General features: G+C 65.0%; 201 protein-coding genes and 1 tRNA gene (2 of these 202 only partly in view). 90 read left to right on the top strand and 112 right to left on the bottom strand.

What is annotated here, in order from left to right; genetic code table 11:
- The 4 genes in view from G513_RS0116540 to G513_RS25100 are tightly spaced (at most 6 nt apart) and all read right to left on the bottom strand, a layout consistent with a single transcriptional unit that may run on beyond the window.
- A protein-coding gene (locus tag G513_RS0116540) for an efflux RND transporter permease subunit (protein WP_022977977.1) crosses the window boundary here: on the bottom strand, positions 1-2,559 show its 5' portion. The gene continues 519 nt to the left of window position 1, outside the view; only the first 2,559 of its 3,078 coding nucleotides appear in the window; its start codon is at positions 2,557-2,559; the stop codon falls past the left edge of the window.
- Positions 2,560-2,565: 6 nt separating this feature from the next.
- A complete protein-coding gene (locus G513_RS0116535; RefSeq protein WP_022977976.1) occupies positions 2,566-3,096 on the bottom strand; it encodes a hypothetical protein in 531 nt (176 codons plus the stop codon).
- Complete coding sequence (locus tag G513_RS0116530) at positions 3,093-4,181, bottom strand: cytochrome-c peroxidase (protein WP_022977975.1); 1,089 nt, start codon at positions 4,179-4,181, stop codon at positions 3,093-3,095. The genes G513_RS0116535 and G513_RS0116530 overlap by 4 nt, the downstream gene beginning before the upstream one ends.
- The gene (locus G513_RS25100; RefSeq protein WP_156891752.1) at positions 4,178-4,957 is read right to left on the bottom strand and encodes an MbnP family protein; all 780 of its coding nucleotides are present in this window, start codon (positions 4,955-4,957) and stop codon (positions 4,178-4,180) included. The genes G513_RS0116530 and G513_RS25100 overlap by 4 nt, the downstream gene beginning before the upstream one ends.
- A 245-nt stretch (positions 4,958-5,202) precedes the next feature.
- Here G513_RS25100 and G513_RS0116520 point away from each other — a divergent pair, with 245 nt between their 5' ends.
- On the top strand, positions 5,203-6,660 hold the full coding sequence (locus G513_RS0116520; RefSeq protein WP_022977973.1) for an NAD-dependent succinate-semialdehyde dehydrogenase: 1,458 nt from the start codon (positions 5,203-5,205) through the stop codon (positions 6,658-6,660).
- Between the two features lie 49 nt (positions 6,661-6,709).
- On the opposite strand, the gene G513_RS0116515 is transcribed toward G513_RS0116520, so the two are convergent.
- Complete coding sequence (locus G513_RS0116515; protein ID WP_022977972.1) at positions 6,710-7,747, bottom strand: alpha/beta fold hydrolase; 1,038 nt, start codon at positions 7,745-7,747, stop codon at positions 6,710-6,712.
- 98 nt (positions 7,748-7,845) lie between these two features.
- Positions 7,846-8,463, bottom strand: coding sequence for a TetR/AcrR family transcriptional regulator (locus G513_RS0116510; RefSeq protein WP_022977971.1), 618 nt, complete (start codon positions 8,461-8,463; stop codon positions 7,846-7,848).
- A 94-nt stretch (positions 8,464-8,557) separates the two neighbouring features.
- Here G513_RS0116510 and G513_RS0116505 point away from each other — a divergent pair, with 94 nt between their 5' ends.
- Positions 8,558-9,556, top strand: coding sequence for an oxygenase MpaB family protein (locus G513_RS0116505; RefSeq protein ID WP_022977970.1), 999 nt, complete (start codon positions 8,558-8,560; stop codon positions 9,554-9,556).
- Here G513_RS0116505 and G513_RS0116500 read toward each other — a convergent pair.
- On the bottom strand, positions 9,489-11,180 hold the full coding sequence (locus tag G513_RS0116500; RefSeq protein ID WP_022977969.1) for an AMP-binding protein: 1,692 nt from the start codon (positions 11,178-11,180) through the stop codon (positions 9,489-9,491). The two genes, G513_RS0116505 and G513_RS0116500, sit on opposite strands and share 68 nt — an antisense overlap.
- A gap of 191 nt (positions 11,181-11,371) precedes the next feature.
- On the opposite strand from G513_RS0116500, the gene opgC reads away from it, so the two are divergent.
- The 3 genes from opgC (at position 11,372) to G513_RS0116485 (ending at position 15,186) form a co-directional block, all read left to right on the top strand.
- Complete coding sequence (gene opgC / locus G513_RS0116495) at positions 11,372-12,484, top strand: OpgC domain-containing protein (RefSeq protein WP_028475653.1); 1,113 nt, start codon at positions 11,372-11,374, stop codon at positions 12,482-12,484.
- An 84-nt stretch (positions 12,485-12,568) separates the two neighbouring features.
- Complete coding sequence (locus G513_RS0116490; protein ID WP_028475652.1) at positions 12,569-13,531, top strand: cyclase family protein; 963 nt, start codon at positions 12,569-12,571, stop codon at positions 13,529-13,531.
- A gap of 8 nt (positions 13,532-13,539) precedes the next feature.
- Positions 13,540-15,186 (top strand): class I adenylate-forming enzyme family protein, encoded by a 1,647-nt coding sequence (locus G513_RS0116485; protein WP_022977966.1) that lies wholly within the window; start codon positions 13,540-13,542, stop codon positions 15,184-15,186.
- 55 nt (positions 15,187-15,241) lie between these two features.
- Here the strand turns inward: G513_RS0116485 and G513_RS23625 are convergent, their stop codons facing one another.
- Positions 15,242-17,431: a 5'-nucleotidase C-terminal domain-containing protein gene (locus G513_RS23625; protein ID WP_022977965.1), complete on the bottom strand. Its 2,190-nt coding sequence runs from the start codon at positions 17,429-17,431 to the stop codon at positions 15,242-15,244.
- A gap of 105 nt (positions 17,432-17,536) precedes the next feature.
- Here G513_RS23625 and G513_RS0116475 point away from each other — a divergent pair, with 105 nt between their 5' ends.
- Complete coding sequence (locus tag G513_RS0116475) at positions 17,537-17,989, top strand: hypothetical protein (protein WP_022977964.1); 453 nt, start codon at positions 17,537-17,539, stop codon at positions 17,987-17,989.
- A 39-nt stretch (positions 17,990-18,028) separates the two neighbouring features.
- Here the strand turns inward: G513_RS0116475 and G513_RS0116470 are convergent, their stop codons facing one another.
- The 13 genes from G513_RS0116470 to apcA all read right to left on the bottom strand — a co-directional run bounded on the left by G513_RS0116470 (position 18,029) and on the right by apcA (position 35,041).
- On the bottom strand, positions 18,029-19,168 hold the full coding sequence (locus G513_RS0116470) for a glycerophosphodiester phosphodiesterase (RefSeq protein WP_022977963.1): 1,140 nt from the start codon (positions 19,166-19,168) through the stop codon (positions 18,029-18,031).
- Between the two features lie 273 nt (positions 19,169-19,441).
- Entirely contained in the window at positions 19,442-20,671 is a 1,230-nt protein-coding gene (locus tag G513_RS0116465) for a pectin acetylesterase-family hydrolase (RefSeq protein WP_169560674.1), read from the bottom strand.
- Between the two features lie 234 nt (positions 20,672-20,905).
- The gene (locus tag G513_RS23620; RefSeq protein ID WP_022977961.1) at positions 20,906-21,196 is read right to left on the bottom strand and encodes a DUF1330 domain-containing protein; all 291 of its coding nucleotides are present in this window, start codon (positions 21,194-21,196) and stop codon (positions 20,906-20,908) included.
- A gap of 41 nt (positions 21,197-21,237) precedes the next feature.
- On the bottom strand, positions 21,238-22,404 hold the full coding sequence (locus tag G513_RS0116455) for a serine hydrolase domain-containing protein (RefSeq protein WP_022977960.1): 1,167 nt from the start codon (positions 22,402-22,404) through the stop codon (positions 21,238-21,240).
- Positions 22,405-22,651: 247 nt separating this feature from the next.
- Positions 22,652-23,974 carry an MFS transporter gene (locus G513_RS0116450; RefSeq protein ID WP_022977959.1) on the bottom strand — a complete coding sequence of 441 codons (1,323 nt, stop codon included), beginning with the start codon at positions 23,972-23,974 and terminating at the stop codon, positions 22,652-22,654.
- A 43-nt stretch (positions 23,975-24,017) separates the two neighbouring features.
- Positions 24,018-24,935, bottom strand: a complete 918-nt coding sequence (locus G513_RS0116445) for a beta-keto acid cleavage family enzyme (RefSeq protein ID WP_022977958.1) — start codon at positions 24,933-24,935, stop codon at positions 24,018-24,020.
- 45 nt (positions 24,936-24,980) lie between these two features.
- Positions 24,981-26,045 carry a CobW family GTP-binding protein gene (locus G513_RS23615; RefSeq protein WP_022977957.1) on the bottom strand — a complete coding sequence of 355 codons (1,065 nt, stop codon included), beginning with the start codon at positions 26,043-26,045 and terminating at the stop codon, positions 24,981-24,983.
- A complete protein-coding gene (gene apcE / locus G513_RS0116435; RefSeq protein WP_022977956.1) occupies positions 26,045-26,962 on the bottom strand; it encodes an acetophenone carboxylase subunit epsilon in 918 nt (305 codons plus the stop codon). Before apcE ends, G513_RS23615 begins: the two co-directional genes overlap by 1 nt.
- 26 nt (positions 26,963-26,988) lie before the next feature.
- Positions 26,989-28,002: an NADP-dependent oxidoreductase gene (locus G513_RS0116430; RefSeq protein WP_022977955.1), complete on the bottom strand. Its 1,014-nt coding sequence runs from the start codon at positions 28,000-28,002 to the stop codon at positions 26,989-26,991.
- Positions 28,003-28,138: 136 nt separating this feature from the next.
- Positions 28,139-30,196, bottom strand: a complete 2,058-nt coding sequence (apcD, locus tag G513_RS0116425; RefSeq protein ID WP_022977954.1) for an acetophenone carboxylase subunit delta — start codon at positions 30,194-30,196, stop codon at positions 28,139-28,141.
- Between the two features lie 150 nt (positions 30,197-30,346).
- The gene (gene apcC, locus G513_RS23610; protein WP_022977953.1) at positions 30,347-32,551 is read right to left on the bottom strand and encodes an acetophenone carboxylase subunit gamma; all 2,205 of its coding nucleotides are present in this window, start codon (positions 32,549-32,551) and stop codon (positions 30,347-30,349) included.
- 112 nt (positions 32,552-32,663) lie between these two features.
- Positions 32,664-33,044 carry an acetophenone carboxylase subunit beta gene (gene apcB, locus G513_RS0116415; RefSeq protein WP_022977952.1) on the bottom strand — a complete coding sequence of 127 codons (381 nt, stop codon included), beginning with the start codon at positions 33,042-33,044 and terminating at the stop codon, positions 32,664-32,666.
- On the bottom strand, positions 33,041-35,041 hold the full coding sequence (gene apcA / locus G513_RS0116410; RefSeq protein ID WP_022977951.1) for an acetophenone carboxylase subunit alpha: 2,001 nt from the start codon (positions 35,039-35,041) through the stop codon (positions 33,041-33,043). The genes apcB and apcA overlap by 4 nt, the downstream gene beginning before the upstream one ends.
- Before the next feature lie 166 nt (positions 35,042-35,207).
- Between apcA and G513_RS25845 the strand changes: the two genes are divergently transcribed.
- From G513_RS25845 to G513_RS0116395, 3 genes are read left to right on the top strand one after another with little or no spacing between them, the layout of a single operon-like run.
- Positions 35,208-36,845: a PAS domain-containing sensor histidine kinase gene (locus G513_RS25845; RefSeq protein WP_022977950.1), complete on the top strand. Its 1,638-nt coding sequence runs from the start codon at positions 35,208-35,210 to the stop codon at positions 36,843-36,845.
- Positions 36,838-37,479: a response regulator transcription factor gene (locus G513_RS0116400; protein ID WP_022977949.1), complete on the top strand. Its 642-nt coding sequence runs from the start codon at positions 36,838-36,840 to the stop codon at positions 37,477-37,479. The genes G513_RS25845 and G513_RS0116400 overlap by 8 nt, the downstream gene beginning before the upstream one ends.
- 14 nt (positions 37,480-37,493) lie before the next feature.
- Positions 37,494-37,892, top strand: coding sequence for a nuclear transport factor 2 family protein (locus tag G513_RS0116395; RefSeq protein ID WP_022977948.1), 399 nt, complete (start codon positions 37,494-37,496; stop codon positions 37,890-37,892).
- A 38-nt stretch (positions 37,893-37,930) separates the two neighbouring features.
- Here the strand turns inward: G513_RS0116395 and G513_RS0116390 are convergent, their stop codons facing one another.
- The 10 genes from G513_RS0116390 to cyoA all read right to left on the bottom strand — a co-directional run bounded on the left by G513_RS0116390 (position 37,931) and on the right by cyoA (position 47,158).
- The gene (locus tag G513_RS0116390) at positions 37,931-38,350 is read right to left on the bottom strand and encodes a type II toxin-antitoxin system VapC family toxin (protein WP_022977947.1); all 420 of its coding nucleotides are present in this window, start codon (positions 38,348-38,350) and stop codon (positions 37,931-37,933) included.
- Complete coding sequence (locus G513_RS0116385; RefSeq protein WP_028475649.1) at positions 38,347-38,601, bottom strand: FitA-like ribbon-helix-helix domain-containing protein; 255 nt, start codon at positions 38,599-38,601, stop codon at positions 38,347-38,349. The genes G513_RS0116390 and G513_RS0116385 overlap by 4 nt, the downstream gene beginning before the upstream one ends.
- A 1,175-nt stretch (positions 38,602-39,776) precedes the next feature.
- A complete protein-coding gene (locus G513_RS0116380; protein ID WP_028475648.1) occupies positions 39,777-40,217 on the bottom strand; it encodes a MaoC family dehydratase in 441 nt (146 codons plus the stop codon).
- 80 nt (positions 40,218-40,297) lie between these two features.
- Positions 40,298-40,834 carry a response regulator transcription factor gene (locus G513_RS0116375; protein ID WP_022977944.1) on the bottom strand — a complete coding sequence of 179 codons (537 nt, stop codon included), beginning with the start codon at positions 40,832-40,834 and terminating at the stop codon, positions 40,298-40,300.
- Positions 40,831-42,174 carry an ATP-binding protein gene (locus tag G513_RS0116370; RefSeq protein ID WP_022977943.1) on the bottom strand — a complete coding sequence of 448 codons (1,344 nt, stop codon included), beginning with the start codon at positions 42,172-42,174 and terminating at the stop codon, positions 40,831-40,833. Before G513_RS0116370 ends, G513_RS0116375 begins: the two co-directional genes overlap by 4 nt.
- Before the next feature lie 37 nt (positions 42,175-42,211).
- On the bottom strand, positions 42,212-42,961 hold the full coding sequence (locus tag G513_RS0116365; protein ID WP_022977942.1) for an SURF1 family protein: 750 nt from the start codon (positions 42,959-42,961) through the stop codon (positions 42,212-42,214).
- On the bottom strand, positions 42,961-43,383 hold the full coding sequence (gene cyoD, locus G513_RS0116360) for a cytochrome o ubiquinol oxidase subunit IV (protein WP_022977941.1): 423 nt from the start codon (positions 43,381-43,383) through the stop codon (positions 42,961-42,963). Before cyoD ends, G513_RS0116365 begins: the two co-directional genes overlap by 1 nt.
- Positions 43,380-44,006 (bottom strand): cytochrome o ubiquinol oxidase subunit III, encoded by a 627-nt coding sequence (gene cyoC / locus G513_RS0116355; RefSeq protein ID WP_022977940.1) that lies wholly within the window; start codon positions 44,004-44,006, stop codon positions 43,380-43,382. The genes cyoD and cyoC overlap by 4 nt, the downstream gene beginning before the upstream one ends.
- Positions 44,003-46,033, bottom strand: coding sequence for a cytochrome o ubiquinol oxidase subunit I (cyoB, locus tag G513_RS0116350; RefSeq protein ID WP_022977939.1), 2,031 nt, complete (start codon positions 46,031-46,033; stop codon positions 44,003-44,005). Before cyoB ends, cyoC begins: the two co-directional genes overlap by 4 nt.
- A 21-nt stretch (positions 46,034-46,054) precedes the next feature.
- Positions 46,055-47,158: a ubiquinol oxidase subunit II gene (gene cyoA, locus G513_RS0116345; RefSeq protein WP_022977938.1), complete on the bottom strand. Its 1,104-nt coding sequence runs from the start codon at positions 47,156-47,158 to the stop codon at positions 46,055-46,057.
- Between the two features lie 213 nt (positions 47,159-47,371).
- Here cyoA and G513_RS0116340 point away from each other — a divergent pair, with 213 nt between their 5' ends.
- Positions 47,372-48,667 carry an MFS transporter gene (locus G513_RS0116340; RefSeq protein ID WP_022977937.1) on the top strand — a complete coding sequence of 432 codons (1,296 nt, stop codon included), beginning with the start codon at positions 47,372-47,374 and terminating at the stop codon, positions 48,665-48,667.
- Positions 48,668-48,699: 32 nt separating this feature from the next.
- On the opposite strand, the gene boxA is transcribed toward G513_RS0116340, so the two are convergent.
- The 4 genes from boxA to G513_RS23600 all read right to left on the bottom strand — a co-directional run bounded on the left by boxA (position 48,700) and on the right by G513_RS23600 (position 54,074).
- The gene (gene boxA, locus G513_RS0116335) at positions 48,700-49,917 is read right to left on the bottom strand and encodes a benzoyl-CoA 2,3-epoxidase subunit BoxA (protein WP_022977936.1); all 1,218 of its coding nucleotides are present in this window, start codon (positions 49,915-49,917) and stop codon (positions 48,700-48,702) included.
- Positions 49,918-49,945: 28 nt separating this feature from the next.
- Positions 49,946-51,373: a benzoyl-CoA 2,3-epoxidase subunit BoxB gene (gene boxB / locus G513_RS0116330; protein ID WP_022977935.1), complete on the bottom strand. Its 1,428-nt coding sequence runs from the start codon at positions 51,371-51,373 to the stop codon at positions 49,946-49,948.
- 37 nt (positions 51,374-51,410) lie between these two features.
- Complete coding sequence (gene boxC / locus G513_RS0116325) at positions 51,411-53,084, bottom strand: 2,3-epoxybenzoyl-CoA dihydrolase (protein ID WP_022977934.1); 1,674 nt, start codon at positions 53,082-53,084, stop codon at positions 51,411-51,413.
- A gap of 84 nt (positions 53,085-53,168) precedes the next feature.
- A complete protein-coding gene (locus G513_RS23600) occupies positions 53,169-54,074 on the bottom strand; it encodes a helix-turn-helix transcriptional regulator (protein ID WP_022977933.1) in 906 nt (301 codons plus the stop codon).
- 153 nt (positions 54,075-54,227) lie between these two features.
- On the opposite strand from G513_RS23600, the gene G513_RS0116315 reads away from it, so the two are divergent.
- Positions 54,228-55,823 carry a benzoate-CoA ligase family protein gene (locus G513_RS0116315; RefSeq protein WP_022977932.1) on the top strand — a complete coding sequence of 532 codons (1,596 nt, stop codon included), beginning with the start codon at positions 54,228-54,230 and terminating at the stop codon, positions 55,821-55,823.
- Complete coding sequence (locus tag G513_RS0116310) at positions 55,820-56,632, top strand: alpha/beta fold hydrolase (protein ID WP_022977931.1); 813 nt, start codon at positions 55,820-55,822, stop codon at positions 56,630-56,632. Before G513_RS0116315 ends, G513_RS0116310 begins: the two co-directional genes overlap by 4 nt.
- Here the strand turns inward: G513_RS0116310 and G513_RS0116305 are convergent.
- From G513_RS0116305 to G513_RS0116295, 3 genes are read right to left on the bottom strand one after another with little or no spacing between them, the layout of a single operon-like run.
- Positions 56,611-56,787, bottom strand: coding sequence for a rubredoxin (locus G513_RS0116305; RefSeq protein ID WP_022977930.1), 177 nt, complete (start codon positions 56,785-56,787; stop codon positions 56,611-56,613). The two genes, G513_RS0116310 and G513_RS0116305, sit on opposite strands and share 22 nt — an antisense overlap.
- Positions 56,788-56,822: 35 nt before the next feature.
- Entirely contained in the window at positions 56,823-57,719 is an 897-nt protein-coding gene (locus G513_RS0116300) for a fatty acid desaturase (protein WP_022977929.1), read from the bottom strand.
- Between the two features lie 33 nt (positions 57,720-57,752).
- Entirely contained in the window at positions 57,753-58,439 is a 687-nt protein-coding gene (locus G513_RS0116295) for a TetR/AcrR family transcriptional regulator (RefSeq protein WP_022977928.1), read from the bottom strand.
- 133 nt (positions 58,440-58,572) lie between these two features.
- Between G513_RS0116295 and G513_RS23595 the strand changes: the two genes are divergently transcribed.
- The 3 genes from G513_RS23595 to G513_RS23590 all read left to right on the top strand — a co-directional run bounded on the left by G513_RS23595 (position 58,573) and on the right by G513_RS23590 (position 62,100).
- Positions 58,573-59,688 carry a phosphotransferase gene (locus tag G513_RS23595; protein ID WP_022977927.1) on the top strand — a complete coding sequence of 372 codons (1,116 nt, stop codon included), beginning with the start codon at positions 58,573-58,575 and terminating at the stop codon, positions 59,686-59,688.
- 13 nt (positions 59,689-59,701) lie between these two features.
- The gene (locus G513_RS0116285; protein ID WP_022977926.1) at positions 59,702-60,799 is read left to right on the top strand and encodes an Rv3169 family protein; all 1,098 of its coding nucleotides are present in this window, start codon (positions 59,702-59,704) and stop codon (positions 60,797-60,799) included.
- A gap of 122 nt (positions 60,800-60,921) precedes the next feature.
- Positions 60,922-62,100, top strand: coding sequence for an NADH:flavin oxidoreductase/NADH oxidase (locus tag G513_RS23590; RefSeq protein ID WP_022977925.1), 1,179 nt, complete (start codon positions 60,922-60,924; stop codon positions 62,098-62,100).
- 44 nt (positions 62,101-62,144) lie between these two features.
- Here G513_RS23590 and G513_RS0116275 read toward each other — a convergent pair whose 3' ends face one another.
- Positions 62,145-64,469: a Tex family protein gene (locus tag G513_RS0116275; RefSeq protein WP_022977924.1), complete on the bottom strand. Its 2,325-nt coding sequence runs from the start codon at positions 64,467-64,469 to the stop codon at positions 62,145-62,147.
- A gap of 176 nt (positions 64,470-64,645) precedes the next feature.
- On the opposite strand from G513_RS0116275, the gene G513_RS0116270 reads away from it, so the two are divergent.
- The 9 genes from G513_RS0116270 to G513_RS0116230 all read left to right on the top strand — a co-directional run bounded on the left by G513_RS0116270 (position 64,646) and on the right by G513_RS0116230 (position 74,764).
- Positions 64,646-65,632 (top strand): DUF2804 domain-containing protein, encoded by a 987-nt coding sequence (locus tag G513_RS0116270; RefSeq protein WP_022977923.1) that lies wholly within the window; start codon positions 64,646-64,648, stop codon positions 65,630-65,632.
- Positions 65,633-65,704: 72 nt separating this feature from the next.
- A complete protein-coding gene (locus G513_RS0116265) occupies positions 65,705-66,262 on the top strand; it encodes an ECF-type sigma factor (RefSeq protein WP_022977922.1) in 558 nt (185 codons plus the stop codon).
- A 100-nt stretch (positions 66,263-66,362) separates the two neighbouring features.
- Positions 66,363-69,017: a serine/threonine-protein kinase gene (locus G513_RS0116260; protein ID WP_022977921.1), complete on the top strand. Its 2,655-nt coding sequence runs from the start codon at positions 66,363-66,365 to the stop codon at positions 69,015-69,017.
- Positions 69,018-69,102: 85 nt separating this feature from the next.
- Positions 69,103-71,370, top strand: coding sequence for a hypothetical protein (locus G513_RS0116255; RefSeq protein ID WP_022977920.1), 2,268 nt, complete (start codon positions 69,103-69,105; stop codon positions 71,368-71,370).
- An 84-nt stretch (positions 71,371-71,454) separates the two neighbouring features.
- Positions 71,455-71,952, top strand: a complete 498-nt coding sequence (locus G513_RS0116250) for a hypothetical protein (protein ID WP_022977919.1) — start codon at positions 71,455-71,457, stop codon at positions 71,950-71,952.
- Positions 71,953-71,994: 42 nt separating this feature from the next.
- Positions 71,995-72,753, top strand: a complete 759-nt coding sequence (locus tag G513_RS0116245) for a CsgG/HfaB family protein (protein ID WP_022977918.1) — start codon at positions 71,995-71,997, stop codon at positions 72,751-72,753.
- Between the two features lie 3 nt (positions 72,754-72,756).
- Positions 72,757-73,224: a hypothetical protein gene (locus G513_RS0116240; RefSeq protein ID WP_156891741.1), complete on the top strand. Its 468-nt coding sequence runs from the start codon at positions 72,757-72,759 to the stop codon at positions 73,222-73,224.
- Positions 73,225-73,295: 71 nt separating this feature from the next.
- A complete protein-coding gene (locus G513_RS0116235) occupies positions 73,296-73,853 on the top strand; it encodes a hypothetical protein (protein ID WP_156891739.1) in 558 nt (185 codons plus the stop codon).
- A 200-nt stretch (positions 73,854-74,053) separates the two neighbouring features.
- On the top strand, positions 74,054-74,764 hold the full coding sequence (locus G513_RS0116230; RefSeq protein ID WP_169560672.1) for an outer membrane beta-barrel protein: 711 nt from the start codon (positions 74,054-74,056) through the stop codon (positions 74,762-74,764).
- A gap of 105 nt (positions 74,765-74,869) precedes the next feature.
- On the opposite strand, the gene G513_RS0116225 is transcribed toward G513_RS0116230, so the two are convergent.
- The 5 genes from G513_RS0116225 to G513_RS0116205 form a co-directional block, all read right to left on the bottom strand.
- The gene (locus G513_RS0116225; RefSeq protein WP_022977914.1) at positions 74,870-75,181 is read right to left on the bottom strand and encodes a helix-turn-helix domain-containing protein; all 312 of its coding nucleotides are present in this window, start codon (positions 75,179-75,181) and stop codon (positions 74,870-74,872) included.
- Positions 75,168-75,485: a type II toxin-antitoxin system RelE/ParE family toxin gene (locus tag G513_RS0116220; RefSeq protein WP_022977984.1), complete on the bottom strand. Its 318-nt coding sequence runs from the start codon at positions 75,483-75,485 to the stop codon at positions 75,168-75,170. The genes G513_RS0116225 and G513_RS0116220 overlap by 14 nt, the downstream gene beginning before the upstream one ends.
- A 116-nt stretch (positions 75,486-75,601) precedes the next feature.
- Positions 75,602-75,997, bottom strand: a complete 396-nt coding sequence (locus tag G513_RS0116215) for a VOC family protein (RefSeq protein WP_022977913.1) — start codon at positions 75,995-75,997, stop codon at positions 75,602-75,604.
- 606 nt (positions 75,998-76,603) lie between these two features.
- On the bottom strand, positions 76,604-77,209 hold the full coding sequence (locus tag G513_RS25840; RefSeq protein ID WP_156891737.1) for a hypothetical protein: 606 nt from the start codon (positions 77,207-77,209) through the stop codon (positions 76,604-76,606).
- A gap of 48 nt (positions 77,210-77,257) precedes the next feature.
- Positions 77,258-78,421 (bottom strand): acyl-CoA dehydrogenase family protein, encoded by a 1,164-nt coding sequence (locus tag G513_RS0116205; protein ID WP_028475643.1) that lies wholly within the window; start codon positions 78,419-78,421, stop codon positions 77,258-77,260.
- 199 nt (positions 78,422-78,620) lie between these two features.
- Here G513_RS0116205 and G513_RS23585 point away from each other — a divergent pair, with 199 nt between their 5' ends.
- From G513_RS23585 to G513_RS0116190, 3 genes are all read left to right on the top strand, one after another.
- Positions 78,621-79,067 carry a protein tyrosine phosphatase family protein gene (locus G513_RS23585; RefSeq protein ID WP_022977910.1) on the top strand — a complete coding sequence of 149 codons (447 nt, stop codon included), beginning with the start codon at positions 78,621-78,623 and terminating at the stop codon, positions 79,065-79,067.
- Positions 79,068-79,103: 36 nt separating this feature from the next.
- On the top strand, positions 79,104-81,008 hold the full coding sequence (locus G513_RS0116195) for a B12-binding domain-containing radical SAM protein (protein ID WP_156891735.1): 1,905 nt from the start codon (positions 79,104-79,106) through the stop codon (positions 81,006-81,008).
- A gap of 88 nt (positions 81,009-81,096) precedes the next feature.
- Positions 81,097-82,620 carry a cellulase family glycosylhydrolase gene (locus G513_RS0116190; RefSeq protein WP_028475641.1) on the top strand — a complete coding sequence of 508 codons (1,524 nt, stop codon included), beginning with the start codon at positions 81,097-81,099 and terminating at the stop codon, positions 82,618-82,620.
- Between the two features lie 55 nt (positions 82,621-82,675).
- Here G513_RS0116190 and G513_RS0116185 read toward each other — a convergent pair whose 3' ends face one another.
- From G513_RS0116185 to G513_RS26485, 6 genes are all read right to left on the bottom strand, one after another.
- Positions 82,676-84,775 (bottom strand): hypothetical protein, encoded by a 2,100-nt coding sequence (locus G513_RS0116185; protein ID WP_022977907.1) that lies wholly within the window; start codon positions 84,773-84,775, stop codon positions 82,676-82,678.
- Between the two features lie 19 nt (positions 84,776-84,794).
- Positions 84,795-85,904 carry a WD40/YVTN/BNR-like repeat-containing protein gene (locus G513_RS23580; RefSeq protein WP_022977906.1) on the bottom strand — a complete coding sequence of 370 codons (1,110 nt, stop codon included), beginning with the start codon at positions 85,902-85,904 and terminating at the stop codon, positions 84,795-84,797.
- A 308-nt stretch (positions 85,905-86,212) separates the two neighbouring features.
- Positions 86,213-88,708, bottom strand: coding sequence for a DUF1302 domain-containing protein (locus G513_RS0116175; RefSeq protein WP_028475640.1), 2,496 nt, complete (start codon positions 88,706-88,708; stop codon positions 86,213-86,215).
- A 107-nt stretch (positions 88,709-88,815) separates the two neighbouring features.
- On the bottom strand, positions 88,816-90,189 hold the full coding sequence (locus G513_RS0116170; protein ID WP_028475639.1) for a DUF1329 domain-containing protein: 1,374 nt from the start codon (positions 90,187-90,189) through the stop codon (positions 88,816-88,818).
- 164 nt (positions 90,190-90,353) lie between these two features.
- Positions 90,354-92,969, bottom strand: a complete 2,616-nt coding sequence (locus G513_RS23575) for an efflux RND transporter permease subunit (RefSeq protein WP_022977903.1) — start codon at positions 92,967-92,969, stop codon at positions 90,354-90,356.
- A 409-nt stretch (positions 92,970-93,378) separates the two neighbouring features.
- Entirely contained in the window at positions 93,379-94,797 is a 1,419-nt protein-coding gene (locus G513_RS26485; RefSeq protein ID WP_022977901.1) for a fatty acid desaturase, read from the bottom strand.
- Positions 94,798-94,980: 183 nt separating this feature from the next.
- On the opposite strand from G513_RS26485, the gene G513_RS0116150 reads away from it, so the two are divergent.
- On the top strand, positions 94,981-95,994 hold the full coding sequence (locus G513_RS0116150) for an AraC family transcriptional regulator (protein WP_022977900.1): 1,014 nt from the start codon (positions 94,981-94,983) through the stop codon (positions 95,992-95,994).
- Positions 95,995-96,001: 7 nt separating this feature from the next.
- Here G513_RS0116150 and G513_RS0116145 read toward each other — a convergent pair whose 3' ends face one another.
- Both G513_RS0116145 and G513_RS23570 read right to left on the bottom strand, forming a co-directional pair.
- On the bottom strand, positions 96,002-97,447 hold the full coding sequence (locus G513_RS0116145; RefSeq protein WP_022977899.1) for an MFS transporter: 1,446 nt from the start codon (positions 97,445-97,447) through the stop codon (positions 96,002-96,004).
- A gap of 123 nt (positions 97,448-97,570) precedes the next feature.
- A complete protein-coding gene (locus tag G513_RS23570) occupies positions 97,571-99,100 on the bottom strand; it encodes a flavin-containing monooxygenase (protein ID WP_033418021.1) in 1,530 nt (509 codons plus the stop codon).
- 145 nt (positions 99,101-99,245) lie between these two features.
- Between G513_RS23570 and G513_RS0116135 the strand changes: the two genes are divergently transcribed.
- The 3 genes from G513_RS0116135 to G513_RS23560 are packed head-to-tail and all read left to right on the top strand — an operon-like array spanning position 99,246 to position 103,790.
- Entirely contained in the window at positions 99,246-100,265 is a 1,020-nt protein-coding gene (locus tag G513_RS0116135) for an AraC family transcriptional regulator (protein ID WP_022977897.1), read from the top strand.
- Positions 100,249-101,229, top strand: coding sequence for a glucokinase (locus G513_RS23565; RefSeq protein WP_022977896.1), 981 nt, complete (start codon positions 100,249-100,251; stop codon positions 101,227-101,229). The genes G513_RS0116135 and G513_RS23565 overlap by 17 nt, the downstream gene beginning before the upstream one ends.
- 32 nt (positions 101,230-101,261) lie before the next feature.
- Positions 101,262-103,790, top strand: a complete 2,529-nt coding sequence (locus G513_RS23560; protein ID WP_022977895.1) for a glycogen/starch/alpha-glucan phosphorylase — start codon at positions 101,262-101,264, stop codon at positions 103,788-103,790.
- 52 nt (positions 103,791-103,842) lie between these two features.
- Here G513_RS23560 and G513_RS0116120 read toward each other — a convergent pair whose 3' ends face one another.
- From G513_RS0116120 to mddA, 3 genes are all read right to left on the bottom strand, one after another.
- Positions 103,843-105,435 carry a PGAP1-like alpha/beta domain-containing protein gene (locus G513_RS0116120; protein WP_022977894.1) on the bottom strand — a complete coding sequence of 531 codons (1,593 nt, stop codon included), beginning with the start codon at positions 105,433-105,435 and terminating at the stop codon, positions 103,843-103,845.
- 206 nt (positions 105,436-105,641) lie between these two features.
- Positions 105,642-106,775, bottom strand: a complete 1,134-nt coding sequence (locus G513_RS0116115; protein ID WP_022977893.1) for a hypothetical protein — start codon at positions 106,773-106,775, stop codon at positions 105,642-105,644.
- Between the two features lie 63 nt (positions 106,776-106,838).
- A complete protein-coding gene (gene mddA / locus G513_RS0116110; RefSeq protein ID WP_022977892.1) occupies positions 106,839-107,561 on the bottom strand; it encodes a methanethiol S-methyltransferase in 723 nt (240 codons plus the stop codon).
- Positions 107,562-107,797: 236 nt separating this feature from the next.
- Here mddA and G513_RS0116105 point away from each other — a divergent pair, with 236 nt between their 5' ends.
- Positions 107,798-108,538 carry an SDR family NAD(P)-dependent oxidoreductase gene (locus G513_RS0116105; protein ID WP_022977891.1) on the top strand — a complete coding sequence of 247 codons (741 nt, stop codon included), beginning with the start codon at positions 107,798-107,800 and terminating at the stop codon, positions 108,536-108,538.
- Positions 108,539-108,603: 65 nt separating this feature from the next.
- On the opposite strand, the gene G513_RS0116100 is transcribed toward G513_RS0116105, so the two are convergent.
- The 4 genes from G513_RS0116100 to edd all read right to left on the bottom strand — a co-directional run bounded on the left by G513_RS0116100 (position 108,604) and on the right by edd (position 112,228).
- Positions 108,604-108,927: a hypothetical protein gene (locus G513_RS0116100; RefSeq protein WP_022977890.1), complete on the bottom strand. Its 324-nt coding sequence runs from the start codon at positions 108,925-108,927 to the stop codon at positions 108,604-108,606.
- 116 nt (positions 108,928-109,043) lie between these two features.
- On the bottom strand, positions 109,044-109,436 hold the full coding sequence (locus G513_RS0116095) for a hypothetical protein (RefSeq protein WP_022977889.1): 393 nt from the start codon (positions 109,434-109,436) through the stop codon (positions 109,044-109,046).
- Between the two features lie 202 nt (positions 109,437-109,638).
- Complete coding sequence (gene eda / locus G513_RS0116090; RefSeq protein ID WP_022977888.1) at positions 109,639-110,259, bottom strand: bifunctional 4-hydroxy-2-oxoglutarate aldolase/2-dehydro-3-deoxy-phosphogluconate aldolase; 621 nt, start codon at positions 110,257-110,259, stop codon at positions 109,639-109,641.
- 82 nt (positions 110,260-110,341) lie between these two features.
- Positions 110,342-112,228 carry a phosphogluconate dehydratase gene (edd, locus tag G513_RS23555; RefSeq protein WP_051144473.1) on the bottom strand — a complete coding sequence of 629 codons (1,887 nt, stop codon included), beginning with the start codon at positions 112,226-112,228 and terminating at the stop codon, positions 110,342-110,344.
- A 132-nt stretch (positions 112,229-112,360) separates the two neighbouring features.
- Here edd and zwf point away from each other — a divergent pair, with 132 nt between their 5' ends.
- The 3 genes from zwf to G513_RS0116070 all read left to right on the top strand — a co-directional run bounded on the left by zwf (position 112,361) and on the right by G513_RS0116070 (position 116,021).
- Positions 112,361-113,821 carry a glucose-6-phosphate dehydrogenase gene (zwf, locus tag G513_RS0116080; RefSeq protein ID WP_022977886.1) on the top strand — a complete coding sequence of 487 codons (1,461 nt, stop codon included), beginning with the start codon at positions 112,361-112,363 and terminating at the stop codon, positions 113,819-113,821.
- 2 nt (positions 113,822-113,823) lie between these two features.
- A complete protein-coding gene (gene pgl / locus G513_RS0116075) occupies positions 113,824-114,549 on the top strand; it encodes a 6-phosphogluconolactonase (RefSeq protein ID WP_022977885.1) in 726 nt (241 codons plus the stop codon).
- Positions 114,550-114,740: 191 nt separating this feature from the next.
- A complete protein-coding gene (locus G513_RS0116070) occupies positions 114,741-116,021 on the top strand; it encodes an OmpP1/FadL family transporter (protein WP_022977884.1) in 1,281 nt (426 codons plus the stop codon).
- A gap of 25 nt (positions 116,022-116,046) precedes the next feature.
- Here the strand turns inward: G513_RS0116070 and G513_RS0116065 are convergent, their stop codons facing one another.
- From G513_RS0116065 to G513_RS0116050, 4 genes are all read right to left on the bottom strand, one after another.
- Entirely contained in the window at positions 116,047-116,466 is a 420-nt protein-coding gene (locus G513_RS0116065) for a putative toxin-antitoxin system toxin component, PIN family (protein ID WP_211219691.1), read from the bottom strand.
- 28 nt (positions 116,467-116,494) lie between these two features.
- The gene (locus tag G513_RS0116060) at positions 116,495-116,746 is read right to left on the bottom strand and encodes a type II toxin-antitoxin system Phd/YefM family antitoxin (RefSeq protein WP_028475635.1); all 252 of its coding nucleotides are present in this window, start codon (positions 116,744-116,746) and stop codon (positions 116,495-116,497) included.
- Between the two features lie 172 nt (positions 116,747-116,918).
- Positions 116,919-117,707 carry a glucose 1-dehydrogenase gene (locus tag G513_RS0116055; protein WP_022977881.1) on the bottom strand — a complete coding sequence of 263 codons (789 nt, stop codon included), beginning with the start codon at positions 117,705-117,707 and terminating at the stop codon, positions 116,919-116,921.
- Between the two features lie 58 nt (positions 117,708-117,765).
- Positions 117,766-118,533 (bottom strand): glucose 1-dehydrogenase, encoded by a 768-nt coding sequence (locus G513_RS0116050; RefSeq protein WP_022977880.1) that lies wholly within the window; start codon positions 118,531-118,533, stop codon positions 117,766-117,768.
- A gap of 189 nt (positions 118,534-118,722) precedes the next feature.
- On the opposite strand from G513_RS0116050, the gene G513_RS0116045 reads away from it, so the two are divergent.
- Together G513_RS0116045 and G513_RS23550 are read left to right on the top strand one after the other, a co-directional pair.
- Complete coding sequence (locus G513_RS0116045) at positions 118,723-120,654, top strand: adenine deaminase (RefSeq protein WP_022977879.1); 1,932 nt, start codon at positions 118,723-118,725, stop codon at positions 120,652-120,654.
- A gap of 8 nt (positions 120,655-120,662) precedes the next feature.
- Positions 120,663-121,814 carry a HupE/UreJ family protein gene (locus G513_RS23550; protein ID WP_022977878.1) on the top strand — a complete coding sequence of 384 codons (1,152 nt, stop codon included), beginning with the start codon at positions 120,663-120,665 and terminating at the stop codon, positions 121,812-121,814.
- Positions 121,815-121,821: 7 nt separating this feature from the next.
- Here G513_RS23550 and malQ read toward each other — a convergent pair whose 3' ends face one another.
- Genes malQ through G513_RS25970 form a run of 4 tightly spaced genes read right to left on the bottom strand, consistent with a single transcriptional unit; the run spans position 121,822 to position 128,180 of the window.
- A complete protein-coding gene (gene malQ / locus G513_RS0116035; RefSeq protein WP_022977877.1) occupies positions 121,822-123,894 on the bottom strand; it encodes a 4-alpha-glucanotransferase in 2,073 nt (690 codons plus the stop codon).
- 20 nt (positions 123,895-123,914) lie between these two features.
- Positions 123,915-126,059 carry a glycogen debranching protein GlgX gene (glgX, locus tag G513_RS0116030; RefSeq protein ID WP_022977876.1) on the bottom strand — a complete coding sequence of 715 codons (2,145 nt, stop codon included), beginning with the start codon at positions 126,057-126,059 and terminating at the stop codon, positions 123,915-123,917.
- Positions 126,056-127,975, bottom strand: coding sequence for a 1,4-alpha-glucan branching protein GlgB (gene glgB, locus G513_RS0116025; RefSeq protein WP_245563136.1), 1,920 nt, complete (start codon positions 127,973-127,975; stop codon positions 126,056-126,058). Before glgB ends, glgX begins: the two co-directional genes overlap by 4 nt.
- A 43-nt stretch (positions 127,976-128,018) precedes the next feature.
- A complete protein-coding gene (locus G513_RS25970; protein ID WP_022977874.1) occupies positions 128,019-128,180 on the bottom strand; it encodes a hypothetical protein in 162 nt (53 codons plus the stop codon).
- Between the two features lie 44 nt (positions 128,181-128,224).
- On the opposite strand from G513_RS25970, the gene glgC reads away from it, so the two are divergent.
- Positions 128,225-129,481, top strand: a complete 1,257-nt coding sequence (glgC, locus tag G513_RS0116020; protein WP_022977873.1) for a glucose-1-phosphate adenylyltransferase — start codon at positions 128,225-128,227, stop codon at positions 129,479-129,481.
- The gene (gene glgA / locus G513_RS0116015; RefSeq protein ID WP_028475632.1) at positions 129,481-130,923 is read left to right on the top strand and encodes a glycogen synthase GlgA; all 1,443 of its coding nucleotides are present in this window, start codon (positions 129,481-129,483) and stop codon (positions 130,921-130,923) included. Before glgC ends, glgA begins: the two co-directional genes overlap by 1 nt.
- Before the next feature lie 9 nt (positions 130,924-130,932).
- On the opposite strand, the gene G513_RS0116010 is transcribed toward glgA, so the two are convergent.
- Together G513_RS0116010 and G513_RS0116005 are read right to left on the bottom strand one after the other, a co-directional pair.
- Entirely contained in the window at positions 130,933-131,226 is a 294-nt protein-coding gene (locus G513_RS0116010) for a hypothetical protein (RefSeq protein WP_022977871.1), read from the bottom strand.
- Between the two features lie 3 nt (positions 131,227-131,229).
- Positions 131,230-131,922 carry a PP2C family protein-serine/threonine phosphatase gene (locus G513_RS0116005; RefSeq protein WP_022977870.1) on the bottom strand — a complete coding sequence of 231 codons (693 nt, stop codon included), beginning with the start codon at positions 131,920-131,922 and terminating at the stop codon, positions 131,230-131,232.
- A 299-nt stretch (positions 131,923-132,221) separates the two neighbouring features.
- On the opposite strand from G513_RS0116005, the gene G513_RS23545 reads away from it, so the two are divergent.
- Both G513_RS23545 and G513_RS0115995 read left to right on the top strand, forming a co-directional pair.
- Entirely contained in the window at positions 132,222-132,782 is a 561-nt protein-coding gene (locus G513_RS23545; protein WP_022977869.1) for a hypothetical protein, read from the top strand.
- 44 nt (positions 132,783-132,826) lie between these two features.
- Entirely contained in the window at positions 132,827-134,860 is a 2,034-nt protein-coding gene (locus G513_RS0115995; RefSeq protein WP_022977868.1) for an alkaline phosphatase, read from the top strand.
- Between the two features lie 170 nt (positions 134,861-135,030).
- Here G513_RS0115995 and G513_RS0115990 read toward each other — a convergent pair.
- The 6 genes from G513_RS0115990 to G513_RS0115965 all read right to left on the bottom strand — a co-directional run bounded on the left by G513_RS0115990 (position 135,031) and on the right by G513_RS0115965 (position 139,485).
- A tRNA-Gln gene (locus G513_RS0115990) sits at positions 135,031-135,104 on the bottom strand.
- Positions 135,105-135,162: 58 nt separating this feature from the next.
- Positions 135,163-135,570 carry a 30S ribosomal protein S9 gene (rpsI, locus tag G513_RS0115985; RefSeq protein ID WP_022977867.1) on the bottom strand — a complete coding sequence of 136 codons (408 nt, stop codon included), beginning with the start codon at positions 135,568-135,570 and terminating at the stop codon, positions 135,163-135,165.
- 3 nt (positions 135,571-135,573) lie between these two features.
- Entirely contained in the window at positions 135,574-136,008 is a 435-nt protein-coding gene (gene rplM / locus G513_RS0115980; RefSeq protein ID WP_022977866.1) for a 50S ribosomal protein L13, read from the bottom strand.
- A gap of 149 nt (positions 136,009-136,157) precedes the next feature.
- Positions 136,158-137,219, bottom strand: a complete 1,062-nt coding sequence (locus G513_RS0115975; RefSeq protein ID WP_022977865.1) for a PilT/PilU family type 4a pilus ATPase — start codon at positions 137,217-137,219, stop codon at positions 136,158-136,160.
- A 2-nt stretch (positions 137,220-137,221) separates the two neighbouring features.
- Positions 137,222-138,400, bottom strand: coding sequence for a PilT/PilU family type 4a pilus ATPase (locus G513_RS0115970; protein ID WP_022977864.1), 1,179 nt, complete (start codon positions 138,398-138,400; stop codon positions 137,222-137,224).
- A gap of 44 nt (positions 138,401-138,444) precedes the next feature.
- Positions 138,445-139,485 carry a type IV pilus twitching motility protein PilT gene (locus G513_RS0115965; protein WP_022977863.1) on the bottom strand — a complete coding sequence of 347 codons (1,041 nt, stop codon included), beginning with the start codon at positions 139,483-139,485 and terminating at the stop codon, positions 138,445-138,447.
- 99 nt (positions 139,486-139,584) lie between these two features.
- Between G513_RS0115965 and G513_RS0115960 the strand changes: the two genes are divergently transcribed.
- The 3 genes from G513_RS0115960 (at position 139,585) to G513_RS23540 (ending at position 141,314) form a co-directional block, all read left to right on the top strand.
- A complete protein-coding gene (locus tag G513_RS0115960; RefSeq protein WP_022977862.1) occupies positions 139,585-140,292 on the top strand; it encodes a YggS family pyridoxal phosphate-dependent enzyme in 708 nt (235 codons plus the stop codon).
- Positions 140,293-140,366: 74 nt separating this feature from the next.
- A complete protein-coding gene (rpiA, locus tag G513_RS0115955; RefSeq protein WP_022977861.1) occupies positions 140,367-141,029 on the top strand; it encodes a ribose-5-phosphate isomerase RpiA in 663 nt (220 codons plus the stop codon).
- Positions 141,030-141,035: 6 nt separating this feature from the next.
- On the top strand, positions 141,036-141,314 hold the full coding sequence (locus G513_RS23540) for a putative signal transducing protein (RefSeq protein WP_022977860.1): 279 nt from the start codon (positions 141,036-141,038) through the stop codon (positions 141,312-141,314).
- Positions 141,315-141,420: 106 nt separating this feature from the next.
- Here G513_RS23540 and G513_RS0115945 read toward each other — a convergent pair whose 3' ends face one another.
- On the bottom strand, positions 141,421-141,702 hold the full coding sequence (locus G513_RS0115945; RefSeq protein WP_022977859.1) for an RNA recognition motif domain-containing protein: 282 nt from the start codon (positions 141,700-141,702) through the stop codon (positions 141,421-141,423).
- A 40-nt stretch (positions 141,703-141,742) separates the two neighbouring features.
- Positions 141,743-143,098 carry a DEAD/DEAH box helicase gene (locus G513_RS23535; protein WP_245563135.1) on the bottom strand — a complete coding sequence of 452 codons (1,356 nt, stop codon included), beginning with the start codon at positions 143,096-143,098 and terminating at the stop codon, positions 141,743-141,745.
- 422 nt (positions 143,099-143,520) lie between these two features.
- On the opposite strand from G513_RS23535, the gene G513_RS0115935 reads away from it, so the two are divergent.
- From G513_RS0115935 to G513_RS0115925, 3 genes are all read left to right on the top strand, one after another.
- Positions 143,521-144,015, top strand: a complete 495-nt coding sequence (locus G513_RS0115935) for a DUF4399 domain-containing protein (RefSeq protein ID WP_022977857.1) — start codon at positions 143,521-143,523, stop codon at positions 144,013-144,015.
- A 267-nt stretch (positions 144,016-144,282) separates the two neighbouring features.
- Complete coding sequence (locus tag G513_RS25090; RefSeq protein WP_022977856.1) at positions 144,283-145,047, top strand: alpha/beta hydrolase family protein; 765 nt, start codon at positions 144,283-144,285, stop codon at positions 145,045-145,047.
- The gene (locus G513_RS0115925) at positions 145,044-145,883 is read left to right on the top strand and encodes an alpha/beta hydrolase family protein (protein ID WP_022977855.1); all 840 of its coding nucleotides are present in this window, start codon (positions 145,044-145,046) and stop codon (positions 145,881-145,883) included. Before G513_RS25090 ends, G513_RS0115925 begins: the two co-directional genes overlap by 4 nt.
- Here the strand turns inward: G513_RS0115925 and G513_RS23525 are convergent.
- Positions 145,880-146,542, bottom strand: a complete 663-nt coding sequence (locus G513_RS23525) for a 4'-phosphopantetheinyl transferase family protein (protein WP_022977854.1) — start codon at positions 146,540-146,542, stop codon at positions 145,880-145,882. The two genes, G513_RS0115925 and G513_RS23525, sit on opposite strands and share 4 nt — an antisense overlap.
- A gap of 4 nt (positions 146,543-146,546) precedes the next feature.
- On the bottom strand, positions 146,547-147,452 hold the full coding sequence (locus tag G513_RS0115915) for an alpha/beta fold hydrolase (protein ID WP_169560670.1): 906 nt from the start codon (positions 147,450-147,452) through the stop codon (positions 146,547-146,549).
- Between the two features lie 72 nt (positions 147,453-147,524).
- On the opposite strand from G513_RS0115915, the gene G513_RS0115910 reads away from it, so the two are divergent.
- Together G513_RS0115910 and G513_RS0115905 are read left to right on the top strand one after the other, a co-directional pair.
- Positions 147,525-148,394: a mechanosensitive ion channel family protein gene (locus tag G513_RS0115910; protein ID WP_022977852.1), complete on the top strand. Its 870-nt coding sequence runs from the start codon at positions 147,525-147,527 to the stop codon at positions 148,392-148,394.
- Between the two features lie 37 nt (positions 148,395-148,431).
- The gene (locus tag G513_RS0115905; protein ID WP_022977851.1) at positions 148,432-149,844 is read left to right on the top strand and encodes a DUF945 family protein; all 1,413 of its coding nucleotides are present in this window, start codon (positions 148,432-148,434) and stop codon (positions 149,842-149,844) included.
- Positions 149,845-150,051: 207 nt separating this feature from the next.
- On the opposite strand, the gene G513_RS0115895 is transcribed toward G513_RS0115905, so the two are convergent.
- Positions 150,052-151,281, bottom strand: a complete 1,230-nt coding sequence (locus G513_RS0115895; RefSeq protein ID WP_022977849.1) for an argininosuccinate synthase — start codon at positions 151,279-151,281, stop codon at positions 150,052-150,054.
- A 166-nt stretch (positions 151,282-151,447) separates the two neighbouring features.
- Here G513_RS0115895 and rnt point away from each other — a divergent pair, with 166 nt between their 5' ends.
- The 6 genes from rnt (at position 151,448) to lipA (ending at position 159,086) form a co-directional block, all read left to right on the top strand.
- Positions 151,448-152,137, top strand: a complete 690-nt coding sequence (gene rnt / locus G513_RS23520; protein WP_022977848.1) for a ribonuclease T — start codon at positions 151,448-151,450, stop codon at positions 152,135-152,137.
- Positions 152,138-152,235: 98 nt separating this feature from the next.
- Positions 152,236-153,792: a glucan biosynthesis protein G gene (locus tag G513_RS0115885; RefSeq protein WP_084711575.1), complete on the top strand. Its 1,557-nt coding sequence runs from the start codon at positions 152,236-152,238 to the stop codon at positions 153,790-153,792.
- Between the two features lie 19 nt (positions 153,793-153,811).
- On the top strand, positions 153,812-156,322 hold the full coding sequence (gene mdoH, locus G513_RS23515) for a glucans biosynthesis glucosyltransferase MdoH (RefSeq protein WP_022977846.1): 2,511 nt from the start codon (positions 153,812-153,814) through the stop codon (positions 156,320-156,322).
- Between the two features lie 73 nt (positions 156,323-156,395).
- Positions 156,396-157,187 (top strand): GNAT family N-acetyltransferase, encoded by a 792-nt coding sequence (locus G513_RS0115875; RefSeq protein ID WP_022977845.1) that lies wholly within the window; start codon positions 156,396-156,398, stop codon positions 157,185-157,187.
- A 24-nt stretch (positions 157,188-157,211) separates the two neighbouring features.
- On the top strand, positions 157,212-157,988 hold the full coding sequence (locus tag G513_RS0115870; protein WP_022977844.1) for a lysophospholipid acyltransferase family protein: 777 nt from the start codon (positions 157,212-157,214) through the stop codon (positions 157,986-157,988).
- 159 nt (positions 157,989-158,147) lie between these two features.
- The gene (lipA, locus tag G513_RS0115865) at positions 158,148-159,086 is read left to right on the top strand and encodes a lipoyl synthase (protein WP_022977843.1); all 939 of its coding nucleotides are present in this window, start codon (positions 158,148-158,150) and stop codon (positions 159,084-159,086) included.
- Between the two features lie 8 nt (positions 159,087-159,094).
- Here lipA and G513_RS0115860 read toward each other — a convergent pair whose 3' ends face one another.
- The 3 genes from G513_RS0115860 to G513_RS0115850 are packed head-to-tail and all read right to left on the bottom strand — an operon-like array spanning position 159,095 to position 161,179.
- Positions 159,095-159,496: an OsmC family protein gene (locus G513_RS0115860; protein ID WP_022977842.1), complete on the bottom strand. Its 402-nt coding sequence runs from the start codon at positions 159,494-159,496 to the stop codon at positions 159,095-159,097.
- A complete protein-coding gene (gene murU / locus G513_RS0115855) occupies positions 159,493-160,191 on the bottom strand; it encodes an N-acetylmuramate alpha-1-phosphate uridylyltransferase MurU (RefSeq protein WP_022977841.1) in 699 nt (232 codons plus the stop codon). Before murU ends, G513_RS0115860 begins: the two co-directional genes overlap by 4 nt.
- Positions 160,192-160,195: 4 nt before the next feature.
- Positions 160,196-161,179, bottom strand: a complete 984-nt coding sequence (locus G513_RS0115850) for an aminoglycoside phosphotransferase family protein (RefSeq protein WP_436197943.1) — start codon at positions 161,177-161,179, stop codon at positions 160,196-160,198.
- 219 nt (positions 161,180-161,398) lie between these two features.
- Between G513_RS0115850 and G513_RS23510 the strand changes: the two genes are divergently transcribed.
- From G513_RS23510 to rsmA, 4 genes are read left to right on the top strand one after another with little or no spacing between them, the layout of a single operon-like run.
- On the top strand, positions 161,399-163,627 hold the full coding sequence (locus G513_RS23510) for an LPS-assembly protein LptD (RefSeq protein ID WP_156891731.1): 2,229 nt from the start codon (positions 161,399-161,401) through the stop codon (positions 163,625-163,627).
- 58 nt (positions 163,628-163,685) lie between these two features.
- Positions 163,686-165,035, top strand: a complete 1,350-nt coding sequence (locus tag G513_RS23505; RefSeq protein WP_084711589.1) for a peptidylprolyl isomerase — start codon at positions 163,686-163,688, stop codon at positions 165,033-165,035.
- Positions 165,035-166,024 carry a 4-hydroxythreonine-4-phosphate dehydrogenase PdxA gene (pdxA, locus tag G513_RS0115835; protein WP_022977837.1) on the top strand — a complete coding sequence of 330 codons (990 nt, stop codon included), beginning with the start codon at positions 165,035-165,037 and terminating at the stop codon, positions 166,022-166,024. Before G513_RS23505 ends, pdxA begins: the two co-directional genes overlap by 1 nt.
- Positions 166,021-166,806: a 16S rRNA (adenine(1518)-N(6)/adenine(1519)-N(6))-dimethyltransferase RsmA gene (gene rsmA / locus G513_RS0115830; protein ID WP_022977836.1), complete on the top strand. Its 786-nt coding sequence runs from the start codon at positions 166,021-166,023 to the stop codon at positions 166,804-166,806. The genes pdxA and rsmA overlap by 4 nt, the downstream gene beginning before the upstream one ends.
- 2 nt (positions 166,807-166,808) lie before the next feature.
- Here rsmA and G513_RS23500 read toward each other — a convergent pair whose 3' ends face one another.
- From G513_RS23500 to G513_RS23490, 10 genes are all read right to left on the bottom strand, one after another.
- Positions 166,809-167,099: a DUF3613 domain-containing protein gene (locus G513_RS23500; RefSeq protein ID WP_022977835.1), complete on the bottom strand. Its 291-nt coding sequence runs from the start codon at positions 167,097-167,099 to the stop codon at positions 166,809-166,811.
- Between the two features lie 79 nt (positions 167,100-167,178).
- The gene (locus tag G513_RS23495; RefSeq protein WP_022977834.1) at positions 167,179-167,871 is read right to left on the bottom strand and encodes a tetratricopeptide repeat protein; all 693 of its coding nucleotides are present in this window, start codon (positions 167,869-167,871) and stop codon (positions 167,179-167,181) included.
- 7 nt (positions 167,872-167,878) lie between these two features.
- The gene (locus G513_RS0115815; protein ID WP_022977833.1) at positions 167,879-168,820 is read right to left on the bottom strand and encodes a type II secretion system F family protein; all 942 of its coding nucleotides are present in this window, start codon (positions 168,818-168,820) and stop codon (positions 167,879-167,881) included.
- The gene (locus tag G513_RS0115810) at positions 168,817-169,743 is read right to left on the bottom strand and encodes a type II secretion system F family protein (RefSeq protein ID WP_022977832.1); all 927 of its coding nucleotides are present in this window, start codon (positions 169,741-169,743) and stop codon (positions 168,817-168,819) included. The genes G513_RS0115815 and G513_RS0115810 overlap by 4 nt, the downstream gene beginning before the upstream one ends.
- Positions 169,740-170,945 carry a TadA family conjugal transfer-associated ATPase gene (locus G513_RS0115805; RefSeq protein ID WP_245563134.1) on the bottom strand — a complete coding sequence of 402 codons (1,206 nt, stop codon included), beginning with the start codon at positions 170,943-170,945 and terminating at the stop codon, positions 169,740-169,742. The genes G513_RS0115810 and G513_RS0115805 overlap by 4 nt, the downstream gene beginning before the upstream one ends.
- Positions 170,946-170,957: 12 nt before the next feature.
- Positions 170,958-172,148: a CpaE/TadZ family protein gene (locus G513_RS0115800; protein ID WP_022977830.1), complete on the bottom strand. Its 1,191-nt coding sequence runs from the start codon at positions 172,146-172,148 to the stop codon at positions 170,958-170,960.
- Positions 172,149-172,198: 50 nt separating this feature from the next.
- Entirely contained in the window at positions 172,199-173,587 is a 1,389-nt protein-coding gene (locus G513_RS0115795; RefSeq protein ID WP_022977829.1) for a type II and III secretion system protein family protein, read from the bottom strand.
- Positions 173,588-173,673: 86 nt separating this feature from the next.
- Positions 173,674-174,666, bottom strand: a complete 993-nt coding sequence (gene cpaB / locus G513_RS0115790) for a Flp pilus assembly protein CpaB (protein WP_022977828.1) — start codon at positions 174,664-174,666, stop codon at positions 173,674-173,676.
- 99 nt (positions 174,667-174,765) lie between these two features.
- The gene (locus tag G513_RS0115785; RefSeq protein WP_022977827.1) at positions 174,766-175,230 is read right to left on the bottom strand and encodes a TadE/TadG family type IV pilus assembly protein; all 465 of its coding nucleotides are present in this window, start codon (positions 175,228-175,230) and stop codon (positions 174,766-174,768) included.
- Positions 175,231-175,629: 399 nt separating this feature from the next.
- Positions 175,630-175,806: a Flp family type IVb pilin gene (locus tag G513_RS23490; RefSeq protein WP_084711588.1), complete on the bottom strand. Its 177-nt coding sequence runs from the start codon at positions 175,804-175,806 to the stop codon at positions 175,630-175,632.
- Positions 175,807-175,969: 163 nt separating this feature from the next.
- Here G513_RS23490 and G513_RS0115775 point away from each other — a divergent pair, with 163 nt between their 5' ends.
- On the top strand, positions 175,970-176,809 hold the full coding sequence (locus G513_RS0115775) for a symmetrical bis(5'-nucleosyl)-tetraphosphatase (protein WP_022977825.1): 840 nt from the start codon (positions 175,970-175,972) through the stop codon (positions 176,807-176,809).
- On the opposite strand, the gene pgeF is transcribed toward G513_RS0115775, so the two are convergent.
- Entirely contained in the window at positions 176,810-177,553 is a 744-nt protein-coding gene (gene pgeF, locus G513_RS0115770) for a peptidoglycan editing factor PgeF (RefSeq protein ID WP_022977824.1), read from the bottom strand.
- Positions 177,554-177,556: 3 nt separating this feature from the next.
- Positions 177,557-178,504, bottom strand: a complete 948-nt coding sequence (gene rluD, locus G513_RS0115765) for a 23S rRNA pseudouridine(1911/1915/1917) synthase RluD (RefSeq protein WP_028475621.1) — start codon at positions 178,502-178,504, stop codon at positions 177,557-177,559.
- Positions 178,505-178,600: 96 nt separating this feature from the next.
- Here rluD and G513_RS25085 point away from each other — a divergent pair, with 96 nt between their 5' ends.
- Complete coding sequence (locus tag G513_RS25085; protein ID WP_022977822.1) at positions 178,601-180,160, top strand: outer membrane protein assembly factor BamD; 1,560 nt, start codon at positions 178,601-178,603, stop codon at positions 180,158-180,160.
- A 68-nt stretch (positions 180,161-180,228) separates the two neighbouring features.
- On the opposite strand, the gene G513_RS0115755 is transcribed toward G513_RS25085, so the two are convergent.
- From G513_RS0115755 to sucC, 3 genes are all read right to left on the bottom strand, one after another.
- Positions 180,229-181,881 (bottom strand): NAD+ synthase, encoded by a 1,653-nt coding sequence (locus G513_RS0115755; RefSeq protein ID WP_022977821.1) that lies wholly within the window; start codon positions 181,879-181,881, stop codon positions 180,229-180,231.
- Between the two features lie 105 nt (positions 181,882-181,986).
- Positions 181,987-182,856, bottom strand: coding sequence for a succinate--CoA ligase subunit alpha (gene sucD, locus G513_RS0115750; RefSeq protein ID WP_022977820.1), 870 nt, complete (start codon positions 182,854-182,856; stop codon positions 181,987-181,989).
- Positions 182,857-182,879: 23 nt separating this feature from the next.
- Positions 182,880-184,043, bottom strand: coding sequence for an ADP-forming succinate--CoA ligase subunit beta (gene sucC / locus G513_RS0115745; RefSeq protein ID WP_022977819.1), 1,164 nt, complete (start codon positions 184,041-184,043; stop codon positions 182,880-182,882).
- Between the two features lie 172 nt (positions 184,044-184,215).
- On the opposite strand from sucC, the gene G513_RS0115740 reads away from it, so the two are divergent.
- The 4 genes from G513_RS0115740 to G513_RS23475 are packed head-to-tail and all read left to right on the top strand — an operon-like array spanning position 184,216 to position 189,392.
- Positions 184,216-184,428, top strand: a complete 213-nt coding sequence (locus G513_RS0115740; RefSeq protein WP_156891730.1) for a hypothetical protein — start codon at positions 184,216-184,218, stop codon at positions 184,426-184,428.
- 33 nt (positions 184,429-184,461) lie between these two features.
- Complete coding sequence (locus G513_RS23480) at positions 184,462-186,135, top strand: sensor histidine kinase (RefSeq protein WP_022977817.1); 1,674 nt, start codon at positions 184,462-184,464, stop codon at positions 186,133-186,135.
- On the top strand, positions 186,132-187,478 hold the full coding sequence (locus G513_RS0115730; RefSeq protein WP_022977816.1) for a sigma-54-dependent transcriptional regulator: 1,347 nt from the start codon (positions 186,132-186,134) through the stop codon (positions 187,476-187,478). Before G513_RS23480 ends, G513_RS0115730 begins: the two co-directional genes overlap by 4 nt.
- Positions 187,479-187,532: 54 nt before the next feature.
- Positions 187,533-189,392 (top strand): DUF885 domain-containing protein, encoded by a 1,860-nt coding sequence (locus tag G513_RS23475; protein ID WP_022977815.1) that lies wholly within the window; start codon positions 187,533-187,535, stop codon positions 189,390-189,392.
- A 7-nt stretch (positions 189,393-189,399) separates the two neighbouring features.
- On the opposite strand, the gene G513_RS0115720 is transcribed toward G513_RS23475, so the two are convergent.
- Together G513_RS0115720 and G513_RS0115715 are read right to left on the bottom strand one after the other, a co-directional pair.
- On the bottom strand, positions 189,400-190,188 hold the full coding sequence (locus tag G513_RS0115720) for an SDR family NAD(P)-dependent oxidoreductase (protein WP_022977814.1): 789 nt from the start codon (positions 190,186-190,188) through the stop codon (positions 189,400-189,402).
- A gap of 106 nt (positions 190,189-190,294) precedes the next feature.
- Entirely contained in the window at positions 190,295-190,738 is a 444-nt protein-coding gene (locus G513_RS0115715; RefSeq protein ID WP_022977813.1) for a hypothetical protein, read from the bottom strand.
- A gap of 135 nt (positions 190,739-190,873) precedes the next feature.
- On the opposite strand from G513_RS0115715, the gene G513_RS0115710 reads away from it, so the two are divergent.
- Entirely contained in the window at positions 190,874-191,767 is an 894-nt protein-coding gene (locus G513_RS0115710; protein ID WP_022977812.1) for a LysR family transcriptional regulator, read from the top strand.
- Positions 191,768-191,783: 16 nt separating this feature from the next.
- Here G513_RS0115710 and G513_RS0115705 read toward each other — a convergent pair whose 3' ends face one another.
- The 4 genes from G513_RS0115705 to uvrA all read right to left on the bottom strand — a co-directional run bounded on the left by G513_RS0115705 (position 191,784) and on the right by uvrA (position 198,024).
- Positions 191,784-192,674: a transglutaminase family protein gene (locus G513_RS0115705; protein ID WP_022977811.1), complete on the bottom strand. Its 891-nt coding sequence runs from the start codon at positions 192,672-192,674 to the stop codon at positions 191,784-191,786.
- An 879-nt stretch (positions 192,675-193,553) separates the two neighbouring features.
- Entirely contained in the window at positions 193,554-193,862 is a 309-nt protein-coding gene (locus G513_RS0115700) for a DUF8220 family protein (protein WP_022977810.1), read from the bottom strand.
- A 15-nt stretch (positions 193,863-193,877) separates the two neighbouring features.
- Complete coding sequence (locus G513_RS23470; protein ID WP_022977809.1) at positions 193,878-195,017, bottom strand: Rieske 2Fe-2S domain-containing protein; 1,140 nt, start codon at positions 195,015-195,017, stop codon at positions 193,878-193,880.
- Between the two features lie 175 nt (positions 195,018-195,192).
- Complete coding sequence (gene uvrA / locus G513_RS0115690) at positions 195,193-198,024, bottom strand: excinuclease ABC subunit UvrA (protein WP_022977808.1); 2,832 nt, start codon at positions 198,022-198,024, stop codon at positions 195,193-195,195.
- An 81-nt stretch (positions 198,025-198,105) separates the two neighbouring features.
- Here uvrA and G513_RS25080 point away from each other — a divergent pair, with 81 nt between their 5' ends.
- Positions 198,106-199,146, top strand: coding sequence for an ELM1/GtrOC1 family putative glycosyltransferase (locus tag G513_RS25080; RefSeq protein ID WP_156891726.1), 1,041 nt, complete (start codon positions 198,106-198,108; stop codon positions 199,144-199,146).
- A gap of 1 nt (position 199,147) precedes the next feature.
- Here G513_RS25080 and G513_RS0115680 read toward each other — a convergent pair whose 3' ends face one another.
- Positions 199,148-200,047 carry a glycosyltransferase family protein gene (locus tag G513_RS0115680; RefSeq protein ID WP_022977806.1) on the bottom strand — a complete coding sequence of 300 codons (900 nt, stop codon included), beginning with the start codon at positions 200,045-200,047 and terminating at the stop codon, positions 199,148-199,150.
- Between the two features lie 70 nt (positions 200,048-200,117).
- On the opposite strand from G513_RS0115680, the gene G513_RS23455 reads away from it, so the two are divergent.
- The 6 genes from G513_RS23455 (at position 200,118) to ssb (ending at position 206,855) form a co-directional block, all read left to right on the top strand.
- A complete protein-coding gene (locus tag G513_RS23455; RefSeq protein WP_022977805.1) occupies positions 200,118-201,011 on the top strand; it encodes a hypothetical protein in 894 nt (297 codons plus the stop codon).
- A gap of 53 nt (positions 201,012-201,064) precedes the next feature.
- On the top strand, positions 201,065-202,804 hold the full coding sequence (locus tag G513_RS23450) for an ABC transporter ATP-binding protein (protein WP_022977804.1): 1,740 nt from the start codon (positions 201,065-201,067) through the stop codon (positions 202,802-202,804).
- Positions 202,794-203,912, top strand: coding sequence for a hypothetical protein (locus tag G513_RS0115665; RefSeq protein ID WP_022977803.1), 1,119 nt, complete (start codon positions 202,794-202,796; stop codon positions 203,910-203,912). Before G513_RS23450 ends, G513_RS0115665 begins: the two co-directional genes overlap by 11 nt.
- 90 nt (positions 203,913-204,002) lie before the next feature.
- Positions 204,003-205,139: a hypothetical protein gene (locus G513_RS0115660; RefSeq protein WP_022977802.1), complete on the top strand. Its 1,137-nt coding sequence runs from the start codon at positions 204,003-204,005 to the stop codon at positions 205,137-205,139.
- Positions 205,136-206,338 (top strand): MFS transporter, encoded by a 1,203-nt coding sequence (locus tag G513_RS23445; RefSeq protein ID WP_022977801.1) that lies wholly within the window; start codon positions 205,136-205,138, stop codon positions 206,336-206,338. The genes G513_RS0115660 and G513_RS23445 overlap by 4 nt, the downstream gene beginning before the upstream one ends.
- Before the next feature lie 16 nt (positions 206,339-206,354).
- Positions 206,355-206,855 carry a single-stranded DNA-binding protein gene (gene ssb, locus G513_RS0115650; RefSeq protein ID WP_022977800.1) on the top strand — a complete coding sequence of 167 codons (501 nt, stop codon included), beginning with the start codon at positions 206,355-206,357 and terminating at the stop codon, positions 206,853-206,855.
- 68 nt (positions 206,856-206,923) lie between these two features.
- Here ssb and G513_RS0115645 read toward each other — a convergent pair whose 3' ends face one another.
- Genes G513_RS0115645 through G513_RS26320 form a run of 3 tightly spaced genes read right to left on the bottom strand, consistent with a single transcriptional unit; the run spans position 206,924 to position 211,686 of the window.
- Positions 206,924-208,291, bottom strand: coding sequence for an efflux transporter outer membrane subunit (locus tag G513_RS0115645; protein ID WP_022977799.1), 1,368 nt, complete (start codon positions 208,289-208,291; stop codon positions 206,924-206,926).
- 15 nt (positions 208,292-208,306) lie between these two features.
- Positions 208,307-210,256 carry a MacB family efflux pump subunit gene (locus G513_RS0115640; protein WP_028475619.1) on the bottom strand — a complete coding sequence of 650 codons (1,950 nt, stop codon included), beginning with the start codon at positions 210,254-210,256 and terminating at the stop codon, positions 208,307-208,309.
- Positions 210,253-211,686 carry an efflux RND transporter periplasmic adaptor subunit gene (locus G513_RS26320; RefSeq protein ID WP_022977797.1) on the bottom strand — a complete coding sequence of 478 codons (1,434 nt, stop codon included), beginning with the start codon at positions 211,684-211,686 and terminating at the stop codon, positions 210,253-210,255. The genes G513_RS0115640 and G513_RS26320 overlap by 4 nt, the downstream gene beginning before the upstream one ends.
- 273 nt (positions 211,687-211,959) lie before the next feature.
- Between G513_RS26320 and baeS the strand changes: the two genes are divergently transcribed.
- From baeS to G513_RS0115605, 6 genes are all read left to right on the top strand, one after another.
- On the top strand, positions 211,960-213,456 hold the full coding sequence (gene baeS, locus G513_RS0115630) for a sensor histidine kinase efflux regulator BaeS (RefSeq protein ID WP_022977796.1): 1,497 nt from the start codon (positions 211,960-211,962) through the stop codon (positions 213,454-213,456).
- A gap of 2 nt (positions 213,457-213,458) precedes the next feature.
- Entirely contained in the window at positions 213,459-214,166 is a 708-nt protein-coding gene (locus tag G513_RS0115625) for a response regulator (protein WP_033417967.1), read from the top strand.
- A gap of 80 nt (positions 214,167-214,246) precedes the next feature.
- Complete coding sequence (locus G513_RS0115620; protein ID WP_156891724.1) at positions 214,247-214,537, top strand: hypothetical protein; 291 nt, start codon at positions 214,247-214,249, stop codon at positions 214,535-214,537.
- A 63-nt stretch (positions 214,538-214,600) separates the two neighbouring features.
- On the top strand, positions 214,601-216,709 hold the full coding sequence (locus G513_RS0115615; protein ID WP_022977793.1) for a TonB-dependent receptor: 2,109 nt from the start codon (positions 214,601-214,603) through the stop codon (positions 216,707-216,709).
- Positions 216,710-216,769: 60 nt separating this feature from the next.
- Positions 216,770-217,216, top strand: coding sequence for a MerC domain-containing protein (locus G513_RS0115610; protein WP_022977792.1), 447 nt, complete (start codon positions 216,770-216,772; stop codon positions 217,214-217,216).
- Positions 217,217-217,271: 55 nt separating this feature from the next.
- Complete coding sequence (locus G513_RS0115605; RefSeq protein ID WP_022977791.1) at positions 217,272-218,246, top strand: NADPH:quinone oxidoreductase family protein; 975 nt, start codon at positions 217,272-217,274, stop codon at positions 218,244-218,246.
- Positions 218,247-218,250: 4 nt separating this feature from the next.
- Here the strand turns inward: G513_RS0115605 and cysG are convergent, their stop codons facing one another.
- On the bottom strand, positions 218,251-219,651 hold the full coding sequence (cysG, locus tag G513_RS0115600) for a siroheme synthase CysG (protein ID WP_022977790.1): 1,401 nt from the start codon (positions 219,649-219,651) through the stop codon (positions 218,251-218,253).
- Between the two features lie 70 nt (positions 219,652-219,721).
- On the bottom strand, positions 219,722-220,570 hold the full coding sequence (locus tag G513_RS23435; RefSeq protein ID WP_022977789.1) for a sulfite exporter TauE/SafE family protein: 849 nt from the start codon (positions 220,568-220,570) through the stop codon (positions 219,722-219,724).
- Positions 220,571-220,674: 104 nt separating this feature from the next.
- Here G513_RS23435 and cysB point away from each other — a divergent pair, with 104 nt between their 5' ends.
- From cysB to G513_RS23425, 11 genes are all read left to right on the top strand, one after another.
- Positions 220,675-221,670, top strand: coding sequence for an HTH-type transcriptional regulator CysB (gene cysB, locus G513_RS0115590; protein WP_022977788.1), 996 nt, complete (start codon positions 220,675-220,677; stop codon positions 221,668-221,670).
- Between the two features lie 98 nt (positions 221,671-221,768).
- Positions 221,769-223,439: a nitrite/sulfite reductase gene (locus G513_RS0115585; RefSeq protein WP_022977787.1), complete on the top strand. Its 1,671-nt coding sequence runs from the start codon at positions 221,769-221,771 to the stop codon at positions 223,437-223,439.
- Positions 223,436-223,939 carry a DUF934 domain-containing protein gene (locus tag G513_RS0115580; RefSeq protein WP_022977786.1) on the top strand — a complete coding sequence of 168 codons (504 nt, stop codon included), beginning with the start codon at positions 223,436-223,438 and terminating at the stop codon, positions 223,937-223,939. The genes G513_RS0115585 and G513_RS0115580 overlap by 4 nt, the downstream gene beginning before the upstream one ends.
- Positions 223,940-224,001: 62 nt before the next feature.
- Positions 224,002-225,015, top strand: a complete 1,014-nt coding sequence (moaA, locus tag G513_RS0115575; protein WP_022977785.1) for a GTP 3',8-cyclase MoaA — start codon at positions 224,002-224,004, stop codon at positions 225,013-225,015.
- 118 nt (positions 225,016-225,133) lie between these two features.
- The gene (locus G513_RS0115570; RefSeq protein ID WP_033417964.1) at positions 225,134-225,379 is read left to right on the top strand and encodes a MoaD/ThiS family protein; all 246 of its coding nucleotides are present in this window, start codon (positions 225,134-225,136) and stop codon (positions 225,377-225,379) included.
- 3 nt (positions 225,380-225,382) lie between these two features.
- Positions 225,383-225,832: a molybdenum cofactor biosynthesis protein MoaE gene (locus G513_RS23430; protein ID WP_033417962.1), complete on the top strand. Its 450-nt coding sequence runs from the start codon at positions 225,383-225,385 to the stop codon at positions 225,830-225,832.
- 22 nt (positions 225,833-225,854) lie between these two features.
- Positions 225,855-226,286 (top strand): cyclic pyranopterin monophosphate synthase MoaC, encoded by a 432-nt coding sequence (gene moaC / locus G513_RS0115560; RefSeq protein ID WP_022977784.1) that lies wholly within the window; start codon positions 225,855-225,857, stop codon positions 226,284-226,286.
- Between the two features lie 44 nt (positions 226,287-226,330).
- On the top strand, positions 226,331-226,741 hold the full coding sequence (locus G513_RS0115555) for a ketosteroid isomerase-related protein (protein WP_022977783.1): 411 nt from the start codon (positions 226,331-226,333) through the stop codon (positions 226,739-226,741).
- Between the two features lie 132 nt (positions 226,742-226,873).
- A complete protein-coding gene (locus G513_RS0115550) occupies positions 226,874-227,467 on the top strand; it encodes a hypothetical protein (protein ID WP_022977782.1) in 594 nt (197 codons plus the stop codon).
- A complete protein-coding gene (locus tag G513_RS0115545) occupies positions 227,464-228,351 on the top strand; it encodes a carbon-nitrogen hydrolase family protein (protein ID WP_022977781.1) in 888 nt (295 codons plus the stop codon). Before G513_RS0115550 ends, G513_RS0115545 begins: the two co-directional genes overlap by 4 nt.
- 13 nt (positions 228,352-228,364) lie before the next feature.
- Positions 228,365-229,792, top strand: coding sequence for a patatin-like phospholipase family protein (locus G513_RS23425; RefSeq protein WP_022977780.1), 1,428 nt, complete (start codon positions 228,365-228,367; stop codon positions 229,790-229,792).
- A 6-nt stretch (positions 229,793-229,798) separates the two neighbouring features.
- On the opposite strand, the gene G513_RS0115535 is transcribed toward G513_RS23425, so the two are convergent.
- A complete protein-coding gene (locus G513_RS0115535) occupies positions 229,799-230,611 on the bottom strand; it encodes a putative RNA methyltransferase (RefSeq protein ID WP_033417961.1) in 813 nt (270 codons plus the stop codon).
- Positions 230,612-230,625: 14 nt separating this feature from the next.
- A protein-coding gene (gene serS, locus G513_RS0115530; RefSeq protein WP_022977778.1) for a serine--tRNA ligase crosses the window boundary here: on the bottom strand, positions 230,626-230,686 show its 3' portion. The gene runs 1,223 nt beyond the window's last position; 61 of the gene's 1,284 nt are visible here — the last part of the coding sequence; its start codon lies beyond the right edge, outside the window — the gene reads right to left on this strand; it ends in the stop codon at positions 230,626-230,628.

Raw genomic sequence — 230,686 nt, 5'->3', positions numbered from 1 at the left:
GATGCGCCGCGTCGCCTCATCCGCCGAGGCCGCCTGCCCTTCCAGACTCAGCACGTAGCCCGGCGGCAGGCTCAGGCCAGCCAACAGCTCGCGCGCCTCGGCAGCCGATTGCTCGAAACCGTGATCGGCCGGGAACGCGGTCACCGCGACCCTGCGCCGCAGATGCTCGCGCAGGATCTGGTTCGGCGCCGCGCTGGTGCTCAGGCTGGCGATCCAGCTCAGCGGCACCGGGCCGGCCGTGCCGTCGATCAGCAGCGACTTCAAGGCTTCAGGCTGTCGCCCCGCTTCCGGCAGACGCAGCACCAGCGCATGACGGCTTTCGCCTTCGACGATCTGCGACAGGATTTCGCCATTGACCAGCACTGCGAGCGCCGCCTGCGCGCGTGCCGGAGCAACGCCGGCTTCGGCGGCCGCGCGGGCATCGATGCGGACATCGAACTGCGGCGTATCGACCTGCGGCTCGACCAGCACATCGGTGAGCCCCGGCAGCTTCGCCAGCAGCGCCTGCACTTCGGAGGCGAGGCGGCGCAGGGTCGGCAGATCGTCACCGATGACTTTCACCACCAGCGGCGCGCGAACGCCGGACAGCAGGTGATCGAGACGATGCGAAATCGGCTGGCCGATCGACACCGCCGCCGGCAGCGCCGACAGCCGGTTGCGGATATCGGCTGCGATCTCGCGGCGCGAGCGGCCGCCCTCGCGCAGCGACACATCCAGCTCGGAGTAATGCACGCCCTCGGCATGCTCATCGGCCTCGGCGCGGCCGGTGCGGCGGCCGACGGCGGTGACTTCCGGCACTTCCAGAATCTGCTTCTCGGCGATGCGGCCGAGGCGATCGGATTCGGTCAATGCGATGCCGGGCGCGGCGATCAGGTTCACCGTCAAGGTGCCTTCGTTGAACGGCGGCAGGAAGGCCCGCGGCAGTTGCAGCGCCAGCACGGCGGTCAGCACCAGGATGGCGGCGACGGCGACCAGCATCAGCTTCGCCCGCCCCAAGGCCCGTTCCAGCAGACGCAGGTAGAAAGCCTTCAGGCGCGCCAGCCAGCGCGGCTCCACCGGCAGCCGCGCGGCATCACCGAAGGCCAGCACGCAGAGCACCGGCGTCACCGTGATCGCCACCACCAGGCTGGCGAGAATCGCCGCGATGTAGGCGATGCCGAGCGGCGCGAACAGCCGGCCTTCGACGCCGCCAAGCGCGAACAGCGGCGCGAATACCAGCACGATCAGCAGGGTCGCGTAGAGAATGCCGGAGCGCACTTCGAGCGTCGCCAGGCCCACGGCTCGGACCAGCGCCAACCCGGTCAGCCGCTGCGCACGCAATCTACGAACAACGTTCTCGACGCCGACCACCGCATCGTCGACCAGCTCGCCGACCGCGATCGCCAGACCGCCCAGGGTCATCGTGTTGATCGACAGCCCCAGCGCCTGCAAGGCCAGGATCGCGGCGAGCACCGACAGCGGAATCGCGGTCAGCGCGATCAGGGTCGCGCGGCCGCTGAGCAGGAACACGAACAGGATGATGGCGACGATCACCGCGCCGTCGCGCAGCGCATCGAGCACGTTGCCGACCGAGTGGCGAATGAAATCGGCCTGCCGGAACACGGTCAGCCGGGTCGCGCCTTTCGGCAGACCGGCATCGAGCGTGGCCAGCCGCGCTTCAAGGGCCGTAGTCAGCGCCAGCGTGTCGACACCCGGCTGTTTCTGGATCGCGACGATCACCGCCGGGTGGCCGTTGGCGCCGGCCATGCCACGCGGATAGCGATGACCGACCGCCAGATCGGCCACCTGCCCGACCCGGATCACCGCCGCGCCGCGCTGGGCGATGGCGACCTGATTCAGCGCTTCGAAATCGAACGGCCGGCTGACGCTGCGCAAGGACACTTCGCGACCACCGGATTCGACCAACCCGGCACCGAGGTTCTGGCCGTGGCCGCGCAGTGCGGTTTCGAGTTCGGTCAAGGTGACGCCGAGCTGGCGCAAGCGCTGCGGGTCCGGCTGCACTTCGTACTGGCGAATCTCGCCACCGATCGCCAGCACCTGGGCGACGCCGGGCACCGCCAGCAAGGCCGGCCGCAAGGTCCATTCGGCGTGATCACGCAGCGCTTGCGGAGACACGCCCTCGCCCTGCAAGGCGACCAGCAGGATTTCGCCCATCAACGACGTCGGCGGACCGATCCGTGGCGCGAGCCCTGTCGGCAACTGGCTGCGCGCCGCATCGAGCCGTTCGGCCACCAGCTGGCGGCTGCGATACAGATCGGCTTCCCAGTCGAACTCGGCGTAGACGATGGAGATACCCGCGCTCGACACTGAGCGCAGCCGGGTGATGCCCGGCAGGCCGCTGAGCGCGGTTTCCAGCGGATAGCTGACCTGAGTCTCGACATCCTCGGCAGCCAGGCCGGCGGCTTCGACCTGCACGGCGACGGTCGGCCGGGTCAGATCCGGCAGTACGTCGACCGGCAGTCGTCCAGCCTGATACAGGCCGACCGCGACCAGCACCAGGGCCAGCGCCAGGACCAGCACGCGGTTGCGCAGACTTGTGTTGAGGATGGTGGCGAACATCGCGCTTCAGCCCCGTTCCGGAGTGCTGCGGCGCTGCCAGGCCAGCACGGCGAGCAACGGCAGCAACACCAGCACAAGACCGCCGCCATCGCCGCCGCTACGGGTTTCAGCAGAAGCAGTAGCCACCGGCTTTGCCGGCAGACGACCTTCGAGCGTTTCCGTCCAGCCGTTGCCGCGCAGCTCGAAATGCGTCGGCGGCTGGTCGTCGTCCGTCAGCAGAGCGGCCGGAATCAGCCAGCTGCCCGGTGCCACATCGGCGGCCTGCAGGCTGCGAGTGCCGATGCGCACATGAAGCGCGACGCCGGCCAGCGGCGCATTGCTCGCGTAGTCGTCGGCGTAGATGTTCAGCGCGCCATCGGCAGTACGGACGGCAACCAGTTCGACTCTTGGCGTGCTCAGCGCCAGACGCGCGCCGCGGACTACGGCCGGCACGGCAGCTTCCGTCTCGGCTTCTTCGTGCTCGTGGCCCTCATGGGCTTGCGACACCAGTGCAGTCATCAGGCACAGCGTGGCCAGCAGACGCAGGATCGTCTTCATCGACGCGCTCCCGGATCGGCATAGCGGATGTCGTGGACGAAGGCGGGATCGTCGAGCGTGCGCAGGAAGGCCAGCAGCGCGTCGCGCTCGCCGTCGTCGATCTGAATACCGCCGCGCAGTGCTGGATCAAGTGCCGCGCTGTCGACGACACCGCTGCGGTAATGCTCGACGACCTGCTCCAGCGTGTCGAAGCGACCATCGTGCATGTACGGCGGCGTCAGGCCGAGATTGCGCAGGCTCGGCACGCGGAAACGGCCGCGGTCTTCGTCGCGACCGCTGATGGTCGAGCGGCCCGGATCCTTCGGTTCGGCATCGAGACCGTTGCTGCGGTAGCTGAAATCGCTGAGCAACGGCTCCGTGTGGCAGCTCGCGCAGTGAGCGCGGAAGCTGGCCAGGCCGGTCTGTTCGGTGACGCTCAGCGCATCGGTATCGCCGGCCCGGTAGCGGTCGTAGCGACTGTTGGCCGACACCAACGTGCCGGTGAACTGGGCGAGCGCGCGCAGCAGGCGCTGGCTGTCGATGTCCGGCGTACCGAACGCCGCGGCGAAGCGTGCCGGGTACTCGGCATCGGCGCGCAGCCTGGTCAGCAGGTCCGGCAGGTTCTGGTCCATCTCGACCGGATTGACCAGCGGCCCGAGCGGCTGCATTTCCAGGTGATGTGCCGAGCCGTCCCACATCAGCTGCGGCTGCCAGGCGAGGTTGAACAGACCGGGCGCATTACGCTTGCCGTTCTGATTGCGGATGCCGTGGCTGACCGGATGATCGTAGTGCGCGAACGCCGCGAACTGCTGATGGCAACTGGCGCAGGCGATCGTGCCGTCGCGCGACAGCTTCGGGTCGTAGAACAACTGGCGGCCGAGAGCGAAACCGGCATCGGTAATCGGGTTGTTGCGGAAGTCATAGACCGGCTGCGGCCAGCCGGCCGGCACGGTGAAGCTCGGCGTGCGCTGGAGAGCTAGATAGTCGACCAGCTGCTCGACGCCGCCACGCGCACTCAAGGCCAGCCCGCCGAACACGGCGAGCAGCAGCGCCGCGAGCAAGGCGACTCTGCCGGCGCTGCGACGCGGCACCAGGCGAGGCTTCATGGACGATGAGGCGCGCCGGCTGGCTCGTGATGGATGTGATCGACGCTCAGCAAGCTACCCAGACGATCCGCCAGCGGCAGACCGTCTTTCGCCTGCATCACCAGTGGCTGCTCGGCGAACTTCAGCGGCGTTGCCCCGCCGAGGAAGGCGGCGAGATCGGCATGCAGATGGACGGTCGGCTGGATGTCGGCCGAGACCCGCACCGGCTTCGGTGCGAACGGCAGGAACACGGTGCGCTGCAGCCCGTTGCCGCCGAGGTGCAGCGTGACGGTGTGGTCGGCTTCCGGCGACGCTGGCGACGTGCCTTCGAGCTTGAAATGGATGTAGCCGGTCGCCCAGGTCCAGAACATGCCGTGTGCCGGATCTAGCGCCCCGGTCTGCGCGCCGCTGCCGTTGCGGGTTTCATCGACGCCGATGGTGAACTCGACACCGCTGTATTCACCGGCCGGTGCCGCCGGCAAAAGGAAGTGCGTGGTCTCCGGCTTCGCCGCGTCGATCAGGTAGTAACCGTCGGGCGACTGCAGATCCTGCGGCGGCGCCTGCCAGCTGCCGTCGGCCTTCAGCAGACGCGGGTTCGACAGGTAGTACTGCAGCCGCTTCACGCTCAGGGTTTCGCCGGCCGGCGTGGTCAGCGCTTCGCCGATCACCAGCGGCACCGCACCCACGACATGGCTGATCTCGACCTGGATCGCCGGCAAAGACGGCGTCGCCTGCCGGCAGGCAGCCAGCACGGCGAACAAAGGCAGGAGCAATAGCGAGCGCGAGAAAGCGGACACGAGACAGAGCGTTCAGTTCGAAAGACGCCGCGATACTATCGAATAAAGATTCGGCTTATTAGATCAATTTACGATCATGAAATGTCGATAAGTGGCAGACCCGATCGGCAATTGGCAACCAGCCTCGAAGACTCGCCAGGAACCTCGTCGTACGAGCGCTGTCCGCCAGCTACAGCCCCAACCAACCACGCAGCAGGCACTTGCTAGGATCGCCGCCTGCCACGCCCACCGCACAGGAACCCGACATGACCACCGCACTGAAGCTCAAGGACCCCACGCTGCTGCGCCAGCAATGCCTGATCGGTGGCGAGTGGATCGGCGGCGAGGCCACGATCGAGGTTCACAACCCGGCGACCGGCGCGCTGCTGGCCAGCGTGCCGAAACTGGGCAGCAAGGAAACCCGCGACGCGATCGAAGCGGCCAATGCCGCCTGGCCAGCCTGGCGGGCGCGCACCGCGAAGGATCGGGCCGGCCTGCTGCGCACCTGGTTCAACCTGATCATGGCCAACCAGGAAGATCTTGCGCAGCTGATGACTGCCGAGCAGGGCAAGCCGCTGAGCGAATCGCGCACCGAGATCGCCTATGCGGCCTCGTTCATCGAATGGTTTGCCGAGGAAGGCAAGCGCACTTACGGCGACGTGATTCCGCCGACGCTGGTCGGCCAGCGACTGGTCATCACCAAGGAACCCGTAGGCGTCTGCGCGGCGATCACGCCGTGGAATTTCCCGGCAGCGATGATCACCCGCAAGGTCGGCCCGGCGCTGGCGGCGGGTTGCACGATGGTGGTCAAGCCGGCGTCGCAGACGCCGCTGTCGGCACTGGCGCTGATGGTGCTTGCCGAACGGGCCGGCATTCCGTCCGGCGTGCTGTCGGTGGTCACCGGCGCGGCCAGTGAGGTCGGCACCGAGATGGCGACCAATCCGCTGGTCCGCAAGCTGACCTTCACCGGCTCCACCGAAGTCGGCCGGACGCTGATGGGCCAGACCGCGGCGACGATCAAGAAGGTGTCGATGGAACTCGGCGGCAACGCGCCGTTCATCGTCTTCGACGATGCCGATCTCGATGCCGCCGTCGAAGGCGCGATCATTTCCAAGTACCGCAACGCTGGCCAGACCTGCGTCTGCTCGAACCGCATCTACGTGCAGGCCGGCGTCTACGAAGCCTTCGCCACCAAGTTCGTCGCCGCCGTGCAGAAACTGACCGTCGGCGATGGCGCCGCCGATGGCGTCAAGATCGGCCCGCTGATCGACGACAAGGCGGTGATCAAGATCGAGGAACACATCCACGATGCCCTGGCCAAGGGCGGCACGCTGCTCGCCGGCGGCCAGCGCCATTCACTCGGCGGCTCGTTCTTCGAACCCTCGGTGATCGCCAACGCCACCCAGGACATGCTGGTGGCCCGCGAAGAAACCTTCGGCCCGCTGGCGCCGCTGTTCCGCTTCGAGACCGAAGAGGAAGCGATCGCGATGGCCAACGACACCGAGTTCGGCCTGGCCAGCTACTTCTACGCCCGCGATGTCGGCCGCGTCTGGCGGGTATCCGGCGCGCTGGAATACGGCATGGTCGGTGTCAACACCGGCCTGATCTCCAACGAAGTCGCCCCGTTCGGCGGCGTCAAGCAATCCGGCCTCGGCCGCGAAGGCTCGCACTACGGCATCGAGGATTATCTGGTCGTGAAATACACCTGCATGGCGGGGCTCTGAAGCCTGGTCCTGAGCCGGCAGCGTTGCTGCCGGCTCAGGACTCAGAGCGCTACTTCAGCGCCGCCAGAAACTCCAGAATCGCCGCATTGGTCTCCGCCGGCTGTTCCTGCTGGATCCAGTGGCCGCTGCCCTTGAAGATCTTGGTGCCGACGTAGTTCGGCATGCGCTCTGACGCGCGGGCGATCGCTTCCTGGCCCCAGCCGGTGGCGACGTCGAACTCGCCGCCGATGAACAGCGCCGGTGGCGTCAGCGGCTTGTCGGCCTGGGCTTCCAGGTCATGCCAGTCGTTGACGAGGTTGTGATAGAAGGCCAGCGGCCCGACAAAACCGGAGCGCTCGAACTCGTTGGTGAAGACGTCGAGATCGGCTTCGGTGAACCAGGCCGGCATCGTTTCCGGCTGCATGAAGCGATCGGACATCCGGCCGCCTTCGGCGATCGAAATGGCGCTGCCGCGAATCAGCGCGACCTGATCCATCGTCGCGAAATCCGGCAGCAGCGCCTTCAGCGGCGCGCCGGACAAGGACCACACCGCGCCGCGCAGCCAGCCGCGGACATCGCTTTCGATCTCGTTGACTGCGGCCTCCATGGCGCCGAAATAGTCCTGGTAGAAGGTCTGGCCGGGGCCGGCCAGTTCGGCATGCAGTTCACCCGGATGGCGCTCGCCGAACGGGCTGCCCGGCAGCGCTATCAGCCCGCGTCCGGAGAACGGCACGCTCAGGCCGATCACGCCGGTGAACACTTCCGGATGCAGCCAGGCAGCGGTCCACGCCACCGGCGCGCCCCAGTCGTGGCCGATGACCACGGCGGTCTTTTCGCCTAGCGCATGGACCACGCCGACGACATCGCCGACCAGCGCGTGAATGCGATAGGCATCGGTATTGGCGAACTTCGACGAGCGCCCGTAGCCACGCTGATCGATCGCCACCGCGCGATAACCGGCAGCAGCCAGCGCGGTCAGCTGATGCCGCCACGAATACCAGGACTCCGGGAAGCCATGGACCATCACGACCAGCGGGCCACTGCCCTCTTCGACAGCATGAATGCGGACGCCATTGACGGACAGCAGATGGTGCTTGCGGGTGGACATGAATGCGCTCTCGATAGGGGTCCGGAAGTGTGCCGAAGCCCGCGCCGCACTGCATGACGGTCGCGGCAAAACGCGAGTAGAACAAGAGCCGCAGTGACTCAAGCCTTTGCCGGCGCCTCGTTCAGCGACTGCATGTACGCGGCCAGCATGTCGCTGAGGCAGTCGATGATCTCGTCCTTGCGCAGATGCGAGTTCGGCTGGCTCAGGTAGCGGATCAGCGTCATCAGGGTGCTGTTGATGATCACGAACAGCACCGCATGCGGATTGGCGATGCGGAACTGGTTCAGATGACGCAGCAGGTACAGCCGGCAGACCTCGAACATGTGCCGTTCGAGCAGATCGACGACGCGCATCGAATGCAGCTGGTGCCAGTTGCGCGCCAGTTCCAGGTACAGGCCCTCATCCTTCTGCATGAACGCGAATACCGCGGACAGCAGGCCGTGCACGGTGCTGCGCACGTCGGCATCGAGCAGGCTGTCGATGCGTTGATCGATCAAGCCGGCGAGATCGCTGCTCAGCCGATCCAGCAGCGCTTCGAGCAGCGCGCCCTTGCTGTCGAAGTACTGATACAGCGAACCGACGCTGACCCCGGCCAGCACGGCGATGTGGTTGGTGCTCGCATGCGCCAGGCCGTGTTCGGCGATCGCCCGGCCGGTCGCTTCGATCAAGGCGTCGACCATTTTCTGCGAGCGCTGCTGCTTCGGGCTCTTGCGCACGGCGGACCTCCGGAAGCGGCATCGCGAATTGAATGCGAGCAAAGCGTCGCATTACTGTTCAGCCTCGGCAAGCCGCCGTGAATCGAGGTCCGCAATGGGCGACCGCAAGCAGAAAGCACCGCCGCCATCGGCAGTCCATCCAGCCGGCGATCGGCCGCGTCGCAACGACAAGGTCGTGCCGATCAGCACCAGCAAGCTCGCCGCCACCACGACACCGCTGTCACCGGATTCGCTGACCTGGCAACTGTTCGGTGATCTGCGCGGGCTGCTGCTGATCGTCCGCACTGGCACTCTGCAGAACATGCATCCGGACATCTCGGCGGCGCTGGTCGAGCATTCGAATTTCTTCCAGAACCCCTGGCATCGCCTGCTGCGCTCGATGCCGCCGATCCTCGGCGTGGTCTACGACGGCGACCGCGCCCTTTGCACCGGCCGCCAGGTACGCGACTTCCATCGCGGCATCGGTGGCCACAGCAACAGCGGTCACGCCTATCACGCGCTGAATCCGGAGCTGTATTACTGGGCGCACGCCACCTTCTTCGAAGGCCAGATTGCGCTTTGCGAATTCTTCGGCACGCCGCTCAGCGAAACAGACAAGGAGCGGCTGTATCGGGAGTCGATCCAGTGGTACGCGCTATACGGCCTGACGATGGCGCCGGTGCCGCCGGACTACGCGAGCTTCCAGCGCTACTGGCAGCAGATGATCGATACGCGCCTGCAGAACACCACGGTCACCGACTGGTACTTCCGCAACGGCCACACCGTGCCGGCGCCGTACGGCTGGCTGCGCGGCCCGCTGTGGAACCGGCTGTTGCGGCCGATCGTCAGCGGTGGCTCGCAATGGCTTGCGGCCGGCACCTTGCCGCCGGTGCTGCGCGAGCGCCTGGGGCTGGCCTGGACCAAGCGAGACGAACGCCTGCTGCGCGGACTGGGCAGCGTCACTCGCGGCCTGTGGCGGCTGACGCCGCAGCGCTGGCGCTATCTGCCGACCGCGCGACAAGCGATGCAGCGCGCGGCGACCGGAGTCAGGGCTTGCCCTCAAACTCACGGACCATCGCGTCCCGAATCAGATACTTCTGCACCTTGCCGGTGACCGTCATCGGGAACGCATCGACGAAACGGATGTGGCGCGGAATCTTGTAGTGCGCGATCTGGCCGCGGCAGAAGCTGCGGATATCGTCCTCGCTCGCGGTCTCGCCGGGCCGCAGCACGATCCAGGCACACAGCTCCTCGCCGTACTTCGCATCGGGTACGCCGACTACCTGCACATCCTGCACGCGCGGATGGCGATAGAGGAATTCCTCGATCTCGCGCGGGTAGATGTTCTCGCCGCCGCGGATCACCAGATCCTTGATCCGGCCGACGATGCGGCAGTAGCCCTGCCCGTCGAGGGTCGCCAGATCGCCGGTGTGCATCCAGCCTGCTGCGTCGATGGTTTCGCGCGTCTTCGTGTCATCACCCCAGTAGCCGAGCATCACCGAATAAGCGCGCGTGCATAGCTCGCCGGTAACGCCGCGCGGCACGATGCGGCCATCGAGATCGACGATCTTGACCTCGCAATGCGGATGGATGCGGCCGACGGTGCCGACCCGGCAATCGAGCGGATCATCGACGGCGGTCTGGAACGACACTGGCGAGGTTTCGGTCATGCCGTAGGCGATGGTCATGTCGCGCAGGTTCATGCGCTCGGTCACCGCTTTCATCACCTCTACCGGACAAGGGCTGCCGGCCATGATGCCGGTGCGCAAGCTGGACAGATCGTGGCTGGCGAAACTCGGGTGATCGAGCTGGGCGATGAACATCGTCGGCACGCCGTAGAGCGCCGTGCAGCGCTCGGCGGCAACGGCGCTCAGCACCGCCAGCGGATCGAAGGCTTCGGACGGATAGACCATCGCCGCGCCATGGGTCAGCGCGCCGAGGTTGCCCATGACCATGCCGAAGCAGTGGTACAGCGGCACCGGAATGCAGATGCGATCGCCGGGCTTGAGCTGGATGCCTTCGCCAACGAAATAGCCGTTGTTGAGAATGTTGTGATGCGACAGCGTCGCGCCCTTCGGGCTGCCGGTGGTGCCCGAGGTGAACTGGATGTTGATCGGCTCGTCGAACTGCAAGGACTCGCCGAGCGCCTGCAGTGCGTCCAGTTCATTGGCGCCGGGCTCGGTCAGCAGCGCATCGAAATTCAGCAGGCCGGGCGTCGTGTCCGCGCCGAGGCGAATCGCGAACTGCAGCGCCGGCAAGCGTGCCGACTGAAGTTCGCCCGACTTGCAGTGCGCCAGTTCCGGCGCCAGCTCGGCGAGCATGGCGACATAGTCGCTGCCCTTGAACGCGGCCGCCGTGACCAGCGCCCGGCAGCCGACCTTGTTCAGCGCGTATTCCAGCTCGCTCAGGCGATAGGCCGGATTGATGTTGACCAGCACCAGCCCAGCCTTGGCCGAGGCGAATTGGGTCAAGGTCCATTCGGCACGATTCGGGCTCCAGATGCCGATGCGCTCGCCGGGCTTCAAGCCGAGCCGGATCAGCGAGCAGGCCAGCGCATCGACCTGCTGGCGCAGCTCGGCATAGCTCAGGCGAACGCCCTGCTGGCAGGCGATCAGCGCGTCGCGCCCGGCATGGCGTGCGCAAGCCGCATCGAACAGCTGACCAATGGTCTGGCCGATCAGCGGCTCCGCGGATGCGCCATGGACGTAGCTCGGAAACTCGCTCGATGCCGTCGTCATTGCTGCTCTTGCTCCCGTGCTCGCACGCACTTGTCGAGGGTGGCGTGCTGACTCGGACGATGTCCCGGCCGCGCGCTCTGTGCGGCTTTGTAGCCGGAATGACGGAGCCTTGGAAGCATGGGCCAGCCCTTCACATCTTGTGAACGCGCCCGGACGGCACAATGCGCCCTCGCCGCGCCTTGCTGCCCACCATGTCCCGAAATCCCACGCTCGACATCCTGCGCGGCGCATTGCTGATGCTGATGACCATGAGCCACCTGCCGACCGTCTGGTCCGGCCGGCTCGATCAGCCGTTCGGCTTCATCTCGGCCGCCGAAGGCTTCGTGTTCCTGTCGGCGTTCCTCGCCGGTTCGATCTACATCAGCCAGCGCGAGATGCACGGTCGGCGCGGTGCGGTGCGCTGGCTGTTGAAGCGGGCGTTCCATCTGTATCTGCTGCATGCGGTGCTGCTGGTGATCGCCTTCACGGTGATCGCCTGGGCGGCCGTGGAGCTGGATCGCCCACAGCTGCGCAATCTGCTGAGCTTCTATCTCGAATCACCGAACCGCGCCGCACTCAGCGCTGCGGCCTTGATCTACCATCCGCCGCTGCTCGACATCCTGCCGATGTACGTGCTGTTCCTGCTGCTGACCATTCCCTTGATGAAGGCCGTCGATCGCCACGGCTGGAATCGCGTGCTCGGCATCAGCGTGGCGATCTGGGTGCTGGCGCAGTTCGGGCTGCGCAAGCTGCTGTTCGAGCTGGTCGACGGCTACTTCGGCTGGCAGTTTCCGTTCGCCGCGCTGGGCGCCTTCGATCTGCTCGCCTGGCAGCTGCTCTGGGTGCTCGGCCTGTGGTTCGGTGTTGCCGGCTTGAGCCGTACGCAGCAAGCGGTGCAGTCACAAAGCGGCGGCAAGGTACTGAACGCCGCACTGCTACTGTCCGCCGGCCTGCTGGTATGGCGTCACGTGCACGGGCCGATGGGCTTCAGCAACCCTGCCACCAGCCTGTTCTGGATCGACAAGTGGAGCCTGTCGCCGGTGCGCCTGCTCAACCTGGCGGCGCTGCTGTGCCTGCTGGTCAGCCTGCGCGGCGAGATCTTCCGCCGCTTGCCGATCGCGCCGCTGGCGGCACTCGGCCGGTCCTCGTTGTGGGCGTTCTTCGCGCATCTGCTGTCGCTGCTGTTGATCCTGCTGGCGCTGGAGCACGACGAACCCGCGGATGGCCTGACCGGCCTCGCCGTGCTCGTTGCCGGCTACTGCACGCTGTTCATCGCTGCGACCCTGCACCGCCAATGGCGCACCAGAAATTCCTTCGCGGGCTGATACGCGGTTGAATTCACCGCGTTCGCTAGGCAGCATCCAGCTAGCTGCGCGCAGATGCAGCTCACCCTTGCGAACGGAGAAGACATGACCACGAAGCCAGTGCCGACGGCTGCCGAGCTGCTGAAGGATTCCCCCCGCAACTGGGGCCGCTGGGGTGCCGAGGACGAAGTCGGTTCGCTGAACTTCCTGACCAGCGCCGAAGTGCTGCGTGGTGTCGCCGCCGTGCGCCAGGGCAAGACCTACACCCTGCAGATTCCGATGGGCAAGCCGGGCGGCGATCCGGTCTGGCCGGGCCGCAACCAGTCGCAGCGCATCAACGTCATGGATCACGGTCACTGGCTGTGCGGCAAGGGCGTGGAGTTCCCCGGCAACATCGAATACGCCGACGACGTGATGTTCATGTACCTGCAGGGCTCCACGCAGTACGACGCGCTCGGCCATGTCTGGTGCGACGACAAGCTCTACAACGGCTACGACGCCAACACCACGATCGGCGGCATGAGCAGGGCCAGCGTCTATCCGCTCGCCGAACGCGGCATCGTCGGCCGCGCCGTGCTGATCGACATGGCCCGTCATCGCGGCAAACCGGTGCTCGATCCCGGCGAAACCTTCACCCATCTGGATCTGCTCGCCGCGGCCGAGAAGCAGGGCGTGACCATCCAGAAGCACGACATCCTGATCATCCGCACCGGCTGGATCGGCTCGTTCTACGAGCGCGACCGGGTCGAGTTCTACAAGAACTTCGTCGAACCGGGCCTGACCTATTCGCCGGAACTGGTGAGCTGGTTCCACGAGATGGAAATCCCCAATCTGGTGACCGACACCATCGCCAACGAAGTGACGATGGACCCGGTCAGCGGCGTGGCACTGCCGCTGCACATCGCGCTGATGTCGAACCTCGGCGTGACGTTCACCGAGATCTGCCAGCTCGATCCACTGGCCGCCGACTGCGCCGCCGATGGCCAGTGGAGCTTCCTGTACGTGGCCGCGCCGTTGAAGGTGATCAATGGCTCCGGGGCGCCGGTCAATCCGGTGGTGATTCGCTGAGGCCGGCGATGGACAAACAGCGACCCTGGGTCGCGCAGTACAGCGCCGGTCATCCGGCGACGATCACGGTCGAGCAGCCTGATGCGCTGTCGCTGTTCCGGGCCGCGGTCGCGAAAGCCGCGGACAAGCCTGCGCTTCACTACTTCGACGCGACGCTGAGCTACACCGAAGTCGATGCTCAGAGCGACGCCCTCGCCTGCGCGCTGCTTGCGCGTGGCGTGCAGCGTGGCGACCGCATCGCCCTGGTGCTGCAGAACGTGCCGCAGTTCGTCATCGCTCTGGTCGCGATCTGGAAGGCCGGCGCGATCGCGGTGTCGATCAATCCGATGAACCGCGAGCGCGAACTGGCGCTGCTGTTCGCGGACTGCGAACCAGCCGCGCTGATCGCTCACGAGACCGCATATCGCGAGGTGATTGCCAAGGTGCTGGCGGAGCGGCCCATCGGCATCGTTATCACCACCTCCGAACTGGAATACCAGCGCCGCAACGATCCCCGCCTGTTCGGCAGCATCGGCCGTATTGCCTGCGAAGGCACGCTGGCGTTCGCCGAGCTGATCGCCACCCATCGCGGTGAAACACCGCCGCTGATCCATTACGAACCCAGCGACACCGCGATGCTGGTCTACACCTCGGGCACCACCGGCCTGCCCAAAGGCGCGATGAACAGCCACGGCAATGTCGCGTTCACCGCACAGGTCTATCGCGACTGGATCGAGCTACGCGAAGGCGACGGCATCCTCGGCATCGCGCCGCTGTTCCACATCACCGGCCTGATCGGCCACATCGCGACCAGCTTCAGCATCGCCGGCGCGCTGACCCTCGCCTACCGCTTCGAAGCCGGCGTGATGCTCGATGCCTTCCGCGAACGGCAGCCGGCGTTCACGATCGGCGCGATCACGGCACTGATGGCGCTGATGAACCATCCGGACGCGAAAGCCGACAGCCTCGCCAGCTTGCGTTCGATCTACTCCGGCGGCGCACCGATCGCACCGGCTCTGGTCGCGCAGTTCGAAGCGAAGTTCGGCCTGTACATCCGTAATGCCTACGGCATGACCGAATCGACCTCGCCGGCCACCGTCTCGCCACTCGACAAGCTGGCGCCGGTCGATCCGCTGTTCGGCGCGCTCAGCGTTGGCGTACCGACTTTCAACACCGACATCCGCATCGTCGATGCCGAGACCGCACAGCCGCTGCCCCACGGCGAGGCCGGCGAAATCATCATCAAGGGACCGCAGGTGGTCAGCGGCTACTGGCGCAAGCCGGAAGCCACGCTCGATGCGATCCGCGACGGCTGGCTGCATACCGGCGACATCGGTGTGATCGACAAGGACGGCTGGCTGTTCCTGGTCGATCGCAAGAAAGACATGATCAACGCCGCCGGCTACAAGGTCTGGCCGCGCGAAGTCGAGGACGTGCTGTATACGCATCCAGCGGTACGCGAAGCCGCAGTGGTCGGCGTGCCGGATGCCTATCGCGGCGAAACGGTGAAAGCGGTGCTCAGCCTGAAGGCCGGCACTACCGTGACGCTGGAAGAAATCATCGCCCACTGCCGCGAGCGGATGGCGGCCTACAAGGTACCGCGCGTGGTCGCCTTCCTGCCGGAGCTGCCGAAGACCGTCACCGGCAAGATCCTGCGCCGGGAACTGCGCGACTAGGCCCTGGAACGAAAAGCGCCCGCACAAGGCGGGCGCTCTGCTCAGCAGAACAGCTTCAGTTCAAACGGGTGATGCGATTGCGCGGCCCGGGCGCCACCGGATTGTTGGCCGTGAAGTAGTCGGTCTGCGCGTCGAGATCGACCGCGCCACCGAGGCGATTGGTGCCGTTGTTGAGCTCGAAGAAGCGGTCGCCTCCCGTGGCCAGGAAGCTGTTGACGGTGATCCGGTAGCTCTGCGCCGGATCGACCACCACGCCATTGATGACGATGCTGCCGGCCAGCACCTTGCTGCCGGTCGGCTGCGCGTTGTCATAGGTGTAGCTGAAGCCGTTGGAGATCTGCAGGAAGCGGTTCTGGCCGACCGTCGGATTGTCGAACTGCTGTTCGAGCACCGTCTTCAATTGGGCGCCGCTCAGGCTCATCGTCGTCAGGCTGTTGCCGAATGGCTGCACGGTGAACGATTCGCCGTAAGTCACTTCGCCCGGCTGCTCGCCGCCGCTGATTTGCGCGAACAGCAGATCGGTGCGGATGCCACCCGGGTTCATGAACGCGACGACCGCACCGCCAAACTGCGTCGGCGCCGTCGCCGCCAGCTGGGCGTCGGCGATGACATCACCGAGCGCCGATTCGCCGGCCGCCGTCGCAGTGCGGGTGATGTCGGCGGTGATCCGGCCGACGACCCGGTTGGCGAGCGGCGCTACCAGCTCGTTGTAACGCGTCACCAGCGTCGTTTCCGCCGGATCGCGGGTCAGAGTCGGATAGGCCGCCGGTGCCGGGTTCGGCAGGGTGTCGTTGACGATGGCGATGTTGCGCGCGGTGCTCGAGATGACATCGCCGCTGTTGCGATCGATGGTCAGATCGATGTCGGTGACGATCCGGCCGAAGGCTCCGGCGCTGGTCAGCAGGCGGCCGTTGCGGCGGCAGATATAGGCGTTGTGGGTATGACCGCTGACCACCACGTCGATCGCCGGATCGAGACGATCGACGATCGGCAGGATGTCTCCAGTCAGGCCCAGGCAGGCCTGATCGTTGTACAGACCGGTGGTCACCGCGCCTTCGTGGATCAGCACGACGATGGTCTCGGCACCCTGGCGGCGCAGGCCGGCGACCAGCGCATTGGCGCTGTCGGCTTCATCGGCGAAGCGCAAGCCGGCGACGCCGGACGGGGTGACGATGTTCGGCGTGCCGCGCAGCACCAGGCCGATGAAGCCGACCTTGAAGCTGCGGCCGGCGCCGAGATCGAAACGCTTGATCGCCGTGCCCGGGAAGAACGACTGGCCGGTGACTTCGTCGAAGACATTGGCGGCCAGGTAACGGAAGCGGGCGCCGGGGAAGGTGCCATCGATGCAAGTATCGGCGCCGATCACGCCGCCCGGGAAGCAGCCACCGTTCTGCAGCCGGCGCAGCTCGGCGGCGTTGTCGTCGAACTCGTGATTGCCGACCGACGAGAATTCGAGGCCAAGCTTGTCCAGCGCAATCACCGAGGGTTCATCGTGGAACAGCGCCGACACCAGCGGCGAAGCACCGACCAGATCGCCAGCGCCGACCACGACATTGAACGGATTGCTGGCCTTCAGCTGCGCGACCTGAGTCGCCAGATACTCGACGCCGCCCGTCGGCAGGCCGACGGTCAGCGCCGGGTTGTTCGGATCGACGGCGCGCGTGGTGCCGCCGGGCGGATTCAGATTGCCGTGGAAATCGTTGAGGCCGATCAGCTTCAGCACCGCCGGATCGTTGTCGGTGATGGTGCCGTTGGCGGTGGCGCGCGGGCCCAGCGTGGCGCCACCGGTCGGCGCGCTCAGCGACAGCTTCAGGGTTTCGTTCAGCTCGAACGTGGCGTCGTCGGTCAGCGGCACGGTGAAGGTTTTCGGCGCCGTGTCGCGCGCTGCCCAGCTGAGCACGCCGCTGACGTCCGCGTAATCGGCACCAGCGGTCGCGGAACCCGCAGCGCTGGCGTATCGCACCGACACCGGGCCGGCGCTGCCACCGCTGCGGGTGACGGTCACGGTCAGGGTGCCGGCCGCTTCATCGGCGCTGAAGTTCGAGGCCGCGTACTGCAGCACGCCGGGACGGCACTGCGGCAGGCGATCGCGAATCGCGCTGTAACGGCACAGGAATTCGAGTGGCGATTCGCCGACCGTGCTACCGGCAGCGGCGGCGACGCCATTCGTCGGCGTCTGCGGGGCGCCGATGGCAGCGCCGCTCAGCAATACGCCTGTCAAACCGGACAACCAGAATTTGTTCATGAACCTGCTCCCTGATCTCGATGGTGATGACGGCAAGCTGTCGTTGCCGTGCTTCAGCGGTGGCCGCAGTCTGGGAAGGCTCTGTTGCCAGGCAGTGTCTTTTCGATGACGGCGCCGATAAGCCTTGCCGTCACGCTGGTCCTGACCTTGGCGCTACCGGCGAATGCCGATGCCCGGCCGGCTTTCGGCGAGGCGCTGCAGCAGGGCGCCGATCAGGCCGCAAGCTGCCAGGTGCAGATCGAGCACGATGCCGATGAGCTGCCCGGCTGCATCCAGGCGCGTGCCCGGACCGCCGCCGGCACGCCGATGCGGCTCGCCGGGGCACACAGGCTCGGCGCCTTGTTCCGCGGCTGGGTGATGGCCGACATTGCGGCGGCCTATGCGGTGGACGGCGCCGAGCCGGCCGCGTCCGCCCTGCTCCGCGAGTTGCTGCCGCTGCAGCGCAAGCTCGGCGTCAGCGATGCCGCGCTGTGCAGGCTGATGGCGGACGGCTGTCGCGGCGTGATCGAGCGCAAGCAGGAAGTGCTGCGCTCGAAGACCTTCCGGCAAGGCCGATAGCCGCGGATCGAATCCGGCTGGCTATCGGCCTTTGGGCGCTCAGGGATTCAGCAGCAGCCGGCGCGCTTCGACGGCGGTATCGCCGTTGTCGCTGAACAGACCGTCGACGCCGAGATCAAAGAACTGCCGGTATTCATCGAACGCCCGGCCGTAGAAGGTCGGGAACGCGGCGTTGGCCGGATCGCCGACTCTCAGCTCGTTCGGCAGGAAGGTGTTCTCGTTACGGAACGTATACGGGTGAACGATCAGGCCGACAGCATGAGCATCGGCGATGAGCGTCGTCGGCGTCAGCGAGTTGCCGGCGGCATCACGCGGCACGATCAAGCTCTTCGGCGGGCCGATGCCATCGGCGTAGCTGGCAATCCGCGCCAGGCCGGCCGGCGTGGCCATGTCGCCATAGGTGAAGTTGACGCCGGTAGCGACGAAATCTGCAGGACGATCGGCCGGGCCGCCGAACAGCTGCACCAGCCGGATGCGGGTGCGGCTGCGCAACTGGCGCAGGTTGCCGACTTCGAAGGACTGGATGAACACCGGTGCGTCGCGACGATCCAGGCCGTTGCGGCGCAGGGTCGCCAGCAGCGGTTCTTCGAGCGGCAGGCCGATGCCGCGGAAGTAGCTCGGATGCTTGGTTTCCGGGTAGATGCCGATCACCCGGCCGGTCTCCAGACTCTTGCGCTTCGCGAGGTCGATGACCTGCTGCAGGGTCGGCACCTGGTAGAGGCCGTTGTAGACGGTGCTGCGCTGGCGGATCGCCGGAATGCGCTCGACCGCACGCAGGGTCTGCAGCTCGGCCAGGGTGAAGTCTTCGGTGAACCAGCCGGTCAGGGCCAGACCGTCGATGGTCTTTGTGGTGCGCCGGCTGGCGAACTCCGGATGGCTGGCGACATCGGTGGTGCCACCGATCTCGTTCTCGTGACGGGCCACCAGCACGCCGTCCTTGGTCGATACCAGATCCGGCTCGATGAAATCGACGCCGAGATTGATCGCCAGTTCATACGCGGCCAGCGTGTGTTCGGGGCGGTAGCCCGAAGCGCCGCGATGGCCGATGACCAGCGGCGGCTTGTCGCTGACCAGGCGGCTGGCGGGCGTCGATTGCGCCTGGCATTCGGTCAAGCCCGACAGCGACGCGACGATCACTGCGGATACAGCGACCACGAAATTCCTGATCGGAAAGCGCATGCGTTTTCTCCCATGACGTTCTGGTTTGGAAGATCGACGCCGACACTTTCACGACACTTCGGCACTGCCCGCGACGACCCTGAGCGGCCGCCGGTCCGACGACTGCGGGCGCATCGTCGCGGCTTGCGGTTAAGCGGAGATGACCGTTCGATGAAGCCTTGCGACGGCGTATCGATCGCCGGCGGCAAACTCGTAAAACCGATGTCAGCACCTTGTCAGAACGGCCGCTCGAGCAGGAAGCCGCTGGTCGCCGAGTGCTTCAGGAATCTCGTCTCAGGGATAGCGGCAAGATGACACACCGACTCGCGTTCTCGTGCCGAGACCACTGGCCCAGCGATAGACGTTCTTCTCGAGCGAAGCGCTGCCCAGGTCCGTGTAGCGGCGAGTCCAGTTGATGTCGTCGAAGATCATGCCATGAACATCCGGCTCGCAGACGGCGAACAAGCCTTCGCCGGCCGACTGGCCGAGCGGCAGCAGGATGGACGCCATGCTCTTGATGAACACCTGATTGACCCAGTCATTTTGCTCCGGAGTATTCGAATCGGATGGCTGGAAAAGCCCGGCATTGCGGATCGACACTGGATCCCGGACGTTCTGCACGGTGAAGGTCGGCGTGCGCAATGTCGGCTCCGCATACTGGAACAGCAGGCAGCGCGCGGGCATCTTGGGATTGGCGGCCACGCAGTCGCTGTCGAACTGGGAGTTCCAGTACTGGCTGCCGCCGGAAAGTTGGTCGTGGATCGGCAGCATATCGGGCGGAGTGCTTTCCGGCGGTATTACATCCGGAAACACGCCTGAATCCACCAAAGTCAACACCGTTGCCGCCGGTAGCAGCGCGCGCACCCGGTTGGCATTGATGAAGGCGCCGATGCCACCCGCCGAGCCGCCGCTGAGCAGCACGACATCGCCCTTCTTGCCAACACCGTTGCGGCTAGTGAGTGACTGGATCATGGCTTCGACCACTCGCGCACCGCGAAACTGGAAGTTCGCGGCGCCGCCGGTCGGCCCCGTATCGCCGCTATACAGATCCGACGTGCAGTACGGCAGGAAGACGCGATTCCAGGATTGGAAGTTGGGATTTTTGCTGCTGCTTGAAAGAATGCCGGTGCCGTTGACCGACGTCGGATAGGACATCGACGAACGCCCCTCGGGCGGGCGACGGCTGCAGTCGGCATCGGTGGCGCAGAAACCGCCGCCGCCGAGATAGATCACTGTCTTGTTGGCGTCCCGCGCCGCGTTGGCGCCGACCCCGGCCTGCCAGTAGTACACCGCTGACGAGCCGTCATTGCACAGCGCCAGGGGAAAAGCCTTGGTGTCGATCGACTGGCGCTGCATGCCTGCGGCGGGCGCTGCAGCTTGCACAGTCGTTGGAACCGACGCTGCCCAGACGGAGTGCCCGGAAACGGCCATCAAGACGGGAACAGCCAGCATGAATCTGCTGACCGCGGCCACTCGGATGCACGAAAACCGCCAGCCGCTGGCGGCCAATTTTCCTCTGGACAAGGTTCTGCTCCCTGAGACTAAGGCCACTGAATGGCAAATCGACAGCCGTTCTGGAGGAATCGAACCGTCTTAGGAAGCAGCATTCTGCCACAGATAACTTATTTTATTGGCACTTTGGATATGACATTCCGGAATCGGCTCATCAAATGGAGCTTTCCGATTCTTTCCGGAGCCTCGTTTCGCAGGGCTCGATCAGGGCGGCCGAGCCTGCGAAATCATATGCAGAGCCACCACTCAACTCGGCTCATCCAGTACGAAGAAGGTCGCCTCCATCGCTTCGTCACGAACCGGAATCAGGGCTTGATAGGCAGCGGAGTGATACCAGTCGTGAGCAGCGGCAGACGATGGGAAACGGGCAACCATCGCGTTGTCGACGTCGATGGCGCCGGCCAGCGTTTCCTTGTACTTGCCACGGCCGAGCACGACGCCGCCGGCAGCGGCAACCGTCGGGCCGGCAGCGGCGGCGTACTCCTGCAACTTGGCAGGGTTCCTGATCTTGACCAGGGCAATCATCAAGGCGGGCATTGCAGATTCTCCGGATCGGGGCGGGCGGAATGCGGCGGCGCTCAGCGGTGGTCGTAGACCGTCCGCTCGAACTTCTGATAGAGCGCCACCACCTTGGCATCCCAGAACGGCAGGATCTGGGTCAGCAGCGCCATGGTGATGCCGGATTTCCGGTCGATGAAGAAATAGGCGTTCGGAAGGCCGGCCCAGGCCAGGCTACCGGCGGCGCGGCCTTCGGGCAGCTGCTGCTGGTTGATGATGAAGCTCAGGCCCCATTTCAGATCGATGCCCGGATGCAGGTCGCAGTCATTCGACAGCGTGGGCATATTGGTCTTCATCACCGGCACGCTCAATTCACCGATGTGGTTCTGGCTCATCAGCTCGACCGTAGTCGGCGCGAGGATGCGGTTGCCGTCGAGAATGCCGCCGTTGAGGATCGCCCGCGTGAAACGCAGATAGTGCGGCAGGCTGCCCATCAGACCATGGCCACCCATGTCGAACTCGGCATCCGGCGGAAGGCCGAACGGGATCACCGCCAGCGAACCGTCCGGCAGGCGCGCGTGCATCGCGCTCGCCCGGGACTGCTGCTCGGCGTTGGCTTCGAAGGTGACGTCTTTCATGCCCAGCGGCGCGAAGATGTGCTTGGCCATGTAGTCGCGCAGCTTGAGGCCGCTGGCCTGCTCGACCATGCGTCCCGCCCAGTCGATGCCGATCGAGTAGTTCCAGGCGGTGTCCGGATCGGCGATCAGCGAGCGATCCATGGTTGCCGACGAGCCGCTGATGACGTTGGGCTTGCCGGCGTCGGTCAGCTCCTTGTCGACATCGGGGCTGAAGAATTCATAGGCGAATCCGCTGGTGTGGGTCAGCAGGTTGCGCAGGGTGATGGGGCTCTTCGGCGCGCGCAGGATCGCCTTGCCGTCGGCCGCCCAGCCGGTGCGCACCTGGATCTTGCCGAGCTCCGGCAGCACCTTGGCCGCCGGCGCATCGAGATCGAGCTTGCCCTGCTCGACCAGCTGCATCGCCGCCGTACCGGTGATGGCCTTGGTCATCGACGCGAACCAGGCGAAGGTATCGACGGTCATCGGCACCGTGCCGCCATGCGCACGCACGCCAGCCGAACCTTCGTAGATCACGCCATTGCGATCGGCGACGACAGCGACCACACCGGGAATCTCTCCGGCTTCGGTGCCGTTCTTCAGCAGGGCGTCCAGCGCGTTGCTCAGGCTCATTGATGCTCTCCTCGTGTATTCGTTATGACGACGACACCGAGTATCGCGAGCAGCCTTCGCGATGGATAGCGAGGGCGACTCCGTAGCTGGTGCAGCGCGTACAACAAACCGTCAGCGCTGTGCCGCGTCTCGCGGCGCGACTCTGCGTTGCGAATCGTCGCCATAGAACGACTATGGCTCCTCATCGCGCCTCGATTCGCACCACGATCCATCGCCACATCACTCCCGCTTCGTTGTGTGCGCTGCACTAGACTTCTGCGCGTCCCACCCTCAGCGCCGTCGCGGGCACCAGCAGCACGGTCGCCAGCGCACCGAGCGCGGCGATACCGGCCATCAGCAGCAGGCCGGCGTCGAGGCTGCCGGTGAGGCCCTTCATCCAGCCCATCAGCGAGGGACTGACGAAGCCGCCGAGAATGCCGATCGAGCTGATCACGGCGATACCGGCGGCGGCGGATTCGCGGCCTAGATAGGTTGGCGGGATCGCCCAGAACAGCACGCTGGAGAAGCTGAACACCGCACTCAGGCAGAGCAGCACCATGGTTGGCCAGAACGCGCCCGCGACCAGGGTCGTCGCGTACAGCGACGAGGTGCCCAGCGCCAAGGTCAGCGCCACGTGCCAGCGGCGCTCGCGCATCCGGTCCGATGAAGCACTGATCAGCAGGATGCCGATGCCGCCGGCCGCGTATGGCAGCGCGCTCCACAAACCGACCGAAGCGAGCGAGCCGACGTTCAGCGCCTTGATCAGGGTCGGCAGCCAGAAGGTGAAGGTGTAGACCGAGCAGGCGCAGCAGAAGTAGATGCCGGCCATCACGTAGGTGCGGGGATCAGCGAGTGCGGTGAGCGCGCCGGCGCGATCATGACTGTCGCCGGTGGCCTGATCGGCATCGAGCACGCGCTGCACCAGTTGCCGTTCGCCGGCATCGAGCCACGTCGCCTGCCCGGGCCGATCGGCGAGCAGCACATAGACCAGCACGCCGAACAAGGCCGTCGGCAGGCCTTCGAGCACGAACAGCCACTGCCAGCCGGCGAGGCCGTTGACGCCATCCATGTGCGTCAGGATCGCACCGGACAAGGGACCGCCGATCATCCCGGTGATCGGGATGCCGAACAGGAACAGGCCGGTGACCCGGCCGCGCCGATGGCTCGGATACCACCAGGTCAGGTACAGGATCACGCCGGGAAAGAAGCCGGCCTCGAACACGCCGAGCAGCAGGCGCACGCCGTAGAACTGCCAGGGCTCGACGACGAACATCGTCGCTGCCGAGGTCAGGCCCCAGAGCACCATGATCCGCAGGAAGGTCAGCCGCGCGCCGATCTTCTGCATCCACAGATTGCTCGGCAGTTCGCAGAGGAAATAGCTGAGGAAGAAGATGCCGGCGCCGAGACCGTAAACGGCATCGGAGAAGCCCAGCGATTGCTTCATCTGCAGCTGCGCATAGCCGACGTTGATGCGATCGAGAAAGGCCAGTACGTAGGCGATCATGATCACCGGCACGATGCGGCGATCGATCTTGCCGTAAACGGCAGATTCGACGGCGGATTCTTCGGCAGCAGGTTCGGCAGTGGCCATGGCGTTCGCGGTTGTCGTCGGCTGGCGATGTTACGCAAAGCCCCTAGCCCAGCGCGAACTCCGCACGCACCGGCGCCTGCTTCAGCGGCAGGCCCATCATCTGCCGCGCTTCGGCGGGTGTGGCCGGCTCGTAGCCCATGTCGCGAACCTGGCGGACGACTCTTTCCATCAGCATCTGATTGGTCGCATGAACGCCCTGGCTGAAGTAGAGATTGTCCTCGAGGCCGACGCGGACATGACCGCCGAGCAGCAATGAATTCATCGCCGCCGGCAGCTGGGCATTGCCGATGCCGCTGACGCCGAAGATCGCGCCCGCTGGCAGCAGATCGACCATCGCCTGCAGGTAGCGCGGCGAATACGGCATCGCGTTCTGGAACGCGCGGTGCACGCCCATCACAAGGTTCATGAAGAACGGCGGCTCGTCGAGCCCGGCTTCGATGATCGCGGTCGCGTCCTGCAGGATGTGGGTCGGGCTGAACACTTCCCACTCGGGCTTGATGCCGCGCTTGCGCATCTCGATCGCCAGCTCCCTGCAGCGCTCCGGCGGCGTGTTCATCAGCAGTTCCTTGCCTTCGAACATGCAGTTGATCGTCGTCGCATCGAGCGTGCACATCTCGGCACCAGCTTCCATGCCCTTGATGCGCTCTTCCCAGAGGATTTCCCAGTAACCGTTCGGCGCCTGCGCGACCATGTCGCCATTCACGCCACCGCCAGTGGAGTTGTTCAGCACGATGTCGCACTTCTGGCGGATGCGGGTATTGATGTCGTGATAGATCGCCGGATTGCAGGTGGCCAGATGATCCGGCCGCCGGGCGTGGATGGCGACGACACTGGCGCCGAGGTTGTAGCAGTCATAGACATCGCGGGCGATCTCGTCCGGCTGCGTCGGCAGATGCGGGTTCTGCGCCTTGCTGGCCATGCCGCCGGTCGGCGCGATGGTGATGATGACCTTGTTGCTCATGTCGTGGATTCTCTCGACACAGGTTCGAATGGAGCCCGTAGGGGTTCAGTGGAGTGATGCGATGCGGGGATCGGCGACCGATGCGGCATCGGCGATCACGCAGCTGCCCAGCTGCGCCAGCAACCAGTCGCGATCGAGATCGCGGCCGATCAGCACCAGGCGCGAGCGTTGCGGCTCGAACATCCGCCAGATCGTCGATGGAGTGGCCTGGATCAAGCCCTGCACGCCCTGCACGACGATGCGGCTGCGCATGCCGGCAATCGCCAGTACGCCCTTGATCCGCCACAGCGCTTCGCCGTAACGCTCGTTGATCGCCGCCAGCGCGGCATTGAGCTTGAGGCCATCGAGCGGCTGCTCGGCTTCGAAGCTGATGCTGCCGACACCTGGCGTGTGCTTCGCCGCAGCCAGCGGCCGAAACATCGGTTGCGGCGTGAACACCACGCGATCGAACTGGTAGCCGCGCATCTCCAGAAGCTTGTCGAACACTTCGCCCCAGGGCGCATCGGGCACCGAAATGGAGTCGACGGCGGCGACGCTGTTGGCAGCGGCGATCGTCGCCAGCAGCGCCGCTTCGACATCGGCGGCCTGAACCGCGGTCCGCTCGCGCAGCAGATCAATCTTGGTGACCAGGATGCGATCGGCATAGCCTAGCTGCGCCTGCGCCTCGACCGACTCCAGCAGATTGCGCTCGCCGTTCACCGCATCGAACAAGGTCACCACGCCGTCGAGATGGAACCTGGTCAGCAGTTCGGTCTCGGCCATGAAGGTGCGGACGATCGGGCCCGGATCGGCCAGGCCCGTGGGTTCGATCAGCACGTGATCGAACTGGATGGTGCCGGCATCGCGCTGTTTGGCCAGATCATTCAGCGCATTGGCAAGATCGCCGCGGACCGTGCAGCAGACGCAGCCATTGGTCAGCTGGACGACGGTTTCGCCGCCGTCCTTGACCAGCAGATCGGCGTCGACATTGATCTCGCCGTATTCGTTCTCGATCACCGCGAAGCGCCGGCCGTGCGCTTCTTTCAGGATGCGGTTGATCAGCGTGGTCTTGCCCGAGCCGAGGAAGCCGGTCAGCACGGTGACGGGAATCGTGTGGCGGTTCATCGCCATCAGGCGTCGCGCTCCATGTCGAGGGCTGCTTCGCAGGCTTCGGTCAGCGTTTCGATCGAGGCATCGGCGTCGACTTCGCGAGCCGTGAACACCGCACGAGCACTGCCAGTGTTGCCGGCCAGATCAGCCCAGCTCGCCGGATCGGCCGATACCGTCAAACCATGCGGCTTGTCGTGCGCAGCTTCGTGCTCCGGGGCGGGGCAAGCAATCACCGCCGACGGCCATTCGAGCGGCGTGCGGCCATCGAAGGCCAGCAGCGCCGGAATGCGATGAAAGCGCGCGATGTTGGCGATGGTGTTCAAGGTGCCGGACCAAGCCGCAACATCGCCGGGCAACTGGCGTTCGCACAGCAGGATCGCCGACGCGCCGGCCTGCGCGTACTGGCGCGCCAGCGCCGCCAACGCGCGGCCGGCGAATTCGTAGGCTGCAGCGTCGAGCACGGCAGCCTCGCCGAGCAGCTCGGCCAACAGGCTGGCTGGGCCGGTCAGTGCCGCGAGCAGCACCGGCTCACCGCTCTGGGTCTTGGCCAGACGCCGGGTCGCTTCGATCGATGCCGCCAGGGCTTCCGAGCGAGACCAGACTTCATCGAAATCGGTCAGATCGATGACGCCGGGCGACGCACTGCCGAGCACCCGCGGCGGCCAGGTTTCGCGATCGACTTCGGCACCCAGCGCTTCCGCTTCCATTGCCGTCGGTGCCGCGACGACGAAGCTGTGCATGCCGAGCGCGCGGCGCAACTCGCCCAGGCATTTGCCGAGCCGGGTCGGATCAGCGGTGACCTCGGCGGGCGGCAGCGCTTCGATCTGCGCCGCGACGCCGTAGAGCAGCGGCGCGAACAATGGCGCATGCGGTTTGCCCACGCCGCGGCCGAGTTCGGACAGGCGGCGGCGCCAGGGGATCGCGGGTGCTGTGCTCATGTTCCTGTCGTTCCCCGTTACATGGCTCAGTCGAGCCGCACCAGCTGCTTGCCACGGTTCTGGCCGGCGAACAGGCGCTTCAGCGCGTCCGGCGCGGCGTCGAAACCTTCGGCGATATCGACCGGGTTCTTGATCCTGCCGGCGGCGAGCCAGGGACTCATCTCGGCCACCGCCTCGTCGCTGCGCGCCAGATAGTCGAAGACCAGGAAGCCCTGCATCGAAGCGCGCTTGAGGATCAACTGGTGGTACTGGCGGATCGGCGGCATGTCGTCGAAATTGCCGTAGCCGGCAATGGCGCCGCACATCACCACTCTCGCACCGTCGGCGAGATTGGCCAGTCCAGCGTCGAGGATGTCGCCGCCGATGTTGTCGAAGTACACGTTGATGCCGGCCGGGCAGCGCTCGCGCAGCGCATCGCGCACATCGCCGGCCTTGTAGTCGATCGCGTCGTCGAGGCCCAGCTCCTCGCGCAGCCAGCGGCACTTGCCTTCACCGCCAGCGATGCCGAGCGTGCGCAGGCCGCGCGCCTTGGCGATCTGCGCGGCGATGACGCCGGTGGCACCGGCTGCGCCGCTGACCACCACGGTATCGCCGGCGCGCGGCCGGCCGATGTCGAACATGCCGAAGTACGCAGTCATGCCAGTGATGCCGAACAGCGAAAGTGCCGCCGGCAGATCGATGCTGTCCGGCAGCCTGGTCACCGTGCCGAGTGCATCACGGCCATCGCTGAGGCTGTAGTCCTGCCAGGCGAAGGTGCCGGTGACCTTGTCGCCCGGCTTGTAGCCGGGATGACGCGATTCAACGACTTCGCCGCCGGTGAAGGCGCGCATCGGTTCGCCGAGCGCGACTTTCTTCACGTAGGTGTCGGTGTCCATCCAGGCGCGCTGCGAGGGATCGCAGGAGAACCAGCGATTGCGGATCAGGAACTCGCCGTCGCCGATGGTCGGGATCGCGGCTTCACGCAGCTCGAAATGCTCACGCTCGACCGCGGGGCCTTCGGGACGGGATTTGAGTAGCCATTGGCGGTTGCGGGTGGTCATGCGCGGCAGTGGTGATCGGGGAATGGAGGCGGCCACTTTAATGCCGTCAGCCTGCCCTGCCGGCTTAGGGCGAACCCGCGTGGCACGCGTAAAGCAAGGCCACTCGGCATCGACGAACGCGGTGCCGAGGCCGGCTTCACGCCCGCATCCATACCTTGTTCGGCTTGGCGTCCGGCCAGGTGCCGTAGTACTCGAGGATCTCGTCGGAGGGCTTCAGCTTCAGCCATTCCTGCTCGAACTCGGCGTAGGACTTGCCGCGCTGCTTGCGCGCCGCGTACTCGGCTTCACGGGCAGCCTTGGTCGCCGCCAGATCGACCCGGCGCGAAGTCTGATCCCAGATCACCTTGTAGATGCGCAGCGCGGTCTGCGCGGTGATCGTGCCCTTGTCGAGATCGATGGCCACCGATTCCGGCTCGCGATCCATCGGATCGCCGAAGCCGGTGCCGCCGGCGGAGAAGCCGAAGGTGATGACGTCACCGTTGTCGTAAGGACGCACCGAACGGCCGAGGAACTCGGTCTTGTAATCACCTTCGACGGTCTTGTCGGTGAGGATTTCCTGCAGTTCCAGGTTCAGCTCGCCGCGGCCGGCAAGCTGCTCCATGATCTTCGACTTGCTGATCGATACACCCGGCACCGTGCTCGGCGCGTAGCCGCCGAACAGCGGCTGCGGCGTCTGCAGCTTGGAGTTGTCGGCGATGCACATCATGTAGACCTGCGGCACGTGGTGCGCAACCCACATCTGCACGGTGCCGACGCCGCCGCGGTACTTGCCGTGGCCACAGCTGTCGATCCAGTGGCTGGACAGCGGCACCAGCAGCGGAAATTCGTTCTCGACGTTCTCGACGTTCGGCGCCCGGCCGCCATGCGCCCAGGGGAAGCCATAGGCATCCATGCCGTCCTGATCGGGACGCGCGCCCTGCCCTTCGGAATTGATCGAGTAGGCCAGCATGTCGGCGAACGGCTGGCCCCATTGCGACAGGCCGGCGAGCACCAGCGCATTGCCGGCGTTGGCCATGCTGGCACCGGCCTGGCGCCAGTTGTCGGTCGAGAACATGGTCTTGGCGAAGCAGTTGTGGACTGCACTCATGATGCCGGTCGAGATCATCACCGAGTTCGAGGTGGCGGCTCGCGGATCGGGCGACAGGCAGGTGCCGTGCTCGAACTTGAAATCGATGTTGTTGAAGGTGCCGTTCGACAGCGGCAGCTGATGGAACAGGTACTCGTAGATGTAATTGGTGAAGTGCGCGATCGCCGCCTGCGGATGAGCGTTGTAGCTTGATGGCGTCTCCGGCCCGGTGCCGGTGAAGTCGACCAGCAGACGATCGCCGTTCTTGTGCAGGGTCATGTAGCAGTTGCGGATCAGGCCCTGCTTGAGGCCGACACCATCGGAGAAATTCACGCAGCGGAACTTGCCGTCTGGCCATTGGCGAATCAGATCCTTGGCGCCGCTATCGGCGGCCTGGATCATCTTGACGAACAGGCCTTTGACGAACGCAGGCCCTTCGCGATCGCACATCTCGATCAGGCGGGTACGGACGCGATCGGCGGTCGTGCAGCGAGCCTTGAGATCGACGGCGATCATCTGCGGGGCACGCAGGCCGAAGGCCTGGAACATCGATTCGATGTCGGGACTCAGCTTGTGGTTCTGGCCGATGCGCATCGGCGGCAGGTTCATGCCTTCCTCGAAGCGGGTGGTCGCCGATACCGGCATGCCGCCCGGTTCGATTGCGCCGGTCTCGGTGGTATGCACCAGCGCCACCGTCCAGGCGACCAGTTCGCCCTTGTAGAACACCGGCGTCATCACGCCCTGATCGGGGTTGTGGACACCGCCGTAGACGGCATCGTTGGCAAACCAGAAGTCGCCGTCGTTGATGCCGATGTTCTTGCCGAACGTGTGGATGATGTACTTGATGATCAGCGGTGGAATCACCGCGTGCAGATAGGTGCCCATCGAGCCGTTGACGATGTCGCCATCGGCGGTGCAGATGCCGACCAGCGAATCGCCGGCCACGCCCATCGCGCAACGGCAGGAACGCTGGAACACGTCCATCGCTTCGTCGAGAATGTCGTTGGTCCGCTGGAAACCGATCTCGAAGCGGGCGGCGTCGATCGAATCGGCAATGGCCTGCACGTCGGCGGCTGGCGGAACGGTCTTCAGCCAGTTGAGTTTCTGTTCAAGGGTCGGGATAGCCATGAGGTGCTCGCGTCGAGAATCAGATGAATTCGATTGGAGTCGTCATCCCCGCGAAGGCGGGGATCCAGTGTTGACGTTCGCGCACCGCAGGATGCGAAAACTGGATTCCCGCCTGCGTGGGAATGACGGGATGTGGAGAGAGAGCTGACATCAGGCAGTAGTGGCACCGCGTCGGCTGCTCGTGGTCTTTTTGTGATCAGCCGGGCTTGCCGCTACGACGATGCGCTCGAGAATTCCGAGCTTGTGCTTGTCGATCGAGAAGCGGCGTCCGGGCGGGATCGCCACCGTGGTCAGATCGGCTTCGACGACGGCCGGGCCGATGATCACGTTGCCCGGCTGCAGCAGCTCGAACTTGTAGGTCGGCGTCGGCACCGCCGCCTTCAATTCCAGCCAGTAGGCCTCCCGGGTACCGAGGCGTGCAGCTTCCGGATCGGCAGCCTGCATCGGGTATTCCGGGATCGGCGGCTTGGCCACCGGCACGGTCACCTTCAGCACGAAGTTGTCGAGGAACACGCCGCCCGGACGGTTGACCACCAGCGGGCTGAACGCGGCCGAGAACTCGCGCTCGAACTCGTCGTAGGCGGCCTGCGCGTCAGCGTCCGACTCGATCTGCAGCACCGGGCAAGCCGTGCGTTTCACGTTGACCTGGCCGCCGTAGAGCATGTCCAGCTCCAGTGCGTAGCTGGCCTCGGCCGGGTCCAGGCTTTCCGACACCAGTTCCTGCTTCGCCTTGTCGATCATCTCCTGGACGATGGCGTTGAACTGCGCGCGGTCGATGACCAGGGCTTCGCTGATCGGCTCCATGAAGATCAGGCGCTTGGACTGCTCGTAAAGATGGACGATGTCCATGATCGAGCTGCCCATCGCGCAGAACACCGGCGCGGCCGGAAATACCACCGCCTTCGGCACATCGGCCTGGAAGCCGGCGACGTGGGTCGGGCCGGCACCGCCGATGGCGAACAGCACGAAGTCTTCCGGGTGATAGCCGCGCATGTGCACTTCGCGCTTGATCGCCGAGGCCATGTTCTCGTCGATGACGTTGCGGATCATCGCCGCCGCTTCGTAGACGCTGACACCGAGCTTGTCGGCGATCCGGTCCTTGATCGCCTTCGCGGCCTTGGCCTTGTTCAGCGGCATCTGGCCACCGAAGTAGGCATCCGGATTGATGTAGCCGAGCACCACGTCGGCATCGGTGGTGGTCGGCTCGGTGCCACCGAGGTCGTAGCAGACCGGGCCCGGCATCGAGCCGGCCGACTTCGGGCCGACCGACAGTCGCCCGCTCTTGTCGACGCTGGCGATCGAGCCGCCGCCGGCGCCGATCGAGATGGTCTGCATCATCGTCACGTTGACCATCCAGCGATCGATGACCGGCTTGAACGTGTAATTGCGGACGCTCGATTCGACCACCAGCGCCACATCGAAACTGGTGCCGCCGACATCGCCCATGATCACGTTCTTGTAGCCGAGCTTGTCGGCGAAGTAAGCCGAGCCCATCAGGCCGGACACCGGGCCGCCGTTGAAGGTGCGTGAGGCTGGTGTCTTGAAGATATCGGCCGATCCGCCAGAGTTGTGGATCATCAGGAAAGTGCCGCGATAGCCCTTGTCGCGCAGCTTGTCCCAGGTGGCGCAGATCTCGGTCTGCATGGCGTGCTGCAGGTAGGCATCGAGCACCGCCGTCATCGCCCGCTCGTACTCGCCGAGCTTGGCGGTGACCGCATGGCTCATGACCACCGGCACGAAACCGATGTGGTACTCCTTGTACTCGTCGCGGATGATTTCGCGGATGCGCTTCTCGTGCACCGGATTCGAGAACGACCACAAGGTGCAGACGACGATCGCGCGCGCGCCGCGATCCATCAGCACGCGCAGCTTGCGACGCACGTCTTCTTCGTCCAGCGGCCGAACGATGTTGCCCTTGGAGTCGATGCGCTCCTTGACGCCGACCACGAGGTCGCGGCTGATCAGCGGATGCGGCTTGTTCTGCGCAGCGAGATTGCGCCGCTCGGAAATGATCTGGCCATCGACCCACTGGGCGCCGCGGCCGATGTGAATCACGTCCTCATGGCCCTCGGTGGTAATGAAGCCGATGCGCGGGCCCTGGCGCTGCAGCAGGCGATTCAAAGCGACCGTCGTCGAGTAGCGAACGATATCGATGCGTGGCAGCAGTTCCTCGATGCTCAGGCCGACCTTCTCGGCGCCGGACTCGACGGCGTTGACGAAGCCGATCGACAAGTCATGCGGCGTGGTCGGCGACTTGACGATGTGGCGCTCGCCATCGAGCGTCAGCACGAAATCGGTGAAGGTGCCGCCGACGTCGATGTCGATGGAGTTCATGACAGCGGTCGACTTGCTCATGCAGTTGCCTCCATGACGCTCGTGCAATCGGAAGTGGTGTTCTGTCGGCAACAGGGGGCATTCGCCTTGCCGTCGATCCCACGGTGAAGCTGTGGGTCCCTCGTCGGGTAGCTCATGCCTCCTCCCCCATCACCAGCTTGCCGTTCGTGACCACCAGATCGCCCGAGGCCAGCCTGCGCTTCAGGCTGTCGACATCGAGTTCGATGTCATGAGTGATCGGATGACCGGGCGGCAGGTATTCGGTCTCGATCTGGCGGCCGCAGTTCGGGCAGTAGAACTCGATGATTCGCGACCAGTCCGGGTCCGGCGAGAAGCTGTAGGCACCTTCGAGCACGGCTTCGTGGATCTCGCGCGGATCGCGCTGCGCGACCAGGCAACCCTTCTTGTAGTTCTCGCGCGCCGAGATCAGCGGATGCGCGCAGCTGTGGCAGAGCCACATCTCCTTCGCAGCATCGAGATCGAGGTTTTCGGTGAAACGGATCAGTTCACTCACAACGCAGCCTCCTGCTGGTTTGCCCGGCTCATCGCTGCATTGCCGTAGTCATCGACGGCCAGCATCCAGCCCGGTGGCACCGGGCAGCTCATCGTGGCGCCGTTGATCATGGCCGGGCCGCGAATCCGGTCGCCAACGTTCAGCCGTTCCCAGACATGTGCCGGCAGCGGTTCAGCGCCATGACCGTTGAACTGCATCGCGCGGCTACCGGTGGTTGCCGCGGCCTTGCCGGCAGACTTCTTCTGCAACTGGTTGGCCGCCACTTCGAGCCGGGCCGAAACGCGAAGCAGCAGTAGCGGCTCGGCCGTGCCGGCGAGTCCGGCTGTCTTGATCGCCTGCATGGCAGCAGCGATGAACGGGCTGCCCGGTTCGCCGGCGTAATCGAAGCGGCAGGCACCGGCGACGTTCGCATTGCGGCCGAACTCCAGTTCGCAGCGGTAGATCGCGGCAGCCGGATCGAAGCCCTCGCCCTGAAGATCGCGCACCGCCTGGGTGTGCAGGCGCTGAGCGGCGGCGAGGATCGAGGCCTCGTTCGTCGCGTTCCAGGCCAGGCCGACGCCACGCTCGTAGACGTGGGCGACATCGGAGATCGACGAGCCGAAAGCACCGAACACCGGGCCATAGTCGAAGGCATAAGCCTTGGCGATGCCGAGCCGCTCGGCGACGAAGGCGCCGAACATCGGGCCATTGCCGCCGAAGGAAAACATCGCCACCTGGCTGGCTTCGAGCATGGCTTCAGACAATGTATTGGTGATCAGCTCGGCCATCACCGTCACCGCTTCATCGCGGATCAGCAGCGCCGCCTGCTCCACCGATACCGCCAGCGGCTTGGCGATGTTCTTGTCGATGATCTTGCGGGCGTGCTCGGCGGAAAGACGACGACGGCCGCCGAGGAAGTTGTCGGCATCGAGATAGCCGAGCAGCAGCAGCGCGTCGGTCAGGGTCGCTTCGCGGCCACCGAGCGCGTAACAGGCCGGCCCCGGTGCCGCGCCCTGGCTGTCCGGGCCGAGCACCAGACGCCCGCCCTTGACCCGGGCGATCGAGCCGCCTCCGATCGCCGCCGAGCGCAGCATCGCGAACGAGGTCTGCACCGGGATTTCCATCAGATCGCCGCCACGCTGGAACACCGGTTCGCCGTTGCGGACGATCGAGCACTTGGTGGTGGTGCCGCCGACATCGAAGCAGACCACGTCCTTCAGTCCGTAGCTGCGCGCCGCAAAGGCGCCGCCGAAGGTGCCGAACACCGGGCCGGACTCGATCGTGTCGACCGCCTTGGTCTTGCCGATGCGGGCAACGCCGCCGCTGGTCTGGCCGATCAGCAGTGCACCGCGCCAGCCGTATTCGTCACGCAGGATGTCCTCGGCCTTGAACAACGAAGTTGCCAGATGCGAGTGCGTGTAGGCGTTCATCGCCGAGTAATGGGCGCGGGTCTGGTCGTGGCCGATCTGGGCCATCTCCGAGCCGAGCAGCACCGGCACCGAGCCGATGATGTGATCCGGATACTGATCCTCGATGACCCGCTTGATCGCGATCTCGGCGCGGTTATCCGGGAAGCTTCCGGCCAGCGCCACGCAGATGCGGCGCACGCCGGATTCGAGCAGCGCCTTGACCGCCAGCAGGATGTCCTTCGCTTCCGGATCGGCCGGCAGGCCGATGACGTTCTCGGCCGCCACCAGTTCATCGATGATCGCCGAGCGGCCGTCGCCGTACAGGTCTTCCTCGTGGTCTTTCGTCACCAGCAGGCCGACCTTGGCGCCGCGGCGTTCGGCGAGCACATTGGTGGTGATCGTCGACGACCAGCGGATCAGCGATACCTTCGCCAGCAGCGCAGCGATGTCCTCGATCTCGTAGAGCTTCGCGGCTTCACTCAGGCAGTGCTGCAGGCCCACAGTGAAATCATGCGGCGTGGTGTCGACCTTGATGCAGTGGCGCGTGGCGCCATCGGTGATCAAGGCGTCGGTCATCGTGCCACCGGTATCGATGTCGATCGTCAGCATCTTCGGTCCTCCCTCGCACTGCGTCTGTCGTTGCCGGTCATGCCGGCAGTGTTCTATTCGAGGTGCTTTGCTGCACCATGCACGCAGAGTAGGCAGCGAGCGCCGCCTCGCCTACTCGTATCGACTACGAATCTGCACTGCAGCAAAAAGCCCTGTCCCCAGCCTGATGACCCTGCCCGCCCACGCCACAGCCGCTGCGCTGAACGAGCCCGATCCGCTGCTCTACAAGCAGGTGTTCGACAACGCGATCGTCGGCATCTGCTTCATGCAGGGCCGGCGTTTCCTGCAGGTCAACCGGCGCATGGAGGAGCTGCTCGGCTACGCGCCGGGCGAGTTGCTGGGCGAGCCGGTACGCAAGGTCTATGCACGCCGGCAGGACTACGAGGATGTCGGCGCCGTGGTCGCCAAGGTGCCGCGCGACAACGTCTATCTGCACGAGCGGGCGCTGCTCGCCAAGGACGGCAGCATCCGCTGGTGCCTGATCGGCGGCCGCTGGCTGAAGCGCGGCGATGCCAGTTCGCCATCGGTCTGGGTGGTGCAGGACATCACCGCCAAGAAGCAGATCGAGAACCAGTTGGCGCGCGCCAACCAGCGGCTCGAACAGCGGGTGCAGAGCCGCACGCTGAATCTGCAGAAGACCAATGCCGCGCTGAAGCTGGAAGTGGAGCGCCGCCGCGCCACCGAGCGGGCGATGATCGAAAGCCGCGAGAAATACCGCGTGCTGATCCACAACATTCCGCTCGGCATCGCCGTCACCGACACCGATGGCGGCATCGTCGAGATCAACCCGATGCTGCGCACCTGGTTCAGCGCCCGCGATGCCGAACACTTCGTCGCGCTCGCCGCACACAGCCGCTGCCGCGTGCTCGGTGTCGACGGCGAGACCAGCCTGCTCGAGATGATCCACAGCCGCGCCGCCAGCCGGCGCAGCGATCACCTCACCGTGCTCTGGCAAGCGGATAGCGGCGAAACGCGCTGGTTCGACGTGGTCGGCGTGCGAGTTCCGGTGCGCGGCCTCGGTGCCGCCGTGGTGTTCGCCGATCGCACCGAACAGCGTCGCGCCCGTGATCGCGAGCTGGCACAACAGCAGCAACTCGCCCATGCCACGCGGCGCTCGCTGATGGGCGAGTTTGCATCGGCGCTCGCCCACGAGCTGGGCCAGCCGCTGAACGCTTCGCTGAGCTATGCCGCGGGCCTCGAGCGCCGACTGAGCAACGAACTACGCGATCGTCCCGATGCGCTCGAAGCGCTGCACGCGATCCAGCTGCAGCTGCGCCAGGCCGGCGACATCATCCGCAACGTCCGTTCGTTCGTGACCCGCCATCGGCCCGGTGACGAACCGGTGGACGTCATCGCGCTGATCTACGCCACGCTCGAACTGCTGCAACTGCAGTTGCGCGAGGAAGGCACGCGGGTGTTGGTCAAGGCCGCGGCGGCGGTGCCGAGCGTGTCTGGCAACCGGGTCGAACTGCAGCAGGTGCTGGTCAACCTGATCGTCAACGCGATCGAAGCGATGCGCGCCGCCGAAACGCTGCGCCCGGAGATCCGAATCGGCGTTGCCCGCAGCATCGGTGGCAAGCTGACGGTGACCGTCGCCGACAACGGCCCCGGCGTCAGCGCCGAGCATCAGGCCACGTTGTTCGAACCCTACGTGACCTCCAAGCGCGACGGTCTCGGCATGGGCCTGATGATGTGTCGCAACATCGTCGAAGCGCACGGCGGCCAACTGGCGCTGGATGCCCGTGCGCGCAGCGGCGCACGCTTCCGTTTCACCCTGCTCGGCATCAAGGCGGCTCATGGATAAATCGCAGGAGAAGTCTGGAAACACTGCAGTGCGCGTCTATCTGGTCGACGATCAGCCCAACGTCACCAAGGGCCTCAGCTGGCTATTGGAATCAGCCGGCATCGCCTCGGAAACCCATCATCGCGTCGCGGACTTCCTCGCCGCCGTGCCGGACTACGACGGCGCCGCCTGCGTCGTGCTCGACCTGCGCATGCCGGACATCGGCGGCCTCGAAGCCGCCGAACGTCTGGCTGCTATCCGCCCCGACGTGCCAATCATCTTCCTGACCGCGCACGGCGACGTGCCCACCGCCGTCCACGCGATGAAGCTCGGCGCCACCGATTTCCTGCAGAAGCCTTTCGATCCACAGGTGTTTCTCGACTGCGTCAGCCGCGTCTCGCTGCAGGCCCGCCAGAACTACCAGACCCGTCGCGCCCAGCTCAATCGCAGTGAATGGCTGGCCAGACTGTCGGTCCGCGAACACGACGTGCTCGAACGCATCCTCGCCGGCGCCAGCAGCAAGCAGATCGCCCGGGATCTGGAGATCAGCCCGCGCACCATCGACGTCCACCGCGCCAACATCCTCGCCAAGCTCGGCATCGCTACCGTCCGCGAACTGCTGCAACGCTTCGGCACCACCACCGTCAAGACCTGAAGGAACCGTTCACGATGAGCCAAGCAGACCCGATCCACCGCTGGCACGAGATGGTGCGAGCCCGCAGCCCCCGCGGCCTCGACACGATCCTGGCCGACGATGTGGTGTTTCATTCGCCGGTCGTCCACACGCCGCAGGTCGGCAAGGCGATCACCCAGAAATACCTGACCGCCGCCTTCTTCGTGTTCTTCAATCCGAGCTTCCGTTACGTTCGTGAAGTGCGTAGCGGGCTTGATGCGGTGCTGGAGTTCGAGGTGATGATCGATGGCATTCTGGTCAATGGCGTGGACATGATCCGCTCGAACGGGGCGGGCTTGATCGTCGAGTTCAAGGTGATGTTGCGGCCCTTGAAGGCGATCAATCTGATTCATCAGAAGATGGGGGAGATGCTGGCGGGGGCCAAGGGGAAGTAGATCGATCTGCGGCGGAAGCTCACGGGCATCTACCAGCTTCACGCCTGCCAGGGGTTGATCACCGCAGCACCGGCCGCTTCAAAGGGGCGGATGTCACGAGTCGCGACCGCCAGGCCATTGGCGGCTGCGATGGCCGCGATGTAGCCATCGGCCGTGGCGATCGCAAGCCCAGCCACTCGGGCTTTGGCCAGCAGTTGTGCATAGGCTTGCGTGCAGGCCAGGTCAAAGGGCAGCACGCGGCCGGCGAACAGAGGCAGCACTCGCTTTTCAAGGCTTTCCTGCAGACCCGTCCGGCGCTTGCCGGTGGGCAACAACGCAACGCCAGCGCGAAGTTCGGCAACGGTAATGGCAGACAAAAAGAGCGTTTCCAGCGGTTGGGCATCGATCCACTCGATCACGCGGGCTTCGGGTGCCTGTCGCAACGGCTCCGACACCACGTTGGTGTCCAGCAGGATCATTCAAAGCTGACCGGGCGAGCCGGTGTCTTGTCGCGCACCTGCTCGAAGCCTGCGAACTCTTCGTCGGTCAACTTGGCCTTGCGGCCGATATCGGCCAGCAGTGAACCCAGCTTCACCCGCCCCTCCGGGCTGACCACGGATTCAAGAATCTCCCGCACCTCGGCTTCCATGCTCTGACCGTGCCGGGCAGCGCGCACACGCAGCGCCCGATGCACCTCGTCGGAGATATTGCGTACCGTCAGCATTGCCATCGTCATCGCCTCATCGTGCAGTCGATGCATGCATTCTACGAATTTGACGGCATTCAAACAAACGACCACCGGAAGGATGTCCTTGGTGCACGCTTGCCAACGATCCCGCACGGCATGACCGGGTATCCAGAGTCGGGACCTCGCGCGTGCGGCACTGGATACCGGCTTTCGCCGGTATACGGCAGCTTTTGATTCTGCTTCGGCTGTGCTTCCGATTCTGCTGTTGCCGTTGCTTTTGCTTCGGCCGCGGACCTTGGCCCCCTCAAGCGCGCCGAGCATCGCAGGCCATGGCGGACAGGCTCCGAAGGAGGCGAGGCAGAATGCCGATGCCTTTTCGCCGCGCCACGGATGACGCGTCGAAAAGCCCCGTCAGGGCCGAGAAGCACAGGGTGAAGATTCGCGCTTTGCGAGCACTGCTCGCTGCGAATCTGAACGCCCGGCCGTGATGTTTGGCCGGGCCGGGGGTCGATTAGGAGAACTCGCGATCCGACGCAGCGCCGGGGGCGCCCTTCCTTTGGTCACTTTCCTTGGGCGCCAAGGAAAGTGGGAAGCGATTGAAGCTTCCCGCGCGCGAAAGCGCGGAATGGTTCGGTGAAGCCCAAAGAGTCAGGGAAGCAGGCGACACCGATTACGGCGGATACGCGATGAAGCCGCTTTCCCGATCCACACCTGCTAGTTGGGGCGGCAGCGCGCTATATGACTTGGTAGCTTGCATGTGACTCAACCCATAACCCCCGACTGCACTCTGCACTTAGCCGGCTCTCCGGCAGTACTGAGCAAAGCTCCGCATGAACTGTTTCCTGCTTCTTCCACCGTGCGCCGACATACCGCAACTCAAGGACAATAAAACTGCCGGACGTGCCCTCAAATGAACATGGCGCATCAAGCTCGATGACTGCTGCCGGCTGTTTGTTCTGGCCAGAGATAAACGAAATGCAGGTGCCGTAGTGAGCATCTTTGCCGTTTAGCCACTCAGGTTTTTGTGAGTAGCCACCGAATAGCCGGACGCGGTTTCCGACTTGGAGCGTGCCTTCCACTAGCCAAGACCACAGCTGTTTCATGCTACCCAACGTTGATTAGATTCACTGCACAACCGCATACCGGCCGAGTCGTGGCATCGCTTCACGGTTTGCATGGCAGCTCCTCGCTCCATCTCAAGATGACCTTGAAGCACATCAAGCAGCGCCATTCAGCTCAAACAAACTCGTCGCCTCAGTATCCAAAACCACCACATCAGCCTGATTCTTCACCAACCACCGCCACCTGACCGACCCCATCCGACCCGATTTGGAAACGCCCGTCTCCAGCACCTCGAGATGGACACTGATCTCATCATTCGGCCGCACCGGCGCCAGCCACTTCAGATAGGCCAGGCCCGGCGAACCGATCGAACCCGAGTCCTTCAGCGGGCCATCGACGACCAGCCGCATCGCGGTACTGGCGGTATGCCAGCCGCTGGCGATCAGGCCGTTCCAGCGGCTGTTGGCGGCGCGTTCGGGGTCGGTGTGGAACCACTGCGGGTCCCAGTCGCTGGCGAATTTGATGATCCGCTCTTCGGTCATCAGCACGGGGCCGAGAACGAAGGTCTGGCCGGTGTGGTATTCGGGGAATTTCATGGTGATCCTGGTCGTATCGAAGGGGATTAGGAAACCCGATTCGATCACGGCCAAGACCGGCTGGTCCAGCCTCAGGAACTCTAAGACACCCAGCGCTTGGCCAGCTTGCGCGCCAGGGTGCGGCGATGCAGGCCGAGGCGGCGGGCGGTTTCGGAGATGTTGAAGCCGGTCTCGGCGAGCACTTCGTGGATGCGCTCCATTTCCAGCGTCTTCAGCGAGGTCTGCCGGCCGCTCATCGGCAGATCTTCCGGTTCGATGACCGACTCGCCGGCGAACGCGGCCTCGATGTCATCGGTGTTCGAGGGCTTGACCAGATAATTGCTGGCGCCGAGCTTGATCGCTTCAACGGCGGTGGCAATGCTGGCATAGCCGGTGAGCACGACGATCACCAGTTGCGGATCATGGCCGTGCAGATGGCGGACGACGGCGAGGCCGGATTCCTGACCGAGCTTGAGATCGACCACGGCATGTGTCGGCTTGGCCTCGGCGAGCACGGCGATCGTGGCTTCGAGGCTGGCGGCGCTGTGCACGGTATCGCCACGCCGCTCGAAGGAGCGCCGCAAGGTGCGGGCGAAGGCCGGATCGTCCTCGACGATCAGCAGGATGCGTCCGCTCATGCCCCACCCTCGCCCTGCTCGAACACCAGCGCACTCAGCGGCAATCTCAGCCGGACGATCGCGCCGCCGTGTTCGCCATTGATGACTTCGACGTTGCCGCCAAACTTGCGCAGCACGTTGACCACCAGGAACAGGCCCAGGCCGCTGCCGGGACGATTCTTGCTCGACTGGTAGGGCTTGCCGATGCGCGCCAGCATCGCCTGCGGGAAGCCCGGACCGTGGTCGCGCACATCGATGGTCAGCAGGCCGTCGCGGCAGCGCACGGTGACGCCGATCCAGCCCGGCGAAACTTCGCGGGCGTTGTCGAAGACGTTGAACAGCACCTGGCGCATCGCCGAATCGGAGACCACCGGCGTGCGGTGGAACGCCTCGCGATCGAGCGGTTCCTCGACGACGTAATCGAGCGTGACGCCGGGCCACAAGCTGCGCCATTCGTCGACGGTATCGCCCAGCGAATGGGCCACCGTGGTCAGCGTCGGCCGTTCGCCGCGCGCTTCGCCAGCCGACAGCAGGATGCCGTTGACGATGTCCTTGATCCGCCGCAGCTCGGCATCGACATCATCCAGTTCCTGGCGCAGTTCCGGGTGCTCGCGGAACTCCGGCAGATGGCGCCAGTCGCCGATGATCACCGACAGCGTCGACAGCGGCGTACCCAGTTCATGGGCAGCGCCCGAGGCCAGCAGGCCCATGCGGACGATGTGATCTTCCTCGGCAGCGTGCTGGCGCAGATCGGCCAGGTTACGGTCGCGGCGGCGCAGGTTGGTGCCGATCTGGCGGATGAAGACCACCAGCAGCAGGATGTCGAGCACGAAGCAGACCAGCATGCCGAGTACGTGCAGATCAAACGCCGTGCGCTGCGCGTGCTCGCCGAACACCAGCGGCACGTGATGGTCGATCAACACGACGAAGCACAGGCAGGCGTAGGCGACCAGCACCCAGGTCGAGCGCATCTCCAGCAGGATCGCGCCCAGGGTCACCTGCATCAGATACAGGAACACGAAGGGATTGGTCGCCCCGCCGCTGAGATAGAGCAGCGCGGTCAGCGCGGTGATGTCGATGAACAGCCCGGCCATCAACTCGCTATCGCGCACCTCGCGATCGAGCCGCGGCCGCAGCATGCTGTAGAGGTTGAACAGCACCAGCACGCCGACGACGCCGAACATGGTCGCCATCGGCAGCTGCAGATCGAACAGCACGGTGCTGAGAACGATGGTCAGCGCCTGACCGAACACCGCGAGCCAGCGCAGCTGCACCAGCAGCATCGCGTTCTGATGATTCGCCGTTTCGCCGAGCGAATCGAGCAGCGAGAAGCGGCGCGGCGGAGCGGGAAGCGCGGTCATGACGCGGATGGTAGCAGCGGCTCCGGCTGGCTCCACATCAAAGGGATTCCGCGTTGCTGCGCCGACGCCAGTCCGGACGGATCACCAGGAGCGCACCAGCCAGACTCAGCGCTGCGAGGCCGTACCAGGTCAGCGCATAGACCAGATGGCTGTTGCGAAAGCGCACCACGGTCAGCCCGCCGATCGGCCCGCCCGGTACGCTACCGCTCGCATCGACGAAGTAAGGCGCAACGCGATCCTCTGGAAGACCACGAGCTGCAGCGATCGCCACGACATCGCGGGAGTACCAGCGGCTCTGTGCCGGATCATTGCGACGCAGGAAGCCGCCGCGCGGTTCGCTGAGCCGCAGCAGGCCATCGACGGCAACGATACCTTCCGGCTGACCACTAGCTCGGGTCGCCGGATCGCGCTGCGCCGGATCGACGAAGCCGCGGTTGATCAGCAGCAGCCAGCCGTCGTCCGTTTCCAGCGGCGTCAGTACCCAGCAGCCGGGGCCGCGCACGGTGACCGCCTGGGTGCAGGTTTCCAGATCGTGGCGGTAGCGGCCGGTGACGCTCACTCGCCGGTACTCGTCGTCCCGGCCGATGCGGTCCCAAGATGACGATGACCCGGCAGGACCGGGTGCATCAACCGGCGCTGCCTGCAGTTGCGCCTCGACTCGCTCGATCAGCGCCAGCTTCCAGGTCCGCCGTTCAAGCTGCCAGCTGCCGAGTGCCACGAAGCCGATGAAGGCCAGCGCCAGCCCGACCAGCAGCGCGAACCGAGGCCAGCGCCGCGCCTTGTCCATCAGGGCTGGTTGCGCATCTCGTGTTCATCCATCGGCATCATGTTGGTATTCATGTGGTACATGACCCACAGCGAGCCGGAGATCGCGATCACCACCAGCACGATGGTGAAGATCGCCGCCAGCATGTTCCAGCCAGCCTGCGAACGAGTGTCGAGGTGCAGGAAGTAGACGACGTGCACCAGCATCTGGGCGATCGCGAAGACCACGATGATCGCCGTGGTGATGCGCTTGTCCGGGAACACTTCGCCGATCACCAGCCAGAACGGGATTGCGGTCAGGAACACCGACAGCAGGAAGCCGATCAGGTAACCGCGCAAGCTGGCGTGCGGCAATTCGTCGCCGTCGTGGTGGCCTTCATCGTGGCCGTGAACATGGCTTTCGACGGCACGGGCATCAGAGCCGTGAACGTTGGCAGCACTCATCGCAGGGCTCCCATCAGATAGACAACCGTGAAGACGCCGATCCAGATGACGTCGAGGAAGTGCCAGAACAGCGACAGGCAGGCGAGCCGGCGACGGTTCGCCGCAGTCAGGCCCCAGCGGCCGAGCTGAGTCAGCAGCACCACCAGCCAGACGATGCCGAAGCTGACGTGCAGACCATGGGTGCCGACCAGGGTGAAGAACGCCGACAGGAACGCGCTGCGCTGCGGCCCTGCCCCTTCGTGGATCAGATGATGGAACTCGTACATCTCGATACCGACGAAGGCCAGGCCGAACAGGCCGGTGACGGCCAGCCACAGCATCGTCGGCTTGACCCGATGGCGCTGCATTTCCAGCATCGCCATGCCGTAGGTGATCGACGACAGCAGCAGCATCGCGGTGTTGACCGCGACTAGTTCGAGATCGAACAGATCCTTGGGCGACGGGCCGGCCGCGTAGTTGCCGCCGACGACACCATACATCGCGAACAGCACCGCGAAGATCAGGCAGTCGCTCATCAGGTACAGCCAGAAACCGAGCATCGTGCCGTTGGCGGGATGATGCTCACCGGCCACCAGATAGCGGTTGCCGGTGTCGGCCGGCGGGGAGATCGTGCTGGTGCTCATGCTCCGGCCTCCGCCAGCTGACGCGTGCGCAGGTCTTCGACCGCGGTCACCGTTTCGACCGGCACGTGGTAATCGCGATCGAGGTTGAAGGTGTGGACGATCGCGGTGCCGATCAGTGCAGCGAACGCAGCACCCGCCGCCCACCAGATGTGCCAGATCAGCGCGAAGCCCATCACGCCGCTGATGCCCGCGAGGATGATGCCGGCCGGCGTGTTCTTCGGCATGTGGATGGCCAGGAAGCCGGTGGTCGGCCGCTGGTAGCCGCCGCGCTTCATGTCCCACCAGGCGTCGATGTCATGCACTCTCGGGGTAAACGCGAAGTTGTAGTCCGGCGGCGGTGACGAAGTCGCCCACTCCAGGGTGCGGCCGTTCCAGGGATCGCCGGAGTCATCGCGCAGCGATTCGCGGCGCACGTAGCTGACCCGGAACTGCACCAGCATCGCGACGATGCCGCAGCCGATCAGCACCGCGCCGAACGCGGCAACGATGAACCAGGGCTGCAGGCTGCTGTCCTCGAAGTGGCTGACCCGGCGGGTGACGCCCATCAGGCCGAGGACGTACAGCGGCATGAAGGCGAGCAGGAAGCCGATCTGCCAGCACCAGAACGATACCCGGCCCCAGAACACATCGAGCTGGTAGCCGAACACTTTCGGGAACCAGTAGCTGACGCCGGCGAACACGCCGAACACCACGCCGCCGATGATCACGTTGTGGAAGTGGGCGATCAGGAACAGCGAGTTGTGCAGCACGAAGTCCGCCGGTGGAACGGCGAGCAGCACGCCGGTCATGCCGCCGATCACGAAGGTGAACATGAAGCCCATCGTCCACAGCATCGGCAGCTCGAAGCGGATGCGGCCGCGATACATCGTGAACAGCCAGTTGAACATCTTCGCGCCGGTGGGGATCGAGATGATCATCGTGGTGATGCCGAAGAACGAATTGACACTCGCCCCGGAGCCCATCGTGAAGAAGTGATGCAGCCAGACGAGATACGACAGGATGGTGATGACGATGGTCGCGTAGACCATCGAGGCATAGCCGAACAGGCGCTTGCCGCTGAAGGTCGACACCACTTCGGAGAACACACCGAACAGCGGCAGGATCAGGATGTAGACCTCGGGGTGACCCCAGATCCAGATCAGGTTCACGTACATCATCGGGTTGCCGCCGAAATCATTGGTGAAGAAGTTGGTGCCGACCGTGCGATCCAGCGCCAGCAGCACCAGCACGGCAGTCAGCACCGGGAATGCGGCGACGATCAGCACGTTGGTGCACAAGCTCGTCCAAGTGAACACCGGCATCTGCATCAGGCCCATGCCCGGCGCGCGCATCTTGATGATGGTCACCAGCAGGTTGACGCCGGACAGCAAGGTGCCGACACCGGCGATCTGCAACGCCCAGATGTAGTAATCGACACCGACCCCCGGGCTGTACGCCGCACCGGACAGCGGTGGATACGCCAGCCAGCCGGTGGTCGCGAATTCGCCGATGAACAGCGACAGCATCACCAGCACCGCGCCGGCAGTGGTCATCCAGAAACTGAAGTTGTTGAGGAACGGAAAAGCCACGTCGCGGGCGCCGATCTGCAGCGGCACGATGTAGTTCATCAGGCCGGTGACGAAGGGCATGGCGACGAAGAAGATCATGATCACGCCGTGCGCGGTGAAGATCTGATCGTAGTGGTGCGGCGGCAGATAGCCGTTGGCATCACCGAAGGCCATCGCCTGCTGGGCGCGCATCATGATCGCGTCGGAGAAGCCTCGGATCAGCATCACGAAGCCAAGAATCATGTACATGACGCCGATCTTCTTGTGATCGATGGTGCAGAACCAGTCTCGCCACAGCCAGCCCCAGGCGCGCGCGCGGGTGATCCAGGCCAGCAGGGCCAGGCCAAGCAGGCCGGCAACCGCGAAGGTCACCAGGATGATCGGCTCGTGATACGGAATGGACTCCAGGCTCAGGCGGCCCAGGAACACGGAATCGTGCAGCTGCGCCGGCGCGGAATTGGGTTCGGATGCGATGGTCATTGGGCTATCGAGAGCTTGAATTCAAGGCGCGAGGCGGCGGCTGCCGTAGAACGCCGGGTCGACCGGCGAGGCCATCACGTCGGACGGCAGCGAGCACAGTGCGGCGACATAGACATTGCTGGCCGGAAGCTCGGCACCGCGACGGCGGTCGGCGTCGTAACTGAGGCGCGTCACGTTGTAGACATTGGCCAGGCCCAGGCCACCGCGGGCGTCGATCGCCGCCATGTCGCGCTGGCACATCTTGGTCGGCTCCACGCACAGGTTGAGCACGGCGTCATAGAGGCCGGCCATGGTCTTGCCGTAGAGGCGCACGGGCCCGCGTGCGCCGGGCTTTTCCAGCTGCAGGTATTCGCCGCGACTCAGCTCGGCGTTCGACTCGCGCGCTTTCGCGACCCAGCGATCGAAGTCCTGGCCATCCAGGCCCTTGAAGTTGAAGCGCATCTGCGAGAAACCGGCGCCGCTGTAGTTGGCGGAGAAACCTTCGAAGTCGCCGGCCTTGTTGATCACCGCGTGCAGCCGGGTTTCCATCGCCGGCATCGCATAGATCTGGCCCGCAAGCGCCGGCACGAAGAACGAGTTCATCACCGTCGACGAGGTGATCTGGAATTCGATCGGCACATCGACGGGTGCCGCCATCTCGTTGACGCTGGCGATGCCGTAGTCCGGATAGATGAACAGCCATTTCCAGTCCAGCGCCACCACCTGTACCTTCAGCGGCTTCACGCCCTCCGGCAGCGGGCGCCCCTCGGCGATGCGATCGAGCTTGCGGAACGGGTCCAGCGTGTGGGTGGAGATCCAGGTCACCGCGCCGAGCATGATCACGATCAGCAGCGGTGCCGACCAGATCACCAGTTCCAGCGCCGTGGAGTGATGCCAGTCCGGATCGTGATTGGCTTTCTGGTTGGTGGCTCGGAAATGCCAGGCGAACCAGCCGGTCAGCACCATCACCGGCACCACGATCAGCAGCATCAGCACGGTGGCGACGACGATCAGATCGCCCTGCCGGGCGGCGATATCGCCGGACGGTGATAGCGTCACCAGGCCACAACCGGCGAGCGGCAGCGTCAGCAGCAGCGGAAGCAGCAATGGAGGCAATGGAGGCAATCTGGGCAGGCGGGCAGGCATGGACAGCGTCCGGTCGGGCGTACGGGTCTCCGTACGAATGGCAATCTAGGCCCCGGACCGGCAATCCGCGATTGGACCTTTTGTCCCATCGGCGCGGACGAGCAATCGTGCGAAGGTACGCAGCGTTGGCCGAACCGGGCCGATGCGATCGATCGGGAACAGACGATGTCCAGCCCTACTCAGACTCACTCCCTGACAGCCTCTCCAGCAAGCATGACGGCTAAGGCCGAGGCGCACGCGTCTGTTGCGCCGGGCGAGATCGCCATCGGCGTGGTCATCGGCCGGCTGTCGGAGATGTTCGACTTCTTCGTCTTCGGCATCGCGTCGGTGCTGGTGTTTCCGTCGGTGTTCTTCCCGTTCGTCGACGCCAAGACCGGCACCTTCTATTCGTTCGCGATCTTTTCGCTGGCGTTCATCGCCCGCCCGTTCGGCTCGGCGCTGTTCCGTCTCGTGCACGAGCGCTACGGCCGCGGCTCGAAGCTGACCATCGCGCTGTTCGTGCTCGGCACCTCAACCGCCGGCATCGCCTTCCTGCCGAGTTATGCCGTGCTCGGCGAATGGGCGATCGTGTTGCTGGCGCTGATGCGCATGGCACAAGGCGTCGGCATCGCCGGCAGCTGGGACGGCCTGCCGTCGCTGCTGGCGCTGAACGCCCCGGAGAACCGCCGTGGCTGGTACGCGATGCTGCCGCAGCTTGGCGGGCCGATCGGCTTCTTCATCGCCGCCGGCCTGTTCGCCTTCCTGGTGTCATCGCTGACGCCGGCCGATTTCGTCGACTGGGGCTGGCGCTATCCGTTCTGTGTGGCCTTTGCGATCAACGTGGTGGCGCTGTTCGCCCGCCTGCGCCTGGTGGTGACGCCGGAGTTCACGGCGCTGCTGCAGACCCGTGAACTGGAGCCCTCGCCCACCGTCGAACTGCTGCGTACCCAGCGCGTCGGCATCGTGCTCGGCGCCTTCGCGCCGCTCGCGAGCTTCGCGCTGTTCCATGTGGTTACCGTGTTCCCGCTGTCCTGGGTGACCTTGCTGACCAGCGAGAAGGTCAGCGTTGTCGAATGCCTGAGCGTGCAGATGTTCGGTGCGCTGCTGTGCATCGTCGGCATGCTGCTGTCCGGCCAGATCGCCGATCGCATCGGCCGCCGCGCCACCCTGGCGATCGGCGCCGGCCTGATCGCGCTGTTCAGCCTCGTCGGTCTGCTGCCGATGTTCCTGCACGGCAGCCTGATCGGCGCGCTGCTGTTTGTACTCGGCGGCTTCGTGCTGCTCGGCTTCACCCATGCCCAGGCAGCGGGCGCGATCAATTCGACCTTCCCAAGCCGCTACCGCTACAGCGGCGCGATCATCACCTCCGATCTCGCCTGGCTGGTCGGTGCCGCCTTTGCGCCGCTGGCTGCCCTTTTCATCGCCAGCCGCTTCGGCGTCGGTTATGTCGGCCTCTATCTGCTGTCGGGAGCAGTCGGCACCTTGATGGCGCTGGGTATCAACCGCAGCCTGGAAATGCGCGACGACTAAGCGCTAGTCCGTGAATAAATCGCGGGCAAGCTCTAATAGGTTTCCAGATGCAGGCGCCCTTCCGCCTTCAACTTGGGATGCAGCGTGCGCCAGTCCAGGCCGTGCTGGTCGGCGGCATAACGCAGCGCATCGATGACGCCGTCTTCCATGCCCTTCAGGCCGCAGACATAGAGATGGGTGTCGTCTGACTTCAGCAACGCGGCAATCTCGCTGGCGCGGGCGCGCATCAAGTCCTGCACATAGGTGCGCGGCTGACCCGGCGTCCTTGAGAACGCGAGGTTGATGTCGATGAAGCTTTTCGGCAGCTTCATCAGCGGCCCGAAGTACGGCAGCTCTTCCTGGCTGCGAGCGCCGAAGAACAACATCAGCTTGCCGTCACCTTCCTTCATCAAACGCCGCCGCCGCTCGGTCATGCCGCGCATTGGCGCGGAGCCGGTGCCGGTGCAGATCATCAGCAGATTGGCCTTGGCATCGTCCGGCATCAGAAAGGTGCTGCCGAACGGGCCGATGACCTTCACCTGATCGCCCTTCTGCAGATCGCAGACGTAGTTCGAAGCGACGCCGCGCACCGGCTGGCCGCTGTGATCGACGAGCACGCGTTTCACCGTCAACGACAGATTGTTGTACTTCGGCCGTTCACCATCGCGCGGGCTGGCGATCGAATACTGGCGGGCGTGATGCGGCCGGCCGTGGGCATCGGTCCCCGGCGGGATGATGCCGATCGACTGACCTTCGAGCACCGGGAACGGCTGCGAGCCGAAGTCGAGCACGATGTGATGAGTGTCGCTGTCGTGATCGGTGGCGGTGACCCGGAAGTTGCCGACCACGGTCGCCGTCGCCGGCTGCTTGATCGTATGCAGATTGACGCTCGGCATCGCGGCCGATTTCGGCGCCAGCGTCGAGCCGCGTGCAGTGTCGAGCGGCGGCGTTGCGAAGACAGGCTCCTCGTCGACCGTGCTGCCGGCGGCGACATCCAGTTCAAGTTCCTCTGGCAGTTCGTCCCAGCCCAGCTGCGCATCGAGACTGTAGGCCTCGGCCTTGATCACGCTGCGCCAGTTGTCGATCGAGCCGGTCGGGCATGGCGAGATGCAGGCGCCGCAGCCGTTGCAGATATCCGGGTCGACGACGTAGTTGCGCGAATCGTGGGTGATCGCCTTGATCGGGCAGGTTTCTTCGCAGGTATTGCAGCGTATGCAGATGACCGGATCGATCAGATGCTGCTTCAGCACGGACGGTGCGGGTGCGTTCATGGCGGGCGCTTGAAGAATGGCGTGCGCTTCAGTTGAAGCGCACGTACTCCATGTCCATCGGCTGCTTGTTGACGCCCACCAGCGGCGCCGAAATCCAGTTCGCGTACTGCCCCGGCGTGTTGACACAGCCCATCAGGCTGGTCACGTAGGCGCGGTCGGCAACGGTCGGCAGCCAGTTGGAGACGTTGGCATCCCACTGCGCCTGCGTGATCGGCGTGCCATCCGGCGCAACGCGGGCGCCGGACAACGAACCGATCTGGCGATTGAAGGCCTTGTGCGGCACGGTCAGGCGGAACGGCAGGCCGGCCTTCTCGATGACCTTGTTCCAGCGGCCGATGCCGGCTTCGGAATCCTTGATGAAATCGTCTCTGAGCACTTCGTTCAGCGCGTTCAGCATCGGCACTTCTTTCTCGACCAGCTTGCCGTCGACGACTTCGAGAATCTTGTAGCCCATGTCCTTCAGCACATGGTCGTCGACCCGCCGGCCTTCCTCGTAACGGCCCTTGATGCCGGACGAATAGAAGGTTGCGGCATTCGACGATTGATCGGCGCCGAACAGATCGAGCGTCACGCTGTAATGGAAGTTCAGATAGCGCTGCAGGGTGCCGAGATCGATCGCGCCGAGCGCGCGCACCTGGTCCGGTGCTTCGACGTTGTGCTTCTTCATCAGCTCGCAGGTGCGGGCGATCACGCGCGACACGCCGCTCTCGCCGACGAACATGTGATGCGCTTCCTCGGTCAGCATGAACTTGGTCGTGCGGGCCAGCGGATCGAAGCTCGACTCGGCCAGCGCGCAGAGCTGGAACTTGCCGTCGCGGTCGGTGAAGTAGGTGAACATGAAGAAGCTCAGCCAGTCCGGCGTCTGCTCGTTGAAGGCACCGAGGATGCGCGGATTATCTTCCTGGCCGGAGCGGCGTTCGAGCAGCGCATCGGCTTCCTCGCGGCCATCGCGGCCGAAGTAGCGGTGCAGCAGATAGACCATCGCCCACAGGTGGCGGCCTTCCTCGACATTGATCTGGAACAGGTTGCGCAAGTCGTACTGGCTCGGCGCGGTCATGCCGAGGTGACGCTGCTGCTCGACCGACGCCGGCTCGGTATCACCCTGGGTGACGATGATGCGGCGCAGGTTGGCGCGATGTTCGCCCGGCACTTCCTGCCAGACATCCTCGCCCTTGTGCTCGCCGAAATGGATCTTGCGTTCCTGCACCTGCGGCGACAGGAAGATGCCCCAGCGGTAGTCCGGCATCTTGACGTGATCGAAGTGCGCCCAGCCGCTCGGCTCGGCCGATACCGCGGTACGCAGATAGACATCGTGCTGATGCGAGCCGGCCGGACCCATGTCGCCCCACCAGTTCAGGAAGTTCGGCTGCCAGTTTTCGAGGGCGCGCTGCAGGGTGCGGTCACTGGACAGATTGACGTTGTTCGGAATCTTCTGGCTGTAGTCGATCGTGGACATCGTGCGGCTCCGAAATGGATGAATGGAAGAATGGAGTTCAGACGCGGTTGCGATCGAAGACCGCCTTTTCGCCCTTGCCGTAGACCTTGAGTGCACCCTTGTCGCCAACGGCGTTCGGGCGAATGAAGATCCAGTTCTGCCAGGCGCTGAGGCGGCCGAACACGCGGGTCTCCATGGTTTCGCCGGGGCCGAAGCGCAGGTTCGCTTCGAGGCCGGTCAAGGCATCCGGCGACAGTGCGGCGCGCTCTTCGCAGGCGGTGCGGATTTCATCGTTCCAGTCGATATCGTCCGGATTCGCGGTGATCAGGCCCAGGCTCAGCGCTTCGGCGGAATCGAGCTGCTGGCCGATGGCCCGCTTGGCGGACTCCATCGGCGAGGTTTCTTCATAGAAGCGACGCGCCAGACGGGCCTTGTGATTGACCATCGGATAAGCGCCGAAGTTGAGCGCGTTCAACTGGATCACCGGGCCGTTCTCCGGCAGCAGCTGCATGTAGCTGCGGTCCGCCGCGAAGGCGATTTCGGCCAGGGTGCCGACGAAGCAGGAGCCTTCTTCGATCAGCGCGAACAGCGTGCGTGACGACACATCCAGCCGCGCCAGGCAGCGGCGCAGCAGGCCGCGCGTTTCGCGCACGAACCAGTTCGTGGCATGGGCTTCGAGCGCTGCATCACAGGCCAGCACCGCAGCCTGATCGCCTTCGGTGCGCAGCAGCCAGGTGCCGATGTCCAGCTCGTTGGTGCGCAGATGCAGGATCGCGTCATCCAGTTCGCGGCCCATCTGCAGCGGCCACCAGCTGGCACCGGCTTCGAGGATGCCGGCGAGGTCCGACGGCTGTGCCGTCTTCGGCGCGCGCACGGTGAGATGGGCGAGGCGCTTGGCGCGGTCGATGCGGATCGACACGTTGCCGTACTCGACGCCATCCGCCGTGAGGCTGCGATCGATCGGTGTCAGCGCAACGCCTCTGGCATTGGCCGGGCGATCGCTCTGCGCGTCGAGTTTGTCGACTTCGGCCTTGATTGCCGCTTCGAACGCCGCCGGCTTGGCGATCTCGTCGACCAGCCGCCAATCCTTGGCGCGCTGGCCACGCACGCCTTCGACACTGGTGCAGAAGATGTCGGCATGGTCATGGCGGACGCTGCGCTTGTCGGTGACGCGGGTCAGGCCGCCGGTGCCCGGCAGCACGCCAAGCAAGGGCACTTCCGGCAGCGACACCGACGACGAACGATCGTCGACCAGCAGGATGCGATCGCAGGCCAGTGCCATCTCGTAGCCGCCGCCGGCGCAGGCACCGTTTACTGCGGCCAGGAACTTCAGACCCGAATGACGGCTGGAGTCCTCGATGCCGTTGCGCGTCTCATTGGTGAACTTGCAGAAGTTCACCTTCCAGGCGTGCGTCGACAGGCCAAGCATGAAGATGTTGGCACCCGAGCAGAAGATGCGGTCCTTGCCCGACGTGACGACGACGGTGCGCACTTCCGGATGCTCGAAGCGGATGCGATTCAGCGCATCGTGCAATTCGATGTCGACGCCGAGATCGTAGGAATTGAGCTTCAGCTTGTAGCCGGTCTTGATGCCGCCATCCTCGGCGACATCCATCGCCAGCCTCGCAGTCGTCCCGTCGAAGCTGAGCTTCCAGTGCCGGTACTGCGAAGGATCGGTCTGATAGTCGACCTGCAGGTCGGCAGTAACGGGCGGCGTGGCAGGCAGGCTCATCAGGACATCCTCGGGGAGCGACGGTGATGCATTATTGTGCATGCATTATTATGCATGTCAACCCGCCCAAACTTCATCGAGGCCTCAGATGAGCTTGGCGAGCGCCCCACTCAATTCCGCATGGCAGCGTTCCAGCGCCTTGCCGCTGGTATCGAAGCGCAGATCGGCCTTGGCATAGAACGGCGTGCGTTCGTTGAGGATCAGCTTCAGATCGGCCATTGCTTCGCGGTTGCCGGACATCGGCCGCAGATCGCCCTGGGCGACGACCCGGTTCATGTGCTCGTCCGGCTCGGCGGTCAGCCAGACCGTGTAGCAGTGGGCCAGCAGCACGTTGAAAGTGGCCGCTTCGGAAACGATGCCGCCGGGCGTCGCGATCACCGCTGCCGGATGCGCCTTCAGCGCTTCGTCGAGCGCGCGGCGCTCGTAGCGACGATAGGCCGCCGGCCCGTACAAGGTATGGATCTGCTCGGGCTTGCAGCCGGCGATGCGCTCGATCTCGCGATTCAGCTCGACGAAGGGAATGCCACGCTCGGCGGCCAGCATCCGGCCCAGCGTCGATTTGCCGGCGCCGCGCAGGCCGACCAACGCAATACGCTGCGAGCGCTGATCGGCCGCGCCGTCGACGCCGAACAACTCGGTCAACCGTGCCCGCGCCAGCGCCAGCTCGGCCGGCGTGCGCTCGTGCAGCAGATCGCGGATCAGCAGCCAGTCGGGGCTATCGGTGGTTTCATCGCCTAGCAGTTCGGCGATCGGGCAGTCCAGCGCCTTGGCGACCTGAGCCAGGATCAGCACTGAAGGATTGCCATCGCCGGCTTCGAGATTGGCCAGATGACGCTCGGAAACATCGGCGATCTGCGCCAGGGTTTTTCGGGTGATGCCGCGCCGCGCGCGCAGGCCGCGCACCCGGGTGCCGAGCGCCACCAGCAGCGGCTCGCGGCCGTCTTCGGTCGCAACTTCGACGGGGACTTCGGCAGGGCGTTCGCGGCTCATCGGCGGGGTCGAGCAGGCATTTCGGCAAGGCGTCGGGCTTGACGCTGAGATGCATTATGTTGCATTTTCCTCGCGCCTTCCATGAGGCGGTAGTTCTCGTACCGGGGTGCGGACAGTCAGGCGCCCGGACATTGCGCAGGAGGAGCAGCACCGATGCAAGCCCCGACAAGCCCAACGATCGAGCGCCCGCCCGAGCAATTCAATTTTGCCGCGCACCTGCTGGCGCTGAACGCGACCCGCGCGGCAAAGACGGCGTACGTCGATGACAGCCGGACGATGAGCTACGGCGAACTCGCCAGCCGTGTGCGCCGCTTCGCCGCTGCCCTGCCCGCGCTCGGCCTGCGCCGTGAAGAACGGGTGCTGCTGGTGATGCAGGACTGCGTCGACTGGCCAGTCGCGTTCCTTGGCTGCCTGTACGCCGGCGTGGTGCCGGTCGCAGTCAACACCTTGCTGCCGGCGGCGGACTACGCCTGGATGATCGGTCACAGCGGCGCGCGCGCGGTGTTCACGTCGATGAACCTGCTGCCGACCGTGCAGGCCGCGCTGGCCGCAAGCAGTCCACTGCCGGTGTTCGTATCGAATGCTGACGAAGCTGCGTTGCCAGCCGGCGTGCGGCCATTCGCCGTCCTCGCCGATCGTGGTGCCAATGGCGACGAAGGGGCGATCACTGCCGCCGCAACCCATCGCGACGACATTGCCTTCTGGCTCTACTCCAGCGGCTCCACTGGCAAGCCGAAAGGCACGGTGCACACGCAGGGCAATCTGTTCATGACCACCGCGACCTACGGCCGGCATGTGCTGAAGCTCGATGAAAGCGACGTGACCTTCTCGGCCGCCAAGCTGTTCTTCGCTTACGGCCTCGGCAATGCGCTGAGCTTTCCGCTCAGCGTCGGCGCCACCGTCGTGCTGCTCGGTACACGACCGACCGCCGAAGCGGTGTTCGACAAGCTCGTGCGTCATCAGCCCACGGTGTTCTTCGGCGTGCCGACCCTGTACGCGCTGATGCTCGCCTCGCCTGCCCTGCCCGCGCGCAGTGCCTTGCGCCTGCGCCGCTGCACCTCGGCCGGCGAAGCGCTGCCGAAAGACGTGGGCGAGCGCTTCACCGCGCATTACGGCGCACCGATCCTCGACGGCATCGGCTCCACCGAGATGCTGCACATCTACCTGTCGAACAGCGATGAAGGCCTGCGCTACGGCAGCAGCGGCAAGCCGGTGCCCGGTTACGAGATTCGCCTGGTCAACGAAGACGGCCTGCCCAGCGCCGATGGCGAAACCGGCGAGCTGCAGGTACGCGGCGACAGCGCGGCGCTGATGTACTGGACCAATCGCGACAAGTCCCGAGCCACCTTCATCGGCGACTGGCTGAAGAGCGGCGACAAGTACGTGCGCGATGCCGAAGGCTGGTACACCTACTCCGGCCGCGCCGACGACATGCTGAAAGTCAGCGGCCAGTACGTGTCGCCGTTCGAGATCGAAAGCGGCCTGATGGCGCATGGCGCAGTGCTCGAAGCGGCGGTGATCGGCACCCTCGATGCCGATGGCCTGACCCGCTGCAAGGCCTTCGTCGTGCTCAAGGACGGCCATGCTAAAGGCCCGGACCTGTGTAGCGAGCTGCGCAGCTTCCTGAAAGCCCGGCTGGCACCGCACAAGGTGCCGCGCGATCTGGTGCTGATCGACGAACTGCCGAAGACGCCGACCGGCAAGATCCAGCGCTACCGCTTGCGCGAACGCGAAGCGGCCAAGACATGACATCCCTGTTCGCGGCGATCAGCCATCGCGGCCGCGATCTGTCCATCGAATACGTCTGGATCGAGGCCGCCGCGCCGGATGCACCGCTGCTGGTGTTCCTGCACGAAGGCCTTGGCTCGGTCGCCATGTGGCGAGACTTCCCGGCACAGCTATGCGCCGCCACCGGCTGCCGCGGCCTGGTCTATTCGCGTCCCGCCTATGGCCGTTCTACGCCGAAGTCTCCGGATGAACACTGGGGGCCGGACTTTCTCGAAATCCAGGCGCTGGAAGTGTTGCCGGCCTTGTTCGCGGAAGTCGGCATCGATCTGCAGCGCGAGCGGGTGATCCTGTTCGGCCACAGCGACGGCGCTTCGATCGCCTTGATCCACGCTGCGCATTTCGGCACGCAGCTCGCCGGCATCATCGTGCTGGCGCCGCACATCATGGTCGAGCCGATCAGCATCACCAGCATCGAGCGCGCGCGGGTTACGTACGAGACCACGGACTTCAAAGCCAAGCTCGCCCGCTTTCACGACGACGTCGAATCAGCCTTCCGCGGCTGGAACGATGTCTGGCTCGATCAGCGCTTCAAGGCCTGGTCGACAGAATCGCTGCTGCCGCAGATCAACTGCCCGGTGCTCGCGATTCAGGGCCTCGATGACGAATACGGAACGATGGCGCAGATCGATGGCATCGCCGCCGCTGCGCCGAAAGTCGAACTGCTGAAGCTCGAAAGCTGCGGCCACTCGCCGCATCGCGATCAGCCCGAACGAGTGACTGCCGCGATCGTCAGCTGGCTGGCGAAACTTCAGCCCTCGATCAAGTCGTAATCACCCTTCGCCGCACCACACTCCGGGCACATCCAGTCGTCCGGAATGTCCTCGAAACGAGTGCCGGGCGCGATGCCGGCGTCGGCATCGCCGAGGGCTTCGTCATAGATGTGCGAGCAGTAGCGGCAGCGATAGCGGCGGTTGGCTGTGCTCATCGAGGTCTCCTCAGCTTTTTATAGTTGGACTCGGCTCAAGCGCCCGGCGCCGGATGAATCGTCGGCCGGATCGCGAAGCCGTACTGGATCGCCAGATCGCGCTGGCGCAGCGCCGGCTCCAGCAGCTGCCAGACGCGGACGTTGTTGTAGAACGGCGTGGTCGGATACAGGTGGTGAATCAGGTGGAAGTTCTGGTACTGCAGCGCCGGCGTCATGAAGCTCTCGAAGCCGAGGCGGATCGCCGTGGCCTTGGTCAGGTTCTCGTCCTGGCGCACGTCATGCGGCACGTGCGGCAGCCAGAAGAAGCTGAAGCCGAGGGTGAGGAAGATCATCCGCGAAGGCACGAACCAGAGCATCACCAGATGCCAGAAATAACCATTGGCGATCAGCGCGCCGAAGACCACGGCGGTGCCTGCGGTCAGCCATAGCGAACGGCGCAGATAAGGCTTGGAAATCTTGTCGCCATAGCGAATGGAGTGGATCAGATAGAGCAGATCGATCGCGATCCAGCGAAATGGAAGACTCCAGGTCGGGCCATGCAGGATCTGGTCAGGATCGCGCGGGCCGCCGGTGAACCGGTGATGGAGGATGTGGCCCCAGCGGAACAGTTTCAGATCGACATACGGTGCGCCGAGCCAGACGGTGGTCTGGCCGATGAAGTCGTTGAGCCTGGCGTTGGTCGAGATCGCGCGATGAATGGAGTCGTGAACGATCGAGAACGCGAAGTAGCCAATCACGCTGTTGATGACCATGCCCCACCACAGCGGGATGATGCCGATGCCGGCCAGCACATAGCTGGACAGGTAGACGCCGACCACCAGCACCCACAGCGCGACGGTAGGCCAGGCGATGTCGGGCGCGCGGGTCAGGCGATTGAATTCGGCCTTCTGCTCGGGGCTCAGGCCGGTCAGCGATACGGGGGCAGTGCTCATGGGGAACTCGCGGTTCAGCGGATTGGGAACGGTTCAGCCGCGCGGGCCAGGACGTCGACGCCGGGGCGCGATCAGGACATCGCTGGGCGGAACGCGCGGCGGGCGATTCGGGTCCGGGCGGCGGCGTGCGCTTGCGGCCCCTGGAGCGGCCACCGGAGCCGCTTGGGCCTTGCTGCCGATCATCGATTCGATCATCGGCTCCAGCAGGTCTTCCAGGCTGCAGCCATGCACCAGCTGGCCGGCGACGTGCAGGGTCATCAGACCATGCAGCGACATCCAGAACAGATGGGCAACCTGGCGGGCATCGCCATGCAGCAGGCCGGCATCGATCGCCGACTGCGCGACTTCGACGCCGTGCTCCACCACCCGCTGACGCGCGGCCAGCAGGTCCGGGTACTGGGTCAGCGGCGTCGGGTGCGCGGCGAAGATCAGCAAGTAATCAGTCGGCCAGCGGCGCACGTAATCGATGTAGGCCTCGGCCACCGAGCGGATGCGCTCCAGCGGCGGCGCCTTGGCGTGTTCCTGCTCGTGCACATGGCGATCGAAGGCCTGCGTGCACTCGGTGCGCAAGGCGACCAGCAAGGCTTCCTTGGATTCGAAATAACGGTACGGCAGCGTGTGGCTGATGCCGGCCATCTCGGCAAGGCGGCGCAGCGAGATGGCATCGATGCCCTCGCGGCGATAGATGTCGAGCGCCAGCCAGACCAGGCGCTGGCGCATCGCATCGAGGCTTTCTTGACTTAACGGGGCTCGTGGCATAACTTGATTTAACACTGTAAATTATACAGCGTCAAATTTTGATTCGGCAGCATCGACATGCCGGACGAAACATCAACAATCGCGAGGAGAACGCATGAGCACCCAGACCACCCCGCTGCGGCATGACCCAGCCGCTGGCCATCCCCTGATCGATGGTCCGGCCGGTTTGACCCCGGAATGGCTGACTGCCGTGCTGCGCGCCAGCGGCCGCATTCGTGCCGCGCGCGTGATCAGTGCCAGCACGACTGCCGTCGGCAACGGCATGCTCGGCACCAATCTTCGTATCGCCCTCGCTTACGACATCGCCGAAACCGGCGCACCGGCAACCCTGGTCGCCAAGATGGCGGCCGCCGGCGAAACCAGCCGCGCTTCCGGCACTGCACTCGGCCTGTATGAACGCGAGACGCGCTTCTATCAGGTGGTCGCGCCGCGCCTCGGCCCCGTCGTGGCCACCGCGCTGTTCGCCGACATCGCCGCCGACAAGACCACCTTCTGCCTGCTGTTCGAAGACCTCGCCCCCGCCCGCGGCGGTGATCAGCTGACCGGCTGCAGCCTGGCAGATGCCGAAGCGGCGATGGACGCAGTGGCGGCCATGCAGGCACCGCTGTGGAACGACAAGGCAACGCTGTCGCAGCCGTGGATGAGCCGCGACCTGATGGTCGGCATGTACTCCAGCCAGTTCCCCCCGGCGGTGCAGATGGTCAAGCCACGCTTCGCCGCGCTGCTCGAACCCGGTGTGGCAGCGATCCTCGACGAGTTCGCGGCGAAGATCGTCCCCTGGTTCGCGATGCAGATCGCGCCGTTCACCATCGTTCATCACGACTACCGGCTCGACAACATGCTGTTCGACGCCCGTTGCGGCAAGACGCCGGTCGCCGCGCTCGACTGGCAGACCCTGATGGCCGGGCCAGGTGTGCTCGACGCCAGCTACTTCATCGGCGCCGGCCTGTTGCCCGAGGTGCGCCGGCCGGTCGAGGAGACGTTGGCTCGTCGTTACCACAGCGCCCTGCTCGCCCGCGGCGTCAGCGATTACAGCTGGGAGCGCTGCTGGCACGACTACCGCCTGCTGGCGCCACACGGCCTGATCATGGGCGTGGTCGGTGCGGCGATCACCACGCCGACCGAACGCGGCGATCAGATGCTGAGCACGATGATCAATCGTCATGCGCAGCAGATGATCGATCTCGATTCGCTGTCCCTGATCCACTGAGCCGAGACACGACATGCTGACCAAGGGTGACGACTACCCGATTCACCAGACGGCCGAGCCGATTGCCTACGCCGGCACCGATCGCAACTTTTACGACCGCTATTTCTTCAACGGCTACAACCCGGAAGGCAGCGTGTTCTTCGCCGCCGCGCTCGGCGTCTATCCGCTGCTGAACGTCATGGACGCGGCGTTCTGCATCGTCGTCGATGGCGTGCAGCACAACCTGCATGCCTCGCGGCATCTGAAGATGGAGCGCATGGATACCCAGGTCGGGCCGATCTCGGTCGACGTGGTCGTGCCGCTGCAGCAGCTGCGCGTGCGGGTGGATTCCGCCGAGCACGGCATCCATGCCGACATCCTGTTCAGCGGCTACGCCGAAGCGCTCGAAGAGCCGCGCTACACCCGCCGCAACGGCCCGCGGATGTTCATGGACCTGACCCGGCTGACCCAGCAGGGCCACTACCGCGGCTGGATCGAGGTGCAGGGTAATCGCTTCGTCGTCGATGGCATGACCGGCACCCGCGATCGTTCCTGGGGCGTGCGACCGATCGGCATGGCCGATCCGCAGCCGATGGACCCGCCGGGCTTTTCGCAGTTCCACTGGCTGTGGTCGCCATTGCATTTCGACGATTGCTACGTGCTCTACAACCTCAATGCCGACGAGCACGGCGAGCCCTGGAACATGGGTGCGGTGATCGGCCGCAACGGCAAGCACGTCGAGCATCTGCGCAGCGCCACCTCGACACTGCGCATCCCTTCCGGCACTCGTCATGCGGATTCGGCCTCGTTCCAGTTCGTCCATCGCAATGGCGACGAGACGCGCATCGACCTGACGGTGAAATGGCCGTTCTTCATGACCGGCCTCGGCTACTTCAATCCGGACTGGGCGCATGGCCTGAACAAGGGGCCGCTGGCCGTCGGCTACGACCAGATCCGCACCGCCGACATTCGCACCCATCTGCCGCCGTACTCGCACATCCAGGCTTTCGTCAGCGCCACGATGACCGGGCCGGATGGTCGCGTCAGCCAGGGTTTCGGCGTGCTTGAGCAGTTGCTGATCGGTGCCTATGCGCCGCTGGGAATGACCGGGCTGCTGGATCCGATGCCTTGAGGGTTTGCCCCAGGTTCGCGTGAGCACCGATCCGGCATGAATGCTGCGGGCCAGCCCTGTGCATCCTCCACAAGCCGCTGGCCGTAGCCTCAGATCATCCCCACCAGATCCGGAGCCGTTACATGCCGAACCTGTTCAGCCCGTACACGCTCAAGGGCGTGACCCTGCGCAACCGCATTGCCATGTCGCCGATGACCATGTACCGGTCCACCGACGGCGAGATGACCGACTTCCACATCATGCTGATGGGCTCGCGCGCCGCTGGCGGCTTCGGCCTGATCTTCCCGGAGCAGATCGCGGTGACGCCGGACGGCCGCACCAGCGTCGGCTGCGGCGGCATCTGGAAGGACGAGCAGATCGAAGGCCTGAAACGGGTCACGACGATCATCAAGGAATTCGGCGCGGTGCCGGCAATCCAGCTCGGTCACACCGGCCGCAAGGGCTCGGAACTCAAACCCTGGCAGGGCGGCGCGCAATTGCCGCCGGATCATCCGGACGGCTGGCCAGTGGTCGGGCCGTCGGCGATTCCCTACGGCGGCCATCGCACCTACCCCGTGCACGAACTGACGCGCGACGAGATCAAGGCGATCCACCAGGCGTTCGCCGACGGTGCCCGCCGCGCCGCCGATGCCGGCTTCGAATGGCTGGAACTGCACTTCGCGCACGGCTATCTCGGCTCCAGCTTCTTCTCGCCGCTGGCCAATCAGCGCACTGACGAGTACGGCGGCAGCGTCGCCAATCGCGCCCGTTTCCATCTCGAAGCGATCGACGCCGTGCGCAAGGTCTGGCCCGAACGGCTGCCGCTGACCATGCGCTTGGGGTCAGACGATCTGCACCCGAAAGGCGTGCAGTTCGAGGACTCGATCGAAGCCGTGCGGATGATGAAGGACCACGGCCTGGACCTCGCCGATCTCAGCATCGGCTTCAATACCGATGAGATGAGCGCGCCGCCGTTCGCGGACATGGCGTTCATGGTCGAGCGCGCGACGCGGCTCAGGAATGAAGTCGGCATTCCGGTCGCGGCCAGCTGGAATCTCGGCCTGCCGTCAGTGGCCGATCAGGTGATCCGCGAGGAGCTGATCGACATCGCCATGCTCGGCCGCCCGGCGCTGGCCAATCCGCACTGGCCGGTCTGGGCCGCGCGCGAACTGGCCCACGAAGACCCGTTCTCGCTGGTGCCGGAAGACTGGGCCTGGTGGCTGCGGAATTTCCGCGCCCACGATTCCTGCATCGGCTGGCCGGCGCCTGGGACTTCCGAGCAGACGCGGATCGCTTCGGCGAAGCAGGCGCGGTCGGCCTGAGCCGAGCGCTTGCTTTCTCCCCCGTATCGCGGGGGAGAAAGCTTTCAGCGCTTCTTCAGCGCATCCGCCAAGGCACTACCCAGCGAACCTAGCGGCGCCGCCGGCTTCTGCGAGCCGCGCTGCGGCTGCGTGCTGCGCCGGTCCGGCGCACGCTCCGCACCACGGGCGCCGGCCACCGGCGCCGCCGAGCCATCGTCCTTCTTCATCGACAGCGCGATGCGGCCGCGCTTCACGTCGACATCGACAACCCGAACCTTGACGATCTGCCCAGCCTTGACTACCTCGTGCGGGTCCTTGATGAAGCGGTCGGACAATTGCGAGACGTGCACCAGCCCGTCCTGATGCACGCCGATGTCGACGAAGGCACCGAAGGCCGCGACATTGGTCACCGTGCCTTCGAGGATCATGCCTGGCTTGAGATCAACGACTTCGTTGATGCCGTCGGCGAAGGTTGCGGTCTTGAACTCGGGGCGCGGATCGCGACCGGGCTTTTCGAGTTCGCTGATGATGTCGCGCACCGTCGGCAGGCCGAAGTGCTCGCTGATGAACTGCTTGGGGTCGACCTTCTTCAAGGCCGCGCTGTCGCCCATCACCTCGCGCAGATCGCGGCCGCAGGCGCTGACGATCTGCCGCGCCACTTCGTAGGCTTCCGGATGCACTGACGAGGCATCGAGCGGCTCTTCGCCATCGCGAATGCGCAGGAAGCCGGCGCACTGTTCGAAGGTCTTCGGGCCCAGGCGTGACACGGTCAGCAGCGCCTTGCGCGACTTGAAGGCGCCGTGGCTGTCGCGATGGAAGACGATGCCTTCGGCCATCGAACGGCTCAGGCCGGACACCCGCGCCAGCAGTGGCGCGGACGCCGTGTTCAGGTCGACACCGACCGCGTTCACCGCATCCTCGACCACCGCATCAAGCTGCTTCGCGAGCCGGAACTGATCGACATCGTGCTGGTACTGGCCAACGCCGATCGACTTCGGATCGATCTTCACCAGTTCGGCCAGCGGGTCCTGCAGACGACGGGCGATCGACACCGCACCGCGCAAGGTGACATCGAGATTCGGGAATTCGTTGGCCGCCAGTTCGGAGGCCGAGTAGACCGACGCGCCGGCCTCGCTGACCACCACTTTCAGCGGCCTTGGCTCGGGCAATAGCGGCAGCAGTTCGGCGACCAGTTTTTCGGTCTCGCGGCTGCCGGTGCCGTTGCCGATGGCGATCAGTTCGACGTTGTGCAGCTTGCACAGCCGTGCGATCTCGGCCTGCGCGCCGCGGGTATCGTTGCGCGGCTGGAACGGGTAGACCGTGGCGGTATCGAGCAGCTTGCCGGTGGCATCGATCACCGCGATCTTGCAGCCGGTGCGGATGCCCGGATCAAGGCCGAGCGTGGTCTTGGCGCCGGCCGGTGCGGCCAGCAGCAGCGCCTTCAGATTGCGCGCGAACACTTCGATCGCTTCGGCCTCCGCACGCGTACGCAGCTCGGTCATCAGATCGACCGACAGGCTCATCGACAGCTTCACCCGCCAGGTCCAGCGCGCCACCGACATCAGCCAGGCATCGGCTTCGCCGCCGTCCGCTTTGATGTCCTTGGAGGCCGCGATCATCTTTTCGATCGGCTTGTACGGCGACACATCGTCGGCATCGACTTCGATATCGATGCTCAGGAATTCCTCGTTGCGGCCACGCATCATCGCCAGCGCGCGATGGCCGGCGACCTTGGCCAGCGGCTCGTGATGATCGAAGTAATCGCTGAACTTGGCGCCGGCATCGGCCTTGCCTTCGATCAGCTTGGCGCGCAGCTCGCCGCGTTCGCGCAGATAGGTACGAAGCTGGCCGAGCAGCGCCGCGTCTTCGGCGAAGCGCTCGGTGAGGATGTCGCGGGCACCGTCGAGCGCGATCTTCGCGTCGGTGACTTCGCCCTGCACGAACGGCAGGGCGACGACACTCGGCACCACGCTGCGATCGTTGAGGATCAGCTCGGCCAGCGGCTCCAGGCCACGCTCGCGGGCGATTTCGCCACGGGTGCGGCGCTTCGGCTTGTACGGCAGATAGAGATCCTCGACCTCGGCCTTGGTGGTCGCGGCATTGATCTTCGCTTCCAGATCCTCGCCGAGCTTGCCCTGGCTGCGGATCGAATCGAGCACCGCCGCGCGGCGATCCTCGAGTTCGCGCAGATAGCCCAGGCGCTCTTCGAGCTTGCGCAACTGGGTGTCGTCGAGCCCGCCGGTGACTTCCTTGCGATAGCGCGAGATGAAAGGCACGGTCGCGCCCTCATCGAGCAGATCGACCGCCGCCGACACCTGGCGCGGCTGGGCGCCGATCTCGATGGCGATGAGATTCAGGATGTCGCGGTGAACGCGGTCGGCAGCAGTCATGTGTGGCGGAAGCAGAACAGGAAGCGGGGCCGGACGATAGCGCCTGCGGGGCCCAAAAACCAAGACCCCACCAAGATTGACAAGAGCGCGCCGATGTCGCCTGGAACCGGACTGACAACGCACAATGGCCGTCCGTCGACCTGCGCGCCTGCCTGATGAACCCGCCGATTCCGTCAATGCCCGCGCTGCCCCCCGCTCCACCGGCGCTCGATGCCGGCGTCGGCAGACCGGCGGCATCCGGCCGCTACCGCGGCACGATCGCCGATCTGTCGACCGCTGCCTGGGACGGCAACCATGGGCTGCTGTCGCGGCGGCGATTGCAGCGCAAGGGCTGGATGTACTTCTCGGCAGTCACCGAGCGCTACAGCGTCGGTTACGCGATCGTCGATGCCGGTCTGGTCGCCACCGCGTTCGTCTACGTCTATGACCGCGAGCAGCAGCGGCTGATCGAGGAGAAAGCGACCTTGCCGCTCGGCTTCGCCGCGAACTTCGCGCCGGACTGGCGACAGCCCTGGCAGCTGGCCCAGCGCGGCAAACGCGGCGGCAAGCGCTGGCAGATCACGCCGAGCGCCGAGGGCTGGCAAGTCCGCTTCGCCAGTCCGCGGCTGACCGTGGCGATGGATGTGGCGCGCAGTGGCGATGGCCTGAGCGCGATCAGCAGCGCGCCGGGCCGGCCGTTCCATCACACCTGGAAGCTGTGCGCTGTGCCGGTGGCGCTGCGTCTCGGCATCGACGGCACGACGATCGACGTGGCCGCCAGCGGCGCGCTCGATTTCACGCTCGGCTATCCACCGCGCAGCTCGCTGTGGAACTGGGCCAGCCTCGATGGCCTTACCGACGACGGTCGCAAGCTCGGCATCAATGTCGTCGCCCATTTCATGAACGGGCTGGAGAACGCGCTATGGCTCGGCGACGAACTGATTCCTCTGGCCCAGGCGACGTTTGACTACGACCCCGCACAGCTGATGGCGCCGTGGCGCATCCGCACCGCGGACGGCCTCGTCGATGTCACGTTCACGCCGGATGGCCAGCGCGCCGAGCATCTGAACGCGCTGTGGCTGGCCAGCCGCTTCGCGCAACCGTTCGGCCGCTTCGAAGGGCGCGTCGGGCAGGCCCGGGTATCGGGTTTCGGCGTGGTCGAGGAACATGCAGCGCTGTGGTGACCGACGGGCGATGAAGGAACGCGCCGGGCGATCGCCTTCGCCCATCGTTCCGACTCCCGATCGTTGCCTGCCATGAGCGACATCACCCGACTGCTCGGCGCTGCTTCGTCCGGCGATGCTGCGGCCGTGCAGCAGATCTACGCGCTGCTCTATCCGGACATCCGCCGCATTGCCCGCGCGCGGCTGATCGAGGCCGGTGGCGTCACCGGGCTGGACACCACGGCGCTGGTCCACGAAGGCTTCCTGCGCATGGCCGAGCGCGAGGGCCTGCACGGTGATCGGAAGCTGCAGTTCTTCGCCTATGTCGGCCGCGCGCTGCGTTCGGTGGTGCTCGATCACCTGCGCGCCCGGGCCACCGAGAAGCGCGGCGGCGACGTGCAGATGCTGACCCTGTCGCACGCCGACGACGTGCCGGCCGAAGCCGGGCTCAGCCAGGACCTGGCCGCGCTCGATGCCGCGATCGAGCAGATGCGCGCACTCGATGAAACCCTGAGCCAGACGGTGGAGATGCACTTCTTCGCCGGCATGACCATTGCCGAGATCGCCGAGGCGCGGGCGGTGTCGACCCGCACGGTCGACCGCGAGTTGAAGAAGGCGCGGCTGCTGCTCGCCGAGCTGCTGGCGCCGTGACCCCAGTCGAGCCGGCGCTGTCGTGATCGGCGCCAAGAATGCGTCCTGACAAGTACAGGGCCCGCGATCGGCGCCGGCCTGCAACGGAGCAGCGCGCGTCTTGATCGCCCGCGAACAATGGGCCGCTTGGTCGAGCCTGCTCGATGAAGCGCTGGACCTCGACGAAGCCGCGCGCCCCGCCTGGCTGGCCGCGCTGCGCGAGCGCGATCCGCCGGCCGCCGATGCGGTGCAGCGCCTGCTCGGTCACGAGGACCATCGCAGCACGCTGCCCGGCGCCGGAAACCTGTTCACGATCAGCGGTGGCGCGCTGCCGTCTTATCCGCAGGCCTTGCACGCCGCCCTCGGCGAAGACCCGGCGGAGGTTCCGGCCGCACAGCCCGGCCAGTCCTTCGGTCCCTGGCAGGTCAGCCGCCGCCTCGGCACCGGTGGCATGGGTGAAGTCTGGCTGGCCACTCGTACTGATCGCCTCTACGAAGGCCAGGCGGCAATCAAGCTGCTCGCCACCAGCAGCGATGCCCGCCGGCTCGGCGCCCGCTTCGCCCGCGAGCGCAATCTGCTGGCGCGGCTGTCTCATCCGGGTATCGCCCGGCTGCTCGATGCCGGCGTGGTCGGCGAGCAGCCCTACCTCGTGCTCGAGTACGTCGATGGCCGCAGCCTGATCGATCACGTGCGCGAGCAGGCGCCGACCGTCGCCGATCGTGTGCGCCTGGCGATCGCCATCGGCCACGCGGTCGAGTACGCGCATTCGCGGCTGGTCGTGCATCGCGATCTGAAGCCGTCGAACGTGATGGTGACCCGCGCGGGTGAGGTCAAGCTGCTCGATTTCGGCATCGCCTCGATGCTCGATGACGACAGCAGCGGCCATACCGATTCGCGCACCGCGCTGACCCGCCTGCATGGCCGCGGCCTGACCCTGGACTACGCGGCCCCCGAGCAGATCGCCGGCGAAGCGACCGGCATCGCTTGCGATGTCTATGCGCTCGCCGTGCTGCTGTTCGAGCTGCTGGCCGGCCAGCGGCCGCTGCGTGGCGAACGGCCCGGCCGCGCCGCGCTCGAACATGCGGTGCTGCATGTCGAAGCGCCGCGCCTGTCGCGGATGATCGGCGGCGCGCGTCCCGCCGGCTGGCAACCTGGCGATCAACCGATCGACGCGGCCAAGCTCGGTAGCGGTCTCGACGCCGTGCTGGCCAAGGCCATGCGCAAGGCGCCGGAGGATCGTTATCCGACGATGACGGCCTTGATCGCCGATCTCGACAACTGGCTGGCGCACCGGCCGCTGCAGGCCGCGCCCGGTGACTGGCGCTATCGAGGCCGGCTGTGGCTGCGGCGCAACCGCCTGCAGGCAAGCCTGGGCGCGGCGGTGCTGCTGAGCTTGAGCATCGGCCTCGGTCTGAGTCTGTGGCAGTGGCAGCGGGCGCTGCTCGAAGCGCGCAAGTCCGAAGCCGTGCAGGGCTTTCTGGTCAGCCTGTTCAGCGCCTCGGACAACTGGGAGAACGGCGGCCACGAGCCGACGCTGCGCAGCGTCGTCGAAGGCAGCGCCGAGCGGGTCGAGCGCGAGCTGGCAGCGATGCCAGACGTCCAGCTGACGCTCAACGAAGTGCTGGTCAACACCTACCAGGGCCTGGGCGATTACCGGGCCGGCGAAGCGATCGGCCGGCGCTCGATCGCCCTCGCCGAACAAGTGCATGGTGCCGACAGCGCAGTCCGCGCCCGCTTCATCAACACCCTGGCCAACAACCTGATCGACAGCGGCCGCTTCGACGAAGCCGCGCCGCTGCTGCTCGAAGCGATCCGCATCCTGGCCAGCCTGCATGGCGCGGACAGCCTCGAAGTTGCCGATCTGCAGAACGATCTCGCCGCCGTCGAGGCTTCGCGCGGAAGACTCGACGAAGCCGTGCGCCTGCGCCGCGCGGCCCTCGCCCGCTTCGAGCACGATCCCAAGGCGCGGCCTTCGGAAGTGGCGCGAGTCCGTGGCGATCTCGGCGTGTCGCTGGACCGCGCCGGCGCCTGGCGCGAAGCCGAGGCGATCCATCGCATCGGCTACGAAGCGGCGCTGGCGGCCGGTGAGCCGAAGGCGCTGCGCTACTCCAGCCTGCCGCACAACCTCGGCGCGATCCTGCGCCGGCTCGGCCATTACGCGGAAGCCGAGCGCCTGCTCGGCGAAGCGGTGGCGATCCGCCGCAAGGAAGCGGCCGACCACCCCTATCTCGGCCTGAGCCTGCGCAATCTGGCGCTGCTGTATGCGGAGACCGGCCGCGGCCCGGAAGCGGCGGTGATGATCGACGAAGCGCTGGCAATCCTGCGTCGCAAGTACGGCGATGGCAGCGTCGCCGTGCGGATCACCGAGCTGCAGCAGGCACTGATCGCCGCCAGCAACCGGCCCGTCGACGCCAGCATCCAGGCCGCCGCCGAAACCGTGGCCCGTCAGGCACTGGCCAGGATCACCGCCGACACGCCGCTGGAACTGGCGCGTGGCCATCTGATGCTCGGTCAGATCCTGCTGCTGCAACCAGCGCGGGCAGCAGCCGCGCGTGAGGAACTGAAGGCCGCGGTGGAACTGTTCGAGCGCCATGAGGGCGTTGGCCATCCGGAAGCGGCGATGGCCAACGGCCTGCTCGGTATCGCCGAACGGGCCGCGGGTGCGGACGACGCCGGAAGCCGGCGTCTGCAGGCGGCGATCAATACCTTGTCCGCCGAAGTCGATCCCGAGCAGAGCGTGCTGGTCCGTCTGCGAGCCGCGCAGAAGCAGCCCTGAGTCCGGCTCGAGCCGGACGCCGCTGTCGTGATTGGCCGGGCCAGCGCGTCTATCCCAGTGAACGTTCATCGACACGGGGAATTGCATGTCCGGCCTGCCAGTGCTGTACCGCCGCCTGTTCGCGGCTCCTACCTTCCTGATGGCCTTCCTGCTGGCCCTGCTGCTGATGGCGCCGGCCGCCCGGGCCACGGTCTTCGATGACGCCTGGGATTGCGCGTCCAGCGTCGGCAAGGGCTTCTATCTGCAGGCCACGGTCGGCGCCAAGGCGCTGGCCTTCGTTGCCAGCCCGACCGGCGCGCAGTGCGTCGCCAACTTCACGTCGACGCCGCATGTGGTCGGCATGGGCGTGGTCATCGGCGTCGCCAATGCCGGCGTGCTGCCGACGCACCAGCCGGCCTGCGAAGGCGCGATCTACGACACCGTCGCGGCGCCGATCGCCAACGGCCTGAGCCTGATCCCGATCCTGCCGGCGCCGGCCAAGCAGCAGCTGTTCCTGGTCGCCAAGGGCGAATTGCAGGGCTCGGCGATGCGCAACCTGCCCGGCGTGAGCTTCGTGACCGGTGCGCTGTCCTGCGGCTGCGGGCTGACCGATGCCGGCCTGTCGGTCGATACCGTCAAGCAGGTGGTCAGCTCGATCGACAACATCGGCAATGCCTGCGGCGGGCCGGTGTGGGATGCGGCGAAGAACATCGTCAAGGGCGCGCTCGGCGTGCTGAAGAACCCGGGCGACGCGGTCATCGATGGCATTTCCAACCTCGGTGACTATCTGTCTGGCCAGCACAAGCACATGCCGCCGGACGTCTATTTCGCGATCAACTACGGCTACGAGGTATCGAACGTCGCCGGCTACCTGTCGACGTTCCGCGACTGGGTACGGAAGAACGACGGCTTCTACTCTCCCAATCCGCAGCCGGGCCAGTGGTCCAATATCGAAGGCTCGCGTGAAGGCTGCCGCGCCTACTTCGACAGCCACACGATGTCGCCCGACAAGGCCAGGCGCGCCTGCGACGACATGATCGACGGCACCACGACCAGCGACACGATGTTCGCCAACAACGGCTTCAAGCAGCGCGTGCGGCAGCGGCTTTTCGAGTACGCCGTGGTCGAGGCCGTTCGCAGCCGGGCCGAAGCCGCCGCAGCCTGGAACGAACAGAACCTGACGCTGAACCTGCCCGCCGACGTGCCGGCAACCCTCGCCAAGGCGCCGCTGAAGAGGGCTTCGTACGTGCTCTACGGCACCGACACCGGCGGCATGACGCCCAGCATCTACAGCCTCGATCACCGCGAAGGCGCGCAGTTCCCGTTCGATTCGATCGGCGACCGCGCGACCAAGCTGTGGCCGCAGGTGGCCGGCGACACGCTGGCGCCGATGGATCCCTTCCAGGCCGGTGCCCAGGCACGTGCCCAGGCCGCGAAAGCGGTGCAGATGGCCGAAGCCGCGTATCCGGATCTCACCGGCACCGCGCGTGCGCAGGCGCAGGCCCGGGTCGCGGCGGACATCGCCGCCTATCGCAAGCAGCAGGCGCAGCTGGCGGCGATCAACGCCAGCATCCACGAAAGCCTGCACCCGGAACTGAAGTGCGGACCGAAGAACAAGGAGCAGTGCGTCGCCGCCGTGCAGCAGGCGATGGCCGACTGCGAGTACCGGAAAGACGCTTATTCCGAAAAATATCCGCACGTGCTCGATGCGGATTACCACAACCCGAGCGTCCTGCAGGCTTACCGCGACATTCAGCAGGACTGCGATCAGCAGGTCGACGTACTGCTGAAAGCCTCGCGCAATATCGTCGCCTATCGCTCACCGGGTGAGGACGCGAGGGGCTACAGCTTCAAGGGCGCCAACGGCGTCGGCAATGCCGCGATGCTGACCCGGCTGGAACGGCAGAACAACGCCAACATTCATGGCGGGATTTCGCGTAATCCCTATCGTGTGCTGCTGACGCAGCCGATCGATGGCGGAAGCGTGTCGACACAGATCCCGCGGAACCTTCCGCAGACGCTGCCGCCACCAGTCGCGACACCGGGCGCGACACCCGAGCGCGAGGGCCGCCGTCCGCCGCCGATCCGCATCCCGGGACGTCGCGATGCCGAAGTTCCGGCGTCTGCCCCGATGCCGATGCCGGTGCCGGTGCCGGTGCCAGCGCCGATGCCAGTCCCTGTCCCGGCACCCGCGCCGCAGGGCTTCACACAGCGGTTGCCACAGAATCTGCCGCCGCCGATCGCGGCCCAGCCGCCACGGACCTGTGCGCCGACACCGCAGCGCGGCATCGTCCAGTGCCCGGATCGCCCCAGCTTCGTTGCCTGCCAGCAGGCGCAGGCCGAAGGGCGGGTGCGCCAGTGTCTGGCGCCGTAGGGCGTGTCGTGATTTTCGCCGCCACCGCGTCTGTTCAAGCAGAAGGGTTCGAACCTCATCGAACCCGCCTGCCGAGAGCCCCCCATGAACCTGCGCTTCCACCATTACCTTGCGCTCGCACTGCTGCTGGCCGGAAGCGCGGCCCAGGCTGTGCAAGCGGCAGACACGCCGAGCGGCGAGGAATTCAGCACCGCCTACCCCAATGCCGCGCCCGGCTACGACCCGCCCGGCACCTACTCGAATGATCCCTACGCGCAGCCTCAGCAGCCCGCGCCGCAAACCGCGCCGCGCGGCTGGAGCGGTCAGTCGACGGCACCGTCGAACGGCTATGGCGCCAGCGGTTACGGCAGCAGCCAGGGCTATGGCAGCGGGCAGGCCGGCGGCATCCAGGGCGGCAGCTTCGCCGGCCGTGGCCAGACACAAGGCGCCGGCACCACGAATCCGTACAGCAGCGGCAAGACCTTCACCAAACCGCCGAAGAACAACGTCGACCCCTCGGCGTTCGGCGGCGGTGCCAATGGCAGCAACGGCTGGCCACAGCCGAACACCGAAACGCCAGCGCCAACGCCAACGCCGTACTGATCTCCCCATTTGCAACACACATTCGCAACACAGGAGCCCGTCATGTTTCGTAAACCGCTTTCCGCTTTCCTGCTGATCGCATCGATCGGCGCCAGCACGCTGCCTCTGCCCAGCTACGCCGCCAGCAAGGCGGTGGTCGACGACACCGAGAACTCGAAGGAGCTGGAATCGGTGGGCGTGCCGAAGGTCAAGCGCAAGGTGTCGGTCACCGTTTACGAAGTGCGCAGCGCGGTCAGCGAACTCAATGTGCGCGCCGCCACCGACATGTTCACCACGGCGCTGGTCAAGAGCCGGCGCTTCAGAGTAGTGGAGCGCAGCAACCTCGCCGGCGGCGTGTCGCAGGAGCATCAGTTGAATTCGAGTGGCGCGTCGACCGGCAACGTCGCCAGCCAGCAGTTGCGAGGCGCGCAGCTGATCTTCGAAGCGGTGATCTCGGAAGCCAATGCCGATGGCGGCGGCAGCGACGGCGCACTGACCGTGGCCGGCGTGACGCTGGGCGGCAACAAGAGCAAGGGCAGCATCGGCATGGACGTGCGGGTGCTCGATGCCGGTAATGGCGACGTGCTCGATGCCGTCAACGTCACCAAGAAGCTGTCATCCGGCGGCTTCAGCATTGCCGGCATCGGCTCAGCGGTGGACACGGTGATGTCGAAGACCACCGGCAAATCGCTCGGCGATCTGACGCCGGACGGCGGCGCCTCGGTCAGCAGCAATGAAAGCGTCGACAAGGCAGTGCGCGCGCTGATCGAAGCTTCGGTGAAGGAACTGGCGAGCCGCTCGCCGGAATGGTTCGAGGAGTAGACCGTGCGCGGTCTATTGCCAGTCGGCGCTGCCCTGCTCGGACTTAGCCTTGCCGGCCTGGTTCAGGCCGAATCACCGCGCCGCAGCTTTCAGGGCTCGACCGAACAGGCGGCCGATACCCCGGGATGGAACGGCCGCCTGCCGGACGGCGCCGATCCGCGCGCAATGACCGGCGCTGGCAGCAAGCTCGGCCTCGATGCCGATTACGGTGCTGGCAATGCTGGCGACTACAGCCGCTACGGAAACCGCTACGGCTTCGATCAAGGACCCTGCGGCTGGAACGATGGCCCCGGCCTTCGCGGTGGCGGCCGCACGGCGGGCAGCCTCGATGGCGGCAGCTTCCGCAGCACCGTTCGCTGTGCCGATGGCTATCCGGGCCTGCCGCTGCGGCAGCGGTCTGCACCGGCCCCGATTCAACTCTGGGATCAAGCGCCCTACCTCGGCTACGACGACGCACCGTATCGGCGCTGAATCGTCCGCCTGTCGTGATCGCGCGCCGCTTCGCGTCTATCCAGACAAGACCACCCACCGGAGTCATGCCGATGTCGATCCACGCCACGCAAAGCCTGCGCATCCTCGCCACCACCACGCTCGGCCTCGGCCTGCTCGCCTCGCCGCTAGCCAGCATGGCTGCGCCGATCATCAAGCCTGATGTCTCCAACGCCCGCTGCAAGCTGATTCCGCCGGACAGCATGGCCGAATACCTGCGTGTGCATGACGTGTTCTTCAGCGCGCCCGGCGTCAGCGTGCCGTTCAAGGCTGGCGAGGTGATCAAGGATCAGCAGCCGATCAAGATCGAATACAAGGCGCCGAAAGACGCCACGCTGAGCTACGAGATCGGCTGGCTCGGCGCCTGCGGCGTGCATACAAACGCCAGCCTGGTGCTGCGCGAAGAAGTCCGAGGCAGCGGCAGCTGGAGCGCCATCGTCTCCACGTCCACCTCTGGCGCCGAGATTCCGGACGGCACGCCCGCCGTCCTCACCCTGATCCAGACCGTGTCCGAACCGCTGCCCAAGGGTGCCGGCATGTTCGCGATGCCGAAGGTCAAGAACACCACGGTTGGCGAATACACGATCCGGATCAATCCGCCGAAGAATTGAAAGCAGACGGCAGGGTCGACACGGCCCTGCCGGTACTTCGTGTAGAAAGTGATGGAGCCGTTCAGGAAGCGCTCAGCTTCGAACGGCCAATCTTGCGTCGCTCGATGACGCAGCAGCTCCCAATCCAGGGGGCGTGCAGCGACCCGGCACGCAACGGCCCAATCCGGGCCATCACAGGACCCCGCGCAGCGACCATGACCATGTCCAAGAACCTGAACAAAGTGTTGATCTCGATGGCAGTCGTCATCGCCCCGTTGTCGACCTACGCGGACGGCCGCGGACATGGTCGCGGCAACAACGACGATGGCTACGGCAACCCGACGGTCGATGTCTCCGCCTTCGCTGGCGCCAACTTCCAGACCATCGACGACGGCTTCGACTCCACCAATCCGGATGGCTACGACCTCGGCGTGCGCGGCAAGATCTTCTTCGGCCATGGCCTGTTCCTCGGCGGCGAATACACCTACGCCAATGCCGATGACCAGTTCGCCGGCGACAAGGTGAAATACAAGCTCGACGAATTCCGCCTCGGCGGCGGCCTGCTGATGCCGATCGCGCCGGAATTCAAGCTGGGCGGCTACGCCCACTACGTCAACCAGCAGGTCGATACCACCTACCTGGGCGACACCACCAACGGCAAGGCCACGGGCTACGACGTCGGCGGCCTGATCGAATTCAATCCGTCGCGCCGCGCCCAGATCTACGGCCGCCTCGGCTACATCAGCCTGGAGCCGGAGAACAACAACAACGACAGCGCCCGCGCCGACGGCGTCGACCTGCTCGTTGGCCTGAGCTACAAGATCACCCGCGAAACCAGCCTGTTCGGCGAATACCGCTACACCAACCTGCAGGACGACTTCAGCGAGTCCGACTACAGCTCGGTGCGCGGCGGCGTCCGCTTCCAGTTCTGATCGAAGCTTGAAACAAGGCGGGACCGCCGTTGGCGCGTCCCGCCTTGCTGCGTCTTCGGCGCGACTGCCTGGGCGGCATTCATCGGCGATTCGGACGACGTAACACTAAGACTGGAAGACTTCACGAATCACTTCTGGCCGCTTGGCCGCAATGGCCAGCAACGACTGGGCAGCACCCGAGGGCTTGCGTCGACCTTGCTCCCACTCCTGGAGCGTACGAGGCGAGACGCCAAGCACCTGAGCGAACTGCGACTGGGACAGACCTGACTTGGCCCGGGCCTGGGTGACCTCCGAAAGGGCGATCTCGTGCACGCGCCCCTTCTTCTCTGCCTTCATTTCCAGCACGGACGCCAACAACTCGGCACCGAGATCTCGCTTGGCATCCCGCGCCTTCAACTTCTTTTCAGTCATGGGCATTGAGGGCCTCCTTGATCTTGAGTAGTACCTGAGGCGCGATGTTGTCCTGCACGCCCTTGGCATAAATGAGCAGCAAGTAGATGCGCCCATCCGCGAGCTGGTTGTAGTGGATGACACGCACGCCGCCACGCTTGCCTATACCCGCTCGGGACCAACGCAGCTTTCTGCAGCCACCGGCACCGGGAATGACGTCGCCCGCTTCCGCGTGGGCGGCAATCCATGCCGCAAAGGCACCACGCTCTTCCTCTGTCCAGTAGTCGGCACAGAGACGCGAGAACGTAGGGGTCTCGATAACGGTGAACATGGCGAACTATACGTCTCTGACGTATCTACTACAAGCCGTTCAACGCGAAGTTAAGCCGCAGCGACAGCAACCGCCAGAGAGCCGCGACTGATCCCGGGAGCGCATTCATCGTCGACTCAGGCCGCATAAGGCTCGTGGACGATCCGCTCGGAAATCCACCAGATATTGCCGTGCGCATCCCGGACGCCACCCTGCCTATCGCCATACGGCATGTTCTGCACCGCCATCTCCAGCACCGCACCCTGCTCGATCGCCCGCGCCATCGAAGCGTCCGCGTTCTCGACGTACAGGTAGTACGCACCACTCATGGCCGGATAGCCTTTCGAGGCTTCGCTGACCATCACCGTCGACGTACCCAGCATCACCTGAACATTGGCGACGAGCCCATCCGGCCGCATCGTCCGGCAGGTTTCTGCGCCGCCGAGGCCGTTGATCAGGAAGCTGATGAAGGTTTCCGCGTTCTGGACGAAGAAGTACGGCGTGACTGTGTTGAAGCCGGGCGGGATGTACATTGGAATCTCCTCAGCACAAACGAAATGTAAACCGTAAAAGGGCGGGAAAGCGGCCGGCTGTATGGCCGCGCATCCCGCCATGTGGAGCCGTCGGCGCGCCTCGGAATGCAGGATGCGCCTTTGGCTTTCCCGCTCTACGACCCTTAGTCACTTGGTGCCTCAGCGTGATGCGGAGTTGTACTATTTGGCCGCGCCGGCTCATGACCAAGGGACCTAATCTGGCGCCGACACGCTTTGAGATGCGCAGACTCCCACTCCGCTTGAACTCTTCCGTATGCGATTGCAACGGTATAGGCGATGACGGCTATGGTGAATGCCAACGCATAGGCGCAAGAGACACCAACCCTTGCATCTGGCGGCAGGAAATGAAGTAGCAAATAGGAATGCCCAACCCCGACGGTCCACGCCCCGGCAACGGCGAGGGGCTTCAAGATCTTATGTAATACATGCGTTGGACGTGGGCCAGTGGCGATATCCAAGAAGAGGGACGGGCGTCTTAGTGCAAGGAAAGCGTAGAAGAAAGCGATGCCAACGGAGATTGTTCCGCTTGCAGTGAGTGCAACGTAGATCAAGGCCTTGTTCGTCACTAGAATCTAGCCGCCAGGCTCAAGCCATCGACCCGCCGGAGGCGGGTCCCTCGGCTTTAAGCGCTGGTTGGGCGCGTTCTTGCACATAAGCAACAAACTCCTGCCAGTTGTGTGTTGCATGGAAGACCCTCAGCGTCAGAAGCTTCTCTAGATTCTCGCTTTTGCTTGAAATGTCCTTCTTGTCCGGTGTCAGGAAGCAATCGCAGCCTGACTTGTAGGCGCTGTCTAGGTGGCGCGCATCAAATTCATTCGCTGCACCGATGATGCTTAGTATCTCAGGGAGTTTGTCTGACGCCGACATTTCCCCAATGGGAGTTGTGTCATCAAACGTTACGTAAGTTGAATCCATTGTTACCACCGATGGCGTTGCCCGCGTTCTGATTTTTTTGTTCTGTCCTTCGTAGGGGTAATGAACAATTTCTATCTGACCTGATCTCTCAAGGACACTGAGTTCTTGTCGATATGCTCCGCGCTCGCAATACACTTTCAACATAGTTTCTTTCGACTCCAACGCCAAATAAGGAAATGACACCGAATTAGGAGACTGCCCACCGAGTCCCTTAATCCGTTCTTGAGTCAAAACCGCCGCCACCCGTCGGCAACAAAGCCTAAACCAAAGCTGCATCAGCTTCGCAAACGACCCGGTTCACGTTGGGACGCGGCAGAGCCCCCCTCACTCCCTCCCCTTCAAAATCCCCCGCGCCAGACTCCAGCGATGCACCTCGCTAGGGCCGTCGTAGATCCTGAAACCACGAGCGTCGGCGAAGATGCGGGAGACGATGGTTTCGCCGGTCACGCCCTTGCCGCCGAGGATCTGGGCGCTGCGGTCGATGACTCGCCAGATGGCTTCGGAGACGATGACCTTGGTGCGGCTGGATTCGGCCTTGCCGGCATGGCCCTGGTCGAGCACCCAGGCGCAGTGGGCGATGCTCAGGCGGCTGATGTGCAGGTCCATTTCGTTGTCGGCGAGCATGAAGCCCACACCTTCGTGGCTGCCCAGTGATTTGCCGAAGGCCTGACGTTCGCGGGCGTATTGGCTGGCAATGTCATGGGCGCGGCGAGCCTGGCCGAGCCAGCGCATGCAGTGCGTGAGTCTGGCCGGCGCCAGGCGCACCTGTGCGTAGCGGAAGCCCTGGCCGACTTCGCCGAGCACGTCTTCAACCGGAATCCGCAGGTTCTCGAAACGGACCACGGCGTGGCCGCCGGTGAAGCAGCGATCGAGCGCGTCCATCTGGCGCTCGAGAATGATGCCGTCGCGGTTCATGTCGCTGAGCAGCATGGTGGCGCTGCCGTCTTCCATGCGCGCCATGATGATGGCGAACGCGGAGCCGTGAGCGCCGGTGATGAACCACTTGGTGCCGTTGACGACGTAGTGATCGCCATCGCGCACGGCGGTGGTTTTCAGCATCGAGGGATCGGCACCGGCGCCGGGCGCGGGCTCGGTCATGCAGAAGCAGGAACGGGTGTGGCCGGCCACCAGGGGCTCCAGCCAGCGCGCCTTCTGCGACTCGGTGGCGACCACTTCCATCAGGTGGATGTTGCCTTCATCCGGTGCGGCGATGTTCATCGCGATCGGGCCGAGCGTGGAGTAGCCGGCTTCCTCGAAGACGATGGCTTTCTCGACGTGGCTCAAACCCAGGCCGCCGAGTTCGCGCGAGGCGTGCGGCGTCAGCAGACCGGCGCGGCGGGCTTTGATGACCAGTTCGTCGCGCAGGCCATCGGTGGGGCCGTGATGGGTGACTCGCTCATCGGTCTCGTAGGCAATGACTTCGTCGGCGATGAAGTCACGCACCTTTTCTTTAAGCGCTTCGAGTTCGGGGGCAAGGCTGAAATCCACGGCGGGCATCCGGTCGGCTGAGATGCGGGGAGCGTAGCGGTTCGAGCTTGCCGAGTCTGCGAGGGCGAACATGGCACCCGTAGGGCGGCCCGCGGCCGCCGGTGCCGGTGATCGCCGCGGGTTCGGCGGCCACGGGCCGCGCTGCGGAAGCGCCAGCGCTTACACTTTCGCTCCCATTCGCTACCGACTCGACCCGATCATGACCGACCTGAACCTGCTGAACGAGAAGCACCCGACCGAGAACCTGTGGACTTCGGGCGCCGTGGCACCCGAGCAGTTCGCAGCACTGAAGGACGCCGGTGTGAAGCACGTCATCAACCTGCGGCCGCGTGCCGAGCAGGGCGAGTTCGACGAAGCCGAGACTGCGGCCAGCTGCGGCATGGCCTACGCGAATCTGCCGATTGCCGGCCCGCACGAGCTGACCCTGGCCAACGTCAAGGCTTTCGACAAGCTGCTGGCCGAGACCGGCGGCGGCAACACTGTGGTTCATTGCGCGAGCAACAACCGCGTCGGCGCGCTGTTCGCGCTGCGGGCGGCCTGGCTGCAAGGCGCAACTGCCGACGATGCACTGGCGATCGGCCGCGCCCATGGCTTGCTGGCGATGGAGCCGGCGGTTGCCGCGCTGCTCGACCAAGGCCCGGCCTGAATGACCCAAGCTGCGTCCCGGCTGCAGGAAGCATCGATGAACGCAACCCGCGTGCTGTCGCTGATTCCGCCGATGACGCAGCTGAACACGCCCTACCCGTCGACGGCTTATCTCACCGGCTTCCTGCGCCTGCATGGCGTCGATGCGCGCCAGGATGATCTGGCGCTGAAGCTGGTGCTGCGGCTGCTGAGTCAGTCCGGCCTTGCCGCGATTCACGAGGCGATCAAGGCGCAGCCGACCTTGATCCGCACGGCGCCGGTCGAATCCTTCGTCGTGCAGTACGAGCGCTACGCGGCGACCATCGCGCCGGTGATCGCTTTCCTGCAGGGCCGCGATGCGACGCTCGCCAGCCGCATCGTCACTCGCCGCTTTTTGCCGGAAGGCCCGCGCTTTGTTTCGCTCGATGTCTATGTCGACGACGACGGCGGCGATCCGCTGGCCTGGGCGTTCGGGGCGCTGGGCATCAACGATCGGGCGCGGCATCTGGCCACGCTGTACCTGAACGATCTCGCCGATGTGCTGCGTGATGCCATCGATCCGCGCTTCGAGTTCGTCCGCTATGCCGAGAAGCTGGCGGCCAGCCAGCCGAGTTTCGATCTGCTGGCCGATGCGCTGGCCGCGCCGCTGAACTTGGTCGACGCGCTGCTGCACGAGCTGACCCTGGCCGCGCTCGCCGAGCACGCGCCGACCGTGGTGCTGATCTCGGTGCCGTTTCCCGGTGCGGTGTACGCGGCATTCCGGATTGCGCAGACGATCAAGGCGCACGACCCGAGCATCGTCATCGGGCTCGGTGGCGGTTATGTCAACACCGAGCTGCGCGAGCTGGCCGAGCCGCGGGTGTTCGACTACTTCGATTACGTCACGCTCGATGCCGGCGAGCGGCCGCTGCTGGCGCTGCTCGACCATCTGGCTGGTCAGCGTCCGCGCGAGCAGCTGTGCCGCGCCTTCGTGCGCGATGAAGCCGGCACCGTGCGCTATCTCAATGGCGCGGCGGAGGCTGACATCCCGTTCAACGAGGTCGGCACGCCAACCTGGGACGGGCTGCCGATCGCCCAGTACCTGTCGCTGCTCGATATGCTCAACCCGATGCACCGGCTGTGGTCGGACGGGCGCTGGAACAAGCTGACGATTGCGCATGGTTGCTACTGGAAGAAGTGCAGCTTCTGCGACATTAGCCTCGACTACATTTCCCGCTATGACGCGGCGAGCGCGACGACCTTGGTCGATCGCATCGAAGCGATCATCGCCGAGACCGGCCAGACCGGCTTCCATTTCGTCGACGAAGCGGCGCCGCCGAAAGTGCTGAAAGCGCTGGCGCTGGAACTGCTCCGGCGCAAGGTCTCCATTTCCTGGTGGGGCAACATCCGCTTCGAGAAATCCTTCAACCCGGACTTGTGCCAGCTGCTGGCAGACAGCGGCTGCATCGCCATTTCCGGCGGCCTGGAAGTGGCGTCCGACCGGCTGCTGGATCTGATGAAGAAGGGCGTTTCGGTGGCCCAGGTCGCGCGGGTCACGCAGGCGTTCAGCGAAGCCGGCGTGCTAGTCCACGCCTATCTGATGTACGGCTTCCCGACCCAGACCGTGCAGGACACCGTCGACGCGCTCGAGTACGTGCGCCAGTTGTTCGAGGAAGGCTGTCTGCAGTCCGGCTACTTCCACCGCTTCACCTGCACGGTGCATTCGCCGGTCGGCCTCAACCCTGCGGAGTACGGCGTGCAGCTGGTGCCGCAGGCGGCGGGCGGCTTCGCGAAGAACGACATCGGCTTCATCGACCCCACCGGCGTCGATCACGATGCGCTCGGCATCAGCCTGAACAAGGCGCTCTACAACTACATGCACGGCATCGGCATCGATACCAACGTGCAGCGCTGGTTTCTCAATCAGGTGCCGAAGACGCGAGTGCCGAAACGCTTCATCGAACAGGCATTGCGCGGTAACTAACGACCATTTGTCGGCGGGATGCTGCAGGGCACAATAGTTGCGCCGCTACGCGGTTCATCGAACCGCGGCACCACCGAGCGCAACACCGATGGCAATGAAGAAAATCTGGGCCGCGGTACTGATGGCCGCGCTCATGATCGTGCAGCAGGATGCCGTTGCGTACTCGGTGAACGGTCGCACGATCTACAACGACAGCGGCGCTGTGGTGCAGCTGAAAGGCGTCAACTGGTTCGGCTTCGAAACCACCAATTACACGGTTCACGGCCTGTGGGCGCGGAACTGGAAGCAGATGATCCAGCAGATGAAGGATCAGGGCTTCAACGCCGTGCGCCTGCCGTTCTGCCCGGCCACCCTGCGCGGCGTGGCGACCAGCAGCATCGACTACAGCCTGAACCCGGATCTCGCCGGCAAGAACTCGCTGGCGGTGCTCGATGCGGTGATCACCGAGCTGAACCGCCAGGGCATGTACATCCTGCTCGACCATCACCGGGCCGACTGCAACAGCATTGCCGAGCTCTGGTACACGTCGAACTACAGCGAGGCGCAGTGGCTGTCGGATCTGCGCTTCGTCGCCAACCGCTACAAGAAGGCGCCGCGGGTGATCGGCATCGATCTCAAGAACGAGCCGCACGGCAGCGCCACCTGGGGCTCGCGCAACAACGCCACCGACTGGAATCTGGCCGCCGGCCGCGCCGCCAGCCAGGTGCTCGGCGTCGCGCCGAACTGGCTGATCTTCGTCGAAGGCATCGGCGCCTCCAGCCAGTGCAGCAGTGGGCAGGCCGCATTCTGGGGCGAGAACCTGGCGCCGCTGGCCTGCACGCCGTCGCCGGTGCCGGCCAATCGTCTGGTGCTGTCGCCGCATACCTACGGGCCGGATGTGTTCGTCCAGCCGTACCACAAGGCCAAGAACTTCCCGTCCAACATGCCGGCGATCTGGGACGGCCTGTGGGGCTTCGCGATTCCGAACGCGCCGGTGGTGCTCGGCGAGTTCGGCGGCAAGTACGGCGAAGGCGACAGCCGCGATCGCACTTGGCAGAACGCGCTGGTCGATTATCTGATCGGCAAGCGCATCAACAGCGGCTTCTACTGGAGCTGGAACCCGAACAGCAGCGACACCGGCGGCATCCTCCGCGATGACTGGACCACCGTGCGCACCGACAAGATGGCGCTGCTGCGGCGCCTCTGGACGGGGACTGCCAGCGGCACCACGACAGGCAGCAGCACCGGCGGCACGACGGGTGGAACCGGCACCGGTGGCGGCACTTCCGGCGGAACCACCAGCGGCGGAACCACGGGTGGCAGCACCGGCGGTACTACCGGGGGCGGCTCGACCACGGGTGGTTCAACGGGTGGCAGCGCCCCGACGATCACCGTCAGCGAAATGCGCTCCAGCGAGTGGGCGACTGGCTACTGCTCGAACGTCACCGTCCGCAACGTCGGCACCAGCACCGTGGTCTGGGACGTGACGCTGACCATCGAAGGCCGCGCCAATCAAGCCTGGAACGTGGTCTGGTCGCAGACCGGCAACAAGCTCAAGGCCAGCGGCCTCGACTGGAACCGCACGATCGAGCCGAACAGCGCGCGTGATTGGGGTTATTGCGCGGACCGTTGAGGGCCGCAAACAGATGTCATTCCTGCGCAGGCGGGAATGACGGAATTTGAGAGGGCTACTTGGCTTCCAGATGCTCAAGCGCCGGATCAGTGACCGCCGCAATCCCTGCCCGACCCGCCGCAAGCCAGGCCAGCAACTGGCGGCGCTCAGCAGCGAGCGTCGCGGTCGCCAGTGACGGCAGCAAGGCTTGCTGACGAGCGGATAACGCAGCCAGAGCCTCGCCGTCATCTCCCGTCGCGATCGATGATTCGGTCAGCCAGCGCAGCTCGGCAATCTCGGCGAGCAAGCGATGCAGCGCCGCAGACGTCGGCGCAGCGTCGAGTCCCTGCGCGACTTCGAAGCCGGCAACGGTCTCTGCCGGCAAGGCCTGCCCAGGTTCAAGCGCGGCCAGCATCACCGTGCTGGCCGAGCTCGCTGCGGCGGCAGCATTGCTGCTCAGAGCCGCTTCGAGTTTCGCGACCGCGGCGTCGTAATGCTCGCCCGCTTCCTTGCGCCGGCCGGCACGTGCGGCGGCTCGGCCAGCGGCAACCCAGGCTTCGCGAACGGCCGGATCGCGGGGATCGCGCAAGGCCAGTTCCTGCCAGACGATCAAGGCTTCGGCAGCAAGGCCGGCCAGATCGTTCGGCACTTCGGCCTGCTCGAACGGTGGCAGGCGCTGGCAGAGTTCGGTCGGTGCCAAGGCGCGGCGGTTGTAGTCCTCGCAGTCGATCAGGCGCCGGCGCTGCATCGCCTTGAGGATGAACTTCGGCGTTTCACCGCGGCCCGCGTCGTCTCCTTTTGCGGTGGCCGACTGCTTCTCGCCCTGCGGCCCGAGTGCGGCCCAGCCGAGACCGAGCAACGCCAGATTCGAGTACGGGCCTTCGAGCGGAATGCGCTCGAAGATCGGCCGTGCGGTGGCGCCCTGCCCGGCACGCAGGAAATCGCTGGCCAGGGTCAGATTGGCGCGATCGCGCAGCGCCTGTTCGATGGTTTCCCTGGCATCGGCGCGGCCGAGGCGATCCAGCAACGCCCGACCACGTTCAACAGCGCCGCTGGCGATCAGCGCCAGACCGAGGTCGTACTGGATCAGCCCGGCGCGCAGGCGCTCGTCGACCGGCGCGCTGGCCAGGCGGACCGGATCGACCTCGGCGGATTGCAACGTCTGCGAAGCACGATCGGCCCGACCGAGCGCGAACAGGGCGCGTGCCCGGGCCAGCACCGCTTCATTGCGCACCGCCGGCACCAGCTTCAGCGGCAGCACATCGAGGGTCTGCATCGCCGCTTCAGCCTGTCCCTCCGCGAGATGGCGCTGCGCCACGGCCAGCACCGCTTCCGAGTACAGATTGCGATCCGCAGACTTCGCGCGCGCCAGCGCCGCATCGGCCGTGGCGATCAGCCCGCAACGAGCAGCGGCTTCGGCGAGCAGCGCAGCGGTCGCCGGGTCGGTCGCGCTCGCAGCTTCAAGCTGCGTCAGCGCGATCGCCGCCAGCCACGGCCGGTCGCGCGCCAGCAGATGCCGGGCGCGGCGCCAGCGCGGATCGTCCGGATTGCCCGGCTGATAACCGTTGCTGCGCGGTGCCTCGTCGATCAGCGCTTCAGCCCAGCGCTCGAACGGGCTTTGCCGCTGCTCGCCGGCTTTCCATTCGATCAGCGTCAGCGACAGCCCTGCCAGCGGCTGGCGGCGTGCGAGGCGCAGTTCCCGCTCACTGCTGCCGGCGCCGATCTCGAAGGCGAATTCACTGCGCCGTGGCGGTTCGCCACGCAGAGTCCAGTCGACACTCAGGCGATGCGCGCCTTCAGCCAAAGGCAGCGCCGCCAGCGGCAGCAGGCCACCGCGTGCGTGCAAGGCGGTGCGATCTTCAGGGGCGATGGTGACGGTCTGCAGCGCGACTTCGTCGATCGACAACACCAAGCTTTCAAGCTCGGCATTGACCGCGCTGATGCCGAGATCGAAGCGTGTGTTGCCGGCTTCGTCGCTGCCCGTCTCGGCCGCCTGCTGGCGGAAGCGCTGCTCGCGGGCCACGGCCAGAGCCGTGCTGGCAGCGGCCAGTTCGGCATGCTGGCTGTCAGGCACTCCCTCGACGGCTTGCGCCGTCTGCGAGCCTGCCGCCAGCCAGCCGGCGATCAGCCATGCCAGCATCGGCAGACCGGCGGAACGCTGAACGCGGGCGCTCATGCTGCGCCCGGCGTGGCGATCAGAACTTCGCTGCATCGAGCCGCTGCACGCCGGCATCGCCGACCACGATCAGGCCGCCATCCGGCGCCATCGTCAGCCAGGACAGCGACTCCGTCTGGCGGTTGCCGAGCTTGTCGATGATCGGCACCGAGTGCACCGGCTTGCCGGGCTCGAAGATCAGCAGGGTCGCGTTGAGGCCGACCATCGCCACCTTGTCGCCAGGCAGCGCGGCCATGCCGAACAGCGACTGGTCGCTGTTGGTCTGCATCTTCTTCCAGCTGCCGGCGCGAACATCGGCGCTGAAGAAGGAATTGCCGCGCAGGCCGCCGATCAAGGCACCCTTTTCGCCAGCCGCGATGACGCAGAACAGCGAGCTTTCGTACGGCGTGGTGAGCTTGGTCCAGGTCAGGCCGCGATCGGCACTGACGCCGATGGTGCCCGCTTCGCCGACCACCATCAGGCTGCCGTCACCGAGCTTGGCCAGCGCGTTGAAATGACGCTCGTCCTCGGTGACCGGATTGGCCGCGACCTGCGCCCAGCTGCTGCCACCATCGGTGGTGGTCAGCATCAAGCCGTAGGCGCCGACCGCGAAGCCGGTCTGGGCATCGAGAAACAGCACGTCGAACAGCGGCTTGTTCAGCTCGGGCTGGAAGTTCTGCTGCTTCCAGGTTTCGCCGCCGTCAGCGGTATGCAGGATCACTGCGTCATGGCCCACCGCCCAGCCGTTGTTCTCGTCGGCGAAGGTGACGCTGGTCAGCATCACGTCGACCGGCGATGCCACCTGATTCCACTTGGCGCCATCGGCCGAGATCAGGATGTGGCCGTAGACGCCGACCGCGACATAGTGCTTGCCGGTGTTGACCACGCGCAGCAGTGGATTGTTGACCGCCCGCACCGCCATCTCGGAAGGGCGCGGCACGATCGGCTTGGCCACCGCTTCCGCCGCTGCGGGCTCGCTGCCCGATTCGGCAGTGGCTTCGGTCGTGGACTCGACAGGGGCCGCAGCCGCTCCGGCTTCCGTCGCTGCGGCGGCCGGCTCCTGCTGTGCCTCGGTGGTGATCAGCAGCGACAGCGGCACGGCAGACAGGCCGAGGATCAGGGCAGCGAGTTTGAAGGACGAATGGCGCATGACGGTCAGGCTCGGTGAGGTTCTTGAACGGGTGGGTCTGTTGACACTTACTTTGGTCGTTGCGTTGCAGGTCAAAAAGCCGCCGGGCGAGGCGCGAACCGCAGGCCATAGCCTACCTATGGTCAAGGTTCGCAACGAAGTCCCGGCGGCTTTTTGGCCGCAACCCTTCGGGGCGGGATCGTTTTTGCCCATTGCTGCCTTACTTGTCGCGCCAATGGGTCGGCCATTGCCCGCTCCTCGTTCGTTGCACTGGGCAAAAACGACCTCCGCCGCAGCGATCAAAGTAAGTGTCAACAGACCCTTTGCGATCAGAACTGGTACTTCAGGAAGAAACCGATGTTGTCGCGGTCGCGGATCGTGTTGTTGCCGCCGCCGCGGGTGTACATGTTGTAAGCGATCGAGAACGAGGTCGACTTCTCGTAGCGGATTTCGATCACGGTGTTGGCCTGGATGCGGCCTTCGACGAAGTTGGCACCCGGTCCCGGCGAGTTGTTGTAGACGTCGTGCTGGAAGATCACGAACGGCTGCACGCTGATGCCCGGCATCACCGATTCGTAGCTGATGCGGGCGACGACGCGGTAACCACCGGCAAAGGCATTGGCGAACTGGTTGCGCTTGGCCTGGTAGGGATTGAAGCGCAGACCATCCGGGCCGACGGTGCAGCTCGGGTTGGTCGAACAGGCCAGACGCGAGCCATCGGCACCTGAGCCATCGGCACCGGCCGAGGCCGAGGTGTAGGCCGCGCCCGGACCTTCGATCTGCAGCTGATCGAACTTCGGCAGGTTCAGCACCTGGGTGGCGGCGACTTCGTACAGCATGATCACCTGGTCGGCGCCGATCCAGTTCTCGGTGCCGCTGAGCACGCGGGTGGCGCCGAACACGTACTGCATGACCTTGCCCGGAATCCAGCCGCGGATGTACGAGTTCGGGGCGTTCTCGCCGATGATGCCGCCGCGGTACGGGGTGATGAAGTTCGGGAACGAACGCGCCGAGCCCGGTGCTGCGCCGACCACCAGATTGATCGCGTCCGGATAAGGGTTGTTGCCGCTGGCGTCGACGAAGTTGGAGCTGTCGTAGAGCTGGTAGCTGTTGCCGCCGTTCTCGGTGAAGCCCAGGGTGTTGGTGGCGCCGGCGCAGCCGATATTGACGTCGTGGCAGCGGGTCAAGGTCGGGCCGAAGGCAGCGAACACGAGATCGACCGTCGCCACCTGCAGCGGCAGGTTCGGGCGATACGACACTTCACCCTGATACGAGTAATCGCCGTAGGTGGTGTTGAAGCTGAAGCCGATCAGCTTGCGGTTCTCGGGATACTCGAACTGGAAGCGCGCGGTCTCGAACGGCACGGCATCGGACTGCTGCAGGCCCGGACGCGGCAGCAGCAGGTTGGCGAAACCGGGCAGCGAGTTGAGATCGAGCAGGCCGAGGTCGATCGCACTTCCCGGGCTCTGGGTCAGCAGGGCGATGGTGTCCAGACCCAACTGCGACGAGGCCGAGAGCGCGGTCAGCGGCAGGTTCGGACAGGACTGCAGGAACTCCGCGGTGTTGCGGGCATCGATGCCGATCGCACTGCCCTCGCGACGCGCGCAGCTGGCGTTGGTCGCATAGGTGCTGAAGTACGGCAGCTTCGAGTGGTAGTTCATGAAGTACAGACTGAAGTCGGTACCGTTGTTGATCTCCTCCGCGAAGTAGCCGAGCTTGAATCCGAACTGCCCCTGATCGCTGGCGCGGCGATCGGCGGCGCGGCCGATGCGCAGGCAGGTCGGCGTGATCAGGGTCAGCGGGTTGTCCTGGCGGCCACGGGCGACGCAATCCGGATCATCTGCCGAACCACCGAAGCTGGCGTTGATGAAGTCGCGCTGGTTCGGTGTGCCGAGATCGACGAACGACTGCAGGGTGCCCGGCACCGGCACTTCCACCGAGCGGAATTCGAACTGGTAATAGCCTTCCACCGAGACGCCGTCGACGACCGTGGTCGACATGCGCAGCATGTTGACCGGCACATAGAGATCTTCGAGCAGGCCGTTGCCGTAGCGGAAGAAGTTGTTGGCGCTGATCGGCTGCGCCTGGTTGATGCTGTTCAGGATCGCGACGGTCGACTCGCCCCACTGCACGGTCTGGCGGCCGAGGCGGAACTGCAGCTGACGATCGCCCGGCAACGGTACCGAGCCGAAGAAGTTGGTATCGAGGAACTGGTAGCGCAGGCCGATCTGCTGGGCTTCCGCTTCGCTCAGCGAGCCGCTGAAATCGCCGCCCGGACCGTAGGTGCGCGGAAAGTAGCGATTCGCCGCGCCATTGCCGGTGGTGCCGACGCTGCTCGCATTCTGGGCGGTGATGCGGTTTGGATAGCTGGTCTTGAGGTGGTACAGCGCCGGATCGTAGACGGCACGACCGCGGTAGAAGAAGCCGAAGCTTCCGGACTCGATCTTCAGATCGTGGGTCCAGACGATCGGTGACTGGGTGACGTCACCGCGATCGAAATTGAGGTTGCCGTCATCGAAATTCAGTGACGCGGCACCGGGTGCGCGACGCAGTTGCTGGGACGGATAGATCTGGCTGCGATGCAGGCCCTGGCAGCTCTGGTAAACGCCGCCGCAGACTTCGGGATTGATGTTGGACTTGCCGACCAGACGCGAATCGCGTTCCTCGATACGGAAGCCGACGCCAGCCGTGATCGTCTGATTCAGAACCGCATTGAAATCCTGATCAAGAAAATTGGCATCGAACTCGAGCGCCGAAACCACCGGCATGGCCACCGCAAGAACTGCTCCCACAAGCATTCTTGCCATCAAGCTGCTGATCTTCATCCCCACTCTCCCTTGTATTGTTTTGCGACCGAGAGGTCCCTTCCGGTCCATCGTCAAAAAATCGGCCGGCGCGTCCCCAGACGCTCCGGCCGATCACTGCGTACGGCTTACTTGGACGTGCGCTTCTGGACCGTATCGGCCTCGAAGTCGGAATCCTTCAGCACCACGGTGTTGTCGTAGGGCTTGTCTTCGTTGTTCATCGCAGTGACGAAGTAGCGGCCCGAATCGAAGTGGTAGATCACTTCCGGCTGCGTGGTCACGGCGAGCACATCGCGATACTGGATCGGGTGGCCTTCCTGGAACTGCAGGAGCTTGCCCTGCTGGTCGTAGTCGTCGATGGCGACGATGTTCCAGCTGTCTTCATCGAAGTACATGACGCGCTTCTTGAAGGTGTGGCGCTGGTCCGGCTTGTTGTCGGCTTCGACCACCCAGACACGATGTAGCTCGTAGCGCGGCAGTTCCGGATTGACGTGGTTCGGTTTGGCGATGTCGGCGTACTTGGTCTTCGGGCCGGCGATGCGGTAGGAGTCGTACGGGATGTACATCTCCTTCTTGCCGACCAGCTTCCAGGTGAAGCGCTCGAGCACGCCGTTGTACATGTCGACCTGGTCATAGAACTGGTGACCGTCGGTGCCTTCGTACGGGTTGTCGCAGCAGACTGCCGGCGCGCGGCGGATGCGCTTCAGCGCCGGGGCGTACAGCCAGGCCGAACGGCCTTCCGAGCCGGAACCAGCCTTCTCGTGCACCAGGATGAAAGTGCCGGCGACGCGCGGCGGCGAGATCGTTTCCGAGATGTAGCGCAGGAAGTCGGCACCCGGCTTCAGCTCGATTTCGGTCTTGGCGTTGATGTTCGCGTAGTAGAACTTCACGTCCTCGACGATCTTGGTCAGCGTGAACTTGCCGTTCTGCTGGACGATCATCTGGTTGTTGTAGCGGCGAATGGTTTCGCCGCGGAACTTGACTCTATGGTTCCAGACCGGCTCGGCGCCGCTCTTCGGAATCGGGAACGGGAAGCCGATCAGCGCGCCCTTCGGGTTGTCGACACCTTCCAGCTCGGCGCGGGTCGCGTTCTTGACCGTTTCTTCCATCACCTTGGCCGGGAAATTGAAGTTCCGGTGGGACGGATAGACGATCATCTTGTAGGTCTGCGGATAGCGCTTGAACAGCTCCTTGTGACCTTCGGTCAACAGCGCGCCGTACTTGCCGACTTCTGCAGAAGTGATGGTGAACAACGGCTTCTCGGCTTCCAGCGCCGCATCGCTCGGATATTCGCCTTTCTTGTAGGCGACCTGCGCCTGCGGCGTCCAGGCCGGGATCGTGCCTTCCTTGTTGCCGGCCTTTTCGGCGCCGATCGGGGTCAGCTCCTTGCCAAGCTTGGCCGCTTCATCGGCACCGACCTTGGCGAACGCCGGCGTGCTCATCGCCACCAGGGTCGCCATCAGCGGCCCGGCCAGCGAAGAATTCCATAGTTGCTTCCTCATCTCACGCACCTCTCTTGCTCGTTGAACGTCTTTTAAGTTGCGGCTCCCGGATCAAGCCGTGGCCGATCCGGTGAACCCTTCTTGGCGCAGACCAGGCACCTCGCCCGCTGCTTGCCACACATTCATCTACTGAACCGCCGCACTGACGGACGCAGCGCTCAGCATCACTTCGTTGCCGCAGCGGCCTTGGCTGCCGCTTCCTTGGCGGCTTTCGCCGCGATCTTTTCCGGCTTCAGCAGGAAGAACGCGAAGGCCGGCAGCAGCAGCACGGCGGCCACGGCATTGGCCAGGAACATGATGGTCAGCAGCACACCCATGTCGACCTGGAATTGCAGGCCCGAGAACAGCCAGGTGCAGACCGAACCGGCCAGCGCCAGCGAAGTGAACACCACCGCCTTGCCGGTCTGGTGCAGTGTGGTCTTGTAGGCATCGCGCAGACTCATGCCGTTCTTCACGCACTCTTCGAGCACGGAATAGATGTAGATGCCGTAGTCGACACCGATACCGGCCGCGAACGCCGCCACCGGCAGGGTCGACACCTTGATGCCGATCTCCAGCCAGACCATCACCGCGTAGGACATCACCGACACCAGCGCCAGCGGGAACAGGATGCAGATCACGCTCGACACGGTGCGGAACGAGATGAACACGCACAGCGCAATGCCGGCGTAGACCCAGAACAGCACGGTCGGCTCGGTCTCTGCGACGACATCGTTGACCGCCGCCATGACGCCGACATTGCCGGTGGCGAGCTTGAACTGCACCGGCGAATCGGCTGGCTGCTCGGTATTGAACTTGTCGATCGCGGCGACGATGCCGTCGATCGTTTCAGCCTTGTGATCGGCCGTGAAGATGAACACCGGGATCGCGCTGCAGTTCTCGTTGAGCAGGCCGGTGGAGCTCGGGAACGGCTGCACGGTGATCACCAGCGCGCCGCTTTCCCGCGGCAGCACGTTCCACTTCGGGTTCGATTCGCCGTAGCTGTTGAAGACCTTCTTCTGCACCTTCGGCAGCGACAGGGTGGACTGCACGCCCGGGGTGTTTTCCATGCGCCAGGCGAAGCGGTCGATGTTGTCGACCACGGTGTGGTCGATGCAGCCGTCGGCCTTCGATTCGGCGATGACCTTGAACACGTCGACGCCGATCGCGAAGTTGTCGACCACCGCCTTCGAATCGCGGTTGTAGCGCGAGTCCGGCCGCAGTTCCGGCACGCCTTCATGCAGCTCGCCGATCTTCAGCTGCTTGCCGACGTGATCCGAGTAAAGATAGAACCCCACCGCCAGCACGATCGTCGCGATCGCGTAGGGCTTCAGGGTCAGCTTGGAAATGGCGTTCCAGGCCGGCTCGAACCAGCGGTCGCGACGCGCCTGATGGGCACGGAATTCCACCGGGTTGCTGATCTTCGCGTACGACAACAGGCAGGGCAGCAGCATCTTCTTGCAGAAGATGATCGCGATCAGACCGAACATCGCGTTGACCGCCATTTCCTGAACGATGCCGATCGGCACCAGCAGGATGGTGCCGAAGCCGACGACATTGGTCAGCACGGCCGAGATGCCCGGCACGACCAGGCGCCGATAGGTGGCGCGCGAGGCTTCGAAGCTGGCCAGGCCATGATCGGCCACTTCGAACAGCCAGAAGCTGGTGATCTGGATGCCGTGCGAAACACCGATCGACAGCACCAGGAACGGCACCAGGATGCCGAAGGGATCGAGCGCGTAGCCGAACAGATGCAGCAGGCCGAGTTCCCAGATCACCGCCAGTACCGCGCAGGACAGCGGGATGAGCGCGATCAGTGCCGAGCCGGTGTACAAGGTCAGCAGGAACCAGGTCAGCAGCAATGTGAGACCGAAGAAGCCGACCACTTCGATGATCGAGTCGGCGACATCGCCGACCACTTTCGCGAAGCCGATGATCGCGATATCGATGTCCGGGTTGTAGGTCGGATTGTCGATCTCGCTGATCTCGAGGCCGCTGCCGGCGATCGAGAAGAACTGGTTGCTGCCGTCGGCCGCCTGGGCGTCGACATCGATGGTCTTGAAGCGGAACAGCAGGCCGCGCGGATCCTTGTAGACGCGCTTGACCACCTCGCCCGCCTTCAGAGGCTCGCGGTCGGCCTTGAGCTTCAGTTCGTACATCTTCGGGCTGAGGTACTTCTGGCGGATCTCTTCGATCAGCTCGGCCGTCTTGATGTAATCGATGGTCTTGCCGGTGATCGGATCCTGTTCCAGCAGTTCTGAAAAGATCATCGCGCCGCGCTGATCGTTCGCTACCAGGCGACCGATGATGCCGGCCTTCGAGACATTGGCCTTGACCTTCTCGAGGTTCTCCGGCGTCGGCGTGAAATCGGCCGAGATGACGTTGCCGCCAGCGAAGCCGTCTTCGACGACTTCGAGGTAGCGCACGTCCGGCGTATAGATCGAGCTGACACGGGCGCGGTCGGTGCCCGGCAGGAAGGTGACCGAATCGGTCGCCGCCCGCAGCGTGGTCATGAACGCCGGGTTGTAGATGTCCTTTTCCTTCTTCTCGGTGACCGCGAACAGCACCAGGTTGGCGCCACCGAATTCCTTCTCGTACTGCTTGAACACCTGAATGTACGGATGGCCGAGCGGCAACTGCTTCTCGAAGCCGGAATCGATCTTCAGATGCAGCGCTTCCCAGACCATGAACAGCGTGACCAGCCCGAGCACGGCAAGCGTGCGGCCGCGATGACCAAAGACGATCGGCTCAGTGACACGGACAAACAGTTTGGAAAATTTGCCCTGTGCTTCTGAATGCATCGGCTGCTCCGCTGGTGTCTGGATGCGACTGGCCCACTCCGGCCAGCCCGCCGGTGCCGTTCGCCTCGATCAGCGCCGGCACCATCTGATTAATGAATGCTTGTTCAATACAACGCCAACTCATCCAGTTTCCCGAATGCTGCCGGCCGATCGCGCGCTGAGCAGACCGAGGTCAACTGCTTGATCCGTCAAGCTCCGCGGGCGCCAATATACGCTGCGAAGTCTTGAGTTTGGATGTTGCAAACGAACTTTGAAGTGACAATTTCGGACATTTGCTGCTCGACGGCGAGGCCCTGCATTAATGCGCCGTGCGCCAGCGTATGGTGCAGTGAATCGGGGGCCGGCTGCAAATGCGGCCGGCCCACGATCGACGATCGCCGCTTGATCCGGCAATCAAAGTTCGGATCGCTCAGGCAATCCTCGCGAAATCCGGCTTTTCGCGCACTGCGCATTGCGGACAGGTCCAGTCCTCGGGCAGCTGCGCCCAGGTCGTCCCGGCCGCCCAGCCCTCCGTCGGGCAGCCGCGCGTTTCGGCGTAGACATAGCGGCAGTTCGGACAAACATAAGCCGGACCTTCGACGGCAACGGCTACGGCGGCTGAGTCGATCACCGCAGCCTCGTCCAAGGTCTCCACCGACGCCGCGGCGGATTCCGGACGGTGCCAGCGGCGCATCAGGGCTTCGCGCTTCGACGGTTCGATGCGGGCCTTGCTCAGGTCATAACCGTGGTGGGCGGCGACCCGGTGATCCATCAGCTTGAAGAACACCAGCGGAAAATAGGCGGCGAGAATCATCGAGGCGTAGCCGGACGGCAGTTGCGGGCTGTCCTCGAAGTGGCGCAGAGCCTGGAAGCGGCGCGTCGGATTGGCGTGGTGATCGGAGTGACGCTGCAGCTGGTAGAGCAGCAGGTTGGTGACGACGTGGTTCGAGTTCCACGAGTGGCGCGGCTGGCAGCGTTCGTAGCGGCCATCGGCCAGCTTCTGACGGGCCAGACCGTAGTGCTCGAGATAGTTCACGACTTCGAGCAGGGACGCCCCGTAGACCGCCTGGACGACGAGGAAGATCAGCGCCGGCCAGCCCAGCCAGAGCGTGAGCGCAGCGAACAGCACCACCGTCATGCTCCAGGCCTGCAGGTTCTCGTTGTCCAGCGACCACACCGGCTTGCCAAGACGCGTCAGGCGATCGGCCTCGATCTTCCAGGCCGACTTCAGGCTGCCCGCGAAAGTGCGCGGCAGGAACTGGTACAGCGTCTCGCCCATCGCCGAGCTGGCCGGATCAAGCGGCGTCGCCACATGCTTGTGGTGACCCTTGTTGTGCTCGATGAAGAAGTGGCCATAGGCGACCGGCGCCAGGGTGAGCTTGGCCATCCAGCGTTCGAGACTGTTGGTCTTGTGGCCGAGTTCATGGGCGGTGTTGATGCCGACACCGTTGATGACGCCGGTGGACAGCAGCACGCCCAGCATCTGGAACCAGGCCAGATCCTGGGTCATCACCACCCAGGCGCCGATGGCAGTGACGGCGTACTGCGCCGGCACATAGGCAAACACGATGTTGCGATACCAGGCGTCCTGTTCGAGCGCCGCCACGGCGGACTCCGGCGCGTTGACCGGATCGGTGCCGATCATCCAGTCGAGCACCGGCGCGATGCCGTACAGCAACACGAAGCCGACCCAGCACAGCAAGGTCGTCAGCAGCGCACCGTTGGCAAATGGCACGGCGGCGAGACCGGCGAGCACGAGCGCCGGCAGCGCCGGGCTCATGAGCCACCAGTAACGTTTGCCGTCCTGCCAGTTCGCCGTTGCTTGCGCGGGGTTCGCGATGCTTGCCATGTGCTGCCTCCTCTTGCCTTGCGCCTGGTCGGGAAGACCGGCGACTGCGGTTTGCGATGGGAGGCAGTCTGCCGATCACCCGCCATTGCGGCCGGTCATTTCTTGACAGGACACGGTCATTTTCCGACAGTGCGCTCGGTACTGAAGCCGATCGAGCCTCAGACCATCGCGAGGAGAAACCCGATGCCACAAATCGACCGTGCCTTGCCGGCACGCTATTTCGGCCGTTTGCTGGAACTGCTGCAGACCCAGGGCGTGCCGATCGCGCCGCTGATCGATGGCCTCGGCCTCGATCCCGCCGCCCTCGATGATCCCGAAGCGACGTTGCGACTGTCGCAGGTCGACACCCTGGTCAATCGCATCGTTGCCAGCACCGGGCGCATCGACTGGGGCTTCGACCTCGGTCAGCGCCTGCGCCTGACCTCGCATCAGATTCTCGGCTACGGTCTGCTCGCCAGTCCGACGCTCGGCTACGCGATGCAGATGCTGTCGCGCTATTTCTCGCTGGCCACACCGACCTTCCGCTTGCAGTTCCGCCGCGACAGCCAGCACGGCAGCCTGCTGCTGGTGCCATCACTGCCGATGAGTCATGCCTGCCTGATGTTCCATACCGATGCCATCGCCACCGCCGTCGATCTGGTGCTGCACGAACTGCTTGGCGAACGCATGCCGCGCTACGAACTGCACTTCGCGCTCGATCTGCCGCACCAGCAGCGCTATGCCACGCTGACCAATGCCCGCTGCCGCTTCGGTGTCGGCGACATGGCTGGCATCCGCATGCGCTTCCCGATCGCACTGATCGACGAGCCGCTGTCGCTGGCCGATGCAGCTGCGCTCAAGGCCGCCGAAGCGCGCTGCGAAGCGACGTTCCGAGGTGTGATCGCCAGCGGCCAGGTCGCCGACTGGGTGCGGATGATGCTGCGCGAATCGAGCAACGGCCTGCCCTCGCTGGAGGAACTGGCGCATACGCTGAATCTGTCGTCGCGCACGCTGGATCGGCATCTGAAAGCGGAAGGCGCCGGCTTCCGCACGCTGGCCTCGGACATCATCGTCGACAAGGCCCGCGTGCTCCTCGCGCAAGGTCACTCGGTGACGGCCGTCGCCTACGAGCTGGGCTATACCGATGCCTCGAACTTCGCACGGGCCTTTCGCCGCGCCACCGGCACCAGCCCGGGCGCCACCGCCAGCGGCAGCTGAGCCGGACTCAGGCCGCCGAGGACATCGGCGGCGCCAGATCCTCCAGCGAGCGCCGTTCCGCCGCCAGACCCCAGCGCCAGGCGACACCAGCGGCGACGATCATCAGTGCCGCGCCGAAGCCGTAGCCGGCGGCGATTGCGCTGCGTTCACCGGTGCCGATCAGGCTGCCGAACAGCCAGGGTCCGGCGATGCCGCCGACTGCCGTGCCCAGCATGTAGAACACCGCGATCGCCAGCGCGCGTACTTCGAGCGGGAAACTTTCGCCGACGGTGAGATACGCCGAACTCGCTGCGGCTGAGGCGAAGAAGAACACCACCGACCAGGCAATCGTCTGCTGCATCGCGCTCAGAACGCCGTTGACGAACAACACGGCGGTGACCGCGAGCAGGACGCCAGACGCCGCGTAAGTGAAAGCGATCATCTGCCGCCGGCCGATCGAATCGAACAGGCCGCCGAGCAGCAGCGGGCCGAGAAAATTGCCGGCGGCGAACGGCAGGATGTACAGACCGATGCGGTCGGACGGCACGCCGAAGAACGTGCTCAGCACCAGCGCGTAGGTGAAGAAGATCGCGTTGTAGAAGAACGCCTGTGAACTCATCAGGACCAGCGCGACGATGGTGCGTTGCGGGTAGTCGCGGATCAGGCTGCGCATCAGCGCCACGATGCCGAAGCCGGTGTCGCGTATGCGCAGGCTCACCGTCGGCAGCGGCTCGGTGATCGGCGGCGCGTCCGCCATGCGCTCGATGTGCGCGATCACCGCTTCGGCCTCGTCGATGCGGCCGCGGGTCATCAGCCAGCGCGGGCTTTCCGGGATGAAGCTGCGCAGAAACAGGATGATCAGCCCCAGCACCGCGCCGATGCCGAAGGCGACGCGCCAGCCCATGTCAGGCGGCAGGAAACCCGGCTGCAGCAGGCCGACCGCGCCGACCGCGCCCAGGGCCGCGCCAATCCAGAAGCTGCCATTGATCACCAGATCGGTGTGTCCGCGATAGCGCGCCGGCACCAGCTCCTGGATCGCGGAATTGATCGCCGAATATTCGCCGCCGATGCCGGCGCCGGTGAAGAAGCGGCAGATCAGGAAGACCGTCAGGTTCTGCGAGAAGGCGGTGGCGGCGGTGGCGACGAGATAGACCAGCAAGGTGACCGTGAACAGCTTCTTGCGCCCCAGCCGGTCCGCCAGCCAGCCGAACAGCAGCGCACCGAGCACGGCGCCGAGCACATAGGCACTGGCGCTCAAACCCACCTGCGCGTCGGTCATCCGCAATGCCGGGCTGGACTTGAGCGCGCCGGACACCGAACTGGCGAGCGTCACCTCGAGGCCGTCGAGAATCCAGGTGATGCCCAGCGCGACCACGACCAGGGTGTGGAAGCGCGACCAGCTCAGCCGGTCGAGCCGGGCGGGGATGTCGGTGTTCAGGACATCGGCGCGGGCAGCCGCTGATGGCGCTTGCAAACGGGGCGATGCGGAGGGCACGGCACATTCCTTTGCCGGACAGGGACCTCTGATCGACCGTATCGAGGCGGCTGCGTTCCCGCTCAGTGCCAGACGGCTATCGCATCGCCGCGCGCCCGCGGCTCAGGCCGCGACCGAGATCGGCTCGACGGACCGCGCTTCGCTGACTTTCGACTGCAGCTCGTAATCGGCCAATTTCAGCTCGGCCACCTGCTTCGCGTACTCGTTCATGTAGCCGACCCAGCTGACCGTGTTGCGGCCATCAGCAGTGATGTACCAGCTCTGGCAACCGGTCTCGTAGACCGAATCTTCCTTGCTGCGCCGGCGCAGCATCAGGTTGTAGTCGCCGATGATGCCGGGCTTGACGTCGAGCCAGCCCAGGCTTTTCTGCTTGAGCGCCTGCACCGCCTGGGTCACGTACTTGGCCTGCGCTTCGAGCATGTAGATGATCGAACCGGCACCGAGGTTGGTGTTCGGGCCATAGAGGATGAACAGGTTCGGGAAGCCGGAGACGGTCATGCCCATGTAGGCCTCTGCCCCGCCCTGCCAGCGTTCGTTGAGGCTCAAACCGCCACGGCCGGTGATCTGCATCGGCGCCAGGAAGCCGGTGGCTTCAAAGCCGGTGCCGTAGATGATGGTGTCGACTTGGCGATGGGTGCCGTCATTGGCGACGACACCGGTCGCGGTGATCTCGCGGATGCCGTCGATGACCAGATCGACGTTCGGCGCGGTCAGCGCCGGCAGCCATTCGTTGGACAGCAGCACGCGCTTGCAGCCGATCGCGTAGTCGGGCGTCAGTTTCCTGCGCATCGCCGGATCCTTCACCTGCCAGCTCATCAAGAATCGGGCGGCGTTGCGGAAGATCGCCGTCGCCGGCTTGTTGAAGCGGGACTGGCGCTGGAGTGCGGAGCCGAGGAATTCGAACCACCAGAAGATCCGCTTGCGATCGAGCGTGTGCAGCACCGGTACCTTGTCGAGCAGGAAGCGCTCGAAAGCGTTGAACTTGCGATCGACCTTCGGCACCGTCCAGCCCGGCGAGCGCTGGTAGACATCCATATGGCCGACGATCGGCTGGATCGCCGGCACGAACTGCACCGAACTCGGGCCGGTGCCGATCACCGCGACTCTCTTGCCGGCGAAGTCGAGGTCATGCCGCCAGCGCGCCGAATGAAAGGTCTGGCCCTGAAAGCTTTCGGCGCCGGGAATCTTCGGAATCTGCGGCTTGTGCAACTGGCCGACCGAGGACACCAGCACATTCGCTTCGGCGGTCGAACCATCGGCGAAGCGCAGGGTCCAGAGGCCGCGTGCTTCGTCGAAGTCCGCCGCTGTCATCTCCTTGCCGAAGCGGATGTGCCTGCGCAGGCCGTATTTGCTGGCCACGTGCTTGAGATAGGCGAGGATTTCCGCCTGCTTGCCGTAGCGATAGGCCCAGGGGTAATGCGGCTCGAACGAGTACGAGTACAGATGCGAGGGCACATCGCAGGCCGCGCCCGGATAGGTGTTCTCGCGCCAGGTGCCGCCCACGTCCTCGCCCTTCTCGTAGATCGTGAACGACTCGATGCCCGCCTTCTGCAAATACACGGCCTGGCCGAGGCCGCCGAATCCGGTGCCGATGATCGCAACGTGGACGGGCGAGGCAGCAGGTTGGGTCATCTTGGTACTCATTTGACGGAACAAACAGGAATCGACGGTGCCGGACTGTAGGCTGCTGCCGCACGACAGGGAATGGTTCGAGCGGACGCTTGCGTGATAGTTTCGGACATCCGCCCTTGCACCTGCCATCAAGCCTGCCGAACCGATGAACCACTGGACCGTACGCCGAGGCGTAGCCAGCACCCGGATGCTCTGCGAGCTGGCAGGCGAACACGGCCTGAGCCCGACGCAATGCCTGCGCGGCGCCGGCATCGCGCTCAGCCACCTGGACGACCCGAGCGGCGAGATCGAAGCCGCGCAGGAATTCCGCGTGATCCGCAACCTGATCCATCTGCTCGGCGAGCAAGGCATCGATGAAGTCGAACTGGCGATCGCGGCAGGTGCCCGCTATCACCTGACGACGATGGGCATCTGGGGTTTTGCGATGGCTTCCAGCGCCACCTTGCGCAGTGCCGTGCACGTCGGCCTGCGCTATCTCGATCTCACCTACAGCGTCAACCGCATCTGGCTCGAAGAGAGCCCGGACTACGCCAGCCTGGTGATCGACGAAGAAGGCACGCCGCCGGAACTGGCTCAGTTCGTGGTGTTGCGCGACATGGCCGCGACCATGACCCTGAACCGCGAACTGCTCGCCGCGCCCGTGCTGCCGCGCGCCGTGCAACTGCGCTTCGCGATCGGCGAAGAGCAGGCAGCGCTGCTGCGGGCCAGCTTTGGCGACCGCTTGAGCCTGGGTGCCGAACGCAACCATCTGCAGTTCGATGCCTGGCTGTTCGACCAGCCGCTGCCGCAGGCCAACGAGCTGATGCGCCAATCCTGCGAAGACCAGTGCCGGCAACTGCTGGCTCGCCGCCGCAGCCGCGCCGGTTTTGCCGGCCGGGTTCGCGATCGCCTGCTGCTGACGCCGGGCCGGATGCCGGACATGGAAGCGATCGCCGCCAGCCTGAACATGACCTCCCGCCACCTGCGCCGCCTGCTCAGCGCCGAAGGCTCCTCGTATCGCGCCCTCGCCGACGAAGTCCGTCAGGCGCTGGCCGAAGAACTGCTGTCCACCGCCCGGATGAAAATGGATGAAGTCGCCGAACGACTCGGTTACGCCGAACGCGCCAGCTTCGCGCACGCCTTCAAGCGCTGGAAAGGAGTGTCGCCCAGTGTCTATCGCGGCTGATCCGGCGGGGCCGGCGCCGGTGCTGCTGGTCGGCGACATCGGCGGCACCAACACGCGGCTGGCGTTCGCCGTTTCGGCAGCCGATGGCTTCCGTCTCGATGAGGTGAGCCGTCACGACACGCCCGAAGACATGCCGGCACTGCTGATGCATCAGCTCGCCGGCCGCAAGGTCGACATCGTCGCCTTCTGCGGCGCCGGGCCGCTGCGCGACGATGGCAGCCTCGCGCTCAGCAACAATCCCTGCGTGCTCGATCCGGTGGCGATCGCCAAGGCCACCGGCGCGCGGCGGGTGATCATCGTCAACGACTTCGAAGCGATCGCCCAGGCGGTACCGGCGCTGCAGCCGGCCGACCTGCACGAGATCCAGCATGGCGTCGAGCACGCCTCGGCGGCGCGGCTGGTGATCGGCCCCGGCACCGGCCTGGGCGTGGCGAGCCTGATCGCTCATGCCGGCGACTGGCTGGTGCTGCCCGGTGAAGGCGGCCATGTCGATCTGGCGCCGGTCGACGATGCCGAGGTCGATGCCTTCCTGAAGCTGCGCGCCAGCCACGGGCCGCTCTCGGCCGAATCGCTGGTATCCGGCAGTGGCTTCGCCAAACTCCACGCCGTACTGAGCGGCGGCCCGGAGCGCGAACCGCCGGATATCGTCGCCGCCGCCCGCAGCGGCGATGCCGTGGCCGTCACGGCGATGCAGATGTTCGCGCGCTGGCTGGGCCGGGTCGCCGGCAATGCCGCGCTGATCGTCGGCGCCCGCGGCGGGGTCTGGATCGCCGGCGGCATCGTGCCCGCCTGGGGCGAAGACTTCGACCGCACCGCGTTCCGCGACGGCTTCTGCGCCAAGCTCGGCTTCGAGCAATGGCTGGCGGCCATCCCCGTGCAGCTGATCGTTCACCCACAGCCCGGGCTGATCGGCCTGGCCCGACTCGCCGCTGCCGCCATCAGCACGAATTTTGCTGGTCACTAGCGATCGCGGCGAACAACACTTGGAGTGAAGCCTTGAACAAGCCGGACCAGTCCCCGCAGGAATTCAGCCGTCGCGAGTCGGACACTGCGGATGACCCAGTGCAGCGCCTGCGCCACGCTTTCCTGCATCACCTGTTCTACACCCAGGGCAAGTTCCCGGCGCTGGCAACCAAGACCGATTACTACCTGGCGCTCGCCTACGCGATCCGCGACCGCCTGCTGCAGCGCTGGATCTCGACCGCCAACGAATATCAGAAGACCGGCGCCCGCACGGTCTGCTACTTCTCGGCCGAGTTCCTGATGGGCCCGCACTTGGGTAACAATTTAATTAACCTCGGCCTGTTCGAAGACGCCCGCAAGGCGATGAGCGAACTGGGCCTGAATCTCGATCAGCTGCTTTACGAGGAAGAGGAACCAGGGCTCGGCAACGGCGGCCTCGGCCGACTCGCCGCCTGCTTCATCGATTCGCTGGCGACGCTGGAAATTCCGTCAATCGGCTACGGCATTCGCTACGAGTTCGGCATCTTCCACCAGACGCTGGTCGAAGGCTGGCAGGTCGAGAAGACCGACAAATGGCTGCGCTACGGCAATCCCTGGGAACTGTGCCGGCCGGAATGGGCGGCAGAGGTCAAGCTCGGCGGTCATACCGAAAGCCGCTGGGACGAACACGGTGCGCTGCACGTGCGCTGGCTGCCGAACCGCACCGTCAACGGCATCCCCTACGACACACCCATCCTCGGCTACCGCAACAACACCGCCAACACCTTGCGGCTGTGGAAGGCGGAAGCGCCGGAATCCTTCGACTTCGACGTCTTCAACCGTGGTGACTACCAGGGCGCGGTGAATCAGAAGGTCATCTCGGAAAACCTGTCGAAGGTGCTCTATCCGAATGACGAGCACGTTGAAGGCAAGGAGCTGCGCCTGGCGCAGCAGTATTTCTTCGTGTCCTGCTCGCTGCAGGACATGCTGCGCATCCTCAAGAGCCAGAAGATCGGCTTCGAACGCTTCCACGAGAAGTTCACCGCCCAGCTCAACGACACCCATCCGGCGATCGCCGTCGCCGAGCTGATGCGCCTGCTGACCGACGAGAACGGCCTGCCCTGGCATCAGGCCTGGGACATCACCCGCAAGACCTTCGGCTACACCAATCACACCCTGCTGCCGGAAGCGCTGGAGCGCTGGCCGCTGGAACTGTTCAAGCGGGTGCTGCCGCGGCATCTGGAAATCATCTACGAGATCAACGCCCGCTTCCTCGAGGAAGTGCGCAACCGCTATTTCGGTGATGGCGAAAAAGCCGCGCGGATGAGCCTGATCGACGAAAGCGGCGAACGCTATGTGCGCATGGCGCATCTGGCCTGCGTCGGCAGTCATGCGATCAATGGCGTTGCAGCACTCCACACCGAACTGCTGAAAGCCGACGTGCTGCACGACTTCCACGAGCTGTGGCCGGAGAAGTTCAGCAACAAGACCAATGGCGTCACGCCGCGACGCTGGATCGTGCTCGCCAATCCGCGACTGACCCGACACATCAGCGGTGCGATCGGCGACGGCTGGGTCAAGGAATTGTCCGAGCTGAAAGGCCTGGAGAAATACGCCGACGATGCCGGCTTCCGCATCGGCTGGCGCGAGATCAAGCGCGCCAACAAACGCGATCTCGCCGATCTGATTCGCAAGCGCTGCAATGTCGCGGTCGACCCATCGTCGATGTTCGACGTGCAGGTCAAGCGCATCCACGAATACAAGCGCCAGCACCTGTCGGCGCTGCACATCATCGCGCTCTATCACCGGCTGAAGTCGAACCCGAACATGGAGATGACGCCGCGCACCTTCATCTTCGGCGGCAAGGCAGCACCTGGTTACTGGATGGCGAAGCTGATGATTCGCCTGATCACCGCGATCGGCGACGTCGTCAATCGCGATCCAGCGGTGCGCGACAAACTACGGGTCGTGTTCCTGCCGAACTTCAGCGTCACCAACGGCCAGCGCATCTATCCGGCCGCTGATCTGTCCGAGCAGATTTCGCTGGCCGGCAAGGAAGCCTCCGGCACCGGCAACATGAAGTTCGCGATGAATGGCGCGCTGACCATCGGCACCATGGACGGCGCCAATATCGAGATTCGCGAGCAGGTGGGCGCCGAGAACTTCTTCCTGTTCGGCATGACCGCCGCGGAAGTCGCCGAGCTCAAGGCCGGCGGCTACCGTCCCGCCGATTGGGTCGAGCGCAATGCCGAACTGAAGGAAGTACTGAGCCTGATCCGCCAGGGTTATTTCAGCCGCGGCGACAGCGAGTTGTTCATGCCGCTGGTCAACAGCCTGGTCAATCACGATCCGTACTGCCTGTTCGCCGACTTCCAGTCCTACTCCGACGCTCACGTCCGCGCCGGTGACGCCTATCTCGACAGCGAAGACTGGACGCGCATGTCGATCCTCAACAGCGCCCGCTCTGGCATCTTCTCCTCCGACCGGACCATCGCCCAATACTGCGATGAAATCTGGAACGTGAAGCCGGTGGTCGTGCCGCTGCTGTCGCAGGAAGATGTGCGCGTGGAGTTCATGTCCTGACGAGCGATGCCACGGAGAGCGTAAGCAATGACGCTCTCCGTGGCTTGTCTCATCAAGTCCAGGAACGGACCTCGATCCGCAGCTTGCCGCTCAGGCCCGGCTTTGATTTCTGTTCGATGGGGATATCGAAAGTCAGCCCTACCGTTTTCTGTGCCGCGTCACGAAGGGCATCGGTATCGGCGCTAACGCCGGGCTTGCCGGGATTGATGTCCTGAAACCCGTACTTCATGCGCCAACCGCCGGGAGCGTCCGCGTCCGGGAATGCTTCGACGACGATCTGCTGGCGATAGATGTAACCGCCTTCGAAGTGGCGCTTCATGAAGATCGAGCCATCCACTTCGTAATCGGGAACCAGCACCTTGAGATCGAACAGAAAGCTGACTGACTTCGACGCCTTGACGCTCTTGTTGGGATCGAGAAAAACCGTGAACAGATGCGGACTTCTGTCGCGATCCGCCGGTCGCCTGGTGCCTTCCTTTCCGGGGAAAAGCTCGTTGTAGCTTCTGAAGATGGCGGAGTTTTCCCGTACCTCACGGCGAGTGATCTGCCAGTTGCAGCCGCGAACGCTGGCGGAACATTCGAACTGGTAGGACGCGCGCACGTTCTTGCCGTCCTCGAAGGATTTCTGTACTTCGGCAGGCAGGCTGATGTCATCGATATCGAGAATGCCGTCGACCCGGACCGTGCCGAACAGGAAGCGCGTCAGGTTCTGGTAGCCCTCCTCGGAATTGACGATGCCGTAGTGTCCCGAATGACTGCGATTCACATAGGCGCGCGGTGATGCCACATCGACACCATCTGCGCCCAGGCCGTGCGTCGTGGCGTTCTCGATGCGCACCAGGCCGTCACTGGCTTCCCCTGCCGCCCAGGCCGAAACGCCGCCAGCCACCGTGTAATCACGTGGATTGGTACCGACCAGATTGAAGATGCGTTCGGGCGGGAAATTGGTCACCACCGAAACATCATCGCCCTTCGGCACGCTGAGATAGCCGGCCATCTTGTCGCGGTTGAAGTTGTTGATGTCGCCGAACGACAGCCAGCCCGGCACGTTGCGGACGATCCGCATGTCGATTCCATTGTGTGGAGTCGCATAGGTGAACACCTTGTCCACGGCCTTGCGAGCCTCTGCGGAGCCCAGCTGCGTGTTCTGCAGGAAGGCCCGGCAGACGAGGCCGCCCATCGAGTGGGCGACCAGATGGACGCGAAAATTCTCCGGCGTCATGTTGTTCTTCGGATCGGCGCACACCTTGTCGCGGAGCCGGAGAATCAATCGGTCCAGTCCCTTCGCGAAGTACTCGATGGGAGGTGTGCCGTTGCCATCGCCGAAGTCCTTCGATGCATCATCGTAGTAGCGATAGATGATGATGCAGCGATAGGGAATGCGATCATCCGGACGTTCGCTGGCCAGCAGATCGTCGCCATCGACGAATACATCCTGGTACTGGTGATCACTCATCAAGCGAACCAGCGGTGATTCGAAGAAGAATTTTCGAACATCACCGGTCCAGGCGACACGCGACTTCGTCGAGCCGACATTGAAGCCCATGTACGGATCGGCGACGGTCTCTTCGATCTCCGATTGCGATGCCGCGAAACCGCGCACATAGATGATCGGATGGTAGGGATGCTGGGATTCGCTGGCCATCGGCCTGTCTCCTGGTGGTCTTGATTCGTACCCTGGGCGGTGACGGACAGATGCCAGGCAAATGCAGACGCATCTCCAGGCCGTACCGAGGCCAGACCGTACATCAGAGATCGACCTCGGTCATCCTTTCAAGCTGTGCAATCGGTCGCAGCTGTGAATGCCCTGTGATTCGAATCACAAGGGCGGATGGCGCCCTCGAAGATCCATCAATGCCTGAGCAGAGCCAGCCCCAGTTCGAGCATGATCAACAGCACGATCGCCGCTTCCATGAAGGCGCCGCGAGCACCGGATGCTTCGTCGTAAAGCGCGGTGTAAGTCTCGCGGATGATCGCCAGCTTGCGATTGACGGCGGCGGTCACGTTGGCAACGCGAAACTGATCCAGCGCCGCCGAGTAGATGCGGGCCAGGTAGACGTCTTCGGTGACCTGCAGCGCGTTGTCGACCTGCTCTGTGATTTCGGTGACTTCCGCCACCAGGGTATGCAGACGTCGGGCCAGACGCGCGAAGCGGCGTGGCGCCAGCAGATTGAAGATGCCGCCTGAACTGCGCTCGGCTTCAACGAGGTCGTACATGCGCGGCAGTTCGTCATCGAGCAGGCCGTCGTAGTAGCGCAGCTCCAGCAGCTGCGCGTTGGCCACCTCGATGACGTCGGCAACGTCGGTTTCCTTGCGCGGCTCGTAGATGAACGCGCGATCCCAGGTCAGCACGACGAGATCATCCTCGTAGTACGAGTAGCGATGGCGGAGCAGATCGCGGCGCGCGCCTTCGGACAGCTTGCGCCGCTCGCCGGACAGCAGCGGCACCAGATCGACTCTTTCCTGCAGTTCCGCCGCCGTCAGCGGCTCGCTCCAGCGATGGACGATGCCGAGCAGGTAGTCCTCCTGCATCGTCGAAACGCCGGGCCGGATCAAGGCCGGCGCCAGAATCTGCCGCAGCGGTTCAAGCAGGTTCTGCCACAGCCCGTTGCCGGCTTCGGGGCCGACGGCATCATCGAGCGCGTTGGCCAGCCGGCTGTACTCCTGCCAGTCGAGATCGGTGACGGCGATGCGCAGCATCAAGCTCACCACGCCGAAATCGTAAAGCCGGGCGCTGACCACCACCGGTAGCACCTGACCTTCGAGCGTCAGGCTGATGCCTTCGAGGCTCAGCAGTACCGGCGGCACTTCGAAAGCCACCGCCTTGGCCGGCGTCATGCTCAGCTGGCTGCGGCTGCTGCTGGTGCGCACCTGGGCTGCCCAGACCGCTTCGGCCTTGGCCAGATCGATTGCGTAGGCGATGTCGAACAGACGCAGCGCCATCAGCGCGCCGGATTCGACCCGGAGTGAATCGGGAGCTTTCATGACTGCATGCTGACAGGTGCCGATGACAGCCCGGCGGCATTGCAGCAGCGTCGTAGCGTGAAATTAGAGGCCCGGCAGGAAACGCCCGGTGCGTGCCACGTAGTCACGGTAGGGCTGGCCCAGTTCGGCCTTCAGGCCTTTCTCCTCGAAATGCACGCCTATGAAGATGTAGATCGACATGCCGAGGCTGAACAGCAGATGGCTGCTGGTCATCACCGGTGTTGCCCAGAAGGCGATGAAGATGCCGCTCATCATCGGATGGCGAATCCAGCGATAGAAGAAGTGCTCCTTGAACGCCACCGGCGTATAGCTGCGACGCACCAGACCCAGCCAGACCTGGCGCAGGCCGAACAGATCGAAGTGGTTGGTCAGGAAGGTCGAGATCAGCACGATCACCCAGCCCAGCGCGGCCAGCGCGTACAGCGCCATCGCCAGCGTTGTGTTGTCGATCTGCCAGACCACACCCGGCAGCGGCTGCCAGTACAGGTAGGTGAGGATCAGCACAATGTTGGTCGCCAGCACATAGCTGCTGCGCTCGACCACCTGCGGCAGAAACTGCGTCAGCCAATGCTTGAAGCCGGGCCGTGCCATGACGCTGTGCTGGATGCCGAACAGCGCGATCAGACCCAGGTCGACGAGCAGCGCGGTTGCCATCGGTCCCGGTTCGCCGCTGCTGACCGATTTCGGCACCACGACATCATTCAGGAAGCCGATCAGATACAGGAACACGGCGAAGAACAGGCTGTAGCAGACAACGCCGTAGACGAAGGACAGGTAGCGGCTCACGGACTTTCTCCCAAGTTTTAAGGTGCAGCAGGCCTGAGTCGCCCCGCCGTCTTTTTGTTGTCAGCAGCGATTAGACGACTGCCCCGCAGACCACGCAAGCATGCGCGGGCAAGCCCTCGAAGTGACGATAGCCCGCTGCATTCCAGCGCCAGCCTTGCCATGCTCGGCGTCCGCTGTTTTCGCCTGAGGATCGCCACCATGAACCTGTCCCTGTCCTGCTCGATGAGCATTGCCCGATGAGCCGCCCGACTGCCGTGGTCATCGGTGTCGGCGCCGAACAAGGTATTGGCGCCGCAGTCTCTCGCCGCTTCGCCGACGCCGGTCATCACGTGCTGGTGGCTGGACGCACGACCGCGAAGATCGAACAGGTGGTGGCGACGATCGTTGCCTCAGGGGGCAGTGCGACCGCAGTGACCACCGATGTCACCAAAGAGACCGACGTGATCCGACTGTTCGATCAGGCGATGTCACCCGGCGCCGGCTTCGAGCCGGCCGATGCCGTGGTGTTCAACGCCGGCAACAACGCGATCATCGATTTCACCCAGCTGACCGCCGCCCAGTTCGAGGATTTCTGGCGGGTCGGTTGCTACGCCGGCTTCCTGGTCGGCCGTGAAGCCGCCAGGCGCTTGTTGCCGCTCGGCCGCGGCACGGTGATCTTCACCGGCGCTTCGGGCAGCCTGCGCGGCAAGCCGGGCTTCGCGCATTTCGCTGCCGCCAAGGCCGGGCTGCGGATGATCACCCAGAGCATGGCGCGCGAGTACGGACCGAAAGGCCTGCACATCGCCCATGTGCTGATCGATGGCGGCGTGGACGGCGATCGCCTGCGCAACTTGCTTCCGGGCTACATCGAGAAGGCTGGCGGCGATGGCCTGCTCGATGTCGATGCGATTGCCGAAAACTACTGGACGCTGCACTGCCAGCAACGCTCGGCCTGGACCCAGGAACTGGATCTGCGGCCGTACAAAGAAGCGTTCTGAGACTGCGCTCAAAAGAAAAGCCGCCCGCGCAAGACGGGCGGCTTTCCGGGAACGACGAACCGCGATCAGCGCTTCGTGGTTTTCTGCAGGTGCGAAAACTTCGCGCGCTTCCAGGCTTCGATCGAGCCGACCCGCGGTGTCTCCAGGGCTTCGTCCGCCTTGACGGCCTTGCCATCGGTTGCGAACAAGGCTGGATTCTTGGCCTTCTGCCAGGCTTCGATCGAATCGGCAGCCGGCCCGGTGTCGGCAGATTCAGGCGCCGGCACGGCGTTCTCCGTGGTCGGATACAGCCAGTGATGCTTGGTTTTCTGCCAGTCGTTGGCCATGGTGGGAGGAGCGATGATGACTGCCGCGAGCGCGGCGATGGTCAGGATGTTCTTGATTGACATGAGGTGTACCTCGTCTCGGACGAAAGGAAAAGTCAGTTCCTTTGGGTGATGGCTGGAAGCCATCGGGCACGAGACCACGGCCGGATACGGCAGCCCGATGCCGTTCCGGCCCGGACTCAGATCCGCAGACGTGCTGTGACGAGGTAGGTGCTGGAGCCCGGCGATGCCACAGCCGCAAGGCGGACGTGCGGTGGCGGGCGGTACTGCGATGGAACCGTGGCCAGTGGCTGCGGCCAGGCGGCCGGCAGGTGGACCGGCTGGGGATCGGTCAGCTGCGCGGCCAGATCATCCTGGTCGTCCGTCTGGCGCGGGTTGCGGCTGGCGACATCGAGCGAAACTTCGCAGGCCGAGCCGCGATCCTGGGGCGCTTCGCCGTGTGGGTCGGCGACCACTGCGTGCACCTTGCAGGGCTCGGCCGCCCCGAATCCCACCGCTTCGCAGGCGTACGCCACCCGCAACTGCATCAGCAGCGCAAGGATGACGACAACGAGGGCAGGAAGCTTCTTCATGGTGCAATGTCCGCACAGTTTCAGTGCATTGACTGCCCATGACAACCAAAGTTCAGCCTGTTTCGTTCAAATCAACGAATTTAATAAATACAAAACAATGATTTGACGAATCAATGACGACTTCTGTTCTCTTCACCGAGAAACCGTGAATGCACTATTAAAGTGCAAAACGCAGACGAAAATTGTCCCCGCGCCTGGTGAATCAGCGCAGCCTGCTGACAGCGCGCGCCAATTCGGTGATGCCGGCCCAATCGCCAGCGGCGACCATCGCCGGTGGCGCCAGCCAGGAACCGCCGACGCAGGCGACGTTCGGCAGCGCCAGATAGCCATGGGCGCTGGCGGCATCGATGCCCCCGGTCGGGCAGAACAGCACATCGGAAAACACCGAGGCCAGCGCCTTCAGCAGCGGGATGCCGCCGGCCGGTGCGGCAGGAAACAGCTTCAGCGCCCGGAAGCCGGCATCGCGCGCGGCCAGCACTTCGCTCGGCGTCATCGTGCCGGGCAGGAACGGCAGGCCGGACTTGTTGATCGCATCGAGCAAGGCCGGCGTGGCGCCGGGGCTGACGCCGAACTGCGCGCCGGCGGTGATCGCGGCGAGCACGTCGTCCGGGCTGGTCACGGTACCGACGCCGACGATGGCGTCCGGCACCGCCTTGCGGATGGCGCGCACGCAATCCAGCGCGATCGGCGTGCGCATGGTCACTTCGAGCACGCGCACGCCGCCATCGACCAGAGCCTGGGCGAGCGGTACGGCGTGGCGAATGTCGCTGAGCACGATGACCGGCATGACCGGGCCGGCTTTCATGATGTCGATGATCTGCATGCTGCGATTTCCGTTTTTGGTTTTATGTCATGGCGCGGATTCGCAGATCCGCTGCCTGCCCTGTTCAGCCCCTGCTCACCCTCTATTCAGCGCTCGGATTCTCGTGCTCGACCGGCCAGAGATCCGCCGTCACCGTCGGCGGTGCCAACCCGCCACCGAAGATCACGGCGCCAGTTTCCGCCGTGCTGACCATGGACCGTGCCGACGCGAACAGCTCGCGCCCCATGCCGCTTTCATTGCCGGACAGATCAGCCGTCGCCGGCAGCCGCGCCGCCCACTCGGCGGCATCGACCAGCGCTTCCAGCGTGCCGGCCTCGGCATCGAGACGGATCAGATCGCCATCGCGGACCCGATCCAGCGCGCCACCGGCCAGACATTCCGGCGACACATGAATCGCTGCCGGCACCTTGCCGGAAGCGCCGGACATGCGGCCATCGGTAACCAGCGCGACGTGAAAGCCTTCGTCCTGCAGCACCGCCAGCGGCGGCGTCAGCTTGTGCAGCTCCGGCATGCCGTTCGCACGCGGTCCCTGGAAACGAACCACCGCGACGAAATCGCGACGCAGATCGCCGCGCTTGAACGCCGCCTGCACCGCTTCCTGGGAATCGAAGACCAGTGCCGGCGCTTCGACGATCCGATGTTCCGGCTTCACTGCCGACACCTTGATGACAGAGCGGCCGAGGTTGCCGGTCAACCGGCGCAGGCCGCCATCGGCACTGAACGGATTCGAGACCGGGCGCAGCACGCTGTCATCGCCGGATAGCGCTGGCGCGTCACGCCAGACGAGCTTGCCCGCGGCATCAAGGAACGGCTCCTGGGCGTAGGCGGCCAACCCCGGCCCGGCCACGGTCTGGACATCGCCGTGCAGCAAGCCAGCGCCAAGCAGCTCGCGGATCAGATAGCCCATGCCGCCAGCGGCATGGAAATGGTTCACGTCGGCCTTGCCGTTCGGGTAGATGCGCGCCAGCAGCGGCACCACGGCGGACAGATCGGAGAAATCATCCCAGTCGATGATGATGCCGGCGGCGCGCGCCATCGCGATCAGATGGATCGTGTGATTGGTCGAGCCGCCCGTCGCATGCAGGCCGACGACGGCGTTGACGATGGCGCGCTCATCGACGATCGCGGCGATCGGCGTGTAGGCATCGCCGAGCGTGGTCAGCGCGGCGATGCGTTTGGCGGCGGCGGCAGTCAGCGCATCGCGCAGCGGCGTGTTCGGATTGACGAAGGCGGCGCCCGGCAGATGGAGGCCCATGACCTCCATCAGCATCTGGTTCGAGTTCGCCGTGCCGTAGAAGGTGCAGGTGCCTGGCGCGTGATAGCTCTGCGCTTCGGATTCCAGCAGCGCATCGCGGTCGACCTTGCCCTGCGCGAACAGTTGCCGGACCTTGGCCTTGTCGTCGTTCGGCAGGCCGGAGGGCATCGGCCCACCGGGCACGAACACCGTCGGCAGATGGCCGAAGGACAGCGCGCCGATGACCAGACCGGGCACGATCTTGTCGCAGATGCCGAGCATCAGCGCGGCATCGAAGGTGTTGTGGCTCAGCGCGATCGCGGTCGACATGGCAATGACATCGCGCGAGAACAAGCTCAGCTCCATGCCCGGCTCGCCCTGGGTCACGCCATCGCACATCGCCGGCACGCCGCCGGCGAACTGGGCGACGGCAAAGGCCTCGCGCGCGGCCTGCTTGATGATCGCCGGATAGCGCTCCAGCGGCTGATGCGCGGACAGCATGTCGTTGTACGCCGAGACGATCGCCAGATTCGGCCAGCGGCCGGCGCGCAGTTGGGATTTGTCGCCGCTGTCGGCTGCGGCAAAGGCGTGGGCGAGATTGGTGCAACCCAGACGGCCACGTGCCGTGCCGGATTCGCGCGCGGCATCGATGCGCTTCAGATAGATGGCCCGCAGCGCCTGGCTACGGTGCCGGATGCGGGCAGTGACAGCGGCAACGACCGGATTCAACGACATGATCACTCCGTGATGCACACCGATCGGATGGCAGGAAAGCAGCTAGCGAAACTCGGTGGCCTAGGGCAGGCAAGATAGCACTGCAAGAACGATGCAAAACCGTCACAAAACGGTCCACATTCCAGGAACCCCATGGCACAAGCACCCTGCTTCGATCTGGTTTTCTTCGGCGGCACTGGCGATCTGGCGCTGCGCAAGCTGCTGCCGGCGCTGTACTACCGGCACCGCGATACCAAGGACTGCAGCGGCTGGCGGATCATTGCCGTGTCGCGACAGCCGATGGAAACCGCGGCCTATCTGGAACTGGTCCATGAGGCCTTCCAGCGCTTCATTCCGGCCAAGGATTTCGATGAGGCGGGCTGGCAGCGCTTTTCCACCCGCATCGAATATCTGTCGCTCGATGGCCTGAACCCGGACGATTACGGCTTGCTGAGCCACACCCTCGCCGACTCGGCGGACCGCGTTCGCGTGTTCTATCTGTCGACCGCCGCCAGCCTGTTCGCGGCGATCTGCGAGAACCTGGCCAAGGCCGGACTGGTCACCGATCTGAGCCGCGTGGTGCTGGAGAAGCCGCTCGGCTTCAGCCTGGAAAGCGCCACCGCGATCAACGAAGCGGTGGGCCGGATCTTCCGCGAGCCGCAGATCTTCCGCATCGACCATTACCTCGGCAAGGAAACGGTGCAGAACCTGATCGCGCTGCGCTTCGGCAACTCGATCTTCGAGCCGCTGTGGCATCGCGCCAGCATCCGCGACGTGCAGATCACGCTGGCGGAAACGGTTGGTGTCGGCGATCGCGGCGAGTACTACGATCATTACGGTGCGCTGCGCGACATGGTGCAGAACCATGCGCTGCAACTGCTCTGCATCATGGCCATGGAGCCACCGTCATCGATCGATCCGGACGAGATCCGCGACGAGAAACTGAAGGTGCTGCGCGCGCTGCGGCCGTTCACGCCGGAAGACGTGCGCAACAAGATCGTCCGTGGTCAGTACCGCGCCGGCGCGATCGACGGCAAGGCGGTGCCCGGCTATCTCGACGAAACCGGCATCCCCGAAGGTTCGACCACCGAAACCTTCGTGTCGATGCGAGTCGACGTCGACAACTGGCGCTGGGCACGGGTGCCGTTCTACATCCGCACCGGCAAGCGCATGCAGGAGCGGATGTCGGAGATCGTCATCAACTTCCGCGCCGTGCCGCACGCCATCCTGCCCGGTAATGATGCCGGCGCGGTCAACCGGCTGGTGATCCGTCTGCAGCCGGATGAAGGCATCGAATTGCATGTGCTGGCCAAGGTGCCGGGCGCGGACATGCGGGTGAAGCCGGTGAAGCTCGATCTGGACTTCGCGGAAACCTTCAAGACCCGCCAGTGGGACGCCTACGAACGCCTGCTGATGGACGTGATCAGCGGCAACCTGACCTTGTTCATGCGCCGCGATGAACTCGATGCCGCCTGGCAGTGGGTGGACCCGATCCACGCCGCCTGGGCCGCAGGCTCCGAAGCGCCGAAGACCTACTCCTCAGGCACCTGGGGACCGACGGCATCGAGCGCCCTGATCGTCCGCGATGGTCTGAGCTGGAAGGAGGAAACCTGAGCATGGCCCCGATCGAGAACATCGAGAACATCGAGAATCGCATCGAACACCAGTTCGACGATGCCGCGACGGCATCCGAAACACTCGCAGCGCTGGTCGCGACACAACTGAGCGAAGCGCTGCAGACGCGCGGCATCGCCTCGCTGGTGGTCTCCGGCGGCAAGAGCCCGATCCCGTTCTTTGCCGCCCTTCGTGTGCTGCCGCTGGACTGGTCGAAGGTCTGGATCACGCTTGCCGACGAGCGCTGGGTCGAGCCCGCTTCCGCCGACAGCAACGAGCGCCTGCTCCGCGAACATCTGCTCCTCGATGCCGCCGCCGCAGCCCGTTTCGTGCCGCTGAAATCCGCATTCACGACTGCCGAAGCCGGACTGGCCGCCAGCAGCGCGGCCCTGGCGGCGATCCCGCAGCCGTTCGATGTCGTCGTCCTCGGCATGGGCGAAGACGGGCATACCGCGTCGCTGTTTCCGGGCACCAGCGGCCTGCCCGCGGCACTGCTCATGGACGATCCAACAGCACTGACAGCGATCACGCCGCTGACCGCGCCCCATCAGCGGATCAGCCTGCGGCTGCCAGCATTGCTCGACAGCCGTTGCATCCATCTGCCGCTGAGCGGTGCCAGCAAACTCGCCGTCTACCAGCGCGCGCTGGCCGAAAACGATCCGCTGCAATGGCCGATCGCCGCCGTGCTGCATCAGGCAAAAGTGCCGGTCAACGTCTGGCTGTCCTGAATCTGCGTCTGTGGGCGCGGAGGCCGTCACTCCCGGCTTCACCGCCATCGGGTAATCGGCCATACTGAACGCGGTGTTCATAAAGCGTTTACACGACGACTGATTGACGCCAGCGCTGACCTGCCGCCGGTCGTGCCCGTCAAACCACAGAACAGATCCGCCTTCGGGACGGAATCGATCAGGGAGCATTCATGAAACTGCCGTCGCCGCGTACCGGAGCCTTGCTGCTGTCCGCCACTTCCGCGCTGCTCAATCCGGCCTGGGCGGGCAATGGCCTGAACGTCACCGGCATCGGTGCGCAATCGCTGGCGATGGGCAGCGCCGATATCGCCGTGCCGGGCAGCACGACGGCGGTAGTACTCAACCCAGCGAACCTGACCCAGATTCCGGGCTCGCGTTTCGATGGTTCGATCGAGCCGTTCACGACGTTCGGCTATCACCACTCGGATGACCTGAACGTCAACCAGACCACCGACCAGCCCTATGGCGCGCTGCTGAATTCCAGCTACTCGACCAAGCTGTTCCGGCCCGATCTGACCTTCGGTATCGGCATGTTCGTCGCCGGTGGCGCGGGCTCGGAATACGAGGACATGAAGACGGTGTTCGGTACCACCGACGAGTACTCGGCGATCTTCGGCGTCACCAAACTGGCCGCCGGCATCGGCTGGCAGGTCACGCCCCGTCTGAGCCTGGGCCTTGCGCTCAATGCCTCGTACGCCTCGCTTCGCCAGAAGCTGTACCCGAAGACTTCCGATGCCGCGTCCGCCTTCTACGGCCTGCGTCTCGATGGCGCCGATGGCGTCAGCTACAACGGCCGCGTCGGTCTGCTGTATCAGGTGACCGACACGGTGAAGATCGGCGCCACCTATGCGACGGTCAACAAGCTCAAGCTGGAAGGCGGCGAACTGAGCGTCAACTACACCGCCATCGACCAGGGCGTGGTCCGCTATGGCGATGCCACGGTGAAAGGCTTTGCGCTGCCGGAAGACTTCGGCGTCGGCATTGCCTGGCAGGCGACGCCAACCGTGCTGATCGCCACCGAAGTCAACTGGCTGAACTGGTCCGGCTCGGCCAACAACATCACGCTCGACGCCCGCAGTCCGGGCAGCACCGATCCGGCCGTGCCGGCAACCGTCCAGCTGGTGCAGGCGCTGAACTTCCGCGACCAGTTGGTGTTCGCGCTCGGCATGGCCTACGACACCAGCCCCGAGACCCGGGTGATGGTCGGCGTCAACCTGGCGCGCAACCCGATCCCGAATGCCAACGTCACGCCGACGATCAACCTGACCCAGGAAATGGAACTGAATGCCGGCTTCCGCCGCATCCTGTCGAAACACTGGGAAATCTCGTCGGCGCTGCAATTCCAGCCGGGCAAGTCGGAAGCCGCGCGCAATCCTGCCCAGCCGTTCACCAACGCGCGCGAAGGCTATGGCGTGTTTGCGGTGCTGGTGGAAGTCAGCCGGCGCTGGTAGCCGGCTGTTACCGAGGCCTTGAGAATCAGCTACGAATTTCTCTCAACTCCTCTAGCGCCGCACGCGGACTCAAGATCACCGTCGGCCCGACAGCTTGCAGCACCAGCAGGTCGTCATCGCCGGTGATCAGCCGATTCGCGCTGGCCGCATGGGCTGCCCGGATGAAGGCGTCGTCGTCCGGATCACGAGACCAATGGTGTCTGGTCAGATCGTCCGAGATATCGGCCCACAGCGCGCTGGACCGCAGATCGCCGAGCAAAGCCTGGCGCTGTTCGAGAGAGATGTAGCGATCGAACTTCGGTTTCCAGACTCGCGTTTCAAGTTCGGCAAACGTCGCCTCGGTGAACACCAGCCGCGCATGCTGTAGCAGCCAATCGACCAATCCGGCAGGCAGCCCGTCAGGGACCAGCGCCGCGCTGATCAGCACATTGGTATCGACCACCACACGCGCATAAGGCGATTCGCTACTGGCTTCAGCTTTCATCGGCCAGTAGTTCAGCCAGGCCTTGTTCGGTCAGGCCGGCAGCACGTGCGCCTGCTGCCGTCTGCTGGACGGTCTGACGCAGGCGATCGGCATAGAAAGCGCGCATCGCTTCGTAATCGCGGGCACTGACCAGTACCCCCACCACACGATCGCGGCGGGTGACTTGCACCGGTTCCCGCTGCGCCATGTCGAGCAATTCACCGAAGCGGGTCTTGGCGTCGTTCGCGGTCAGGGTCTGCATGCTGGATCTCGTGGTCACTTCGGCGAAACCGGAGACAGCAGTATGCCCGAACAGTTCGAAACGAACCAATCGAACGATTCGATCGAATTTTCGGCCATCTTTGCGGCGAGATTTACCCCTCACCCAACCCTTTCCCCGGAAGGGGAGAGGGCTTTCGGCCGGCAACTGACGGCTAGGCTGCAGTCAAACCGCCATCGATCACCAGCTCCGAGCCATTCATCCATTTGGTGGCGTCGGAAGCCAGATAGATCACCGCATTGGCAACGTCGCTCGGCTCGCCGAAGCCCATCGGATGGATGCCCTTGACCGCCGCTTCGGCCGCCGCATAGTCCGGCGCGAGGCCGAGCTTGACGAAGTCCTGGACGAAGTTGGTGCCCATCTGGGTATCGACGACACCCGGATGCACCGAGTTGACCCGGATGCCGGTACCGAGTGCGGCACACTCGATCGCCGCCGCCTTGGTCATCAAGCGCACTGCACCCTTCGACGCGTGATAGGCGACATGCGCCGTGGTGCCGATGATGCCGGCGACCGACGACAGGTTGATCACCGAGGCACCCGGCTTCATCACCCGCAGCGCGTGCTTCATGCCGAGGAACACGCCGGTGACGTTGACCTCCATGACCCGCTTGAAGTCGTCGACCTCGCACTGGGTGATCAGCGCCGCGGTCTCGATGCCGGCATTGTTGACCAGCACCTGCAGGCCGCCGAGCTTGGCGACTGCGGCAGCGACGGCCTGCTCCCACTGCGCTTCGACGGTCACGTCATGGTGGAAGAACTCGGCCTTGCCGCCGGCCGCGCGGATGCGCGCCACCGTGGCTTCACCGACTGCATCCAGCACGTCGGTGACCAGCACCGCAGCACCCGATGCCGCCAGCGCTTCCGCCACCGCGGCGCCGATACCGCGGGCACCGCCGGTGACCAGCGCGACCTTGCCATCCAAACGAAAGGGGTTGCTCATGATTTTCTCCTCGCTGCACGATCTAGATTTTTGATTTTGGATAAGCAAGCAAAACGGCTCACTGCGCCGTGTAGCCACCATCGATGACCAGCTCGGAACCAGTCACGAACTTGGACTCGTCGCTGGCCAGATACAGCACGCCGTAAGCGACATCCATGACATCGCCGACGTGGCCGATCGGATGCAGGCTGTCGAGTGCGGCGCGGCCTTCGGCGACGTCGCCGATCGACTTCACGTAATCCTCGACCATCGGCGTCCAGATATAGCCCGGATGCACCGAGTTGACTCTCACCTTGAGGCCGTTCTTGCCGCAGTGCAGGGCGGCCGACTTGGTGAAGATGCGCACGCCGCCCTTGCTGGCGTTGTAGGCGGCGAGATTCGGATCGGCAACGATGCCTTCGATCGACGAGATGTTGATGATCGAACCGTTCTTGCCGGTCATCGCAGGGATCGCGTACTTGGTGCCGAGGAACACGGCATCGAGATTGACCGCCATGGTCTTGCGCCAATCCGCGAGCGTCGCCTCCACGGCGCTGCCGGGAATCGCGATGCCGGCGTTGTTGACCAGCACGTGCAGTGCGCCGAAACGTTCGACGGCGGCCGCGATCGCCTTCGGCCAGCTGGCTTCGTCGGTCACGTCCTGCTGGATGAAGATCGCTTCGCCACCCGCGGCCTTGATCGCCTTGACCACCTTTGCGCCGGCCGCGATATCGAGATCGCTGACCACGACTTTCGCGCCTTCCTTCGCCAGCAGCAAAGCACAAGCCTCGCCGATTCCTTTCGCGCCACCGGTGACCAGCGCCACCTTGTTACTGACTCGCGCCATGTTTCTTCTCCTCGCCGCTGTTCTGCTGTTCTTGGGATTGCTGTTTGAGGGAGCGACGCTAACAGGCGCTACCCTCGCCTCCCCTACACACACGGGTAGGGCCGCTCATGACAGGCGGTATGCCTATTGCCTGTAGCGAAGGAAGGCGTATTCGCGCCGTCCACCTTCAGCATCGGGAATCCCGTGTCCATGAAACCTCATCGCCTGCTGGCAGCGCTGCTGCCCGCCCTGATTCTCGGTCTGCACGGCTGCGGCAAGCGAGCCGAAGCGCCCTCGCCGGCCGCCAGCGCGACGGCACCCGCCCATGTGTTCAGCGACGAAATCCGCACTCGCCAGCAACTGGTGCAGGTGGCGCTGGCGCACGAGCCGGCGGACCTGATCCTGCGTGGTGCCACCGTGCTGAACGTGGTCACCCGCGAATGGCTGCCGGCGCAGGACATCGTCATCAAGGGCTCACGGATCGCCTGGGTCGGGCCGCAGGGCGGCTGGCCGGGCACCGCCACCGAGACCGTCGACGCCAGCGGCGAATGGGCAGTGCCCGGCTTCGGCGAATCGCACAAGCACATCGAAAGCACCTACCTGACGCCCGAATACGAAGCGGCGCTGGTGATCCCGCACGGCAACACCTGGACGGTCGAGGACAGCCACGAAATCTCCAACGTGATCGGCGAGCACAACGTCGATTTCTGGCTGCGCGCCGAACGTGCCGGCAGCCCGCTGAAGATCTTTCCGTCGATCGGCTCGGCGACGCCACCCACGGTCTACGAACACGGCGGCGGCTATTACGGCTACCGCGAGATGTCGGCGTTCATGGAAGCCGATCAGCGGGTGATCTCGCTTGGCGAAGTGATGGATTGGCCAGCGGTGAATGATCCGAACAACGGCGCCCATCAGCGCATCTGGGAAATGATCCAGGCGACGGTCGATCACGATGGCGTCGTCGAAGGTCACGGCGGCGGGCTGGTCAAGGCCGAGGAGATCAACGCCTTCGCAGCGGCCGGTCTCTCTTCCGATCACGAAGCACGGCTGCCGCAGGAAGCCTTCGACAAGCTGCGCCGCGGCGTCTTCATCGAATCGCGCGTCGATCTCACCCGCGTGCTGATCCCACTGCTGCTCAAGGAAAACCTGCAGGACTGGTCGAACGTCTCGGTCACCACCGACGATCGCGACGTGCTCGCCACCCAGCAGCTCGGCTCGATGGACTACAACATCCGCACCGCGATCGAAGCCGGCCTGGCGCCGGAGATTGCCTACCAGCTGGGCAGCTACAACACCGCGCGGCACTTCCACATCGAGCACTTGGTCGGCTCGATCGCGCCTGGCCGTTATGCCGACGTGGTGCTGCTCAGCGATCCGAAGACAGTGGCGATCAGCCGCGTCTACGCCAACGGCAAACTCGCCGGCAAGGGCAAGGACTACCAGCTGCCGATCCCGAAGATCGACTACCCGGACTGGGCGCTGCAGACGATCAAGCTCGGCCGCGAGATCGACGCCGCCGACTTCCGCATCGACGCACCCGCCGGCCGCAAGGACGTCAATGTCGCGCTGATGGAACCGTTCTGGTTCGCACCCGATTTCATCACCGACACCTTGCCGGTGCAGGCCGATGGCAGCGTCGTCGCCGACCCGGCCCGCGGCATCATCAAGGTGGCGCTGGTCGATCGCTACCACGGCACCGGCGCAGTCTCGAAGATGTTCTGGCGCAACGTCGGCCCGAAGACGCCGGGCGCCGCACTCGCCAGTTCGCAGTCGCACGACATGCACAACATCTGGGTCGCCGGCAACGACGACGCAGCGATGGCCTTGGCAGTCAATACCATCGCCGGCATGCACGGCGGCTGGGCGCTGGTCAGCGAAGGCAAGGTGGTGGCCAAGGTGCAGCTCGACATCGGTGGACTGATGACGGCGCGCCCGGTCAACGAAGTCGCCGGCGACATGGAACGCCTGCACCAGGCCGCCGATGCGATGGACTGGATCAACAATCCCGGCCTGCCGGATCGCATGCGCTTCGCCTTCCTCACTGCGTCGCCGTGGAAGTGGCAGCTGGTTGCGCCCTATGACGGCAATCCCGGCGGCTTCGTCAATGTGGTCACCGGCGAGACTCACGCGGTGATCTGGTAGCTGGCGTGATGCGCGCGTTGGTGCAGGCGGTTGGCGCGCTGCTGCTGTGGCTGCTGTTGTTCGGCATGGGCAGCGCGCCGCTGCAGGCGCATCTGCTGAACATGACGAAAGTGCAGCTGAACCTCGGGGCCGATGGCACGGTCGTCGTCGATCTGTCGCTGGACTTGACGCGTGCCGCCGAGGGTGGCGCGGGCTACTACCAGTTCAGTCGTTCCGCCACGCCGCTGACGGACGCAGCACTCGCACCACTGCTCGGCAGGCTGGCAATGGCCATCGACGTGCAGCTGGATGGTGCGGCGATTCCGCTGCAGGTCAGCGAGGTGCGCCTGCCGTCGGCGCTACCCGAGGCGGAGTTCCTGAGCCCGGTCGCCTGGCCGATGACCGAAATTCAGCTGCGCGGCTCGTTGCCGGCGAATGCAGGCGGCGCACTGCAACTGCGCTTCGATCCCGCGTTCGCGTTCGAGGAGCCGATCGCGTTGACCCTGCAACGCCCCGACAACGGCGGCCGCATGACGCGCTGGCTGGTCGCTGGTCAGCTGAGTCCGTTGTTCCCGCTCCAAGCCAGCGCTGTACCAGTTGCCACCGTCTCCGAGCCAGCGTGGCAGACGCTGGCTCGCTACCTGCGCTTCGGCTTCCTGCACATCATCCCGCGCGGCCTCGATCACATGCTGTTCGTGGTCGGGCTTTATCTGGGCACGCGCAAGCTGCGCAGCCTGCTCGTGCTGGTGACCACCTTCACCGTCGCCCACTCGCTGACCTTGATCCTGGCCAGCTTCGGCGCGCTGCGAGTGCCCGCGTCAGTGGTCGAACCGTTGATCGCGTTGTCGATCGCCTGGATCGGCATCGAGAATCTTCGCGCCGATCGTGATCGCGCCAGCCGCAGCCGCGTGCTGATGGTCTTCGCCTTCGGCCTGCTGCACGGCCTCGGCTTCGCCGCCGCGCTCAAGGAACTGGGCTTGCCGCCGTCGAACTTCGTCGGTGCGCTGCTCAGCTTCAATGTCGGCGTCGAACTCGGTCAGCTCGCCGTGATTGCGCTGGCCTTGCTACTGACATTCCGTTGGCGGCAACACGAGTCATATCGGCGCTGGATCGTACTGCCAGGTTCGCTGGCGATCACCGTGCTGGCGCTGCTCTGGGCGGGACAGCGCCTGATCGCTTGAGCGCTGCTCAGCCGACGCGGCGCATCGCGGCGATGTGCTTCATGCGGGCGGTGATCAAGTCGTCCTCGAAAGCTGTGGCCACCGGCAGACGCCGCCGCCAGTTCGGATGCTCGTCGATGGTCCCTGGCACGTTCGGCTGTTCGATGACGCCGAGCAGGTCCTCGAGTGGAATCAGCGCCAGCGGCGATGGCGTCGCCGCCACATAGGCGCAGGCGGCGTCGACGATCGTGGTCGGCGCATTCACTGCCGGCATCTCGCCCTTCGCGACCCCGGCATGAACGAAGGCCGCCCACAGCTTGCCGCGATCGATCTCGCGGCTGGCGCGGTCACTCGCCTCGCTCTGGCCTTCGCCATAGAGCGCGAGCTGGGCGCGCCAGTCGATGTCACGCGCGGTCCACCAGCCGGCGACAGTGGCCAGATCGTGCGTCGTGGTCATCGAAACCACGTCCAGCGGCCAGCGTGCCGGCTCGATGAACAGACCCCAGTCGCGCTCGAACCACAGCACTCGCATGCCGAGAATGCCGGCCGGGCTCATGCGTTGACGGAAGCCGTCCGGCACCGTGCCCATGTCCTCGCCGATGATCACCGCGCGGTGGCGCCAGGACTCCAGCGCGATCAGGCCGAACAGCGCGTCGATCGGGTATTGCAGATAAGCGCCTTCACGCGGCCCGGCGCCATCGGGTACCAGCCACAAACGACCGAGGCCGATGACGTGATCGATGCGCAGGCCGCCGGCATGGCGCAGTTGCGCGCGCAGCAGTTCGAGGAACGGCGCGTAGGCGCCGTCGATCAGGGCACGCGGCGAATACGCAGTCAGGCCCCAGCACTGGCCGAGCGCATTCAAGGCGTCCGGCGGCGCGCCGACCGACAAGCCCTGAAGGAAATCCTGCGGCCGGCTCCAGCCGTGACTGCCGCCGCCATCGGCACCGACCGCGAGATCGCTGATCAGGCCGATCGCCATACCGCCGGCTTTCGCGGCCGTCTGTGCGCCCTTCAGGCCCAGATCGGCCAGCCACTGCAGACGTAGATGGAAGGCGACTTCATCGGCCTGCGCTTCAGCGAACGCGGCGACCTCGACACTGAGCGGATCGCGGAACGGTGCCGGCCAGTCCTGCCAGTGCCAGAGCGGCGGCGTCTGCGCGAGGAAATGCGCCTGCAACGCTTCGAAGCGGGCGTGATCGCGCAGGCTGGCACCGCCATCGGCGACGAAGCGCGCGCAGTCTTCGCACTGCGTTTCCGGCAAGGCATCGAAATCGGCGAGCAGCACACGCGCAAGCCGCAGCCGGATCTTTGCGGCAGCCGGCCAGTCGACCAGAGGCTCGGCTTCAAGCCGCGCGCTTTCCTCAAACAGACCTTCAGCGGCCAATGCGGCATCGACGGCCGCGCGGCCGAACACTTCGGCGAAATCGACGTGCAGCACATTCAGGAACAGACGGCTCGACGGCGAGTACGGACTGAAGCGCTCGACATCGGCGGCAAACAGCGCATGCACCGGGCTGACCGCCAGCGCATCGGCGCCACGTTCGCCGAGGCTGCGCACAAAACCCGCCAGACCGGCATAGCTGCCGATGCCGCCATCGCCGGCCGAGCGCAGCGAGTAGATCTGCGCGGTCAGGCCCCAGAGGCGACGCTCGCCGACCAGATCCTGCACGGTGAAAGCCCGCGGCGGCACCACGGCGAGCTGCACCTGCTGGCCGTTGAGGCTCAGCGCGTGATAACCGATCGTGTCGAAGGGGCCGATGCTGCAGAGGCCATTGCTGCTGCAGACGGCGCTGCCAGTCAGCCTTGCACCGCTTTCCAGAATCAGCGTGTAGGCACGCGCAGCTTCATCGGCGATACGGCCGACTTCGACAGTCTCGCCAGCCCGTACCACCAGCATCGGCGCCAGCCGCGCGTTGTCGCGTTCGGCGCCGAGCCTGTGCAGTTCCCGAACGCAGGCTTGTTCATCGTCCACCTGATAGCCGAGCGCGCCGAGAACGGCCTGCAAGGTCGTGAGGCTGACTTCGCGATGCACGCCCTGCCAATCGATCCAGTGCGTCGCAAGACCGGCAGCGATGGCGAGTTCATGCAATGCGGACATCGTTCAACGCTCCGATGAGCTCAGGTGGGTGGGTCCGCTGCGGGTTGAGGCATCGCCGAGGCAGTGATCAGGACAACGCTGTAAGCGGCGACTATCAGGCTGTCGCCCTCGACGATTGCTTCCGCAGCTTCGGGAGCAGCACTGTCTGTCAGCAGGCGCCATGCCAGATGCGGTTCCGGCAACAGGAAAGTAGCGTCATCAGACGATCCGTTGACCAGCACTAGGCTGACATCGACGATGCCGCCTTCGGGCTGGCCATCGGCGAGCACTGCGCGACGCAGGATCACGCGGCGGCCGTGCATGTCCTGCCAGGCTTCCGGCGTCATCTCATCGGCGCGTTCGTCGAACCAGGCGATGTCGGCAATTCCCGGCAGAGGCTCGCGCTGGCCGTGTAGGAATTGCTCGGCACGCAGGGATGCATGCGCTTTTCGCGCTGCGATCAGGCGCGCGACGAAAGCAGTCTGCAAGCGGCCTTCGGCACTGTCGGCCCGTTGCCAGTCCAGCCAGCTGGTCTTGTTGTCCTGGCAGTAGGCGTTGTTGTTGCCGCTCTGCGTCTGGCCGAACTCGTCACCGGCCAGCAGCATCGGCGTGCCGTGTGCGGCCAGCAGGGTCGACAGCAGCGCGCGGCGGATACGGCCGCGCTGGTTATTGATGGCCGGATCGTCGGTCTCGCCTTCGACGCCCCAGTTGCAGCCGTGGTTGTCCGAATGGCCATCGCGGTTGTCCTCGCCGTTGGCGAGATTGTGCTTCTCGGTATAGCTGACCAGATCGGCAAGCGTGTAGCCGTCGTGTGCGGTGATGAAGTTCAGCGAAGCGGCCGGCCGACGGCGATCGTGATCGAACAGGTCGGCCGAGCCCATCAGCCGTGCGGCGAGCGCCGGGCGCATCGCGCTGTCACCGCGCCAGAAGCGGCGAACGTCGTCGCGGAAGCGATCGTTCCACTCCGAGAAGCCGGGCGGATGGCGGCCGAGCTGGTAGCCGCCGGGGCCGATGTCCCAGGGCTCGGCGATCAGCTTGACCCGGCTCAGCACCGGGTCCTGACGGATGGCGTCGAAGAAGCCGGAGCCGGCATCGAAACCGGTCGGCTCGCGGCCGAGCGTCGAACTGAGATCGAAACGGAAGCCGTCGACATGAAACATCTGCACCCAGTAACGCAGCGAATCCATCACCAGCTGCAGCACGCGCGGATGGCTCAGGTTCACCGTGTTGCCGCAGCCGGTGTCGTTGATGCAGTGGCGCTCGTTGCCGGGCAGCAGGCGGTAATAGCTGGCGTGATCCAGGCCGCGGAAGCTCAGGGTGGCGCCGAGTTCGCTGCCTTCGCCGGTGTGGTTGTAGACGACATCGAGGATCACTTCGATGCCGGCCGCGTGCAGGCGCCGGATCGCCGTACGCAGCTCGCGCAAACCATCTTCGCCGGCATAGCGCGGGTCCGGCACGAAGTACGAAAGCTGGTTGTAGCCCCAGTAATTGCGCAGCTTCCTGGCCAGCAGCACTCTGTCCTGGACGATGGCGTGGATCGGCAGCAGTTCGACCGCGGTGATGCCGAGCTTCAGCAGGTAATCGATCGTGCGCGGATCGCCGAGCGCGGCGAAGGTGCCGCGCTCCGGAGCACGGAGATCATCGCGGCGCATGGTCAGGCCGCGCGGATGCGCTTCGTAGATGACCGTCTTCGACCACGGCACGTTCGGCGGGCGATCGTCGCCCCACTCCATCACCTGCTCGCAGACCACCGCCTTCGGCATGCCGGGCGCGCTGTCGCGGCGGTCATAGGAAAGATCGACCCGCGGCGAACCAACGCGGTAGCCATACAGCGCATCGGACCAGACCAGCGCGCCAGCGAGCTGCCTGGCGTAGGGATCGAGCAGCAGCTTGGTCGGGTTGAAGCGATGGCCGCGCTGCGGCTCGTAGGGGCCGTGGGCGCGATAGCCGTAAAGCTGGCCGAGCCTGGCGTTCGGCAAGTAGCCGTGCCAGACCTGATCGGTGCATTCGGGCAGCGCCAGACGTTCCAGCTCGCGCTTGCCGGAAGCATCGAACAGGCATAGCTCGATCTTTTCCGCGTGCGCGGAGAACACCGCGAAGTTGACGCCGCTGCCGTCCCAGGTCGCGCCCAGCGGATACGGCTGGCCGGGATCGAGACGCCGCTGCGACGTGCCAAAGCCGGTCACGACTGAGCCACCAGCAGCAGACAGGCGAGCGGCGGCAGGCTCAAGGCAAGGCTGGCCGGCCAGCCGTGGCTGGGCTCGTCGAGCGCTACAAGATCGCCAACGTTGGCGACATCGCTACCGCCGTAGTGCGTGGCATCGCTGTTCAAGCGCTCCTGCCAGACGCCGGCTTTCGACACGCCGACGCGATAGCCATGCAGCACTCGCGGCGTGAAGTTGCAGATCATCAGCACGGCCGGCGCGGCACCCGTCGGATCGAAACGCAGCCAGGCGAACACGCTGTTGACCGTGTCGTCGACCACCACCCAGCGGAAGCCGCGCGCGTCGCAGTCGCCGCGATGCAGCGCCGGTTCACTGCCGTACAGCGCGTTGAGATCGCCGACCCAGCGCTGCAGGCCCGCCTTCCTCGGATCAGACAGACCCGCCCAGTCCAGCTGGCTGTCGTGATTCCACTCGCGTTCCTGGGCGATCTCGCCGCCCATGAACAGCAGCTTCTTGCCCGGATAAGCCCACATCAGCCCGTAGTAGGCGCGCAGGCCGGCGTGGCGCTGCCAGGCATCGCCGGGCAGCTTGGCAACCAAGGCTTTCTTCAGATGCACGACCTCGTCGTGCGACAGCGGCAAGACGAAGGCTTCGGCATGCGCGTAGGTCAGGCCGAAGGTGATGTCGGCGTGATGCCAGCGACGCTGCGCGTGATCGCGCGCGAAATACTGCAAGGTGTCGTGCATCCAGCCCATGTTCCACTTGTAAGCAAAGCCGAGGCCAGAGGACGAGGTGTCGGCAGTGACGCCGGGCCAGGAGGTCGACTCCTCGGCGATGACGATCGCGCCCGGACAGCGCTCGGCGACCACGGCGTTCAGCTCGCGGACGAAGGCGATCGCTTCGAGGTTCTCGCGGCCGCCGTGGATGTTCGGAATCCACTGGCCGGCTGGCCGCGAATAGTCCCGGTGCAGCATCGAGGCGACGGCGTCGACTCTGAGTCCGTCGATGCCGTAGTGCTCGATGAAATGCAGTGCGCTGCCGATCAGGAAGCCACGCACCTCGTTGCGGCCGTAGTTGTAGATCAGCGTGTTCCAGTCCGGGTGATAGCCCTCGCGCGGGTCTTCGTGTTCGTAGAGCGCGGTGCCGTCGAAGCGGCGCAGGCCGTGACCGTCGGCCGGGAAATGCGCCGGCACCCAGTCGAGAATCACGCCGATGTCCGCCGCATGACAGGCGGCGACGAAGCGGCCGAAGGCTTCCGGCGTGCCGTAACGCGCGGTCGGCGCGTACAGGCTCAGCGGCTGATAACCCCAGCTGCCACCGAACGGATACTCCATCACCGGCATCAGCTCGATGTGGGTGAAGTTCAGCGATGCGACGTAAGGCACCAGGCGTTCGGCGAGCTGATCCCAGTCCGGCGCTGGCCCGCTGCCGAAATCATTGCGCTGCCAGGAACCGGCATGGACTTCGTAGATGGCGATCGGCGCGTCGCGGCGCTGTCGCTTGTCGCGGTCCGCCAACGGCGCAACCGGCAGTGAAGCAGCGGCCACGATCGAAGCCGTGCCGGGCGGCACTTCGGTCTGGCGCGCAAACGGATCGGCCTTCAGCACCCGGACGCCGTCGCGGTCGATGACCTCGAACTGGTACAGCGCGCCGACTTCGAGACCGGCGACAAACAGTTCCCAGATGCCGGCCTCGGGCCGCAGCTGCATCGCATGATTGCGGCCATCCCAGCCGTTGAAATCGCCGACCACGGCAAGCTGCCTGGCATTCGGCGCCCAGGCTGCGAAACGCACGCCGGGCAGCTCGTCGACGACCATCGGCTGCGCGCCCATGACTCGGCCGAGCTCGCGGTGCCGGCCTTCGGCAAACAGATGCAGATCGAGTTCGCCGAGCAGCGGCGCAGGGCATCGTGACGGCGGGGTGACGGGTCGGCTCATCGGCATTCGGTTCGTGGAATCGCGTTGCTCATGCGCCCGATGTTCACATGGCTGGACGGTGATCAGAGCCGGCAGCGGCCGCGATCGTCCATGGCATCGAATTCGCATGCATCGTGCCGTCGCACCATCGCGGTGCGCAGCCTGCAGCAAAGCCGCCAGACCCGACAATGGCAATGGCCGTGATGAACGGCACCGTCAGCGTCATGCGCGGCGGTCATAATCCAAATACATGCAGAGGAGACAGCGTTCTTGTCCACGCAGCCTGAAGTGCGTTTCGTCAGCCGCGCCACGCGCGAAACCCTGGCCCTGGTGATGGCCGGAGGCCGCGGCTCGCGGCTGATGCAGCTGACCGCGAATACCGCCAAGCCGGCCGTGCCGTTCGGCGGCAAGTTCCGGATCATCGATTTCACCTTGTCGAACTGCATCAACAGCGGCGTGCGCCGGGTCGGCGTGCTTACCCAGTACAAGAGCCACGCGCTGATCCGCCATCTGCAGATGGGCTGGGGTTTCATGCGCGGCCAGTTCGGCGAGTTCGTGGAACTGCTGCCGGCCGAGCAGCGCAGCGAAGGCATGAGCTGGTACACCGGCACTGCCGATGCCGTATATCAGAACATTCCGTTCATCCGCACTCATCAGCCCGCGCATGTGCTGATCCTGGCCGGCGATCACATCTACAAGATGGACTACGGCCCGATGCTGGCGCAGCACGTGGCCACCGGCGCGCAGGTGACGGTCGGCTGTCTGGAAGTGCCGCTCAAGGACGCCACCGAGTTCGGCGTGATGACCATCGGCGACGACAAGCGCATCGTCCGCTTCGATGAGAAGCCGAAGAATCCGCAGCCGATGCCGGGCAAGTCGGACGTCGCGCTGGCGAGCATGGGCATCTATGTGTTCGATGCCCGCTTCCTGCTCGACTTCCTCAACCGCGATGCCGGCGTCAGCGAATCCAGCCACGACTTCGGCCACGACATCATCCCCAAGGCGATTGCCGAAGCGGCGGTCTACGCCTATCCGTTCCGCGATCTTTATGACGGCAGCAAGCAGGGCTACTGGCGCGATGTCGGCACCGTCGACGCGTTCTGGCAGGCCAACCTGGAGCTGACCGATGTGCTGCCCGAGCTGAACCTGTACGACGAGCGATGGCCGATCTGGACCCACGCCGCCCAGTTGCCGCCGGCCAAGTTCATTCTCGACAAGCCGGGCGAACGCGGCTGCGCGATCGATTCGATGGTCAGTGCTGGCTGCATCGTTGCCGGCGGCGAAGTGCGCAACTCGGTGCTGTTCAACAACACCCGGGTGGAGACTGGCAGCAGGATCAGCCAGTCGGTGCTGCTGCCCGGCGTCACCATCGGCCGCAACTGCGTGATCAACAAGGCCGTGATCGACGAAAACTGCGTGGTACCGGACGGCACCCTGATCGGCGAGAACAGCGGTGGCCCGGCCAGTTACTACCATGTGACCAAGAGCGGCGTGACTCTGGTGACCAAGGAAATGCTGGAGTCCTGATGAAGGTTCTGTTTGCGGCCAGCGAAGCGCTGCCGCTGGTCAAGACCGGTGGCCTCGCCGACGTTGCCGGTGCCCTGCCCGGCGCGCTGGCTGCGCTCGGCGTCGACATTCGCGTGGTGCTGCCAGCCTATCGCGGCACCCTGGACAAGCTCGAATCGCCTACCCGGCTCGGCGAGTTGAAGGTCCGTGGCCAGCCGTTCGTGATCTGGCAGGGCCGCGTGCCGGGCTCGCCGGTGCTGCACTGGCTGATCGACTATCCGCCGCTGTACGGCCGCGAAGGCGATCCCTATCACTCCCGGCAGCATCAGCCCTGGCCGGACAACGCCTGGCGCTACGGCTGCTTCGCCGAAGCCGTGGCGCGGCTGGCGCTGGGCGAAGGCACTGGCGGCTGGAAGGCCGATGTCGTTCACGGCAATGATTGGCAGACCGGCCTCACCGCGGCCTGGCTGAAGCTGCGCGATCCTTCGCCGCGCTTCGTGTTCACCATCCACAACCTGGCCTACAGCGGCCTGTTCCCGCGCAGCGCCTTCGAAGCGCTGGGCCTGCCGCCCGGCTGGTGGGCGATCGACGGCCTGGAATTCCATGGCCAGATGTCGATGCTGAAAGCCGGCCTGTACTGGGCCGATGCGATCACCACGGTCAGCCCGAACTACGCCCGCGAGATTCGCAGCCCGCGCTTCGGCCATGGCTTCGATGGCCTGCTGGAACATCTGTCGCCACGGCTCAGCGGCATCCTCAACGGCATCGACGATGCCGTGTGGAATCCGGCCACCGATGGCCATCTCGCCCAGACCTACACCGCTTCCAGCCTGCGTCCCGGCAAGGCCGCGAACCGTGCCGCGCTGAGCGCCGAACTGGGCTTGAGTCCGGGTCTTGGCCATGAAAGCCCGCAGACGCTGATCGGCATCATCGGCCGCCTGACCGAGCAGAAAGGCTTTGACGTCGTGCTGCAGGCCCTGCCCGAATTGATGCAGCTGCCGATTCAGCTCGCCATGCTCGGCGCCGGCGAGCCGGAACTGGAGCGCGGCTTCGCGAAAGCGGTCGCCCAGTATCCGGGCCGGATCGGTCTGAAGCTCGGCTACGACGAAGGCCTGGCCCATCGCATTGAAGCCGGTGCCGATCTGTTCCTGATGCCGTCACGCTTCGAGCCCTGCGGCCTCAACCAGATGTATAGCCAGCGCTACGGCACTGTGCCGGTCGTGCATCGGGTGGGCGGGCTGGCCGATACCGTCGTCGATGCGACGACGCGCACGCTGAAGAACGGCACGGCGACCGGCGTGGTGTTCGACGATGCCGATGCCGGCGGTGTGCTCTATGGCATACGCCGGGCGCTGGAACTGCTCGCCGATCCGGTCGCCCGCGCCGGCCTGCAGCACAGCGGCATGAATCGCGATTTCACCTGGGCGAATTCCGCCAGGCAGTACCTCGCGCTGTATCGCTGAGTCGCCGAGTCAGGCCAGCACGCCGAACAGCGCGACTGCCAGCAGCAGAACCAGTAGCAACACCGCTGCCGCCACGGTGCCGCGACGGGATCTGCCTTTCTCGGTCCTCGGCAATGTCACCGGCGGTTCCGCGGGCCGCTCGAGGCCCGGTCCGGCCGTCGAAGCTGCAGCCACCGTCGTCATCAGCGCCGCCAGCAACTGCCGCCGCTGCAGCCGGAACTCGGCCATGCTCAGAGCGCCCTCGCGCAGCCGCTGCGCCAGCGCCATCAGGGCTTCGTTGAATTCGACGAACCGAGCTTCCATCGATCAGACCGGCGCTCGGATCACGATCGCCGAGACATTGTCGCGGGCGCCGCGGGCCAGGCAACAGGCGAAGATGTCGTCGATCGCGGCTTCTGCCGAGGATGCCGCTCCAAGCACCTCCGCCAGTTCCTGATCGGACATTTCCTTGTTGACGCCGTCGGTGCACAACAGCAACTGGGTGTCCGCTTTCAGCGCCACCGCCAGCCAGTCGATCGACAGCACCTGATCGGCGCCGATCGCGCGCGTCAATACGCCGGCTCCGGCCTGCGAAGTGCTACCCAGCGGCGGGGCATGCGCGTGATCGACCGTCAGCTGACGCAACTGACCGCCCTCGTAGCAGTAGACGCGGCTGTCGCCCACCCAGCCGCAGAGACCGACGCCATCACGAATCAGGGTCAGCGCCACCGTCGAGCCGATCAGGTCGACGCGTCGCTGTTGCGCCAGCAGACGCAGTTCCTCGTGCACGGCCAGCAAGGTGTCGTCGATTGCATCAACAGCGTCCGGGGCCGACGAACCGACCTCGATCGCCCCCAGCCGCTCGGCAATCAGCGCGCTGGCGACGTCGCCGGCGGAATGCCCGCCAAGACCATCGGCCACCACCCAGAGCCGGGCGTCGTCGCGGCTCAGGATGGCGTCCTCGTTACGTTTGCGAATCTTGCCGAGATCGGTGCGGCCTGCCGACTGGAAAACACTCATGTGCGCGCGGCCACTTAGGAATATGGCAACTATCGTACAGCGGGCCTGTGCCGCGAATGGCCGCCGTCGACCGGCAATTGCCGACAAATTGCCGGCAAATTGATGGGCGCCCCCACAAAAAGCCGGCAATCGCGGGTTTTCGGTCGCGGCCGTTGCTCGTTGGCGATGAGCGGTTCTGTCACCGGCCGTTCTCAGGTGAAGGAAATGTCATTTCCCGGTCATCCAGTAGGGCTAGCGTGCCTTCGTCCGATCTGCGGATCGACGGCTGTCACCTTGTCCCCCAATCCAGGACCATTCCCTTGCCAGCAGACTCCGGCATCCACTTCCCGGCACTCCTGAAAGCCCTGGGCATCAGCGCCCTGCTGCTAGGTGCCAGCGGCTGTTCGATGGCGCCGCTGCAGCCACCTGCACTCACGAATGCGCCTGTGGCCGCACCGGCCACCGCGCTGTCGCTGACCGAGCTGTATCGGCTGCCGGTGGGTCCCTATGGTCTGGAGCCGACTGAAAAGCTGCTGTCGCTCGATCATCAGCGGGTCCGCATCCAGGGCTACATGGTCCGCCAGGACGAGCCTTATGAAGGCTTGTTCCTGCTGGCCTCGCAGCCCGTCAATCTGGCTGAACGGGCCGATGGTGGTGCCGACGATCTGCCGCCCGGCACGGTGTTCGTGCACCTGCCCAGCGGCAACGCCAGTGAAATCCCGGCGTACCGTCCCGGCCCGATCGCGGTGACCGGCGTACTGGATCTCGGCGCCCGTCAGGAGAGCTTCGATCGCATCTCCTATGTGCGGCTGCAACTGGATGCGCTGGCCATCGACGTCCCGTCCAGCCCCTTGGCCAGCGCGGCAGCCGGTCGACGCTGACCCCTTTCACAACGTCTCGAAGTTCTTCCGTCAGGAGCCTTGCCATGCAAATCCGCAGTTATCTGTCCACCGCCGGCTTGCTGGCAGCTGCCGCCGCGGCCCTGTTCTCGACCAGTGCTCAGGCGCTGAGCGTTTCCCGGCTGACCCCGCCCAGCGAGCTGTTCCGCACCAATGGTGTCAGCAGCGCGCCGATCATTGCCCGCTTCATTCCCGGCCAGCGCTTCGATCTGCAGGCCACCGTGCAGCCTGACGCCGGCCAGACGATCAGCAGCGTCAGCTTCAGCGTCGATGGCGTGCCGGTGCCGGGCAGCGTCAGCCTGGTCACCACCGGTCTGGTGCCCACGGTGGCGCCGAATACGGCAGTCGCCTCGCGGCGTGCCTATTCGCTGAGCACGTCCGGCGTGCACACGCTCACGGTCAGCGCGCTGCAGAGCAACGGCAGCAGCGTGACCCGCAGTGGCAACTTCGAAATCATCGGCATTCCTGCGCCGGGCAGCATCACGCCGGTCAAGAACATCATCTTCATGCTCGGCGACGGCATGGGGGCCGGCCATCGTTCGGCCGCGCGCATCGTCCAGGGCGGTATTTCCCAGGGCAAGTCGATCACGCCGCTGGCGATGGATACCTTCCCGTACAGCGCCAGCATCATGACGGCCTCGCTGAACTCGATCGTCACCGATTCGGCCCCCGGCATGTCCAACTACGTCACCGGCAACAAGGCTCAGAACAACCAGGAAGGCGTCTTCCCGGATGACACCCTTGCGGCCTTCGACAATCCGCGCATCGAATATCTGTCGGAATACCTGCACCGGGTGCGCGGCACCCGCACCGGCATCGTCACCACCGCCGATGTGTTCGACGCCACGCCGGCCGCCAACGCCGTGCACACCCAGGCGCGCGGCAACGGCACCGGCATCGTCGACCAGTTCCTCGATGAACGTGCCAGCAACGGCCTGTATGTGCTGATGGGTGGCGGCCGCAAGTGGTTCCTGCCCAACCCGTCGACCTGCGCAGGCAGCGAACCCTGCGGCAACGCCACCGGCTTCAACGGTTCGCAGCGCGGCAACGGCACCGACTACGTGCTGCCGGCCGATCTGGTCTCCGCCTACGGCATCGCCCCGGGCGTGCTCGACCCGGCGCGCAACCTGATCGCCGACTTCCAGGCCGCCGGCTTCAGCTACGCGCCGAACAACAGCGCGCTGCTGAACGTGCCGAACAACCAGCCGCTGCTCGGCCTGTTCGCGCTGTCGAACATGAATGTGGCGCTGGACAAGCTCGGCAAGCGCCGCGGTACCTCGACGGTGGTCGACGACTTCGGCTTCCCCGACCAGCCGCTGCTGCCGGACATGACCCGCAAGGCGCTCGAGGTGCTCGACAACGGCAACCGCAACGGCTTCTTCCTGATGGTGGAAGGCGCGTCGATCGACAAGCAGTCGCACAACATGGATTCCGAACGCGCGATCATGGACACCATCGAGTTCGACAAGGCCATCGCGGTGGCGCAGGCCTTCGCGGCACGCGACAAGAACACCTTGGTGATCGTCACCGCCGACCACGAGAACGGCGGCTTCTCGGTGATTGGCGGCTCCACCGTCAGCAGCGCTGATCTCGACAGTCGCGCCAGTTCCGGCGCTGGCACCGGCGCTGCCGGCCCGCGCGGCAGCGGCCCGGCCGGCAATGTCGTCGGCACCTACGATGCCGCAGGCTTCCCGCGCTACACGCAGGCCGCCGATGGCTATCCGCAGTCGATGGATCCGGACTTCAAGCTGCTGATCGGCTATGCCGCGAACGCCGATCGCTATGAGGACTGGCTGACCAATCCGCTGCCGCTGCGCGACAGCCAGCAGCCAGGCAACAACACTGCCCCGCTGAACAGCCATCCGGCCAGCCCGCTGAACCGCGACGTGCTCGGTGGCTTCCTGGTCACCGGCCAGGTGTCGGACGCCGTCGCCGCGCATACCGGAAACGACATACCGCTGTCCGCATTCGGCCGCGGCTCGCAGTTCATCCACGGCACGCTGGACAACACCGACGTGTTCTTCGTGATGGCCGCAGTCGCGGGTCTCGGCGGCCGCTGAGACAGCACGGCTGACAGCTGCATCGCCTCGGGCGGAACGGCCGCATGGCCGTTCCGCCCTTTTTGTTGGCCGCTGTTCGATGTAGCCATCGCGGAAGAATGAAGAGTGCACAGCGACTGCAGAAAAAGAAAAAGCGCCTAGCGAATTCATCGCTAAGCGCTTTCCTTTACTGGCTGGGAGACTAGGACTCGAACCTAGATAAACAGAGTCAGAATCTGTTGTCCTGCCATTAGACGATCTCCCAAAAACCTTGAAGCTTCCGACCGTGCCGGCGCCTGCGAAGGCGTCGCCACGAATGCCGATTAGCGCTTCGAGTACTGCGGAGCGCGACGGGCGCCGTGCAGGCCGACCTTCTTGCGCTCGACTTCGCGAGCATCGCGAGTGACGAGACCGGCAGCACGCAGACCCGGACGCAGGGCCTCATCGTACTTGATCAGGGCGCGGGTCAGACCGTGGCGGATCGCGCCGGCCTGGCCGTTCGGACCGCCACCGGCGACCGTCACCTTGATGTCGAAACGGCCGACGCAGTCGGACACTTCGAGCGGCTGGCGAACCAGCATGCGCGAGGTTTCGCGGCCGAAGTAGGCCTCGACGGTCTTGCCGTTGATGACGATATCGCCCTTGCCCGGACGGATGAAAACGCGGGCGGCGGCGGTCTTGCGACGGCCGGTGCCGTAATGCTGGTCAGCAGGCTGCTTGAGCGTGGCCATGGATTAACCCTTGATCGTGAAGGTGGTGGGCTGCTGCGCGGTGTGCGGGTGCTCGGCACCGGCATAAACCTTCAGCTTGCGGTACTGCGCGTAGCCCAGCGGGCCCGACGGCAGCATGCCTTTGATCGCCTTCTCGATGACGCGTTCCGGATGCTCGGCGTTCATCTTGCCCAGCGTCGTGAACTTGATGCCGCCCGGATATTCCGTGTGGCGCCAGTAGATCTTGCCTTCCATCTTGTTGCCGGTGACGCGGATCTTGTCGGCATTGATGACGACAACATAATCACCGGTGTCGATGTGCGGCGTGAACTCCGGCTTGTGCTTGCCACGCAGACGGCGTGCGACTTCCGAGGCGAGACGGCCCAGAACAACGCCTTCGGCGTCGATCAGGGTCCAATCACGCTTCGCATTTTCATTGGTTGCGAAATAAGTGCCCATTTTCCTGCTCTGATTGCCTCGCAAACTTGCGTCTGGAGGTGGTTATAGTTCGGTCTTCGCGATGTTTTGCGCCGACGTCGGGTACAGCGGGACGCGGATTGTAGTGTGGTCCCCGTGACCACGCAACCGCACGCCTCTATGGCTGCGCTTCAATGACCAAAGTTGATCTTGGCTTCGAGGTTGGTGCGCGAATCGGCATTGGCCAGCGCCTCATCAAGCGAGATCAGGCCGTCCTTGTACAGACGATGCAGCGAGGTATCGAAGGTCTGCATGCCAGAGTCCGAGGACTGGCTCATCGCGTCGCGAATCTCTTCGATGCGGCGGCCGACGATCAGGTCCTGCAGGAACGGCGTGTTGATCAGCACTTCGACCGCGGCGACCCGGCGACCATCCAGGCGCTTGACCAGCCGCTGCGACACGATCGCCCGCAGGCTCAAGGACAGGTCCAGATAAAGCTGCGGCCGCAACGCATCCGGATAGAGGTTCACAATCCGCTGCAGCGCCTGATAGGCGTTGTTGGCATGCAGGGTCGAAATCGCCAGGTGGCCAGTGTTCGCCAGTTGCAGGCAGGCGTCCATCGTCTCCCGGGTGCGGATCTCGCCGATTTGGATCACGTCCGGCGCTTCCCGCAGCGCCGAATGCAGCGCCCGTTCGTAGCTGACCGTGTCCTGGCCGATTTCGCGCTGATTGATGATCGAGCGCTTGTTGGTGTGGACGAACTCGATCGGGTCCTCGATGGTCAGGATGTGGCCGGCCGCATGCTCGTTGCGGTGATTGATCATCGCCGCCAGGGTCGTCGATTTGCCGGAGCCGGTCGCGCCCACCATCAGCAGCAGGCCGCGCTTCTGCATGACCATCTGCGCCAGGGTTTCCGGCAGGTTCAGGTCGGCGAGCTTCGGCGCTTCAGACCTCACATAGCGCAGCACCATCGCCACGGTGCCGCGCTGTGTGAACACGTTGACCCGGAAGCGGCCAAGTCCGGCGGCTTCGATGGCGAGATCGATCTCGCGCTCGCGATCGAAGCGCTCCTGCTGTTCGGGATCGAGGATCGAGCGGGACAGTTCGCGGATGAAATCGCTGGTCAGCACGACACGGCCGACCGGATGCAGATCGCCCTCGATGCGCAGCATCGCCGTGGCGCCGGCACTGAAGTAAAGATCGGACGCCTGCTGCTCGACCGTCAGCTTCAGGTACGCAAGAAGCTTCTCCATGCCTATCTCCGCAGCAGCGAAGTGTGCAATTGGGCGTTGTCTTCTTCTTTCATCTGCAAGCCTTTCACCGCCGGATCCTCGAGCAGGTTCTCGCGCATGCGCTTCGATTCGAGCTTCACCTTCAGGCGCAGTTCGTTCTGTGAATCGGCATTGCGCACCGCTTCGTCATAGGAAATCTGGCCGCTCTCGAACAGCTGGTACAGGTACTGATCGAAGGTGACCATGCCCTGCTCGTTCGAGCGGCTCATCACTTCCTTGATGCCGACGACCTCGCCCTTGAAGATCAGATCGGCGATCAGCGGCGAGTTCAGCATGATCTCCACGGCCGGCACCCGGCCGCCATTCTCGCGCCGCACCAGGCGCTGCGAAATCACCGCGCGCAGGTTGAGGCTCAAGTCCATCAGCACCTGTTCGCGCTTTTCCTCGCTGAAGAAATTGATGATCCGATCGAGCGCCTGATTGGCGCTGTTGGCATGTAGCGTCGACAGCACGAGATGGCCGGTTTCGGCGAAGTTGATCGCGTACTCCATGGTTTCGCGGGTGCGGATCTCGCCGATCTGAATCACGTCCGGTGCCTGGCGCAAGGTGTTCTTGAGGGCTGCTTCCCAGCTCAAGGTATCGGTGCCGACTTCGCGCTGGGTGATCATGCAGCCGAGGTGCGGATGCACGTACTCCACCGGGTCCTCGATGGTGATGATGTGGCCCTTGGAGTTGGCGTTGCGATGGCCGAGCATCGCGGCCAGCGAAGTGGACTTGCCGGAGCCGGTCGCGCCGACCATCAGGATCAGGCCGCGCTTGGCCATCATCACCTCCTTCAGACTGGTCGGCAGGCCGATCTGGTCGAAGGTCGGAATATCGGTGGTGATCGTCCGCAGCACGCCGCCGACCTGGCCCATCTGCACGAAGGCGCTGACCCGGAAGCGGCCGATGGCCGGCGGATTGATCGCGAAGTTGCACTCGTTGGTCGACTCGAACTCCTTGAGCTGGCGATCGTTCATCAGTGAACGGATCAGCAGCGCCGAGTTCTGGCCGGTCAGCGGCTTGTCGGTGACCGGCGTCAGCTGGCCGTCAAGCTTGATCGCCGGCGGGAAGCCGGCGCTCAGGAACAGGTCCGAGGCCCCTCGGGTCTTCATCTGCACCAGCAGTTGCTGGATCAGCTTGATTGCTTCGTCGCGTTCCATCGTGTGGTCTCGGTGAGTGTCAGGCTGTCCCGCAGAGTGGACGACTAGCCCGCAAAGTCCGCCTTGTTCTCGGCCTTGGTGCGCGCCTCGGCATTGCTGACCACGCCTTTCTTGACCAGCTCCTTCAGGCACTGGTCGAGCGTCTGCATGCCGTCCCGGGAACCGGTCTGAATCGCCGAATACATCTGCGCGATCTTGTTCTCCTTGATCAGCGAACGCACCGCCGGCGTGCCGATCAGGATTTCGTGCGCAGCGACGCGGCCGCCGCCGGTTTTCTTCAGCAGGGTCTGGGCGATCACCGCGCGCAGGCCGGTGGAAAGCATCGCGCGCACCATGTCCTTCTCGGCCGCCGGGAAGACGTCGACGACGCGGTCGATGGTCTTGGCGGCGGAGGTCGTGTGCAGGGTGCCGAACACCAGATGGCCGGTTTCGGCCGCGGTCAGCGCCAGGCGGATGGTTTCCAGATCGCGCATTTCGCCGACCAGGATCACGTCCGGGTCTTCGCGCAGCGCGGAGCGCAGCGCTTGATTGAAACCGAGCGTGTCGCGATGCACTTCGCGCTGGTTGATCAGGCACTTCTTCGACGGATGGACGAATTCGATCGGATCCTCGACGGTGAGGATGTGGCCGTAGTCGTTCTCGTTGATGTGGTTGATGATCGCCGCCAGGGTCGTCGACTTGCCGGAGCCGGTCGGGCCGGTGACCAGCACCAGGCCGCGCGGCGTCTCCGCGATGTCCTTGAAGATCGCCGGGCACTTCAGATCTTCCAGCGACATGATCTTCGACGGAATGGTGCGGAACACGCCGCCGGCACCGCGGGCGTGGGTGAAGGCATTGACGCGGAAGCGCGCGAGGCCGGGAATCTCGAACGAGAAATCGGTTTCCAGGAATTCGTCGTAGGCCTTGCGCTGCTTGTCGTTCATGATGTCGTAGAGCATCGCGTGCACCTCCTTGTGCTCCAGAGGTGGCAGATTGATGCGCTTCATGTCGCCATCGACGCGGATCATCGGCTCCACACCGGCAGACAGATGCAAGTCCGAAGCTCCCTGCTTGACGCTGAAGGTCAACAGCTGCGCGATATCCAAGACCGGCTCTCCCCGAGTTTTCCTTATGCCGCAGGCTTCGCCCTGATGGCGGCCGTTGCTGGCAGATGATGGACGTATGAGACCTTACTTCACACCCGCATGAATACCGTTTCCGACCGGTTGAGGGATATCCGCCGACGACTGGCTGCCGCCGCGGCCCGCGCCGGCCGCGCGCCCGGCGAGGTGAGTCTGATCGCCGTCTCCAAGACCTTCGATGCCGATGCCGTGGCCGAGGTCGCCGAACTCGGCGCGCTGCACTTCGGCGAAAGCTACATGCGCGAAGCGATCGACAAGATCGGCCTTGCCGAAGCTTTGGCTGGCCGGCGCCTGGTCTGGCATTTCATCGGCCCGATCCAGGGCAACAAGTGCCGCGCGCTGGCCGGCATGTTTGCCTGGGCGCATGGCATCGATCGCCTGAAGATCGCCGAACGCCTGTCCGAACTACGCGCGCCGGACCTGCCGCCGCTTGAAGTCTGCGTGCAGGTCAACGTCTCCGGCGAAGCGAGCAAGGGCGGCGCGACGCCGGATGAAGCCGCTGCGCTTTGTGCCGACATCGCCAGGCTGCCGCGGCTAAGCCTGCGCGGCCTGATGTGCATTCCGGCGCCGGTCGACGATCCGGAGAACTCGCGCGCCTCGTTCCGGCTGCTGCGCGAACTGCGCGATCGTATTCGCGCCTCCGGCAGCGTCGATGCGAGCGCTTTCGATCAGCTGTCGATGGGCATGTCCGACGATTTCGAAGTGGCGATCGAGGAAGGCGCGACGATGGTGCGCATCGGTTCGGCACTGTTCGGGGAACGCCCTGCCTGAGTCGCCGAGGTGCATCGTCCCCTCGCCTGCTTCAAACTCGCGCGCCGCCACTCCAACGATCACCGCCTCGCCCCATGGACCAGAACCAAGCCAAGAAAGCCGCCGCCGAAGCCGCCCTGAAATATCTCGTGCCGGGCGAACTGCTCGGTGTCGGTACCGGGTCGACGGTCAACTACTTCATCGATGCGCTGGCCGCGCACAAGCAGGACGTTCCCGGCGCGGTGTCGTCGTCGAATGCCTCGACCGAGCGGCTGAAGAAGATCGGCATTCCGGTGGTCGAGCTGAACGAGGCCGGCACCCTGTCGATCTATGTCGACGGCGCCGATGAAGCCGACAAGCACCTGCGCCTGGTCAAGGGCGGCGGCGGCGCGCTGACCCGCGAAAAGATCGTTGCCGCGGCCAGCCGCAAGTTCATCTGCATCGCCGACGAATCGAAGCTGGTGCCGGTGCTCGGCGCATTTCCGCTTCCGGTGGAAGTGATTCCGATGGCCCGCTCCTACGTCGCCCGCGAACTGGTGCGCCTGGGTGGCAACCCGAAGCTGCGCGAGGGCTTCGTCACCGACAACGGCGGCCTGATCCTCGACGTGTCCGGTTTCTCGATCGTCGATCCGCTGAAGATGGAAACCGAGATCGGCATGCTCGCCGGCGTGATCAGCGTCGGCCTGTTCGCCCATCGCGGCGCCGACGTGCTGCTGCTCGGCGGCCCGGATGGCGCTCGTGAAGTGCTGCCGGCATAAAGTCCCTTGCACGACGATCCCAATGACTGGCTGACTGTCGCGCGCTTCAGCGACGCAGTGGAAGCGCAGTTGCTGCAGGGTCGCTTGCAGGCGGATGGCATCGAAGCCTTCCTCGCCGATCGCAACCACGTGCAGGCCGATCCGTTGATCGCGTTGGCGCTGGGCGGCGTGCGGGTGCAGGTCAAGGCCCGTGATATTGACGCAGCGCAGGCGATCATCGCTGCGCTGGCCTCGGGCGACTACGCGCTGGACGAGGATTTCGATCCAGGCGCCAGCGTCGACTAGCGCCCAGCAAAAACGCCACGACCGCAAGGCGATCGTGGCGTCTGGGTGCAGCAAGCTGCAGCGTTTCAGGTGATCGTGGTGATCGCCCGAAAGGCTGCGTCAGCCCTTAACGGCGCGGACCGCCCGGGCGGCCGCCCTTCTTGTCGTCCTTCGGGCGTTCTTCGTTGACGCGCAGCAGATTGCCGCGCAGTTCCTTGCCGTTCAGGCCGGCGATGGCGGCACGGGCTTCGTGACCTTCCATCTCGATGAAACCGAAACCGCGGCATTTGCCCGAAAACACATCGTGCGCGAGCTTGATCGAGCGGACGCGACCGTGCGTCGAGAACAGCTCGGTCAGTTCCTTTTCAGTCGTGTCGGTGGGCAGGTTGCCGGCATAGATACGCTTCATCCAATGACTCCTTCTTCTCGGTTAACGGTGAGCGACGCAATCAACGCGTGCGCTGGTTCTGATTGTTGGTGCCGGACGGACGCGCGCCATCGCGCGACGGGCGTGCATGGCGATTGCCGTTGTTGCTGCTCGGCGCGGCGCCGGCACCCGGACGACGGGCACCATTACCCGGCGCGTGGCCACGGCCACCCGGAGCATTCCGCGGACGTTCACCACGCTCGCGCTCCGGCGGTGCCGGCGGACGGGCTGCTGCGGCGGCGCGCTCTTCGGCGGTCGGCTGCGAGCCCGGCTCGTAGCCCGTCACCGTCGACGACGGAATCGACTTGCGCAGCAGGCGCTCGATGTCCTTCAGGAAGGCGCGCTCGTCCGGCGACACCAGGCTGATTGCCTCACCCTCGGCGCCGGCACGACCGGTACGGCCGATGCGATGGACGTAATCCTCCGGCACATTCGGCAGCTCATGGTTGATGACATGCGGCAGCTGGTCGATGTCGATGCCGCGTGCGGCGATATCGGTGGCCACCAGCACGCGGATCTTGCCGGCCTTGAAGTCGGCCAGCGCGCGGGTGCGGGCGTTCTGCGATTTGTTGCCGTGGATCGCATCGGCCAGGATGTTCTCGCGCACCAGCTGCTCGGCCAGGCGATTGGCGCCGTGCTTGGTACGCGTGAAGATCAGCACTTGCTTCCAGTCACCGGCCTTCACCAGATGCGCGATCAGCGCGGTCTTGCGACCCTTGTCGACCGGGTGCACGCGCTGGGCAACCAACTCGGCCGCGGTGTTGCGCGGGGCCACGTCGACGCTTGCCGGATCGTGCAGCAGGCCTTCGGCCAGCGAACGGATTTCCGGGTTGAAAGTTGCCGAGAACAGCAGGTTCTGGCGCTTCTGCGGCAGCGCCTGGATGACCCGGCGGATGTCGCGGATGAAGCCCATGTCGAGCATGCGGTCGGCTTCGTCGAGCACCAGCATCTGGATGCCGGACAGATTCACCGTGCGCTGCTGGAGATGGTCGAGCAGGCGGCCCGGCGTGGCGACGATGATGTCGACACCGCGGCGCAGCTGGTCGATCTGCGGGTTGATGCCGACGCCGCCGAAGATGATCGCGGTCTTGATCGCCGGCAGATGGCGGCCGTAGGTGCGCATCGAGTCACCGACCTGGGCGGCCAGTTCGCGGGTCGGCACCAGCACCAGCACTTTCGGCGGGGCAACGCGCGCGGTGGTCGCGGCGTCGCGCGGCTGCGAGGCCAGGCGGTTGAGGATCGGCAGGGTGAAGGCGGCGGTCTTGCCGGTACCGGTCTGGGCGGCACCAAGCAGATCGCGGCCGGAGATCACGATCGGGATCGCCTGCGCCTGGATCGGCGTGGGCTTTTCATAGCCTTCGTCAGTGAGAGCGCGCAACAGTTCCGGGCATAGGCCCAATTCAGCAAACAACATGTTTCATTACTCCTGAAGCCGCCACACCGTGCGCAGAAACGCTCTGCACGGCACCGGTTCAGGCAGTGGGGACGAGGATTTCGAACCGCGCCGACTGGCGCATCGAGGGTTTGTACTACCGGAAAGACCTTGAACTGCGGCGCCGGGGAGGCGGCCGGATGCATCGTCTTCAAGCAGGGGCGCAACCGGAGCGCCTCACCAAACTGGGGCGAAGTATACGCGATCAGCCCCGGGCACGCCCGCCCGCGTTTGGCTGCCAGGACCCGCGCAGGGCGTGGCGGGGCGTCGGGCACGGGCGGTGCAGGTATCCTTCCCCGCGCCTGCGGCCGCAACTCGCTGTTGTCGCTGTTGGCGTCGTTCCCACGAAAACTCGAAGGTAAAAGACCATGAACCACATTCGCTCACTGTCGCTGCTGCTGTCCGCCACCGTACTGCTTGCGGCCTGCAAGAAGGAAGAAGCCGCTCCGGCAGCACCCACCGCCGAACCGGCCGCTGCCGCGCCGGAAGCCGCAGCTCCGGCGCTGAAGTCGTCGCCGGCCCCGGAAGGCGCCAAGATTTCGTTCGCCGACCTGAAGGACGGCGCCACCGTCAGCAGCCCGCTGCTGGTCAAGTTCGTCGTTGAAGGCATCACTCTGGCCCCGGCCGGCACCGAAGAACCGGCCAGCGGCCATCACCATCTGATGATCGACGCCGAGCTGCCGCCCGCCGACGCGCCGATTCCGGCCGACGCCAACCACGTGCACTTCGGCAAGGCCCAGACCGAGACCACGATCGAGCTGACGCCGGGCACCCACACGCTGCAGCTGGAGTTCGCGAATGGCCAGCACGTGCCGTTCAACCCGCCGCTGGCTTCCGAGAAAATCACCGTCACCGTGAAGTAAGCGCCGCTCGTCAGCAAATCGCGACGGCTCGGCGGGTGTTCGCCGAGCCGTCCTTGCCACCACGTCAACCTGTCGATCAAGTACGCAAACACCATACTGATTTGCGCCGTCCCAACCGGCTGACGCCGACTCTGGCCGACACCCTCGAACGGATGTGAAGCGGAACCCCGACCAAGCCCCGGCTACCGCCTGCACGCTCCGGCCCGTTCGCCACGCGATCGACTGTCCGGCGCTGCTGCCGTCGCCTTTCGCTTTCGCCCCCTCCGCTTGAACAAGCCGCTCTACTTCGGGCCGGTGGCAAGGCCGCTGTTCGGCATGCTGCATTTGCCGCTGGGCGCTACACGGCAGACCGGCATCCTGATCTGCAACAGCTGGGGAACCGAATACCTGCGCACCTACCGCGGCCTGCGCGAACTGGCACAAAGCCTCAGTGCCAGCGGATTTCCGGTGCTGCGTTTCGACTACGGTGGTACCGGCGATTCCGGCGGCGATGCCCGCAGCAGCTGCCTGAATGGCTGGATCGATGAACTCGGCCTTGCCGCAAGGGCCTTGAGTGCTGAAACCGGCTGCAGCGACCTCTGTCTGCTCGGCCTGCGCTTCGGCGCCCTGCTGGCCCAGGAAGCGATCGCCACAGGCGTTGTCGCAGCCCAGGCCGTTGCCCTCTGGGACTCCCCACCGAGCGGCGAAGTGTTCGTCGCCAATCTGCAGCAGATGGATCTGGCCTTGAACCACAAGCGCAGCAGCGAACGCCGCGTGCGCTCGCAGCTGGTTCCGCCTGCGCGCGACGAGCTGCTCGGCCACGAATGGCCGGTTGGCCTCGCTGCCGATATCGCCAAGCTGCCCGGCCTGCGCCGCGACCTGCCCGGCCGAGTGATCTTCGTCAGCCGTGATCGCATTCCGCCGGACAGCGTCGAATCGATCCGCCTGCCCGACGCCGGCCACTGGAGCGATGTCGAGCGCATCCACTCGCCGTGGCTGCCGAGCGCGTCGTTCCGCATCGTCACCGAGCGTCTGGCGGATGGCCTGAAATGAACGAGCGGGCGATCTCCTTCGGTGAAAGCGGTGCCCTGTTCGGCATCATCGGCAGCCCGGACGTGCCGGACCCGCAGCGCCCGGCCGTGTTGATCCCGAACACCGGCGTCATCCATCGAGTCGGCCCCAGCCGCATGCACGTCGAACTGGCCCGGGCGCTGGCCAACGCCGGCCTGGTGTCCTTGCGCCTCGACAACGCCGGCCTCGGCGACAGCGAAATCGTGCCCGGCCGCAGCGATGCCGATTCGGCGCTCGATCTCTGTGCCGCGATGGACGCGCTCGACGCCCGCAACATCTCCACCGGCACCATCATCATCGGTAGCCACAGCGGCGCCCACGATGCGCACGAAGCCGCCAGAGTCGATCCGCGATTGATCGGCGCCGTATTCCTCGACGGCTACATCCATTCCACACCGCGCGCCTGGCTGAACCGGACGATGGCGCGCCTCACCGAACGTAGCCGCCACCCGCCGCCAGGGCCGCTCGGCATCAGCCTGACACCGAAATCCGGCAGCGCGCTGCACGATGTGCTGCCGAGCGAGATCCACTATCACGACGCGCCATCGCACGAGCGCATGGAAGCCGATCTGGTCGAATTCATCCGCCGGCAGCTATCGCTGCTCTACGTCTACACCGGCGATGTCGAGCACCAGTACACCTATGCCGCACAGCTGATCGACGCCTTTCCGATCCTGCGCGGCTATCGCCACCTGACGATTCGCCAGATCCCCGAAGCGGACCACCATTTCATCCGCCGGGCGACGCGCGAAGCCTTGATCGACATGCTCGTCGACTGGGTGCTCGGGGTCGCTGCGCGGCGTCAGACGAGCGTCTAGAGCCGCCGCGCGGCCAGCAGGCTCAGCAGCAGGCCATCGAAGCGGCGCAGCTCTCCGGTCCACTCGATACCGGCCATCGCCTGTTGCGCTCGTGCCGATTTCGCTTCGACGGTGTACCGATCCGAGTCCATTGAAAATGTGATCGCCACCTCGCTGAACTCCAGGAACAGGCCGCGCAGGGGCTGCAGGCATTTGTGCACGCATTCCTTGGCGCTGAACGCCGGCAAGGCCCAGCGGGCGAGACCGCCGGGCAGTTCAGCAAGGCGTGCACATTGCGCTTCATCGAGCACATAGGCCGCCGCATCGTCCGGCAGCGCGCGATCGATCTCGATATCGATACCGAGCGCGGCCCAATGCTGGGTCGAAGCGGCAATCGCGACCGCCGCATCCCCGCAGTGGGCGATGCTGCCGATCACGCCGTCCGGCCAGGCCGGTGCGCCGTCGGCGGTCCGGCCGATCACTGCATCGACATGGCCCAGCTCCGCCAGCGCCGCACGGGCACAGACGCGGCCGGCGATGAAATGACCGCGACGACGCTCGGCGACATCGACCACCAGCTCTGCCTCCGCTTCGGGCAAGACGATGGTTTCGCCCGCCATCGGCAACGGTGTCCAGCGACAGACGCTATCGGCCAGCCAGTCGATCGCGCGCAAGTTCATCGGCTCAATGCCGGGCCAGGAATTCCAGCACGTGCTTGGCGAAGGCGTCCGGCGCTTCCAGGTTCATGAAATGGCCGATGCCGGCCATGCGGACTGGTTCATAACCGGCCGAGAACAGGTGCTCGGAATCGCTGAACGAGCTGTCCAGGATGCAGCCGTCGTGCTCGCCGCGGATGACGCAGGCCGGGACCTGCGTCGGCTGCAGCAGGAACTGCCAGGCAACCTTCTTGAAGAACATCGCCGGGATCGCCCGGTAGTAGCCGAGCGCGGCCTTCAGCCGCCCTGGCTCGGCGTAGTTCGCCTTCATCGGCACCAGATAGTCATCATCCGGAATCCAGCCCGGGGACCAGCTGCGCGCAAGGTTCACCAGCCAGGCGAAATCGTCCTCGCGGATGCGCCGCTCGGGCCACACCGGTAGCTGGAACTTGAACACGTAGTGCGAGGCCGCGAGCTGAGCGCGTGATGGCCGCAGCAGGAAGCGACGCAGATGCGGCACCGCCGCGGTGACGATCGCGCGCACCCGATCGGGGCGCAGTGCGGCAGCGGCATAGGTCATCACCGCACCCCAATCGTGGCCGACGATGAAGGCACGATCGGCGCCGAAGTGCTCGATCAGCGCCAGCACGTCCTGGCCAAGCGTCGGCAGCGAATAGTCGCCGTCCTCGGGAATTTCGGTCGGCGCATAGCCGCGCGTGAACGGCGCCACGGCGCGATAGCCCGCGGCGGCCAGTTCATGCAGCAGCGGCGCGAAGCTCCACGCGGTATCGGGAAAACCGTGCAGCACCAGCACCAGCGGTGCCTCGGCCGCGCCACTGGCAGGCGGCACTTCGAGGTAGGCGAACTCCAGACCATTGGCCTGGATGTAGCGCGGCGTCAGGGTGGCAGGGGCTTCGTCGGTGGTATCGCTCATCGGCATCGGTTGGGGTGGTTGCGAGGATCGGCCCGTTAAACTACCCGAACGCACGCACTTCGCGGAGACCTGATGGATTTCAAACTGGAACAACTCACCCAGCCGGAACGCTGGCTGGAACTCGGCCTGCCGGTGTTGCTGAAGGTCGCCGTGGCGTTCCTGATCTTCTTCCTCGGCCGGTTCGTCGTGCGGATGGCGGTGAAGGTGCTGCGCTCGGTGATGCAACGTGCCAATGCCGATCCGACCCTGACCGGCTTCCTCGGCAACGTCGTTTACGGTCTCGGCTATGCGCTGGTGGTGATCTCGGCACTGGGCCAGATCGGAATCAACACCAATTCTCTCGCGGCCGTCGTCGGCGGTGCCGCACTCGCCGTTGGCCTGGCCTTGCAGGGGCAGCTCAGCGCCTTCGCGGCCGGGGTGCTGCTGATCCTGTTCCGGCCGTTCCGGGTCGGTGATTTCGTCGATGCCGGCGGCATCAAGGGCACGGTCGAAGAGATCAAGATCATTCATACCGTGTTGCGCACGGCGGACAATCAGGAAGTGATCGTGCCGAACAACACGATCACCGCGGCGACCATCACCAACTACAGCGCCCGCAATACGCGCCGCCTCGATATCACCATCGGCATCGATTACGACGCCGATCTGAAGCTGGCGAAATCGATCCTTCAGGAGATCGTGCTCAATCATCCAAAAGTGCTGAAGTCACCGGCGCCCACCGTGCAGGTGCGTGCGCTCGGCGCCAGTTCGGTCGACTTCGCCGTCTGGCCGTGGGCGAAGACCGCGGAATGGGGTGACGTACAGAGCGAATTGCTGGAGCAGATCAAGCTGCGCTTCGATGCCGAAGGCATCGCCATCCCGTATCCGCAGATGGATCTGCATCTGCGCGATACAGGCGGCGACGGGGAGCGCAAAACCCTGCCGGTGGAGAACCGTCTCTGAGGCAACGGGTCAACCATTCATGAAGGAGCAGTAGACGATGAAGGCAGCAGGGAAAGCAGCACTGGCGATCGGCATCATCGGCGTCGTCGCCGTGGCAGGGCCCTATGTGATCGGTTTGCGGATCGAGTCCGCCTTTCGTGCCGGCATCGCCAGCATGAGCGAACAGAGCCCCTACCCGATCCGGATCAGCCGCTACGAGCGCGGCTTGTATTCGGCCGAGGCCGAAACCACGGTCGAGATCGTGCTGCCGCCGGAAGCCCATGCCCACGAAGTAGACCATAAGGACGAAGCACCCGCTGCGCCGAAGATCGTGCAGCTGCGCCTGAACCACGCGATCAGCCACGGGCCGCGACTCGATGGCCTGCTGCGCCTGGGTCGCCTCGTCACCACGCCGCAGCTCGATGACGATCTGAAGACCTCGCTGACGCCGCTGTTCGGCGAACAGCCCTTGCTCACGCTGATCACAGATCTTGGCGTCGCCGGCGGGATCAGCGGCAGCCTCCGGTCGCCCGCCGTCGACGCCAGCACGGCAGCTGCGGAAGCGCTCAAGGTTCGCTGGGCGGGCATCGAATCGAGCTATTCGCTGGGCGGTGGCCATCTGCTGCTGCAACTGGCAGCGCCCAGCCTCGATATCGTCGGCAACGACGGCAAGCAGGGTTCGTTCGGGCAACTGGCGATGACCGCCGACATGACCCAGGTCGACGACAGCCCGCTGTGGATCGGCACTTCGACGATCACTGTCGCCTCGCTCGCGCTCAAGTCTGCCGAAGTCACGTCGACGCTGAACCAGTTCGCGCTCAGCTCCGATACCAAGCTGGTCGACGGCGCGATCAGCTCCGGCGTGCAGTTCTCGGCGACCAGCTTCGAAGCCGCGGGCACCCGGATCGACCTGCCCCGCCTGACTGTGACCTTCGATCATCTCGACACGGCGGCGACGATCGCGATGTCGACCGCGGCCAATCGCTATCAGCAGACGCATGGCAAGGACGCGGCCGTCGATCCGGCCGCGATGATGGCGGAGTTGAAGCCGGCCTTCAGTCAGCTGGCAGCCGGCCATCCCGAGCTGCGCGTCGACGAACTGTCGTTCGGCAGCCCCGCCGGCGCGGTGAAGGCCGAGGGCAGCCTGCGCTACATCGGCGATGCGAACTTCGACGATTTCTCGCCGCTGACCGATGTCGAAGGCCACGCCCAGTTCGATGCCCCGCTCGACTACGTCAACCTGCTGCTGAGCCAGAAAATCCGTGCCGATCTGGCCGGCAACGCCGGTGTCGCACCCAACGAAGTGCCGCAGGAAGTCATTGCCAGCGCGCTGCAGAACACTCGCGACGCCTTGATTGCACAGGGTTTGCTACTGGTCGACGGCCAGCAGGCGAAAAGCGTCGCCGCGTTCAAGGGCGGCGTGCTGACCATCAACGGCAAGGCCCTGGGCGCTGGCGTTCCGGGAGGCTGAAACGGAAAATCCCCGTCATGCAGGACATGGCGGGGATTGGGGCGCTGCCTGAAGCGGAGGCTTACTTCGACTTCTTCTTGGCCTGCTTCTCGGCCTTCTTTTCCTTCATCGTCTTCAGCGGTGCTTTCTTTTCGGCTTTTTTACTGTCCATGCCTTTGGCCATGGTCGTGCTCCGGTGGTTGGGTGGTGGATGAAATCTAGCTGAGCTTAGCGCGCGTCGCGTGTGGCGCCGGTCCGCAGACGCAGGCCGTTCAAACGAATGAAGCCCTCGGCGTCTTTCTGATTGTAGGCGCCGCGATCGTCCTCGAAGGTCGACAGGCTGGCGTCGAACAGCGAATCCTTCGAGCGGCGGCCGAGGTTGTAGATCGCGCCCTTGTAGAGCTTCAGGCGCACATCGCCGTTGACCCGGATCTGGCTGTCGTCGATCAGGGCCTGCAGCATGCGACGCTCCGGGCTCCACCAGTAGCCGTTGTAGATCAGGCTGGCGTACTTCGGCATCAGCTCGTCCTTGAGATGCGCCTGTTCGCGGTCCAGGCACAGGCTTTCGATCGCACGATGCGCCTTGAGCAGGATCGAGCCGCCCGGCGTTTCGTAGCAGCCGCGTGACTTCATGCCGACGTAGCGGTTCTCGACCATGTCGAGACGGCCGATGCCGTGCTTGCCGCCGAGCGCGTTCAGGCGATCGAGAATCTGGAACGGCGTGCCGGCTTCCCCGTTGATCGCGATGGCATCGCCGCGCTCGAAGCTGATGGTGATTTCTTCGGCTTCGTTCGGTGCATCTTCCGGATTCTTGGTCCAGCGCCAGATGCTGTCATCCGGGCTCCACCACGGGTCTTCGAGACCGCCACCTTCATAGGAGATGTGCAGCGCGTTGGCGTCCATCGAGTACGGACTGCCGCCGCCCGGCTTCTTGGCGATCGGAATCTCGTGCTTGGCGGCGTAGGCGAGCAGCGATTCGCGCGAGTTCAGATCCCATTCGCGCCACGGCGCGATGACCTTCACGCCCGGCCACAGCGCGTAGGCGCCGAGTTCGAAACGAACCTGATCGTTGCCCTTGCCGGTGGCACCGTGGCTGATCGCATCGCAACCGGTGCTGCGGGCGATCTCGACCAGGCGCTTGGCGATCAGCGGCCGGGCGATCGAGGTGCCGAGCAGATACTCACCTTCGTAGACGGCGTTGGCGCGGAACATCGGAAACACGAAATCACGGGCGAATTCCTCGCGCAGATCGTCGATGAAGATTTCCTTCACGCCGAGCTGCTGCGCTTTCGGGCGTACGTGATCGAGTTCCTCGCCCTGGCCGATATCGGCCGTGAAGGTGACGACTTCGCAGCCGTAAGTGTCCTGCAGCCACTTCAGGATGACGGAGGTATCGAGGCCGCCGGAGTAGGCGAGCGCGACTTTGCGGACCTGATTGGTTTTTCTTGTCTGGGTCATGGAATTCGGACGCTGGCAGCAGGGGACGGGGAAGGCGGCGAATTATAGCGATGCCAGACGATCGAGCTTGCGGTCAGGCCTTGACGCGCGGGCCGTTCATGCCGCAGCGCGGCATCGCTGATCCCCCATCGGCTAAACTCCGCCCCGAACTCTCCCCCGGCATCCCATGGAACTCCCCCCCGCCCTGCTTGACGCGTTCAAGCCTGCGCCGCGTATTGGTCAGCGCTTTCGCGGTTTCCTGCCGGTGGTGGTCGACGTCGAAACCGGCGGCTTCAACAATCGCACCGACGCGCTGCTGGAAATCGCCGTGGTGCTGCTGAAGTTCGACCGCGAGGGCAACCTGGTCCGCGATGTCACCCACGCCGCCCACGTCGAACCGTTCCGGGGCGCGAACATCGAAAAGGCCTCGCTGGAGGTCAACGGCATCGACCCGACCAACCCGCTGCGCGGTGCCATTCCCGAGCGTGAAGCGCTGGCCCAGGTGTTCAAGCCGGTGCGTCAGGCGGTGTCCGAACATGGCTGCACGCGGGCTATTCTGGTCGGCCACAACGCCCATTTCGATCTCGGCTTCGTCAATGCCGCGGTCGGCCGCTGCGATATCAAGCGCAATCCCTTCCATCCGTTTTCGGCTTTCGATACCGCGACCCTGGGCGGCGCGATCCTCGGCCAGACGGTGCTGGCGCGGGCGCTGGAAGCGGCGGGCCTGCCTTACAGCACGCGGGAAGCCCATTCGGCGATCTACGACGCCGAGCGCACCGCCGATCTGTTCTGCCTGATGATCAATCGCCTGCGAGGCGTGTACGAATCCTTCCTTGCACCAACCGTTGCCATACCGGCGGTCACGTCATCCGTTTAAGTTCTTGTTCGGCCATGGGCACAGTCCGTGCTCATCCGATGTTGCGCTCGTGGTCACGTAAAATGCCGCGACGCTTTCCGATCACAGACCCCTACCCGATGAATTCGACCGACCGACGGCACGCCCGATGGCTTGCCTTGCGCCTGCTGAGTGGGGCCTGCGCCGTACTGCTGAGCTGCGCTGCCGTGCATTCAGGCCCGGCGCAGGCTTTTGATCTCGAAGATGTTTCGGCGAAAGCCAAGGCGCTGGCCGCCCAGCCGTTCGAGAAACCGGAAGGACGGTTGCCCAAAGCCTTGCAGCAGCTCGGCTACGACCACTACCGCGATATCCGCTTCAAGCCGGATCGCGCGCTGTGGCATGCGGAAAAACTGCCATTCGAGTTGCAATTCTTTCATCAGGGCCTTTATTACGACCGGCCGGTGAAGATCAATGAGGTCAATGGCCGGGCGCTGCGCGAACTGAAGTTCACGCCGGATGATTTCAACTACGGTGACAACAAGGTCGATGCCGAATCGTTCCGCGATCTCGGCTACGCCGGCTTCCGCGTTCATTTCGCAGTCAACACGCCCAAGTACAAGGACGAGGTTCTGGTGTTCCTCGGCGCCAGCTATTTCCGCGCGCTCGGTGCCGGGCAGCGCTATGGCTTGTCGGCTCGTGGTCTTTCGATCGACACCGGCCTGATTTCGGGCGAGGAATTCCCGCGCTTCACAGAGTTCTGGGTGGTTCGCCCGGAAGCCAACGCCAAGGAACTGGTGATCTACGCGCTGCTCAATTCGCGGCGCGCCACGGGTGCCTACAAGTTCATCCTGAAGCCGGGCTCGGAAACAGTGATGGACACCAAGGCGCGGGTGTTCCTGCGCGAAAACGTCAGCAAGCTCGGCATCGCGCCGCTGACCAGCATGTTCTATTTCGGCGAGAACCAGCCGGCCGATCACGAGGATTACCGTCCGGAAGTGCATGACTCGGATGGCTTGTCGATCGCTTCCGGCACCGGCGAGTGGATCTGGCGGCCGCTGGTCAATCCGAAGCGTTTGCTGGTGACGTCATTCTCGATGTCGAACCCGCAGGGCTTCGGCCTGATGCAGCGCGACCGCAAGTTCGAGCGCTACGAAGATCTGGAAGTGCGCCATGAACTCAGGCCCAGCCTGTGGATCGAGCCGAAGGGCGCCTGGGGTGCCGGCAGAGTCGAGCTAGTGCAGATTCCGACACCGGACGAGACCAACGACAACGTCGTCGCCTACTGGGTGCCGGACAGCGTGCCGCAGCCGGGCACGCCGCTGGCGCTCGACTACCGCATGCTCTGGCAGATGGACAAGGAAAAGCGGCCGCCGCTCGCCTGGGTCGAGCAGAGCCGGCGCGGACGCGGCGGTTACGGACGCGGCAACGACGGCAGCATCGGCTTCGTGATCGATTTCACCGGTCCGGCGCTCGAGAAGCTGAAGGCCGACGCCAAGATCGAAGGTGTGGTCACCGTCGACGGCAATGGCGAATTGCTGGAACGCACGACTTATCGCAACGAAGTCACCGGCGGCTGGCGTGTCTCCTTGCGCCTGAAGCGGGTCGATGAAGACAAGGCGGTCGAGTTGCGCGCCTACCTGAAGGGCGATAACAACACCCTGTCGGAAACCTGGAGCTACGTGCTGCCGCCGGGCTGATCCGGGCAGTACATCGATCATGGACTCATCGAGCGCCTCGCCTACCTCCCTGGCTGCAGCAGAAGCGTACTGCGCGAAGCTGCATCTGTCGGATGCCGCGCGTGCGGACTTGCTGGCGAAAGCCGCGCGGTCGGCGGATCCCCTGGTCGAGGTCCATCACCTGCTGGCCGGGGAAGGGTTCGATACCGAGAATCCGGCGCTCAGCTCGATCGCACCGCGCCTGAAAATGGCGCTGGACGGTGCCGAACGACACGGCGAGCAGCTGGAAAGCCGCGCCTTCACCGAAGACCTGCAGGGCCGGGTGCGCCTGGCAACGATGCCGACGCTGCGCCGCGCATCGTTCACGTCGAGGCCATGGTCGCCGAATCCGCTGAAAGCCCTGTTCCGTTCGATCGGCCGCCTGCTGCTCGGCGGCAGCAGCCAGCGGCCCGAGGAAGGCAGCGCTGCCGTCCCGGAACCGGATGCGCCAATGCCGGCCGGCCGCTGGCATGTGGCTGCCTCGGTCCGCCGCTTCATCCTGGTGTTTCTGGTCATCGCCCAGACCGTGGTCGCCACCTATTACATGACCGCGGTGCTGCCGTATCACGGCGCCCATGCGCTCGAAGTGGCGATGCTGATCCTGTATGCGGTGCTGTTCGCCTGGGTATCGGCCGGGTTCTGGACGGCGATGATGGGCTTTCTGCAATTGCTGATCGGCCAGGACCGCTATTCGATCAACAGCAGCAAGGTGCCGGACTCGAAACTGCCGGGTGGCGCGCGCACCGCAATCCTGATGCCGATCTGCAATGAGAACACTGCCCGCGTGTTCGCCGGCCTGCGCGCCACCTACGACTCGGTGATGCGCAGCGGACAAGGTGCAGCATTCGATTTCTACATCCTCAGCGACACCTCCGATCCGGACATCCGCGTCGCCGAGCTTGAAGCCTGGCTGTTGCTGTGCCGCGAAGTCGGTGGCTTCGGCCGCGTGCATTACCGGCGCCGTCGCCATCGCATCAAGCGCAAGAGCGGCAACATCGCCGACTTCTGCCGGCGCTGGGGCTCGGCCTACAAGTACATGGTGATTCTCGACGCCGACTCGGTGATGAGCGGCGCCTGCCTGGTGCGTCTCGCCCAGTTGATGGAAGCGAACCCGAGCGCCGGCATCATCCAGACGGCGCCGCGCGCCTCCGGCCGCGACACGCTGTACGCCCGCATCCAGCAGTTCGCGACCCGAGTCTACGGCCCGCTGTTCACCGCCGGCCTGCACTTCTGGCAGCTCGGCGAAAGCCATTACTGGGGCCACAACGCGATCATCCGCGTGGCGCCGTTCCTGGCCCACTGCTCCCTGCCCCGCCTGCCGGGGCGTGGTGCCTTGTCCGGCGAAATCCTCAGCCACGATTTCGTCGAAGCGGCCTTGATGCGTCGTGCCGGCTGGGCGGTGTGGATCGCCTACGACCTCGACGGTTCCTACGAGGAAATGCCGCCGAACCTGCTCGACGAGTTGAAGCGCGATCGCCGCTGGTGCCAAGGCAATCTGATGAACTTCCGCCTGTTCATGACCTCCGGCCTGCATCCGGCACATCGCGCGGTGTTCATGACCGGCGTCATGGCCTATCTGTCGGCACCGCTGTGGTTCACCTCGCTGGTGCTGTCGACGGCGCTGCTCGCCGTGCAGACCTTTGCCGTGCCTCAGTACTTCACGCAGCCGAACCAGCTGTTTCCGTCCTGGCCGGAATGGCATCCGGAATGGGCGATCGCGCTGTTCTCGGCGACGGCCACCTTGCTGTTCCTGCCGAAAATCCTGGCGGTGATCGTCATCCTCGCGAAAGGCACCCGCAACTTCGGCGGTGGCCTGACCCTGACTTTCAGCATGCTGATGGAGCTGATCTTCTCGGCGATGCTGGCACCGGTGCGCATGCTGTTCCATGCCCACTTCGTGACCGCGGCGCTGCTTGGCATCGGCATCCAGTGGAAATCGCCACCGCGCGAGGACTCGCAGACGCCGTGGTCGGAAGCGATCGCCCGTCATGGCTTCGGCACCGTGCTCGGCGTGCTCTGGGCGGCACTCGTCTACTACCTGGAACCCGCGTTCCTGTGGTGGCTGCTGCCAGTGGTCGGCGCCCTGATGCTGGCGATTCCGCTGTCGGTCTGGTCCAGCAAGGTGACGCTGGGCAGGACCTTCAAGAACGGCCGCTTCTTCCTGATTCCCGAGGAAGCGGTGCCGCCACGCGAACTGCGCTGGACCGCGCTCGGCTTCAAGCGGGCGCCGGAGTACTCCGATTTCCGCGTGGCCGTGACCGATCCGATCGCCAATGCACTGGTCTGTTCGGCCGGCACGGCACGGGCGTTCCACTCGGATGCCACCAAGCGCGAGCGTCTGGCGCTGCTGCAGACGGCCTTGATCCAGGGGCCGGCAAAGCTCGATGCGAATCAGAAGAACATGCTGTTGACGGATTCCATCGCTTTATCAAGACTGCACCACCTGGTCTGGACTTCGACCGAAGCCCACAAGAGCTGGATGACGAACGTCAATCCGGCCGCGCTGTCATAAATGCTTCAAGCCGAAGTCATCACATTTCAACGCGACGTTCATAGAGTTTGCGAAATGTTCGTCGGAGCAAGTCATGTCCCCAGTGATTGAAACCAGCACACCGGAAAGCACGCCCCGCTTCATCGCCGGCTTTGCGACCACGCCCGACGAGATCGCAGAGACTCAGCGTCTGCGCTATCGCATCTTTGCCGGCGAGATGGGTGCCGACATCGACGGCGGCGCAGAAGGCCTCGATACCGACCATTACGATGTCTGGTGCCGCCACCTCACGGTGCGTGAAACCAGCAGCGGCCGTCTGGTTGCCTGCACCCGCATCCTGACCGACGACAAGGCCTCGCGCGCCGGTGGCTTCTATTCCGCCGGCGAGTTCGATCTGAAGATGATCGACTCCCTGCCCGGCCGGGTCATGGAAGTCGGCCGCACCTGCGTCGATGCCGAATATCGCAGCGGTGTGGTGATCGCCGTGCTCTGGCAGGCGCTTGCCGAGTTCATCATCAAGAACGAATTCGACTATCTGTTCGGCTGCGCCTCGATCGGCCTGGAAGACGGTGGTGCCAACGCCCACGCGATCCTTGGCCAGATCAAGCAGAAATACATGGCCGCGCCCTGGCAGAGAGTGCGTCCGCTGATCCAGTTGCCGATCGCCGATGCCCGCCCGGTCGACAAGGTGCGCCTGCCGCCGCTGCTGAAAGCCTATTTCAGCCTCGGTGCCAAGGCTTGCGGCGAGCCGTACTGGGATCGCGAATTCAACTGCGCCGACGTCTTCGTGCTGCTCAACGTCAGCGATCTGCACCCGCGCTACGCCCGCCACTTCCTGGACCGCTCGAAGATCGAAGAGACGACTGTTGTTGCGGGTCACGCTTAGGGCGCTGCGTTCATAACGTCCGCAATGACTTATCTACGGGTAGGCACCAAGGGCCTTCGGGTCATTTCCCACCTGCTGGTGGGGCTGCTGCTGCCGATCCTCGTCATCATCAACGGCCGCGGTCGCTGGTCACGCGAGAACCTCGCCACTTGGTGGCACAGGGTGCTGCTGCGCATCCTCGACGTGAAGCTGATCGTCCGTGGCACGCCGTTGGCCGGCACCAAGGTGATGGTCTGCAATCACATCTCCTGGCTCGACATCCCGGTGGTCGCTGCCTGCGAAGCGACGCGCTTCGTGTCCAAGGCCGAAGTCGGCGAATGGCCGGTGATCGGCTGGCTGGCTGATGCCTGCGGCACCTTCTATCTGCGCCGCGGCTCGGGCGGCACCAAGCAACTGATCGAAGCAATCGATCAGCATCTGGGCCGCGACTCCATCGTGTTCTTCCCGGAAGGCACCACCACCGACGGTTCGATCGTCCTGAAATTCCAGCCGCGCCTGTTCGCGACCGCGATCGAAACGAAGCGGCCGGTACAGCCGATCGCGCTGCGCTTTTCACGCGCAGCCGACGGCACAGCCACTGCGCCCTACATCGGCGACGACGTGCTGCTCGACAACATCATCCGGCTGCTCAAGCACGGCGCGATCACCGCGGAAATCATCTATTGCGCAGCGATCGATCCGGAGGGTCACGACCGAGCCAGCCTCGCACATGCCGCGCACACGGCGATCTGCAGCGCCATCGCACCGGATTCGATCCGTACGTTGATCGCGCGCGAAGCCCGCGACTCGATCGCGGCTTGAGCCAGCTCAGCCCGGCTAGTAGGAAAGTAGCAGCGCCTCGCCCGGCGCAATCGGCCCTGCGGTCGTAAACTACGCGGCATTCCAGACACATCAGGTTCTCCTGTGTCCCAGTCGCCCCCTGTTGCCCAGCCTGCCCCGCCCGCTCCGATCGTTGTCGGCGTGAAGCTGCGCGCCGCCGAGAAGATGGCGCGCATTCCGATCAAGGTCGAGCCGACCGTCAACCCGCTGCGCAAGCCGAACTGGATTCGCGCCAAGCTCGGCGAATCGGCCGAAGTCGCCAAGGTCAAGGCAGCGCTGCGCGCCAACGGCCTGCACACGGTCTGCGAAGAAGCCAGCTGCCCGAACCTGTCCGAATGCTTCGGCAAGGGCACGGCGACGTTCATGATCATGGGTGACATCTGCACCCGGCGCTGCCCGTTCTGCGACGTCGCCCACGGCCGCCCGAATGCGCTGGACACCGAGGAACCGGCCAAGCTGGCCCGCACCATCGCCGACATGGGCCTGCGCTATGTGGTCATCACCAGCGTCGATCGCGATGACTTGAAGGACGGCGGCGCCGCCCACTTCGCGGCCTGCATTGCCGAGTCGAGAGTTGCTTCTCCCAAGCTCGTCATCGAAGTGCTGGTACCGGATTTCCGCGGCCGCATGGACCCGGCGCTGGCGATCTTCAAGGACAACCCGCCGGACGTCTTCAATCACAATCTGGAAACCGTGCCGCGCCTGTACAAGCAGGCCCGCCCCGGTTCGGACTACGACTGGTCGCTGGATCTGCTGGAACGCTTCAAGGGCCTGCACCCGAACGTGCCGACCAAGTCCGGGCTGATGCTCGGCCTCGGCGAGGAGATCGAGGAGATCGAGCAGGTGATGCGCGATCTGCGCGCCCACGGCGTCAACATGCTCACCTTGGGTCAGTATCTGCAGCCGTCGAAGCACCACCTGCCGGTGAGCCGCTACGTGCACCCGGACGAGTTCGAGCGCCTGCGCGTGGTCGGCCTGGAAATGGGCTTCGATCACGTCGCCAGCGGGCCGATGGTGCGCTCCAGCTACCACGCCGACCAGCAGGCGCATGGTGTGCTGGCCGGTGAAACCAGCGCCTGAGACTGCGCTCAGGCCTCGGCGGTCAGCGTGCTGATCTCGAACCGCCCGCTCAATGCCTTGTGGATCGGGCACTTGTTGGCGATGCCGGTCAGATAGGTTTTCTGCTCCTCGCTGAGCGCGCCGATGAAGGCCAAGGTGCGGGTGATCCGGTAGACGCCATCGGCTTCGGTGAAGGCGATCGTCACTTTCAGATCGTCGAGCGGAATCTGCCGGCGCTGGGCGACCATGGTCACCGTCAGCGCAGTGCAGGCACCGAGTGCGGCATTGAGCAGGTCGTGCGGATCGGGCCCGCCATCGTCACCGCCGGAAGCGATCGGTGCATCGACGCTGAACAGGTGACGGCCAGCGCTGACCACCTGCATCAGCTTGCCATCGGCGGCCTTGCTGACCTGGATTTCGGGACTGCTCATCGAACCTCCTGCGTGAATTGAGCTTCAAGGATGGCCAGCCGCTCCGGCGTGCCGACATCGATCCAGTTGCCGCGGTACAACTCGGCGCTGACTCGGCCACGGATCGCGGCATCGCGCAGCAGCGGCGCCAGCGGAAACGCGCCGGGTGTGCAGTCCACGAACAGTTCGGGACGCAGCACCGACAAGCCACTGAAGGTATGCGCTTCGGCACAGGCGGTGATCAAGCGGCCACCATTCTCGTCACCGGCAAGACCGAAATCGCCGCGCAGGTTGTGCGGCGGATTGGGCACCAGCAGCAGATGAGCGAGATCGTCGTCCGGAAGGGTCGTCGCACGCGCGCCGAGGCGTTCCAGCGGGTAATCGCTCCAGACATCGCCATTGATCAGCAGGAATGGCGCAGCGCCGAGCAAAGGCAGCGCGTGAAAGATGCCGCCGCCGGTTTCCAGCGCTGGCCAGCCTTCTTCGGACCAGGCGATCGACAGACCGAGCGCCGAGCCATCGCCAAGATGGTCGCGCAGCCGATCACCGAGCCAGCCAAGATTGATGACGATGTCGGTGACGCCGGCCGACTTCAGTCGCAGCAGGTGATGCTCGATCAGCGGCCGGCCGGCAACCGGAATCAGCGGCTTCGGCGTATGGTCGGTCAGCGGTCGCATGCGTTCACCACGACCGGCTGCAAGGATCATCGCTTTCATGTGATCAAACGAGCGGCACAACCGGCAGCACGTGGTGTTCGAACAGTTTCGCCAGCGGCACCAGTTCCGCATAGCGGACGGCGACATCGATCACGTAGCGGACGAAGCGCGGCGTGTCGGCGAGATACTTCGGCTTGCCGTCGCGATAGTTGATGCGGGCGAAGATGCCGAGCACCTTCAGATGGCGCTGCAGGCCGATCCAGTCGGCATCGCGGCGGAAGGCGACATAGTCCGCAGTCAGCGGCAGCCCGGCCATCAGGCCCTGCCGGTGGTACTGGCGCAGCCAGGCATCGACACGCGCTTCCGGCCAGCTCAGGAAAGCGTCCTTGAACAGGCAGATCGGGTCGTAGGCGATCGGACCGTAGACGGCATCCTGATGGTCGAGCACGCCTGGGTTCGGCTGGCTGATCATCAGATTGCGCGGCATGTAATCGCGATGGACATAGACCTTCGGCTGCGCGAGTGCGGCGGCGATCAAGGTCGTGCAGACCGACTGCCAGGCAGCGAGATCGTCCCCGCTCAAGCTGACGCCGAGGTGGCGGGACAGATACCAGTCCGGGAACAGCGCCAGTTCGCGCGCCAGCAGCGGCTCGTCGTAGTCCGGCAGCACGCCGGGGCGCGACGCGAGCTGCCACTTGATCAGCGTGCCGATTGCCGGCGCGAACAGCTCGTCGGCATTGTCGAGCGTGAGGACATCGAGATAAGTCTGCGCACCGAGGTCGGCCAGCAGCAGGAAACCCTGCCCGAGATCCTGCGCCAATACCTGCGGCGCATGCACACCGGCTTCGAGCAACAGCGCGCCGACTTTCAGGAACGGCCGGCAGTCTTCCTGCGCGGGCGGCGCATCCATGACGATCCAGCTGCGGCTTCCATGAACGATACGAAAATAGCGCCGAAAGCTGGCATCGGCCGAAGCCGGTGCGAAGCTGGCACCGCCCGGCTCGACACTCAGGCCGAGAGAAGCAAAAGCCCAGTCGCGCGCCTGCACGGCGCGGGAATCGAGGGCGTTCAGGGAGGCAGCAACGGAAGCGGAGCCGGTCACGGGCAGGAAGCTGGAGATCGAAGGGAAGCCATAGGGTAAGAGCGCGCCGATGCAATTGCACCGAGCGCCGGACGACAATGGCCGGGATGATCGCGCCGGGCGCAAAATAATTGTCAACAGGCCCGAGCAAACCCATACTTCGCCGGCCTTCAAGGACCCTCCAGCTTGCGACCCTCTACGTTCCGACTGCTGCGCGCCTGCGCGGTCTTATCAGTGCTGTGCAGCAGCGCCGCTCGCGGCGAACCGGCGTCGTGCCCGCAGATCGATTTCACCAGCGAGATGCCGCCGATTCCGGCCGATCCGAAACTGGTGCTGAACGCAGACAAGGTCGATTTCAACGAAGGCGGCCAGTCCAGCCTCAGCGGCTCGGTGCGGGTCAGCCAGAACGGCCGCGAGTTCGCCGCCGAGAAGGTCGATTACAGCGAATCCGACCAGCGCCTGCGCACCGATTCGCAGACCTTGTTCCGCGACTCGCGCTACGCGATCCGCAGCGGCCAGACCGACTACGATCTGAAGCTCGGCAACGGCGTGTTTCTCAACAACGATTTCACCCTGCGCTCGATCAACGGCCGTGGCGTGGCCGAAAAGATGTCGGTGGCCGAGGCCGGCAATGCCACGCTCGAAGGGGTGCGCTTCACCACCTGTGCGCCCGGCAACGAGGCCTGGACGCTGACGGCATCGACCATCTCGCTCGATCAGGACACTGGCCGCGGCGAAGCCACCAATGCGCTGCTGCGTTTCCAGGGCGTGCCGCTGTTCTACCTGCCCTGGTTCCAGTTTCCGATCGATGGCCTGCGCCATTCCGGCTTCCTGTTTCCGATCGTCGGCAACAACCAGAACACCGGCTTCGACATTCGCTGGCCGGTCTATCTGAATCTCGGTTCGAACTACGACGTGACCCTGATTCCGCGCTACCTTTCAGAGCGCGGCGCGCAGATCGGCGGCGAAGGCCGCTATCTGTTGTCCAGCAATGAAGGTTCGCTGTTCGGCGAATACCTGCCGAGCGACGACAAGCTCGGCGGCGAAAGCCGCAGCTACATCGACTACCGCCATGTCGGCGCACTGAGCCGCAGCCTCGGCGTCGAAGCCAAATACGGCTATGTCAGCGATCGCAACTACTTCGCGACCTTCGGCGGGGGTGTCGATCTGACCTCGACGCCGTTCCTGGAGCGCGGCGTCAAATTCACCTATCAGGCACCGACCGTGTTCCGCGTCGAAGCGCTGGTGCAGGAATACCAGACGCTGGCCACCACCCAGACTTCCAGCCTGACCGGCCTCGATCCGGACCCGTACACGCGCCTGCCGCAGATTCGGGTCGACGGCCTGAGCAAGAACAGCTTCCTCGGTACCCGCGCCGGCCTGTTCGGCGAGTTCACCAACTTCGCGCGAGCCGGCTCGGTGGAAGGCCAGAGAGTCATCGCCCAGCCTTATCTGCGCTGGGAACACGATCAGCTGTCCTGGTATGCGAATGCCCAGGGCGATCTGTCGTACACCGCTTACAACCTGACCAACACCGATGCCGGCGTGCCCGATGCACCGCGCCGCACCTTGCCGCTGCTCAGCGCCGAGGGCGGCCTGCGCTTCGAGCGCCTGACCGGTGGCGGCAACGTCCAGACCCTGGAACCGAAGCTGTTCTACCTGTACGTGCCGTATCGCGATCAGAACCAGCTGCCGCTGTTCGACAGCGGCCTGCCCGATTTCGATTTCCCGCAGCTGTTCGCGCGCAATCGCTACTCCGGCTACGACCGGGTATCCGACGCCAACCAGCTGACCACAGCGGTCACCTCGCGGCTGATCGAAAGCGACTCCGGCATCGCCCGGCTCAGCGCCACGCTCGGCCAGATCTACTATTTCCGCGGCCCGAGAGTCGATCTGCCCAACTTCGCCACGCCGAGCGAAGGCGGCTCCAACCTGCTCGGCAATCTCGAATACCAGCTGACCAGCCGCTGGTCGGCAACCGGCACCAGCGAAGTCGCGCCGACCCTGGACCGCGTGCAGCGCAGTTCCGTCGCGCTGCGCTACCGGGACCCGGAAGCCAGCGCCGGCGGCCGCCGCTTCGACCTCGCCTATCGTTATCGGCGTGATCTGCTCGAACAGGCCGATGCCAGCTTCTCGACGCCGATCACCGATGCCTGGCGGCTGGCGGCGCGGATGCGTTACAGCCTGCGCGACGACAGCACGCTGGAAGCCTTCGGCGGCGCCGAATACCAGACCTGCTGCTGGGCAGTCAGCGCCACCTATCGTCGCTATCTGGTTGGCGGCGTCGATCGCTTCAACAACGGCTTTTACGTGCAGCTCGAGCTGAAGGGCCTGACCCGGATCGGCAACGGCTTCGAACGCCTGCTGCCGAATGATGATTTCGACAGCGACAGGCGCAGCCTGGGCAGCCGCTGAAGCCACTTAAGCCGCGCGTGATAACCTTTTCGCCCGTTCCGTCTCACCTGTGCTGATGATGCCCACCAAGTCCCTGCTCAAGCTCGCATTCCTGATCGTCGCCACTCTGACTGGCGCGAAGGCGCTGGCGGCGGTGGAGTCACTCGATCGCATCATCGCCGTGGTCAACGATGGTGTTGTGTTGCAGAGCGAGATGGAACGCGCCCTGAAGATCGCCGAAGCCCAGCTGCGCGATCGCAACATCCCGGCGCCGCCTGCCGGCGTGATCGAATCACAGGTGCTGGAGCGCCTGATCGTCACCCGTCTGCAGACCCAGCGTGCCGCCGAAGCCGGCATCCGCATCGACGATCGCGAACTGAACGACGTGCTGGCCTCGGTCGCCGCGCAGAACAAGATGAGCCTGCCGCAGTTCATCGACGCGCTGAAGAAGGATGGTCTCGACTACGCCTCGGTCCGCGAGCAGATCCGCGACGAAGTGCTCACCCAGCGCGTGCGCCAGAAGGAAGTCGCTTCGCGCGTGCAGGTCACCGATCAGGACATCGATCTGGCGCTGGCCACGGCCTCCGCTGAAGACACCACCGAATATCGTCTCGCCCACATCCTCGTGTCGGTGCCGGACGGCGCCACCACGGAAGTCCGCGAAGCGGCGCGCGCCAAGGCCACGGCGCTGCTGGCCCGTGCCCGGGGTGGCGAAGATTTCACCCAGCTGGCGATCGCCAATTCCGATGGCCAGCAGGCGCTGTCCGGCGGCGATCTCGACTGGCGCAAGGGCGCCAACCTGCCGACCGCATTCGCCAAGGTCGCCCCGAAGCTCGCCATTGGCGACGTTGCCGACATCATCGAATCGGGCAGCGGCTTCAATCTCATCAAGCTGACCGACAAGCGCGACGCCGGCGAGCGCACCACGGTCAGCGAGACCAAGTCGCAGCACATCCTGCTGCAGGTCAACGCCCTGCGCGACGACGACGGCTCTCAGGCGCTGATTCGCGAGATTCACGAGCGCCTGGTCAAGGGCGAGGATTTCGCCGCGCTGGCGAAGAAGTACTCGGACGATCCGGGTTCCAAGAATTCGGGTGGTGATCTCGGCTGGCAACCGCCGGGCGTGTTCGCGCCGGAGTTCCAGAAAGCGCTCGACGAACTGCAGCCGGGCCAGCTGAGCACGCCGTTCCACACCCAGTTCGGCTGGCATATCGCCAAGGTCAATGATCGCCGCACGCGTGACGCGACGGTGGAAGCTCGTCGCGGCCGCATCCGCACCTCGATCTCGGTGCGCAAGGAAGCCGAGGAGTACGAGACCTGGGTTCGTCGCCTGCGCGAGGAAGCCTATGTCGAGTATCGGATGACCACGCCCGATGCCGCGACGCCCCCTGCCTCCACGACGCCGCCTGCTGCCACGCCGGCAGGCTAGTGGCCGCATTGCCCCGCCTGATCGTCACGCCGGGCGAACCGGCGGGCATCGGCCCTGATCTGATCATCCGCATCGCTCAGGATTCGCTGGCCGCGCAGCTGGCGGTTGTCGCCGATCCTGAGCTGCTCACAGAGCGCGCTGCGCTGCTCGGCCTGCCGCTGCGCCTGGTCGCGGCCAGCGATGCCGTCCATGTGCCGGGCAGCCTGCAGGTGCATCCGGTTGAAACGGCGGCACCGGTCAACGCCGGTCATCTCGATCCGGCCAACGCTGGCTATGTGCTGCACACCTTGCGAGTCGCCGCGCGCGCCTGCCTGTCTGGCGCTGCCGATGCGATGGTCACAGCACCCGTGCACAAGGGCGTGATCAACGACGCCGGCATGCCGTTCACCGGCCATACCGAATTTCTCGCCGAACTCTGCGGCGCGCCGCTGCCGGTGATGCTGCTCGCCGCTCCCAAGCTACGCGTGGCGCTGGCGACTACCCATCTGCCGCTGCGTGCGGTGTCGGATGCGATCACCCGCGAGGGTCTGGCCGCCGTGCTGCGGATCGTCGATGGCGACCTGCGCAGCAAGTTCGGCATCGCCCGCCCGCGCATCCTGGTCTGCGGCCTGAATCCGCATGCCGGCGAAGGCGGTCATCTGGGCCGCGAGGAGATCGACACGATCATTCCCGTGCTCGATCAGCTTCGTGCCGAAGGTCTGGACCTGATCGGCCCGTTGCCGGCCGACACGCTGTTCACTGCCAAAGGACTCACCGGTGCCGATGCCGTACTTGCGATGTATCACGACCAGGGCCTGCCAGTGCTGAAGTCCAGCGGCTTCGGCGAGGCAGTGAACATCACGCTCGGTCTGCCGATCATTCGCACCTCGGTCGATCACGGCACCGCGCTGGAACTGGCCGGCACTGGCCGCGCCGATACCGGCAGCTTGCGGGCGGCAATCCATGCCGCCATCGAACTGGTCGCGCGCCGTCAGGAGATCGCTCGATGAGCGCACCGAAAAAACGCTTCGGCCAGCATTTCCTGCACGATCAGGCGGTACTTGATCGCATCGTCCGCACGGTCAATCCGAAGCCGGACGATGCCCTGGTCGAGATCGGCCCAGGCCGCGGCGCACTGACCCGGCTGCTGCTGCCGAAGGTGACGCGGCTGCGCGTGGTCGAGATCGATCGCGACGTGATCGCACCGCTGCGCGCGGCCTGTGGCCAGTCGGAGAAGCTGGAAATCCACATGGGCGATGCGCTGGAAGTCGATTTCGCGCAGTTCATCGACGATGGCCGGCCGCTGCGCCTGGTCGGCAATCTGCCGTACAACATTTCTACGCCGCTGCTGTTCCACCTGCTCGGCATCGCCGGTCTGGTGAAGGACATGCATTTCATGCTGCAGAAGGAAGTGGTCGACCGCCTGTGCGCCGAGCCAGGCAGCGATGACTACGGCCGGCTGACGGTATCGATGGCGGCGCGCGCCGCAGCGGTCAGTCTGTTCGATGTCGGCCCGGAAGCCTTCCATCCGCCGCCGAAGGTCGATTCCGCCGTGGTTCGGCTGACGCCGAGGCCGGCGCCGTTTCCGCTGGCTGATCTCGGCGCTTACGAGCGACTGGTCGCCGCAGCGTTCAACCAGCGGCGCAAGACCCTGGCCAATGGCCTGAAGGGCTTGCTGACAGCGGCGCAGATTGCCGCTGTCGGCATCGAGCCAGGTATCCGCGCCGAGCAGTTGTCACCCGCCGAGTTCGCGAGGCTGTCCGATGCTTGGGCCAGCCTACCCGCAGGCTGAACTCATTTCTCCTTGGTCGCGAACGAGTCGCGATCGAATTTTTCCGGGATCGGATGCTTGAAGCTGTCTGCATAGCGATCATAGATATTCTTCGAGGCGTCGCCTGGCAGCGGCCGAGCGGTACGGGATGCCGCGCTGCCGCCGGTCTGCAGATTGGTCCAGTCGCGCGTCGTCGAGCCGAAGCTCGTGGCCGCCGCTTCGCCGCTGGTGGCGCTGGACGCTTCCTCCGCGCAAGCAGAACCGGCAGCAAACGCCAGTGCGAATACCGGAACCAACATGATCTTTGCGCGCATCTTCCTTCTCCTGTGTGACCGGCGAACTCGATCCGCCGGTCGGTGAAATGGGTTCCCTGCAGCAGGGCCGTTCGTCGGTTCAGCTCGGCGTACGGACGCTTCGTGCCGCCTGCCGGCTGCGGATGCTCTGGGCCTCGGCACGCAGCCGTTTCATCGTTTCCGCCGTGGCGCCCGCCTGCTTGGCCATCTGATCGGCGCCCGGCTGATTGCCGGTCAGCAGCATCAGGATGATCAGATTGTTGCGGCTCTTGAGCTGCGCCGGCGCCAGCTCAGCGGCCGTCGACAACTCCGGCAGCGCTTCCGAATAGCGGCCGGCTTCCATCAAGGCATAACCCAGATCGTTGCGAATCTCGACATCGGTCGGCAACTTCGCCGAGGCGCTGCGCAGCGCCCGGATCGCGCCTTCCAGATCCTTGCGGGTCAGCATCAGACCGATGCCATGCCAGGCCTTGCCTTCCAGCGCGCCGCCCATCAGACGTCGGTACAACAGTTCAGCCGCAGCGGTCTGCCCCAGATGGCGGCGTGCCTCGGCTTCCAGGTAGATCAGCTGTGCGCTGTCCGGCGCCGCCTGCTTCTGCTCCTGGATGTGCGCGAGCGCTGCGTAATACTGACCTTTGTCGAGCAGGCCGCGAATCACGTCATCGCGAATCTCGACGACCTTGGAAGGATCGGCCGCGATCGGCTCGTAATCGTCCGGCGGCGTCTGGCGAACTACCCGCTGCGCGCAGCCGCTCAGTAGCAACACGATGACCAGAAGCGATAACCGATTCATGGTCGAATCACTTGCCCGCAACCGCGCCCAACGTGCGAATGATGCTGAGGGTCGCTGGCCCCGCCACGAAGATCAGCAGTGCTGGAAAGAAGAACAGCACCATGACCACGGTCAGACGGCCGGAGATGATGTTGACCTGCTCGCGCAGATCAAGACTGCGGCGCTCTTCGATCAGCTTCATCATGTCGAGCAGCGGCTCGCGCACTTCGCCGCCGTAGCGATCGACCTGGCGCAGCACGCCGATGATATTGCTCAGGTCGTCGACCTCGAGCATGTCACCGAGCTGGCGCAGCACTTCGCCGGTATCGGCACCGGTATCGAACTGGCGCACGGCGGAATCGAATTCACGGCCCAGTTCGGGCAGCACGCCACGGCCGTCGCGGACGATCGAGGCCAGCGCCTGACGCGTCGACAGGCCTGCTTCGAACAGCAGCACCATCAGGTGCACGAATAGCGGTACCTCGCGCTTGATCTTCTGCCGCCGCGTCGCTGCAGCTCTGCGAAGCACCATTCGGGGTAGCAGCAGCGAGATCGCGAATGCCGCGAAGATCATCGCGTAGAGCATCGGCGGCTTGAATAGCTCGGCGCCGCTCAGCACACCGATGAATACGCCAATGCCGAGCAACACCGGCACCAGCCCCTGCAGCGCGTAGAAGATCAGTCGCGATTCTGGCCCTCGCCAGCCAGCCTGAGCCAGCAGGCGCGGCGTCTCGCCTTCCTTGTCGACCAGCTTGTCCAGAGACTGGCCACGGCGGGCAAAGCCTTCGAGCAGCTGCTTGTGTTCGGCACCATCGAAGTTGTCGCCTAGCTCGGCACCGCCGAGTTCGAGACGTTGGCGCAGACGCCGGCCGGCGCGGGCATCGAACGCCATCCAGATCAGTACGCCAATGGTGGCGATGCCGAACAGCACCGCGCCGACCACGACCATCGCATAGATCGTCGGACTCATGATTCGCTCTCGTCGATGCCCTTCAGCATCCGCCACATGGCCACGAAGCCCAGCAACAGCATCGTCCCCGAACCGGCCAGCAGCAGCAGGCCGGTGGAGTCGTTGATCATCACGTCGTAGTACTTCGGATTACTGACATACATCCAGGCGAACAGGCCGATATTGATGAAGGCCAGCATCTTGGCGGAGAAGCGGGTTTCGGCCGTCAGTGCGCGCAGTTCCTGCGCGGCCGACGAGCGCTGGCGAATCACCACGATCAGGCTTTTCAGCACGCCGCGCATGCTGCCGCCGTACTTGCGGTTGATGCTGGCGGCGAGCGCCATCACTTTCAGATCACGCAAGCGGTAGATCTCGCCGGCTTCGCTGAGCACCTGTTCCAGCGGCGCACCAAGGCGAACCTGGCGACCGATCGAGGAGAACAGCGGCCGGATCGGATTGGGCGCTTCGCGCGCCGCTTGATTCAAGGCTTCATCGAGCGTGTTGCCGGCAGCGAGCACGCGAATCACGTTTTCCAGGTAAGCCGGCAATTGCTCGACGATCTTGATCCGGCGCCAGACCGCGCGCTGGATCAGCAGCATGTAGACCAGGGTCAGGCCGATGCCAACCACCGGCAGGACGATGAAAGGCCCGACGATCACCGTCAGCAGCACTGTGGCCACCACAATGCCGAGAAGCAGACGGACCACGGCCTCCGGACGGATTTCCGAGCCCGTGCGCCAGAACAGATGGCAGATCCAGCGCAGCACGGGATTGCGGATCGTCGAACTACCCTGACTGATCGCGGCCTCGTCGGCGCCGCTGACTCGCAGGCGCATCTTGACGTCGGACTGGTACTCCTGGTCCCGCGCCTGCAGGAACAGCCATACGGCGACGCCGAGCAGCAGCACGGCGCCCAGCACGATCAAGGTCACTCCGGCGTTCATGCAGCCTCCTGAGGCACCACGATGCCGGACTCGGGTTCGTAGCGGAACACGTTGTGCATCACCAGTTCGCTGCCATCGAGGCCGCGCAGTTCGCTGATCGACATGACCCGACGCTGGCCGCTGGACAGGCGCGAGACATGAACGACCAGCTGGATCGCCGCGGCAATCTGGCCGCGCAAGGTCTTTTCGCCGCCGGTGTAGCCCGCGAAGCCGGCGAGCAATTCGATGCGATGCATCGCATCGCGAACATTGTTCGCATGCAACGTGGTCATCGAGCCATCATGGCCGGTGTTCATCGCCTGCAGCATGTCCAGCACTTCGTCGCTGCGTACCTCGCCGACGATGATCCGATCCGGCCGCATGCGCAGCGCGTTGCGGACCAGATCGCGCGCGCTGATTGCCCGCTGGCCCTCCAGATTCGGCGGCCGGGTTTCCAGGCGCACGACGTGGTTGTGGCGCAGGCGCAGTTCGGCGGCATCCTCGACGGTGACGATGCGCTCGCCCGAAGGAATCCAGCTGCTCAGCAGGTTCAGAAACGTGGTCTTGCCCGAGCCGGTGCCGCCGACGACGATCAGATTCGTCCGCGTCTCGACCTTGCGCTTCAGGTAATCGAGTTCCGGCTGGGTGATGCTGCCGCTCTTCAGCAGGTCTTCCGCCGTCAGCGGCACTTTCTTGAACTTGCGGATCGAAAGGCAGGGACCGTCGAGCGCGATCGGCGGAATGATCGCGTTGACTCGCGAACCATCGGGCAGACGGGCATCGACCATCGGCGTCGATTCGTCGACCCGGCGACCGAGCGGCGCCAGGATGCGCTGGATCACGCGGATGACGTGGTTGTCGTCATTGAAGCGCACCGGCGCCGAATAGAGCTTGCCGCCGCGCTCGATGAAAACGTTGTGCGGGCCGTTGACGACGATGTCGTTGACGGTGTCGTCATCGACCAGGCTCTGGATCGGCCCGAAGCCAAGCAGTTCGTTGCGGGCATCGGCGATCAGCGCTTCGGACTCGCGCTGGTTGACCGGCAGCCGCTGTTCGAGCACATAGCGCTTGACCTGCTCGGCGACGAAGCGCTCGACCTTGTCGGCAGGCCAGGTGTAGATGTCGAGCTTGCGATCCTCGATCTGGGCAATCAGGTGCCGGTGAACGCTGCTCTTCAGCGTCTGGTACTGATCCGACAGCCGGAACCGCTCGATCTGATCCATCGACATCGCCGGCTACCGGAGCAGACGATCAAGAAAGCCCTGTGGCGCTGCCACGGCCTTCATGTCGCCGGACAGCAGCAGCCCCGCCAGTTCCTGCATGCCGGCGCAGTAGGGATCCTTCTTGGCCAGCGTGTACAGCGGCTCGCCGGAATTCATCGACAGCAGGCGGTTGAAGCTTTCGGTCTGCAAGGAACTGAGCAGCGGCAACTCGAACAGCTCGGCGAGATTGCGCGGCTCCAGCCCCAGGCGCCGACGATAGTTGTCGACCACCAGCGCGGTGCGATCCAGTGAGCAGTCCTGGGCGCGCAAGGCACGCAGCAGATACTTGTTGTGGCGCGATTTCAGGATCGACTGATCAGACAGCAGCAGGCTGCGATCAGCCATGCTGACCAGACCAGACAGCGCCGTGATCGGTGCATGGCCATCGACGGCCACCACCATGTAGGTGAACAAGCCACGCAGCACCTGCATCAGCTTCAGCAACTGATCGGCATCGAAGCTGGCCCGGCCGAGCAGATCCTCGGGCAGGCTGAGCACATAGAGGCCGCTGGCATGCTTGGGAAACGCAGTATCGATCAGCGTCTGATCGCAGCGATGCGCATCATTGACCGCATCGAGCACGTTGTAAGTCGGATTCAGGTTCAGGAAGATCGCCGCCGCACCGGACGGTGTGGCGAGATCGACCAGCAGCACTTTTTCGCCCGGGTTGATGCGCTCGATCAGTGCCAGCGCCAGATGCTCGGCGAAGAAGGCGATCGACTCATGCGGGTGGCCGGACAAGGTCAGGAAAATCTGCCCGGCCTTGGTCGGCACGGCGGCCGATGCCGTGGCCGTACGCTTCAGCAGGCGGCCGATCTGAGGCCCGAGCTTGGCGTCGTCCCGGCCGCGCACGAAGTAGTCGCGGGCGCCCGCACGCATCGCAGCGAGCATGCACTCGGCATCCTCGCTGGCACCGAGACCGACCACCGGAATCTGCCAGTGACGCTCGAGAAACTGTTCGACGAAGCTCGCACGCATCATCGCGTTGGCCGGCGTGAATTCGCAGAACACCAGGCCATAGCGCCCCTGCGCTTCGACACTGGCCAGCAATTCCGTCGGCACCAGGCCGCGGATCACGACAACGTCGAGATTGGTGTCCTCGGCGTCCTGCAACCAGGATGCGAATTCCGGATCGTCGGCGACGACCAGCACTTTCGTCTTCATGCGCAGCACATCTTCACGGTCGTTCGGATCTTCTTCGAGAGTCGGCGGAATTACTTGCTGTAACCGGTATCGGCGTTCTGGCCGAAATCACCCGATTCCAGGAACATCGTTTCGGCGAAGTTCGGACGATAGCGGTCGGTCGAGGCGCCCGGCATCGGTGGCAACTGAGCGCCCTTGGCGATCGGACGCACGAGATGCGGCGTGATCACCATGATCAGCTCCTTCTCGTTGCGGGTGATATTGGTGGTGCGGAAGAACGCGCCCAGCACCGGGATGTCGCCCAGCCACGGCACCTTGTCGACATTGGTCGACAGATTGTTGCTGACCAGGCCACTGAGCACGAAGGTTTCGCCATCGCCCAGTTCCACCGTGGTATCGGTGCGGCGAATGACGATGCCCGGAATCGTGGTGCCGCCGATGGTCACCGCGTTGGTGAAATCGAGATCGCCGACTTCAGGCGCCACCTTGATCGCGATGCGGCTGTTCGACAGCACGGTAGGCGTCAGATTGAGACGCACGCCGAACTCGCGAAACTGCACAGTGATCGCGCCCGCGCCGTTGGAACCGCCACCCTGCGGCACCGGATACGGGAATTCGCCACCGGCAAGGAAGCTGGCTGTCTGGCCGCTTAGCGCCGTCAGACTCGGCTCGGCCAGGGTGCGGGCGAGGCCCTTGCGCTCCAGCACGCTGAGAATGCCGGTGTAACCGTTGTTGCCAAACACGATGTTGAAGGCGTCGCCGATCGGCAGGAAACCGGTGGCGCCGGCGAAGGCACCGACGAGACCTGAGCCTGCGCCAGACAACGGCGCCTGCGTCACGGAGCTGGGAACGCCGATGCCGCCCGCGCTATTGGCGCCGAGCTTGAACAGATTGATGCCGTACTGCTGCAGCGACCGGCGGTTGACCTCGACGATGCGGACCTGACTCATCACCTGGGTCTCGCCGCCGACCAAGCTGCGATCAACCGGCGGGGGGGCATCCTTGTCACGCGGCGCCGAGCTTTGACTGGCCTTGCGATGCGCCAACAGATTTGGAACGGAGCCGTCCAGCGCACCGTTCGGTTGCACGGTCAGCTTCGACAGCGCCGGATCGGTGCTTGCCGGCGCGGCCACGGAGATGCGGTATTCGGTCGGTTCGGAAGCCCCTTTGGCGCTGCGGGTCCAGACCAGCAGGCTGGTGGTGCCGCCGGCCTTGCCATTGATCAACAACTCGCGGCCGTTGACGACATTGACATCGGCAACCTTTGGATCACCGATCGCGACCCGTGTGACCGATCCCTTGGCGCGCACCAGCTTGTGCGTGCCCGGCTCGACCAGCAGGGTTTCGGGCTTGGCCGCAGCCTGGGCATGCACCGGCAATGGCATCTGCGCAGTGACTACCACCACGAGTGCGGCGACGGCGAAACTCCGGGACAGCTGCCGAGTGATCGAGAAGCGCATGCCAGTTCCTGTGCGAGCTGCGAGCGGCGACCGGGAAGCGGCCGAGTCAGAAGTGTGGAGTTCGGCAATCAGCTGCAAGGGGCGGCTCACGGCGACACCGTCTTGAGGTCTGAACCGCGATAGATCTCGATGCGCGGCGGTCCCTCACTGCGCACGGCCTTCTTCTTGCCCTTGGCAATCAGCTGAGTCAATTCCGTCGCGGTGATGATCTGCGCCGCGGCGAGTTCGGCTTCGGCATCCGCCTTGGCCTTCGCTTCCGGGCTCAGCGGCTGGCTGCTGACCGCGCTGATCGCAGGAGCGCTGGCATCGGTCGTGGCCGCAGTGGTCGCCGGCGTGCCATGCAGGGCCAGACGAAGTTCGCCATAGCTCGAACCGAGCAGCACCTTGGTGACCTGAGCTTCCGGAATCGCCAGTACGGCGGTGCGCTCGCGGCGTCCCTGATTCTGGGATTGCTTGTCCTTTTCCTCGGGCAGGCCTTTCGGCGGCTCGACCAGATGATCTTCATACGACAGCACACGGATATCGCGGATCAGCACGCGCGCCTGGGTCGGAATGTCTTCGGTCTTGTCCGGGCCGGACTTTTCGCCGGTCGGGGTACTGGTCACCGACTTGATGTAGACCAGCACATCGACGGTATCGCCAGGGCGGACGAAACCGCCGACGCCGACCACATCATCAACTTTCAGCGATAGCGCGCGGAAACCATCCGGCACCCCGCGGGCAATCATGTTGGCGTCCTTGAAGAAGCGCGGCACCACCGGCGCACCGGCGTCGATATCGATCAGCGGCGTGCGGCCGATGGCGTCGTCGACATTGGCGAAGTACTCGGTCGGCGCGATCGTGACCGGCGCCAGCACGATCGCGTCACGATCGATCGGCATGTTTGCAGCCAGTGGCCGGGTAGCAATCACCACCATGATCTGCGGCACTGCCGGGGCAGCGGATACCGGCTGCTGCTCCTGCGCCTTCGAGGCACTTTCGGCAAAGCTGCGGCTCATACGCCAGCCGACAATTGCCAGGATGATGGCCAGCAAACCGAGCACGATCGCGACGATCCGAATCGCGTTGCTGTTGTTCATGCGTGTGCCGCTCCCTATTGATTATCAGCCGCTTTTTGCTGGCAGCTTAAACGATGCTTTGGTGTTCTTTCCGTCCGTTTCCGGAGCTCGTTGGGTGTATCAGGACAAACGACCTGCAGCCGTTGCCTGCAGCGCTGCCGGCAACGGCGGAATCGAGCCAAACCCGGGCAGTGTCACGGTCGGGAAAAGGGTCGGTGCCGTCAGGCTGTAGGTCACCAGAATGCTCAAGGTATTGTTTGCAGCGTTGACGGGCTGAACGACAAAGCTCAACGCAGGCGGCACTGGAGCGCCTCCCAATGTGAAATTGCTGGCAACTGCATCAGCAACTGCGGCGTTGATCGCGGCCAGGTAGGCAGCATTACTGGGGAGTGGCGCCACTGCGATGGCCGCTCGCAACGCTTCCTGAGCAATGAAATTGATCCGCTGCTGCAGGAAATAAACGTAGCCGTAAGTCAGCGTGCCGTAGACGATCGCGAACAGCAGCGGGAACACCAACGCAAACTCGACCGCCGATGCACCAGTGATGCGGCGTGGCAGCCGATTCAGCGAACGATGACGGGCCATGATCGGATGTTCCAGAACAACAGCGGGCAACGGGACGAGGTAGCTGACCGCGAGTGCGCCGGCTCAGCAGGTGACGCTACAACGATATCTCAATAATCCTGGCTCTTCCGCTTCTAAGCTCAGCGGTAGCCAAAAACTTTCACATCGAGTCTTCAGCAGGAAAATTCGTCGGTAATGTCTGTACGTCGGCTGTAGGCTGATACATCGCCTATGGCAGTTCCCGGCATACTCCTTTCGGCATTCACCGAAAAATCAGCAAAACCGGGCGCTTCCACGTGAAGCCTCATAAAGCGCTAGGCATCCGACATCACCGGAAGACTTATCCAGCGAATACGGATGTATAGCCTGCCGACCCCAGCAAATGAACCTGAATTCAGCGTCGGGAAAATCAGGAAAGCTTTAGCGGGCTGCGGTATTCAAACTGCCTGCAGCCGAATCGAAAAGGTTGACCAAGCCGGTTTTGACGCTCGTTAGAGAGACAACCAGCAACACAGCAATCAAACCAACAATCAGACCGTACTCGACAGCGCTGGCGCCTTCGTCATCACGCAGGAAATTCTGGATTTTCTTGATCACGGGTATCACTCCATCGGTCACGTTTCGGGGGCGGTTCGGGTGCTTGAAACCCGTAGGCAGACGATAGGCCAGGCATTGGGGAGCGTCAAAGCTGCTGGCTCCCGCAACTGCTACCGCTCATCGGTTATGGTGATCGGCACTTCCTGCAAAAACTGAAGCCGCCGTGGCGATTTACGCAGTTGGGGACCTTCAAGGCTGCTGCGACGCGCTGAAGCGCTTGCTCGACCATGTGCGCTTCGATCCAGCCAGCGATCAGCTCTGGTTCGCGGGGGACCTGGTCAATCGCGGGCCGCAATCGGCGGAAACCCTGCGCACAGTGATCGCGCTCGGCGACAGCGCCGTCAGCGTGCTTGGCAATCATGACCTGCATCTGCTTGCCGTTGCCGCCGGCGGCAAGCGCGGCCGGCGCGACACATTGGACGACATCCTCGACGCGCCCGACCGCGACGAACTGCTGCACTGGCTGCGCCACTGCCCGCTGATGCATGCCGATTCGCGCGCGCCCTGGCAGTTGCTGCATGCCGGCCTGCCGCCACAGTGGACGATCAGTGAGGCCGCCCAGCACGCGCGCGCCGTTGAAGCGGTGCTGCGCGGCCCCGATCATCAGGCGCTGCTGAGCCACATGTATGGCGATCAGCCGGACCTCTGGCAGACCGGACTGAAAGGATGGCCGTACCTGCGTTTCGTCATCAACTGCTTCACCCGCCTGCGTTACTGCACGCCGCAAGGTCAGATCGCCGCCGAACCGAAAGGCACGCCCGGCAGCCAGCCCGCCGGCCTGCTACCGTGGTTCGCGGTACCCGGCCGTAAGAGCGCAGGCACGCCGATCCTGTTCGGCCACTGGTCGACTTTGGGCCAAGTGCATTGGCCGGAATACCAGGTCTGGGGACTCGACACCGGCTGCCTCTGGGGCGGACAGCTCAGCGCGCTTCGTCTCGACGATGCGGCCTTGTTCAGCATTCCCTGCGACGAACATCGACGTCCAGGCGCCGAGCAGGACTGATCAAGAAGCTGCACCGTCGATCCAGATCAGGGCCGCCATCCGCCCGCAGACACCATCGCGCCGGAACGAATAGAAGCGCCCCGGATCGGCATGCGTGCTGATGCCACCGCCGTAGACCGACGTGACACCGGCCCGCGCCAGTCGCTGCCGCGCCAGCGCGAACAAATCACCGTAGTACTTGTCCGGCTGCACGCCGGGCTGGAAGCAGGATGTCGCCGCCGGATCGACGGCAACGAATGCCGCACGCACCTCAGCGCCTACCTCGAAGGCTTCCGGACCGATCGCCGGGCCGATCCAGGCCATGAGCCGCTCAGGCGCGACCGGTAGCGCAGCGACGGTGCTCTCCAGGACGCCAGCGCAGAGGCCGCGCCAACCGGCATGCGCCGCGGCGACCACGCTGGCATCTTCGTCGCAGAACAGCACGGCGAGACAGTCGGCGGATTGCACTGCACAGACGACATTTGCCTGCGTGGTGAAGACACCATCCGCTTCCGGCTCCAGCTGCTGATTCGGCAGCTCCAGCACCCGCGTTCCATGCACCTGACGCAACCATTCCGGGGCGGCAGGCAGGCTCAAATGCTCGGCGAGCAGGCGGCGATTTTCGGCGACAGCCGCTGGATCATCGCCGCAGTTGCGGCCCAGATTCAGACCGGCATGAGGCCCGCTGCTGACGCCGCCCTCGCGGGTCGTGAAGGCGGCGCGGATCGCCGCCGGTGCCGGCCAGTCGGGGATGATCGGCACCATCGCTCAAGGAGCAGCGCGCAGACGATCGAGCAGACGCAGCATGTCCGGCGGCGCTTCGGCCGAGAACTCCATCTCTTCGCCGCTGACCGGATGCTCCAGCTGCAGGTTGCGCGCATGCAGCGCCTGACGCGGGAAGCCGTTCAGCGCCAGCCGCAAGGTCTCCTCGATGTTGCGGCCGCGGGTGATGCGGCCGCCGTAGACCGCATCACCGACGATCGGATGAAGGATCTGCGCCATGTGCACGCGAATCTGGTGGGTGCGACCGGTTTCCAGCCGCACGCGCAGCAAGGTGTGATTGGCGAAGCGCTCCTGCACCCGATAGTGAGTGACCGCCGGGCGCCCGTCCTCGACCACCGCCATCTTCAGGCGATTGCGCGGATCGCGGCCGATCGGCTGATCCACCGTGCCGCCGGCGGTGACCGCACCGTTGACCAGCGCGTCGTACTCGCGGCGAATGTCGCGCGCCGCCATGTCCGCCACCAGCCGCGTGTAGGCAACCAGGGTCAAGCCGACTATCAGCAGACCGCTGGTGTCCTTGTCGAGCCGATGCACGAGCCCGGCGCGCGGCAGCAGTTCGGTTTTCGGGAAGCGATGAAGCAGCGCGTTCTGCATCGTCGAATCGGACTGGCCGGCGCCCGGGTGCACGGTCAGGCCCGGCGGCTTGTTGATCACCGCGATGTCGTTGTCTTCGTAAACCACTTCGAGCGGTATCGCCTGCGGCCGGTCATTGCCGGCCAGCGGCTGTTCGTCGACAGTCAGATCGAGCACATCGCCGGTGGCCACTGGCTGCCTCGCCTTCTCGGCCGGCGCACCATTGATGATCAGCGCCCCGCTCTCGATCCAGCTTTTGAGTCGGCCCCGGGACCAGGCCGGGAACAACTGCGCGGCCACGGCGTCCAAGCGCTGGCCGTGCAGGAAATCGGGTACCTGCGCCTGCTCCACCTGGCTCATGATCTCGCCGCCCGGCACCAGAGTTGGTGCTGCGACGAGGGCTGACAGCCATCGGCTATACTCATTTTTTGACTCAACGTGCTGATGCTCCGCGTAATGATCGATCGTTCTTCCCGCGGCCCGTCCGCAACGCGCGCACTGCGCGTTATCTGCCTCGCCTCGCTGGCGGCCCTCGCGACTGGCTGCGCCTCGAAAGGCGAAAAAGCCGATCGTCCGGACAATCCGTTCCGGCCCGGCTCGGAAGTCGGCCCGTCCGGTGCCACGCCGCAGACCGAAGAGGCGCTGAAAGCCGAATCAGCGCTGTTCTATCGGCGCGCGCATGAAGCGATGGTGGCGTCCGACTACGAGACCGCAACTACCCGCTACACGCAGCTGATTGCTCGCTACCCGTTCACCGAATATTCGACTCAGGCCGAGCTCGAGAAGATCTTCGTCCAGTATCGCAGCTTCGCGCCGGATGAAGCGCTGCTGGCTGCGGACCGCTTCATTCGCGAACATCCGCGTCACGTCCACGCCGACTACGTTCAGTACCTGAAAGGGCTGATCAATTCGAGTCGCACGCAGGCGATCAGCGATTACCTGCCGATCGACTCCAGCAAGAAGGACGTCACCGGCGAACGCCGCGCCTATGACGATTTCGCCGTGCTGCTGCAGCGCTATCCCAACAGCCCTTATGCCGGTGATGCGCGCAAGCGGATGGTCTATCTGCGCAACCGTGTGGCCTCGCATGAACTGTCGATCGTTCGCTACTACGTCAAGCGCCAGGCTTGGGTGGCCGTATCGAAGCGCGCCGAGAACCTGATCGCCGAATATCCCGGCGCCCCGGCGACGGTCGAAGCGTTGAAGCTGCTGAAGCTGAGCTATGAAAAGCTGGGCCTGACGCCGCAACTGGCTGATCTCGACTTGTTGATCGCCAACAATGCCGAGTCGATCGCCCAGGCCAGCGCGCCGCCACCGAAGCCGGGTCCGCGTACCGTCATCGTCCTGCCCACCGATCAGCCGTCGGCAGCACCAGCCTCCGCGCCTGCACCGGCTGCCGCGGCGACTCCAGCGGCGCCGGCAAATCTGAGCAGCGAAGCTCCGAAAGGTTTTTTCGAAAAGATCGGCGGTTACTTCGAATCACTGAACAAGACCTACACGATCGGCAGCGACGAGGCGAAACCGGCCGATGCAGCCGCCGCAGCTGCGGGAACTGCCGCAGCGCCTGAAGTCGGCACTCGGACCGAGCCCGCCAATCCATCGTCGGCCAATCAGCCGGCTGCCGCCTCGCTGACCACCGGCCCTTACGTGGGCGAACCGGCGGTCATCAATCTGCCGCCGTTGTTCAGCGATGGAGACGCCGCCAAGCCGGCTGCCCAAGCGCCCCCCGAGACGGCGTCGAAGACCGCTGCGACAGCTGCACCAGCGCCCGAAGCGAAGAAGGAGAAAGGCGGCCTGTTCGACTTCCTGAACAAGACCTACACGATCGGCGGCAGCACGACGAGTGACGCAGCGGCGAAGGATGCATCGGCAACTACCGGTAAAGCGGCGCCCAGCGACAGCAACACCCAGCTGAAGCTGGATTACGAAGCTCCGGACGGCAGCAGCCAGCCGGTCACGGTCAACGGCAACACGATGTCCGAACCACAACCTGCCGCCCCTCCGGCGACGCCGTAAGCCCGGCGACCAGCAGTTGATGGACCATCAAGGCGCAGCGAAAGCTGCGCCTTTTTCATGCCCGCAGTTCAGCGGTCGCCGTAGACGGCGGTGATCGGGTAGCGCCGTTCGCGTCCAAAGGCACAAGGCGTGATCTTCGGTCCCGGCGGCGCCTGGCGACGCTTGTACTCGGAACGCCGCACCAGCCCGGCGACGCGACGCACCGTCGCTTCATCAAAGCCCATCGCGACGATCTCTGGGATCGACAGACTGCGCTCGACATAGGCTTCGAGAATCGGATCGAGCACCTCGTAAGGCGGCAGCGAATCCGAATCCTTCTGATCCGGCCGCAGTTCCGCGCTTGGTGGACGCTCGATGACGCGCTCGGGAATCACCGGTTTGCCCGCCGGCGCCAGCGTGTTGCGATAGCGCGATAGCTCGTAGACCAGACCTTTGTACGCATCCTTGATCGGTGCGAAACCGCCGCACATGTCGCCGTACAAGGTCGAATAGCCCACCGCCATCTCGCTCTTGTTGCCGGTGGTCAGCACCACCGGCCCGAACTTGTTCGACAGCGCCATCAGCAGCACGCCGCGCGAGCGCGACTGCATGTTTTCCTCGGCGAGATCGATCGGCCGGTCGCCAAAGATCGGCGCCAGCGTCTCGGTGAACGCCTCGAACGGCCGTTCGATCGGCAGCACCGAATAGCGGATGCCGAGGGCCTCGGCTTCGAGCCGCGCATCGTCGTTGGACATGTCCATCGTGTAACGCGAAGGCAGCGACACCGCCCAGACCCGATCGGCACCCAGGGCATCGGCGGCGATCGTCGCCACCAGCGCCGAGTCGATGCCGCCGGACAAACCCAGCAGCGCGCCGGGAAAGCCGTTGCGGTTGACGTAGTCGCGCGTGGCCTGCACCAGCGCGCGATAGACCTGGGCGACGCTCGATGACGCTGCCCGCCGCTCGCCGCTGAAAGTCAGCGCGCCGTCCTGGCGCGTGATGGTCAGCGGGAAAACGCCTTCGTCGAACAGCGGCGCTTCGAAGCCCAGCGAACCATTGGCATCGATCGCCAGCGAATCGCCGTCGAACACCAGTTCGTCCTGACCGCCCGCGCAGTTGACGTAGACGATCGGCAGATCCTGTTCGGCCAGACGCTGACGCAGCACCACGCGGCGCTCGTCCGGCTTGCCGATGTTGTAGGGCGAGGCATTGATGTTGAGCAGCAGTTCGGCACCGGCGGCCTTGGCACGCGCAGTCGGGCCCGGGCCCCAGATGTCTTCGCAGATGCACAGGCCGATGGTCAGGCCATCGAGCTTGAACACCGTCGCGTTCGGTGCGCCCGGCGTGAAATGGCGGCGTTCGTCGAACACGCCATAGTTTGGCAGCAACTGCTTGCGCGCTCGGGCGACGAGTCGGCCATCGCGATAGACCGAGGCCGCGTTGTAGGTGCGGCGTCCGCCAGCGTCGTCGACGAACTCCGGATGGCCAACGACGATGTGAATACCCTTCGAAGCTGCCGCGACCTGCTCCAGGCCAGCGGCAATCGCCTGCGGCAGCGCGGTGCGCAGCAGCAGGTCATCGGGCGGATAGCCGAGCAGCGAAAGCTCCGGCGTGGCGACCAGCTGGGCGCCGAATTCATCTCGGGCCTTGGTGGCCGCGGCAATGATCTTGGCGACATTGCCGTCGATGTCGCCGACCCAGAGGTTCAGCTGGGCGGCAGCGAGGACCAGCGGCTTGTTCATCAGAGTTTCGTTTCCACGATCAGGACCGACACGATACCGGCACGATAACGAGAAAGGGCGCGACGAATCGCGCCCTTTCCGGTTACTTCAGTTGCTGGACAGCGATCAGAGCAGCGACTTCATCGCCGCACCGAGGTCCGCCGGCGAGCGAACCGTTTTGACGCCGGCCGCTTCGAGCGCCGCGAACTTCTCGTCCGCCGTGCCCTTGCCGCCCGCGATGATCGCGCCGGCATGACCCATGCGCTTGCCGGCCGGTGCGGTGACACCGGCGATGTAGGCCACCACCGGCTTCTTGACGTACTGCTTGATGTAGGCCGCCGCTTCTTCTTCCGAAGAACCGCCGATTTCGCCGACCATGATCATGCCGTCGGTTTCCGGATCGGCTTCGAAGCGCTTCAGCACGTCGATGAAGCCGAGACCGCGAACCGGATCGCCACCGATGCCGACGCAGGTCGATTGGCCGAGGCCGTTCTGGGTGGTCTGATGCACGGTTTCGTAGGTCAGCGTGCCCGAGCGGGAGACGATGCCGATACGGCCCGGCTTGTGGATGTGGCCCGGCATGATGCCGATCTTGCACTGGCCCGGGGTGATCACGCCGGGGCAGTTCGGACCGATCAGCACAGCGTCCGGATAGGCCTTAAGCGCAGCCTTGACCTTGACCATGTCGATCACCGGAATGCCTTCGGTGATGCAGATGATGACCTTGATGCCGGCGTCGGCCGCTTCGAGGATCGCGTCCGCCGCGCCGGGGGCCGGCACGTAGATCATCGTTGCGTCGGCGCCGGTGGCGCGCACGGCGTCATGGGCGGTGTTGAACACCGGCAGCGACAGATGGCTGCTGCCGCCCTTGCCCGGCGATACGCCGCCGACCATCTTGGTGCCGTAGGCGATCGCCTGTTCGGAGTGGAAGGTGCCCTGCTTGCCGGTGAAGCCCTGGCAGATGACCTTGGTGTCTTTGTTGATCAGGATGCTCATTGCAGTCTCATTAATCCTTGGCTTTAGGCCTTGCTGGCAGCGACGACGGCCTTGGCCGCCTCGGTGAGATCGGAAATCGGCGTGATGGCGAGACCGGATTCGCGCAGCAGCGCCTGGCCCTTTTCCATGTTGGTGCCCTGCAGGCGCGCAATCACCGGAATCTTCAGGCCGACCTGCTTGACCGCGGCGATGATGCCTTCGGCGATCAGATCGCAGCGGACGATGCCGCCGAAGATGTTGATGAAGATCGCCTTCACTTCCGGGCTGGCGGTGATCAGCTTGAACGCTTCCGTCACCTTCTCCGCCGTGGTGCCACCGCCGACGTCGAGGAAGTTCGCCGGCTGGCCGCCGTGCAGTTTCACGATATCCATGGTCGCCATCGCCAGACCGGCGCCGTTGACCATGCAGCCGATGTCGCCTTCCAGGGTCACGTAGTTCAGATCGAACTTCGCAGCGGCACGCTCGCGCTCGTCTTCCTGCGAGCCATCGCGCATCTCGGCGATGCTCTTCTGGCGGAACAGCGCGTTGTCGTCGAAATTCAGCTTGGCATCGAGCGCGAAGACGTTGCCTTCGGCGGTGACGATCAGCGGGTTGATCTCGACCATGCTGGCATCGCATTCGGTGACGATCTTGTAGACGCCGGCCATGATCTTGGTGAACTGGTCGACCTGGTCCTTGGTCAGGTCCATGAAGAAGCCGAGCTCACGCGCCTGATAGGCCTGGAAGCCGGCCGCCGGATTGACGGTGACGGTCTTGATCTTTTCTGGGGTGTGCTCGGCCACTTCCTCGATGTCCATGCCGCCGGCGGCGGAGGCCATCAGGATCACGCATTCGCTGGTGCGGTCGACGAGCGCCGACACATACAGCTCGCGAACGATGTTCGACGGCTTTTCGACCCAGACCGAATTCACCGGCAGACCCTTGGCATCGGTCTGCTTGGTGACCAGCATCTTGCCGAGCATGCCCTTCGCTGCTTCTTCAGCGGCATCGGCACCACTGACCAGCTTCACGCCGCCGACCTTGCCGCGGCCGCCTGCGTGCACCTGCGCCTTGACCACGACCTTTTCCGTGCCGAGTTGCTTGGCGACGGCGCGGGCCTGTTCCGGACTGGTGGCCAAGCCACCCTGTGGTACCGGGATGCCGTAGCGCGCAAACACTTCCTTCGCCTGATACTCGTGCAGGTTCATGCTTCCCCCAAAAGGATTGCAATGGCCCCGGTCACAATCTGCGCCGGGCGCCTGTGCGGAATTGATACAGCCGGACGGCTGCGGCAAGCATTCTCCCTGAATCATTCGATGCAGGCAAAGCATTTGCACCGCTACACTTGTGCTCTTGTCAGCTCATCCTTAAGGCGCGTTCATGTCCCTACTCATCCGGGTGTTGCTGCTGGTCGCCGTGGGCGCTCTGCTCTACCGCAGTTATATCCGCTGGCAGTTGCAGAACCGTCAGCGCAATGCGCCGCCGCCGGAGCGCTTCGAGCCGATGGCGCGCTGCACCGGCTGCGGCACCTATCTGCCATCGAACACGCTGTCGCCCAGCCTGCGTTGCGGAGCCTGCGAGCAGCGGCCGTGATCGTCACGCAACACTGAGGCTGCGACCGGGACCATGGCCAGCCTGGTTCGCGATCCTTTTGTCGATCTCGAGGACTGGCGCATCCTCAGAACGCTGGCCGTCTACCGGCTGGCCCTGATCGCGCTGCTGCTGGCCGTTCATTTCCTCGAACTCAGCGCCTGGTTCTTCGATCACTCGGAGCCAGGCAATTTCTTCCGCATCGTCTCGGCCTACGCGCTGCCGGCGTTGCTGCTGCTGATCGCCACCTATCAGCGCTTTCCATCGAGTGGCGTGCAGGCGCATCTGGCGTTCTTCGTCGATGCGCTGGCGATCCTGCTGCTGATGTATGCCGCGCATGGCGCTTCATCCGGCCTGGGCGTGTTGTTGATCACGCCGGCCGTCGGCTGCAGCCTGGTGCTGCCGCTGCGCCTCGGACTGTTGCACGCAGCACTCGCCACCTTCGCGGTGTTCGGCGCGGAGTTCCTGCGCCAGTCGCTGAACCGCATCGAAGGTGCGGATCTGACCAACGCCGGGCTGATCGGCCTGATGCTGTTCGTCACCTCGCTCGGTGCCGGCGCGGTGGCCGCCCGCGCACGCAAGAGCGAAGCGCTGGCGGCGCGTTTCGGCAGTGATCTGGCCAGCCTGTCGCGGATCAACGAGCGGATCGTCGAAAGCATGGACACCGCCGTACTGGTGATCGACGAGGAACGTCGCCTGCGCCTGCAGAACGCTGCCAGCCGGCGTTTGCTGGCCCGGACCGACGGCGATTCCGATGGCAGCCCGAGCATCGACGGCCAGTCACTGATCACTGCCGTGCCGATCCTCGCCCAGGCGCTGTACCGCTGGCAGGAAGCGCCCAACCTCGATCCCGAGCCGATTGCCCTGAGCCCCGGCGGTGCCGATCTGCTGCCGCGTTTCACGCGCCTGGGCCAGAACGCCTGGGCACCGGTACTGGTGTTGCTCGAAGATGCGGCGCGGGTGCGCGAACAGGCGCAGCAACTGAAGCTGGCCGCGCTCGGGCGCCTGTCCGCCGGCATCGCTCACGAGATCAGGAATCCACTGTCGGCGATCCGCCATGCCGGCCAGTTGCTGGCCGAATCGCCGGCGCTGCCCGAGCAGGACCGGCGCCTGCTCGACATGATCCAGCGCCACACGGTGCGGATCGACAAGATTGTCGAAGACGTGCTGCGCCTGTCGCGCCGCGACGCCGCCGTGCCGCAGAACCTGCTGCTGCGCAGCTTCCTCGAGCGCTGCATCGCGACTTGGGCCGAAGGCTGCCCGGAAGGCGCACGGGCGATCCGCATCGATGCGATTCCGGAACAGCTCAGCGTGCGCTTCGATCCGGACCAGCTGCAGCAGGTGCTGCACAACCTGTGGCAGAACAGCTTCGAGCACGGCGCGCCGGAACCGGATGACGACGCCGAAGCGGTACTGATCAACGTGTGGCTCCGCGCCGGCCGCCTCAGTCCGGGCCAGCGACCGTATCTGGACATCATCGACGACGGCCGCGGCATCCCGGTCGAGGTGCGCGAGCAACTGTTCGAACCGTTCTTTACCACCGCCCGTCGCGGCACCGGCCTGGGGCTGTATTTGTCTCGGGAAATATGTGAATACAATCAAGCACGTCTATCGCATGTGCCGCGCACCCAGGGAACTCGAGGAACCCAGTTCCGGCTGGTGTTCGCAGCCAGCGAAGCACCGCTTACTTCCGTCCCGACTCGTTCATGAGCAAAGCCCCCGCACAAGCCTTGATCGTCGACGATGAAGCCGACATCCGCGAACTGCTCGAAATCACCTTGCTGCGCATGGGCCTCGGCATCCGCGCCGCCGGCACCGTGCGCGAAGCGCGGGCGCTGCTGGCCGAGCACCACTTCGAACTGTGCCTAACCGACATGCGCCTGCCGGACGGCAATGGCATCGAACTGGTCAGCCACATCCAGAAGAAGCATCCGGGCCTGCCGGTCGCGGTGATCACCGCCTACGGCAGTGCCCAGGCCGCCGTCGAAAGCCTGAAGGCTGGCGCCTTCGATTTTGTCTCAAAGCCCATTGATCTGACCCAGCTGCGCAAGCTGGTCGATACCGCGCTGAAGCTGAAGCGCGAAAGCGCCGCTGGCGACGGCGGCCTGCTCGGCAACACGCCGGTGATCGAAGCGCTGCGCGCGCTGATCGATCGCCTCGCCCGCAGCCAGGCACCGGTGCACATCACCGGCGAATCCGGCACCGGCAAGGAACTGGTCGCCCGGCTCATCCACACCCGCAGCCCGCGTGCCGACGCGCCGTTCGTGCCGGTGAACTGCGGCGCGATTCCGGCCGAGCTGATGGAAAGCGAATTCTTCGGCCATCTGAAAGGCAGCTTCACCGGCGCCACGCGCGACAAGGCCGGCCTGTTCCAGGCGGCCGAAGGCGGCACGCTGTTCCTCGATGAAGTCGGCGATCTGCCGCTGCACATGCAGGTGAAGCTGCTGCGCGCACTGCAGGAGCGCGCGGTACGGCCGGTCGGTGGCGAGACCGAGGTGGCGGTCAATGTCCGGGTGATCTCGGCGACCCACAAGGACTTGAGCCAGCTGCTGGCGCTCGGCACCTTCCGCCAGGATCTCTATTACCGGCTCAACGTCATCGAAGTGCGCACGCCGTCCTTGCGAGAACGCCGCGACGACATCCCGCTGCTGACCCAGGCAATCCTGGTCCGGCTGGCCCGCAGCAATGGCCTGCCGGTGACGCCGACGCTCGATGCCGCCGCCCTCGCCCGTCTCTGCGAGCATCCATTCCCGGGCAACGTCCGCGAGCTGGAAAACGTCCTCGAGCGTGCCGTCACGCTCAGTGATGGCGGTTCGATCCTGGCCTGCGATCTGCAGCTGCGCGGCGATTGCGTGGCCCGCTCGGTCGCGGCGCCTGCTGCCGCTCCAGCGGCGATCGGCAACGATCTCGAAGGCCAGATGGAAGACATCGAACGCCGCGCGATCGTCGAAGCGCTGGCCACGGCGCGCTACAACAAGACCCGGGCCGCGGCCCTGCTCGGCATGAGCTTCCGGTCGCTGCGCTATCGCATCAAGAAGCTGAACATCGAGTGAGCCGCTGGCACCATTTCTTGCTTCATTGACCCATCACATTCATTGGGGAATTCGTTGAAAGCCTTTTACTGCTCATCGATCGCCGCGCTGGTCCTGCTGTCAGGCTGCGCCGGCAAGTCCGCGAAGCCGGGCTCGCAGTCCGTGCCGCCGGGCGTGCTGGCCCTGACACCGCCAGCCAAGGGCGATCCAGCGCAGCGGCTGACGACGCTGCTGGCGAGCGAATGGCAGCGCTGGCTGGTCGATCATCCCGAGGAAGCCTCGCTGACCGGCGACCATCGCTACGACGATCGCTGGACCGACATGAGCCTGGATGCGATCGAAGCGCGCCATGTCGCCGATGCGGCCGCGCTGCTGAAGCTGCTGGAGATCGACCGCGAACGCCTGACGCCGGCCGGCCAGCTGAACTTCGATCTCTATCGTCAGCAGCTCGAGCGCGACATCGAGGCCTATCGCTATCGCGGCCATCTGCAGCCGATCAACCATCTTGGCGGCGTGCAGACGTCCGACCAGCTCGCCGAAGCGCTGCAGTTCGAGACGGTGCTCGACTACGAGAACTGGATCCGCCGCATCCGCGGCATCGATGCGGCCGTCGACCAGAGCATCGTCCTGCTGCGCATGGGCCTCGCCGAAGGCCGCACGGTGCCGAAGGTGATCATGAAGCGGGTGCCGCCGCAGATCGACCGGCAGCTGGTCAAGAAGCCCGAAGCCAGCCCGCTGTACACCCCGTTCCTGAAGTTCGCGCCCGGCGTGCCGGAAGACCAGCGCGCCCGGCTGGCCGATGCCGCGAAAGCTGCGATCCGCGACAGCGCTCTGCCCGCCTGGCAGCGGCTGAAGGACGTCGTGGCGAAGGAATATCTGCCGAAGTGCCGCGATTCGGTCGGCGCCTCGGAATTGCCTGAAGGCCGCGATGCCTACGCCTTCGCGGCGCGCACCAGCACCACCACCAATCTGACGCCGGACGAGATCCACGACATCGGCCAGCGCGAAGTCACGCGCATCCGCGGCGAGATGGAAGCGATCCGCAAGCAGGTCGGCTATCAGGGCAACCTGAAAGCCTTCTTTACCTATCTGCGCACCGATCCGAAGTTCTTCTACCGCGACGGCGCGACCTTGTTGAGCGCTTATCGCGATATCGCCAAGCGCATCGATCCGGAACTGCCGAAACTGTTCGGCAAGCTGCCGCGCCTGCCCTACGGCGTGCGTGCCGTGCCCGAGGCCAGCGCCCCGGACACCCACACCGCGTACTACCAGCCGGGCGCTGCCGATGGCACCCGCGCCGGCAATTTCTACGCAAACCTCTACAAGCCCGGCTCGCGGCCGAAGTGGGAGCAGGAAGCGCTGACCGCGCATGAAGCGGTGCCCGGCCATCACTTGCAGATTGCGCTGCAGCAGGAGCTGGTCAGCGATGCCGGCGGCACGTTGCCAGCGTTCCGCAGCCAGATCTCGTTCACCGCCTTCGTCGAAGGCTGGGGCCTTTACGCGGAGAGCCTCGGCCCGGAGATCGGCCTCTATCAGGACCCTTATTCGAAGTTCGGCCAGCTCACCTACGAGATGTGGCGCGCCGTGCGCTTGGTCGTCGATACCGGCATGCACGCCAAGGGATGGAGCCGTCAGCAGGCGATCGACTTCTTCAAGGCCAACACGCCACGCGCCGAACTGGACATCACCAACGAGATCGATCGCTACATCGCCTGGCCCGGCCAGGCGCTGGCGTACAAGATCGGCGAGCTGAAAATCAAGGAACTGCGTGCCCGCGCAACCGCGACCTTGGGCTCGAAGTTCGACATCCGCGGCTTCCACGACGTGGTACTCGGCTCCGGCGCGCTGCCGCTGGACATCCTCGAACGCAATGTCGATACCTGGATCGAGCAGCAGGACGGCGGCGTCATCGTCAAGCTGCGCGGCACGCCGTAGATCAGGCTCAGAAGACGCTGCGCACCAGGCCGCCTTCGGCGCGGATCGCCGCGCCGTTGATGATCGCGGCGCGGGCGCTGCAGACGAAGGCGACGACATCGGCGATCTCGCTGGGATCGATCAGTCGACCGATCAGCGAGGTAGGCCGGTTCTCGGCGATGAAGCGCTTGCTGATCTCGTCCGGGCCCAGACCTGGGAACAGATCAGCCATGAACTTCTCGACACTCTCGGTGCGCGTCGGCCCCGGCAACACCGAGTTGACCGTCACTCGCGTGCCCTTGGTCAGCTCGGCCAAGGCCCGCGAGATGCCGAGCTGCATGGTCTTGGTCGCGCTGTAGTGCGCCATTTCCGGCGCCGGGCTGACGCCCGATTCGCTGGAGATGAACACCACCCGGCCGTCACCGCGCGCCAGCATGCCGCGCAGGTAATGACGCGCGAGACGCACGCCGCTCATCACGTTGACCTCGAACAGGCGCTGCCAGTCGGCGTCGCTTTCCTCGAAGAAGCCGACCGCCTCGTAGATGCCGAGGTTGTTGACCAGGATGTCGACCTCGGGCAGCTGCTTGATCGTCGCTACACAGCCTTCGGCAGTGCCGTTGTCGGCCGCCAGCGCGATCAGCTTCGCTTCCGGATGTGTGGCGCGAATGCTGGCGATCGCCTGGGCGACGGTTTTGTCGCTGCGGCCATTGACCACCACGGTCGCGCCTTCGGCTGCCAGCGTGCGGGCGATCTCCAGGCCGATGCCGCCACTGGATGCGGTGACCAGCGCGGTGCTGCGTTCGAGTCCGAGTTTCATGAATTTCCAGCCAAGACAAAGAAAAAGGCGCGGCACCGGTATGGACCGGGGCCGCGCCGAAGGGTAGCGCGGCAAGCGTGCCGCGCGAGGAGGACTGCTTGACCGTTTACGCAGCGCGGGCGTAGTTGCGCGCCTCGGCGGCCTTCGCCGGCACCGCGCTGGCGGTAACCGGGAACAGACCGAACACGGTGCGAACGTTGTCGACGGTGATCGCCGCTTCGCCGATCGCCGCCTCGCTGTAGCCCTCGCGAGCCAGACGAGCCTGCTCGGCACTGGTGTCACGTTCGGCCACCACCGCGTCGACGTAATCGGCCAGCGCCTTCAGGCGAGTGCCGAGGATCGACGGCGCGCTTGGCGCAGCCAGGTTCGGCACTGTCGCCAGGCGGCTCTGGACCACGGCCTGCTCGACCACGGTCAGCGCGGAATCACGGCCGAACAGGCCGGCGCGGCGGAACATGGCCGCCAACAGCGGACGCGGCAGGCCGGTAACGGCCACGATATTGGTACGGGGATTGTTCTGGGTACTGACGTTCTGGGTGTTGGTGTTCATCGTTCTGCTCCTGTTTCAACGCCGGCTTGCTGGCGTTTCATGGAGCGCACTTTGCTCCTTGCTTGCGCGCATAAGAAGTCGTCATTTGCGAATTCTATTTTTGCAATTTTGCAAGATACGGCTCAGGCTGCCGCCATGAACTGGGACGATCTGCGCTATGTGCTGGCCATTTCCCGCGCCGGCGGCCTGAATGGCGCGGCGCGGCTGCTGGCCGTCAATCCATCGAGCGTCTACCGCCGCCTCGAAACCCTGGAACTGGCGCTGGAAGTGCGGCTGTTCGAGCGTCTGCGCGCCGGGTACCGGCTGACGCCGGCCGGCGAGGCGCTGGCCGAAGCGGCAGAAAAGATGGAGCGCGAGGCACAAGCCGTCGAAGGCCGGATCAAGGGCACCGACGTGCGCCTGGAAGGCCACATCCGGCTCAGCACCAGCGAAGCCGTGGCCCTGCATCTGCTGCCGCGCTGGCTGGCCGAGTTCCGCGATACCTATCCGGGCCTGACTCTGGACATCGCCTCGACCAACCAGATCGCCGACCTGTCCAAGCGCGAGGCCGACGTGGTGATCCGTGGCACCGCGCATCCGCCCGAGCATCTGGTCGGCCGGCGTGCCGGCCGGATCGTGTTCGCGTCCTATGCCTCGAAAACTTATCTCGACCGCATCGGCCGTGGCCGGCCGCTCGCCGACTACGACTGGCTCGGCTTCGATGGTCCGCTAATACGCGTGCAGCAAGCCAAGTGGCTGACCGCCAACGTGCCGGACTCCAGAATCCGCCTGCGCTACGACAGCTTCGCGCCACTGCGGCTGGCAGTTGCCTCCCACCTTGGCTGTGCCGCCCTGCCGTGGTTCGCCTGCTTCGATGATCCCGAACTCGAGCGCCTGCCCGATACCGAAAACGACTCCGGCTTCGATTTCTGGGTGCTGACCCATCCGGATCTTCGCAAGAGCGCCCGGGTCCGCGCCTTCCTGCAGTTCTTCGGCACGCGCCTGGCGGCGCTCGATGAAACGGTGATGGGCAGCGTCGCGGCGATCTGAACCCGTTTCGGCGCGCTCAGGCCACCGACACCTTCACGTCGACGCTCATGCCCAGATAATCATTCGACGCGCCGGTGAAACTGCCGGTCAAGGGCACCGCCTGCGAAGCATCACGCGCCACCGCGACGCGGATCAGATTGCGGCCACCGAACAATGCATTGGTCGGATCGAACTCGACCCAGCCGGCCCCCGGCAGATAGACCTGCATCCAGGCGTGCGTGGCGCCACCGCCAACCACTTCCATACCTTGATCGACCTCAGCCCCGACCAGGCTCGCGTCATACAGATAGCCGGACACGAAACGCGCCGCGAGCCCCAGGCTGCGCACCGCTTCCATCATGAACACCGCGAAATCGCGACAACTGCCACTGCCCTTGTCGAGCGTCTCCTCGGGCGTCTGCACGCCCATCTCCTCGCGCCGCGCATAGGCAAACTGCTCCTTGATCGCGGCATTCATCGCCATCAGCACATCGAGCGTTTCCGGGTTGCCTTCCTCACGCAGCACGAACGACTTGGCCCAGAGATCGACCCGATGCAGCGGGTCCGGATAGTGCCGTTCCGAAGTGCGGCCAAGATCGGCGATCTCCTGCACCGAATAATTGAACGGCAGATAGCGCGCGAACTCCTCGACCTCCAGCTTCTGCGGCTCGTTCGGGAAATGCTCGGCATGGAACATCGACACGAACGACAGATCAGTCGCCTCTTCCTCGAAACTGGCGATGGCGATCGAGTTGCCGAAGACGTCGTGCAACCAGCGCACCGACGCCGCCGGGGTGATGGTCAAACCGGTTTCGATCAGACGCAGGTCGTGGCTGTCGCGCGGGCGGCACATCAGGCGGTGCTCGTGCAGGGCAACGGGCCTGGCGTAGCGGTAAACGGTGGTGTGTTCGACCGTGAGCATCGTCATGACGGCAAAGGGTCCTGAAGCGGGTATTGGTTGGCAGTTTGCATTAAAGCCATCGTGGCTCTGTGCGATGAGTAGCTTTGGCGGCTTTTAGTGAGCACGGTTTATTCCTGCTGCGGCCTTGGGGGCAGGGTTATGCGGAATGCGCCCTTCCTGGTTGAGTTCTGGCCTTGGCGTAGCGCTGACTTTTTCGATGACCTTCATCGAACTATTCCGCGCTTACGCGCGGGTTACTTTCCTTGAACGCCCAAGGAAAGTAACCAAAGGAATGCGCCCCGCGGCATGCCGCCGACTCGCGAGAAACAGAAGCGCGAGTCGGTGCCCTGCGCTTCTCGCGCTCTCCGGGGCACCGCGCCGACAGGCCATCCATGGCCTGGCAGCGCTCGACCGGCATCCATGCCGGTCGTCCCTCTCCGAGCACTGCGATGCTCGGCGGCATGCAAGGGGGACCAACGTCCACAACCAAGTCAAAAGCCAAGGCAACAGCGCCGCGCTCCCGCGCGGCGCTGTGCTTTTGATTCTGCCGTTGCTGTGGCTTTTGCTTTTGGTCCCCCTTAAGCGCGCCGAGCATCGCAGGCCATGGCGGACAGGCTCCGAAGGAGGCGAGGCAGGATGCCGATGCCTTTTCGCCGCGCCAAGGATGGCGCGTCGAAAAGCCCCGTCATGGCCGAGAAGCACAGGGCATCGGATCGCGCTTCTGTTTCATGCGATCCGACGCAGCGCCGGGGCGCCCTTCCTTTGGTTACTTTCCTTGGGCGTCAAGGAAAGTGACCCGCGCGACAGCGCGGAATGGTTCGGTGAAGTCCAAAGAGTCAGGGAAGCAGACGACACCGAATCCGTCGGGATGCGCGATGAAGCCGCTTTCCCGATCTACTCGGGCTCTCAGCGAAGCCGGCTACCATCTGGATTGATTGCTTCTTCATCTGCACGCGTGGGGTAATAAATTTTCTTCTCTTCTAGTTCGTAGAAGAGAAGCCCATGAATGCCTTGAGCTTCGCGCTTCAGTACACGCCGAGTCCAGATTAGAGCAAACGCAGCGTCCAAAATCGCTGCATCTCCACGCTCGTAGACCTCATCAATAAAGGCAACGTCATGGCCGGAGGGAAAGATGAGATCGAACTCATCGTCTGTGACAGAAAAGATGTCGTATACAGCGTTCTGCGCGCCGTCGAAGACTTGGATGTTCTTCATTCGCGGTAACGCCAGTTAGACCCGCGGCAAATCCGCCAACCGAATCGGCGCCCCAGTCTTGGCATAAGCCTCCACCGGCACACTCTTATCAATCAACAACTCCCGCAACAACTGAATCGCCGGAAAGATCTCCTGATTCCAGTCCTCGCCCTGCGCATCGAACGCCGCCTGCTCCGCTTCTACGATATGCGTGTCCTGGCCGAAGATGCCGTTGGTGAAGGCAACGATGAACGGCCAGATCACGTGGATCATTCCCGGGATCGGAGGCTTGCGGATCATCATCAGGCCGTAGGTCTGGTTCTTCCGCTGCGCTGAGTCGGTGGGCCAGTAGCAGTTCCAGAGATCAAGTGCCGGCTCATCAACCGGGCTGCCGGCGGTCCAGAACTGCAGGGTCTGGTACGGGTACTGGGTGCGGATGGTCATCTTGTCGATGGAGCCATCGCTGACCTTGGCAGCGCCCCTGCGGTTGATCATGAAACGCTCGCCGAGCGGCTGTTTGCCGGCGGCGCGGGAGAAGGTGTAGTCGCATTCCACCCAGCCATCGCCGCTGCGCAGGTCGATCATCGTGGCGCGGATCGAGCCCATCAGGCTGCGATGCAGGAACTGATGGTTCATGTCCATCAGGTTCTCGTGCATGAAGCTCCAGTGGCAGCCGATGGTCCGGTCCAGCGTGCGGGTCTTGTACTCGGACTTGGCGAACGTGGAGACATCCGGGAACGCGCCATAACCGGCGGCCGAGAGATCGCCCGGATAGACGAACACGAAGCCGTAGGCCTCGCGCACCGGGTAGCTCCTGACGCCGTTCGGCAACTGCTTGCCTTCATCGAGATACGGCACGTTGACGCAGGCACCGCTGCGGTCGTAAGTCCAGCAGTGGTAGTGGCACTGCAGACGTTCGCCACGGACGACGCCGAGGCTCAGCGGCACCTGGCGATGCGCGCAGCGATCTTCCAGCGCGAACAGATCACCCTTCTCCGGCCGCACCAGCGCGATCGGTTCGCCGGCGAAACTGACGGCCAGTGATTTGCCGGCCTTCAGCTGTTTTGAGCGTGCCAGCGGATACCAGAAGTTCGGATCGAGGCCGGACTTGCGCAGGTCGGCGGCTTCGCGCTTCGGTGCGGGGGCGTGGCGGCGGAGGGCGGTGATCGAGGACATGAGTAAAGCTCCGGAAAGATTCAAATTTTCGGAAAAGAGCCTAGCACGAGGCCTTTGGCGGCTACTTCCTCCCCCGCTTGCGGGGGAGGATTGAGGTGGGGGCGGTTGGGTTCTACGCTGAAGTCAAACGCCCCCATCCCGGCCTTCCCCGCAAGCGGGGGAAGGGGAACTGCGGTCATCCCTTCAGCAAAGGCTTCAGGAAGCGCCCGGTATGAGAGCGCTTGTTCTTGGCGATGTCTTCCGGCGTGCCGGCCGCGACGATCTCGCCGCCGCCGCTGCCGCCTTCCGGGCCCATGTCGATCAGCCAGTCGGCGCGCTTGATCACATCGAGGTTGTGCTCGATGACGACCACGGTGTTGCCGGCATCGCGCAGGCGATCGAGCACCTTCAGCAGCTGGGCGACATCGTGGAAATGCAGGCCGGTGGTCGGTTCGTCGAGGATGTACAAGGTCCGCCCGGTGTCGCGCTTCGACAGTTCCTTGGCCAGCTTGACGCGCTGCGCTTCACCACCAGACAGAGTCGTCGCGTTCTGGCCGAGCTTCACGTAGGAAAGGCCCACGTCGAGCAGGGTTTCCAGCTTGCGGGCCAGTGCCGGCACGGGCTTGAACAGTGCCAGCGCGTCTTCGATGGTGAGATCGAGCACGTCGTTGATGCTCTTGCCCTTGTAGCGAATCTCCAGGGTTTCACGATTGTAGCGCTTGCCCTTGCAGGTATCGCAGGTGACGTAGACATCGGGCAGGAAGTGCATTTCCACCTTGATGACGCCATCACCCTCGCAGGTCTCGCAGCGGCCGCCCTTGACGTTGAAGCTGAAGCGTCCGGCTTCGTAGCCGCGTTCGCGGGACTGCGGCACCTGCGAGAACAGCTCGCGGATCGGCGTGAACAAGCCGGTGTAGGTCGCCGGGTTCGAGCGCGGCGTGCGGCCGATCGGCGATTGATCGATGTCGATGACCTTGTCGAGATGCTCCAGGCCTTCGATGCTGTCGCAGGCCGCGTGACGAGTGCCGGCATTGTTCAGCGCCCGCGCCGCGTAACCGAGCAGGGTGTCGTTGATCAGGGTCGACTTGCCGGAGCCGGAGACGCCGGTGACGCAGGTCATCAGGCCGATCGGAATCTCGGCGGTGACGCCCTTCAGATTGTTGCCGCGGGCGTTGCGCAGCACGATCTGCTTCTTCGGGTCGCGCTTGCCGCGAACCTTCGGCACCGGAATGCCCTCCGTGCCGGACAGGTAACGGCCAGTCAGCGATTTCGGATTGGCGATCACCTGCGCGGGCGTGCCCTGGGCGACGATATGACCGCCGTGGACGCCGGCACCGGGGCCGATGTCGACGACGTAATCGGCCTGGCGGATCGCTTCCTCGTCGTGCTCGACGACGATCACCGTGTTGCCGATGTCGCGCAGATGGACGAGCGTCTTCAGCAGGCGTTCGTTGTCGCGCTGATGCAGGCCGATGCTCGGTTCATCAAGCACGTAGAGCACGCCGACCAGGCCAGCGCCGATCTGCGAGGCCAGACGGATGCGCTGCGCTTCGCCGCCGGACAGCGTCTCCGCCGAGCGCGACAAGGTCAGATAGTCGAGGCCGACATTGTTCAGGAAGCCGAGGCGCGCGCTGATCTCCTTGAGGATCTTGTCGGCGATCTCGCCCTTGTGGCCGGGCAGGCTCAACTTTTGGAAATGCGCCTCGGCATCGCGCACCGATTTCGAGACCACGGTCGGCAGGCTGGTGCCATCGACGAAGACATGGCGCGCCGAGCGATTCAGGCGCTCGCCCATGCATTCCGGGCACGGCTTGTCAGACAGATACTTGGCCAACTCCTCGCGCACCGCCGCCGATTCGGTTTCCTTGTAGCGGCGCTCCAGATTCGGCAGCACGCCCTCGAACTTGTGGATGCGGGTGACCACCTTGCCGCGTTCGTCCGGGTACTCGAAGGCGATCTTGTCGTCGCCGGAGCCGTACAGAACGGCATTGCGCGCCTTCTCCGGCAGCTTCTGGAATGGCTTGTCGGTATCGAATTTGTAGTGTTTGGCCAGTGACGAAACCAGCGCCCAGTAATAGGGATTGCGGCGATCCCAGCCGCGGATCGCGCCGTCGGCGAGCGAGGCGTCCGGATGGGTGACGACCCTGTCCGGATCGAATACCTGCAGCACGCCCAGGCCATCGCAGCTGGCGCAGGCGCCGCTCGGCGAATTGAACGAGAACAGGCGCGGTTCGAGGTCTTCCAGCGAGTAGCCGCAGTGCGGGCAGGCCATGCGGGCGCTGAAGGTGATGTCCGGCGTCGCGGCGGCAGTCGTGTGCGGGGCAACCAGCGCCAGACCATCGGACAAGCGCAGCGCGGTCTCGAAGGATTCAGTGATCCGCTGCTTGATGTCGGGTCTGACTTTGAAGCGATCGACGACGATCTCGATGTCGTGCTTCAGCTTGCGGTTCAGGGTCGGCGCTTCGTCCAGTTCGTAAACCTTGCCGTCGATGCGCGCGCGGACGAAACCCTGGGCGCGCATCTGATCGAACCACTCGGCGTGCTCGCCCTTGCGACCGCGAACCACCGGTGCCAGCAGCATCCAGGCCGATTCGGCCGGCAGCGCCAGCACATGGTCGACCATCTGCGAAACGCTCTGCGCTTCCAGCGCCACCGCAGGATGATCCGGGCAGTAGGCAGTGCCGACTCTGGCATAGAGCAGGCGCAGGTAATCGTAGATTTCGGTGACCGTGCCGACCGTCGAACGCGGGTTATGCGAGGTCGATTTCTGCTCGATCGAGATCGCCGGGCTCAGGCCTTCGATCGAATCGACATCCGGCTTCTGCATCATCGACAGGAACTGCCGCGCATACGCCGACAGGCTCTCGACATAGCGGCGCTGGCCTTCGGCATACAAGGTGTCGAACGCCAGCGAGGACTTGCCGGAACCGGACAGCCCGGTGATGACGATCAGCTTGTCTCGCGGCAGCTCCAGCGAGATGTTCTTCAGGTTGTGCGTGCGCGCACCGCGGATGCGGATCGAATCCATGACGGGAAAGATTAGTGAACGCTGGGGGCAATCGAGCACTATACGGAACTTGCCGCCCTACCCGCCCATGCTCGAGTGACCGTGACTGATTTTCCGTCCCGCGAAGCGCGCGCGCGCCAGCCGCTGGTCTGGCTGATGATCGGCAGCAATGCCGGCGAGACCGGCCAGCTCCGTGTGCTGGGCAGGGCCCTGGGTTGGCCATGCATCGAGAAATCGATAGCCGCGCCTGGTCTGGCTCCGGCGATCGGCCAAGCCTGGCCGGATCTGGTGATCTCGTTCGGCAAGAGTCTGCGTGCCGCAACAAAAGTGGTCGCGCGCAGCGATCGGCGCACCCGGCTGGTGCACCTCGGGCGACCGCGTTGGGTCCGGACCGACGCGATCGATCTGATCATCCCGATGCCGCAGGATCGGCTGCCGGCTGCCGCCAACGTCCTGCCGATCCGCATGTCCTTCAACGACCGGATCGGCCTGCCCGATGCCGTTCCAGTCGACTCATCGGCCGGCGGCTGGCAGGACCTGCCGCGGCCTTGGACGGTAGTGCTGGTCGGCGGCGCCACCCGGCATTTCCGCTTCGACGAAGACGACGCCTGCAAGCTCGGCACGCTGGCCAGCCAGCACGCTCAGGCAGGCGGCGGCAGCCTGCTGGTCACCACCAGCCCGCGCACCGGTGCCGGCACCGCGCAGGCCTTGCGGTCGGCGTTGCAGGCCCCGCATTTCCTCTACGAGTACCGCCGCGGCGACGACGCCAATCCGCTGCCGGCCTGGCTGCAGCAGGCCGACGATCTGATCGTCACCGGCGACAGCGCCTCGATGCTCGCCGAAGCCTGGCGCACCGGCCGGCCGGTGCAGGTGCTGCCGCTCGCCGGCCACAGCACACCGACGCGTCGCTGGTTGTCCCGCCTGCAGCAGCGTTGTCCGCCAGCGCTCTATGCGTTCCTGCTGAAGCGCGGCATCGTCGCCGCGCCGGTTGATCTCGCCAGTTGGATTGCCGAGCGCATTGCCGAGGGCGATTTCGCTGTTCTCGGCCAGAGCGACGGCAATCGCCAGCGATCGCTACGCGCCGATGACGATCTGGCACGAGCCGTGGCCAGAATCAAGAGCCTGCTGCTCGACCGTCTCTAGCTCAGCCGGCGCGGCGCGCCAGCTCGACGCATGCCAACGCATCAGGTCGCAGATGGCGTTGCGCGATCTCGTCCTTCAGGAATTGCTGCGAGAAAACGCCGAGATCGAGGCACTCACCGACCAGTCGGAAAAAGTGCTGCTGCTGGGCCGGATCGGGATGCGTCTTGTAGCGGCCGTTCGGCGCATCGCCGGCCACCAGCTGATTGCCGACCCGGCGCAGGCGCTGCTTGATCCGCTGCAGACGGCTGCGGCCATTGGTCACGAACTCCGCCGGCAGGCCGCTCTTCCAGGGCTGGGTCTTGCGGTTGGTGTTGTGCAGCATGCGGGTGTCCGGTGCCAGCCGATCGAAATCGTTCCAGACCGTTTCCAGCGCGCCGACCGAACCGGCGGGCTCGTCGAGCAGCCACATCCAGTCCCGATAGTCGCGGTTGCCCTCGAACAATTCGCCGAACTGCCGCTCCGCCTGCCAGTGCGAAAGCTTCGCGCAATCGAGCACCATGACGCTCGATGCGAAATGCTCCGGTTCGCCGGCCTTGGCCGGAATCGCGCGCGCCAGCACCGCATGCGACTGCAGGTCCCGCTCCAGCAGTTCGTTGATATCGCCGATCGCGAAGATATCCGGATCGATGACCACCGCCCGCCCCTGATAGCCCATCTCGGCCGGCACCGCGAAACGCAGCGGCGTGAACGACTGCAGGTCATTGGCATCCCAGACCACGGGCAAGCCTTCGCGCCGATAACTCTGGCCGTGGCGCTGCTGGATGAAGGCGTGGTGCTCGGCCTCGATCAGGCGCACGTCGAAACGCTCGGGATGGGCGCTGTTGCGCTTCAGCGCGTGGCGGGCCACCTGCGCGCCCACGATCTGGCGGGCGTTGGTGTGGATGAAGACGGTAGGACGCATGCTGGCCAGTGGGTTCAGATCGAAGACGCACAGATCATCGTGGATTTTATTGCATCATGCGGTGCAGAAAATGTCCGTTCCGCCCGAGATCGTCCCCATCCGCACGTTCGCCGCAGTCACCACCTGCCATGCCGCCGGCTATGCCGAGCATGGGCGGCGCATGGTCGAAACCTTCCGCGAGCACTGGCCAGCCGAAGTTCCCCTGCTGCTGTATGCCGAAGGCTTCGTGCCGGACCCGGCCCCGGGTCTGCAGGTGCATGACCTGCTGGCCGACTGTCCGGCGCTGGTCGCTTTCAAGGCCCGTCACGCCAACAACCCGCTGGCGCACGGCAAGACTCGCCGTTTCCGCCCGAAGCTGGCACTGAAGGCGAAGCCGCCTTGGATCAAGATCAAGGGCCGCAACTGGGGCGCGGGCTATCGCTGGAACGCGGTGCGCTTTGCCCACAAGGTCTACGCGATCCTCCACGCCGCCCGCCAGGTCGACGCCGACGTGCTGATCTGGATCGATGCCGATACCGCCTTCTTCGCCGATGTCGATCTCGCCCGGCTGGAGCGCTACATGCCACCGGATCGGATGGTCGGTTTCCTGGAACGGCCGCGCAACACGCATACGGAATGCGGCTTCGTCAGCTACAACCTGCGGCATCCCGGAATCCAGCGCTTCCTGGACGAGTTCGAGGCGATGTACACGAACGACGAGTTGTTCGACGAGTACGAGTTCCACGACTCCTTCCTGTTCGATGTCGTGCGCCGCCGGGCCGAGGCGCGCGGCGACCTGGGCCATGACATCGCCGAGGGCATCGGCCATCGTGCCAGCCACGTGCTGATCAATTCCTCGCTTGGCGAATTCATGGATCACATGAAGGGTAATCGCAAGGAAGCCGGCACCAGCCGCGCCGACGATCTGGTGGTCAAGCGCGATGAAGCCTACTGGCAGCGCATGAAGAAACCGGATCAACCCTGAAGCGATCGCTGCAGCCGCACCGTCATTCACGCCTCCCACGATTCAAGCGATTCATGTCGACCCGTTCTCCCGTCTCCGAACATTCAGGCTCGCGCTCCCTGCTGAGGATCGCCGCGGCCATTCCCCTGCGCCGCAACATCGTGGTGATGCTGTGCCTGTCGTTCGCGAGCATCGCCGAAGGCATCGGTATCGCCACCCTGCTGCCGCTGATCGCGGTGCTCGGTGATGACGGCTCGAAAACCAATGCGCTGAGCAAGGGCGTGCTGGGCGTCCTCGATCGCCTCCACCTGCCGCACGATCCGGCAATCCTGCTCGGCATCATCGCCGCCGGCATGCTGCTCAAGGCCGGCCTGATGCTGCTCGCGCTGCGCCAGGTCGGTCATGCGGTGGCCGATGTCGCGGCCGGCATGCGGCTGGGCCTGATCGAAGCGCTGCTGCATGCCCGCTGGAGCTATTACGTGCGCCAGCCGGTCGGCCGTTTCTCCGGCGCTCTCGGCGGCGAGGCGACGCGGGCCGGCGAGGCTTACAACGCGATGAGCCTGATGTTTTCCCTGTCGGTGCAGGCGCTGGTCTATCTGCTGGTCGCCGCCCTCGCCTCGTGGAAGCTGGCGCTGCTGGCGATCCTGGTCAGCCTGATCATGATCGGCTCGCTGAACCGCCTGCTGGCCGTCGCCAAGCAGAACGCCCGGGTGCAGAGCGGACGCCTGCAGTCCCTGCTGGTGCGGCTGACCGATGTGCTGGTCGGCATCAAACCGATGAAGGCGATGGCGCGACACGCGCGCTTCAACACCCTGTTCCAGCAGGATCTGAAAGCCATCCGCAAGGCTTCACGCCGGCAGGTATTCTCGAAGAACGCCAACAAGGCGCTGCAGGAACCGATCCTCGCGCTGTGCCTGAGCATCGGCATCTTCGGCGCGCTGCGGGTGATGCAACTGCCGATCGGCGAAGTGCTGATCATGAGCCTGCTGCTGGCCAAGATCGTCTCGATCGTCGGCAAGGCGCAGCAGGAATTGCAGAACGTCTACGCCGCCGAGAGCGGCTTCTTCCTGGTCCGGCAAGCGATCGAGGACACCCGGCAGGCGCGCGAAAACGCCCACGGCGGACTAGCCCCGACCTTCACCGAGGAACTGCGCTTCCGCGACGTCTCGTTCGCTTTCGATGGTCACCGGATCCTGCGCAACGGCAGCTTCATGCTGAAGGCCGGCGAAGTGGCGGCGCTGACCGGCCCGTCGGGCGCCGGCAAGACCACCCTGGTCGATCTGCTGCTCGGCCTGCATCAGCCGGATGCCGGCGAGATCCTGATCGACGGCGTGCCGCTCGACCAGCTCGACCTGATGCGCTGGCGCTCACTGACCGGCTACGTGCCGCAGGAACTGATGCTGTTCAACGACAGCATCGCCACCAATGTCACGCTCGGCGCACCTGAATTCAGCCGCGACGATGTCGAGCGCGCGCTACGCCAAGCCGGAGCCTGGGATTTCGTCGCCCGCTTGCCGGAAGGCATCGACACCAGCGTCGGCGAGCGCGGCAGCATGCTGTCCGGCGGTCAGCGCCAGCGCATCGCCATCGCCCGGGCGCTGGTCCATCAGCCGCGCCTGCTGATCCTCGACGAAGCCACCAGCGCGCTCGATCCGGGCACCGAAGCCGGCATCGTCGACAACGTCTGCACGCTGGCCCGCAGCACCGGGCTGTCGGTGCTGTCGATCTCGCATCACGCTGCCTGGGTGGACGCGGCCGAACGGGTGATTCGTCTCGAAGGCGGAGTTCTGACCGAGATCCAGGTTGGCGTCTGAGGACGGCGACAGGCCTCATCTGCTGTTCGCGCCGTACTACAAGTGGGGCGGCAGCAGCGAGTTCGTTCGGGCTGTGACCCTGGCCCAGGCTGCGCAGCGACGCTGGCCGGCGGCGACCATCGAATTCCTGTTGCCCGGCGGCGCCGAAACCCGGCACGACTGCCCGTTCCCCGTCACTTTCAACGAGGCGCATCTCGACAAGCCGTCGAGGATCCGCTTCCTGAACCGGGAAATCAGCGAACGCCGCCCGCATCTGGTGATCTTCGACTGCTACAGCCATCCGGCGGTGCTCGATCAGTGCCGCGCCGTCGGTGCACGCACCGCCTATGTCGCCGACCAGCCGGGAACCTGCAAGCGCGCCTTCGAATGGCCCTGGCTGTGGCGGCTCGATGCGCACTGGCAGCAGCGCCCTTATCTGACCTTGCAGGCATTCACGCCCGGACAGCAGCTGCTGACGGCGATCAGCAGCACGCGGCGCGCGATCTTCGATAGCTACTTCGACGATCTGCTGTCCGACCTCGGCGAACTGCCGCCGGAAATCCTGGCACGCATCGATCAGCCGTTTGCCTTGCTGGTGCCGGGCGGCGGCGGTTATCGGGTCGATGGCCGCTATGTCGGCGACATCTTCCATGCCGCCGCGGAACGGCTGCATGCGGCCACCGGCCTCGATGCGATTACCGTCCTCGGGCCACTGCACCAGGGGCCGATTCCGGCGGGACGGACGCTGGCGATCAAGGCGCTGCCCCTGCCCCAGTTGCTGGCGCTGATGCGCCGAGCCCGGATCATCGTCACCAACGGCGCCACCGGTGCGCTGCATCAGGCGCTGGCCTGCGGCGCCGCCTGCGTCGCTTCGCCCCTCGGCGGTTCCGATCAGCCGGAACGAATCAGGCGTTATGTCGGGGCCGGTCTGCTGCACGCGGCGGCACCGGAGGCCGCAGCGCTGGCGAAGGCCGCCGAAAGATTGCTGACGGCCGACGGAGACGCGATCCGCAAACGCGTCTCCGCCCTGAAGCCGGTCAACGGCATTCCGCTGATGATTCGCCTGATCGAAGAGCAGCTCGCTTTGCGCGCTGATCGCAACGGATCGAAGGCGAGCGGCGCAGGGTAAACGGCTACCATAGCGGCCAACTCCGGCACCCCGATTGGCCCGCCGAGCACTGCTTCACGCCGCCCCCGCGGCGTCTTCCCGCGCCTCCGAATGAAAGTCGTCTTTCCGTACATCGCGCAGACCCACCAGATTCCGCACAGCTTCCCGATCGCTGCCGAACTGGCGACGCAGCGGCCGGACTGGGCGGTGCATATCGCCTGCTCCACCGACGAGCAGGAGCGTCTGGTCCGGCGGCTGATGGGCTTGTACCCGAACGCCCGGCTGCGCATCGATCGTCTGCGGATCAGCTGGCTGCAGCGCCTTTATCAGCGCCTGCGCGGCGAAGGCATTCCGCCGAAGACCCTGGTGCTGATCGGCAATCGTCGCTATTTCCGCCGCTTCGATGCCCTGGTGGTGCCCGAGCGCACCTCGCTGCTGCTGAAGAAGCTGCATCTGCCGAAGCTCCGGATGATCTGGACCAACCACGGCGCGCCGGGCCGCGCCGTGACTTACGCCGACGACCTGATCGAGTTCGATTACGTGCTGCTGGCCGGCGAGCAGCAGGCAGCGCGGATGCGCGAACAGGGCACCCTGCGTGAAGGCCGCTATCACGCCGGCTGCTACGCGAAGTTCGATCTCGTCGACCGCCTCGATGCCCAGCGCCGCCGGCTGTTCGACAACGATCGCCCGACGGTGCTCTACAACCCGCATTTCGAAGCCGGCCTGTCGTCTTGGCCGAAGCATGGTTTCGCGGTGCTCGAGCACTTCGCGCAGTCGAAGGGCTGGAACCTGATCTTCGCGCCACACATCCGCCTGTTCGATCGCCGCGATCCTGCCACCCAGGCGCAGCTCGATCGCTACCGGACCTTGCCGCATGTGCTGATCGATACCGGCAGCGATGCCTCGATCGACATGACCTACACCCAGGCCGCCGATGTCTACCTCGGCGACGTGTCGAGCCAGATCGCCGAATTCATGGTTCGGCCCAGACCTTGCTTGTTCATCAACAGCCACGACGCTGCGTGGCAGAACTCGCCGGACTATCTGTTCTGGCAGCTCGGAACCGTGATCGCCAACGTCGACGATCTGGACGTGGCCCTCAGCGATGCAGTCGCCAACCACGGCCACTGGATCGAACGCCAACGCCAATACTTTCGCGACACCTTCGACGCCGACCCGGAAACCATAGGCCGTTCGGCCGCCGCGGGCGCCGCTGCCATTGCGAGCTTCCTGGAAACCAGCCGATGAATCGCGACGAAATACGCGCTACCGCAGGCCTCAGCGTCATTTATTCGCTGCGCATGCTCGGCATGTTCATGATCTTGCCGGTGTTCGCGCTGTACGCGCGCGACTTGCCGGTACCGGCCACCGCCTTGCAGATCGGCCTGGCGATCGGCCTCTACGGCCTGATCCAGGCGGCGCTGCAGATTCCGTTCGGCTGGCTGTCGGATCGCATCGGCCGCAAGCCGGTGATGGTCGGTGGGCTGGCGCTGTTCGCGCTCGGCAGCGCGCTGGCCGGCGCCACCCACGACATCCACTGGATCATGGCCGGCCGCGCGCTGCAGGGCGCCGGTGCGATCTCCGGTGCGGCATCCGCCTGGCTGGCTGACGTCACCCGGCCGCAGGTGCGCAGCACGGCGATGGCGATCCTCGGCGCCGGGCTCGGCGTCTCGTTCATCCTGGCGCTGGTGCTCGGGCCGATCGTCGCCGGTTTCATCGGCGTGTCCGGCATCTTCGATCTGACCGCCGTGCTCGCCACCGCGGCGATTCCGCTGGTGATCTGGGGTATTCCGGCAGCACCGAAGCTGCCGCCGGCCGGCCCACCGGCCTCGATCCGCGCCGCCCTCGCCGATCCGCAATTGCTGCGGCTCGACGCCGGCATCTTCCTGCTCCACGCGACGATGACCGCCGTGTTCGTGGCCTCGCCGCTGGCGCTGGAGAAAACCCTCGGCCTCGCCGGCGACGAGCACTGGAAGGTCTGGCTGCCGCTGCTGCTGGTGTCGATCGTGCCGGTGTTTCCGCTGTTCCGGATCGTCGAAAAGCGCCAGATCGCCAAGCCGATGTTCATCGGCGCGGTCACCGCCCTGACGGTGGCGATGCTGCTGGCAGCCGGCGCCTGGCAATCGAAGCCCGGCCTGGTCGCCGCCCTGTTCCTGTTCTTCCTCGGTTTCAACTACCTGGAAGGTGCCCTGCCGTCACTGATTTCCCGGAGAGTGCCGCCGGAACGCAAGGGCGCGGCGCTCGGCGTCTACTCCAGCGCCCAGTTCCTCGGCGGCTTCGCCGGCGGCTCGCTCGGAGGCATCACGCTGGGGCACTTCGGCGTATCCGGTGTCTACGCGACTGCCGGCGCGCTCGCCGCGATCTGGCTGATAATAGTTGCGACGGGGGCATCCGGCCTGGCGGTTGCCGACCGCGCAATCCCGGCCCCGGAACACACGACAAATTGAGTAGCAAGGAGGCGATATGGCATCACGCGGCGTAAACAAGGTCATCCTGATCGGCAACCTCGGCAAGGACCCTGAAGTGAAGTACTTCCCGAACGGCGATGCGTTCTGCAACCTGACCCTCGCCACCTCGGAGTCGTGGAACGACAAGGCCTCCGGCGAAAAGAAGGAAAAGACCGAGTGGCACAACGTGGTGTTCACGCGAAAGCTCGCGGAGATCGCCGGCCAGTACCTGAAGAAGGGCGCCAAGGTCTACGTCGAAGGCTCGCTGCGCACCCGCAAGTGGCAGGACAAGGAAGGCCAGGATCGCTACACCACCGAAATCCTGGTCAACGACATGCAGATGCTCGACGGCCGCAGCGGTGGAGGCGGTGGCGGCGGCATGAGCGACGACGACTACAGCCAGTCGCCGCCGACCCGTACCTCGCCACCGGCCCGCAGCAGCGCGCCGTCGCGCGCACCGCAGCCGCAGGCAGCACCGGCGGCCGAGCACTTCGAGGATGACGACATCCCGTTCTGATCCGGCCTGCGTTGGCGTTATCAATAACCCCCTGGCGACAGGGGGTTGTTTTTTGTCCGCCCGATGGCTCAGTAACCGCCACCCAGCGCCTTGAACAAGCCGATCGCCGCGGTCTGCTGTGCGAGGGAGGCCTGCACCAGGCTGTCTTCGGAACTGAGCCGGGTGCGCTGAGCGTCGAGCAGGGTCAGCAGGTCGTCGGCGCCGGCGTCGTAGCGGGTGCGGGCCAGCTGGTAGGCCAGCCGCGCCTGTTCGGTGGATTGCTGCAGCAGTGCGGCGCGCTGTTCGTTGGTGCCGACGGCGACCAGATTGTCTTCGACGTCCTTGAGCGCCAGCAGCACGGTCTGGGCGTAGTTCTCGACCAATTCCCGCTGCTGCGCTTCGGCGATCCGGACCTGGCTCTGCAAACGGCCGCCGTTGAAGATGGTCTGCGACAGCGATGCGGCGAGCGACAGCAAGGTGCTGCTGCCGCTGGTGATCAGGCCGTTGAAGCCGGCGGAGGCCGACAGCGACACGCTGGGCAGCAGTGCCGCACGCGCCACGCCGATATCGGCATTGGCGGCGATCAGCGAGCTTTCCGAAGCGCGGATATCCGGCCGCTGCAGCAGCAGGCTGGCCGGCGTGTCGACGGCGATCTCCGGCACGTTCAGCCCGGCGAGCGTGGTCGCGGCTACCGTGAAGCCGCCCGGTGCGCGGCCGAGCAGCACGGCCAGCGCGTGGTGGGTCTGCTCCAGGCTCAGGCGCAGCGACGGCAGGCTGGCTTCGATGTTGAGCAAGGTGGTTCTCTGCTGGGCCAGCTCCAACGCATTGGCACCGCCGTTGTCGTAACGCAGCTGGACCAGACGCAGCAGTTCGGCGGCGGCGGCGCGGTTTTCCTCGGTCAGCGCCAGGCGATCCTTCAGCGACAGGATCAGGAAGTAGTTGCTGGCCACATCGCCCTGCAGCACCAGCGCCACGGCATTGCCGTTGTAGCCGCTGGCATCGAGCCGCGCCCGCGCCGCCGCGGCGGTCGCCCGGTTGGCGCCCCAGAGATCGAGTTCGTAGGACGCGCTGAGCGTCGCCTGGCTGTTCTCGCTGGTGTCGTTGCCACCGCTACGGCTGGTGGAGGCCGAAGCCGATCCCGTGACCAGAGGCACCAGGTTGGCGCGGGCGGCGCGGGCACTGGCGCGGGACTGTTCGATGCGCGCCAGTGCCGCGGCCAGATCGTGATTGGCGGCCAGCGCCTCAGTCATCAGCTGATCGAGTTCGGCGCTGCCGAATCGCTGCCACCACTGGGGAGCGACCGGCACTGCTTCGGCACTGGCTTCGTCGGCCCTATCACTGGCTTGCGCGTAGCGCTCAGGCAGCGGCAGCTCGGGCTGGGTCAGAGTCGGCGTCAAGCTGCAGCCGGCGAGCAACAGCGCGGCGGCAGCGAATGTCAGACAGGTGAAGTTTTTCATGGCTGGTTCTTCGGGCTATTCGGAAGCCAGAGCGACGACGGGATCGAGGTTCGCCGCCTTGCGCGCCGGCAGGTAGCCGAACAGCAGGCCGGTGATGAACGCCGAGCCGAACGCGAACAAGGCGGGCGCGACGGTGAACACCACCTTCGAGCCCAGGGCTTCGGCCGCCAGTGCCGCGCCGATGCCGAGCAGCACGCCGATCACGCCGCCGATGCCGCAGATCACCAGCGCCTCGGTATTGAACTGCAGCAGGATGTTGCTGGTGCGCGCGCCGGTGGCCATGCGCACGCCGATCTCGCGGGTCCGCTCGGTGACGTTGACCAGCATGATGTTCATCACGCCGATGCCGCCGACCAGCAGCGAGATGAACGCCACCGAGCCAAGCAGCAGGGTCAGCGTGTTCTGCGTGGTGGTCGCCATCTCCATCAGCGAGGTGGTGCTGCGCACTTGGAAATCGATGGTGCCGTGGCGCCCGCTCAGCAGTTCGGTGATCGCGGCTTCGGTGTCGTCGGCGACATCGGCGCTGGCCAGCTTGACGTTGATGGTGCCGAGAAAGCGCTTGCCGAACACCCGCGCGAAGCCGGTGGACAGCGGGATCACGGCGACGTCGTCCATGTCCGAACCGAAGGCATTGGCGCCCTTGCTGGCGAGCACGCCGACGACCTGGAACGGCACCTTGCCGACCAGCACATAGAGGCCGATCGGCGACGCCAAATCCGGAAACAGGTTCCGCGCCACCGTGGTGCCGAGCACGATCACCGGCGCGTAGGTCTTCACATCGTCATCGCTGACGAACACGCCTTCGGAAAGCTTCCAGTCCTGCATCTGGGTCCAGGTCGGCCAGACGCCGGTGACGTTGCTCTTGTAGTCGATGTTGCCGTAGCGCAGCGTCTGCCGCGATTGCCGCTGCGGCGATACCGCCTGCACGCCGGCCAGCGCTTCGATGGCTTCGGCGTCGGTTTCCTTGAGCATCGCCATCTCGCCGCTGGGCCTGGTGCCGGGCGCGCCCGGCTGCACCAGCAGCAGGTTGCTGCCCATCGATTCGATGCTCTTCATCACCTGCGCCTTGCTGCCGTTGCCGATCGCCAGCATGGTCACCACGGCGGCGACGCCGATGACCACACCGAGCAAGGTCAGCGCCGAGCGGAACAGGTTGCCGCGCAGCGAGTGCAGCGCCATCTTCACCGCTTCGCCGAGATCCGGCAGCCAGTGCGGATGACGGCGATCGGTGTGCAATGCCCTCAGGGCGGCGGAGCGGCCGCGGCTGCCGCTGTCCTCGGTGATGCGGCCGTCGCTGATCTGGATGATCCGCTCGGCATGCGCCGCCACCTTGGCGTCGTGGGTGATCAGGATGATCGTGTGGCCGTCGCCATGCAGCCGGCCGAGCAGCGCCAGCACTTCTTCGCCGCTCTTGCTGTCGAGCGCGCCGGTGGGTTCATCGGCCAGGATCACATCGGCGCCATTCATCAAGGCCCGGGCGATCGACACGCGCTGCTGCTGGCCGCCGGACAGCTGATTCGGCTTGTGGCCCAGGCGTTCGCCGAGACCGAGCTGACCGAGCAGTGCCGCCGCCCGCTGCACTCGCTGCGCCTTGGCGGCACCGGCGTAGATCGCCGGCAGCTCGACGTTCTCGGCCGCGGTGATCGTGGTCATCAGGTTGTAGCGCTGGAACACGAAGCCGAAGCAGTCGCGGCGCAGTGATGCGAGTTCGTCCTTGCCGAGGGTCGCGACATCGATGCCGCGCACCTGGTAACGGCCGCGGGTCGGCGTGTCGAGACAGCCGAGCACGTTCATCAGCGTCGATTTGCCGGAACCGGACTGGCCCATGATCGCGACGAACTCGCCGGCGGCGATCGACAAGGTGATGCCGTCAAGCGCTCGCACTTCCGCGCCATCGCCACCCGCGTAGATCTTGGCGACCTGCTCCAGTTGCAGCAGCGGCACTTCTGCAGCAGACGTGCTCACAGGCGCGGACCGGCGCCGCCCGGCATGCGCGGCGCGGCGCGGGCGCTGCCGGCTGTTGGCAATGCGCCCTTCTCGCCGACGACGATCTCTTCGCCGACTTCCAGGCCGGACAGCACTTCGGCATCGGTACGCGTCGCGAGGCCGACACGCACCTGACGCCATTCGACACCGTTGGCGGTTTTCACCTGCACGCGATAGGGCTTGCCGCGCCGCGCCGGACGATCGCCGGATCGTGCCGGCTCGCCCGGTTCGACCGCAGCGGTTTCGGGCGCAGCTTCGGCGAGCGCTGGCGGCGTGCCCTCGGTCTTGCCTTCGGCAGGCGCTGCCGCCGGACCGGCGTTCGGAGCTTCACCCGGCTTGGCGCCGCTGCGATCACGCTTCCTGCGCTCGCCGCCGGCGCCCTTGCCGGGCGCGCCATCAGGTCCGCCCCGGAAGCCGCGCGCATCCGGATCCGGCTTGAGCGCACCGAGCGGCACCACCACGGCATCGTGCGCCGCGGCGAGCACGAAGAAGGCCTGCACGGTCATCGCCGGCAGCAGCGCGCGTTCGTGATTGTCGACGTCGACCAGCACGTTGTAGAGCACTACGTCGTTGGTGGTGGTCGGCGTCGGGTGCACCTGGCGCACCTTGCCTTCCCAGCGCCGCTCGGGCGCGCCCAGCGTCGTGAAGTAGGCCGGCATGTCCGGGCGGATGTTGGTGACATCGGCTTCGGCGACCTGCGCCCAGACCGTCATCACGTCGAGATTGGCCACCTGCGCGATCACTGCGACCGACTGCACCGAGTTCACGGTCTGTCCCTTGCGGGTGTCCTGGACGACCACGGTGCCATCCATCGGCGCGTAGATCTTGGTGAAATTGAGATTGGCGAGATCGCCTTCCAGCGTGGCTTCCGCTGCCTTGATCTGTGCCTTCACCGAATTCACCGCAGCGGCGGCCACGCGGGCAGAGGCTTCGGCCTGCTGGACCACGTCCTGGCTCACCGCGTTGCCCTCGGCGAGGCGACCATTGCGGGCAGCCTGCTGATCGGCCAACGCCAGCTCGGCTTCGCGCTGCGCGAGCTGCGCCTTGAGGTTGTCGAGGTTCGCGCGGTCCTTTGCGACCGTCGAGGCATAGACGGTGGGATCGATCTCGGCGATCAGTTCGCCCTTGGCGACCTTGTCGCCGATCTCGACGTGGATGTTCAGCACGCGGCCCGATACCTGAGTGCCGACATCGACGTAATCCTTGGCTTTCAGCGAACCGACTGCGGTCACGGTCTTTTCCAGATCGCCCTTCTCGACCGTGGCGAAGCGCAGGTTCGCCATCGGATCAGCCGCCTTGCCACGCTGCCAGACCACGCCGGCGACGGCGATGACCAGTAGCAGCACGAGCGCGGCAAGCCCCCATTTGCGACGACGGCGACGCGGCGGGACGGTGGTGGATGCGGTCATGATCAGGCCAGCCTTGGGATCGAACGTCGGGAAAGAATGGGGCGCACGGCTTTTACCGGGCTTGGGCTGCACTGTGCGGGGCGAATGTGCAGCGACTATGTAGACACAGTGGATTCACCACGGCTTTGCGCCGGAAAAACTGCGCAATGGCGTCTCAATCATGGAGTTCTTGTGGAGTTCCGGCCTGATCGTGGTGCTGGCTCTTGTGATTTGCCGGGTCAGAGGCGGAAATAGGCGCCGTTCTCTACCACCAGCCTTGATCCCGCCATCGCCATGCTCAAGCCGGGCATCACCGCCAAGCTGTTCCTCGCCATTCTCACCAGCAGCGTGCTGGTGGCGATGGCGATGGGCATGGCTTCGCGGCTGACCTTCAATCGCGGCTTTCTCGGCTACCTCAACGATCAGGGCATCGAGCGCATGGAAGCGCTGCTGCCGGCGCTGGGCAGCACCTGGCAGGCGCAGGGCGGCTGGCATTGCTTCCGCGACAATCCGCGCCAGTGGTTTCGCCTGCTGCGTCCGGGCGGCCTCAGCCGCAATCAGACGGCGACCGACGGCGGCTGCGGTTCCGATGACGGCGATCGTGATCGAGATCGTCCGTCCTCGAACCCATCCTCGAATCCGCCGCCTGCCCTGACGCCGCGCCTGCCCGGCCCGCCGCCCCCGCAGTCCGATCTGACTGGCGTCAACCTGCGTCTTGCGCTGCTCGACGAGCAGCGCCGGTTCATCGCTGGCAATCCCCAAGTCGGCGCCGATGCGCTGCTGCGGCCGGTGCAGGTCGATGGCCGCACCATCGGCTGGGTGGCGCTGGTGCCGTTCGAGAACGTCAGCACCCTGGCCGCGCAACGCTTCGCGCAGCAGCAGTTGTGGGCCAGCTGGGTGATCGGCGCGCTGGCGATCCTGCTGGCGGCGCTGGTTGCCGTGCTGCTGGCGCGGGTGTTCCTGGCACCGCTGAAGCGCATCGCTCGGGGCACGCATGCGCTGGCCGCCGGGCATTACGACGAGCGAGTCGAAGCCGGCTCCGGCGACGAGCTGGGCCAGCTCGCCGAGGACTTCAACCGCCTTGCCCACGCGCTGAAGCAGAACGAAAAGATGCGCCGCGCGTTCATGGCCGATGTCTCGCACGAGCTGCGCACGCCGCTGTCGGTGCTGCGGGGCGAGCTGGAAGCGCTGGAAGACGGCGTGCGCGCACTGACGCCGGAATCGATCCGTTCGCTGCAGGCGGAAACGACGATCCTCGGCAAGCTGGTCAACGATCTCTACGAACTGTCGCTCGCCGATGTCGGCGCGCTCAGCTATCGGATGAGCGACAGCGATGTCATCGAGGTGCTGCGCGACGCCGTGCATCCCTACCGCGAGCGCCTCGCGCAACACGACATCGCCCTGGAACTGCACCTGCCCGAGCAAGCGGTGATGGTGCTGGCGGACGAAGGACGGCTCGGCCAGTTGCTCGGCAATCTGCTGGAGAACAGTCTTCGCTACACCGACTCGGGCGGCCGCCTGAAGCTCGAAGCCCGCATCGATGGCAGGGAGTTGCTGCTGCAGTTCGATGACTCCGCGCCCGGTGTGGCTGAGGACGCGCTGCCGAAACTGTTCGATCGCTTCTACCGGGTCGAAAGCTCGCGCAATCGCGCCACCGGCGGCGCCGGCCTGGGTCTGGCGATCAGCGCCAAGATCGCCGAAGCGCATGGCGGCAGCTTGAGCGCTACCGCTTCGCCGCTCGGCGGTCTGCGGTTGAGCCTGCGCCTGCCGCTGGCCGTACCGGGCATCTGAACATGAGCCCTGTGGAAACCGTGGCGCCGCTGGTGCTGATCGTCGAGGACGAGCCGAAGCTCGCCGCGCTGCTAGCGGACTATCTGAAAGCCGCCGGCTATCGCAGCGACATCTGCGCCGATGGCCGCGAGGTCGCGGCGCGCGCCCGCCAGCTCGATCCGGCGTTGGTGCTGCTCGACCTGATGCTGCCCGGCAAGGATGGTCTCGAGGTCTGCCGCGAGTTGCGCAGCTTCAGCGATGTGCCGATCGTCATGGTCACCGCGCGGGTCGAGGAGATCGATCGCCTGCTCGGCCTGGAACTCGGCGCCGACGACTACATCTGCAAACCGTTCAGCCCGCGCGAAGTCGTGGCCCGCGTGCGGGCGATCCTGCGTCGCAGCCGGCTCGACGCGAGTCCGGATACAAAGGCGATCGACGATCTGGCAACCGTGCTGCGGATCGACGAAGCCCGCTACACCGCCGAATTCCGCGGCCAGTCCTTGCAGCTGACGCCGGTCGAGTTCCGCCTGCTGAAAACCCTGGCCGATGCGCCGGGCCGCGTGTTTTCGCGCGATCAGCTGCTCGACAAGCTCTACACCGACCACCGGATCGTCACCGATCGCACCGTCGACAGCCACATCAAGAACCTGCGCCGCAAGCTCGATGCGGCGAGCCCCGAGCAGGAACTGATCCGCTCGATCTACGGCGTCGGCTACAAGCTGGACTGGTAGTAGTCGTGCTTTCGGCGAGCAGCCAGCACCGCCAGGCAGCGCGAATGTCGTACGATTCGCCCGCTCGCTTCATCGCTGACATGACGCAAAAACGAACGACCCACCTCTGGCTGCTGGCGCTGACCTTCCTGGTCGGGCAGTGGCTGACGGTCGTTCATGGCACCAATCACGCGCTGAAGGCGGTCGACGAACAGGCCGCTTGCGAGATCTGCGTTGCCAGTCACGCGTCGGCACCGCCGCCGGCGGCGGAAATGCCGATCGCGCTGCTGCCGCTGCGCATCGAAGCGCCGTTGCTGGCGACGCTGGCACTGCCCGCCCTGCAACCGCTGTACCGCCCGCCGCCACGCGGACCACCGCTGCACCTCGCCTGACGAACTGCTGACCCCGCGCGGGCCTCGTGGCCCGTGCCCGTTCCGTTTGCTGCGAGGATTCCCATGAACATTTCGTACCTGCATGGCCGCCAGGGCCGTGCTGCTGTTGCTGCTATTTCCCTGCCCCGCCTGCTGCCGCTGATCGCCGCCGTCATCGCCTTCCCTTACGCGGCACAGGCGGACGATGACCCGAACGCGGCCGTCGAACTTGGCACCATCACCGTCCGCGCCAATCCGCTCGGCAAGACCGCCGACGAACTGGTGCAGCCGACCACCGTGCTGTCCGGCGCCGAGCTGGACCGCAAGCGCGCCAACACCATCGGCGAAACGCTGGAGAACGAACCCGGCATCTCGACCACCGATTTCGGCCCCGGCGCCGGGCGGCCGGTGATCCGTGGCCAGGCCGGGCCGCGAGTCGACATTCTCGAGAACGGCATCGGTTCGCTCGATGTTTCCGATGTCAGCCCCGATCACGCGGTCGGTATCGATACCGCCCACGCCCGCCAGATCGAAGTGCTGAAAGGCCCGGCGACCCTGCTTTACGGCAGCCGCGCTTCGGGCGGCATCGTCAACGTCATCAACGATCGTCTGCCGGTCGACGTCACCGACGGCCTGCACGGCAGCCTTGATGCCGAATACGGCAGCAATGGCGATTCGCGCAACGGCACCACCGAGATCGGTTACGGCATCGGCCATAGCCAGTTTCATCTCGATGCCGGCGCGCGCAAATCCGAGGAATACGATATCCCCGGCAGCGCCAACGTCGATGGCAGCGGCAGCCAGGGCACTCTCGCCAACAGCCGTTCGCAGGCGCAGTCCGGTGCACTGTCCTACGGCTACATCGACGGCGGCAATTCGGTGGCGTTCGCGGTCAGCACCTTCAACACCGTCTACGGCCTGCCGGCCGAAGAAACCGCGTTCATCGATCTCGACCAGACCCGCTACGACGCCCAGGGCATCCTCAACAAGCCGCTGCCGGGCATCGATTCGATCAAGATCCGCGGCGCCTACAACAGCTATACGCACATCGAGTTCGAAGGCCCGGGCGAGCCCGGCACGCAGTTCTTCAACAAGCAAAACGACGAGCGCATCGAAGTGGTTCACGCGCCGATCCTCGGCTGGCGCGGCGTGTTCGGCGTGCAGCACGATTTCCGCCGCTTCGCCGGTGTCGGCGAGGAAGGCTTCGTGCCGCCGACCCATACGCTGCAACTCGGTGCGTTCCTGATCGAGGAACGTCCCTGGGCCTACGGCAAGCTCGAAGCCGGTGTGAGAGTCGAGCGCGATACCAACAAGCCGGAGGAAGGCGCTGCGCTGCCGAATCGCAACTTCACGCCGATCAGCGCTTCGCTCGGCTCGATCTTCAACATCGCCAGGGACTACCACCTGAAGCTGTACTACAGCCACGCCCAGCGCTCGCCGGTGCCGGAAGAGCTGTACTCGTTCGGCCCGCACGGCGCCACGGCGACCTTCGAGCGCGGCCTGAACGACGCCAAGATCGAAACCGCCAACAACTTCGAGATCGGCCTCGATCACCACGATCAGCGGCTGAGCTGGGAAGGCAACGTCTACTACAACAGCATCAACAACTACCTCTATCTGGCCGAGAACGATCGGGGCCTGAATGCCGATGGCAGCGGCACGCCGAACTCGGATGGCGTCGCCGACCGGGTCGACGAACAGGGCAATTTCGATCCGGACAGCGAGATCCGCCTGGTCAACTACCTGCAGGCCAACACCCGCTTCTATGGCATCGAAGGACAGACCAGCTATCTGCTGATCCAGTCGCCTTACACGCTGAGCCTGCGCGGCTTCGGCGACAAGGTGATTGGCGAGCTGAACAACGGCAGCAAGCTGCCGCGAGTCACGCCGGCCCGCTTCGGCGTCGGCCTCGACGGCAAATACCGCCATTACAGCCTCAATGTCGACTACACCCGCGTGTTCAAGCAGGACGACATCGCGTCGCTGGAAACCGAGACCGGCGGTTACAACATGCTCGGCTTCACCGCCGCCTACGGCTTCCGCCTGAGCGAAAAGGCGCTGTCGGACAGCGAGGTCTACATCCGCGGTCGCAACCTGCTCGACGACGACGCCCGCCGGGCAACCTCGTTCATCAAGGATGTGGCACCACTGCCGGGCGCTTCGGTGTTCCTGGGTTTCCGACTGGCGATCTGAGCCCGACACAACATCCGGCAGCGGCCCGAGGCTGCGGCCGGATGCTAATCTTCCGCCCCGATGAATCGTCCAAACGATATTTCCGCCGTTGCCGCCGAGCCGCCCGTTCGCGGGCTCGATGCACTGGCGATGCTGCTGTCAGGGCTGTGCCTGATTCACTGTCTGGCGCTGCCGCTGCTGGTGGCTGCTTTGCCGCTGGCGGCGTCGAGCCTGGTCGCCGATGAACGCTTCCACCAGTGGCTGCTGCTCGGCGCGGTGCCGACCAGCGTCATCGCGCTCGGCTGGGGCTGGCGCCGGCATCGCGATGGCGTCGTCGCCTGGCTCGGCGTCATCGGCCTGATCCTGATGGTGTTCGCCGCGTTCGGCATCCAGACCGGTTTGATCGATGCCGATGGCGAGCGCGTACTGACGGTGATCGGCGCGGTGATGCTGGCCGTCGCCCATCTGCGCAATTACCAGCTGCGTCATCACGGCCACGATCACTCGCAGCCGCACGCTCCGCACTGACTGATCGCTTAGCCGCGGTCGGTTCGCCTCGTTCACGAAATCGACACCACGTCCCATGAAAGCGATTGTCTGCAAGCAGCTCGGCGGCCCGGAAACCCTGTCTCTCGAAGACGTGACCCTCGCGCCACCCGGCCCGAACGAAGTAAGAGTCCGCATCGCCTCGGCCGGCATCAACTTCCCGGACATCCTGCAGATCGCCGGCAAGTACCAGTTCAAGGCCACGCCGCCATTCACGCCGGGCGCTGAAGTGGCCGGCACGGTGACGGCGATCGGCGCAAAGGTCAGCAACGTGATCATTGGTGATCGAGTCGCGGCGATCGTGCCGATCGGCGGCTATGCCGAGGAAGTCAACGCCAATGCCGACGGCCTGCTGAAACTGCCAGCCGATTTCGATCTGTCGATCGCTGGCGGCTTCGCGCTGGCCTATGGCACCACCATCCACGCACTGAAGCAGCGCGGCTCGCTCAAGCCGGGCGAAACCCTGCTGGTGCTCGGCGCGGCCGGCGGTGTCGGCCTGGCCGCGGTGCAGATCGGCAAGCTGATGGGCGCGCGGGTGATCGCGGCGGCATCAAGCGCCGAAAAGCTCGCGCTGTGCCGCGAACAGGGCGCCGACGAAGTCATCGACTACTCGAAGGAAAGCCTCAAGGAAGCGGTCAAGAAACTGACCAAGGGCCAGGGCGCGGACGTGATCTACGATCCGGTCGGCGGCGATCTGGCGCAGGACTGCTTTTCAGCAATCAACTGGTGCGGCCGCTATCTGGTAGTCGGCTTCGCAGCCGGTACCATTCCGGAAATCGCCATGAATCGCCTGCTGCTGAAAGGCGCCGCCGCGCTCGGCGTGTTCTGGGGCGGCTTCATCGTCCGCGAGCCGAAGGTGAATGCCGAGAACTTCGCCGAGCTGTTCGCCTGGATCGCCGAAGGCAAGCTCAAGCCTTACATCTCGAAGGCCTATCCGCTGGCCGATGCCGCCGATGCGATGCGCGACATGCAGGCCCGCAAGGTGACCGGCAAGATCGTTCTGATTCCTTAAGGCCCTAGCGCCAGGCCAGGCGTTCGCGCAGTTTCACCACTTCGCCGACGATCACCAGACTGGCGCCCTTGACCTCGGCAGCGGTGACCTCGCCGGGCAGCTTGCCCAGAGTCGAGGCGATCACCCGCTGGTTGGCCGAAGTGCCTTCCTCGATCAGCGCCGCCGGCCAGTCCGCAGGCAGGCCGTGCTCGACGAGCTTGGCGCAGAGCATCGCCAACGAACCCAGGCCCATGTAGATCGCGATGGTCTGGCCGGGCCGCGCCAGCGCATCCCAGGGCAAGGTCAGCTGGCCATCGGCCCGCGGATGGCCGGTGACGAAGATGCAGGCCTGGGCGTAGTCACGATGAGTCAGCGGGATGCCGGCGTAGGTCGAACAGCCGCTGGCTGCGGTAATGCCGGGAACGACCTGGAACGGAATGCCGGCCGCGGCCAGTCGCTCGATTTCCTCGCCACCACGGCCGAACACGAAGGGATCGCCGCCTTTCAGGCGCAGCACCCGCTTGCCCTGTTTGGCGAGGCGCACCAGTTCCTCGTTGATCTCGTCCTGCGGCACGGTGTGCTGGTTGCGGCGTTTGCCGACGAAGATCCGCTCGGCATCGCGACGCACCAGTTCGAGAATGCCGGCGCCGATCAGGCGGTCGTAGAGCACGACATCGGCCTGCTGCATCAGGCGCAGCGCGCGGAAGGTCAGCAGATCCGGATCGCCTGGCCCGGCGCCGACCAGATAGACCTCGCCGAGCGGGCGCTGGTCGGCCAGCAGGGTTTCGAGCACGGTATCGGCGGCGGGTTCATCACCGCGCAGCACCGCTTCGGCACCGGGGCTGTCGAGAAAGCGCTCCCACAGCACACGCCGCGCCGGGCCTTCCAGCGTAGCCTTGACCCGATCTCGACGGCTCTGCGTGAACTCCGCGAGAGCGCCGTAGTTCTGCGGCAGCGCGGCCTCGATGCGTTCGCGCAGACGACGCGCAACGACTGGCGCGGCACCGCCGGTGGCGATGGCGATGGTCAGCGGCGGGCGCTCGATGATCGCCGGCGTGATGAAGGTCGAAGGCTCGGGATCGTCGACGGCATTGACCAGAATGCCGCGCGCCGTGGCCTCGGCAGCAACGAGGCGGTTGAGCGCCTTGTCATCGGTGGCGGCAATCACCAGCCGCGCGCCGGCCAGCTGCGCCACATCGAACTCGATCGCCAGATGAATGATCGTACCGATGGCACAAAGCGCCGCAAGCTCGGGATTCAATTCGCGAGCGACGACCTCGGCGCGCGGCCCGGCCTTCAGCAGCAGGCGCAGCTTGCGCGCCGCGATCTCGCCGCCGCCGACCACCAGCACGCGGGCATCGTCGAGGCGTAGCGTGATCGGAAAGTATTTCGGTGGAGAACCGGCAGCGTCAGGCTTTTGGGACATGGGTTTCGGCGAGCAGGAACGGCGCAATTGTGACGCCCGATCCGCAGCCGCGCACTGGCCGGGGCGACGCTCAGTGAGTCCCGGTTGATGAGGGGCTGGCCGCGATCACCGGTGCCGGCACGTGCAGCGTCTTCCACAAGGTCATCGAGCCGACCACGATCAGGATGCCGGCGATCGCCCGCTTCAAGCTGCGCGGATTCATGCGGAAGCCGAGGCGGCTGCCGATCCAGATGCCGGGCAAGGCACCGAGCAGCAGCCAGCCCAGCAATTCGTAGTTGACCGAACCCATGCGCGCGTGGCCGGCGCCGGCGATCGCGGTGATCAGCACGGCGTGGGCGAGATCGCTGCCGACGATGCGGATGGGCGCGTGCTTCGGATACAGCAGCAGCAGGATCATCATGCCGATGGCGCCGGCGCCGACCGAGGAAATGGTCACCACCGCGCCGATCAGCACGCCAGCCGCCACGGTCAAGGCACGCTGGGTGGTCGGACGCAGTTCCGCGCGAACCTGATCCATGCGCAGCCGTGAGGCCAACACTTCCTGGCACAGGGTGAACAGCGCGGTGACGATCACGGCGCCGGACAGGGTCAGCTTGATCAGCCGGTCCAGCCCGGCACTGCTGCCGATCTGATCGAGCATCACCAGTGTCAGCAAGGTTGCCGGCACGCTGCCCGCCGACAGCCAGCCGACGATCGCCCAATCCAGCGAGCCGTTGCGGCCATGCAGCAGCACGCCGAAGGATTTGCTGATCGAGGCGTAGAGCAGATCGGTGCCGACCGCGAGCGCCGGCGAGATGCCGTAGAACAGGATCAGGATCGGTGTCATCAGCGAGCCGCCACCGACGCCGGTTGCGCCAACTGCGGTGCCGACAACGAGCCCTGCGATCGAAAAACCGAGTCCGTTGCCTGACAAGTCCATAGATGATCCGGGAATGAGGACGGCACGGTATCGACTAAGACCGCGCACGACCAAAGAAGCAATTGGTATTCTTTCAGAACGCATCGGAATAAAGAGGCTGCGTCATGAAGCTGCGACAGCTGCACTACATCCAGGAAGTCGCCAAGCGCGGACTCAATGTCACGGCCGCGGCGGATGCCCTGTTCACTTCGCAGCCCGGCGTGTCGAAGCAGGTGCGCCTGCTCGAGGACGAGCTCGGCGTCGACATCTTCGTACGCAACGGCAAGCATCTGGTCGAGATCACGCCGGCCGGGCAGCGCATCCTCGAATACACGGCGCGGCTGCTGCTGGAAGCGGACAACATCCGCAACATCGCCGAGGAATTTCGCCAGACCGACAAGGGCGAGCTGAGCATCGCCACCACGCATACCCAGGCGCGTTATGCGCTGCCGCCGGTGATCCAGCGGTTTCGCGAGCGCTATCCGCACGTCACCCTGCATCTGCATCAAGGCAGCCCACCGCAGATCGCCAAGATGGCGGTCGACGGCTCGGCCGATTTCGCGATCGCCACCGAAGCGCTGGAACTGTTCGATGAACTGGTGATGCTGCCCTGCTACCACTGGAACCGCAGCGTGCTGGTGGCACCGGCGCATCCGCTCGCGCTGCGCTATCGCGACAAGCCGCTGGAAATGACGCTGGAAGCGATCGCCGAGCATCCGGTGATCACCTACACCTTCGGTTTCACCGGCCGCTCGAAGCTCGACCAAGCGTTCAGCGCCCGTGGCCTGAAGCCGGACGTGGTGCTGACGGCAGTCGATGCCGACGTCATCAAAACCTACGTTCGCCTGGGGCTCGGTGTCGGCATCGTCGCGTCGATGGCCTATGACCCGATCATCGATCACGACCTCGTCCACCTGCCGGCCGATCACCTGTTCGAACGCAGCACTACCCACATCGGCTTCCGTCAGGGCATGTTCCTGCGTGGCTACATGGCCGATTTCATCACCGAGTTCGCGCCGCAACTGAGCCGCGAAATGGTCGACGAAGTCGCTTCGATCACCGAACCGGAGACCCGTCAGCGGCGGGTGCTGGAACTGGTCGCCAAGCTGCCGCTGCTCTAACAGCCCGCGCCAAACAGGAAAGTTATTAGGATATTCCCTGACGCGCCACGTAAAGTGCGCACCCGCCGAAGCGTGCGGGTCTGCCAGCGGTAAGGCCAATGTATCAATACGACGAATACGACCAGAAACTGGTCGATGAACGAGTCGCCCAGTTTCGCGACCAGACCCGGCGCTTCCTCGCCGGCGAACTCCCCGACGACGAATACCGCATGTTGCGCCTGCGCAACGGCCTGTATGTGCAGCGCTTCGCGCCGATGCTGCGGATCGCCATTCCATATGGCCTGCTGGCCGCCAAGCAGCTGCGCATGCTCGGCCATATCGCCCGCACTTACGACAAGGGCTATGGCCATCTGACGACGCGTCAGAACATCCAGTTCAACTGGCCGACCCTGGAATCGGTGCCGGACATCCTGGCTGATCTCGCCACCGTGCAGATGCACGCGATCCAGACCAGCGGCAACTGCATCCGCAACTTCACTTCGGATCATCTGGCCGGTGTCGCGGCCGATGAGCTGGTCGATCCGCGACCGTACTGTGAGATCGCCCGCCAATGGGCCACCCTGCATCCCGAATTCAACTGGCTGCCGCGCAAGTTCAAGATCGCGATGAGCAGTTCGACGACCGACCGCGCCGCGACCCGCGTGCACGACATCGGCGTGCACATCATCAAGAACGAAGCGGGCGAACTCGGCTACACGATCTATGTCGGCGGTGGCCTGGGCCGCACGCCGATCATCGGCGTGAAGATTCGCGACTTCCTGCCCGAAGCCGATCTGCTCAGCTATTGCGAAGCGGTGCTGCGCGTCTACAACCGCCTCGGCCGCCGCGACAACATCTACAAGGCGCGGATCAAGATCCTGGTCAAGGAAACCGGCCCGGCGAAGTTCGCCGAGATGGTCGAAGCCGAATGGGCGCAGATCAAGGATTCGTATCTGAAGCTGACCCAGGCCGATCTCGACCGGGTCAAGAAGCACTTCAGCTCACCCACCTATGCCGCTGACGCCGCGAGCGACAGCAGCTACGCGCAGCAACTGGCGTCGAACGGCAGCTTTGCCGCCTGGACCCGTCGCAACCTGAAGGCGCATCGCGTGCCCGGCTACTCGGCCGTGTTCGCATCGCTGAAGGCCAAGGGCGTGGCGCCCGGCGATATCGACGCCGCGCAGCTCGATGCCGTTGCCGATCTCGCCGATCGCTACTCGTTCGGCGAAGTGCGAGTGACGCACACGCAGAATCTGGTGTTTGCCGACGTGCAGCAGAAGGATCTCTATCCGCTGTGGCAGGCGCTGACCGGCATCGGTCTGGCAACGCCGAACATCGGCTTGCTGACCGACGTGATCTGCTGCCCGGGCCTCGATTTCTGCTCCTTGAGCAACGCCAGTTCGATCGCCGTCGCCGAGGAAATCTTCGAGCGCTTCGAGAACCTCGACGATCAGCACGACATCGGCGAGATGAAGCTGAACATGTCCGGCTGCATGAACGGCTGCGGCCATCACAGCGTCGGCCACATCGGCATTCTCGGCGTCGACAAGAAGGGCGAGGAGTGGTACCAGATCACCCTCGGCGGCTCTTCATCCAACGACGCCAGCCTCGGCGATCGTACCGGCCCCAGCGTGTCGCGTGCCGACATCGCCAACGCCGTGCAGAACCTGATCGAAACCTATCTCGAAGCCCGCAGCGGCGAGGATGAATCCTTCCTCGACTGCTATCGCCGGGTCGGCATGGCGCCGTTCAAGACGCGTCTGTATGCCAAGGTCGAGGCAGAAGCATGAGCACCTTGATTCGCAATCTGCGCATCGAGGCCGATGATTACGTCCTGCTTGCTGACGATGTAGCGCTGCCGGTGTCGGGCAAGGTCATCGTCAGCCATGCGCGCTGGCTGGCCGAGCGCGACGCGCTGCTGGCGTCCGGCCTGACCATCGGCATCAAGCTGCCGAACACCGTCGACATCGCCACGGTGCTGCCGGAGATTGCCGAACGGCCGCTGATCGAACTGGATTTCCCGAGCTTCCCGGACGGCCGCGCTTATTCGCAGGCCCGTCTGCTCGCCGAACGCTTCCGGTACAAGGGCGAACTGCGCGCCACCGGCAAGGCCGTGGTCCGCGACCAGTTCCAGTTCCTGCTCCGCTGCGGCTTCACCAGTTTCGAACTGCGTGACGGTCAGGACCCGGCCGCCTGCCTCGCCGCCGTCCATGAATTCAGCGTGCCTTACCAGCAGGCTGCCGATCATGCCGAGCCGGTATTCCTGCGTCGCCGCGGCGACGCTGCCTAACCGGCTGAAAACAGCATAAAACCGCAGCGCCATGTGGCGAGATTCAAGCCGTACAATGGCGCATGACGCAGCTCTCCCGCCCGACCGCTACGGCCCCGCTGCCGATCCAGGATCGGTTCGGCCGCATCAAACGCAAGCTGCGGATTTCGCTGACTGACCGCTGCAATTTCCGCTGCCCGTATTGCATGCCGGAACGCCCCGAGTTCATGGACCGGGCCGATCGCCTCAGCCGCGTCGAACTGTCCCGCATCCTGATGCTGTTCGTCGGCGAACTCGGCGTGAACCGGCTGCGCCTGACCGGTGGCGAACCGCTGCTGCGCCGCGACCTCGAAGGCATCATCGAAGACGCGCAGGCGCTGCGACCGTTCGGCCTGGAAAGAGTCAGCCTGACCACCAATGCGGCACTGCTGGAAAAGCGCGCGCCGGCACTGAAAGCCGCCGGTGTCGATGACCTGAACATCAGTCTCGATGCGATGGACCCGACGATCTTCGCCAAGCTCTCCGGCGGCCGTTCGATCAAGCCGGTGCTGGCCGGCATCGTCGCCGCCCGCGACGCCGGCATCCCGGTGAAGCTCAACGCAGTGATCATCCGCGGCATCAATGAAGGCGAGATCCTGCCGCTGGCTCGCTACGCCGCGCGGGAAAATCTGCCGCTGCGCTACATCGAATTCATGCCGCTCGATGGCCGCGGCGAATGGACGCGCGATCGCGTGGTGCCGCAGGCCGACATCCTCGAGCATCTGCGTGCCGAGTTCGCGGTCAACGCGCTGCCGCGTTCGAACGATCCGGCGGCTTACTACGAGCTTGATGACGGCAACGAGATCGGGATCATTGCAACGGTCTCGAATCCGTTCTGCGCCAGCTGCGATCGCCTGCGGATCACGGCCGACGGCTCGCTCTATCCATGCCTGTTCTCGAAGAACGGCATCAGCCTGCGCGACCCGATGCGCAATGGCGCCGACGATGCCGCGCTGTCCAAACTCATCCGCTCGACGGTCTGGAACAAGGATGCCGGCTATGCCGCCAATCCTGGGTATTCGGATCGACCGATTGCGATGAATTCTTTAGGCGGGTGAGGTCATGCGCTTAGCGAATACATTCGCTGCATGGCCGAACGCCCGGCCACGGATGGCCGGGCCCGAGCTTCCCGAGGGCGCTCGATCGCGCCACGGACGGCAGGCGAGCCGCTAGCCGATGAAAATTGTCATCGAGTGCTACGGCGCGAGTGCGCGCTGGTGTGGGTCTGACGCGGTAACGCTTGAACTGCCAGCCGGCGCGACCGGCAGCGACGCACTTGATGCCCTCGCCGACCGCTATCCCGATTTCGCCGCACGCCGCGACAACATCGCGATTGCCAGCGGTGATGCCATCGTATCGCCCGCTGCACCGCTGTTCGACGGCGACGTGATCGCGCTGATTCCGCCGGTTTCCGCTGGCTGAACGATGAGCGCCATCAAGTCCCTGCCCCGCCTCCGCGACGGCGCGCTGAACCTTGCCGATTGGCTCGTCGAGCCTCAGCCCGCGGATGCCGGCGCGCTGGCCGTGTTCGCCGGCACGGTGCGCGACGAGCATCTTGGCAATGCCGTCAGCGGCATGACCTACCACGCGCATCGCGGTCTTGCCGAAGCACGGCTGCGCGAGATCGAAGCGGCGGCGGAAGCGCGCTTCAAGGTTCATGTGCTCGTCGCGCACGCGGTCGGGGTGCTCGCGATCGGCGAGATCAGCGTCATCGTCGTGATCCGCGGCGGTCATCGCGCCGAAGCCTTCGAGGCTTGCCGCTGGACGATCGACACGATCAAGCAGGCGGTGCCGATCTGGAAGGAAGAACACTACGTCGACGGTGCCGTGCGCTTTCTCGAAGGCGTGCCGATCCAGCCGGTCGAATCACTGTAAGAACAGACAACAGAAACGCGAGATGAGAGACGTCAGCCCCAAGGAAGTGACCCTGCGCGTAGCCGTGGCGCAGGCCGTGGTCGATGTGCCTGCCGATGTGCTGATCCGTCTGCGTGAGAAAACGCTGGACAAGGGCGATGCACTGGAAATCTCGCGTGCCGCCGGCATCCTCGCCGCCAAGCGCACCTGGGAACTGCTGCCGCTGTGCCATCCGATTCCGGTCGAGCGACTGGACCTCACCTACGCGTTCACCGAGACCACAGTGACCGTGCTGGTCGAGGTCGCCACCCATGCCCGCACCGGCATCGAGATGGAAGCACTGACTGCGGCGAGCATCGCGTCCTTGTGCCTGTACGACATGCTGAAACCACATGCCGGCACCAATCTGAAGATTCGCGACGTGCTGCTGCTGAAGAAGACCGGCGGCAAGTCCGGTGATTTCCTGCGCGCCTGAGCTTCATCGGGCCGCGCGCCACTTTCGAGAAGAGGAATCCGACGATGTCCGTGGAAAACACCCGCAAGCTACTCGCTGACTACTACGGCGCCTTCAACCGCCGCGACTGGCCGACCTTCCTCGGCCTGCTGACCGACGACATCATTCATGACGTCAACCAGGGCGGTCGCGAAATCGGCAAGGACGCGTTCAATGCGTTCATGGACAAGATGAACCGTTCGTACTCGGAAGAGATCGCCGACATCGTCATCAACGTCAACACCGACGGCAGCCGTGCGGCGGTGGAATTCCTGGTGCTCGGCAAGTACCTGAAGACCGACGAAGGCCTGCCGGAAGCGAACGGCCAGACCTACACGCTGCCGGCCGGCGCGTTCTTCGATATTCGCGATGGCAAGGTCGCGCGCGTGACCAACTACTACAACCTGAATGACTGGTTGAAACAGGTCGGCGCCTAACAAGCTGGCCTCCCCTCTCCCTCGGGTAGAGGGGCTGGGGTGAGAGACGCTGGTCGACCTGAAGCACTTCCGGTCGCGGAACAGTCCCTCACCCAACCCTCTCCCGGAGGGAGAGGGCTTTAGGGAGCTCCCATGTCACAACTCAGAATCGAACAACTCCGCGGCAGCGAGATCGCCACGCAGATCGACGCGCTCGCCGCCGTGCGCATCGCCGTGTTCCGTGCCTTTCCGTACCTGTACGAAGGCTCGCGCGACTACGAGGCGCATTACCTCGATCTGTACGTGAAGTGTCCGCGCAGCCTGGCGATCCTGGTCTGGGATGGCGAACGCTGCATCGGCGCGTCCACCGTGCTGCCGCTCGCCGACGCAGGCGCCGAAGCCCAGGCGCCGTTCATTGCCGGCGGCCACGCGATCGAGACGATCGACTACTTCGGCGAATCGGTGCTGCTGCCCGAGTACCGCGGCTTCGGTCTCGGCGTGAAGTTCTTCGAGCTGCGCGAAGCCCACGCCGCCGAACTGGGCTTGCAGGTCTGCGCGTTTTGCTCGGTGCAGCGGCCGGATGATCACCCCCTGAAGCCGGCCGGCCATGTGCCGAACGACCGCTTCTGGGGCAAGCGCGGCTATGTGAAGGCACCGGAGATCGTCACCACGTTCTCGTGGCCGGACATCGGAGAGACTGAATCGACCGCGAAGCCGATGACCTTCTGGCTGCGCCGTCTGCCATGAGTGCGCGCGCCTTCATCGTCGCCGCCGCGCAATTCCCGGTGTTCTCGCCGAACACCTGGAACGAAGTCGATGCGCGGGTCGCGCAGTGGGTGGCCAATGCCGTTGCGCGGGGAGCAAAGCTGCTGGTGTTTCCCGAATACGGGTCGATGTCGATCGCTCATCTCGATGCCGCGACGCGCTCCGATCTGCATGGCCAGATCGCCGCGATGCAGACACATCGCGAAACCTGGCTGACCTTGCACCGGCGGCTGGCGCAAGCGCATCAGGTCTACATCCTCGCCGGCAGCTATCCCTGGACCCTGGCCGATGGCCGCACGGTCAACCGCGCTTGGTTCTGCGCGCCGGATGGCCGCGCCGAATATCAGGACAAGGCAGTGATGACCCGCTTCGAGCGCGAGCAATGGAACATCTGGAGCGAGCCACCGCTAAAGCTGTTCGATACCGCGCTCGGCAAGATCGCCGTCAACATCTGCTACGACTCCGAATTCCCGCTGCTGGCGCGCGCCGCCTGCGAAGCCGGTGCGGAAATCATCCTGGTGCCGAGCTGCACCGATACCCTGGCTGGCTACTACCGGGTCAAGGTCGGCGCCCAGGCGCGAGCGCTGGAAAACCAATGCTACGTCATTCAGTCGCCGATCGTCGGTGAGGCTGCGTGGTCGCCAGCTGTCGACATCAACATCGGCAGCGCCGGCGTCTACGGCCCGCCGGATCGCGGCTTTCCCGATGACGGCGTGATCGCACTCGGACCGCTGAACGAGCCGCAATGGCTGTATGCGGAGATCGATCCCGAGAAGGTTGCCGAGGTGCGCGAGTTTGGTGCCGTGCGGCCGTTCCGGCACTGGCCGGAGTCGGCCGCGGCGCTTGTCGTTCCGCTACCGCTATAAGCCAATAATTTTGATGACCGCGCCGACGCACAAGCAGTTGCTGATCCTGCAGCGCATGGAAATGTCGCTGGTTCGCGCCGTGCTCGCCAAGCCCTCGTTCCTGGTTGCGCGCGAGTACAAGCAGCTGCGCTATCTGCTGAGCTTCGCGCGGCTGCATGTGTTCGCACCCGGCGGGGTCGATGGCAGCACGCGCCGCGAAGATGTGGAACTGGCGCAAGACCTGATTGCGCCGCTGCGCGAGCGCGTGCTGCTGGAGCTGAACAAGCCGCTGAGCCATGAACGCGATCCGGAGCGGCGTCTGGCCGGTGCGAATGCAGCGCTGCGCGCATTGCATCCGAGCCTCGTCTCGGCGCGGCGGCAGCTGCTGCGTCGTCACGAAGGCAGCTTCAACGAGGCCGAACTCGATGCCGAAGTCGGCCGCAAGGCGCTGGTCACGATCATGGGCGGCGGCGGCGGTGCCGGCTATGTCTACATCGGCGCGGCCGCGCGCCTGAGAGCCGAACAGACCTCGTCCGATTACATCGTCGGCGCCTCGATCGGTGCGCTGATTGGCGCCTTCCTGAGCCGCGCCCGGCAGCTCGACATCGAAGCGCTGATGGCCTGGGCCAAGGGCCTGCAGACGCGGCACATCTTCGCCCGCCCCCATATCGGCGCCACCCACACCCTGCCCGGCCTGATGCGCCTGCATCTCGGCGGCATGGAAACGGCGATGCGTCATCCGGATGGCTCGCCGCTACGGCTCAAGGATCTTGAGATTCCCTACGAAGCGGTGATCGCCGGCATGCGCACCAGCGTCTACGACCACATGCCGGCAACGATGCGCGAGCTGCTGACCGCGCAGGTGCGCAACAAGTCGCTGTCGCGATTGGTCACCGAGCGAATGCTGCTGATCGGCACCTTCTTCAACCCGCGCGTGGTCAAGCCGATCGTGCTCGGCCGTGATCCTTCGACACGCGGGCTGCGGGTGATCGATGCCGTTGGTCTTTCGGCCACGATTCCCGCCGTGCTGCAGTACGAGCCGAGACGCCGTGACGCGATCAGCGATGCCGTGCTGACGCGGCTGCGCGAGGAACATGCGGTCGCCCTGTTCGCCGATGGTGGAGTCGCCGCAAACGTGCCGGCACGCATCGCCTGGGAAGGCGTGCACAGCGGCCGTATCGGCACCCGCAACGCGTTCTATCTGGCGCTCGACTGCTTCCATCCGCAGTTCGATCCACGCCATCTGTGGCTGTGGCCGGTGACCCAGGCGATTCAGCTGCAACTGCCGTCGCAACGGCCGTATTTCGATTGGCTGATGCGCTTCGAGCCCACCCTGAGCCCGCTCAATCTGCTGCCCTCGGCCAGCGATTTCGACAAGGCTTTCCAGTGGGGATGGAACCAGGCCGACGTGATGATGCCGTTCCTGCTGAAGGCGCTGGAGCCGATCGAATGGGTGCCGTGAACAGCGTTACGGCGCGCGCTTCCTGAACAGCAGCAGCGAGAACGCAGCCGTAGTCTCGAGCTGTTCGCATCGTTCAAGCACCGCGCGACGCTCGGGCCGCGCTTTCCAGACGTAGGGCGTCATCGCCAGCACCTGGCGAAGCTGAGCATTGCCGAGCGACAGCGGTGCGCGTACGTCGTCGCGTGCCGCCAGTTCGAAACGATCGGCGAAGCCGGCCAGAAACTTGTCCGGCTCGTGGGCCACCACGTCCTCGAACAGCCCGGCGCGCAGCGACCACAGATGATCGGCCGCCGGCGTCACCACCAGCACGTGACCGCCGGGTTTCAGCGCGCGGTGCATTTCGTCGATGTGCAGCTGGGTGAACAGGCAGCTGATGACATCGAGCGAGGCATCATCGACCGGCAGGACCGCACCGCTGCCGACGATCCAGGTGATGCCGGGATAGCGCTTCGCCGCGAGACGGATCGCCGGCTTGGCGATGTCGAGGCCAATGACCTCGGCAGCGATTGCCGGGAAGGCGCTGGTGTACCAGCCTTCGCCGCAGCCCAGATCGAGCAGCGTATCTGGCGCAAGCGGCGCAAGCGGCGCAAGCATCGCGACCACCGCATCGCGCAGCGGGCCGTAATGGCCGGCTTCGAGAAAGGCGCGCCGCGCAGTGAGCGACTCGGCGCTGTCACCCGGTTCCGGGCTGTGCTTCTGCTGCACCAGCAGCAGGTTCACATAGCCTTCGCGAGCAACGTCGTAGCAGTGGTTGTTCGCACAGCGCCAGGTCGGCGGCTGACGAAGCAGCGCGCCGCGACACAGCGGACAGACCAGCACGGGGCGCGGCTCGCTCAGCCGATCTTCTCGAGGCCGCCGAGATAGCTGCGCAGCGCGGCCGGCACGGTGATCGTG

The sequence above is a fragment of the Nevskia ramosa DSM 11499 genome, from assembly GCF_000420645.1.
Lineage (GTDB): Bacteria > Pseudomonadota > Gammaproteobacteria > Nevskiales > Nevskiaceae > Nevskia > Nevskia ramosa.
This window is presented reverse-complemented; position numbering and strand designations above follow the sequence as displayed.

Excerpts from the sequence above, each read along its gene's own strand:
- G513_RS0116535 (WP_022977976.1), bottom strand. The coding sequence starts at position 3,096 with ATGAAGACGATCCTGCGTCTGCTGGCCACGCTGTGCCTGATGACTGCA.
- G513_RS0116530 (WP_022977975.1), bottom strand. The coding sequence starts at position 4,181 with ATGAAGCCTCGCCTGGTGCCGCGTCGCAGCGCCGGCAGAGTCGCCTTG.
- G513_RS0116520 (WP_022977973.1), top strand. The coding sequence starts at position 5,203 with ATGACCACCGCACTGAAGCTCAAGGACCCCACGCTGCTGCGCCAGCAA.
- G513_RS0116515 (WP_022977972.1), bottom strand. The coding sequence starts at position 7,747 with ATGTCCACCCGCAAGCACCATCTGCTGTCCGTCAATGGCGTCCGCATT.
- G513_RS0116505 (WP_022977970.1), top strand. The coding sequence starts at position 8,558 with ATGGGCGACCGCAAGCAGAAAGCACCGCCGCCATCGGCAGTCCATCCA.
- G513_RS0116500 (WP_022977969.1), bottom strand. The coding sequence starts at position 11,180 with ATGACGACGGCATCGAGCGAGTTTCCGAGCTACGTCCATGGCGCATCC.
- opgC (WP_028475653.1), top strand. The coding sequence starts at position 11,372 with ATGTCCCGAAATCCCACGCTCGACATCCTGCGCGGCGCATTGCTGATG.
- G513_RS0116490 (WP_028475652.1), top strand. The coding sequence starts at position 12,569 with ATGACCACGAAGCCAGTGCCGACGGCTGCCGAGCTGCTGAAGGATTCC.
- G513_RS0116485 (WP_022977966.1), top strand. The coding sequence starts at position 13,540 with ATGGACAAACAGCGACCCTGGGTCGCGCAGTACAGCGCCGGTCATCCG.
- G513_RS23625 (WP_022977965.1), bottom strand. The coding sequence starts at position 17,431 with ATGAACAAATTCTGGTTGTCCGGTTTGACAGGCGTATTGCTGAGCGGC.
- G513_RS0116475 (WP_022977964.1), top strand. The coding sequence starts at position 17,537 with ATGACGGCGCCGATAAGCCTTGCCGTCACGCTGGTCCTGACCTTGGCG.
- G513_RS0116470 (WP_022977963.1), bottom strand. The coding sequence starts at position 19,168 with ATGCGCTTTCCGATCAGGAATTTCGTGGTCGCTGTATCCGCAGTGATC.
- G513_RS23620 (WP_022977961.1), bottom strand. The coding sequence starts at position 21,196 with ATGCCCGCCTTGATGATTGCCCTGGTCAAGATCAGGAACCCTGCCAAG.
- G513_RS0116455 (WP_022977960.1), bottom strand. The coding sequence starts at position 22,404 with ATGAGCCTGAGCAACGCGCTGGACGCCCTGCTGAAGAACGGCACCGAA.
- G513_RS0116450 (WP_022977959.1), bottom strand. The coding sequence starts at position 23,974 with ATGGCCACTGCCGAACCTGCTGCCGAAGAATCCGCCGTCGAATCTGCC.
- G513_RS0116445 (WP_022977958.1), bottom strand. The coding sequence starts at position 24,935 with ATGAGCAACAAGGTCATCATCACCATCGCGCCGACCGGCGGCATGGCC.
- G513_RS23615 (WP_022977957.1), bottom strand. The coding sequence starts at position 26,045 with ATGGCGATGAACCGCCACACGATTCCCGTCACCGTGCTGACCGGCTTC.
- apcE (WP_022977956.1), bottom strand. The coding sequence starts at position 26,962 with ATGAGCACAGCACCCGCGATCCCCTGGCGCCGCCGCCTGTCCGAACTC.
- G513_RS0116430 (WP_022977955.1), bottom strand. The coding sequence starts at position 28,002 with ATGACCACCCGCAACCGCCAATGGCTACTCAAATCCCGTCCCGAAGGC.
- apcD (WP_022977954.1), bottom strand. The coding sequence starts at position 30,196 with ATGGCTATCCCGACCCTTGAACAGAAACTCAACTGGCTGAAGACCGTT.
- apcC (WP_022977953.1), bottom strand. The coding sequence starts at position 32,551 with ATGAGCAAGTCGACCGCTGTCATGAACTCCATCGACATCGACGTCGGC.
- apcA (WP_022977951.1), bottom strand. The coding sequence starts at position 35,041 with ATGCTGACGATCGACATCGATACCGGTGGCACGATGACCGACGCCTTG.
- G513_RS25845 (WP_022977950.1), top strand. The coding sequence starts at position 35,208 with ATGACCCTGCCCGCCCACGCCACAGCCGCTGCGCTGAACGAGCCCGAT.
- G513_RS0116400 (WP_022977949.1), top strand. The coding sequence starts at position 36,838 with ATGGATAAATCGCAGGAGAAGTCTGGAAACACTGCAGTGCGCGTCTAT.
- G513_RS0116395 (WP_022977948.1), top strand. The coding sequence starts at position 37,494 with ATGAGCCAAGCAGACCCGATCCACCGCTGGCACGAGATGGTGCGAGCC.
- G513_RS0116390 (WP_022977947.1), bottom strand. The coding sequence starts at position 38,350 with ATGATCCTGCTGGACACCAACGTGGTGTCGGAGCCGTTGCGACAGGCA.
- G513_RS0116385 (WP_028475649.1), bottom strand. The coding sequence starts at position 38,601 with ATGGCAATGCTGACGGTACGCAATATCTCCGACGAGGTGCATCGGGCG.
- G513_RS0116380 (WP_028475648.1), bottom strand. The coding sequence starts at position 40,217 with ATGAAATTCCCCGAATACCACACCGGCCAGACCTTCGTTCTCGGCCCC.
- G513_RS0116375 (WP_022977944.1), bottom strand. The coding sequence starts at position 40,834 with ATGAGCGGACGCATCCTGCTGATCGTCGAGGACGATCCGGCCTTCGCC.
- G513_RS0116370 (WP_022977943.1), bottom strand. The coding sequence starts at position 42,174 with ATGACCGCGCTTCCCGCTCCGCCGCGCCGCTTCTCGCTGCTCGATTCG.
- G513_RS0116365 (WP_022977942.1), bottom strand. The coding sequence starts at position 42,961 with ATGGACAAGGCGCGGCGCTGGCCTCGGTTCGCGCTGCTGGTCGGGCTG.
- cyoD (WP_022977941.1), bottom strand. The coding sequence starts at position 43,383 with ATGAGTGCTGCCAACGTTCACGGCTCTGATGCCCGTGCCGTCGAAAGC.
- cyoC (WP_022977940.1), bottom strand. The coding sequence starts at position 44,006 with ATGAGCACCAGCACGATCTCCCCGCCGGCCGACACCGGCAACCGCTAT.
- cyoB (WP_022977939.1), bottom strand. The coding sequence starts at position 46,033 with ATGACCATCGCATCCGAACCCAATTCCGCGCCGGCGCAGCTGCACGAT.
- cyoA (WP_022977938.1), bottom strand. The coding sequence starts at position 47,158 with ATGCCTGCCCGCCTGCCCAGATTGCCTCCATTGCCTCCATTGCTGCTT.
- G513_RS0116340 (WP_022977937.1), top strand. The coding sequence starts at position 47,372 with ATGACGGCTAAGGCCGAGGCGCACGCGTCTGTTGCGCCGGGCGAGATC.
- boxA (WP_022977936.1), bottom strand. The coding sequence starts at position 49,917 with ATGAACGCACCCGCACCGTCCGTGCTGAAGCAGCATCTGATCGATCCG.
- boxB (WP_022977935.1), bottom strand. The coding sequence starts at position 51,373 with ATGTCCACGATCGACTACAGCCAGAAGATTCCGAACAACGTCAATCTG.
- boxC (WP_022977934.1), bottom strand. The coding sequence starts at position 53,084 with ATGAGCCTGCCTGCCACGCCGCCCGTTACTGCCGACCTGCAGGTCGAC.
- G513_RS23600 (WP_022977933.1), bottom strand. The coding sequence starts at position 54,074 with ATGAGCCGCGAACGCCCTGCCGAAGTCCCCGTCGAAGTTGCGACCGAA.
- G513_RS0116315 (WP_022977932.1), top strand. The coding sequence starts at position 54,228 with ATGCAAGCCCCGACAAGCCCAACGATCGAGCGCCCGCCCGAGCAATTC.
- G513_RS0116310 (WP_022977931.1), top strand. The coding sequence starts at position 55,820 with ATGACATCCCTGTTCGCGGCGATCAGCCATCGCGGCCGCGATCTGTCC.
- G513_RS0116305 (WP_022977930.1), bottom strand. The coding sequence starts at position 56,787 with ATGAGCACAGCCAACCGCCGCTATCGCTGCCGCTACTGCTCGCACATC.
- G513_RS0116300 (WP_022977929.1), bottom strand. The coding sequence starts at position 57,719 with ATGAGCACTGCCCCCGTATCGCTGACCGGCCTGAGCCCCGAGCAGAAG.
- G513_RS0116295 (WP_022977928.1), bottom strand. The coding sequence starts at position 58,439 with ATGCGCCAGCGCCTGGTCTGGCTGGCGCTCGACATCTATCGCCGCGAG.
- G513_RS23595 (WP_022977927.1), top strand. The coding sequence starts at position 58,573 with ATGAGCACCCAGACCACCCCGCTGCGGCATGACCCAGCCGCTGGCCAT.
- G513_RS0116285 (WP_022977926.1), top strand. The coding sequence starts at position 59,702 with ATGCTGACCAAGGGTGACGACTACCCGATTCACCAGACGGCCGAGCCG.
- G513_RS23590 (WP_022977925.1), top strand. The coding sequence starts at position 60,922 with ATGCCGAACCTGTTCAGCCCGTACACGCTCAAGGGCGTGACCCTGCGC.
- G513_RS0116275 (WP_022977924.1), bottom strand. The coding sequence starts at position 64,469 with ATGACTGCTGCCGACCGCGTTCACCGCGACATCCTGAATCTCATCGCC.
- G513_RS0116270 (WP_022977923.1), top strand. The coding sequence starts at position 64,646 with ATGCCCGCGCTGCCCCCCGCTCCACCGGCGCTCGATGCCGGCGTCGGC.
- G513_RS0116265 (WP_022977922.1), top strand. The coding sequence starts at position 65,705 with ATGAGCGACATCACCCGACTGCTCGGCGCTGCTTCGTCCGGCGATGCT.
- G513_RS0116255 (WP_022977920.1), top strand. The coding sequence starts at position 69,103 with ATGTCCGGCCTGCCAGTGCTGTACCGCCGCCTGTTCGCGGCTCCTACC.
- G513_RS0116250 (WP_022977919.1), top strand. The coding sequence starts at position 71,455 with ATGAACCTGCGCTTCCACCATTACCTTGCGCTCGCACTGCTGCTGGCC.
- G513_RS0116245 (WP_022977918.1), top strand. The coding sequence starts at position 71,995 with ATGTTTCGTAAACCGCTTTCCGCTTTCCTGCTGATCGCATCGATCGGC.
- G513_RS0116235 (WP_156891739.1), top strand. The coding sequence starts at position 73,296 with ATGTCGATCCACGCCACGCAAAGCCTGCGCATCCTCGCCACCACCACG.
- G513_RS0116230 (WP_169560672.1), top strand. The coding sequence starts at position 74,054 with ATGTCCAAGAACCTGAACAAAGTGTTGATCTCGATGGCAGTCGTCATC.
- G513_RS0116225 (WP_022977914.1), bottom strand. The coding sequence starts at position 75,181 with ATGCCCATGACTGAAAAGAAGTTGAAGGCGCGGGATGCCAAGCGAGAT.
- G513_RS0116220 (WP_022977984.1), bottom strand. The coding sequence starts at position 75,485 with ATGTTCACCGTTATCGAGACCCCTACGTTCTCGCGTCTCTGTGCCGAC.
- G513_RS0116215 (WP_022977913.1), bottom strand. The coding sequence starts at position 75,997 with ATGTACATCCCGCCCGGCTTCAACACAGTCACGCCGTACTTCTTCGTC.
- G513_RS25840 (WP_156891737.1), bottom strand. The coding sequence starts at position 77,209 with ATGCAGCTTTGGTTTAGGCTTTGTTGCCGACGGGTGGCGGCGGTTTTG.
- G513_RS23585 (WP_022977910.1), top strand. The coding sequence starts at position 78,621 with ATGACCGACCTGAACCTGCTGAACGAGAAGCACCCGACCGAGAACCTG.
- G513_RS0116195 (WP_156891735.1), top strand. The coding sequence starts at position 79,104 with ATGAACGCAACCCGCGTGCTGTCGCTGATTCCGCCGATGACGCAGCTG.
- G513_RS0116190 (WP_028475641.1), top strand. The coding sequence starts at position 81,097 with ATGGCAATGAAGAAAATCTGGGCCGCGGTACTGATGGCCGCGCTCATG.
- G513_RS0116185 (WP_022977907.1), bottom strand. The coding sequence starts at position 84,775 with ATGAGCGCCCGCGTTCAGCGTTCCGCCGGTCTGCCGATGCTGGCATGG.
- G513_RS23580 (WP_022977906.1), bottom strand. The coding sequence starts at position 85,904 with ATGCGCCATTCGTCCTTCAAACTCGCTGCCCTGATCCTCGGCCTGTCT.
- G513_RS0116175 (WP_028475640.1), bottom strand. The coding sequence starts at position 88,708 with ATGAAGATCAGCAGCTTGATGGCAAGAATGCTTGTGGGAGCAGTTCTT.
- G513_RS0116170 (WP_028475639.1), bottom strand. The coding sequence starts at position 90,189 with ATGAGGAAGCAACTATGGAATTCTTCGCTGGCCGGGCCGCTGATGGCG.
- G513_RS23575 (WP_022977903.1), bottom strand. The coding sequence starts at position 92,969 with ATGCATTCAGAAGCACAGGGCAAATTTTCCAAACTGTTTGTCCGTGTC.
- G513_RS26485 (WP_022977901.1), bottom strand. The coding sequence starts at position 94,797 with ATGGCAAGCATCGCGAACCCCGCGCAAGCAACGGCGAACTGGCAGGAC.
- G513_RS0116150 (WP_022977900.1), top strand. The coding sequence starts at position 94,981 with ATGCCACAAATCGACCGTGCCTTGCCGGCACGCTATTTCGGCCGTTTG.
- G513_RS23570 (WP_033418021.1), bottom strand. The coding sequence starts at position 99,100 with ATGACCCAACCTGCTGCCTCGCCCGTCCACGTTGCGATCATCGGCACC.
- G513_RS0116135 (WP_022977897.1), top strand. The coding sequence starts at position 99,246 with ATGAACCACTGGACCGTACGCCGAGGCGTAGCCAGCACCCGGATGCTC.
- G513_RS0116120 (WP_022977894.1), bottom strand. The coding sequence starts at position 105,435 with ATGGCCAGCGAATCCCAGCATCCCTACCATCCGATCATCTATGTGCGC.
- G513_RS0116115 (WP_022977893.1), bottom strand. The coding sequence starts at position 106,775 with ATGAAAGCTCCCGATTCACTCCGGGTCGAATCCGGCGCGCTGATGGCG.
- G513_RS0116105 (WP_022977891.1), top strand. The coding sequence starts at position 107,798 with ATGAGCCGCCCGACTGCCGTGGTCATCGGTGTCGGCGCCGAACAAGGT.
- G513_RS0116100 (WP_022977890.1), bottom strand. The coding sequence starts at position 108,927 with ATGTCAATCAAGAACATCCTGACCATCGCCGCGCTCGCGGCAGTCATC.
- G513_RS0116095 (WP_022977889.1), bottom strand. The coding sequence starts at position 109,436 with ATGAAGAAGCTTCCTGCCCTCGTTGTCGTCATCCTTGCGCTGCTGATG.
- eda (WP_022977888.1), bottom strand. The coding sequence starts at position 110,259 with ATGCAGATCATCGACATCATGAAAGCCGGCCCGGTCATGCCGGTCATC.
- edd (WP_051144473.1), bottom strand. The coding sequence starts at position 112,228 with ATGTCGTTGAATCCGGTCGTTGCCGCTGTCACTGCCCGCATCCGGCAC.
- zwf (WP_022977886.1), top strand. The coding sequence starts at position 112,361 with ATGGCACAAGCACCCTGCTTCGATCTGGTTTTCTTCGGCGGCACTGGC.
- pgl (WP_022977885.1), top strand. The coding sequence starts at position 113,824 with ATGGCCCCGATCGAGAACATCGAGAACATCGAGAATCGCATCGAACAC.
- G513_RS0116070 (WP_022977884.1), top strand. The coding sequence starts at position 114,741 with ATGAAACTGCCGTCGCCGCGTACCGGAGCCTTGCTGCTGTCCGCCACT.
- G513_RS0116060 (WP_028475635.1), bottom strand. The coding sequence starts at position 116,746 with ATGCAGACCCTGACCGCGAACGACGCCAAGACCCGCTTCGGTGAATTG.
- G513_RS0116055 (WP_022977881.1), bottom strand. The coding sequence starts at position 117,707 with ATGAGCAACCCCTTTCGTTTGGATGGCAAGGTCGCGCTGGTCACCGGC.
- G513_RS0116050 (WP_022977880.1), bottom strand. The coding sequence starts at position 118,533 with ATGGCGCGAGTCAGTAACAAGGTGGCGCTGGTCACCGGTGGCGCGAAA.
- G513_RS0116045 (WP_022977879.1), top strand. The coding sequence starts at position 118,723 with ATGAAACCTCATCGCCTGCTGGCAGCGCTGCTGCCCGCCCTGATTCTC.
- G513_RS23550 (WP_022977878.1), top strand. The coding sequence starts at position 120,663 with ATGCGCGCGTTGGTGCAGGCGGTTGGCGCGCTGCTGCTGTGGCTGCTG.
- malQ (WP_022977877.1), bottom strand. The coding sequence starts at position 123,894 with ATGTCCGCATTGCATGAACTCGCCATCGCTGCCGGTCTTGCGACGCAC.
- glgB (WP_245563136.1), bottom strand. The coding sequence starts at position 127,975 with ATGAGCCGACCCGTCACCCCGCCGTCACGATGCCCTGCGCCGCTGCTC.
- G513_RS25970 (WP_022977874.1), bottom strand. The coding sequence starts at position 128,180 with ATGACGCTGACGGTGCCGTTCATCACGGCCATTGCCATTGTCGGGTCT.
- glgA (WP_028475632.1), top strand. The coding sequence starts at position 129,481 with ATGAAGGTTCTGTTTGCGGCCAGCGAAGCGCTGCCGCTGGTCAAGACC.
- G513_RS0116010 (WP_022977871.1), bottom strand. The coding sequence starts at position 131,226 with ATGGAAGCTCGGTTCGTCGAATTCAACGAAGCCCTGATGGCGCTGGCG.
- G513_RS0116005 (WP_022977870.1), bottom strand. The coding sequence starts at position 131,922 with ATGAGTGTTTTCCAGTCGGCAGGCCGCACCGATCTCGGCAAGATTCGC.
- G513_RS0115995 (WP_022977868.1), top strand. The coding sequence starts at position 132,827 with ATGCAAATCCGCAGTTATCTGTCCACCGCCGGCTTGCTGGCAGCTGCC.
- rpsI (WP_022977867.1), bottom strand. The coding sequence starts at position 135,570 with ATGGCCACGCTCAAGCAGCCTGCTGACCAGCATTACGGCACCGGCCGT.
- rplM (WP_022977866.1), bottom strand. The coding sequence starts at position 136,008 with ATGGGCACTTATTTCGCAACCAATGAAAATGCGAAGCGTGATTGGACC.
- G513_RS0115975 (WP_022977865.1), bottom strand. The coding sequence starts at position 137,219 with ATGGAGAAGCTTCTTGCGTACCTGAAGCTGACGGTCGAGCAGCAGGCG.
- G513_RS0115970 (WP_022977864.1), bottom strand. The coding sequence starts at position 138,400 with ATGGAACGCGACGAAGCAATCAAGCTGATCCAGCAACTGCTGGTGCAG.
- G513_RS0115960 (WP_022977862.1), top strand. The coding sequence starts at position 139,585 with ATGAATACCGTTTCCGACCGGTTGAGGGATATCCGCCGACGACTGGCT.
- rpiA (WP_022977861.1), top strand. The coding sequence starts at position 140,367 with ATGGACCAGAACCAAGCCAAGAAAGCCGCCGCCGAAGCCGCCCTGAAA.
- G513_RS0115945 (WP_022977859.1), bottom strand. The coding sequence starts at position 141,702 with ATGAAGCGTATCTATGCCGGCAACCTGCCCACCGACACGACTGAAAAG.
- G513_RS0115935 (WP_022977857.1), top strand. The coding sequence starts at position 143,521 with ATGAACCACATTCGCTCACTGTCGCTGCTGCTGTCCGCCACCGTACTG.
- G513_RS0115925 (WP_022977855.1), top strand. The coding sequence starts at position 145,044 with ATGAACGAGCGGGCGATCTCCTTCGGTGAAAGCGGTGCCCTGTTCGGC.
- G513_RS23525 (WP_022977854.1), bottom strand. The coding sequence starts at position 146,542 with ATGAACTTGCGCGCGATCGACTGGCTGGCCGATAGCGTCTGTCGCTGG.
- G513_RS0115915 (WP_169560670.1), bottom strand. The coding sequence starts at position 147,452 with ATGAGCGATACCACCGACGAAGCCCCTGCCACCCTGACGCCGCGCTAC.
- G513_RS0115910 (WP_022977852.1), top strand. The coding sequence starts at position 147,525 with ATGGATTTCAAACTGGAACAACTCACCCAGCCGGAACGCTGGCTGGAA.
- G513_RS0115905 (WP_022977851.1), top strand. The coding sequence starts at position 148,432 with ATGAAGGCAGCAGGGAAAGCAGCACTGGCGATCGGCATCATCGGCGTC.
- G513_RS0115895 (WP_022977849.1), bottom strand. The coding sequence starts at position 151,281 with ATGACCCAGACAAGAAAAACCAATCAGGTCCGCAAAGTCGCGCTCGCC.
- rnt (WP_022977848.1), top strand. The coding sequence starts at position 151,448 with ATGGAACTCCCCCCCGCCCTGCTTGACGCGTTCAAGCCTGCGCCGCGT.
- G513_RS0115885 (WP_084711575.1), top strand. The coding sequence starts at position 152,236 with ATGAATTCGACCGACCGACGGCACGCCCGATGGCTTGCCTTGCGCCTG.
- mdoH (WP_022977846.1), top strand. The coding sequence starts at position 153,812 with ATGGACTCATCGAGCGCCTCGCCTACCTCCCTGGCTGCAGCAGAAGCG.
- G513_RS0115875 (WP_022977845.1), top strand. The coding sequence starts at position 156,396 with ATGTCCCCAGTGATTGAAACCAGCACACCGGAAAGCACGCCCCGCTTC.
- G513_RS0115870 (WP_022977844.1), top strand. The coding sequence starts at position 157,212 with ATGACTTATCTACGGGTAGGCACCAAGGGCCTTCGGGTCATTTCCCAC.
- G513_RS0115860 (WP_022977842.1), bottom strand. The coding sequence starts at position 159,496 with ATGAGCAGTCCCGAAATCCAGGTCAGCAAGGCCGCCGATGGCAAGCTG.
- murU (WP_022977841.1), bottom strand. The coding sequence starts at position 160,191 with ATGAAAGCGATGATCCTTGCAGCCGGTCGTGGTGAACGCATGCGACCG.
- G513_RS23505 (WP_084711589.1), top strand. The coding sequence starts at position 163,686 with ATGCCCACCAAGTCCCTGCTCAAGCTCGCATTCCTGATCGTCGCCACT.
- rsmA (WP_022977836.1), top strand. The coding sequence starts at position 166,021 with ATGAGCGCACCGAAAAAACGCTTCGGCCAGCATTTCCTGCACGATCAG.
- G513_RS23500 (WP_022977835.1), bottom strand. The coding sequence starts at position 167,099 with ATGCGCGCAAAGATCATGTTGGTTCCGGTATTCGCACTGGCGTTTGCT.
- G513_RS23495 (WP_022977834.1), bottom strand. The coding sequence starts at position 167,871 with ATGAATCGGTTATCGCTTCTGGTCATCGTGTTGCTACTGAGCGGCTGC.
- G513_RS0115815 (WP_022977833.1), bottom strand. The coding sequence starts at position 168,820 with ATGAGTCCGACGATCTATGCGATGGTCGTGGTCGGCGCGGTGCTGTTC.
- G513_RS0115810 (WP_022977832.1), bottom strand. The coding sequence starts at position 169,743 with ATGAACGCCGGAGTGACCTTGATCGTGCTGGGCGCCGTGCTGCTGCTC.
- G513_RS0115805 (WP_245563134.1), bottom strand. The coding sequence starts at position 170,945 with ATGGATCAGATCGAGCGGTTCCGGCTGTCGGATCAGTACCAGACGCTG.
- G513_RS0115800 (WP_022977830.1), bottom strand. The coding sequence starts at position 172,148 with ATGAAGACGAAAGTGCTGGTCGTCGCCGACGATCCGGAATTCGCATCC.
- G513_RS0115795 (WP_022977829.1), bottom strand. The coding sequence starts at position 173,587 with ATGCGCTTCTCGATCACTCGGCAGCTGTCCCGGAGTTTCGCCGTCGCC.
- cpaB (WP_022977828.1), bottom strand. The coding sequence starts at position 174,666 with ATGAACAACAGCAACGCGATTCGGATCGTCGCGATCGTGCTCGGTTTG.
- G513_RS0115785 (WP_022977827.1), bottom strand. The coding sequence starts at position 175,230 with ATGGCCCGTCATCGTTCGCTGAATCGGCTGCCACGCCGCATCACTGGT.
- pgeF (WP_022977824.1), bottom strand. The coding sequence starts at position 177,553 with ATGGTGCCGATCATCCCCGACTGGCCGGCACCGGCGGCGATCCGCGCC.
- rluD (WP_028475621.1), bottom strand. The coding sequence starts at position 178,504 with ATGAGCCAGGTGGAGCAGGCGCAGGTACCCGATTTCCTGCACGGCCAG.
- G513_RS25085 (WP_022977822.1), top strand. The coding sequence starts at position 178,601 with ATGATCGATCGTTCTTCCCGCGGCCCGTCCGCAACGCGCGCACTGCGC.
- G513_RS0115755 (WP_022977821.1), bottom strand. The coding sequence starts at position 181,881 with ATGAACAAGCCGCTGGTCCTCGCTGCCGCCCAGCTGAACCTCTGGGTC.
- sucD (WP_022977820.1), bottom strand. The coding sequence starts at position 182,856 with ATGAGCATCCTGATCAACAAAGACACCAAGGTCATCTGCCAGGGCTTC.
- sucC (WP_022977819.1), bottom strand. The coding sequence starts at position 184,043 with ATGAACCTGCACGAGTATCAGGCGAAGGAAGTGTTTGCGCGCTACGGC.
- G513_RS0115740 (WP_156891730.1), top strand. The coding sequence starts at position 184,216 with ATGTCCCTACTCATCCGGGTGTTGCTGCTGGTCGCCGTGGGCGCTCTG.
- G513_RS23480 (WP_022977817.1), top strand. The coding sequence starts at position 184,462 with ATGGCCAGCCTGGTTCGCGATCCTTTTGTCGATCTCGAGGACTGGCGC.
- G513_RS0115730 (WP_022977816.1), top strand. The coding sequence starts at position 186,132 with ATGAGCAAAGCCCCCGCACAAGCCTTGATCGTCGACGATGAAGCCGAC.
- G513_RS0115720 (WP_022977814.1), bottom strand. The coding sequence starts at position 190,188 with ATGAAACTCGGACTCGAACGCAGCACCGCGCTGGTCACCGCATCCAGT.
- G513_RS0115715 (WP_022977813.1), bottom strand. The coding sequence starts at position 190,738 with ATGAACACCAACACCCAGAACGTCAGTACCCAGAACAATCCCCGTACC.
- G513_RS0115710 (WP_022977812.1), top strand. The coding sequence starts at position 190,874 with ATGAACTGGGACGATCTGCGCTATGTGCTGGCCATTTCCCGCGCCGGC.
- G513_RS0115705 (WP_022977811.1), bottom strand. The coding sequence starts at position 192,674 with ATGACGATGCTCACGGTCGAACACACCACCGTTTACCGCTACGCCAGG.
- G513_RS0115700 (WP_022977810.1), bottom strand. The coding sequence starts at position 193,862 with ATGAAGAACATCCAAGTCTTCGACGGCGCGCAGAACGCTGTATACGAC.
- G513_RS23470 (WP_022977809.1), bottom strand. The coding sequence starts at position 195,017 with ATGTCCTCGATCACCGCCCTCCGCCGCCACGCCCCCGCACCGAAGCGC.
- uvrA (WP_022977808.1), bottom strand. The coding sequence starts at position 198,024 with ATGGATTCGATCCGCATCCGCGGTGCGCGCACGCACAACCTGAAGAAC.
- G513_RS0115680 (WP_022977806.1), bottom strand. The coding sequence starts at position 200,047 with ATGCGTCCTACCGTCTTCATCCACACCAACGCCCGCCAGATCGTGGGC.
- G513_RS23455 (WP_022977805.1), top strand. The coding sequence starts at position 200,118 with ATGTCCGTTCCGCCCGAGATCGTCCCCATCCGCACGTTCGCCGCAGTC.
- G513_RS23450 (WP_022977804.1), top strand. The coding sequence starts at position 201,065 with ATGTCGACCCGTTCTCCCGTCTCCGAACATTCAGGCTCGCGCTCCCTG.
- G513_RS0115660 (WP_022977802.1), top strand. The coding sequence starts at position 204,003 with ATGAAAGTCGTCTTTCCGTACATCGCGCAGACCCACCAGATTCCGCAC.
- G513_RS23445 (WP_022977801.1), top strand. The coding sequence starts at position 205,136 with ATGAATCGCGACGAAATACGCGCTACCGCAGGCCTCAGCGTCATTTAT.
- ssb (WP_022977800.1), top strand. The coding sequence starts at position 206,355 with ATGGCATCACGCGGCGTAAACAAGGTCATCCTGATCGGCAACCTCGGC.
- G513_RS0115645 (WP_022977799.1), bottom strand. The coding sequence starts at position 208,291 with ATGAAAAACTTCACCTGTCTGACATTCGCTGCCGCCGCGCTGTTGCTC.
- G513_RS26320 (WP_022977797.1), bottom strand. The coding sequence starts at position 211,686 with ATGACCGCATCCACCACCGTCCCGCCGCGTCGCCGTCGTCGCAAATGG.
- baeS (WP_022977796.1), top strand. The coding sequence starts at position 211,960 with ATGCTCAAGCCGGGCATCACCGCCAAGCTGTTCCTCGCCATTCTCACC.
- G513_RS0115625 (WP_033417967.1), top strand. The coding sequence starts at position 213,459 with ATGAGCCCTGTGGAAACCGTGGCGCCGCTGGTGCTGATCGTCGAGGAC.
- G513_RS0115620 (WP_156891724.1), top strand. The coding sequence starts at position 214,247 with ATGACGCAAAAACGAACGACCCACCTCTGGCTGCTGGCGCTGACCTTC.
- G513_RS0115615 (WP_022977793.1), top strand. The coding sequence starts at position 214,601 with ATGAACATTTCGTACCTGCATGGCCGCCAGGGCCGTGCTGCTGTTGCT.
- G513_RS0115610 (WP_022977792.1), top strand. The coding sequence starts at position 216,770 with ATGAATCGTCCAAACGATATTTCCGCCGTTGCCGCCGAGCCGCCCGTT.
- G513_RS0115605 (WP_022977791.1), top strand. The coding sequence starts at position 217,272 with ATGAAAGCGATTGTCTGCAAGCAGCTCGGCGGCCCGGAAACCCTGTCT.
- cysG (WP_022977790.1), bottom strand. The coding sequence starts at position 219,651 with ATGTCCCAAAAGCCTGACGCTGCCGGTTCTCCACCGAAATACTTTCCG.
- G513_RS23435 (WP_022977789.1), bottom strand. The coding sequence starts at position 220,570 with ATGGACTTGTCAGGCAACGGACTCGGTTTTTCGATCGCAGGGCTCGTT.
- cysB (WP_022977788.1), top strand. The coding sequence starts at position 220,675 with ATGAAGCTGCGACAGCTGCACTACATCCAGGAAGTCGCCAAGCGCGGA.
- G513_RS0115585 (WP_022977787.1), top strand. The coding sequence starts at position 221,769 with ATGTATCAATACGACGAATACGACCAGAAACTGGTCGATGAACGAGTC.
- G513_RS0115580 (WP_022977786.1), top strand. The coding sequence starts at position 223,436 with ATGAGCACCTTGATTCGCAATCTGCGCATCGAGGCCGATGATTACGTC.
- moaA (WP_022977785.1), top strand. The coding sequence starts at position 224,002 with ATGACGCAGCTCTCCCGCCCGACCGCTACGGCCCCGCTGCCGATCCAG.
- G513_RS0115570 (WP_033417964.1), top strand. The coding sequence starts at position 225,134 with ATGAAAATTGTCATCGAGTGCTACGGCGCGAGTGCGCGCTGGTGTGGG.
- G513_RS23430 (WP_033417962.1), top strand. The coding sequence starts at position 225,383 with ATGAGCGCCATCAAGTCCCTGCCCCGCCTCCGCGACGGCGCGCTGAAC.
- moaC (WP_022977784.1), top strand. The coding sequence starts at position 225,855 with ATGAGAGACGTCAGCCCCAAGGAAGTGACCCTGCGCGTAGCCGTGGCG.
- G513_RS0115555 (WP_022977783.1), top strand. The coding sequence starts at position 226,331 with ATGTCCGTGGAAAACACCCGCAAGCTACTCGCTGACTACTACGGCGCC.
- G513_RS0115550 (WP_022977782.1), top strand. The coding sequence starts at position 226,874 with ATGTCACAACTCAGAATCGAACAACTCCGCGGCAGCGAGATCGCCACG.
- G513_RS0115545 (WP_022977781.1), top strand. The coding sequence starts at position 227,464 with ATGAGTGCGCGCGCCTTCATCGTCGCCGCCGCGCAATTCCCGGTGTTC.
- G513_RS23425 (WP_022977780.1), top strand. The coding sequence starts at position 228,365 with ATGACCGCGCCGACGCACAAGCAGTTGCTGATCCTGCAGCGCATGGAA.